The sequence below is a fragment of the Dissulfuribacter thermophilus genome, from assembly GCF_001687335.1.
GTDB lineage: Bacteria > Desulfobacterota > Dissulfuribacteria > Dissulfuribacterales > Dissulfuribacteraceae > Dissulfuribacter > Dissulfuribacter thermophilus.
This window is the reverse complement of the sequence record NZ_MAGO01000007.1, coordinates 1-183,204: the sequence shown is the minus strand read 5'-3', so window position 1 is coordinate 183,204 and position 183,204 is coordinate 1. Positions and strand designations below refer to the sequence as shown.

178 protein-coding genes, 6 tRNA genes, 3 pseudogenes and 1 riboswitch are annotated in these 183,204 nt (G+C 42.7%); of the genes and pseudogenes, 51 read left to right on the top strand and 136 right to left on the bottom strand.

Going from position 1 to position 183,204, the window contains the following annotated elements:
• Positions 1-44: 44 nt before the first annotated feature.
• The 4 genes from DBT_RS07775 to DBT_RS07760 form a co-directional block, all read right to left on the bottom strand.
• Positions 45-629 carry a hypothetical protein gene (locus tag DBT_RS07775; protein WP_067618745.1) on the bottom strand — a complete coding sequence of 195 codons (585 nt, stop codon included), beginning with the start codon at positions 627-629 and terminating at the stop codon, positions 45-47.
• A gap of 11 nt (positions 630-640) precedes the next feature.
• On the bottom strand, positions 641-1,237 hold the full coding sequence (gene rdgC / locus DBT_RS07770; RefSeq protein WP_067618738.1) for a recombination-associated protein RdgC: 597 nt from the start codon (positions 1,235-1,237) through the stop codon (positions 641-643).
• A complete protein-coding gene (gene lpxK / locus DBT_RS07765; protein WP_141674251.1) occupies positions 1,221-2,369 on the bottom strand; it encodes a tetraacyldisaccharide 4'-kinase in 1,149 nt (382 codons plus the stop codon). Before lpxK ends, rdgC begins: the two co-directional genes overlap by 17 nt.
• Before the next feature lie 67 nt (positions 2,370-2,436).
• Positions 2,437-3,813 (bottom strand): 3-deoxy-D-manno-octulosonic acid transferase, encoded by a 1,377-nt coding sequence (locus DBT_RS07760; RefSeq protein WP_067618731.1) that lies wholly within the window; start codon positions 3,811-3,813, stop codon positions 2,437-2,439.
• A gap of 535 nt (positions 3,814-4,348) precedes the next feature.
• Here DBT_RS07760 and DBT_RS07755 point away from each other — a divergent pair.
• Positions 4,349-5,077 carry a pseudouridine synthase gene (locus DBT_RS07755; protein WP_067618728.1) on the top strand — a complete coding sequence of 243 codons (729 nt, stop codon included), beginning with the start codon at positions 4,349-4,351 and terminating at the stop codon, positions 5,075-5,077.
• A 190-nt stretch (positions 5,078-5,267) separates the two neighbouring features.
• On the opposite strand, the gene DBT_RS07750 is transcribed toward DBT_RS07755, so the two are convergent.
• The 4 genes from DBT_RS07750 to DBT_RS07735 all read right to left on the bottom strand — a co-directional run bounded on the left by DBT_RS07750 (position 5,268) and on the right by DBT_RS07735 (position 9,056).
• The gene (locus tag DBT_RS07750; protein ID WP_067618725.1) at positions 5,268-6,662 is read right to left on the bottom strand and encodes a sigma-54-dependent transcriptional regulator; all 1,395 of its coding nucleotides are present in this window, start codon (positions 6,660-6,662) and stop codon (positions 5,268-5,270) included.
• Positions 6,663-6,727: 65 nt separating this feature from the next.
• Positions 6,728-7,513 (bottom strand): prepilin peptidase, encoded by a 786-nt coding sequence (locus DBT_RS07745; RefSeq protein WP_083186704.1) that lies wholly within the window; start codon positions 7,511-7,513, stop codon positions 6,728-6,730.
• On the bottom strand, positions 7,497-7,913 hold the full coding sequence (locus DBT_RS07740; RefSeq protein WP_067618721.1) for a PilZ domain-containing protein: 417 nt from the start codon (positions 7,911-7,913) through the stop codon (positions 7,497-7,499). Before DBT_RS07740 ends, DBT_RS07745 begins: the two co-directional genes overlap by 17 nt.
• Before the next feature lie 135 nt (positions 7,914-8,048).
• Positions 8,049-9,056 carry a diacylglycerol/lipid kinase family protein gene (locus DBT_RS07735; protein WP_067618719.1) on the bottom strand — a complete coding sequence of 336 codons (1,008 nt, stop codon included), beginning with the start codon at positions 9,054-9,056 and terminating at the stop codon, positions 8,049-8,051.
• 64 nt (positions 9,057-9,120) lie between these two features.
• On the opposite strand from DBT_RS07735, the gene DBT_RS07730 reads away from it, so the two are divergent.
• The 3 genes from DBT_RS07730 (at position 9,121) to DBT_RS07720 (ending at position 12,196) form a co-directional block, all read left to right on the top strand.
• Positions 9,121-10,476: a sigma-54-dependent transcriptional regulator gene (locus tag DBT_RS07730; RefSeq protein ID WP_067618717.1), complete on the top strand. Its 1,356-nt coding sequence runs from the start codon at positions 9,121-9,123 to the stop codon at positions 10,474-10,476.
• A gap of 680 nt (positions 10,477-11,156) precedes the next feature.
• Positions 11,157-11,624, top strand: coding sequence for a MamS/MamX family magnetosome protein (locus tag DBT_RS07725; RefSeq protein ID WP_067618715.1), 468 nt, complete (start codon positions 11,157-11,159; stop codon positions 11,622-11,624).
• Positions 11,621-12,196, top strand: a complete 576-nt coding sequence (locus tag DBT_RS07720; protein ID WP_067618712.1) for a 5-formyltetrahydrofolate cyclo-ligase — start codon at positions 11,621-11,623, stop codon at positions 12,194-12,196. The genes DBT_RS07725 and DBT_RS07720 overlap by 4 nt, the downstream gene beginning before the upstream one ends.
• Before the next feature lie 3 nt (positions 12,197-12,199).
• On the opposite strand, the gene DBT_RS07715 is transcribed toward DBT_RS07720, so the two are convergent.
• From DBT_RS07715 to DBT_RS07705, 3 genes are all read right to left on the bottom strand, one after another.
• Positions 12,200-12,436, bottom strand: a complete 237-nt coding sequence (locus DBT_RS07715) for a YgaP family membrane protein (protein ID WP_067618711.1) — start codon at positions 12,434-12,436, stop codon at positions 12,200-12,202.
• A 37-nt stretch (positions 12,437-12,473) separates the two neighbouring features.
• Complete coding sequence (locus DBT_RS07710) at positions 12,474-13,484, bottom strand: potassium channel family protein (RefSeq protein WP_067618706.1); 1,011 nt, start codon at positions 13,482-13,484, stop codon at positions 12,474-12,476.
• 92 nt (positions 13,485-13,576) lie between these two features.
• On the bottom strand, positions 13,577-15,259 hold the full coding sequence (locus DBT_RS07705; protein ID WP_067618702.1) for a hypothetical protein: 1,683 nt from the start codon (positions 15,257-15,259) through the stop codon (positions 13,577-13,579).
• Between the two features lie 241 nt (positions 15,260-15,500).
• Between DBT_RS07705 and DBT_RS07700 the strand changes: the two genes are divergently transcribed.
• Positions 15,501-16,253: an ATP-grasp domain-containing protein gene (locus DBT_RS07700; RefSeq protein ID WP_067618698.1), complete on the top strand. Its 753-nt coding sequence runs from the start codon at positions 15,501-15,503 to the stop codon at positions 16,251-16,253.
• A gap of 44 nt (positions 16,254-16,297) precedes the next feature.
• On the opposite strand, the gene DBT_RS07695 is transcribed toward DBT_RS07700, so the two are convergent.
• Complete coding sequence (locus DBT_RS07695; RefSeq protein ID WP_067618695.1) at positions 16,298-17,848, bottom strand: hypothetical protein; 1,551 nt, start codon at positions 17,846-17,848, stop codon at positions 16,298-16,300.
• Between DBT_RS07695 and DBT_RS12100 the strand changes: the two genes are divergently transcribed.
• Positions 17,823-17,963 (top strand): hypothetical protein, encoded by a 141-nt coding sequence (locus DBT_RS12100; RefSeq protein WP_153304057.1) that lies wholly within the window; start codon positions 17,823-17,825, stop codon positions 17,961-17,963. The two genes, DBT_RS07695 and DBT_RS12100, sit on opposite strands and share 26 nt — an antisense overlap.
• Before the next feature lie 113 nt (positions 17,964-18,076).
• On the opposite strand, the gene DBT_RS07690 is transcribed toward DBT_RS12100, so the two are convergent.
• The 6 genes from DBT_RS07690 to DBT_RS07665 all read right to left on the bottom strand — a co-directional run bounded on the left by DBT_RS07690 (position 18,077) and on the right by DBT_RS07665 (position 26,282).
• A complete protein-coding gene (locus DBT_RS07690; RefSeq protein WP_067618691.1) occupies positions 18,077-18,397 on the bottom strand; it encodes a TusE/DsrC/DsvC family sulfur relay protein in 321 nt (106 codons plus the stop codon).
• Between the two features lie 97 nt (positions 18,398-18,494).
• Positions 18,495-20,243 carry a YcaO-like family protein gene (locus tag DBT_RS07685; RefSeq protein WP_067618688.1) on the bottom strand — a complete coding sequence of 583 codons (1,749 nt, stop codon included), beginning with the start codon at positions 20,241-20,243 and terminating at the stop codon, positions 18,495-18,497.
• A 159-nt stretch (positions 20,244-20,402) separates the two neighbouring features.
• Positions 20,403-22,442, bottom strand: a complete 2,040-nt coding sequence (gene fusA, locus DBT_RS07680) for an elongation factor G (RefSeq protein WP_067618685.1) — start codon at positions 22,440-22,442, stop codon at positions 20,403-20,405.
• Positions 22,443-22,649: 207 nt separating this feature from the next.
• Entirely contained in the window at positions 22,650-23,330 is a 681-nt protein-coding gene (locus tag DBT_RS07675) for a hypothetical protein (RefSeq protein ID WP_067618682.1), read from the bottom strand.
• Between the two features lie 73 nt (positions 23,331-23,403).
• Complete coding sequence (locus DBT_RS07670) at positions 23,404-24,903, bottom strand: multiheme c-type cytochrome (protein WP_067618679.1); 1,500 nt, start codon at positions 24,901-24,903, stop codon at positions 23,404-23,406.
• 449 nt (positions 24,904-25,352) lie between these two features.
• The gene (locus tag DBT_RS07665; protein ID WP_067618677.1) at positions 25,353-26,282 is read right to left on the bottom strand and encodes a nitrite/sulfite reductase domain-containing protein; all 930 of its coding nucleotides are present in this window, start codon (positions 26,280-26,282) and stop codon (positions 25,353-25,355) included.
• Between the two features lie 376 nt (positions 26,283-26,658).
• On the opposite strand from DBT_RS07665, the gene pyrR reads away from it, so the two are divergent.
• From pyrR to DBT_RS07630, 7 genes are read left to right on the top strand one after another with little or no spacing between them, the layout of a single operon-like run.
• Positions 26,659-27,204 (top strand): bifunctional pyr operon transcriptional regulator/uracil phosphoribosyltransferase PyrR, encoded by a 546-nt coding sequence (gene pyrR, locus DBT_RS07660; RefSeq protein WP_067618674.1) that lies wholly within the window; start codon positions 26,659-26,661, stop codon positions 27,202-27,204.
• The gene (gene pdxA, locus DBT_RS07655) at positions 27,205-28,188 is read left to right on the top strand and encodes a 4-hydroxythreonine-4-phosphate dehydrogenase PdxA (protein ID WP_067618671.1); all 984 of its coding nucleotides are present in this window, start codon (positions 27,205-27,207) and stop codon (positions 28,186-28,188) included.
• Entirely contained in the window at positions 28,164-29,090 is a 927-nt protein-coding gene (locus DBT_RS07650) for an ABC transporter ATP-binding protein (RefSeq protein WP_067618668.1), read from the top strand. The genes pdxA and DBT_RS07650 overlap by 25 nt, the downstream gene beginning before the upstream one ends.
• Positions 29,087-29,845, top strand: a complete 759-nt coding sequence (locus tag DBT_RS07645; RefSeq protein WP_067618665.1) for an ABC transporter permease — start codon at positions 29,087-29,089, stop codon at positions 29,843-29,845. The genes DBT_RS07650 and DBT_RS07645 overlap by 4 nt, the downstream gene beginning before the upstream one ends.
• Before the next feature lie 4 nt (positions 29,846-29,849).
• Positions 29,850-30,374, top strand: coding sequence for a tRNA (adenosine(37)-N6)-threonylcarbamoyltransferase complex ATPase subunit type 1 TsaE (gene tsaE / locus DBT_RS07640; RefSeq protein ID WP_067618662.1), 525 nt, complete (start codon positions 29,850-29,852; stop codon positions 30,372-30,374).
• Positions 30,355-31,422 carry a glucose-1-phosphate thymidylyltransferase gene (locus DBT_RS07635; protein ID WP_067618659.1) on the top strand — a complete coding sequence of 356 codons (1,068 nt, stop codon included), beginning with the start codon at positions 30,355-30,357 and terminating at the stop codon, positions 31,420-31,422. Before tsaE ends, DBT_RS07635 begins: the two co-directional genes overlap by 20 nt.
• A 3-nt stretch (positions 31,423-31,425) precedes the next feature.
• Entirely contained in the window at positions 31,426-31,908 is a 483-nt protein-coding gene (locus DBT_RS07630; protein WP_067618655.1) for a dTDP-4-dehydrorhamnose 3,5-epimerase family protein, read from the top strand.
• A 47-nt stretch (positions 31,909-31,955) separates the two neighbouring features.
• Here the strand turns inward: DBT_RS07630 and DBT_RS07625 are convergent, their stop codons facing one another.
• From DBT_RS07625 to DBT_RS07595, 6 genes are all read right to left on the bottom strand, one after another.
• Positions 31,956-32,144, bottom strand: coding sequence for a Rho termination factor N-terminal domain-containing protein (locus tag DBT_RS07625; protein ID WP_067618652.1), 189 nt, complete (start codon positions 32,142-32,144; stop codon positions 31,956-31,958).
• A 426-nt stretch (positions 32,145-32,570) separates the two neighbouring features.
• Positions 32,571-33,317 carry an MlaA family lipoprotein gene (locus DBT_RS07620; protein ID WP_067618649.1) on the bottom strand — a complete coding sequence of 249 codons (747 nt, stop codon included), beginning with the start codon at positions 33,315-33,317 and terminating at the stop codon, positions 32,571-32,573.
• Positions 33,317-33,955 carry an MlaC/ttg2D family ABC transporter substrate-binding protein gene (locus DBT_RS07615; protein ID WP_067618646.1) on the bottom strand — a complete coding sequence of 213 codons (639 nt, stop codon included), beginning with the start codon at positions 33,953-33,955 and terminating at the stop codon, positions 33,317-33,319. The genes DBT_RS07620 and DBT_RS07615 overlap by 1 nt, the downstream gene beginning before the upstream one ends.
• Positions 33,952-34,425 carry an outer membrane lipid asymmetry maintenance protein MlaD gene (gene mlaD, locus DBT_RS07610; protein WP_067618643.1) on the bottom strand — a complete coding sequence of 158 codons (474 nt, stop codon included), beginning with the start codon at positions 34,423-34,425 and terminating at the stop codon, positions 33,952-33,954. Before mlaD ends, DBT_RS07615 begins: the two co-directional genes overlap by 4 nt.
• Positions 34,418-35,659 carry an ATP-binding cassette domain-containing protein gene (locus DBT_RS07605; protein WP_067618640.1) on the bottom strand — a complete coding sequence of 414 codons (1,242 nt, stop codon included), beginning with the start codon at positions 35,657-35,659 and terminating at the stop codon, positions 34,418-34,420. The genes mlaD and DBT_RS07605 overlap by 8 nt, the downstream gene beginning before the upstream one ends.
• Positions 35,660-35,929: 270 nt before the next feature.
• Positions 35,930-36,712, bottom strand: coding sequence for an MlaE family ABC transporter permease (locus DBT_RS07595; RefSeq protein WP_067618635.1), 783 nt, complete (start codon positions 36,710-36,712; stop codon positions 35,930-35,932).
• A gap of 388 nt (positions 36,713-37,100) precedes the next feature.
• On the opposite strand from DBT_RS07595, the gene DBT_RS07590 reads away from it, so the two are divergent.
• Positions 37,101-39,548 (top strand): PAS domain-containing hybrid sensor histidine kinase/response regulator, encoded by a 2,448-nt coding sequence (locus tag DBT_RS07590; RefSeq protein ID WP_161939936.1) that lies wholly within the window; start codon positions 37,101-37,103, stop codon positions 39,546-39,548.
• On the opposite strand, the gene DBT_RS07585 is transcribed toward DBT_RS07590, so the two are convergent.
• Positions 39,522-40,742 (bottom strand): mechanosensitive ion channel family protein, encoded by a 1,221-nt coding sequence (locus DBT_RS07585; protein ID WP_067618629.1) that lies wholly within the window; start codon positions 40,740-40,742, stop codon positions 39,522-39,524. The genes DBT_RS07590 and DBT_RS07585 overlap by 27 nt on opposite strands.
• Before the next feature lie 15 nt (positions 40,743-40,757).
• On the bottom strand, positions 40,758-41,006 hold the full coding sequence (locus tag DBT_RS07580) for a hypothetical protein (protein ID WP_067618626.1): 249 nt from the start codon (positions 41,004-41,006) through the stop codon (positions 40,758-40,760).
• Positions 41,007-41,104: 98 nt separating this feature from the next.
• Here DBT_RS07580 and DBT_RS07575 point away from each other — a divergent pair, with 98 nt between their 5' ends.
• Positions 41,105-42,391, top strand: coding sequence for a nucleotide sugar dehydrogenase (locus DBT_RS07575; protein ID WP_067618623.1), 1,287 nt, complete (start codon positions 41,105-41,107; stop codon positions 42,389-42,391).
• A 139-nt stretch (positions 42,392-42,530) separates the two neighbouring features.
• Positions 42,531-43,097: an AmmeMemoRadiSam system protein A gene (gene amrA, locus DBT_RS07570; protein ID WP_067618620.1), complete on the top strand. Its 567-nt coding sequence runs from the start codon at positions 42,531-42,533 to the stop codon at positions 43,095-43,097.
• Positions 43,098-43,206: 109 nt separating this feature from the next.
• Here amrA and coaD read toward each other — a convergent pair whose 3' ends face one another.
• The 6 genes from coaD to leuD all read right to left on the bottom strand — a co-directional run bounded on the left by coaD (position 43,207) and on the right by leuD (position 48,680).
• A complete protein-coding gene (gene coaD / locus DBT_RS07565; protein ID WP_067618617.1) occupies positions 43,207-43,689 on the bottom strand; it encodes a pantetheine-phosphate adenylyltransferase in 483 nt (160 codons plus the stop codon).
• A complete protein-coding gene (rsmD, locus tag DBT_RS07560) occupies positions 43,655-44,263 on the bottom strand; it encodes a 16S rRNA (guanine(966)-N(2))-methyltransferase RsmD (RefSeq protein WP_083186701.1) in 609 nt (202 codons plus the stop codon). Before rsmD ends, coaD begins: the two co-directional genes overlap by 35 nt.
• Before the next feature lie 66 nt (positions 44,264-44,329).
• The gene (locus DBT_RS07555; protein ID WP_067618614.1) at positions 44,330-45,607 is read right to left on the bottom strand and encodes a class II fructose-bisphosphate aldolase; all 1,278 of its coding nucleotides are present in this window, start codon (positions 45,605-45,607) and stop codon (positions 44,330-44,332) included.
• Between the two features lie 203 nt (positions 45,608-45,810).
• A complete protein-coding gene (locus DBT_RS07550; protein WP_067618611.1) occupies positions 45,811-46,881 on the bottom strand; it encodes an aspartate-semialdehyde dehydrogenase in 1,071 nt (356 codons plus the stop codon).
• A gap of 161 nt (positions 46,882-47,042) precedes the next feature.
• Entirely contained in the window at positions 47,043-48,110 is a 1,068-nt protein-coding gene (locus DBT_RS07545) for a 3-isopropylmalate dehydrogenase (protein WP_067618608.1), read from the bottom strand.
• A 24-nt stretch (positions 48,111-48,134) separates the two neighbouring features.
• Positions 48,135-48,680: a 3-isopropylmalate dehydratase small subunit gene (gene leuD / locus DBT_RS07540; protein WP_067618605.1), complete on the bottom strand. Its 546-nt coding sequence runs from the start codon at positions 48,678-48,680 to the stop codon at positions 48,135-48,137.
• Positions 48,681-49,398: 718 nt separating this feature from the next.
• On the opposite strand from leuD, the gene DBT_RS07530 reads away from it, so the two are divergent.
• From DBT_RS07530 to DBT_RS07470, 13 genes are all read left to right on the top strand, one after another.
• Positions 49,399-49,980 carry a type II secretion system protein gene (locus DBT_RS07530; protein ID WP_067618598.1) on the top strand — a complete coding sequence of 194 codons (582 nt, stop codon included), beginning with the start codon at positions 49,399-49,401 and terminating at the stop codon, positions 49,978-49,980.
• Between the two features lie 32 nt (positions 49,981-50,012).
• Positions 50,013-51,659 carry a GspE/PulE family protein gene (locus DBT_RS07525; RefSeq protein WP_067618595.1) on the top strand — a complete coding sequence of 549 codons (1,647 nt, stop codon included), beginning with the start codon at positions 50,013-50,015 and terminating at the stop codon, positions 51,657-51,659.
• Positions 51,659-52,861, top strand: coding sequence for a type II secretion system F family protein (locus DBT_RS07520; protein ID WP_067618592.1), 1,203 nt, complete (start codon positions 51,659-51,661; stop codon positions 52,859-52,861). Before DBT_RS07525 ends, DBT_RS07520 begins: the two co-directional genes overlap by 1 nt.
• The gene (locus DBT_RS07515; protein WP_067618588.1) at positions 52,861-54,063 is read left to right on the top strand and encodes an AAA family ATPase; all 1,203 of its coding nucleotides are present in this window, start codon (positions 52,861-52,863) and stop codon (positions 54,061-54,063) included. Before DBT_RS07520 ends, DBT_RS07515 begins: the two co-directional genes overlap by 1 nt.
• Positions 54,002-55,507, top strand: coding sequence for a hypothetical protein (locus DBT_RS07510; protein WP_067618585.1), 1,506 nt, complete (start codon positions 54,002-54,004; stop codon positions 55,505-55,507). The genes DBT_RS07515 and DBT_RS07510 overlap by 62 nt, the downstream gene beginning before the upstream one ends.
• A complete protein-coding gene (locus tag DBT_RS07505; protein WP_141674248.1) occupies positions 55,504-55,998 on the top strand; it encodes a hypothetical protein in 495 nt (164 codons plus the stop codon). The genes DBT_RS07510 and DBT_RS07505 overlap by 4 nt, the downstream gene beginning before the upstream one ends.
• 1 nt (position 55,999) lies before the next feature.
• Positions 56,000-56,503, top strand: a complete 504-nt coding sequence (locus DBT_RS07500) for a hypothetical protein (RefSeq protein ID WP_067618579.1) — start codon at positions 56,000-56,002, stop codon at positions 56,501-56,503.
• Positions 56,430-58,064 (top strand): pilus (MSHA type) biogenesis protein MshL, encoded by a 1,635-nt coding sequence (gene mshL, locus DBT_RS07495; protein WP_083186700.1) that lies wholly within the window; start codon positions 56,430-56,432, stop codon positions 58,062-58,064. The genes DBT_RS07500 and mshL overlap by 74 nt, the downstream gene beginning before the upstream one ends.
• Positions 58,061-58,891: a tetratricopeptide repeat protein gene (locus DBT_RS07490; RefSeq protein WP_067618573.1), complete on the top strand. Its 831-nt coding sequence runs from the start codon at positions 58,061-58,063 to the stop codon at positions 58,889-58,891. The genes mshL and DBT_RS07490 overlap by 4 nt, the downstream gene beginning before the upstream one ends.
• 41 nt (positions 58,892-58,932) lie before the next feature.
• Positions 58,933-60,594, top strand: coding sequence for a putative Ig domain-containing protein (locus tag DBT_RS07485; RefSeq protein ID WP_067618570.1), 1,662 nt, complete (start codon positions 58,933-58,935; stop codon positions 60,592-60,594).
• A 220-nt stretch (positions 60,595-60,814) separates the two neighbouring features.
• Entirely contained in the window at positions 60,815-62,569 is a 1,755-nt protein-coding gene (locus tag DBT_RS07480; RefSeq protein ID WP_067618567.1) for an oxygen-binding di-iron domain-containing protein, read from the top strand.
• 103 nt (positions 62,570-62,672) lie between these two features.
• Entirely contained in the window at positions 62,673-63,614 is a 942-nt protein-coding gene (locus DBT_RS07475) for an ABC transporter substrate-binding protein (RefSeq protein WP_161939935.1), read from the top strand.
• Positions 63,611-66,655, top strand: a complete 3,045-nt coding sequence (locus DBT_RS07470) for an ATP-binding protein (protein ID WP_067618561.1) — start codon at positions 63,611-63,613, stop codon at positions 66,653-66,655. The genes DBT_RS07475 and DBT_RS07470 overlap by 4 nt, the downstream gene beginning before the upstream one ends.
• Positions 66,656-66,701: 46 nt before the next feature.
• On the opposite strand, the gene leuC is transcribed toward DBT_RS07470, so the two are convergent.
• The 7 genes from leuC to ilvB form a co-directional block, all read right to left on the bottom strand.
• A complete protein-coding gene (leuC, locus tag DBT_RS07465; RefSeq protein ID WP_067618558.1) occupies positions 66,702-67,967 on the bottom strand; it encodes a 3-isopropylmalate dehydratase large subunit in 1,266 nt (421 codons plus the stop codon).
• A gap of 12 nt (positions 67,968-67,979) precedes the next feature.
• Complete coding sequence (locus DBT_RS07460) at positions 67,980-69,521, bottom strand: 2-isopropylmalate synthase (protein WP_067618555.1); 1,542 nt, start codon at positions 69,519-69,521, stop codon at positions 67,980-67,982.
• Entirely contained in the window at positions 69,499-70,266 is a 768-nt protein-coding gene (gene pssA, locus DBT_RS07455) for a CDP-diacylglycerol--serine O-phosphatidyltransferase (RefSeq protein WP_067618552.1), read from the bottom strand. Before pssA ends, DBT_RS07460 begins: the two co-directional genes overlap by 23 nt.
• Entirely contained in the window at positions 70,267-70,908 is a 642-nt protein-coding gene (locus DBT_RS07450) for a phosphatidylserine decarboxylase family protein (protein WP_067618549.1), read from the bottom strand. It abuts the gene before it with no gap.
• A 68-nt stretch (positions 70,909-70,976) separates the two neighbouring features.
• Positions 70,977-71,972 carry a ketol-acid reductoisomerase gene (ilvC, locus tag DBT_RS07445; RefSeq protein ID WP_067618546.1) on the bottom strand — a complete coding sequence of 332 codons (996 nt, stop codon included), beginning with the start codon at positions 71,970-71,972 and terminating at the stop codon, positions 70,977-70,979.
• Between the two features lie 13 nt (positions 71,973-71,985).
• Entirely contained in the window at positions 71,986-72,471 is a 486-nt protein-coding gene (gene ilvN / locus DBT_RS07440) for an acetolactate synthase small subunit (RefSeq protein WP_067618543.1), read from the bottom strand.
• A gap of 11 nt (positions 72,472-72,482) precedes the next feature.
• Positions 72,483-74,183 (bottom strand): biosynthetic-type acetolactate synthase large subunit, encoded by a 1,701-nt coding sequence (ilvB, locus tag DBT_RS07435; RefSeq protein ID WP_067618540.1) that lies wholly within the window; start codon positions 74,181-74,183, stop codon positions 72,483-72,485.
• Positions 74,184-74,474: 291 nt separating this feature from the next.
• On the opposite strand from ilvB, the gene DBT_RS07430 reads away from it, so the two are divergent.
• Complete coding sequence (locus DBT_RS07430; protein ID WP_067618771.1) at positions 74,475-76,289, top strand: chloride channel protein; 1,815 nt, start codon at positions 74,475-74,477, stop codon at positions 76,287-76,289.
• A gap of 466 nt (positions 76,290-76,755) precedes the next feature.
• Here the strand turns inward: DBT_RS07430 and rplQ are convergent.
• From rplQ to rpsL, 32 genes and pseudogenes are all read right to left on the bottom strand, one after another.
• Positions 76,756-77,235 (bottom strand): annotated as a pseudogene (gene rplQ, locus DBT_RS12495) (50S ribosomal protein L17); the annotation flags it as partial.
• Between the two features lie 4 nt (positions 77,236-77,239).
• A complete protein-coding gene (locus DBT_RS07415; RefSeq protein ID WP_067618768.1) occupies positions 77,240-78,289 on the bottom strand; it encodes a DNA-directed RNA polymerase subunit alpha in 1,050 nt (349 codons plus the stop codon).
• A 49-nt stretch (positions 78,290-78,338) separates the two neighbouring features.
• The gene (gene rpsD / locus DBT_RS07410) at positions 78,339-78,965 is read right to left on the bottom strand and encodes a 30S ribosomal protein S4 (protein ID WP_067618532.1); all 627 of its coding nucleotides are present in this window, start codon (positions 78,963-78,965) and stop codon (positions 78,339-78,341) included.
• Between the two features lie 24 nt (positions 78,966-78,989).
• Positions 78,990-79,379 (bottom strand): 30S ribosomal protein S11, encoded by a 390-nt coding sequence (rpsK, locus tag DBT_RS07405; protein WP_067618529.1) that lies wholly within the window; start codon positions 79,377-79,379, stop codon positions 78,990-78,992.
• Between the two features lie 22 nt (positions 79,380-79,401).
• The gene (gene rpsM / locus DBT_RS07400) at positions 79,402-79,776 is read right to left on the bottom strand and encodes a 30S ribosomal protein S13 (protein ID WP_067618526.1); all 375 of its coding nucleotides are present in this window, start codon (positions 79,774-79,776) and stop codon (positions 79,402-79,404) included.
• Positions 79,777-79,790: 14 nt separating this feature from the next.
• Positions 79,791-79,903: pseudogene (gene rpmJ, locus DBT_RS11780) on the bottom strand (50S ribosomal protein L36).
• Positions 79,904-79,930: 27 nt separating this feature from the next.
• Positions 79,931-80,149: a translation initiation factor IF-1 gene (infA, locus tag DBT_RS07395; RefSeq protein ID WP_067618523.1), complete on the bottom strand. Its 219-nt coding sequence runs from the start codon at positions 80,147-80,149 to the stop codon at positions 79,931-79,933.
• Between the two features lie 14 nt (positions 80,150-80,163).
• Positions 80,164-80,940 (bottom strand): type I methionyl aminopeptidase, encoded by a 777-nt coding sequence (map, locus tag DBT_RS07390; protein ID WP_244155333.1) that lies wholly within the window; start codon positions 80,938-80,940, stop codon positions 80,164-80,166.
• Between the two features lie 12 nt (positions 80,941-80,952).
• Entirely contained in the window at positions 80,953-82,260 is a 1,308-nt protein-coding gene (gene secY / locus DBT_RS07385; protein WP_067618519.1) for a preprotein translocase subunit SecY, read from the bottom strand.
• Positions 82,261-82,278: 18 nt separating this feature from the next.
• A complete protein-coding gene (gene rplO / locus DBT_RS07380) occupies positions 82,279-82,719 on the bottom strand; it encodes a 50S ribosomal protein L15 (protein ID WP_083186707.1) in 441 nt (146 codons plus the stop codon).
• Positions 82,720-82,736: 17 nt separating this feature from the next.
• Positions 82,737-83,252 (bottom strand): 30S ribosomal protein S5, encoded by a 516-nt coding sequence (gene rpsE / locus DBT_RS07375; protein ID WP_067618513.1) that lies wholly within the window; start codon positions 83,250-83,252, stop codon positions 82,737-82,739.
• Between the two features lie 10 nt (positions 83,253-83,262).
• Entirely contained in the window at positions 83,263-83,634 is a 372-nt protein-coding gene (gene rplR / locus DBT_RS07370) for a 50S ribosomal protein L18 (RefSeq protein ID WP_067618511.1), read from the bottom strand.
• Between the two features lie 4 nt (positions 83,635-83,638).
• Complete coding sequence (gene rplF / locus DBT_RS07365) at positions 83,639-84,184, bottom strand: 50S ribosomal protein L6 (RefSeq protein WP_067618507.1); 546 nt, start codon at positions 84,182-84,184, stop codon at positions 83,639-83,641.
• Positions 84,185-84,201: 17 nt separating this feature from the next.
• On the bottom strand, positions 84,202-84,597 hold the full coding sequence (gene rpsH, locus DBT_RS07360; RefSeq protein WP_067618504.1) for a 30S ribosomal protein S8: 396 nt from the start codon (positions 84,595-84,597) through the stop codon (positions 84,202-84,204).
• A 24-nt stretch (positions 84,598-84,621) separates the two neighbouring features.
• Positions 84,622-84,807, bottom strand: coding sequence for a type Z 30S ribosomal protein S14 (locus DBT_RS07355; protein WP_067618502.1), 186 nt, complete (start codon positions 84,805-84,807; stop codon positions 84,622-84,624).
• Between the two features lie 15 nt (positions 84,808-84,822).
• Positions 84,823-85,362: a 50S ribosomal protein L5 gene (gene rplE, locus DBT_RS07350; RefSeq protein ID WP_067618499.1), complete on the bottom strand. Its 540-nt coding sequence runs from the start codon at positions 85,360-85,362 to the stop codon at positions 84,823-84,825.
• A 24-nt stretch (positions 85,363-85,386) separates the two neighbouring features.
• On the bottom strand, positions 85,387-85,716 hold the full coding sequence (rplX, locus tag DBT_RS07345) for a 50S ribosomal protein L24 (RefSeq protein ID WP_067618497.1): 330 nt from the start codon (positions 85,714-85,716) through the stop codon (positions 85,387-85,389).
• Between the two features lie 17 nt (positions 85,717-85,733).
• A complete protein-coding gene (gene rplN / locus DBT_RS07340; protein ID WP_067618494.1) occupies positions 85,734-86,102 on the bottom strand; it encodes a 50S ribosomal protein L14 in 369 nt (122 codons plus the stop codon).
• Positions 86,103-86,114: 12 nt separating this feature from the next.
• Positions 86,115-86,375, bottom strand: a complete 261-nt coding sequence (gene rpsQ / locus DBT_RS07335) for a 30S ribosomal protein S17 (RefSeq protein ID WP_067618491.1) — start codon at positions 86,373-86,375, stop codon at positions 86,115-86,117.
• Positions 86,376-86,417: 42 nt separating this feature from the next.
• Entirely contained in the window at positions 86,418-86,618 is a 201-nt protein-coding gene (gene rpmC / locus DBT_RS07330; RefSeq protein ID WP_067618488.1) for a 50S ribosomal protein L29, read from the bottom strand.
• Positions 86,615-87,031, bottom strand: coding sequence for a 50S ribosomal protein L16 (gene rplP / locus DBT_RS07325; RefSeq protein ID WP_067618485.1), 417 nt, complete (start codon positions 87,029-87,031; stop codon positions 86,615-86,617). Before rplP ends, rpmC begins: the two co-directional genes overlap by 4 nt.
• A gap of 23 nt (positions 87,032-87,054) precedes the next feature.
• A complete protein-coding gene (gene rpsC / locus DBT_RS07320; protein ID WP_067618482.1) occupies positions 87,055-87,717 on the bottom strand; it encodes a 30S ribosomal protein S3 in 663 nt (220 codons plus the stop codon).
• Between the two features lie 23 nt (positions 87,718-87,740).
• Positions 87,741-88,073, bottom strand: coding sequence for a 50S ribosomal protein L22 (gene rplV, locus DBT_RS07315; RefSeq protein ID WP_067618479.1), 333 nt, complete (start codon positions 88,071-88,073; stop codon positions 87,741-87,743).
• Positions 88,074-88,087: 14 nt separating this feature from the next.
• The gene (gene rpsS / locus DBT_RS07310) at positions 88,088-88,369 is read right to left on the bottom strand and encodes a 30S ribosomal protein S19 (protein WP_067618476.1); all 282 of its coding nucleotides are present in this window, start codon (positions 88,367-88,369) and stop codon (positions 88,088-88,090) included.
• Positions 88,370-88,385: 16 nt separating this feature from the next.
• The gene (rplB, locus tag DBT_RS07305) at positions 88,386-89,210 is read right to left on the bottom strand and encodes a 50S ribosomal protein L2 (RefSeq protein ID WP_067618473.1); all 825 of its coding nucleotides are present in this window, start codon (positions 89,208-89,210) and stop codon (positions 88,386-88,388) included.
• On the bottom strand, positions 89,210-89,500 hold the full coding sequence (gene rplW, locus DBT_RS07300; protein ID WP_067618470.1) for a 50S ribosomal protein L23: 291 nt from the start codon (positions 89,498-89,500) through the stop codon (positions 89,210-89,212). The genes rplB and rplW overlap by 1 nt, the downstream gene beginning before the upstream one ends.
• Positions 89,497-90,120, bottom strand: a complete 624-nt coding sequence (rplD, locus tag DBT_RS07295) for a 50S ribosomal protein L4 (RefSeq protein WP_067618467.1) — start codon at positions 90,118-90,120, stop codon at positions 89,497-89,499. The genes rplW and rplD overlap by 4 nt, the downstream gene beginning before the upstream one ends.
• Positions 90,121-90,135: 15 nt before the next feature.
• Complete coding sequence (gene rplC / locus DBT_RS07290; RefSeq protein ID WP_067618465.1) at positions 90,136-90,765, bottom strand: 50S ribosomal protein L3; 630 nt, start codon at positions 90,763-90,765, stop codon at positions 90,136-90,138.
• A gap of 11 nt (positions 90,766-90,776) precedes the next feature.
• Positions 90,777-91,085 carry a 30S ribosomal protein S10 gene (gene rpsJ / locus DBT_RS07285; protein ID WP_067618760.1) on the bottom strand — a complete coding sequence of 103 codons (309 nt, stop codon included), beginning with the start codon at positions 91,083-91,085 and terminating at the stop codon, positions 90,777-90,779.
• A 33-nt stretch (positions 91,086-91,118) separates the two neighbouring features.
• Complete coding sequence (tuf, locus tag DBT_RS07280) at positions 91,119-92,309, bottom strand: elongation factor Tu (RefSeq protein WP_067618340.1); 1,191 nt, start codon at positions 92,307-92,309, stop codon at positions 91,119-91,121.
• 20 nt (positions 92,310-92,329) lie between these two features.
• Positions 92,330-92,800 (bottom strand): 30S ribosomal protein S7, encoded by a 471-nt coding sequence (gene rpsG, locus DBT_RS07275; protein ID WP_067618462.1) that lies wholly within the window; start codon positions 92,798-92,800, stop codon positions 92,330-92,332.
• A gap of 19 nt (positions 92,801-92,819) precedes the next feature.
• The gene (gene rpsL, locus DBT_RS07270) at positions 92,820-93,191 is read right to left on the bottom strand and encodes a 30S ribosomal protein S12 (protein ID WP_067618459.1); all 372 of its coding nucleotides are present in this window, start codon (positions 93,189-93,191) and stop codon (positions 92,820-92,822) included.
• A gap of 653 nt (positions 93,192-93,844) precedes the next feature.
• Between rpsL and DBT_RS07265 the strand changes: the two genes are divergently transcribed.
• Positions 93,845-94,615, top strand: coding sequence for a type III pantothenate kinase (locus DBT_RS07265; RefSeq protein ID WP_067618456.1), 771 nt, complete (start codon positions 93,845-93,847; stop codon positions 94,613-94,615).
• Between the two features lie 18 nt (positions 94,616-94,633).
• Here the strand turns inward: DBT_RS07265 and DBT_RS07260 are convergent, their stop codons facing one another.
• The 9 genes from DBT_RS07260 to DBT_RS07220 all read right to left on the bottom strand — a co-directional run bounded on the left by DBT_RS07260 (position 94,634) and on the right by DBT_RS07220 (position 101,975).
• Positions 94,634-96,190, bottom strand: a complete 1,557-nt coding sequence (locus DBT_RS07260) for a PAS domain-containing hybrid sensor histidine kinase/response regulator (RefSeq protein ID WP_067618453.1) — start codon at positions 96,188-96,190, stop codon at positions 94,634-94,636.
• A gap of 20 nt (positions 96,191-96,210) precedes the next feature.
• Entirely contained in the window at positions 96,211-97,539 is a 1,329-nt protein-coding gene (locus tag DBT_RS07255) for a 3-deoxy-D-manno-octulosonic acid transferase (protein WP_067618450.1), read from the bottom strand.
• Positions 97,496-98,278 carry a 23S rRNA (guanosine(2251)-2'-O)-methyltransferase RlmB gene (rlmB, locus tag DBT_RS07250; RefSeq protein ID WP_067618447.1) on the bottom strand — a complete coding sequence of 261 codons (783 nt, stop codon included), beginning with the start codon at positions 98,276-98,278 and terminating at the stop codon, positions 97,496-97,498. The genes DBT_RS07255 and rlmB overlap by 44 nt, the downstream gene beginning before the upstream one ends.
• Complete coding sequence (gene gmk / locus DBT_RS07245; RefSeq protein WP_067618445.1) at positions 98,278-98,874, bottom strand: guanylate kinase; 597 nt, start codon at positions 98,872-98,874, stop codon at positions 98,278-98,280. Before gmk ends, rlmB begins: the two co-directional genes overlap by 1 nt.
• An 8-nt stretch (positions 98,875-98,882) precedes the next feature.
• Positions 98,883-99,167 (bottom strand): DUF370 domain-containing protein, encoded by a 285-nt coding sequence (locus DBT_RS07240; protein ID WP_067618442.1) that lies wholly within the window; start codon positions 99,165-99,167, stop codon positions 98,883-98,885.
• Positions 99,168-99,222: 55 nt separating this feature from the next.
• Positions 99,223-100,104 carry a YicC/YloC family endoribonuclease gene (locus DBT_RS07235; protein WP_067618439.1) on the bottom strand — a complete coding sequence of 294 codons (882 nt, stop codon included), beginning with the start codon at positions 100,102-100,104 and terminating at the stop codon, positions 99,223-99,225.
• Between the two features lie 159 nt (positions 100,105-100,263).
• On the bottom strand, positions 100,264-100,800 hold the full coding sequence (locus tag DBT_RS07230) for a DUF4416 family protein (protein ID WP_067618438.1): 537 nt from the start codon (positions 100,798-100,800) through the stop codon (positions 100,264-100,266).
• Positions 100,793-101,809, bottom strand: a complete 1,017-nt coding sequence (gene rfaE1 / locus DBT_RS07225; RefSeq protein WP_067618435.1) for a D-glycero-beta-D-manno-heptose-7-phosphate kinase — start codon at positions 101,807-101,809, stop codon at positions 100,793-100,795. The genes DBT_RS07230 and rfaE1 overlap by 8 nt, the downstream gene beginning before the upstream one ends.
• Positions 101,775-101,975 (bottom strand): Trm112 family protein, encoded by a 201-nt coding sequence (locus tag DBT_RS07220; RefSeq protein ID WP_067618432.1) that lies wholly within the window; start codon positions 101,973-101,975, stop codon positions 101,775-101,777. Before DBT_RS07220 ends, rfaE1 begins: the two co-directional genes overlap by 35 nt.
• A 76-nt stretch (positions 101,976-102,051) precedes the next feature.
• On the opposite strand from DBT_RS07220, the gene DBT_RS07215 reads away from it, so the two are divergent.
• From DBT_RS07215 to DBT_RS07175, 9 genes are all read left to right on the top strand, one after another.
• Complete coding sequence (locus DBT_RS07215; protein WP_067618429.1) at positions 102,052-102,633, top strand: D-glycero-alpha-D-manno-heptose-1,7-bisphosphate 7-phosphatase; 582 nt, start codon at positions 102,052-102,054, stop codon at positions 102,631-102,633.
• Between the two features lie 7 nt (positions 102,634-102,640).
• Entirely contained in the window at positions 102,641-104,356 is a 1,716-nt protein-coding gene (locus DBT_RS07210) for an ABC transporter ATP-binding protein (RefSeq protein WP_067618426.1), read from the top strand.
• 293 nt (positions 104,357-104,649) lie between these two features.
• Positions 104,650-105,675, top strand: coding sequence for a glycosyltransferase family 9 protein (locus tag DBT_RS07205; RefSeq protein WP_067618423.1), 1,026 nt, complete (start codon positions 104,650-104,652; stop codon positions 105,673-105,675).
• Entirely contained in the window at positions 105,672-106,805 is a 1,134-nt protein-coding gene (locus DBT_RS07200; protein WP_083186697.1) for a glycosyltransferase family 4 protein, read from the top strand. Before DBT_RS07205 ends, DBT_RS07200 begins: the two co-directional genes overlap by 4 nt.
• 20 nt (positions 106,806-106,825) lie before the next feature.
• The gene (locus tag DBT_RS07195; protein WP_067618421.1) at positions 106,826-107,938 is read left to right on the top strand and encodes a glycosyltransferase family 4 protein; all 1,113 of its coding nucleotides are present in this window, start codon (positions 106,826-106,828) and stop codon (positions 107,936-107,938) included.
• Positions 107,931-109,217: an O-antigen ligase family protein gene (locus tag DBT_RS07190; RefSeq protein WP_067618419.1), complete on the top strand. Its 1,287-nt coding sequence runs from the start codon at positions 107,931-107,933 to the stop codon at positions 109,215-109,217. Before DBT_RS07195 ends, DBT_RS07190 begins: the two co-directional genes overlap by 8 nt.
• Before the next feature lie 49 nt (positions 109,218-109,266).
• Positions 109,267-110,310, top strand: a complete 1,044-nt coding sequence (locus DBT_RS07185) for a glycosyltransferase (RefSeq protein WP_244155334.1) — start codon at positions 109,267-109,269, stop codon at positions 110,308-110,310.
• Positions 110,303-111,409: a glycosyltransferase gene (locus DBT_RS07180; RefSeq protein WP_067618416.1), complete on the top strand. Its 1,107-nt coding sequence runs from the start codon at positions 110,303-110,305 to the stop codon at positions 111,407-111,409. The genes DBT_RS07185 and DBT_RS07180 overlap by 8 nt, the downstream gene beginning before the upstream one ends.
• A 23-nt stretch (positions 111,410-111,432) precedes the next feature.
• Complete coding sequence (locus tag DBT_RS07175; protein WP_067618752.1) at positions 111,433-112,554, top strand: glycosyltransferase; 1,122 nt, start codon at positions 111,433-111,435, stop codon at positions 112,552-112,554.
• A gap of 6 nt (positions 112,555-112,560) precedes the next feature.
• On the opposite strand, the gene DBT_RS07170 is transcribed toward DBT_RS07175, so the two are convergent.
• A tRNA-Arg gene (locus tag DBT_RS07170) sits at positions 112,561-112,637 on the bottom strand.
• A gap of 272 nt (positions 112,638-112,909) precedes the next feature.
• Between DBT_RS07170 and DBT_RS07165 the strand changes: the two genes are divergently transcribed.
• Both DBT_RS07165 and cbiB read left to right on the top strand, forming a co-directional pair.
• Entirely contained in the window at positions 112,910-114,436 is a 1,527-nt protein-coding gene (locus DBT_RS07165; RefSeq protein ID WP_067618413.1) for a cobyric acid synthase, read from the top strand.
• A gap of 9 nt (positions 114,437-114,445) precedes the next feature.
• The gene (gene cbiB / locus DBT_RS07160) at positions 114,446-115,405 is read left to right on the top strand and encodes an adenosylcobinamide-phosphate synthase CbiB (RefSeq protein ID WP_067618410.1); all 960 of its coding nucleotides are present in this window, start codon (positions 114,446-114,448) and stop codon (positions 115,403-115,405) included.
• Here cbiB and DBT_RS07155 read toward each other — a convergent pair.
• The 7 genes from DBT_RS07155 to acpS form a co-directional block, all read right to left on the bottom strand.
• The gene (locus DBT_RS07155) at positions 115,402-115,692 is read right to left on the bottom strand and encodes a hypothetical protein (protein ID WP_067618407.1); all 291 of its coding nucleotides are present in this window, start codon (positions 115,690-115,692) and stop codon (positions 115,402-115,404) included. The two genes, cbiB and DBT_RS07155, sit on opposite strands and share 4 nt — an antisense overlap.
• A gap of 8 nt (positions 115,693-115,700) precedes the next feature.
• Positions 115,701-116,150, bottom strand: a complete 450-nt coding sequence (dtd, locus tag DBT_RS07150; protein WP_067618404.1) for a D-aminoacyl-tRNA deacylase — start codon at positions 116,148-116,150, stop codon at positions 115,701-115,703.
• A complete protein-coding gene (locus tag DBT_RS07145) occupies positions 116,150-116,887 on the bottom strand; it encodes a SagB/ThcOx family dehydrogenase (RefSeq protein ID WP_067618401.1) in 738 nt (245 codons plus the stop codon). Before DBT_RS07145 ends, dtd begins: the two co-directional genes overlap by 1 nt.
• Complete coding sequence (locus tag DBT_RS07140; protein ID WP_083186695.1) at positions 116,880-120,365, bottom strand: AAA family ATPase; 3,486 nt, start codon at positions 120,363-120,365, stop codon at positions 116,880-116,882. Before DBT_RS07140 ends, DBT_RS07145 begins: the two co-directional genes overlap by 8 nt.
• On the bottom strand, positions 120,337-122,070 hold the full coding sequence (recJ, locus tag DBT_RS07135) for a single-stranded-DNA-specific exonuclease RecJ (RefSeq protein ID WP_067618395.1): 1,734 nt from the start codon (positions 122,068-122,070) through the stop codon (positions 120,337-120,339). Before recJ ends, DBT_RS07140 begins: the two co-directional genes overlap by 29 nt.
• 276 nt (positions 122,071-122,346) lie before the next feature.
• Complete coding sequence (ppsA, locus tag DBT_RS07130; protein WP_067618392.1) at positions 122,347-124,776, bottom strand: phosphoenolpyruvate synthase; 2,430 nt, start codon at positions 124,774-124,776, stop codon at positions 122,347-122,349.
• Positions 124,777-124,844: 68 nt separating this feature from the next.
• The gene (gene acpS, locus DBT_RS07125) at positions 124,845-125,249 is read right to left on the bottom strand and encodes a holo-ACP synthase (RefSeq protein WP_083186694.1); all 405 of its coding nucleotides are present in this window, start codon (positions 125,247-125,249) and stop codon (positions 124,845-124,847) included.
• Between the two features lie 169 nt (positions 125,250-125,418).
• Here acpS and DBT_RS12095 point away from each other — a divergent pair, with 169 nt between their 5' ends.
• Entirely contained in the window at positions 125,419-125,583 is a 165-nt protein-coding gene (locus DBT_RS12095; RefSeq protein ID WP_153304056.1) for a hypothetical protein, read from the top strand.
• Between the two features lie 62 nt (positions 125,584-125,645).
• Here the strand turns inward: DBT_RS12095 and DBT_RS12875 are convergent, their stop codons facing one another.
• The 5 genes and pseudogenes from DBT_RS12875 to DBT_RS07105 form a co-directional block, all read right to left on the bottom strand.
• Complete coding sequence (locus DBT_RS12875) at positions 125,646-126,374, bottom strand: pyridoxine 5'-phosphate synthase (protein WP_067618749.1); 729 nt, start codon at positions 126,372-126,374, stop codon at positions 125,646-125,648.
• A gap of 27 nt (positions 126,375-126,401) precedes the next feature.
• A pseudogene (ybeY, locus tag DBT_RS12870) lies at positions 126,402-126,761 on the bottom strand (rRNA maturation RNase YbeY); the annotation flags it as partial.
• A 47-nt stretch (positions 126,762-126,808) separates the two neighbouring features.
• Positions 126,809-127,777 (bottom strand): PhoH family protein, encoded by a 969-nt coding sequence (locus DBT_RS07115; protein WP_279614869.1) that lies wholly within the window; start codon positions 127,775-127,777, stop codon positions 126,809-126,811.
• Positions 127,774-129,534, bottom strand: coding sequence for a hypothetical protein (locus DBT_RS07110; protein WP_067618383.1), 1,761 nt, complete (start codon positions 129,532-129,534; stop codon positions 127,774-127,776). The genes DBT_RS07115 and DBT_RS07110 overlap by 4 nt, the downstream gene beginning before the upstream one ends.
• Before the next feature lie 16 nt (positions 129,535-129,550).
• Positions 129,551-130,486, bottom strand: coding sequence for a magnesium transporter CorA family protein (locus tag DBT_RS07105; protein WP_067618381.1), 936 nt, complete (start codon positions 130,484-130,486; stop codon positions 129,551-129,553).
• 424 nt (positions 130,487-130,910) lie between these two features.
• Between DBT_RS07105 and DBT_RS07100 the strand changes: the two genes are divergently transcribed.
• The 3 genes from DBT_RS07100 to DBT_RS07090 are packed head-to-tail and all read left to right on the top strand — an operon-like array spanning position 130,911 to position 132,841.
• Positions 130,911-131,504, top strand: a complete 594-nt coding sequence (locus DBT_RS07100) for a TetR/AcrR family transcriptional regulator (protein ID WP_067618378.1) — start codon at positions 130,911-130,913, stop codon at positions 131,502-131,504.
• Positions 131,497-132,405, top strand: a complete 909-nt coding sequence (locus DBT_RS07095) for an NOL1/NOP2/sun family putative RNA methylase (protein ID WP_067618375.1) — start codon at positions 131,497-131,499, stop codon at positions 132,403-132,405. Before DBT_RS07100 ends, DBT_RS07095 begins: the two co-directional genes overlap by 8 nt.
• On the top strand, positions 132,320-132,841 hold the full coding sequence (locus tag DBT_RS07090) for a hypothetical protein (RefSeq protein ID WP_141674244.1): 522 nt from the start codon (positions 132,320-132,322) through the stop codon (positions 132,839-132,841). Before DBT_RS07095 ends, DBT_RS07090 begins: the two co-directional genes overlap by 86 nt.
• Here DBT_RS07090 and DBT_RS07085 read toward each other — a convergent pair.
• The 21 genes from DBT_RS07085 to aprB all read right to left on the bottom strand — a co-directional run bounded on the left by DBT_RS07085 (position 132,838) and on the right by aprB (position 154,502).
• On the bottom strand, positions 132,838-133,557 hold the full coding sequence (locus DBT_RS07085) for a class I SAM-dependent methyltransferase (RefSeq protein WP_067618369.1): 720 nt from the start codon (positions 133,555-133,557) through the stop codon (positions 132,838-132,840). The genes DBT_RS07090 and DBT_RS07085 overlap by 4 nt on opposite strands.
• Positions 133,538-137,620 (bottom strand): DNA-directed RNA polymerase subunit beta', encoded by a 4,083-nt coding sequence (gene rpoC / locus DBT_RS07080; protein WP_067618366.1) that lies wholly within the window; start codon positions 137,618-137,620, stop codon positions 133,538-133,540. Before rpoC ends, DBT_RS07085 begins: the two co-directional genes overlap by 20 nt.
• An 11-nt stretch (positions 137,621-137,631) precedes the next feature.
• Complete coding sequence (gene rpoB, locus DBT_RS07075; protein ID WP_067618363.1) at positions 137,632-141,708, bottom strand: DNA-directed RNA polymerase subunit beta; 4,077 nt, start codon at positions 141,706-141,708, stop codon at positions 137,632-137,634.
• Between the two features lie 145 nt (positions 141,709-141,853).
• Complete coding sequence (gene rplL / locus DBT_RS07070) at positions 141,854-142,243, bottom strand: 50S ribosomal protein L7/L12 (RefSeq protein WP_067618360.1); 390 nt, start codon at positions 142,241-142,243, stop codon at positions 141,854-141,856.
• A gap of 25 nt (positions 142,244-142,268) precedes the next feature.
• Positions 142,269-142,793 carry a 50S ribosomal protein L10 gene (gene rplJ / locus DBT_RS07065; RefSeq protein WP_067618357.1) on the bottom strand — a complete coding sequence of 175 codons (525 nt, stop codon included), beginning with the start codon at positions 142,791-142,793 and terminating at the stop codon, positions 142,269-142,271.
• A 136-nt stretch (positions 142,794-142,929) separates the two neighbouring features.
• The gene (gene rplA, locus DBT_RS07060; protein ID WP_067618354.1) at positions 142,930-143,637 is read right to left on the bottom strand and encodes a 50S ribosomal protein L1; all 708 of its coding nucleotides are present in this window, start codon (positions 143,635-143,637) and stop codon (positions 142,930-142,932) included.
• A gap of 13 nt (positions 143,638-143,650) precedes the next feature.
• The gene (gene rplK, locus DBT_RS07055) at positions 143,651-144,076 is read right to left on the bottom strand and encodes a 50S ribosomal protein L11 (protein WP_067618351.1); all 426 of its coding nucleotides are present in this window, start codon (positions 144,074-144,076) and stop codon (positions 143,651-143,653) included.
• 15 nt (positions 144,077-144,091) lie between these two features.
• Positions 144,092-144,625, bottom strand: a complete 534-nt coding sequence (gene nusG / locus DBT_RS07050) for a transcription termination/antitermination protein NusG (protein ID WP_067618348.1) — start codon at positions 144,623-144,625, stop codon at positions 144,092-144,094.
• A 28-nt stretch (positions 144,626-144,653) separates the two neighbouring features.
• Positions 144,654-144,986: a preprotein translocase subunit SecE gene (gene secE, locus DBT_RS07045; protein WP_161939934.1), complete on the bottom strand. Its 333-nt coding sequence runs from the start codon at positions 144,984-144,986 to the stop codon at positions 144,654-144,656.
• Positions 144,954-145,029 (bottom strand) — tRNA-Trp (locus DBT_RS07040). The genes secE and DBT_RS07040 overlap by 33 nt, the downstream gene beginning before the upstream one ends.
• Before the next feature lie 11 nt (positions 145,030-145,040).
• A complete protein-coding gene (rpmG, locus tag DBT_RS07035; RefSeq protein ID WP_067618342.1) occupies positions 145,041-145,196 on the bottom strand; it encodes a 50S ribosomal protein L33 in 156 nt (51 codons plus the stop codon).
• Between the two features lie 4 nt (positions 145,197-145,200).
• Entirely contained in the window at positions 145,201-146,391 is a 1,191-nt protein-coding gene (gene tuf / locus DBT_RS07030; RefSeq protein ID WP_067618340.1) for an elongation factor Tu, read from the bottom strand.
• A gap of 27 nt (positions 146,392-146,418) precedes the next feature.
• Positions 146,419-146,494, bottom strand: a tRNA-Thr gene (locus tag DBT_RS07025).
• Positions 146,495-146,501: 7 nt separating this feature from the next.
• A tRNA-Gly gene (locus DBT_RS07020) sits at positions 146,502-146,578 on the bottom strand.
• A gap of 16 nt (positions 146,579-146,594) precedes the next feature.
• Positions 146,595-146,679 (bottom strand) — tRNA-Tyr (locus tag DBT_RS07015).
• A 10-nt stretch (positions 146,680-146,689) separates the two neighbouring features.
• Positions 146,690-146,765: transfer RNA gene (locus DBT_RS07010), tRNA-Thr, on the bottom strand.
• Positions 146,766-147,009: 244 nt separating this feature from the next.
• On the bottom strand, positions 147,010-148,227 hold the full coding sequence (gene qmoC / locus DBT_RS07005; protein ID WP_141674242.1) for a quinone-interacting membrane-bound oxidoreductase complex subunit QmoC: 1,218 nt from the start codon (positions 148,225-148,227) through the stop codon (positions 147,010-147,012).
• Between the two features lie 30 nt (positions 148,228-148,257).
• Positions 148,258-150,579 (bottom strand): FAD-dependent oxidoreductase, encoded by a 2,322-nt coding sequence (locus DBT_RS07000; RefSeq protein WP_067618335.1) that lies wholly within the window; start codon positions 150,577-150,579, stop codon positions 148,258-148,260.
• Positions 150,579-151,826 carry a CoB--CoM heterodisulfide reductase iron-sulfur subunit A family protein gene (locus DBT_RS06995; RefSeq protein ID WP_067618332.1) on the bottom strand — a complete coding sequence of 416 codons (1,248 nt, stop codon included), beginning with the start codon at positions 151,824-151,826 and terminating at the stop codon, positions 150,579-150,581. Before DBT_RS06995 ends, DBT_RS07000 begins: the two co-directional genes overlap by 1 nt.
• Before the next feature lie 177 nt (positions 151,827-152,003).
• Positions 152,004-153,992, bottom strand: coding sequence for an adenylyl-sulfate reductase subunit alpha (aprA, locus tag DBT_RS06990; protein ID WP_067618330.1), 1,989 nt, complete (start codon positions 153,990-153,992; stop codon positions 152,004-152,006).
• A gap of 63 nt (positions 153,993-154,055) precedes the next feature.
• The gene (gene aprB, locus DBT_RS06985) at positions 154,056-154,502 is read right to left on the bottom strand and encodes an adenylyl-sulfate reductase subunit beta (RefSeq protein ID WP_067618327.1); all 447 of its coding nucleotides are present in this window, start codon (positions 154,500-154,502) and stop codon (positions 154,056-154,058) included.
• Positions 154,503-154,742: 240 nt separating this feature from the next.
• On the opposite strand from aprB, the gene mobA reads away from it, so the two are divergent.
• From mobA to DBT_RS06960, 5 genes are all read left to right on the top strand, one after another.
• Positions 154,743-155,402 (top strand): molybdenum cofactor guanylyltransferase, encoded by a 660-nt coding sequence (gene mobA, locus DBT_RS06980; RefSeq protein WP_083186691.1) that lies wholly within the window; start codon positions 154,743-154,745, stop codon positions 155,400-155,402.
• A gap of 317 nt (positions 155,403-155,719) precedes the next feature.
• Positions 155,720-156,628, top strand: a complete 909-nt coding sequence (locus tag DBT_RS06975) for a YkgJ family cysteine cluster protein (protein WP_067618322.1) — start codon at positions 155,720-155,722, stop codon at positions 156,626-156,628.
• A gap of 58 nt (positions 156,629-156,686) precedes the next feature.
• Entirely contained in the window at positions 156,687-157,391 is a 705-nt protein-coding gene (locus DBT_RS06970) for an ATP-binding cassette domain-containing protein (RefSeq protein ID WP_067618320.1), read from the top strand.
• 3 nt (positions 157,392-157,394) lie between these two features.
• On the top strand, positions 157,395-158,144 hold the full coding sequence (locus tag DBT_RS06965; RefSeq protein WP_067618317.1) for an ABC transporter permease: 750 nt from the start codon (positions 157,395-157,397) through the stop codon (positions 158,142-158,144).
• A complete protein-coding gene (locus tag DBT_RS06960) occupies positions 158,117-159,127 on the top strand; it encodes an ABC transporter substrate-binding protein (RefSeq protein WP_067618314.1) in 1,011 nt (336 codons plus the stop codon). The genes DBT_RS06965 and DBT_RS06960 overlap by 28 nt, the downstream gene beginning before the upstream one ends.
• Here the strand turns inward: DBT_RS06960 and DBT_RS06955 are convergent.
• The 22 genes from DBT_RS06955 to DBT_RS06845 all read right to left on the bottom strand — a co-directional run bounded on the left by DBT_RS06955 (position 159,102) and on the right by DBT_RS06845 (position 183,102).
• A complete protein-coding gene (locus DBT_RS06955; RefSeq protein WP_067618311.1) occupies positions 159,102-160,199 on the bottom strand; it encodes a radical SAM protein in 1,098 nt (365 codons plus the stop codon). The genes DBT_RS06960 and DBT_RS06955 overlap by 26 nt on opposite strands.
• Before the next feature lie 48 nt (positions 160,200-160,247).
• Complete coding sequence (locus DBT_RS06950; protein WP_067618308.1) at positions 160,248-160,817, bottom strand: nucleoside deaminase; 570 nt, start codon at positions 160,815-160,817, stop codon at positions 160,248-160,250.
• On the bottom strand, positions 160,814-161,335 hold the full coding sequence (locus DBT_RS06945) for a hypothetical protein (RefSeq protein ID WP_067618305.1): 522 nt from the start codon (positions 161,333-161,335) through the stop codon (positions 160,814-160,816). The genes DBT_RS06950 and DBT_RS06945 overlap by 4 nt, the downstream gene beginning before the upstream one ends.
• Positions 161,322-162,083, bottom strand: coding sequence for a precorrin-3B C(17)-methyltransferase (cobJ, locus tag DBT_RS06940; RefSeq protein WP_067618302.1), 762 nt, complete (start codon positions 162,081-162,083; stop codon positions 161,322-161,324). Before cobJ ends, DBT_RS06945 begins: the two co-directional genes overlap by 14 nt.
• Positions 162,084-162,240: 157 nt before the next feature.
• A complete protein-coding gene (locus tag DBT_RS06935; protein ID WP_067618299.1) occupies positions 162,241-162,837 on the bottom strand; it encodes a DUF2238 domain-containing protein in 597 nt (198 codons plus the stop codon).
• Between the two features lie 205 nt (positions 162,838-163,042).
• Complete coding sequence (locus DBT_RS06930; protein ID WP_067618296.1) at positions 163,043-164,236, bottom strand: cobalt-precorrin 5A hydrolase; 1,194 nt, start codon at positions 164,234-164,236, stop codon at positions 163,043-163,045.
• Positions 164,237-164,283: 47 nt separating this feature from the next.
• Entirely contained in the window at positions 164,284-165,051 is a 768-nt protein-coding gene (gene cobM / locus DBT_RS06925; protein ID WP_067618293.1) for a precorrin-4 C(11)-methyltransferase, read from the bottom strand.
• 7 nt (positions 165,052-165,058) lie between these two features.
• Positions 165,059-166,285, bottom strand: a complete 1,227-nt coding sequence (gene cbiE / locus DBT_RS06920) for a precorrin-6y C5,15-methyltransferase (decarboxylating) subunit CbiE (protein WP_067618290.1) — start codon at positions 166,283-166,285, stop codon at positions 165,059-165,061.
• A 203-nt stretch (positions 166,286-166,488) separates the two neighbouring features.
• Positions 166,489-167,583: a cobalt-precorrin-5B (C(1))-methyltransferase gene (locus tag DBT_RS06915; RefSeq protein ID WP_067618287.1), complete on the bottom strand. Its 1,095-nt coding sequence runs from the start codon at positions 167,581-167,583 to the stop codon at positions 166,489-166,491.
• Positions 167,584-167,988: 405 nt separating this feature from the next.
• Positions 167,989-168,717, bottom strand: a complete 729-nt coding sequence (cobI, locus tag DBT_RS06910) for a precorrin-2 C(20)-methyltransferase (protein WP_067618284.1) — start codon at positions 168,715-168,717, stop codon at positions 167,989-167,991.
• Between the two features lie 111 nt (positions 168,718-168,828).
• The gene (locus DBT_RS06905; protein ID WP_067618281.1) at positions 168,829-169,488 is read right to left on the bottom strand and encodes a precorrin-8X methylmutase; all 660 of its coding nucleotides are present in this window, start codon (positions 169,486-169,488) and stop codon (positions 168,829-168,831) included.
• Positions 169,485-170,861 carry a cobyrinic acid a,c-diamide synthase CobB gene (locus DBT_RS06900; protein ID WP_067618278.1) on the bottom strand — a complete coding sequence of 459 codons (1,377 nt, stop codon included), beginning with the start codon at positions 170,859-170,861 and terminating at the stop codon, positions 169,485-169,487. The genes DBT_RS06905 and DBT_RS06900 overlap by 4 nt, the downstream gene beginning before the upstream one ends.
• Entirely contained in the window at positions 170,858-171,790 is a 933-nt protein-coding gene (locus DBT_RS06895; protein WP_083186690.1) for an ABC transporter substrate-binding protein, read from the bottom strand. Before DBT_RS06895 ends, DBT_RS06900 begins: the two co-directional genes overlap by 4 nt.
• The gene (locus tag DBT_RS06890) at positions 171,765-173,066 is read right to left on the bottom strand and encodes an LbtU family siderophore porin (protein ID WP_067618275.1); all 1,302 of its coding nucleotides are present in this window, start codon (positions 173,064-173,066) and stop codon (positions 171,765-171,767) included. The genes DBT_RS06895 and DBT_RS06890 overlap by 26 nt, the downstream gene beginning before the upstream one ends.
• A 194-nt stretch (positions 173,067-173,260) precedes the next feature.
• Positions 173,261-174,208, bottom strand: a complete 948-nt coding sequence (locus DBT_RS06885; protein ID WP_067618272.1) for a sirohydrochlorin cobaltochelatase — start codon at positions 174,206-174,208, stop codon at positions 173,261-173,263.
• Positions 174,209-174,361: 153 nt separating this feature from the next.
• A riboswitch (cobalamin riboswitch) is annotated at positions 174,362-174,549 on the bottom strand.
• Positions 174,550-174,729: 180 nt separating this feature from the next.
• Positions 174,730-175,509, bottom strand: a complete 780-nt coding sequence (locus DBT_RS06880) for an ABC transporter ATP-binding protein (RefSeq protein ID WP_067618269.1) — start codon at positions 175,507-175,509, stop codon at positions 174,730-174,732.
• Complete coding sequence (locus DBT_RS06875; RefSeq protein ID WP_067618267.1) at positions 175,506-176,555, bottom strand: FecCD family ABC transporter permease; 1,050 nt, start codon at positions 176,553-176,555, stop codon at positions 175,506-175,508. The genes DBT_RS06880 and DBT_RS06875 overlap by 4 nt, the downstream gene beginning before the upstream one ends.
• A 106-nt stretch (positions 176,556-176,661) precedes the next feature.
• Positions 176,662-177,525 (bottom strand): hypothetical protein, encoded by an 864-nt coding sequence (locus DBT_RS06870; RefSeq protein ID WP_161939933.1) that lies wholly within the window; start codon positions 177,523-177,525, stop codon positions 176,662-176,664.
• 50 nt (positions 177,526-177,575) lie between these two features.
• Positions 177,576-178,247, bottom strand: a complete 672-nt coding sequence (locus DBT_RS06865) for a hypothetical protein (RefSeq protein ID WP_067618261.1) — start codon at positions 178,245-178,247, stop codon at positions 177,576-177,578.
• Between the two features lie 159 nt (positions 178,248-178,406).
• Positions 178,407-179,540: a 3-deoxy-7-phosphoheptulonate synthase gene (locus DBT_RS06860; RefSeq protein WP_067618258.1), complete on the bottom strand. Its 1,134-nt coding sequence runs from the start codon at positions 179,538-179,540 to the stop codon at positions 178,407-178,409.
• A 177-nt stretch (positions 179,541-179,717) separates the two neighbouring features.
• A complete protein-coding gene (locus DBT_RS06850; protein ID WP_263046552.1) occupies positions 179,718-182,093 on the bottom strand; it encodes a GSU2204 family CXXCH-containing (seleno)protein in 2,376 nt (791 codons plus the stop codon).
• Between the two features lie 16 nt (positions 182,094-182,109).
• Positions 182,110-183,102 carry a GSU2203 family decaheme c-type cytochrome gene (locus tag DBT_RS06845; protein WP_083186688.1) on the bottom strand — a complete coding sequence of 331 codons (993 nt, stop codon included), beginning with the start codon at positions 183,100-183,102 and terminating at the stop codon, positions 182,110-182,112.
• Between the last annotated feature and the right edge of the window lie 102 nt (positions 183,103-183,204).

Below are 183,204 nucleotides of genomic sequence, written 5' to 3'. Positions count from 1 at the left end.
CCCTAAAGTTAAAAAGGATATGAGACACAAACTATATTTTTGCCTTATAGGGGTCCTTGTCCTATCCCTGTTATCCATCTAGAGAGCCCCCTCTTTTCATTGAGCCACATGGACTCATTTATCCGTTTGCCAGCAAAATCCAGATATATTTCATGGATTATGTGCATAAACTCTTTGATTAGAGTAAGCTTGAAAAAGAGTAAGCCCATTTCACCATGTTCTCCCTCCTCTTCCACAGTCTCAGTATCTAATCCCTTTATAACCTTTAGGCCTTGAATGTCCAAGCTCTTACCAATAATCGTTGCCTCCCAAGCTATGTCTCCCTTATCAACAACAACTGTGGCCTTTGCCACCTTCTTGCCAAGACTGAGACCTAGCTTGGCCTCTTTCATCTGGGTCCCATGGCCTGAACACGTAACTAGTTCCTTGCCCTCTTCTGCTCCCCTTTCCAATGAAATTAAGCGCACAAACTGAACACTGACATCTCCCACTCCTTGCACCTTGAATAGGCCACCTTTTTCCTCAGCCCTCCACCAGAGCCATGTGAGAAACTCAGTCCCTAAAAAAGCGGTTTCCTTAATAAGGTCAGAGATGCTGGGCCTTTCAGTATCAACTCCATCCTGTAGCATTTTTTCCCTCACTAGACAAATACCTCTGGAGAAAGTCCTTTTACAGAATCAGTACCAAATCGGGTCATAGCCAAATTGTACGGTATAATTGGAGATGGCATGATGTCAAAGCTCTTATGAAAGAAATCCTGAAAATCTCCTATTACCTTTGACGATGTGCTAAAAAAATATACGATTTCTCCATTTAAATCCCATGCCATATCATAAACAGATGGTATAGGAAGTACCTTTTGAAGAAGCAAAAATTCTACCTGTTCCCTAATCCTCTTTTTTTCCCTTCTTGAAAGTCTCTTAAGATCTTTACTCCTTTTGATCTTCTCTTCCTCAATGGCACAATATTTTTTTACAAGGGCCTTTGGTACTCTCCTTTCCTCAACCCTCATGGACAATACGAGGAAATCACCAACAAACATTGATTCCTCTGCAATCTCAGGTGAATATGGATCAACAATAGAGGCCCATCCCACCTTTTTTGAAAGTCCCTCTACCTCATCTCTAAACGAAAATTGAAATACACGTTCCTTCAACCACAGGTAAAGATCTGTTCCATGATCTTGTGGCGACGCATAAAAACATGAAAAACTATTAGTGTTACTCAGGAGTCCCATTTGATACGTTCACACCTCTTTCTAAAGTCTTTTTAATTAATTCGAAAAATCCATCTTCAACACTGGCCTCAATTGCCAAGGCATATATCTTGGGCCAAGGAGTCGAATTGTCATGAGGGCAGTGCATTAAAATGGATCGTAACTTCACCAGATCCTTTTGGGTCGTAAGAAGAAGGTCTGCTCCAAGGGATTGGGCCCATTTTGCCAATTTTAATAAGTCCTTATATGAATATGAATAATGATCCCTATAAGTCTGACTGCCCACAATCCTTGCACCCAAAGAGAGCAGCTGAGATTCAAAAGAACCAGGGTCTGCTATTCCAGAAAATACTCCTACTTTCTTTCCTCTTAAGTATTCAAGAGTATATGATTGACCTTCTATTAAAGGTTCTAGAGAAGTTGACATATACTTGCTAAAGAAATGGCTCTTAGCCTCACAATATGGCGTCAAAGCAGAGATTATTTGTTCATCGATTGTATCTGGGCACTTGGTTAAAATGATGCAGTCACAATCCATTAAACTAGAAATAGGCTCTCTTAGCCTCCCCCCAGGAAATATCTTTAAATTATTTAAAGAAACATTATATGGAAAGAGAAGAATATCAAGGTCCCTCTTTAACCTTAGATGCTGGAATCCGTCATCGAGAATAATTGTTTGAGCGCCATATCTTATGGCCTCTTTTGCCCCTGAAACCCTATCAGAGCCAATTATGATTAAAGGACCACGATCCAATCCTTTTTTTTTCAGGTAATACTTCAGATTCAAAGCCATCATATATGGCTCATCTCCGGATATATCGGGCCCAAAGTGGATTTTTTTTCCGTCAAAAAGGAGCCTGGGGCCTTTACCAACTTTGCCCCCATAGCCCCTTGAGATGATGGCAGGAACAATATCTTTTTCAAGTAACCATTTTGTCAGCATTTCAACATGAGGGGTCTTACCAGTACCCCCCAAGAGGATATTACCTATGCTGATAACAGGCACTTTTACTGAAAAAGATGGCAATATGCCCCTTTTATATAGATTTCGCCTTATGGACATGATAGTCCCATAAATGGGGGATAGGGGTCTTCCTAAGGTAAATAGGATGTCCTCCACATGTAATTTCTCAAGGGACCAAGCACTGCTCACTTGTTTTTACTCCCTATCTTTAACTCTAACTTGCGAATCGCAAATTTAGGTGTAAGTGTCGTCCTCATTATTGGACGCCATTTCTCAAAATCTCTTCGATCATGTAGATATATCTGTCGATGACCCCTTTATTCCTTTCTACAAAGCGTTTGGCAGCCTTACCAACAGAATTCCTCTTTGATGGATCTTGTAACAATGATAACAGGATGGGCTTTAGCCCTTCCTTACCACTAATCCTGAATAGCCCGCCAGCTCTCTCAAGCCCCTCACATATCTCCTCAATACTCTCCACATAAGGCCCAACAATGACAGGAAGACCGAATGATGCAGGTTCAAGGATGTTGTGTCCCCCTACAGGTACAAATGTCCCCCCCATTATTGCAACATGTGAAATTGAATAAATTTTCAAAAGTTCTCCTAGGGTATCTACAATAATACACCGGAAGGAGTGGTTAGGACTGGCGACTGAGGCCTGATTGGAAGCGGCTAGCTGGGTTCTAAGACTACATCTAACCCCTTGGCTCTCAAAGAGGGCCTTTATTTCAGCTGCACGGCCCGGATCTCTTGGCACCACAAACACTTCAATGGGTCTCTGGTCACTCAATTGTCTTAGGGCCATGATTGATGGCAATACGGCCTCTTCTTCCCCTGGATGACTACTTCCAAGGACAACCACAAGCCCGTCATCCCTTAGGCCAAGTTCCTTAACCATACTTTTTGAAACGTTATCCATATCTGGAATGTCTATATCAAATTTCATGTTTCCCACTGCCACGACATCAGAGGCATCAATCCCTGTAGATATAAGACGGTCTCTATCTTTCTCAGATTGCATACCAATTTTGGCAAAAGGCCCATAAATGAATCTTGAGACCCATGGCATCATGCTTAGTCTAGAGCTGGCCCTTTCAGAAATACTTCCGTTTACAAGGACTAATTGAGTCCCGCGTCTTTTTAGTTGCCAGAGGAAATTTGGCCATACATCTGTTTCAACCAATAAAAAACAATCAGGTTTGAGCCATGAAATATGTCTTAGAAAACAAGGCGTAAAATCAAAGGGCATGGGGATAGTTAGGTCCAAAATTGAATCCCCCATCTTACATAGTTCAAGCATTCCAGTGGGTGTGGAAGAAGAGCCTATTAAGACACTTTCCTTCCATTGCTCCTTTATCCTTTTTAAAAGGGGAAAAGCTGCCTTGACCTCCCCATAGGATAGTGCGTGGACCCAAAAGATTGGCCTTCCCTTCTTTTTTATTTTTAATTCATCTTTTTTGAGTATTCCCAATCTCTTTAAAGTAATATCTCTATACTTATTTGATGAAATCCTTAAGGCCATAAGGCCACTAAGAGCAATAGGTGCAAGAAGCCATTCCAGTGTCCTATATGCGAAATATGGAATTGAGGGAGACTCAAGCCTACATTTTCCTGATGGGTTTGGGCTCATATAGGGTACAATCCTTTCCTGAAGACTCTTTTACCACCAACCATGGAGTTTTTCTGCTTTTAAAACCAAATGCCTTGCAGCCATAGGGCCTAAACTTATCCCATGTTATATAGTAATATTTACATGTTAAGCACTTTTGTCTGTCCATAACAAAAAATTAACCCAGATAATGCAGCTCGCAAGTTTGCCGAAGATGCAAGGCTGAGGGCACGCAAGGAGTACTTTTTTACTTCAAGTGCCCGACAACAAAGAGACCTCGGCAAAATTGCGAGCCCCTTGTGGCTTCATATGCCTGAGATTGAATTGACCGGTAAAACTGCACCTTTTGGGTTAAGGCACTAACAAAAAACTGCAGATAACTATTGAATGATTCGTAAAAAATCCTTTTCTCAGGCATTTGAAGTGCATAATCTGGGATTAAAGGTACAAAATATTTAATACACGGCTCAAAAAAGATCCAAAAAAACCAATAAGGGTATTATTAAGCCGTAGATCTGGCACTGTAAACCATGTACTATATTCTGGGTTTAACGATATGATAAGATTACATAAATACATAGCTCAATCTGGCCTATGTTCCCGCAGGAAAGCTGAGGCACTCATAGTCGCTGGCAGAGTCCAGGTCAATGGGAAAACTGTAACTAAATTGGGTACCAAAATTGATCCTGAAAAAGACATTGTCAAGGTAGATGGAAAGGTCATTAAATCAAACGATGAATTTATTTATATTGCCTATCATAAACCTAGAGGGATTCTCACCACTCTCAATGATCCCTTTGGAAGGCCAACAATTCTAGATCATCTTAGAAAGACTACTGGTACTTATTCTTTTCCCAGGGTCTACCATGTGGGAAGGTTAGATAAAGACAGCGAGGGCCTGTTAATCCTGACCAATGACGGCGAGCTCACTCACAGGCTCTTACATCCATCCAAAAAGGTGGAAAAAGAATATAGGGTCACAGTACAGGGGATTCCACCCAAAGAAGCCATAAGACGGCTTGAAAAAGGGGTAGTCATCCAAGGCAAAAAGACCATGCCTTGTTTTATAAAGAAAATCAAACAAGTGGATGGCGACTCAATATTCATTGTGAAATTGAAAGAAGGCAGGAAACGTCAGATACGATACATGTTTAAGAGCGTGGGCCACCCAGTAAAACGATTGATCCGCACGAGAATCGGACCTGTACTCCTCGGCAAACTGGCCCCAGGCCAATTTAGGTATCTATCCCCAAAAGAGATACAGGCCCTAAAAAATCAAACTTGACTATTCATTACCCCCTGCTTAGTCGAACGAAGATTTTCATGGGCTAGCTGCTTTGTTAGAACTAAATTAAGTAGCATCTACCTTGAAGCACAAAATTAATATAGTCGTATCTTGTTACGACATTTTTATTTAGCGCCTACAAAAGAGAATTAAAAACGTATGTATTTTTCTATGTACGTCTGTGACTAAATTAAAACTGTGACTTGAACAGACCGTAATCCTTCATCTTATAAATGAGTGCTGGGAGACTAATTTCCAGTAATTTTGCCGCCTGTGTCTTATTTCCACCAGTACGTTGAAGGGCTCGCTGAATGAGTTTTTTCTCTAGTACTCTACTACATTTCTTTATTGATAGTACGCTATCCTCTATATCTAGCTTTTCCACATTGTCTTCTACAACTAAATTTTCCAGAAGGTACGGAGGAAGATCTTCTCGCTGGATCACCTCTCCCTCAGCAAGGACCATGGTTCGTTCCATTACATTCTCTAATTCTCTTACGTTCCCTGGCCATGGATAATCCATAAGGAGCTGCATGCACTCGGAACTAATACCCTTAATTTTTGTACCTAGTCTCGCATTAAATTTTTCAATAAAATGCTCTACTAGTATTGGAATGTCTTCCCGTCGTTCCCGCAGTGGGGGCAGTGAGATACGAAGCACATTAATCCTGTAAAAGAGGTCCTTTCTAAAGGAGCCACGCTTTACTTCACGTTCAAGATCTTTGCTAGTTGCCGCCACAATTCTGACATCTACTTTAACCACGTTGGTTGCGCCAACTGGCCGCACCTCTTCATCTTGAAGTACTCTCAACAATTTGACTTGAAGGGTAAGGGGCAGATCCCCTATCTCATCCAGAAAAAGGGTCCCTCCGTCTGCCTCTTCAAAGAGTCCCTTTTTGGCCCGAATAGCATCTGTAAAGGCCCCTTTGGCATGGCCAAAGAGTTCACTTTCTAGCAAATTCTCAGGTATACCGCCACAATTGACAGCAATAAATGGGGCGTTCTTCCTAGCGCCATTGTAATGCAGGGCCTTGGCTACAAGTTCCTTTCCCGTACCGCTCTCTCCTGTAATTAGAACTGTGGTCTTATAATCTGCAATCTTTTTAATGACATCAAATACCACCTGCATCTTCGTGCTTTTGCCAACCATATTATGGAAGGAATAGCGTTCTTGTACCTCAGCTCTAAGACGCTCATTTTCTTCCTTTAGCCTCTTCTGTTCTTCTATACGTCTAAGTACAAATAATAATTGGCCTGCTGTTATAGGCTTATGAACATAGTCGTCTGCTCCGAGGCTAATTGCCTCTAGAGCCTGTTCTACATCGGCCTTTCCGCTTATCATGATGATGTTTATATTAAGGCCATCACTTTTCACCTTTCTCAAAAAATCTATGCCAGTTAGAGGCTCCATATAGATGTCGCATAAAACATGGTCAAATGGTTCCTCCTTTAAAAGTTCTAAGGCTGTTTCCACATCTCCAGCCTCTCTTACTTCATACCCACCCTTTGGAGATTGAAGTATGGAAGATATTATCTTCCGTACCTCAGGTTCATCGTCTACGATGAGAATTCTTTTTTGGGGCACAGCTAACCTCACACACTATTTTTTTTATCAATATACACCAAATCTTTTATGAATCAAAAAATCTTTTAAACCAATAAAGACAGAAAAAATTTTTCGAAATTAGGACAAATCAAATAAACTGCTGCACCCAAGGAGAGAAAAGGACCATAGGGTATCTCTGAGTGACGCCCAGCGCCTTTGACTAGGATTAAAATACCTCCAAAAATAGACCCTGTAAGGGCACTTAGAAATAGCACAAATGGTATTGCCTTCCACCCCAAAAAGGCACCGATCATTGCAAGTAGTTTAATATCTCCACCACCTAATCCTTCTCTTCTAGTACATATAAAATATGCCCATGCGACCAAAAACAATATTCCACCACCCAAAACTATCCCTAATAAAGAATTAAAGAGGCCGTGATCAGCAACAAAATGAGATATTAAAGCCCCTATTACTATTCCCGTTAAAGACAGTACATCTGGAATGATTTTATGATCCAAATCAATAAAGGAAATTACTATTAATAGCTCTAAGAATAAAAAATAATAAAAAAATTGAAGTGAAATTCCAAAACGATAAAAAAGGACTAAGGCTACACTGCCAGACAGGATCTCTACTATAGGATATCTCATTGAAATTCGACTCTTGCAGCCAGAACATCTACCACCTAAAAATATGTAACTAAGGATAGGAATATTTTCCCACCAGGCAATTCCTTTTCCACACTTTGGGCACGATGAGCCAGGGTAAACTATAGAGACCTTTTGGGGGATTCTGTGAATGCAGACGTTTAGAAAACTCCCGATACAAGAACCAATAAAAAACACGATGAATGTAGGCCAAAGGGCCGAATCAAATTGATAATTCACTTGGGGCTTCCTTGGGAAAAGTACAAAGTTTTACCTTCCCCTGATGGGCAAATTCAAGGTATTGTTCATGGAGTTCTGCCAGTTCCTGTAGACATTCAATAAACTTGTTGTAGAGATGGCAATAAATTTCCTGATCTGTGGAAAACCTCACCTTCACAAGCTCCACACCAAGGCCTTTTCTATCTTTTTGTGTGTGTTGTATGTAGCCCTTGAGGGCGATCACTCCTAATACGGGGATTTCCACTAGTAAATCCTTAACGACTCCCTCTGATACATTGGCATCTGCCTTAACAAAAAGGCCATCCAGGGAAACATTTTCAGTTACGCCAAAAATTCCTTCCTCCACAAAAAAGACCCTTAATTTTATTGGATAGCGGGGATGTTTTCGCCTTTCGGGCATATGTCCTCCCAAAAAATTAAATGCTCTTATGAACTCAGTCCTACAAAATGCAAAATACCGTTTTCATCGTATTCGGCATGCATAATTTAGCTAATATACTTTTCGTAATGTCTTCTTGAAAACTTAATACCTTAGTCAGGCAATTGTCGAGTTTGCTGGAGATGCAAGACAGAATTTCGTTTCTGATGGTTGAAGTGCCAATACCCCCTTAGGAGGAATCAGAATTGGCAAAACCCGACTTAAGCCAATACAATAATCTCCAGAGGGAAGTTCTCCCAAAAACTCACCATCTGCCTGCCCGTATAGACCTTTTGGTATTGAAAAAAAGACCTTTTTAATATCTTTTTTAAAAATTGCAGGGGGTGTACCTCTAATGGCAAATTTCAAAAAATCCTTTGGGGTAGGCCACAAGAATATGTCTAGAAGGCCATCATCAAACCTAGTGCTATCGGATAACCATACTCCTCCCATATAGTTTCCTATGTTAGAAAATAACAAGACCCCTTTTGAAGGACATTCAAAACATACATCGTCTTCCTTTATTGTTACCGCGCCCTTAATATTACCAGCATCCCTTTTAAAGGGACTACCTTCAGAAATCAAAAGCCTTATTCCTGCTAATATGTAATAAAGCCTTTTCATAAAAGGGAATTTCACCATCCTCCCCCAAAAACTGAGAAGTGCCTCATAGTATTTTACTCCCTTAGCATCCAAACCAATTCCCAAGTATGCTGAAAAACACCATTTCTCATTACCTCCTCTCCTACTCAATTCCCATACATCGAAATCATTGCATCTCGAGGCAATAAGTGCGTCAATAAAGCCACTTGCCCCACCCCTTTCCCAAATCTCATACCAGCCTGTAGCACGTGCAATATCATTTCCAGTCCCCATTGGAATGATTGCAAAAGGAGGCGGGGAACCAAGTTTTAAGATGTAATTTATCGTCCTAAAAATAGCTCCATCACCCCCACAAATAACCAAGACAGTATCTTTTGAAAAAAAATTTAGCTGTTCGTCTACTAAAAACCTATGAGAGATCCCTCTGGCCGAACATACCGATTTGAGCTCTTCTAATACCTTTTTCTTCCCCTTTAGCGCTCCATAACCAGAATAGGGATTTATTGTGAAAACGATCTCCATGACTTGCTATGCTCACCCAAGATAGTTAATGTAATAAATAACTACCCTACCAGAAATGAGCACTATGGAAAACTCGAATTTCAGAATATTAATAGTGGATGACGAACCTAATATTACTGTACTTCTCAGCCGCATTTTAAAAAAGTGCGGCTATGACATAAAAACTACTACCAATCCAAAGGATGCCCTACAAAAGGCAAAGATCTTTTCACCCAATCTCGTCATCTCTGATCTCAAAATGCCTGAAATGAGTGGCCTGGATTTCTTCCATGAATTAAAAAAAGCTGGCTTTGAAGGAGATTTCATAATTCTTACTGCCTACGCCACTGTGGAAAGCGCGGTCGAGGCCATGAAAGAAGGGGCATTTGACTACCTCTTAAAACCTCTAAAGAATCCAGATGAACTCAGGATGGTTGTATCTAAAGTCCAGGAACACCAGAGACTTAAATCTGCTGAGAGCGCCTGGGGTGAGCGTCTTTCTGATGAACTGCCTCCAGTTGACGTCATATTTGCCGGGATGCAAGATATATGGAAACAAATCAAAAATGTTGCCGATACAGATGCCACAGTACTGCTTGAAGGTGAAAGCGGTACAGGCAAAAGCCTTATTGCCAAAGTTATACATGCCCTTAGCAAAAGAAAAGGCCCCTTTGTGGAACTAAACTGTGCAGCCATACCTGAAAATCTTATTGAATCTGAGCTCTTTGGACATGAAAAAGGGGCATTTACCGGAGCCCTCAAACAAAAAAAAGGAAAGTTTGAACTGGCAAATTCCGGAACCATCTTTCTCGACGAAATTGGGGAGATGCCCCTGAACGCACAGTCAAAGTTACTCAGAGTGCTCCAGGAAAAGGCTTTTGAAAGAGTTGGCGGGACCGTTACCTTGAAGACCGACGCTAGAATTGTGGCTGCCACAAATCAAAATCTCAAGGAACGTATCGCTGAGAAACTATTCAGGGAAGACCTCTACTACAGACTCAATGTTTTTCCAATTAAGTTACCACCTCTCCGAGAAAGGAAAGATGCAATACCCATCCTTGGTGAATACCTTGCTCAACAAATAGCCCAAAAAATCGGCAGATCTGCCCAAAAAATGGAAACTGAGGACTGGAACCTTTTGAAAGAATACGATTGGCCAGGAAATATTAGGGAGCTACACAATGTTTTAGAACGAGCAGCAATTTTAAATGAACACCCCTCATCTCTGTTAATCAATTTTAAAGGTACTTCCTCTGAACATGAGACTGAAAGGACCACAGAAGAGACACAGCTTAAGACTTTAAAAGACCTTGAAAAAGAGGCAATTGAGAAGACCCTAAGACAGACTAAAGGGCACAGGAAAAAGACTGCAGAGATACTCGGTATTTCTCTTAGAACCCTTCAATACAAACTCAAAGAATATGGGATCCTAAAGGACTAGGTCCTCAATTCTTCAGCCGCTTTCCTGGCACACGCTATATTGGATCTAGACAAGATAGAAGGCTTAAAGGTTGTATCTGTCTTGTGAGCTAATTTAACGAGACGCTCCCTTGATCCAATATTTGGCACGCACCTTGCATTAATATTTTATCAAAAGGGAACTTCTTATCAAGTTAAGAAGAAAAAATTGGCACAGAACATGCATAAAGAAAAATAAAGGCCAAGAAAAACTCCCTATCCCTCCCAACCCTCCTCTCCCCGAAGGCCTTCTTGTTAACCTCCGCAAGAAGGCCTTCTTTTTTTGCTCAAATCCCTATTGTACACCTGATGTTTTTACTTTACCTTAAAAAATATCGTATATAGAGGGCGCTTGCGGTCTAGGGACTGAAAATACCAACCATTCAGGACTTTAAGAGTGCCCTGAGCTGAGGCAACCTATAAACTGGGTGCCTCTGTAGCTATTTTAAATTAACCTTTGCGCCCAGACAAAAAAGTGCAAAAATTGCACTTAGGTCAATGCAAAAATTGCACTTAATGCATTTTTTGCGCTTCAGCAAAAAAAAATCTAAAAAACAAAATGTTATAAGCAACCCAGAAAAACAAAAAAATATGTTTCGAAAAACGGCACGATTCATGCATAATAAAAATAGGAAATTCCTAAAAAGCTTATAAGGAGTGAATATGACTCAAGACACACGTCGTGTTTATATCAAGCAGTTGTCAATTGCCACTGTTTTTTCAGTAATGTTAAGTGCCTCCTTAGTTTATGCGGGAAAAATAGGCTATGATGAGAATACAGAGGTAGTTGTTAAAGGCGTTGTCCAAAATGAAGCTAAAACTCCTTATAAGGGTTATTCAAATTTCTTTTTAAAAACTAATTGGAAAATATATAGAGTTCTTACAGCACCCAGTTGGTACTTAAAAAGAAATTCATTGAACTTTCAGAAAGGTCAGAAAGTCAAGGTCGTGGGTTCCAAGTTTTATGGTCCTGATGGAAGCCTATGTATAGTAGCAAAGTCAATTCATCTCTTTCCCCAAGGGAAAATAATTAGATTTAGAGATACCCTTTCAAGGCCGATATGGTCTGAAGAATTCGGGAAGAAAAATTCCTGTATGAAAATTTTCTTTTCCGGAAGAAAAGCCTATTGAAAACCTCACTAAGAAAAAAAGTACTGAGTCTAAGAGACACCCTTACGCCTGAAGAGTTGGCCCAAAAAAGTGGCGCCATTTGGGAAAGACTGACACAAATCACGGCATATTCCAATGCCAGATTTCCCATGTTTTATGTCAATTTTAAGAGCGAAGTAATTACAATGCGGACAATAAAAGAACGCCTTAAAAAGAAGTTGCCAGTGGTTTTACCCAAGACAGTGATAGATGATAGGCGCCTAATCCCTTATCTAATAAAAAACTGGGAGACAGACGTAGTTCCAGGCGCATATGGAATATTGGAACCTAATCCCAACACCGCGGAAAGAATCGCACCAGACTCCATTGACGTTGTAATAGTACCTGGTAGTGTGTTTGACAGAAGGTGTGGCCGCCATGGATATGGAGGAGGCTACTACGATAGATTTCTCTCACAAGAAGCAAAAGGGGCAATAAGAATAGGCCTCGCCTTCTCAATCCAGGTCATGGAAAAGATCCCTCTCGATCCCCATGACCAAAAAATGGATATTATTGTCTCAGAAGACGAGACCATCCAGTGCAACAAGGGCTAAGGCCTAACTTGCCTCTGCCTTTCCGCAAAGAGGCTCTACTCCAAACTTATTTAAAACGACAGCCATTGGACAAAAACCAGTAAAAGCAAAGATTAACATATTGAAACCGGCAAGGATTGGAAAGGCAAACCAGTATTTGTGCACAAACAGCCCCATAAGAGTACCACCAAGTACCACTGTACCTGCGATAAGGAAAATTATCCTTTCCAAATACCATTTATGAGTTGGCGCTAAGTACATGGCTCATTCTCCTCATACTATTTTGATAAGCATTAAATTAAGTCTTATCACTTGCCTTTGCAATACTCTTGAGCCTATTGAGCCCCTCAATTGGTCCAAGGGCCACTAATATGTAACCCACTTTCAAAACAAACTCTGGGTCCGGGGATAAAATAAGCTGTTTCCTTGGATCCTGAACAGCAAGTACAGTCACTCCATATTTTTGACGCAGTCCAGATTCCTTAATGGATTTATCCTCGATCATTGATCCCTTCTTGATCTCTATCTGCTCTATTGTAAGGTCAAACTTGGCAGAGTGAACTGCTAAATCCAAAAATTCTGTAACTGTTGGCTGTAAAATAGCAAGGGCCATTCTCTTAGCTCCAATTTCATAGGGAGAAATCACTCTGTCGGCACCTGCCTGAATCATCTTTGTCTCTGCCCTTGGATCACTTGCTCTGGCTACGATCAATAATCCCGGATTTAACCAACGAGCCGTAATTGTTATGTAAACATTGTCAGCATCGGACTTCAAGACACAGACAACTCCCTTTGCTACCTCAACCCGTGCCTGCTTCAACACCTCGTCTCTTGTTGCGTCTCCTTCCACCCACAAATGACCATCTTTTTTTATTTGCTCTAGGGCATCCGGATCGTTTTCAATAATTACGACTGGAAGACCACGCTCAGATAGTGTGCAGGCAATAGTGCTTCCTATCCTGCCGTAACCACAAATTATATAATGCCCATTGAGGTCCTTGAGCTTTTTGGCCATCTTTTTCCTCTCGAGAAACCCCTTAACGTGTCCCTCTAAAAACGCATCAAATAATATACTAAATCCATAAAAGAAGAGGCCAACCCCCAGGACTATTAAAATTATTGTAAATATCTGCCCACTTGGACTAAGAGGGTTGACCTCACCATAGCCAACTGTGGAAAGGGTTATAGCTGTCATATACAGAGCATCTCTAAACCCCCAACCTTCTATAATTACATAACCACATGTGCCAAGGACCCAAAGGCCTAGGACCATAAGGGACAGAATAACGATCTTCTTAATGCCAAGCATAGGAATCGAATTTTGGGCACAAAACAACCACCCAACAACTACTCAATAGCCATCTGGCACACAAACATTCCCTCCAGCAACTGGGGCAGTGGCTACAATTTTATCGCCCTTGAGAGCACCCTCTTAAAGGTCTCAAGCCCAGTCATATAATCAGCTGGAAGGTGTATATGGATGACTCGTTTTTTTGCCAACTCAAGGGCCTCAAAGTCTCCAAGTGCCTGGGCGAATTGCATATGCCAAAAACTCATGCCATAACCAGGGATCTCATCATATTCTTTGGCACGCTTTCTAGTGAAGATGAAATACCCCCCTGAAATAGGTCCTCCTTTATGAAGCTGTCCTGAAGAATGTAGGTATCTTGGGCCATAGGCAAAGGTTGTGGCACATCCCTTTTCCTGCCTCACTAGATGACGCATATCTTGAAAGATTTCATCAATACGATCCTCATATGGAAGATATGGTAAAAACGCCACATAACCCCAAGATGGCAACACCTGAAAGAGGTCAATAATGGCCCTCGAAAGGCCCTTCATAGAGGCCGCTATCATTGAAGAGGCCCTGAAATTTATGTTACTCTTGGGATCTACCCAAAACTTTACTGGGAATTTTCCATCTTTTCTATATACTTCTATGGCTTGTTTTGTCTTTTCCTTTGCGGCAATGACATCTGGTTCGTCAAACGGGTTTACAGCAAAAAAGTGTGATGCAAGTGCAACTGCCATCTCCCACAAAAAGAATTGTCCTCCAATCTCATATGGATCCTCTATCAAGATTTCATATACTGGAAAGTCCGCTTCCCTTAGCTCTTTTATAAACCCGTCAAAACTCTCCTCAGCTGGCGTTGACTTTAGTCTTGTATATACAAATATCCTTTCTCCGCCATAAAAACCTGGAATACCAGTAGTCTCTCCTATTATGGGAACAAGCCCTCTTGTCTCCTTACCCGTACTTTCTGCAATGAGCTGATCAAGCCATAGGCCAAATGGTCGAATCTTTGGGTCAAATAATAAAGATAACTTATCTCTACTCTGCACCCCATATTCGCCCAAAAACTCTCCAAGAATACATGCTGGATTCTCATCCCATTTGAGGGTGTTTAGACAGGTCTTTGCCATTTTTTCACCCTCTAGGAGGAGGCGCTCAACATCTATTCCAATAAGTGCCGCAGGTACAAGACCATAAAATGTCAATGCCGAGTATCTCCCACCTATATCTGGTCTATTCAAAAAGGTTCGCCAAAAACCTTTTTCTTGAGCCAAGGTCTCAAGAGGACTGCCTGGATCGGTTATTGCAACAAAATAATTTCCTGGAGAACCATCCTGCCCCTTCACCCAGTCCCAGAAATATGCAAAGAGGGCATTGGGTTCTATGGTCTTACCAGACTTACTGGCAACAATAAAAAGTGTCTTTTCTCTATCCAAAACTTTTTTTGTCCTGTCTATCTCCTCAGGATCAGTTGTGTCCAATACCTTGAGAGCAGGATAACCTTGATTCGGGCCCAAAATAGAACTCAATACCAAAGGAGCAAGGCTTGATCCCCCCATGCCCAAGAGCACTATATCTTTTATCCCCTTTTGTTTAACCTCCTGGGAAAATGCCTTGATATCCCCAAGATGGGCCTTCATATCTTCAATACAATCCATCCATCCCAGCCGATTCGAGATAGCAGCCTGTGTCTCCTGGTCCTCAGACCAAAGACTAGGATCTTTATTCAGAAATCTCTTGAGAACCTCCTGCTTGTCATCCAAGGGGAGATATGATGGTCGAACAAACATTTCTTTCCTCCTCTCAACTTTCTTGGTAATTTAAAGATAATCTAAAAACTGCAGAGCCACCTGCATCAGGCTTTCTCACATTCGGTATCTTTATTAAAGATGCAGGATTTAGATTATACACATTACTTTGTAAAAAGGAGTCCTTCAAGGGAATTAGAAAAGTACTGAGTACTGAGAATTTAGTACTTCTTTTCGTGAGTGAAACTTATAACTTTGGATCTAAAATTAGGAGCACGAAAATATGGGACGAAAACTTTATAAAGATAACAGTTCGTTTAGAGCCAACTATGACAATTTAAAACAAGGAGATTGCGTAATAGGTCTTCTAAATCTTAAACCTACTGAGGAGAGTCTTTATCTCGATCTCAGTGAACGAGGAGTTATCCTCTTTCCCTCAGCCCTATCTCAAAAGATTAGTAGATCCAAGTGCCTACAGGCTTACATATACAAACGCTGGATGGTCCCAGGCACTACCGTAATTAGAGACCGTCATGACCTGATCAAGGCAATAACAAATTCAATCCTAAGAGGACCTGTTGTCACCAAACAGGATCGCATGAACTGCGGCCTTGGAATCCACATCTGGGAAAATATTGAACAGGTATACAATCAGACTACATTTGGCCATCTAGATTACCCCTTTGTACTTCAACCCTTCGTACCAAATTGCCTTGATATAAGGGTAATCATTATAGGAGACTATATTGAGGCATACTGGCGAAAAAATACCAGGACCTTTAGGAATAACCTATTCTTTGGAGGGGATACTGGCCACTATGAGTTAAACAACCAAGAGTTACAATTGTGTAAGGAAGTAATGACGCGTGGCAAATTTCCATATGCCCATATCGACCTAATGGTCTCTCCAGATACCGATAGTCCTTATCTTTCCGAAATAAATCTTCGAGGTGGGCTAAAAGGTGCAAAAATTTCCATTAATGAATATAAAAAACGCATTATGGAACTGGAAAACGAATTTGAACGCAAGTTGTAAAACTTCACACTAGAGCCTCTGTAATTTGTTACCAGCGATCAAGGCTAATGGTATTTATTGGGAACAGTTTTTTGGCGTTGACCAACAAAAAGGAAAGTTCCTTTATCTTTCCTGGTAACTGACAAATAAATCTTCTGTTTTAAGGCATCCAACCCTATTATCTTACCCTCAACTGGATCAGAAAATGGACGTACCTCTCCGTCCCCAAGGGATAAAATATAGAGTTGAGTCATATCATTTTCAGCACTGTATAATGGTATTATGATGCTGTCGTGGTCAGGAGAATTATTGTAGGGAACAGAAAGATTGAAGACTGGCCTAAAACCCTGCTCTCTACCATATGGATCTATGGACTTAACTTTCCCAGTTAACGTTTGAATTATCCAATTTCCCTTTGAATCTTCAAATAAATAGTATTTTTTAAAGAAAAAACCCTTGTTGAGCCTGAACTCCTTCGGGCAAAGTATATTCCTTTGATAAATGAGTCCATTTGGCCCCACTCCAAGCACATAGAGCCGTCCGTATTGAAGTGGTTGATCATTTACAAATTCCTGGCCAATCAAATCCATAGCCTCACCCGTCTCATGGGGCGCAAACCTAAACCATAGGTTGACATCATCTACTAAATTTTTAATGCCGTCAGGAGAAAGTTTCAGGATTTTTGAGTGTAAGGCCACACTTTCTTCTAAAACATTTATTGCCAAAATAGCCCCTTTACACCAAAGAGAAAGAGAGTGTAGCTCTGTATAGGGCTCTCCAACCTGAATAGAATAACTCAGCTGAGAGGATCCATATTCTTGAACATAAAGGCTATCTCCAATCAAAGCGTAGACCTCTATCAATCCATTTTTATCACAATCCGTCACAACTACTTGTTTTGCGTCTGTCTCCAGCGCTCCGATCAACTTAAAATCTATTTTTCTCAATCTTTGAGAAACGGATAATTTCGCGCCGTTGTCTCTGGACATATTAGAGAGATCCATTGCATAGAAACGCAAAAGCCTCTTAGGGGCACTAAATACTGAAATACCATCCTTTGACACCAAGAACAAAAGGTCGAGCCCAAAGCGTCCAATATCATGTATATCATCTGGATCATCTGGAAGTGAATCCGAATTTATCCATTTTAAAGACCAAAGTTGTTCTTTGAGTTCCTTGGATAAAATAGCAACTTGCGGATATGCAAAGGGAATTTTTGGCACTATGGTGGCCCTTAAACCTGTAAACCTCTCCACCTCCGCTCCACGTTTAATGGGTCCACGACTACTTATGAGCCTACATGTGGATCGATTTTGATCAGTAGAAATAACCTCAAGTACACCCACAAAATTCTTCTTAAATCCTAGTTTTTTTCCATGGGATATTAACTCTCCGTTCTTGATATAGACACTGAACAGATCGCCTTTCTTTACCCCCTGAATCTTGCCCACATCTATTACAATCTTGTCCTTGGCACTGACGATGTGCGCAAGAATCGGCCTAAGATCCTCAAATATTGATATCAACTGCTCTTGTTGTTGCTGGACAATCTGCTGCCCAAAGACCTGTACAGGAAGGATGGTACAAAAAATGATTAGAAAGATTCGACTCAGCACACCGTACTCCTGTCCTCAAAAGATTGTGGGTTTTCCAATGCCTCTACCTATAGGCATTCACAGGATATACCAGATACTAGGTGGAGAAGAACGAATGCGTACTCACTATACCTAAAACTCTCAACAACAAATCAGATGTATTATCCTGTGAGCGCCTAAAAATAAAAAAAGCCCTTGTTATAATACAAGGGCTTTTTAAAAAACAAAATCTTTTTATTTGTAACGCAATTAGACGCAGCCTGTTGGCTTTGGAAGTCCTGCCATCTTACAAGCTCCCTTACCTGGTCCTGAGGGAAAGAGCTCGTAGATCCTTTTGAGTGGGTAACCAGTGGTCTTTGCAAGAATACGGACCATTGGAGCGATGCCGTTTTTCTTAAAGTAATCTTGAAGAACATTGATGACCTTCCAGTGATCATCAGTAAGTTCTTGAATTCCTTCCTGTTCCTTAACGTAGTCAACCCATTCCTGACACCACTGTTCCATACCCCTTGCCAAGAAACCGTCTTCGTCTACTTCAAAAGTTTTGCCCTTGTACTCTACGGTTGCCATATGTTCCTCCTTTATGAATTATTGCGAGTTAATATATTCGGCTCCTGCCGATTGAGGTACTTACTACACCCACTTTTTTTTGTCAAGGTTGAATGAATCAAGATTCACAATTCAATTCAGTGACTCCAGCCTTCAATTCCTGAAGGTGTTCCCAGGCCCATTGAATAGAAGGATCAAGGCTTAGAGCCATCTCATACCACTTAATTGCAGCCTCTCTCAGTCCAAGCTTTCTGAGATTAGAGCCTATGTTGGCGTAATCTATCGAAGAGGTTGGATCAATATTAATGGCCTGTTCAAATTCCTCGATCGCAGCTACGTATTGTCCTTTTTTGTAATAACAATGACCAAGGAGATTATATATTTCCTTTAATCCGGGATTGATCTTCTTTGCCAAGTTTAATTCTTCTATGGCAGCATCGTATTCTCCCATCTCCTTATAACAGGAACCTAGATGACAGTGAATACTGGCCTCCTCCATTGGATCCGGCCCTCTATCCAATGCCTCTTTGTATAGTTTCAGGGCCTCTTTAAGGTTTCCCAGGCCTTCTTCGCAGTAGGCCCTAAAAAATGCTATGTAATATCTCTCTGGGAATTTCATGTCGAGTTCATTGAGAAGCATCTGGGCTTTGGCCTTATCTTTAAGATTTGATGCGACCTTGGCCATATGAAATACCATGTCCCCATTAATCGTTCTATCGCGGAAGTGATTTCCAGGGACAATGGCATAGACCACGGGAATTCCTAGCTCCGGATGAGTAACATCTACTATATATGATTTCAGCCCCCTTTGCCCTAGGGCCTCTGCTACGTTCATTACTTCGAGCCTAAAGTCATCATGCCCAAGGTTTGGAAGATCTGTGATCTTTATTACTTCATTACCTTCCAATACATATTTGGCCTCTTCAAGGGAGTTAAACTTTGGAAGACCACTTTCTACGTATTTACCATCAGTGTCAAAGTCTCCTGCAAGCTGCGCCACCTCTGTAATTGCCCTTATTGCTGCCCTTTCTGGATCTGGAGCAGTACCTGCTGCATAGACGATCTCACTCCTATGGGGAAATGTGGACGGATCCCAAGCTATTGCGCCCACAGTTGGTATCCCCATATTCATGGTAAAATCCTTTAAGACAAGATTTATTCCTACTCTTCTAAACTTTTCCACAAGTTCTTTTGCCATTGGATGACTAAAGGAGTCTAAATCAATAGTTGGAGTAGTGGATCTTTCATAAGTAACAAGAGAACAAACATGGCGCTCCACAAGCTCTGAAAGGGCCTGGACAGTCGCCTCTTCATATGTATTTCCTGCAGCTGAACCATTAAACTCATTTATTGGCCAAAACCAAGACCATGGTAGCCAGACCCATTTGTCTTCTCCGATCGAATAGGCCTTTACCCACTCCATTGGAATGGTGCGAAGTGCCTCCTCTATGGTCTCCCTCTCTTCTTGGCTATCTGGCTTAACATGAAGGGAAAGAAACAACTCTTCTAATGAAATGCATTCGCCTTCTAGCTCATCCATTGTCGACAAAGGTCTATTTCCAAACTCTTTAAAGTAGAAAAGGCTGTACCTCTCAGACAACTCCATAACAGCGCTTGCCTCTGCCTGTGAAGGGGTTGCGCCCTTCCCCATCTGCTTTGCAGTGCCTGTAAGGCTTAACGCTTGTGGAGTATACTTACTAATATAGACAGGGATACCGAGTCTTCCCTTGTCGATTCTTATGGCCTCTTCAAAGACCTTTTCGCCAAGGCTCTCAAACCTTTCTTTTGCCCATTTGACAGTGTCGGATGGATCTCTTACCTTATCAAAAAATTTCCCAGTACCTTTGAGACAAGACTCAATTTTCATATGCTTTCACCCCATTTTTATTAGAGTTTTAAGTGTTGAGTTTTGAGTTTTAAGTTGAAGGAATAGGGCTATTAAAGATTCGCTTCCTCTAACTCAAAACTCATAACTCAAAACTCAACACTTTTAAAGGGTGTCATGTGTATTCCAAAACCAGCTTTTTTAGGCCTTTTGCTCGTCAAAATGAGAGAACACCATTGTGAAAGTTGCTCTCCCCTGGGTTAGGGATCTAAGGGCTGTGGAATATCCAAAAAGATTGGCTAGAGGGCAAATGGCCTTAACCACTTGAACAGCTCCCCTTGGTGAAATTTCCTCGATCTTTCCATTTCTGGAATTAAGATCACCGATACAATCCCCAAGAAATTCGTCTGGCACAAGGATCTCGAGTTTCATCATAGGTTCTAAGAGGACCGGATCCCCATCTTCCAATGCCTTTCTAAGGGCCTGAGATGCCGCAGCCCTAAAGGCAATCTCAGTTGAGAGCCCTTCATGAAAGGTCGCATCCTTTAATACTACCTCCACGTCCTCCATGGGATAGCCTCGCAGCACTCCGCTCTCAAGTCCCTGTCGGAGGGCATCCAGTATGAGTTCCTCATACCCTTCTGGGAGTAGAGATGGGTCAATTTCACTTCTAACAAGATTTCCTGATCCCCTTGGCCTTGGGACAGCTCTTATGACAATGGATGCGACCTGTCTCGTACCAGCAATCTCTCTATCAAATTGTTCTGAGACCTCAGCCTCTTTTGTAATTGTCTCACGATAGACTACCTGTGGCTTTCCAACTCTAACTGGGGCATTGAACTCCCTTAAAAGCCTATGGGTCAACACATCAAGATGGAGTTCCCCCATTCCAGATATGATGGTCTGACCAGTATCTTCATCATAACGGACCTTGAATGTGGGATCCTCTTCAGCCAACTTTGATAGGGCGAGATCCACCTTGTCCTGGTCCTTAGACGTCTTGGGTTCAACTGCTACAGAGATCACTGGTTGATATGCCTCTATGGGCTCGAGCAATATGGGATTTTTAGGATCACAAATGGTATCGCCTGTTACAGTGTGCTTTAACCCCATCACAGCAACAATGCTTCCTGCCCCTGCCTCTTGAATACGCTCTCTTTTATTTGCGTGCATTTGAAGGAGTCTTGCAACCCTTTCCTTCTTATTCTTTCCAGGATTGAATACCTCTTCACCAGCCTTTAAGACTCCGGAATAGACCCTCACAAAGGTCATCTTTCTCCCCTGATCCATCTGTACCTTAAAGGCAAGGGCGCTCAAAGGGGCGTCAAACTTACTTGGGCGAGTGATCTCTTCGCCAGTCTTTGGATCTGTCCCTTTAACTGGCGGTATATCAAGGGGGCTCGGTAAATACCGAGAGATCCCATCAAGGACCGGCTGAACGCCTTTATTTTTGAGTGCAGAGCCACAGAAAACAGGCACTCCTTTAAGGCCAATTGTAGCCTCTCTAATGGCCTTGTGGATCAACTTGTCTTCTATGGGTTCCTCATTCAGATATTTTTCCATGATATCTTCATTGAGATCTGCCAGAGACTCGAGGAGTTCCTGATGGGCCTTCTCCACTTCTTCCTCGAAATCAGGAGGAACAGGGAGTTCCTCAAACTTCTGCCCCAAAGACTCTTCATCCCAAAGTATCAGCTTCTTTTTAATTACATCGAAGACACCTTTAAAATCATCTTCTGCACCATACGGTATAGTGAGAACAAGGGGATTTGCCCCCAGTTTCTCCTTCATCTCTTCAATGGCACCCCAAAAATTGGCTCCAAGCCTGTCCATTTTGTTTATAAAGGCCATCTTTGGGACTCTATACTTGTCAGCCTGGTGCCATACAGTCTCTGACTGAGGTTCCACGCATCCTACTGCACAAAACACTCCTATGGCACCATCAAGGACCCTAAGGCTCCTTTCCACTTCGATGGTAAAGTCCACGTGTCCAGGGGTATCGATGATGTGGATCTCAGAATCGCGCCAGAAACAAGTGGTAACGGCGCTTGTAATCGTAATTCCCCTTTCTTGTTCTTCTGGCATCCAGTCCATGGTTGCCTGGCCGTCGTGAACCTCTCCTATCCTGTGGGTCTTTCCAGTATAGTAGAGTATCCTTTCAGTAAGTGTTGTCTTCCCTGCGTCAATATGGGCTATGATACCAATATTACGAATCTTTTTTATTTTTCCTTCACCAGCCATACTATATACCTCGAAACAGCATTTTTTTGGCACCTAATTTCTAACAGAAATACTAGGAACTTACAACGGCATACTTTATCACCTGAAATTCATCTTTTTTTGAAACCTACCTTCGCACTAACCCTAGCAGCGTTCAAAAAGACCTCTTTGTTTTGGGACCATTACACAAATATGAGAACAAATTGGAACTACTACAAATCTTCAAAACTAATTGATTTTTATTAATAAATTACTATTTACTTTAACCTGATAGGATTTAAATAGCTGCTTAGCCAATTGATTTGCCACTTCTTCTCTTTTCTCTTGCTGGATAAATCGGACCAAAGCCTCCCTATGGATTACCCTGGCTTTTGGATTATTTTTATCAGGCTTTAACACATATTTCCCTTTGTGAAACATTAAAAAATTGTCCACGTCATCATCGGATACACTCAGATATGGTCCTATTTCTTTATTGAGATAAGCCTTTACAAGATAACCGTTTTTTATTCTTTCCTTCATCAGCTTTATTATTTCTATCGGAATTTTCTCATCCTTTGCTATTTTCTCCACTTGTTGATATTTCTCTTCCATTTCTACACGGTACTTCTTAAAATATTGTGTTTCCTCTATTTTTTCTCTCTTTGCTTCATTAAGTATAATCTTTTGGAGGACAAGCTCCTTGGCCGCTATTATTTTATCTGAGAGATTAAAGTACCACTCCTTACCCTTTTCACTGATTACTCTTTTTTTATATTTCTCATAGTAGGGTTTAAATTCATCAACAGTGAGCCTGACCCCTTTGGACGTAGTTACAACATATTCCTCATCCTTATTATTATTCCCTGCAAATAATATGGACGGCACTAGGATAAAAATGATAATTCCAAAAAATTTCAAAGAATTCATATGGATACCTCTAGACTAAGATGACTCTCCCCTCCAAAAGAGGAGGGGAGAATTTCATCACAGCAGTCATTTCCTATTTTAACTGCCTTTTTTCACGATATTTTTCTACCTTTTCTTTGTGTTCTTTGATCCACGAAACATATTTACTTACATAATCTGCTCCCAATCTTGGCTCAACGCTATTTTCCAACCACTCTGTAAGTTCAAAGGCAAGCTTATAGATACCATCCCACCAGATGTATCCAGGCGCATAATGGAACATGGCTATACATGTAGGTCTTACAGCCATCGCTCCAATATCCCTGACGATTTTTCTATCCGCAGGTGTATGGAGCCCTGCCTCTTGCAGGTCGTTTTCTACTTTTAAGGCAATCTGTCTGAAATAGTCGAGTGTCGCCATTGAAAGATCGCCATTTATAAGTGCGTTGGCCACCCACTGCTTTGTATGGCATTGGCTGCACATAGCAATTGCTCTTTCTCTGTTTTTCAATCCATCGGATGGAAATTTAATATTGGGAATTCCTGGATCAGACATGCCAGCTTTCCTAACGACGGTAACCTTCCACATGCCAAGTTTCCATTTAGAAATAGATGCCGGATTATGAGTGGGCGGATAGATCATATCATCTCCATCATAAACCGCTCCCATATGACAGGTAGCACAGGTAGGTGCAAAATAATCGCGTCCTGCCTTGATAGCAGGCGAATCAAGGTTCCATTCGTGTGCCTTGGAAAGAAACATGGCCCCGTGTAGGGATCTGCCGTACATTTCGTAGTTGGGATGATCTTCTGACTCATGACACCTGCCGCAGGCACCTACTCCAGCCCTAACAACTCTTAACTTAAAGCTATGAAATGGATGACATGCTACACAGGAACCGGTTGTGCCGTCTGGGTTGACCGTACCAGCACCTATCATGGGCCAGGTCGTCAGATCGAACACAACCTTGTCTTCACTCTTCCGGACAATCTTTATAATTGTACCATGACAGGAATAGCATCCAAAGCCACTAAATACATTTAAAATGTCTGTTGCTTTTGGGGTTGAGGTTTTCAATTTTTCTGGGACACCAGCATAAGTCCATGCAGGATCATTGACAATATCTTTCCAATAGTCGCCGTGGGGAATAATGGTCTTAGGGCCCCAGCCCATCATCTGCAGGACGATAACTGCAAAATTACCACCAGCCTTGGCCTCAGCATTATGGGCGATCAGTCCAGATTTGGAATGAATGGAGTTGGTATATTCTTTAACAACTCCAGGATGACAACTGGCACACTGCTTCGGAGTAACCAGTGTGGAAATGACATAGCCATTATGTTTGAAAGCCGCCGGATTAGATTCATCCGACTTATGACATTCATAGCAACCAGTACCATTGAAGTAGTGTTTCGACCTCTTCCAATCATTTACAACAAAAGAGGTAGCATCAATGTGACACTCAAGACATTCAGTAGTTTCATCACTAAGATTTTTGTCATTTCCACTGTCGGCAATGGCAGTGTTTGTTAAAATACCTGTTACCAGCATTACCACCAACCAATAAACCAATAATCTCGCATAACTTTTCATAATGTCTCCTTTTTTGTTAAACACCACTTATTTAACTAGATTATAACTTATTATTTTTCTAAGGAGGGACCATTACGAAAGAGAAGAAACAGCCCACCTCCAACCAAAAAGCATACAAGCTCTTGATTTACCATAAAAAACATATTTTTAGGTAGTTCATTGTCCTGGCCTGATGGCTACATTTGATACAAAACTCGTTTTCCGCTATGTCCAAGCCAGGGAAATCCATAGAAGGGGGGCTTATTACCAAAGAAGTTTGCCAATCCAAAGGCAGTTGGTCGTCTTTATTGGCAACATCCCCCCTATTTAGCCGGTCTTGGGGCTTTATTAATTGGGAGGTGATCTCTCTTCTAAGCAAAAGCCCAGGTGTTCCTTACCTTTAATAATAACCGGCTTCTCAGTGATGAAACTAACGATTTTCATATTTCCTTAGGAATTAAAGTATACGGCTATTTTAAAATAGCTTTTTCCTTGAGATACTCAGATAACTGGTCCGCTTTAAGGACATCCATGCCGCTGTCGCTATTTATCCATAGCCTATCTTTCAGGACAATTACATTGCAACGAGCTTCAGGGTTAACAGCACATGCATTGCCACAGCCACTGATGGTGATATTGCCCTGTACATTGCCATTGGAGGTTATGTTCTCGGCCAAAGCATGGACATCACCAACTCCGTTTTTACAATACCGCGCCCCAATACACGTCTTAATCCCTTCGCTATTCCAGGCCAGCGCCACCTTAAGGAATGGCAAAAGCCCCATGCGGTTAATAACTTCACCCAATCGCTCGTTTTGGGCAACCTGAATATAGCCCTTAACTATTCGTTCGACAGTTTCAACCAGATATTCTTCCTTGATCACCACATCCAGCCGAGTAGCCAATTGGGGTTGGCGTCCGCCTTTGCCCCCAATGTAGAGCCAGTATCCGTCCTTGACAGCTATGATCCCGAGGTCGTTTAGTTGTGCCTCCACGCATGAATTGGGGCACCCATTCATGGATATCTTAAACTTTTTAGGCGTCGTCATCCCTGCAAGACGCTGGTTGATTTCTGCAGCCAGAGGCGTAACGTCGTGTATAACGTGCTTACAATACTGACTAGAACAAACCTTAACATTTCGCACAACTGGCCCGATATCAGCCAGAGGTAGATCTACTCTTGCTAACTCTTCAGCCACCTGATCAAAGTTCTCGGGTTTTATGCCAAAAATCATAATGGCTTCAGTAACTGTGAGCTTAACCTTTCCATATTGGTTGGCCAGCTTGTACACAGTTTCTATCTGTTCAGGCTTAAGATAGCCATTAACAGGATGAATTAATACAGTGTAAGTGCCATCTAGCTGTTGGATAAATCCTTTATTAACATACTTTTGAATCATTAGACTATTACCTCCTTAATTTAATTGAAACCAATTGATACATTCCAAAAAACTAGATGAGTTGAGATATTAGCTAGTTATATTCTAGCTCTCAATTTGAGCTACTTTATTTGTTACCATACCACTTCTCCAAAATCCCGCTAGGGGGCATTACCATGGCAAGGAAACAGCAGTTAATAGTTAAAATATTCCCAAAGACTCCTTTTTTCTCAAAAATCCTCAAAATCTATTATTATGGGAGCATTCTAAAAATCCTTTTTCAGGACATTCGAAGTGCATAATTTGGGATAAAAACTCAATTTAAATCTTCCACAAAAATTGTGGGGTTGACAAAATTTTAGGTCATGGAAGTCTAGAGATTTCAGGAGGAGGTTTTATGGCTAGAGTCAAAACCATACTCGACCAAAAGGGAATTGAACGTACCCTTACTCGTATGGCCCATGAAATAGTGGAAAAAAATCAGGGAGGTGAATCTCTTGTCCTGATTGGTATCCACACAGGAGGGGTCCCTTTAGGCCACAGATTAAAGGAAAGAATAAAACAAATTGAAGGTATAGATGTACCAGTAGGATGCCTTGATATAACCCTTTATAGGGACGACTGGAGTAAGCTCAGCTATCTTCCCATTGTGAAAAGAACCAATATTCCCTTTACCACAGACGATAAATGCGTCATCCTCGTAGACGACGTACTTTTTACAGGGAGAACAGTGAGAGCCGCCCTTGATGCCATATCAGACCTTGGCAGACCCCAAAAGATTCAGCTCGCAGTCTTGGTAGACCGTGGGCTCAGAGAACTACCGATCCAACCCGACTTCGTGGGTATAAGACTGGATTCATCTCCAAATGAACACGTAAATGTCTTACTCAAAGAGATAGCAGGCCAAGACCAAGTAGTGGTTGTTCAAAAAGAGGACAATTGAATGATTGGAATTACCATGGGCTGTCCAGCAGGGATTGGCCCTGAAATAATCATAAAGGTCTTTTCAAAAAATCCTGACTGGATGATCCAAAAAAGGGTGGTAGTATATGGGGATCCTGGAATCCTCAAAAGGGCCATGGAGTTTGTGGGATTCGATGTCCCCTTAGTAGATCTAGAATCAAAAGATTATGGGATTCCTCTAATCCCCGTTACAAACCTTGATCCTAATGAGATCCCAGTAGGTAAGGCAACACCCATTACAGGCATGGCCTCCTATGAATATGTGGTGGCTGCTACTAAGGCAGCGTTAAATAACCAAATAAGTGCAGTTGTAACCTGCCCCATAACAAAAGAAGGGCTTCGCCTTTGCGGCTTACCTTATCCTGGACACACCGAAATCCTGGGGGAACTAACCAATACAAAAGATTACCTCATGATGCTAAGAGGGCCACGGCTTGCGGTTGTGCTGGTAACTATCCACTGCAAGCTTCGCGAAGTTCCAAAACTCATCACTGAGGAAAAGGTCTTTAAGACCATCACCATAGTCAATGAATCACTAAAAAAGGACTTTGGAGTGTCCTCGCCCAAAATTGCAGTCTCAGGCCTTAACCCACATGCAGGGGAAGGTGGGCTGTTTGGAGATGAAGATGATAGAATAATAAAACCTGCTATAGAAAAGGCCAGAGAAAAGGGCATAGACTGTAGTGGACCATATCCGCCTGACACCGTGTTTTACAGGGCGCTCAAGGGAGAATTTCACGCATGTGTTGCCCAATACCATGATCAAGGGCTAATACCACTAAAATTGGTCCACTTTGAAGATGGAGTAAATGTCACCCTCAATCTCCCCATTGTCAGGACTTCTGTGGATCATGGCACCGCCTATGACATTGCCGGATCGGGAACAGCCAATCCCATTAGCCTTGAAGCAGCAATAAATACCGCCAAATTCATAGTCCAATGCAGAAAAAGCTACCAATCATAAGGATCGAAGGTCTAACAAAGGTCTTTGAAAATCGACTTGCTGTCCATGGCCTGGATTTATCTGTTGAAGAAGGAAAATGCATAGCCCTCTTGGGACCCAATGGAGCTGGAAAGACTACGACCATAAATATGATCTTGGGATTGGTTATACCAACAAAGGGCAAGATAACAATCTTTGGGCAATCACTTTCAAACCATTTAAGTACAATAAAACAGAAGATAGGCGTTGCTCCACAATCAGATAATTTGGACCCTGATCTAACAGTACTCGAAAACTTGATTATCTATGCCTCTTATTTTCGCATTCCACGACACCTTGCCCTAAAGCGTGCAAAAGAACTCCTGAGATTCTTTGCTCTAGAGTCTAGGCATAACGAAATTATTCAGAACCTTTCAGGTGGCCAGAGAAGGCGTCTTATTATTGCAAGGGCCCTCATAAACGAACCACTACTCCTCATATTGGATGAACCCACTATAGGACTTGACCCACAGGCAAGACACCTAATCTGGGATAGGCTAGACATTTTGAAACGTGAGGGCACCACCATGCTCCTTACAAGTCATTATATGGAAGAGGTTTCACGGTTGGCGGATCACGTGATAATCATGGAACAAGGCAAAAAGCTCATTGAAGGAGAACCACAAGCTCTAATCGCAGAGCACGTTGGCGATAGCGTATTTGAGGTGGAACGCGATGATTTTGACCTCACCATCTTACAGAAAGAACTCAGTGGGTGTAACTGCACCTTTGAAATTCACGGAACAAGACTGTACATTTACACAAAAGGGCCTTGCCCAGAAGCTGAACGCCTTAGTCTTAGATTCAGCCACGTCATCAAAAGACCAGCAAATTTGGAGGATCTATTTTTGCGCTATACTGGCAGAAAGTTCGTAGAAGGATGAAATCGCTGTTATTCACAAAGGTCTGGCTAAGAAACTTCTGGGTATGGAAAAAGCATATTCAGGCAAGCCTCATAGGTAACCTGGGGCAGCCATTTCTCTTTCTACTTGCCATGGGCTATGGTCTGGGCCGAAATGTCCCTGAAATTGAGGGCATGACGTATCTACAATTTATTGCACCTGGGCTAATTGCCTCTTCAGTTATGTATAGTGCCGCATTTGAGGCAACTTATGGCTCGTACACGCGACTATCAACCCAAAAGACCTTTCATGCCATCCTCATGACTCCTGTAAACGTTTTGGATCTTACATTAGGAGAAATAGTTTGGGGGGCCACAAAGGGCCTTATTTCAGGGCTCATCATGTTAATGGCAATACCACTTTTTGGCATTATACCGTCATGGTGGACCATTTTTATTGTCCCCGTCCTCTTCCTTGAAGGCATCATCTTTTCATCAACAGGACTAATTATGACTGCCTTGGCAACAAACTATGAATTTTTTAACTACTTCACCTCGCTTTTAATCACGCCTCTTTTTCTCTTTTCAGGTATCTTTTTCCCAGTTGAAACACTTGGCATGTGGGCTAAGCTCGTGATAAAACTTCTTCCCCTTTCAGGGGCAGTAGAGATCTCCAGAAAACTCTGTTACGGATCTCCAAACCTTATTAAGATCTCAGATATCATAGTGCTATCAACATACTCCTTGGCCAGTATTATTATTGCAGCAAAACTAATGAAAAAGAGGCTGATCCAATAAGACTATGAGACTGACAGTTTTGGTAAAAAACCTATCCCAAACGCGCGCTCTAGGAAAGTGCATTTCAAAACTCCTAAAAAAAGGAGATTTAATCCTTTTTACAGGGGATCTTGGAGCAGGTAAAACCACCCTTATTAGGGAGACACTGAGCAATCTTGGAGTAGATAAAAGGCTTGTTACGAGCCCGACTTTTTCCATTTTACACCAATATGATGGTGCTGATATGCCTATTGTACATGGAGATCTCTATAGGATAGGAGAGGGAGGAGATCTCGTAGAAACAGGCCTTTATGATTATATTGATCAGGGGACATATCTAGTAATGCTCGAATGGGCAGAGTTTTTAGAAGAATCAGCAAGGCAGGATCTTGCACCCCTTGAAATTGAAATCAGCTTTCCACCTCTGGGCGACAGTGATGAGAGAATTGTTGAATTTCGAGCCAATATGAATTCGTGGGAACAAAGGCTGATTTTGTTAAAAGAATGCCTTGAGAAGGAGGGAATCACTATTGAAGGCGCTGGTTCTTAGTGGTGGCAGGGGGACAAGACTTAGACCCCTTACCCATACCATGGCAAAACAATTGGTACCTGTAGCCAATCAGCCGATTCTCGGTTATGTAATGAACCACATCAGCGAGGCAGGTATTCGTGAAGTTGGTGTCATTGTCGCCCCTGAGACGCAAGATGAAGTCAGGCAATATCTTGGAAACGGTGGAAAATGGGGTGTAAACATCGAGTTCATTTTGCAAGAACAACCACTTGGCCTTGCCCATGCAGTAAAAACAGCAAGGTCATTTTTAGAAGATAGCCCCTTTGTAATGTATTTAGGAGACAATCTTTTAGGCACAGGCCTAACAGATGCCCTGGAGGTGTTTAATAAAACAAGTCCTGATGCCCTAATTTTTTTAAAAGAGGTCCATGACCCTACACGTTTCGGTGTAGCAATGCTGGGAAACGATGGCACTATTGAAAAACTTGTGGAAAAACCAAAGGTGCCTCCATCGAATCTCGCACTTGTTGGAGTATATCTCTTTTCTCCAGCAATTCATGACGCCATAAACTCGATACGGCCTTCCTGGCGAGGTGAACTTGAAATTACAGATGCAATACAGGTGCTTATCAATAAAGGTAAAAGGGTAGAAGGAAAAATCCTGGAAGGATGGTGGTTGGATACCGGGAAAAAAGATGATTTTCTAAAGGCAAACAGAGTGGTTCTAGATGACTACATCAAAAGGGAAATCAAGGGTAAAATTGATACCAAAAGCACTGTAGAAGGTCGCGTCCGCCTTGAAGAGGATGCTATTATCGAAAATAGTGTTGTCAGAGGGCCATGTGTAATAGGCCGGGGGACTATCATAAAAGATTCTTTCATCGGGCCATTTACAAGCATAGGACCTAATAGTTCAATAATACGGTCAGTAGTCCAACACACTGTTATCCTTTCAAATGCTATAGTAGAAAATATAGAGCGTCTTGAAGATAGCTTGATAGGACGCCACGCAAAAGTAAAAAAGGCAGCAGGTCTAGTATCAGCCCTGCAACTAATGATCGGAGATCACTCACTAGTAGAGGTATAAGAAATGGAGAAGAACAGTTTTATTGACGGAATTATAGATGGAGTAATAGTAAGAGATCTAAAAAAATTTTTAGATGAGAGGGGATGGCTCTGTGAGCTTTATAGACATGACGAGCTCTATTACGAAATTCATCCCCAGATGGCCTATGCCTCCATGACAAATCCTGGGATTACAAGGGGGCCACATGCACATAAAGAACAGACTGATATCTTTTGCTTTATAGGACCCGGAAATTTCAAGGTGGTGCTTTGGGACAATAGATCTCACTCAGAAACATACATGACCAGACAGATAATCTTTGCAGGCCAAGACTCTCCTAAGATGATAATCGTACCGCCAGGGGTGGTTCACGGTTATAAATCAATAGGCCCCGGCCCTGGCCTTGTTTTCAATGCTCCTAACAAGCTATATGCAGGTGAAGGCAAAAGAGGTCCAGTGGATGAAATTCGATATGAGAATGACCCCAATAGCCCATTTAAATTGTAGGCACTAATCAATCTCTTGCCAAAGACCAAAGAAGACGAAAAAACTATTTAAGTGTTGTCTTCCTGGCAGTCACTACGCCATAGGCAATCCATTTGTCCACATTCATTGATCCTTTTAAAACAATCAGTATTACCTTCTGCAAGCTGGACTGCCCTAATAAGGTCAACTTTTCTCATTCGAGAATAATTTTTCACCTTAAGAGCCTTGGCCTTTTCTCTAATCTGAATGACCTTCATTACCCGTCCCCCTACCTACTTTTTTTAAATGATAATGAATCAAGTTGAAATATCAACATATTTTACACCAGTACTCCAGAGAACCCATCTAGTTCAAAATACATCATACCCCTTGGAGTTTCATAAATCCAAGAACAAATTATAATTTTATCTAATAATCCCAAATTATGCAGTTCGCAATTTTGCCAAAAATTTATGATGCGGAAGGAGTGCAGACGGTACTATTTGCTTCAACTTCGTGATAACTTAAGAGATTCATTAAAATTTTGAGCCCCTTGCAGGTCCAAATTTCGAACTAATCTCAATAGCCTGACCCAGGCCTACGAAGACCATTAAAATATTTTCCCACTCTGGCATATGCCAGAGTGGAAAATGTCTATGTCTCCGTCAGAGGTGTCTATAGCTGCGACATTACGACCAAGAACCCTATTTCGCAACTTGAGAGGCCCTGTACTGTAAATAGGCATCTCTAATTGCAATATAGGGATCTAAAGAAGACTTTTTAATTGCCTCATAGTCACCAATCTCAAAACTAGTCTTATTTACAACCTCATAGGAACGAACACCGAATGACAAGTAAATTGGGTTTATATAACTTACTGGTTGCAAGAAATAATCTATTGAGAATCCAAGAGTATCTCTAAGGCTCATTGGCCCGAGGAATGGCCATACAATATAAATTCCATTTCCAACACCATAGTATCCAAGGGTCTGTCCAGTATCTTCTTCAGATACTTTGAAATCGGGAAACACACCAGAATAATCTATTAGCCCTCCAAGACCAAAGACAGTATTCGTCAAGAATCTAAATGTCTCCATAGCTGCCTTTTTTGCCTTCAACTGGGTGACAGCTCCCACAAATCTCATTGGATAATTCAAATTATAAAAGAAATTCTTGACTCCACGCCTCACAATCTCAGGAACTACTTTGCCATAGCCAACTGAAACTGGCTTTAACACCCAAAAGTAGAGTCTATCATTAAAGGTAAAAACAGCTCTATTAAATCCTTCTAACGGATCACTTATTTGCTCAATCTGATCTCCTTCATATTCCTCAAATCCTTCAGAGTCCACGTCATTATAAATACCAGTTTCAACAGTTCCAGCTACAGAATTCACAACTTGTCCCAGGGATAAAAAAAATAATCCAACAAATACAACAAACTTCCTCATTACTCACCTCCATCTCCCTTTTCAAGGGAAGCCACTTTGCGTTCAAGAAGTTTGTTTAAATAAGCAGGCTTCTTGGAACGCAAAATACTTGTAAATTGCTGTCTGTAATTTTTTAGAAGGCTGACACCTTCTACTAGGATGTCATAGACCTTCCAACAACCATCCCTTTTCACAAGTCTGTAGGATACAGGAATAGATTTTGTGCTGGATATAACCTTGGTGTCAACCTGGGCCTTAACTTCGGAAAGTCGCCTTACACTTTCAAAGACAATCTTTTCTCCAGAATATTCCTGAAGACGTTTCATATATGTATTCTCTAGTAACTCTCGAAATAGTATCTTAAATTCTTGCCATTCTTCCTTTGAAAAGTGCCGCCTAAAACGGCCTAATGCCAATTTTCCAACCTGATCAAAATCTATAAATTTTCCCGCAATTTCATGGATTCTATCCTTTTGTTTCTTACAATTTGCATCTGCTTTGTTTATACACGGATACTTTTTGAGGGTCTCTATTACAGAATCGATAGCAGTTTGTACGACTTGTTGAGGCCCCTTAAAAGAGTTATTAGCAAAGGCTATTCCAAAATTTAATGCAACTGTTAGTAATATTATTGGTAAAATAACGCTGTTTCTTTTCATTGTAACTCCTTATCATTAGTATTATCTACATTTCCAAAAACATACTTTCCAATAAGGTCCTCTATATCCACAGCCGATTCAGTATCTACAATGGTATCTCCTGGTTTTAAAAAAGTATCGGAACCGCCAGGAATAATCTTTACAAATTTATCTCCAATAAGGCCTCGGGTTTTAATTGAGGCAATGCAATCATCCTCGAGTTTGATGTCTTTTGCAATTTTTAGCCCCACAATTGCTATCTTCTCTTTCGGATCCAGCTTAATAGAAGATACCCTCCCTACGGGGACCCCTGCTATTTCAACGTTACTATCTTTCTTTAGACCAGAAACCGAATCAAACTGGGCATAAACAATATAATAATTCGATCCAATCAATTCCATCTTACCAAGTTTGATTGTAAGGTATGCAATGCAAACTATTCCAATAAAAACAAATAGCCCTACTGCTGTCTCTATTTTATATCTATTCATTATTGCTCTCCCTATTACACCTTAATGCAGCAATATCCTTTAGACTCTCCCTGAGGTTGCATATAATCTCCTCAAACGATTTTTTTCCTCTGAATTCCCGTACAGCTCCTCGGATATTGAAATCTCTACATACTCTTGAGTAGGTATTTTTTTGCAAAAATGGCTTTTTCTTAAGCCTTTGCGAAAGTTCCTTGAGAAAACCTTCGCTGAACTTATTTCCAGTTATTGGAAATAAAACTAATATTTCACTGGGACCGCACCTGCCTGCAACCACATTTTTTCCAAAAAATTCAATAAGTTCTCCGGCAAGACACTGAAATATCTTATGACTTGCAATATGTCCCACGTGTTCATCAATCTCTTCAAGGTTTCCCACTGAAAAAAGCCCCATTTTCATAGGCACTCCCCTAGCCTCCCTTAAAACCATTTCATGCCTCACTCTATACTCCATCTCTGCTCGGGTAAGGAGGCCAGTTAATTCATCGATAAGTCCCATTTCCCCACCAATAAATAATTTTACAGTAGGATCTGGGCTTTGCTCCAATGCCATTGGAGACCCCTGAAATATAATCTTCCCACCTTCTAAAATAGCTACTCTGTCCGATATATAAAACACATCTGGGATATCGTGGCTTACAATAATACCCGTAAATCCAAAACTCTTCTGATAATGATGTACCATACTGAAAACCGCATTTTTTCTAAGTGGATCAAGGCCAGCTGTAGGTTCATCAAAAAGGACTATCTTAGGATCTGTTATTAATGCCCTAGCAAGGGCCACCCTCTTTTGCATTCCTCCAGAAATCTGGGATGGATATTTGCTGAGCACGTCTCCCAATTCCAGTTGCTCTACCTTAGAGCGTACCTTTTCGTCGATCTGTGCCTTAGTCAGTTGCCTCCTTTCAACTAAGGGCAAGGCTATATTTTCATAGATCGTCATAGAATCAAAAAGGGCATTACTTTGAAACATGTAGCTGATGCTTTTTTTAAAGGCCTTTAATGATTCACGATCCATCTTTGATAAGGGCACTCCCCTAACTCTTATCTGGCCTGAATCAGGCTTTAAAAGTCCCACGATATGCTTCAAAAAAACGCTTTTACCTACTCCACTTTTACCAATAATCGTAGTTATCTCACCCTCATAAAAGGCGCATGATACCCCATCTAAAACAACCTTTTCTCCAAAGGCCTTTTTCACATCCACAAATTCGATTAACGGTGTTTTTTGTGCCATCGTTAACTCTTAATCTTAAATCCTACAATGGGCGAGTTTACCCAAAAAATAAGGCGGAAGGGGGCAAACGTTCTTAGGTACTTCAAGCCCCCGCCAACGAAGAGACCTGAGCAAAATCGCCTATCTCGAAAGGCATCAAAAGGGGGCAAAAAATATAGCCTGTTCAATTCACTGAAAAAGTCAATTTTATTTACTGGCTTACAGTCATGCAACTGGCTGTTAAAATATATAAAATTCATTTTTGCCCCCTTTTGTCGTACAGGACTTAGGTTAAAGTAAAAATGAGGTTAAGACATAATCCGCAATCAACACGACCACACAAGATATTACCACAGAAGAAGTGGTTGCAAGGCTCACTCCTTTTGCTCCAAATCCTCCTGGTCTCTTATGCATATAAAATCCCTGGTAACAGCAAATCACAGCAACCAAGGCACCAAATACCAATGCCTTAATAAAACCTCCAGTCACATCCTGCAACTCAACCGCATTTTCTATGCGATAAAAATATATTCCTCGGTTTATCCCAAGTAGGACTACACCTGTAAGATAACCTCCAATTATTCCTATCACGTCAAAAAAAGCGGTTAAGATTGGAAAACTTATGATAGAGGCCACCAGTTTTGGTGAAAACAAAAAACGTATTGGGTCTATATCCATAGTCTCAAGAGCGTCTATTTGTTCAGAAATTCGCATTATACCAATCTCAGCAGCCATTGAGGAGCCTGCTCTACCTATTACCATTATTGCCGTTAAGGCTGGTCCTAGTTCTCGGATCAGCGAAAGGGCCACAGCAGCACCCAAAAGTCCCTCTGAACCAAATTTTACCAAAGTATAATATCCCTGAAGTCCTAGGACCATACCCGTAAAAAGTCCCACTAAGAAAATGATTAAAAGGGACTTAGAACCTATAAAATACAACTGACTAACAATCTTCTGTAACTGGAACGGGGGTGTAAGTGCCTTGGTAAAACCTATAAGAAAAAATATTGCCATTCCCCCAAGGTCATCAATAAAACTCAAGAATCGAGCCCCAAGTTCCTGTAAAATACGCATTTTCTACTCCTTTAAAGGGATCTATGTAGTATAAATATAATATTTTTCAACTAAATAAAATCGAAATATCTTCAATTCCTCCCAGTTTTTTGGGGAGAAAAAGGGAAATTTAATCTTTGTAACTCATTTTTATCTATTCATTGCACTTTTTTTCTTTTTATGATAGTAAAGATAAAAATTGATGTTGGTCGATCGGTCCCCTATGGAAGCATTATCTCAATGGTCTAATATAATTGATTCTCTAAGCTTACCAGCCGCAGTTCTACAAGCTGATAAGGTAATTTATACTAACAATCTATTTTGTACAATTTGTGGCACAAAAGGCTTAACGCTACCTGCAAACATTAAGGAATATCTAGGCCCTCTTTTCCCAAAAATAGAACATTTTTTGTTAAAAAACGACCTCAGAGACCTTCCTAGAAATATCACAATATGTGTGCCCCATGAATGCCAGTTGCCTGGAAAATTTTTCCTGACATTTGAACTACAATGGCTAAACCCACCGAAAGAATTGCTCCTTTTAACGATAAAGGATTCTAATCATCGAGAAATCTTGAAATACATACCAATTATTGCATTCACAGCTGTTCATGGTCCTGAGACAGCAATCCTTACTTATATTTCTCCCAAAATCCAAGAATGGACCGGACGGCATCAAAAGGAATTTTATCTAGATACCAAATTAATTTATAACTATGTCCATCCAGAAGATAGAACCTATGCTATAAAACACCTCAAAAATTTTTTCTTAAAAAGCAAACCGTTAGATATAACATTTCGATTATTAAATGATAAGGGTGGCTTTAGATGGACCCATTGGAGTGGATCGCTAATGAATACCTCACATGGAGATGATTTTTTATTTGGAGTTATAGAGGATGTAACTTGCAAAAAGGAGGCAGAACTTGCCCTAATCAACTCTTATGAAAGGTATCGAATGATCTTTGAACACTCCCCAATAGGCATAGGATGTTTCGATAGGACAGGAAAAATTGTTGACTGTAACCAATATCTTGCTGATCTTTTAAAGGTTAAACGAGACCAACTCATCGGGTTCAATGCCTTATCCTCGTACAATCCAATTCTCAGGGGAATGCTCAAACGCACTTTAAGGGGTGAATTTCCCAAATATACCGGCCCATACACATCCACTATTTCTAGAGAACAGGTATACATATCAGCAACAGGGATTCCCATTAAAGATGATAACGAAAGGGTCATCGCCGCAATTGCCTTAGTCGAAAACATGGAAGAAAGAAGGGGGCTTGAATTATCCCTTCGAAAAGAACGGGACTTTACCAATGCAGCTCTCGAAAGCGCTAATATCCTTTTAGTTATCGCAGACTCATCTGGTAATATACAGAAAATAAATCGAGTAGTAGCTGAGATTACGAAAAGAAGTGAATCAGAACTAGTGGGCAAGAAAATCTGGGAAGTACTTATTCAAAAAAGTGATAAGGCCGCCATGCAAAAGGCATTTAGTGTTGCCCTAACGTTTGATAAAGCAGGCCCAATCGAAATAAATTGTGAAACAAAAAATGGGGCCATTATCAATGTCTCTTGGACCCTGACTTCACTTATAGATGACAACAATGCTGTCGATGCCATAGTTTGTACAGGGGTTGACATTACGGAAAGAAGAAAACTGGAATCTCAGCTACGGACTGCGCAAAAAATGGAGGCCATAGGAAGGTTAGCCGGTGGTATTGCACATGAATTTAACAATCTTCTCATGGCAATTCTTGGCCAATGTGAACTCCTTTTGATGGATATATCCGAGGAAGCTCAATTAAGAAAAAAGGTGATGGCTATTCAAAAAACCGCTAAAAGGGCCTCTAAAATCACCCGCAATCTCCTTGCTTTTAGCAAAAAGGCTCCTATAGCTTTGGGTCCAATTAACTTAAATACAGTTGCAAATGAAGTGGTAGCACTGCTCAAAGGCTGGGAAGAAGATGGCATAAAAGTTTCAATTGAAACTCCTTCTGAAAAGCTGGTCGCTCTCGCAGATAAAGACTTACTTTGTCAGGCACTTATAAATATTTTATCAAATGCAAAAGACTCCATGCCTAATGGAGGCTCTATAATTATCGAGACAGGAAAAAAACAATTCTTCCAGGACGAAGCCGACAGACTCCAACTCACTCCTGGAGAATATTGTTATTTTAAAATCAGAGATTTTGGCTGTGGTATGAGTAGAGAGGTACTTGAGCGAGCCTTTGAACCATTTTTCACCACTAAGCCTTTTGGAGAAGGAAAAGGGCTTGGACTATTTCTTGTCCACGGAATCGCGAAACAACTTGGAGGAAAGGTTTTTATAGAGAGTTCAGTTGGATACGGAACTTCTGTGTATTTCTATGTGCCGGCTATCCATGAAGATATGGATATTTTACCTAATCCGGATGGAGAGAAGGTATTATTTAATCCCCAGCCCAAGGATTTTTCCAATCTGACTATTTTACTTGTTGAAGATGAAGACATGATAAGAGAAACTCTAGCCGGTCATTTAGAATCCCTGGGGGCAAGGGTAATCAAGACAAGATTAGGGGAAGAGGCTATCAACATTCTTCGATATAGCGAATATGAACCTGATCTACTGATAGCAGACCTTGCACTCCTCGGAATGGACGGCAAAAGACTATTAAAAGAGGCAAGGGCATTTTATCCTGAACTTCCTGGAATAATTATATCAGGCTATCCTATAGATATTGCCATGGACGTGGATCTCGATCCAGAATTGACCATGTTTTTGAAAAAGCCATTTTCAGTCCACGATTTGACTAGAGCTATCAAGGAAATACTTAGTCAAAAACTATTTCGTTATTGTTCTAGTAATTAATAAATCATGTCCTGATGGATATTGAAACACTCGAAGATCAAACTCTGAGATTGCAGACAAGAGGTGGTCAAATATGTCTGCCTGAATTGCCTCATAATTCGCCCATCTTGTATCAGCGGAAAAAACGTATATCTCCAATGGTAGCCCCTGTGGGGATGGAGGCAGTTGTCTGACTAAAAAAGTCATATCCTTTCTTATAAGAGGATGTTCTTTAAGGTAGGCAACACAATAGGCCCTAAAAGTACCTATGTTTGTGAGCCTTCTACCGTTAACAGGGCTGTCCGTCTCCGAAATACCATGGGCCGAATTGTATTCTCTCAGTTCTCTTTCCTTTTGCTCCAGATATGGCCTTAATATCTTAATCTTCTTTAATCGTTCTATTTCTTCATCTTCTAAAAATCGTATACTCAACTGATCAATCAATATTGATCGCTTTATCCTCCGCCCACCAGATTCTTCCATACCCCGCCAATTTTTAAAAGAATCCTGGATGAGTTTGTAAGTAGGGATTGTTGTTATAGTTTTATCCCAGTTTTGGACCTTTACTGTATGAAGGGCTAGTTCAATAACCTCACCGTCTGCCCCATATTGAGGCATTTCAATCCAATCTCCTACATGGATGAGATCATTGGTTACAATCTGAATGCTGGCAACAAAGGAAAGTATGGTATCCCTAAATACTAGAAGTAGTACTGCAGTTAGGGCGCCTATTCCACTCAAAATAGCCCATGGAGACTGATCAATTAGTACACATACTATGAGCACAGTCCCCATTACATAAAAGAATATCTTTATTATCTGGATATAGCCTTTAATTGGTCTCTTTCTTGATATTGGATATCGCTCATAAATGGAAAGAGCCGCAGACAACACCCTATCAATGACGAGAATTAATATGAAAAAACAGTACGCACTCACTACGCGCTGAATCATAGGGGACACATTTGGAAATAAATGGGACCCATAATAGATGACAAGAGCCGGAGCAAGATATATTAAAGTGTCTAAAACTCCATGCTGTACAAGAACGTCATCAATATCTGTCTTTGTCTTTTTTATCCAAAAGTGGAGGCTTCGGACAATGAATTTCTTGGTAATCCATATACTGAGCCAGGATAAAACAGCTATAAATGCAAATAATAGTAAATTCTTGATTGGCAACATCCCATGTATATATGTGTAGATCGTTGTCATAGCTAAAAATACTAATTAAAGATATAATGATTTCCCATGGACAATACGTACTTCTCGCTCTTTACATAAGGTAGAAGGAAGAAGGTAGAAGCAAGCACTGCCCACACCAAAGCCCTGCGGCCAACTGGGATCGGTCCTGAAATCTTGAATTTTGAATCTTGAATTTTCTTCTCCCTTCTCCATCTTTTCCCGTTTCATCCTACGAGCTGTGCTAATTGGCACATGAACGTTTATAGGCTCCTCTTTGGCTTCGATCTTTGGCAAACTTGCAAGCTGCCTAATCAGAGTTTAAGCTTGGTTATCTCAAGCTGTTCTGTTCAAAATTATCAGGTAAATAAAAAATAATTCAAGGAGTAGGTATTATGCAAGCAAAATCAGTGGGTATTGTTGGTCTTGGCTATGTTGGTCTTCCACTGGCCCTTGCCTTCGGCACAAAGGTTAGAACTATTGGCTTTGATGTAGATAAAAGAAAGATTGAAAGTTACAAAAATGGAGTTGACCCTGCAGGGCTAATTACTCAGGCAGATTTTAAGGCAAGTCAACTAGTGAAATTTACTAACGATGCGTCACTGCTCAACGGCGTTGAAATGATCATTATAGCTGTACCAACTCCTATCGATGAAAGTAAGGCCCCTGACCTCAGCTATCTTGAAGGGGCATCCATCATTACAGGCAAAAATTTGTCGAAGGGGACAGTAGTTGTCTATGAATCCACAGTCTATCCAGGGGTCACAGAAGAATTTTGCGTTCCTATTTTAGAGAAATATTCAGGGCTAAAATGCGGAACAGATTTTAAGGTAGGCTATTCTCCAGAACGAATCAATCCAGGTGACCCTGACCATACCCTTGAAAAGATCGTAAAGGTTGTGTCAGCCCAAGACCCCCAGACACTAGAATTTGTAGCCAACACTTATGAAATGGTGGTAGAGGCCGGAGTTTATAGGGCCCCAAGCATAAAGGTTGCTGAGGCAGCAAAAGTTATTGAGAATACTCAAAGGGATCTCAATATTGCCCTAATGAATGAACTAGCTCTCATATTCAACAGACTTGGTATCGATACCCTAGAGGTACTTAAAGCGGCAGGGACAAAATGGAACTTCTTGCCTTTTAGACCAGGCCTTGTTGGGGGCCACTGTATTGGGGTCGACCCCTACTATCTAACCCACCTCGCAAAACGAATTGGTTACCATCCAGAAGTCATACTCGCAGGCAGAAGAATCAATGATTCTATGGGCATATACGTTGCTCAAAGGACTATAAAAGAGCTTTTAAGACAACGAATCCCAGTTGAACAGGCAAAAGTTGCAGTGCTTGGGGTCACATTTAAAGAAAATTGTCCTGATATTAGGAATACCAGGGTAGTAGACATAGTAAATGAAATAAGGGATTATGGAATAGTACCGAAGATCCACGATCCACTTGCAGCCAAAGAGGAAATAAAGGAAGTCTTCTCTATAGAACCTGAAACAGAAGTCCCATTAGATGTCGATGCACTTATATTAGCAGTCCCTCATAAAGAATATGTTTCTATGCTTAATGAAATAGTGGATTCTTTTAAAAAGAAAAACAAAGGAGTAATAATGGATGTAAAATCAGTAATACCTTTACATACTTTTAAAGGCACAGGCATAGTACACTGGCGACTGTGATTTAATTAGAGAGAAGGAAGAAGGGAGAAGCATTTTAAAGATGTTGAGTTTTGAGTGTTGAGTTGAAGGAAAAAACTTTTTTAACTTCTTCCTTCTACCTTCTGCCTTCTACCTGTTATTAGTATTTTCGAGGTGTATCATGTTAAAAACTGAGCAAAAAAAATTATTAATAAAAATTGCAAGGGATTCCATTGCATCTGAACTCTTTGATAGCCCATTAATGCTACCTGCCATTACAGACAAGGAACTTCTTGAGCCTCGAGGGGCATTTGTAACATTAAAAATCAAAGGTAGCCTCAGAGGCTGCATTGGCACCTTCGTTACCAACAAGCCCCTTATCGAGGTAGTGTCAGACATGGCTATACAGGCTGCGTTTCATGACCCTAGATTCAAACCCCTAAGCCCAGATGAATTTAAAGCAATAGAAATAGAGATCTCGGTCCTATCTCCTTTAAAGGAAATCAGTTCTATAGAGGAGATAGAGGTGGGCACCCATGGTATTTACATTATTAAAGGACCTTATGGAGGGGTACTGTTGCCACAGGTGGCAGTAGAGTACGGCTGGGATAGAATCCAATTTCTTGACCAGACGTGTATAAAAGCGGGCTTATATCCTGGTTGCTGGAAAGACCCTGATACCAAAATATTGATTTTCAGCGCAGAGATATTTGACGAAACGTGTAATCAATCAAAGGGGTGCCAATAGCCAGCACCTCAAATTGTACCTTAGACTTCTCTGTGTAGGCCCAAAGGCTGCCAAATATATCCAGGAGGTACAAGATTCGTACGACGAGACAGGTACGGAATCCTGTGAGTTATCTTTGAAACTTCTCTTTAAGCCTCTCTTCAACGAGCTTTGGTACAAGTCCGCTCAGATCGCCACCAAATTTTGCTGCCTCTTTTACAATAGTTGAACTTATAAAGATCCATCTAAAACCAGTCATCAAAAATACTGTCTCTATATCGCGAGAAAGCTTTCTATTCATGAGGGCCCTTTGAAGTTCAGAATCAAAGTCAGACACTGCCCTAAGCCCCCTCAAGATAGCACAGGCACCGATTTTTTTTGCAAAATCTACTACAAGCCCATCAAAACTCATGACCTTGACTCGTGGATCCTTTCCGGCAGTATTGCGGAGGAGATCTAAACGCTCTTCCACCGAAAAAATTGGAGTTTTCAAAGGGTTTTCTCCAATGGCAACAATAACCTCATCAAAGATCTTCAGAGCCCTCTCAATGAGATCGAGATGTCCATTTGTTACTGGATCAAATGTCCCTGGATATACTATCTTCTTTTTCATCTCTCCTTTCCCACAAATGTACAACAGTTCTTCCGTATCTTCGTGCTCCTAAATCCCTCAAACCAAAGGATTCTCCACTTGGTCCCTTACCCCATTCTTCTTCTAAAACAAATATCCCGCCAAATGATAATATGTCGTGGGACATAACTCTATTTAGTGCCATAGTTGACATACCTTTTCCATAAGGTGGATCTGCGAAAATAACATCAAAGGGCCCGAGGCTTTTTATCTTTCGCCAAGGAAAGTCCCTCTTAATGAGATCCAGACAAAAGGGTTTGGCCCTGTCGATCATCGAAGAAATCTTTAAATTTTCTCTTAAAATATCAAAGACATATCTATTTGATTCAACAAAAACAGCAAGCTCTGCGCCCCTTGACAAGGCCTCTATGCCAAGGGCCCCTGTCCCGGAAAAAAGATCTAGAATCTTTTTTCCCTCAAATCCTCCTCTGTCCAGGAGCACATGTTCGAGCCGGTTAAAAATAGCCTCTCTAACCCTGTCTGTAGTTGGCCTCGTTCCCCTCCCTTTAGGAGATTTCAGTCTAATTCCACCAATCCGCCCACCTATAATTCGCACCTCTTACTCCGAAGCCCATTCTCCCGTGTCCATCAAATAAGCGTGGCCAACGAAAGAATGGTTTAATCAATCATCGAAATCTCCCTCAGGTCCTCTGTCTCTAGATATGGCCTTTGCCTTTTCCCTAATTTTTTCCTCGGTCCACTCCTCTGGATTCTCAATCCTTTCAGCTTTAGGACCAAGATCATAACTTCCCTTCTCGCATATAAGATCTATTGCAAGCTGGGCAGTATCCGTTGCATTAAATACATCCGTCAAGAGGTGATAAACAAAATCCTCGACTCTTTTGGCCATGCGCTCTCTCACTTCACGAGACTGGCCTAGAAGTTTATTTTCAAAGGGGAGGTTCAGCTTTTTAAAATTGCCACCCTTCAATCCCTTTTCCTTGGCATATGATAGCATCTCCTCCCAAAGCTCTTCAGTAACCCCTTCTCCTGGGATCTTCTTTGGAGTCCCGTCCTCATTTAATACAGCATTACCATAGTCATTGACCTCTACCCCCCAAGAGAGCATCTGAAGGGCTGTAGCCACATTGGCCTTAGTGGTATTCGTCTTCTGTGCTATTTCCTTTAGTCTCTCAGAGCTGTTACCTGATGTGCCATGTTGCGCACCAGACAACTTATAGGGCTCTAGGGCCTTATGGATCTCTTGGGTAAGAGCCACCTGAATACCCTGATCACTATCCTGAATGCCATGGGTTGTACCATTATTCAATGCAATCCAGTCTGGAAATATGTTGTGAGCATTAAGTCCCTTTATTAAAAAGAGTGCTTCTTCAGGAGTGCTCAAACCTTCTTTCCCTTTGATCTCTCCAACTTCTGTCTCATAGCCAGCCCAAGTGGGCACATATGGGGATAGTTCAATGTTGGCAAGGAGATTTTCGTCATCATTCATATGAGAGGCATCAATAGCTATTGAGGTAATGCCAGCATCGAATATGGACGGAATTTCTATCTTTGCTGCCTCAACATCTTCTTTCTTTTTAATCCCATAGTGATCTGCATGAATTGCCACTGGAACTGTTATCCCTAATTCATTCATTAGCTGATCAGTAATTCTGGCCAAATTCCAGAAATTTATTGCACAATAAGCATTTCTCCCTCCCTCAGACTTTGCAATTTCAATGATTATGGCTGCATTTGCCCTCTGAGCTGCGAGAAGAGCACCTCTAATAACAAAGTAATTCCTGCCATTTGCAGCAATGGTCATGGCCTTACCCTTTTTTAACAAGGCCCTATCAATTACCTTTCCACTAACTATAAGAGCCTTAGAATTTGGAAAGAGCCTTTTTACATTGGGAGGTCTACCAACCTCTAACGCCCTCTCAAAGTCTCTGGTGGCCATACCGCACCTCCTTTATTAAATTAGAAATACCTTTTGAAATCCAAAATAATATCAAACCAGTGAATTTATATTCCCCTGCGGTAAACCGCAGGGGCGGTCTTTACACCTAAATCCTGCAATTGCCAAGTTTGCCCAAGATGCGAGCCCCGAGCAAAATTGGCAATCCCAAAGGGCAGTGAAAAAGAGAAAAAGCAGGATTTAAGTTACACCAATAATTCTGCTATCTGCACTGCATTGGTGGCAGCACCCTTTCGGATATTGTCTGCCACAATCCATAGATCGAGACCATTTGGATTGGAAATATCATCCCTAATTCTTCCCACCAATGTTAAGTCCTGGTCTTCGGCAACTAATGCCAGGGGATATTGGAATTTTTCTGGATTATCAACAACTTTAACTCCGGAGGCCTTTGATAGAATATCTCTGGCCTTCTCAGCACCTACCTTTTTCTCAAACTCAATATTCACTGCCTCGCTGTGGCTGTAGAAGACAGGCACTCGTACACATGTTGCACTAACCATTATATCAGGGTCTTCGAGGATCTTCCTAGTCTCGTTGACCATCTTCATCTCTTCTTTTGTGTATCCATTTTCCTGGAACACATCGATGTGAGGCAGACAATTGAAGGCAATCTGATGGGGATATGCATTGTACTCATACTCGCCTACATAACCGTAAGACATCCCAGAACTGGCCTTGGGCGCTACATTCTCCCCTTCCCTACGTCTCCTGTCCGTCCACATTAAGACTTGTTCCTCAAGCTCACGAATTGCCTTAAGTCCAGTACCAGACACTGCCTGATAGGTGGACACCACAATGCGCTTGATCTTTGAATAGTCGTAAAGCGGCTTTAAAACCACAACCATCTGGATAGTTGAACAATTGGGGTTTGCAATGATTCCCTTTTTTGAGGCCTCTTTAACTGCATGGGGATTTACCTCTGGCACTATTAGTGGCACATCAGGGTCCATTCGCCAGGCACTTGAGTTGTCAATTACAGTCGCTCCTGCCTTTGCAGCAGATGGGGCATAGGTCTTTGATCTGTCGCCACCAGCGGAAAAGAGGGCAATCTCAACTCCTTTAAAGGAATCATGGTCTAATTTTTGTACAGGTATTTCTTCCCCCTTAAATTTTAGTTTCTTACCGACAGATCGTTCTGAGGCGAGAAATTTGATTTCCCTGACAGGGAAATCCCGCTCTTCAAGAACCCTTATCATCATCTGGCCAACAGCGCCTGTGGCCCCTGCAACTGCAACACTAAATCCTGTACTCATTTTTTCTTGGCCTCCTGTCTACACTACGAAAGTGCTCACAGGCCCTCTTTTTCCTCTGTGTTGAGATGTGCGATGTTCAAGAAACATCCAAAAGGCCCTGTAAGCACTCACTTAAAAATGTTTTATGAAACACTGACTGTTACTAGAGCCGGGAGTAGTTACTACACCCCTTCTTTTACGTACTTTGCAACCAAGTCTCCTACCTCAGTGGTGCTGTAGCCCATCTTACCAGCAGACAGGCTCTTCAGGTGCTTTGAAACCACTTCTTTTACGGCATTTTCAATGGCCGCGGCTGCCTCTCTTTCTTCAAGGTAATCTAGCATCATCTGGCCTGCACAGATAGCAGCAAGGGGATTGATGACATTTTTACCTGTATATTTGGGGGCAGACCCACCTATGGGCTCAAACATTGAAACGCCTTCAGGATTTATGTTACCACCTGCTGCTATTCCCATGCCTCCCTGAATCATGGCTCCTAAGTCTGTGATAATATCACCAAACATGTTATCAGTAACGATCACGTCAAACCACTCAGGGTTTTTTACCATCCACATACATGTGGCATCCACGTGGGCATAGTCTGTCTCTATATCTGGATACTCTTTTGCCACTTCATAGAAGGTTCTTTCCCAGAGATCAAATGCATAGGTGAGGACATTAGTCTTTCCACAAAGCGTGACTTTTTTCTTCTTGTTGCGCCTACGAGCATATTCAAAGGCAAAACGTATACAACGCTCAACCCCTTTTCTTGTATTGATGGACTCTTGGATTGCCACTTCATCAGGAGTGCCCTTCTTGAGCACCCCGCCTGCTCCTGCATAAAGCCCCTCTGTGTTTTCCCTTACAACTACAAAATCTATATCCTCTGGGCCTTTATCCTTAAGTGGGGTATCAACTCCGGGATAGAGCACAACGGGCCTGAGATTTATATATTGGTCCAAGGCGAAACGAAGGTACAGTAGTATTCCTTTTTCAAGTATTCCCGGTTTTACATCTGGGTGACCTATTGCGCCGAGATAAATGGCATCGTACTTTTTCAATTTATCTACCGCATTCTCAGGCAACACTTCGCCAGTCTTTAAATATCTGTCTCCACCATAGTCAAACCATGTGTATTCGATATCAAAACCAAAACGCTCTTTTGCCGCATCAAGCACCTTGACACCTTCACGAACGACCTCAGGTCCTGTTCCGTCTCCTGGTATTACTGCTATCTTGTATTGCTTCATAGTATCTTAAACCTCCCGTGTTGTTTATCCTCTTACACTACAACCTGTACAATCACAGGCCATTTTTCCATCAGAACCTTTCTTCATTCCTTTTAATATATGCGCAATAAGCCCCCCGTCTCGTATGAGCTCCTGCATAAATGCTGGTATGGGCTGGGCTTTATAGGTCTTTCCTGTTGTAAGATTTCTTATCTCTCCATTATCTGCATCGACTTCCAATTCGTCTCCTTCATTTATCTCGCGAGCCGCCTCACTGCACTCAAATATAGGGAGCCCCATATTAAATGCGTTTCTATAAAAAATCCTTGCAAAACTTGGGGCAATTACACACGAGACCCCTGCAGCCTTAATTGCAATGGGTGCATGCTCTCTTGATGAACCACAGCCAAAATTTTTCCCAGCAACAATTATGTCCCCAGGTTGAACTTTGTTTGGAAATTCTCTGTCAGCATCCTCCATGCAATGCTTTGCTAGTTCTTGAGGATCGGATGTATTTAGATACCGTGCGGGGATAATTGCATCTGTATCTATATTTTCGCCAAACTTCCAGGCCTTCCCCTTAAATAGCATACAACCTCCTTTTCTAGAGATTTCAGACCATAGCTGTTATATTATTTTATTATTTTTTCCGCAAGGAGAAAAACACACAAACTCTTACATCAGTGTCTTCTGACTGAAATCAAGAGCCACTGGGAAAAATGCAACTTCAAAAAAGACTTATTCTAAAAACAGAAAGATATGAAGTGGTCTTACCGTATTTAACGCGTTTAATGTGCTCCTATGTTATCGTTAAATTGATAATTTTACCAATAACCTTTACCACTATATCCGGTATATTCCATCCAGTAATAGGATTAGACGAAACGCCTTGCCGAACTATAAAAAATATAGTCGATTTTTTGAATAAATAATACCAATCAAAGCAAGCATGGACAAAGGGAACTTTTCTACAAAAAATGAGCATTAGAAACAAAATCACATTAAGTCCAAATCTTTTTGTCTGGACAGCAACACAGTAGCGCCTTTCAAGTAGGCTGTTTAAATTTTCATTTAAGAACACAAACTTGATCCAATGTTTATATCCGTACCCAAAAAAAACAATTCAAAAAAATCGATATGGATCTATGAAGATCAACCTCTTGATATGCTCGAAATAAATTATTATTTTTTATCTTGTGAAAAAAATTTATTAAAGGAGTTCATTAAAAAAACTAAAGAAAAATTTTTAAAAAACCGATCTGATATAAGGTAGAATCTTTTTTCAAATTATTTGAGTTTAGGAGGTCTTATGATGAAAATAAAAAAATCCTTAAAAAACCAAGGTGGCTTTACCCTTGTGGAAATGGCCATAGTGTTAGTCATTATTGGATTAATTGTAGGAGCTATTATGAAAGGACAATCTCTTATTCAAGAAGCTAAGGTCAAAAATGTCATTAATCAAGTAAATGGTTTAAGGGCCGCTATTCTAACTTTTTATGACCGTTATGGTATGTATCCTGGCGATGAAAATCTTTCTAATATTCCTGAAGGCGATCAACACAATGGGAATGGAAATGGGCAGGTAGATACTACTGAAGGTTATTACCTATTCGAAGACCTTCGGCTCTCAGGTCTAATAACGGGAAGCTATAGTGGAAATTCTGGCGATACACCTCATCACGTTTTCGGAGACAATATCTATTTTTATTGGACAACTCCTACTGGGGGTACTGCAGGTCACTGGTTCAAACTGGATAATCTTCCCTGGGATGTAGCAATGGAAATCGATCAGAAACTTGATGATGGTATATACAATACGGGCTCAGTGATTGCAAATGAACAATATGTTTCGAGTAGCGGTAGTATTGGAAGCCTATATATTAAATTCTAAAATACATTTGTTGTTAGGCTACAATATCCGATATGCCGCAAACTGCGCTCCCCATTGGCCAGCTCCTTAAGGAGCACGGGCTTATTGAAGAAAATGAGATTGAATTTGCTCTCCAAGAGCAAAAGGCCACTGGGGAGCGCCTAGGAGAGTGTCTTACACGCCTTGGCCTTGTCACAGAGACCGAGCTCTCCAAGGCCCTTGCAGCACAAAGTGGTCTCCCTTTTATTGATCTTAGGACATTTACCCCTGATCAAGAGTGCCTAAAGCGTCTGCCTGTACAGGCTGCAAGACAAAAAAAGATTCTTCCTCTCTGGATTGACGGTGCGGAGATCCACGTTGCAATCTCGGATCCCTACGATACGGGAATTCAGGAAATAGTCTTTAGGCTTACTGGTCTTCAGCCTAGGCCACACATAGGCGCAAGAGATGAGCTTGAAAAACTCATTGAGTGGTTCTATCACCTTTTGGAACACCCTGCGGATGAGGCCATTGAAGAGGTCACCACAAGGTTGAGGACCAATCCAAACGCTAATATAGATGTTAACCAGCTAGTTGACCTAATTTTGACGTCAGCTGTTAGCAAACGCACCACAGACATCCACCTTACCCCAAGCGATGTCTCTTCCAGAGTCATGTTTAGGATTGATGGAGTACTACGGCCTGCTCATGTATTTCCATCATCAATCCATCATAGGCTCATAACCAATATCAAGGTGCGTTCTGGAATGGACATTTCTGAACAGAGAAAACCCCAAGACGGCCGAATGACCTTCGAATTTCTGGGAGACTCCTTTGACATAAGGGTCTCTTCTGTACGAACAAATTTTGGGGAAAATATGGTTCTTAGGCTTCTACCATCAAGAGGGGGAAATGTCCTATCCATTGTGGACCTTGGTTTTGAAGATGACCAACTGAAAAAGATACGGACCCTATTTGCCAGACCCCATGGGATGGTCCTTGTTACAGGGCCAACAGGCAGTGGTAAGACAACCACCCTCTATGCAGCTCTCAGAGAACAGGATGCCATAGGGAAAAACATAATTACAGTAGAAGATCCAATAGAATATGAATTCCTTATGATAAGACAAACCCAGGTTAACGAGCGGGCTGGCTATACCTTTTCATCTGCTATTAGAACATTTTTGAGGCAAGACCCAGATGTGATACTGGTAGGGGAAATCAGGGATGAGGAAACGGCAGTACTGGCAACCAGGGCTGCCCTCACAGGTCACCTAGTGCTGTCTACCCTCCATACCAATACTACCCTAGGAGCCATCGCGAGGTTGATTGACCTTGGGATCTCTCCATATCTACTCTCTACTTCTCTAATAGGTGTAATTGCCCAGCGGCTTTTGCGCAGGTTGTGTCCAAAATGCAAGGAGCCCTATGATCCTGAACCAGGTCTCCTAAAAGAACTCAATCTGCCGCCAGATGGCACATTTTATAGAGCAACAGGATGTCCGGAGTGTCAAAATACAGGATATTCAGGCAGAACAGTAGTTGGAGAGGTGTTATATTTATCCAAAACAATCCTTACACTCATTGCACAGGAAGCGCCACTGGGAGAAATAGAAGCACAGGCGCGTAAGGAAGGTTTTTACGACTTTGCCCAGGCAGGTATAAAAAAAATCACCAGGGGAGAAACGAGCATTGAAGAATACCAGAGGGTAATCGGATAATGCCACACTACATCTATGAGGCCCTCACAAATACTGGTGAAAGGATAAAAGATGAAGGAGAATACCCTTCAGTAGGGGCATTGTATCAGGATCTCAGGCAAAGAGGCCTTACGCTCTTAGACTACAAAAAAAAATTTTCTTTTGATCTCTCTTTTATTCCCCAAAAGATAAAACGTCCCATTCTGGCGGAATTTTTCAGAAACTTGAGCCTCCTTATAAGGGGTGGAGTGCCAATAAAACAGGCAATTGAGGACCTTTACAAGAGCCCAGGTGACCCTGCTCTCAAAAAGGCTTTGGGTAAGATATTAAAGAGGATTGACGAAGGCCAACTCCTTTCAGAGGCTATGAAAGAGCAGCCTAGGGTGTTTGGTAAAATTGTCCTCGTACTCGTCACCATAGGGGAAGAGACCGGTTCTCTTGACAGGACCCTTGAAGATGCCGCAACACATATTGAGAGAGTTGAGGAGATTATCTCAAATACAAAAAGGGCCATTACATATCCAGCCTTTGTTGCAACTGCTATGACAGGGGCTCTCATATTTTGGATGCTTTATGTCCTTCCTCAGATCCTATCTCTATTCACAGGGCTTGGGATGAAGAATCTTCCCCAAACCACAAAGCTACTCATAGTTTCTGTTGACATATTTAAGGTCTATTGGCAGGTAATCCCCCTGTCAGTATTTGCCCTTTTAATCCTTTATATTGTCTCAAAGAAGAATGATCGCCTCAAATACTATTGGGACCTTATGTGGTCATATATGCCTATTCTGGGAAATGTCCTTAAGGCCTCACAACTCGCCTTCTTCTTTGAATACTTGGCTCTCCTTACCAAGGCGGGGATAGATATTGTGAGAAGCCTTGAGATCATGGAAAAATCTGTCAGCCATCAGGTACTCAAAAGGGCAATTAATTCGGTTAGGATGGATGTCATGGATGGAAATGGACTCACTGAGTCATTTTCAAAGATAAAATTGTTTGAACCATTCATCTTGAGGATGATTGGAGTGGGCGAACAGACTGGGGATATGCCTGGCCAGCTCCAAATACTTGCAAGGTTTTATCTTGATAAAGTAAATAAACTTGTGGATGCTATGGCAAAGACTCTTGAACCAGCCTTAATTGTGGTATCAGGGCTCATATTTGTTATTATTGCCCTGGGACTCCTAGGGCCAATTTATGAACTCATGGGCAAGATTCAGTAATGGAACAGGCAAGTAATCATTTAGATTATCTCAACTATTTTGGCTTCAGAGAGCATCCCTTTAAGCTCTTGCCTGATCCTTCCTTTTTCTTCCCTGCCAAACCACACCTTCGAGCAAAAGAGGTCCTTGTCTTTGGAATAAATCGAGGAGAGGGTTTCTTAGTCCTGACCGGAGAGGCCGGCACTGGAAAATCCTTACTCTTAAGGATGTTTATTGATGAACTCCCGCCAGACAAGGTTACAGCAGTAGTGGTTGCACCCACAGTTTCACCCCGTGGGCTCCTTAAACTAATCTTAGAAGAGATAAACATCAATGTTGAAAACGACTGTGAAACAGCCTTTTTATTTAAAAAATTTGAAAAGGCAATTATTGAACTTGCAGCTGAAGGAAAGGAACTTGTAATTATTATAGATGAGGCCCAAAATCTGCCAATAGAGACCATTGAACAGTTACGGCTTCTGTCAAATATAGAGACAGGTAAAAAAAAACTTCTCCAGATCCTTCTCCTAGGACAACCGGAATTAAATGATATCCTAAAATCCAAGGGCTTAGGCCAGTTGGTACAGAGGATTACTGTAAACGAACACCTTAGACCCCTAAATAAAAGTGAAACACAAGAATACATAACCTTTAGATTAAACAAAGCCGGCAGAGGAGATATCGAAATCACTTCATCGGCTTTAAACTGCGTTTTTAATTATACTAAAGGGATCCCAAGGCTCATAAATAAACTTATGGACCGAGCCCTATTAGTAGCTGCATCAAAACGATGTAAAAGGATCACCAAAGAAATAATAAAGAACGCACGTGAAACCTTGCCTGAGCTATTGACCGAAAAATCCAATAAATCCTATTTGCCTATCCTATTTAGTCTTGTTTTAGGATTCACCCTATTTTTTTTGGGACTAAATCTGATAATTCAAAAAAATATATTTCATTCCCCAAAGGGGATTCTTAACATTTTTAAGAGCAACTTCTCCAGTGAAGAAAAAAAGTCACAGGTAGCCATAATTCGGGTAAAAAGAGCTATTGTCAGAGAAGGACCAGGAAGGATGTTCCCTCAACTGACTACCGCCGCCTTAGGTGACAGATTTAATGTGGTCAATGAAAGAGAAAGTTGGGTGGAGATAACTGTATTTGATGCAAAAGGTAACAAAAAACATGGTTGGATCAGAAAAGATCTTATCATTCTTGAAAATTAAAATGCGGCTACTTGAATATAACGCCTTTGAAGGACAATGGCGGTCCTTTTTTATCGCAAAGGAGGGAAAGGGGCCTCTCAAGGTAATTTCTCATGAGAACTTTTTTGAACCTGGTCATAAAAAAGAAGACCTATTTGTGAGTATATTATCTAAAAACTCTCACATAATGTTATCAGATTTTCCAAAGACAAAAAAAGAAATCCTCAGACTGCAGATAAACGAAAGAATTCGACAAGAGGCCCTTTTAGAAGAGGGGATGAACCTGGTTCACAGGATTAAGAAGATCTCGAGTACCGAAGGCCAAGAAAGGCTTTCTATAGTCTCTCTGTCCGCTGCTGATATATCCGTTCCCCTTGATATCGCTTTAAAAAATAAAAATATTAGGATTAAAGGCATATTTTCAGAAATATCATCTATTGCAGGGCTCCTAGGAGCTATCACTAAAGGGCCTGTCATGGCAGCCATCTTTAGAGAAAAAGGGCTTGAGATCCTGGTAACCAGGGAAAAAATTCCACTCTATAGCCAAATTATACCCCTTGACGTCACAGGAAGCGTTGACCTCACCATGCTAGAACAAACCTTTGAACTTGTGCGTCAAAATGTGGAAAGACTACACAATATTCAAGTGCAAAAGACCATTTGCCTTGGCCCAGGCAGAGAGATATGTCCTAAAAAGATCGGTAATAAAGAATTTTGGGAACCAGATTTCAAAAAGATCATTGAAATTTCTGACCCTTCCCTGATCCTCAAACATCCAGGTGCATTTGGTGCATACTTTGCCCTCAAAGAATACGATTTTACCCCTTCTATCTTTAAGACTGCTTATGTCATAAGAAGAGTTAATTCATTTGTCTCAGGCGCACTTGTTTTAAGCGCACTTTTTACTGGCATATTAGGCTTTAATCTCTATAGAGAAAACAAGAAACTTTATAAAGAATACACCTTTCTTTTAAAGAACGTTACGTCAAAAAAAGAAAAATTAGAGGCTATTTTGCCCAGCAATACAGAAAAGGCCCTTATTGAAAGGTATGTTGATATCTACAAAAAAAGCGTAGAGCAACCACGGCCTCATGAGGTACTTTTGAGACTTGCATCCTTCCTACCCAGTGAGGTCAAGATATTGTCCTTTGAGATAAAAAGGGAAAATACTGCAATTTCAAGGCCCACCCCTCCACCTTCTACGTACATGCCCCAGTCATCATCAATCCAATTTACCTCTCCTATAGACCGCCTCTTCAATATGCCTCTCAAGATGGATATAGTCCTGGTGACACAAGGCACATTTATGCAGACAAGAACAAGATTTGAAGAGACAATTTCCAATATTGCATCTATTTATAGTGTAAAGAATGTAAACTGGGATTACGATAAGATCAGTAGAAAAGGAAAACTTAGTTGTACTATTACACTTCAGGGGAAAAAGGGAGAAGGCAATAGGGCGTGATGCAGCGGATTCCAACACCATCCTTAAAGACTATTGTAATCGAGTCTGTTTGCGTAATCCTTTTTTGTGTATCATTTTTTTTCTTTTTATATTATTCAAACGATAATAATTCTTTAAAAAAGGCGATTTCCGATCTCAGATTAAAAGACTCTGAACTTTATCGCCTGAATCGATCCCTTGAAGACTACTCTGCAATAAAGGCCTGGCTCCTCCCATGCAATCAATTTAAGACTCCCATGCTCTGGGAAGAAGTTGATATCTCTTTTGATAGCTTAAAGTTCAGTGAACTCATACATCATCTGAACTTTTTAAACAGAGACATAAAAAAAGTCTATCACAAAGACGGTATCTTTCTCTTAGAGCATATGAAAATGAATGGCGTGAGTGAAGATTTCAGGACAACTGACCAGGGTACAGACAATAGGGCATCTGGGCCTAAGACAGTATTTGAAATTAAAGGCTACCTATTATCTACATGCGGAGATAACTAGCATGAAAGACTGGATAGTCCTTTTCACACCACTAGCCGTGCTTTTTTGGGGTGCTCTTGCCTCTATATTCTTTGCCCAAACGCTTTCCAGCCCTAATTACCGGTCAGTTTCTGTTTCAAGGTGGTATTTCAATGCATCCAATCTTTTAGAATTAAAGAAAAAAGAGAGAAAAGAGACACAATTTAGCCACTTAACTATCCCGTCAGGGGCGAGTAGTCCATTTTACTATGAATCTCAAAAGATGATGAAAACTACAGTCAAAGAAGAAACTGAAAAATTACCGGAACTTGAACTTACAATGATAATCAGTATAGGAAGTTCTAAAAAGCTTTGCAGGATAAACGGCACTCTATATGAAGAAGGCGAAAGCGGACCTAACTTCAAGGTGCTAAACATACTAAATGATAGGGTGAGAGTGCTTGGAGAAAACCATGAGATCCTTACAATCAAATTCAAAAAAGATGACGGGGATTCAGCTATTGTTACAAAAACAAAAACTAATTAACCTTTTTATCTTATTCATAATTATGCTCGTTTTACAGGGCTGTGCTCCGTCATCAAGGATAGGGGGGAAAACACAAATAAGGCCTCCATCACCTACTCATAACTACAACTCTCATAAAGAAAGCGGAGAAAAAAGAATTTCATCAAACAAAACTCACGAAAATATTAATGACCTTTGGCCTATTTCACAGGAACTCAAACCCAAATTTAAGGAACTTTCACCACTAGATTTTCAAAAAGTCACCATGTCTTTTGTGGAAGAGGACTATAGAGTGGTACTTCAGGCCCTATCTCACGCCGCAGGCCTTAATCTCATAATAGATTCAGATGCAGAGGAACTGCTAAACGAAGGCCGAACCCTAACAGCTGAATTTCAGGAAAGACCTCTAAGATCAGTACTAGACTACGTATGCAAGGCAATGGATCTAACATGGAAGGAAAAGGATGGCACCATTTTTATACACGGATACGAAAAGGCAGTGATCAATCTTGACTTTTTGAATTCTATCCAGGAATCAAAATTCAATGTGGGAGGAGATGTACTAGGTGGGGGTTCTGCTGGTGGAGATATTAGCAGTGGCGACATCCTGACCCCCCTTAAAGGAAATTTTGAACTTTCTGGGGGAAAAATGGCTCAAGACTCCGATATCTATGAGGAAATAGAAGGAGTAGTAGCTGATCATATTGGAGATGATGGAAAGTTTTTTCTAAATCGCTCTACAGGCACCCTCATGTTAATAGCAAGGCCCCACGCAGTAGATGAAATTAAGGAATATCTCCAACACGTCCGTGAAAAATATAGAAGGCAAGTCCTTATCGAAGCCAAAATTCTAGAAGTGAATTTAGATGACTCATATTCACTGGGCATAGACTGGAGATCTCTCGAAGGCACCATCAGTAAAAGCGCTCTACAGCAAAACGGAGCAACCTTTACTCTGACAAGCAAGGCAACAAATGACAATTCCTTAATTTATGGAATACACATCACAAATAAATACTACGACATTACTACAGTGCTTCACGCCCTTGAACAATATGGTCAGGTCAAAACACTTTCAAATCCACGGCTAAAGGTCCTGAATGGTCAATCTGCACTCATTAGTGTTGGAAGATCGGTATCTTATTTAAAGAGTTTTGAGATCCAGACCACCAGCACAACTGGAGGAACTACAGACATTAATCCAACAGTTGAAATAGGCGCAATTTTTGATGGGATCCTCCTTGGAGTTACCCCTGAAATTGAGGAATCAGGTATGGTGAATCTCCACATGGTTCCAATTAAGAGCGACATAATTTCATTGGAAGAAAAGGAATTTCAAGGGGGAAACAGATATGCCTTTCCAGTAGTTAATCTAAGGGAGGCATCCACAGTGGTAAGAGTACGATCTGGAGAGATGGTGATACTCGGAGGGTTAATTCAAGACAAAAATTTTAAAAACTCTAGTGGATTGCCGATACTTGACAGACTCCCAATCCTTGGGAAGGCCTTTAAATTTCAACAACAAAGACGTCAACGTGTAGAGCTTGTGATAATCCTTTTAATACAAGTAATAAACTCATGAGCAGACTCTTTGAGACACTAAAACGCCTCGAGGCACAGGGAAAATCCCTTGATGATCCTGTAGTGACCGCAGAGAAAAATATTGGTGAAGATCCATCCTTAAAAAATACTTCGAATCTCATAAAAAGGCTTAGACTACCCGTAGCCATTCTCCTTATGTCAGCCTTAATTGGTTATCTTCTATCTACCTGGATCTTAGATTACATTACTGTGGATACAAATAACAGTTCAAAAAAAATGAATAATTCCCGTGCGATTATAGAGCAGGTATCTGAGAAACATCTTAACAAAAAGAATAAGTTACCCTCCTCATCTCTAAAGCGTGAAGTACCAAAGATAACTATTAATAACATTTCAAAGACTAATTTGGTCTTAAAACCAAAAGGGAATCAGGTAACGAATACGACAAAGTCTAAACTAGAACTTAAAAACCTATTAAACGAAATACAAAGCTTAAAAGGAAAGACTACAAAAGCTGAAGGACAATCTAAGACTAACAGGGAAAAGAGCCTATCCCCAAGAGCAGAAGAAAAAATAACCATAAAGGATCCATATGCCTCGCAAAAGACCCTAAAACTCATTCAGCTAGCAGAAGAATTGAGGATGAGTGGAGACCTCAATGGCTCTGTCAATATCTATAGAAGGCTTTGGAAGGAGACCCATAGTCCCCTTGTGGCAAACAATCTAGGCGCCATCCTCATACTTATGGGTAAATACAAAGAAGCAAAAAATCTTCTTGAAACTGCCATAAAGCTTTCGCCGGATGATGAGGACCTCAAATATAACTTGAGATTGGTTAACTATCTGAATAAACAAATTGAGCATTAATAAATTTATAAGAGATCTGAAACAAAAACAGGAGCAATCAAATGCACAAAAAAAATGGCTTTACTCTCATAGAGATGGCAATAGTCCTCGTGATTATAGGTCTTCTTGTCGGCATGGGGACAGGGCTATTAAAAATCCTTATAAAAAAAGATAAAATCTCTGAGACTAGAGGAGACCTTAAGACCGTTTACAATGCAATTCTTGGATATACAAAGTCAACGAAAAGACTCCCTGCAAACCTTAATGTCCTTGGAGTAAAGACAAAAGATGCATACAATGAAGACTTTCTTTACTTTGTGGCCTCAGGTATGACCTCATCAGATCTTTGTACCACCAAGGGATCTTATCTGACAGTATTGGACAAAGGCGTCCAAAAATCAAATGTAGCATTCATAGTATTTAGTAAAGGGGAAAACCACTGTAATCAGACAGGGAATAGTACATCCGCAGTATTTCGAATCCTTCAGCCAGGTACCATGACCAGCGGCTGCCCGCAGGGACAAGTGGAATATGACGATGAAGTACGCTATGCCGATATAAATACATTGAGAGACATGGTATGCAACCCCTTTAAAATAGTCACAGAGATCCTCCCCTATGGGATGGAAGAATACCAGTATCCTACAAGTCATCTCGAGGCCACTGATGGAACGCCTCCCTATTCCTGGTCCATTGTTTCAGGTCATCTTCCGCAAGGCTTGAATCTTGACAATAACGGCACGATCTCAGGGATCCCTATAGAAGACGGCACATTTAACTTCACAGTCCAAGTCAAGGATGCTGAAGGCCGAACGGCCACAAGAAGTCTATCTATAACAATAAATCCAAATGATCCTGTGATTTCAACTTTGTATCTCAACTATGGGATCGTAAACCATTCTTACAGTGCTGTTCTTGGGGCTTCTGGAGGTAAAGAGCCCTACAAATGGCACATCAAAAGCGGTTCTCGTCTTCCTCTAGGTCTCTCATTGAATGGAAACACTATTTCTGGAACTCCCACCCAATCAGGTACATATTCATTTACCATAAAGGTCCGGGATGCTAGAGGAAGAACCACGGAAAGAACTTTGTCGATTGCTATTAATGATGAATTCTCTGGTAGCACTAATAGTAATGGATCGGGCAGCGGAAGTGGAAGTGGAAACAATGGCAGCGGAAATCAAGCGTGCAATTCGTATACATTGACGATAATTCAAGCGGCATACAGTGGTGATTACATTGAATCAATGCTGACTGATCGCGATTGCGTAGACTTAAGAAAAAAACAATTTAATAAAAGTTTTACGTTAGCTCCTCAAACTATAAGATTGTATAAAAAAAGCGATTGTCGAGCAAGTTCTACAGTTAGTAGGATTGATTTGGTATCAGCTGATTCAGATGGAGATTGCAAAGTCTATATTCTCTGTAATGGAGATAAAGACAAATGTCAAATTTTAAACTCAGCAAAAGTATATTGCTGGAAAGCCAAATTTGAAACAACAAATAAAAAAAGATATTTAAAGATTAGTTCTAGCAATTGTAAAAAATCCAAAATAATCAATGGTCCGAACAACATAAGAGTTTTTCCAAGTAGATCTGACTGTAGATCCAATAAAAATCAACTTTGTGAATATAATTTCAATACTTACTTTCAATTATCTGAAGATAAGGATTTGGATTGCAGGGTAAAGATAGACGACAATTGTAATTTATCTAATGATTGAATCTTAACTTCTTTCATGTAATCAATCTTAGCTACCATCATTCGATCCTAGGTAGCTTGATTATTATTTTTATTGTAAATCCACAAATAAAAATTTATAAAAGACCTAAATACAGCCCAAGTACTCAAGGCAAAGATCCTAGCGATAAGAGAAATATTTCGCAAATCAATATAGAATAAAAGCCCTTTACTTAACAGCTAAAAGTTATAAGAATAAAAATATGACTCAGGACCCATGCTATGCTCAACCAATTGAGATCGCAAAGGATATTTTTTGGGTAGGCTGTGTAATCCCTCAAGACTCCTTTCAATGCCACGTCTACCTCATTAACAATGGGGATGAATCCATCCTAATTGATCCAGGCTCTGTAATCACCTTCTCTGAAACAATAAAAAAGATTTCAGAGATTACCCAGTTGAAAAATATCAAGTACCTCATATGTCATCATCAAGATCCTGATATCACAAGCTGTATCAGCCGCCTTGAAAAACTCATAAACAGGAACGATAAGTTCATTGTGACCCACTGGAGGGCCCAGGCTCTCCTCAAACATTATCAGTGGGAAACTCCATTCTGGCTAATTGATCAAAATGACTGGCAACTAAATTTGAAAAATGGTCGAAGACTGAGGTTCATCTTTACACCATATGCCCATTTTCCAGGTGCTTTTTGCACATTTGATGAGACCACCAAAACACTATTTTCCAGTGATCTTTTTGGAGGCTTTACTAAAACATTTTCCCTATTTGCCCAGGATGAAAACTATTTTGAGGAAATGAAGGTATTTCATGAACACTATATTCCAAGCAAAGAAATTTTATACAATGCCCTGGTGCAAATCGAACGATATAATCCTGAGCTTATCGCCCCCCAACATGGCTCCATTATTAAAAAAGAATTGATACAACCAATGATCAACCGGTTAAAGGAACTTGAATGCGGACTCTTCCAATTTGGTGGTGACTCCAATATTCTTAAGCTTTCCAAGATCAACAGGGTATTGAAGGGAATAGTCGACAATCTTGCTTTAAATCCAAGGTTAATCAATGCCTTAAGGCACATTAAAAAACTCATGGAGGAACTGGTTGCAGTAGATGAATTTCTGATAGTCGCTCCTTTGGAACCAGAGAGACAAAAGCTGGTTCTATTTTCTACAAATTCTAAAGCCTCATACCCAATATTTGTGGAGGAAGAGCAAGAAAAATTTGAGCAACTTTTAGAGATGATGAGAAAAGCAAGAAATATTTCGCTTGAAAAAAAAATAGAAATGCCAAGATGGGGGCTTTGCAATAAAAGCGCAATTATATTTCCTTTAAAAACTAGAGATCATCGATTTATTGGAGGGGCCATTGCCCTTTTAAGACAAAACCTCGATTCCGTAGATACTGCATACTTAGATGTCTTCAAGAGATTTGTTGTGCCCCTTTCTGTAGCCCTAGAAAGAGAATTAAACATACTAGCTGCAGAAGAGGAAAAAGAAAAAGTCTATAAAATTGCAATTATTGATGGACTAACAGGACTATTTAACCGATTTTACTTGAATACAGTAATTGATAAAGAGTTTTATAAAGCAAAACGCCACAATTACCCGCTTTCCATAGCTATTTTCGATATTGACTTCTTTAAAAAGGTTAATGATACTTATGGTCACTTAATTGGAGATTTTATTTTAAAAGAGATCGCAAAAATCATAAAAAAAGGCCTTAGAAAGGGTGATATTGCCATAAGATATGGAGGAGAAGAAATATTGGTAGTATTACCCTTCACTAAAAGGAGTGATGCTCAAAGCGTTGCAGAACGCATAAGAAGGGAAGTGGAAAATAAGGAGTTCAAAGTTGCTGGACTGACTATTAAGATTACCTTGAGTGCTGGGGTCGCGGAAGTTAAGAATGAACACTCCATAAATGAACTAATCAAAAGGGCTGATGAAAATCTGTATCGAGCCAAATATGGAGGTAGGAATAAAGTAATGTAGGAGAACTTTAATGATTAGTTTTCTTTCATATTTTACTTTGTCATTTTTAATATTTTCTTTTATTTTTGGCCAACCAGCTTATGCCAAAAATATTTTTATTTTAATGAGTTATTGTGAAACTGATTCATGTGGAGGCCCACAATATAGGGGAGTTCTAGATGCATTGCAACATGAGGGCCTTAATAAAGCAAAAATTACACGTTATTTTTTAAACTCAAAGACCCTTAAAAAAGATGAGCTAAAAGAGAAAATCAGAATTGCCAAATTTATACATGAGAAACTCAACCCCGACGTGGCAATCGCCATTGACGACCTTGCCTTCCAGGTATTGGCTCCTTATTACGTTAAATCAAATCATGGATATCTAATATTCACAGGGACAAATATTTCACCTGAAGAATATAATAGGCGTTTTTCGTTCCATAAAAACAGAATTCCCACAAAACGTATAACTGGTGTCTATGAAAAATTATTTATCAAAAAACAACTCAAATTCTTCTCCCTTTTGATGAAGAAAAAAATTGGCAAAATTGCCATCCTTTATTCTGATGATCCTGTTGGGAATATGGTAAAAAATCAAATTATTGATGAAATTAAGGGTTCGTCCTACGAAGGCATAGTCTTTCCTGTAAAGGTATCCACCTTAGCAGAAGCAATAAAAGCGGCAAAGGAGATTCAAGAAGACGATGAGGTCAAGGCCTATTTCCCTATTACACTATCCCTAAAGGATAATGTGTCAAATAGACATTTGACCATTAATGAAATAGCCCCAATACTTACGACAATAATCAAAAAACCAGATTTAACTGTAAATGCATCTTTCGTAGACCTAGGGTTTTGGGGAGGAGTCAGTGTAGATTTTTATCACATGGGCTATGAGGCAGGAGAACTTGCATGCCTGCTCCTTAAAGGGTATGACATAAAAAAAATAAAGATAAGAGATGCCAAAAGGGCAATTATAGTCATTAATCTCAAGAGAAATAGAGAATTAAACATCAAAATTCCAACTGTTGTCATGGGGATGGTTGACAGGTTCATACAGTGATTGACCATTTTCTGCCTATTGTCAACATAATTGTTATATGTCTGTCTTTTTTCCTAGCTGCCCTACTAATCGACGTTAAGAGATTTGTGGGAAAGGATGCCTTCCAATATAAGGGAAGGCTTTTTTTTATTAGCCTAGTTTCTTACGGCGTTATTAAAGCCATTAGATTATTTGCTCCATATTGTCCTCCATCACAAACATATTTTTCCATTAGCGCTGTGTTGCCTGCAGTAATTGCTATGCTCCATCTCTTATTAAGGAAAAGAGCTCCTGTTATTTATAAGACATTGATTTTTATAGCTATAATACTTCCTCTTATAAATATTGTCCGTAATTTGCCCTCAGTTACTTTTCTATCGTTGTTCATTATTAGTGGAACATGGTTTTTCTTCAGTGATCAGCGCAAATACGCAAAGCAGAGACGGGTCTCACAGGTTTTGGCCGCAACCGGGGCAATCCTACTGTTATTACTTGGAGCCGAATTTTTATTCTCTGATTTTGCGCCTAGATTTACAGGAGTTCTCGTGCTAATAGAGTTAATTATCCTACTATTGAGCTTAATCTTTGTATTCAACTCCCTTTATAGTAAAAACTTAAATATTCAATTCTATACATTTTTGTTTCTAATTTTATTGAGCGGCTTTATTGCCTTTTATTTCATAAATCATTTCACTCTAGATTATAAACGTCAGTACTTAAAAAATTCTAGGTCCGAATTAAAAATATTTAGAGAAAGAATAATAGAGTTTGAAGATAGGTGTTATAAGGAACTCAAACTCCTCGCATCTCATCCAGTTGTAAAAAATGCAATCAGTTTGGGAGAAAAAGGATGGACAGGGCTTTCCTTACTCGAAATGGAACTCGGTGCATCTACTATTTTTATTATGGACAAAACTGGGACCATCATAGCTTCCTCATCAGATTCTTTCATAGGCAAAAATTTGGGATTCAGAAAATACTTTAAAGAGGCCATCAACGGTAAATCAAATATCTATTTTGGTAAAGGAATTACTACTAATAGGGTTGGTGCCTACTTTGCAAGGCCTTTAACAGATAAAACTGGCTCCATTTCTCATGTACTGGTTATGAAAATGCCATTTGAAAATATTATTAAGTCTGGATTTAATGCCTTAGGCGCTATCATGATTAATCGTGATGGCGGAGTTCTATTAGGTCCAGTGGAAATGGTTGATAATACGCTTTTTGACATTGAGCCAGAAAGGCTTGATGCCTTGAGAAAAAGCAAAATATTTGGAAATGCAGCCTTAACTTCTCTCAAATTTAAACGAATTTCACCAGAGCTCTTAATAGATAACAAAGGGAAAAAATATTTTTTTATTACCTTGCCAATAGAACAGGGACAATGGTTCCTGGCTCAATTAGTGCCTTATAAAAAAATTCTTCAAAAAACAGGTAGTCTTGTTGCAGTCTATTTTGTTTTACTATGCAGCTTTGTATTACTTGCTCTAAAATATTTTCACAATAAAGAATGGATCATCCAGCTCGATAAAGAGATTTCCTTGAGGAAACGGGCAGAGGGACTCCAATACCTCCTGACCTCTATAATTGAAAAAGGTAGTGAGGGGGTCATCATAACAGATAAAAATGGAATAATTGAATATACGAATTCAGCTATTTCTAAAATAACAGGGTATTCCAGGGAGGAACTACCAGGGAAAAATATACGTTTATTCAAAAGCGGAATCCATGGTCAGGACTTTTACGTTACCATGGGGGCACAGCTTAAAAAAGGCCATTCATGGCATGGAAGAATGACAAACAAACGAAAGGATGGCACCTTTTATGAAGCTGATGTAACAATATTCCCCATTCTCGATGAAACTAACCAGAAGAAATACGTCTGCATTCAACGAGACGTAACAAATGAAGTTCAACTGGAGAGGCAATTGTTCCAGGCCCAAAAGATGGAGGCAATCGGCACACTTGCAGGTGGTGTTGCCCATGACTTCAACAATCTACTTACAGCACTCCAGGGATATGCTGAGATAGGAATCTTGAAACTTGAACCAGATGCCCCTGTACAAAAGTATTTTAAACAAATCCTTTCAGTTTGTAAAAAGGCGTCGCAACTTGTAAAGCAACTGCTGATCTTCAGCAGACAAGAAGTATCTGAAAAGGTCCGTCTAAACCTAAACACTACAATTGAAGAACTATTTAAGATGCTCAATAGACTCATTGGTGAAAACATCAATATAACGCTTAGGCTTTCTCCTGAACTTCCTGATATTAATGCAGATCCAGTAAATATAGAACAAATCTTAGTAAACCTTGTGGTAAATGCTAGAGATGCCATGCCAGGCGGAGGCGAGATCACAATAGAAACCAGTGTAATTGAGATTGATGATGAGCAGGCACAAAGTATCCCCAATGCTCAAAGCGGCAAATACGTTAGGCTCTCCATAGAGGATACTGGAGAAGGCATTCCTCGGAAAATTGTAGATAAAATTTTTGATCCATTCTTTACTACCAAAGGGCCAGGCAAGGGCACAGGGCTTGGGCTTAGCGTAGTATATAGTATAGTAAAACAACATGGCGGCTGGGTGAACGTATATTCTGAATTGCAAAAGGGCACAGTATTCAAAATCTATTTTCCCATTGCTCAAAATACTCATCAAGAACCAATTGACAAAGCTGAAGAAACCTCAAAGGACATTGATGGACAAGGAAGAATCATACTCTTTATAGAGGATGAAATTACTGTAAGGAATATTGGTGGAGAATATCTAAGGGACCTAAACTTTGAAGTACTTCTTGCAAAAGATATTAAAGAAGCCCAAAGAATCTATGATGAACACCGCAAGGAGATTTCTGTCATTATTTCCGATCTTATGCTTCCAGATGGTAATGGGTTTGAGTTCATCAAGGAACTCAAACCCAAATGTCCTGTTATATTCTGTACCGGCTATATAAATCAGTTGGATATCAAAACAGAGATCAAAAATCTAGGCTACCATTTCATCCAAAAACCTTATAGCGAAAAGGACCTGGTAGCCATTCTTTCCACATCACTCCAACTATAGCCTGACCTTTAACTCAAAACTCATCACTCAAGGCTCAAAACTTTATCTATAGCTCATCCGGACTTCCAATCCTGCCAAGTACAGCACTTGCTGCTGCTATGGCGGGATTTGCCAAATATACTTCACTTTCAGGGTGCCCCATTCTTCCAACAAAATTTCGGTTGGTAGTGGCAAGTGCCCTTTCACCTTTGGCAAGTATTCCCATGTGTCCCCCAAGACAGGGACCGCAAGTTGGAGGCCCTATAATAGCCCCAGCTTCCAGGAATATCTTTATTAGACCCTCTTCAAGGGCCATGCTATAGATTTCTGGGGTAGCAGGAAGCACAATCAACCGAATACCTTTTGCCACTTTTCTTCCTTTAATGACCTTGGCGGCAATTCTCAAATCTTCTATCCTTCCATTTGTACAACTCCCAATAACTACCTGGTCAATTGGGACAGAGCCTACTTCTGAAATCCCTTTGGTGTTTTCAGGAAGATGGGGAAATGCAACCTGAGGTTCTATCTTTGAACAATCGTATTCTATAACTTTCGTATATTCAGCCCCTTCATCACTGGTATAAACTTTATATTCACGCCTTGCCCTATCCTTTACGTAGGCAAGGGTAGTTTCATCTGGATTTACAAGGCCTGCCTTTCCTCCAGCCTCTATGGCCATATTAGACATGGTAAAGCGATCGGCCATGCCCAGTGCCTCAATTACTGGCCCTGTAAACTCCATTGCCATATAAAGCGCACCATCAACTCCTATATCACCAATGGTATACAAAATTAGATCCTTACCTGTTACCCAGGGTCTAAGCTCACCTTTATAGATAAATTTTATAGATTCAGGGACCTTGAACCACGTCTTTCCAGTGATCATAGTGGCAGCAAGATCAGTACTTCCCACTCCTGTAGCAAATGCCCCGAGAGCGCCGTATGTACAGGTATGGCTATCAGCTCCTATTACAACATCACCAGGTAGTACTATACCCTTTTCAGGCAAGAGACAGTGTTCAACACCTACTTCTCCGCCTTCATAGAAATGAGTGATCCCAAAACGTTTAGAAAATTCTCTTACCATCCGAACCTGTTCAGCACTCTTTATATCCTTATTTGGCGTGAAGTGATCTGCAACAAGTGCTATCTTTTCCGCATCAAAGACCTTGTCTATACCAGAATCTTCTATGATTTTTATGGCAATCGGAGCTGTAATGTCGTTTCCAAGGGCCACATCAACATCAACTTGAATCAATTCACCAGGTCTGACTTCACTTTGATGCGAATGTGCAGCAAGAATCTTTTCGGCTATAGTCATTTTTCTTGGCATAAGTTTCTCCTTTCAAATCACTGCCCTTTTTTGCCCTGAATTGGGATTTGCCTTCATCCTCTCCACACGATTCAGTGCATTCAAGTATGCCTTAACACTTGCAGTTATTATATCAGGATCTGCTCCTTGGCCAGTTACAATATAGCCGTCTTCTTCTAGACGAATACTTACTTCTCCAAGGGCATCTGTCCCACCTGTTATGGAACTTACCTGGAACCTCAAAAGTCTGCTCTTAGTCTTGGTAAGTGATGAAACCGCCCTAAAAGCTGCATCAATTGGTCCTGTACCCATCTCAGCTGTAGCATATTCTACGCCATCTATCTTTATTGCAACTGTGGCTGTAGGCCTAATTCCACTCCCTCCTGCTACGTGCAGATATGAAAGGGAAAATTTGTCTGGAATTCTCCATATCTCCTCAGCCACAATAGCCGCTAGATCTTCTGGAAAGACCTCTTTTTTCTTGTCGCATTGTGCCTTGAACTTTTCAAAAACCTTGTCGATTTCCTCACTCTTTAGTTCATATCCAAGCTCTTCCAGTTTCGCCTTGATGGCATGTCTTCCAGAGTGTTTTCCAAGTACGAGCTCTCCGCTCTCAAGACCCACGTCCTCTGGATTCATAATTTCATAAGTCTGTCTGTCCTTAAGTACTCCGTCCTGATGTATTCCAGATTCATGGGCAAAGGCATTTGCCCCAACTATGGCCTTATTGGGCTGAACTGGCATGCCAGTGAGCTGGCTAACAAGACGGCTTGTAGCTGTTATGTGTTTGGTATTGATATTGGTATAATATGGAAGGAGATCGTGCCTGGTCCTAATTGCCATCACCACCTCTTCCATTGCAGTATTGCCAGCCCTCTCTCCTATTCCATTAACTGTACATTCTACCTGTCTAGCTCCATTGGCTATGGCAGAGAGTACGTTGGCAGTGGCAAGTCCAAGATCATTATGACAATGCACGCTCAAAACTGCCTTATGGATATTTGGCGTATTTTCAACAACATACTTGATCATCCTCGCGAAGTCCCAGGGGATAGCATATCCTACCGTATCTGGAAAGTTTATAGTGGTTGCACCTGCATCAATTACGGCTTCAAAGACCTTACATAGATAGTCTAAATCGCTTCGAGAGGCATCTTCAGCACTAAATTCTATATTTGAGGTATACTTACTTGCATATTTTACGGCATCCCGTGCTATCTCCAGCACCTCTTCCCTAGATTTCCTTAATTTTGCCCTAAGGTGAATGTCGCTAGTTGCAATGAATGTGTGGATCCTAGGATTGGCACCGTCTTTAATAGCCTCCCATGCAGTATCAATATCCTTTTTATTTGCCCTTGCAAGAGCCGCTACTTGAAGTCCCCTGAGTTCCTGACTAAGACGCTTCACCCCTTCAAAGTCCCCAGGAGATGCCACGGGGAATCCAGCTTCAATGACATCGACCCCAAGTTTTTCAAGTGCCCTTCCAATCCGGAGTTTCTCCTCCATGTTGAGAGATACTCCAGGAGATTGCTCACCATCTCTAAGGGTTGTATCAAATATTATAATGTTCTTCATCTTCCTTCACCTTGGCCTTAGTTGCAAAAATGCTTCTATAAATAATAGCCATGGGCCCAGAAATACCATAAAGGATACCCAAAATAAAGAGGGTCACCCTGGGCTCTGTAGCGACTACCATAAGAAACAGAATAAGTGTGACAATGCTCGAAAATGGATGAGCCTCAAACCACTTTACATCCTTAAAACTATAATATCTAACATTACTTATCATAAGGAACGACAAAATATAGACCAGTGTAAGGAATGTGACATGACTAAACTGTCCCTCTATTCCCAAATGGTGACTAAATAGTACTGCAGTCGACACTATACCTGCAGCAGAGGGGCAAGGAAGACCCAAAAAATAACGAGATTGGCCTGTCCCAGAATGGCTAATTGCATTGAATCTTGCAAGTCTCAATGCAGTGGTAGCCACATACAAAAAGGCTGCTAACCATCCAAGCCTTCCAAATCCCTGTAGGCCCCACAGATATGCAAGGATGCCTGGTGCAACACCAAAGGCAACGAGATCAGAAAGGGAATCGTATTCCACTCCAAACTTACTTGTAGTACGTGTGAGCCTGGCAACACGACCATCAAGCCCGTCAAAACATGCAGCTCCTATTATTGCCCAGGCAGAGATGATAAAATCCCCCTTTATGGCTGAAACCATTCCATAGAATCCACAGAATAGACTTAAAGTAGTCAAGAAATTGGGAAGAAGAGTCAACCCCTTTTGTCTGTGTTCTTTTAAAACACCCATTTACCACCTCGCTATTATAGTTTCACCAGCAAAAACCTTTTGCCCAACTTTTACCGAAATATTTGCATCTTTTGGAAGGTATACATCTACCCTTGAGCCGAACCTGATCAGACCAATTCGATCCCCTAAACGCAACTGATCACCTGGTTCTGCCCAGCAGACGATCCTCCTAGCGATAAGTCCAGCCACCTGAACCACCTCTAAAAGTCTACCACATTCATCCTCTATAACTAAACAATTATGTTCATTCTTTGTAAATGCCTTCTTGTGATCTGCTGGCCAGAAACTTCCCTTTCTGTAAGAGATTTCCCGTACCTTTCCTCCTATTGGGCTCCTGTTTACGTGGCAATTGAAGATGTTCATAAAGATGCTAATCTGCATCACTGGTCCATCAACATTGGGACCACTTGTCACCTCTTCAATCCTGATAACCCTTCCGTCAGCTGGTGAACAAACGACATCTCTGCCTGTTGGAGATACCCTTTCGGGATCCCTAAAAAAATAGAGCGTAAAACATGCGAGTACTCCCGTTAAGGCTGCTTCCCATTTTAATCCGAGGATCGCAAATATTAAGGCCCAAAATACAAGGGTCCCGATAAACGGGACCCCTTCTTTAGCAACTGGAATTCGTATATCTTTCAATTACTCTATCTCCGACTACGCACTCCCAGCTATTCAATCCACACGCTAGTCAGCTTCATCCCCACGGCTTAATCCTTCTTTTTTAGCCAACTCATCATGCTTCTCAGCTTCTCACCTACCTCTTCAATCTTATGCTCTTTATTAATTCGCCTAAGGGCATTAAAGACAGGCCTATTCACCTTATTTTCCATCATCCATTCCTTTGCAAACTCTCCAGTCTGGATCTCGGAGAGTATCTTTTTCATTTCCTTTTTGGTCTCTTCTGTAATTATGCGCTTGCCTCTAGTGTAGTCGCCATATTCTGCAGTATCACTGATGGAATAACGCATACGGGCGAGTCCGCCTTCATATATGAGATCCACTATGAGCTTCAACTCATGACAACATTCAAAATATGCTATCTCAGGTTGATATCCTGCCTCAACAAGGGTCTCAAACCCTGCTTTGATGAGCTCACTTACCCCACCGCAGAGAACACACTGTTCTCCAAAGAGGTCTGTCTCGGTTTCTTCTTTAAATGTAGTCTCAATAACTCCTGCCCTAGACGCTCCGATCCCAGTAGCATAGCCGAGTGCACGGCTAAGGGCTCGACCTGTGGCATCTCTCTCTATTGCCACAAGGCTGGGAACTCCTGCCCCGCGTTCATATTCATACCTAACTAGGTGTCCTGGGCCTTTTGGTGCAACCATGGTCACATCGACGTCTTCAGGAGGCTGAATTTGACCAAAGTGGATATTGAAACCATGAGAGAACATCAACATCTTGCCCTTAGTAAGATGTGGGGCTATCGCGTTCTCGTAGACAGATGCCTGTACGTGATCCGGTACGAGCACCATAATAATATCTGCTGCCTTAGCAGCCTCCTCTGCACTCACAGGCTCAAAACCATGTTTTACTGCCAGGTCATAATTGGGAGAACCAGGCCTTTGACCAACAATTACCTTTAATCCACTGTCTCTGAGGTTCTGTGCATGGGCATGGCCCTGACTGCCATAACCAATTATAGCTATAGTCTCATCCTTTATTGCGTCTATTGGAGCATCCTTCTCATAATAAATTTTCATTAATCTCTCCTCTCTAAGCAGTCTTCTTTTCACGAACCATGGCAATGGTGCCAGTACGTGCGATTTCTTTTATACCAATTGGTTTTAGGAGTTCTATTACGGCCTTAAGCTTTGACTCAGGACCAGTTACCTCTATTGTATAGGTCTTGGGACTTACATCCACTACTTTGCACCTGAAGATATCGCACATCCTCAAGACCTCTGCCCTCGTCTCATCTTCTGCCTTGACCTTTATAAGGGCCATCTCACGCTCAACAAATTCGCCCTCACTCACATCTACAACTTTGTAGACATCAATGAGTCGATTGAGCTGCTTAATAATCTGTTCAATAATAAAATCATCCCCTGTAGTCACAAGGGTCAAATGAGAAAGACTGGGGTCAAGTGTGGGAGCCACGCACAAGGACTCAATATTGAAGCCCCTTCCACTAAAAAGCCCTGCGATCCTGGAGAGGGCTCCAGGATTATTTTCCACTAAGACGGATAATGTGTGTCTCATTGCAGTTCTCCTTACACCAAAAGCATCTCTGTTGTGGCCTTGCCCGCAGGAACCATTGGGAAAACCCCTTCTTCCCTGGCAATTGCAAACTCCATAATGACTAGCCCTTCGGTCTCAAGGCCTTTCCGTAAGGTATCCTCTACCTCATCTGGACGAGTGGCCCTAAACCCTTTGGCACCGTAGGCCTCAGCGAGCTTGACAAAATCTGGAACCACCTCGAATTCTGTAGCAGCGTATCGCCTTTCATAGAAGAGTTCCTGCCATTGACGTACCATCCCCAAAAATTGGTTATTTAGAATAACAATCTTCACAGGCAACTTCTGCTCCATGGCAGTGGCCATCTCCTGAATATTCATCTGTATACTTCCATCGCCAGCAACATCTACCACTAGCTTGTCTGGGAAGGCCATCTGAGCACCTATAGCAGCAGGAAATCCATAACCCATGGTACCAAGACCACCTGAGGTCAAAAGGGTCCTGGGTTTATCAAATTTGTAGAATTGGGCAGTCCACATCTGATTCTGCCCTACTTCAGTAGTGATTATTGCCTTTCCATTAGTGAGCTCGTAGAGCTTCTCTATTACAAATTGAGGCTTTATAACGCTGTCATCTTTTTTATAAGATAGTGGATGGCGCTCTTGCCATGCCTTGATCTGATCCCACCAAGGCTCAAGGCGCTCCTTCCACACTTCTTTTGGCCTTCCTTCCTTCTTAACCACTTCCACGAGCTTTTGTAATGCTATCTTACAATCTCCAACTATTGGAATGTCCACCTTGACATTCTTTTGAATAGATGTGGGATCTATATCAATGTGTATGATTTTTGCCATTGGAGCAAAGGCATCGATTTTACCCGTCACCCTATCGTCAAACCTTGCTCCCACAGCAATAATGAGATCTGTATTGGCCATCGTCATATTGGCTGCGTAGGTACCATGCATCCCAAGCATTCCTAAACTCTGGGGATGCGTACCAGGGAATCCACCGAGTCCCATAAGCGTCATGGCAACAGGGGCGTTGATGAGCTCTGCAAGTTCTCTCAGCTCATTATGGGCCTCAGAGATTACCACTCCACCGCCAACGTAAAGGATGGGCCTCTTTGACTGTTCTATTAGCTTATAGGCCCTTTCTATCTGTTTTGTGTGGGGCTTAATTACTGGATGATAAGACCTGAGCTTGATCTTCTCAGGATAATCGAATTCTCCAACCTGGTTCTGCACATCCTTTGGTAGATCGATAAGTACAGGGCCAGGACGACCAGACCTTGCAATATAAAAAGCCTCTTTTAGGATGCGAGGGAGATCGCGGACATCTTTTACAAGATAATTATGCTTTGTACAGGGCCTGGTAATCCCGACAATATCAACTTCTTGAAAGGCATCATTACCTATCAGTCCTGTTGGTACCTGCCCTGTAAACACTACCATGGGGACAGAATCCATATAAGCTGTTGCAATGCCTGTGACGGTATTTGTGGCACCTGGGCCCGAAGTCACAAGACATACGCCAACCTTCCCTGAGGCACGAGCATATCCGTCTGCCGCATGGGTAGCCCCCTGTTCATGACGGACCAAGACGTGTTTGATGGTACCATCTTTGTGGAGGGTATCATAAACGTCAATTATTGCCCCTCCAGGAAATCCGAAAATAACTTCAACTCCTTCCCGTTTAAGGGCCTCTACGACCATTTCTTTTCCGGTCATCTTTGCCATTGGGTCACTCCTATTTGAAAAAAATGAAAATAATATTTATTTCCCTCAAAGAAGAATGTCAAGGACCGGATATTCGAACCTAATATCGAAAACAAAAAACTGACAATTAGTTCGCTACCTCACAAACCCAACGGCCTAACACCTACATATTGCCCTTTTGAACGCTATGGAGTAAACCAATTCTCAATGTCATCATTCAAGAATTGTGTTAGTGCTTACATACTAAAAAATCACTCTAATCCAATGAGATTGATTTACTGTTAATTTGGGTTTAGGTTATTGGTCCAAGAGATGAAACTTAATGAGATTACTATAAAGGATCCCGCCAAGAAGGCAGGAAAATGGTTTTTTTTATGCATAGTGACTGGCCTTTTAGCCGGACTCGGGGCCATTGTCCTCTATGCCTTATTGAATTTCGGACATTCATTTTTTCTAGAACACCTAATAGGACTTGACTTGCCTCATCCTCAGGGAGAGCATCCAATTTTCCATTTTCCTCCTCGACCTTTTTCACCATTACTCCTATTAATTATTCCAACTGTTGGAGGCCTGATTAGCGGTCTTCTAGTTGCCAAATTCTGTCCAGAGGCAGGTGGGCACGGTACTGATGCTGCCATCGTTGCATATCACCGGAATAATGGAAAAATTAACATCAAGGTACCTTTAGTGAAGACTGTTGCATCTTTCTTCACACTCGGTACAGGAGGTTCTGGAGGTAGTGAAGGACCAATTTGTCAAATAGGTGCCGGGATTGGCTCTACACTGGCCCAAAAACTTAAGCTAAGCAATCGCGAAATGAGAATTCTAATGGCTGCAGGTCTAGGAGCAGGTATTGGTAGTATATTTCGAGCACCTTTGACTGGGGCACTTTTTGCCTCGGAAATTCTTTACAAAGAATCCGAATTTGAAGCCGACGTCATAATTCCAACAGCTATAGCCTCAGTCGTAGGATATAGTCTATTTTGCACAGTATTTGGATGGGGCAGCCTTTTTCACGCAGAGGATTTCCCATTTAGAAACGCCTTAGAACTAGGACCATATACGGTTCTGGCCTTTGCCTTGGTTCCCTTTGTAATACTTTTTGTAAAATGCTTCTGGGGCTTCCACGATTTCTTTCAAAAACTCAATATTCCGTTGTGGATCAAACCGGCTATCGGAGCTCTACTCACTGGGATATTAGGATTATTTATTCCGCAAGTAATTGGGTTTAGCTATGGATTCGTTCAGGAAGCATTGAACCACCACGTTTCAATTTATCTCCTGTTAGTTGTTGCATTGGCCAAAATTCTTGCCACTTCATTCTCTATTGGCTCTGGGGGAAGTGGTGGCGTGTTTGGGCCAAGCGTTGTCATCGGAGGATGCGTTGGAGGCGCTGTTGGTATGGCGTTCCACAATATACTGCCAGGAATTGTAACAGAATCGGCACCTTTTGTAATAGTAGGTATGGCAGGTTTTTTGGCGGGAAGTTCTAACGTACCCATTACTGCAATCATAGTAGTGAGTGAAATTACCAGTTCTTATCATTTACTGTTACCAAGCATGCTAGTGTGCAGCCTATGTTTCTTCCTGTGCAAACGTTGGAATCTTTACAGGGCCCAAGAACCTAATAAAGTCGCTTCTCCTGCCCACAGAGGCGAATTCTTCACCAACATCTTGGAGGACATAAAAGTAAAGGATATTTTTAATCCCAGGAAGGTCTATGCAGTTATCCCTGAAGACATGAACTTCTCTCAGTTCTGCAAGTTTTTTTCCAAAACAGAACAACATTACTTCCCAGTAGTAGATAAAAATGGAAAGCTTTCTGGAATTTTTTCAATTAATGACATCCGACATTGCATATTTGCAGAAGACCTTAGTCATATAGTGATAATGAGAGATGTTGCAAGAAAAGACGTTATCAAAACAACTCCCTCTGAAGACGTGAATACCCTGCTAAAAAAATTCACTATTCGAAATATTGATCAAATTCCAGTGGTCAGCGACGATGATCCAGGTGAATTCCTAGGAATGATTTCTAGAAGGGAAGTCATTGACTTTTACAATCGGCGAATTGAAAAAATTCAACGTGAATCCCAGGAAAAACAAGAACGCTACATTCCTTTTTAATAGTCACTCACCGAGTTTTCCCGTGAAAAATAGCTACTTCCGGGTCTTTTTCATAAGGTAGAAGGTGATAAAGGCAGAAGGAAGAAGGTAGAAGCAAGCATTGCGAATACCGGAGGCTCTGAGGTTCCAGATTCCCGGCTTCTCCCTTCTTCCTTCTTCCTTTTAGAAAGAAAAAAAACCCAGGCAAAGTGCCTGGGCTTAAGACGACCCCCCCTCCGATTCCTTTTTTTCAAAAAAAAAGCCTCCAGGTCTTTCAACCTGGAGGCAGTCATGGCCTTTTCAATATTTAATTGTATATTATTTTTTATTTACTCTCTTCTTTGGAATTTGTCAAGTCCTCTTTTGATTCTGATTGAGGACTAATTTCTTCTTGTTCATCAGCCTTAAGTTCCGAAGTCGTTTGATCGACACCCTGCTGATCTTCTGCCACTTCCTGGTCACCTGAGCTATTGTCAACTGCTCCCGATTCTTCAGGCGTAGAAGCATTATCTGCCTCTGATTCACTTTCTTTTTTAGGCGAAGCCACAGGTATAACATCTTCTGTGTTCTTAGCAGTACGATCTACAGTTGGCCTGGATTTGGGCCTAAGGCTGTCAAAAGCAAGTTCCACTAAAGCCATCATAGCAGCATCACCGCGCCTTGGCCCAATCTTTATAATCCTGGTGTATCCCCCTTGCCGTTCACTAAATTTATCAGCTATCTCATTGAACAATTTTGCCACTACCATTTTTTCTCTGATGACAGAAAGGGCCTGCCTTCTTGCATGTAGATCGCCCCTTTTAGCCAGAGTAACGAGCCTATCGGCAATTCGCCTTAATTCCTTGGCTCTCTGCACTGTGGTAGTAATCCTTCCGTGTTTAAAAAGAGAGGTAACCATGTTTCTAAACATGGCCTCCCTGTGAGCAGTTTTCATTCCCAGTTTACGTGTACGTCTCCTGTGCCTCATGGTATTACTTCCCCTTGTCTACATCTATTGGATCATAATTGTCTTCTGGTGGCTCCCATCCTTCGAGCTTCATGCCTAGATCAAGTCCCATTCCAGAAAGAATGTCTTTGATTTCCTTCAGGGACTTCCTACCAAAATTCTTTGTTTTCAACATCTCTTGCTCAGTTTTTTGTACAAGCTCACCAATATAATGAATATTTGCATTCTTAAGACAGTTGGCACTCCTGACAGAAAACTCCAATTCATCAATTCGCCTGTCTAGCCATTTTCTAATAGCCTCAATGCCATCTGACTCCTTCTCTTCCTCTGGTTCCTCTGTCTCATCAAAATTGATAAAGACATTTACCTGTTCCTTGATGATCTTTGCTGCATAGGCTAGAGCATCCTCAGGAAGTACACTGCCATCTGTCCAAATCTCAAGGGTCAACTTGTCATAGTCTGTCTGTTGTCCAACTCTTGCCTGAGAGACTGTGAAATTAACCTTCTCAATCGGGGAGAATAGTGCGTCTATAGGGATAGTGCCTACCGGGGCATTTGGATCCTTATTCTTTTCTGAAGGCACATACCCCTTGCCCCACTTTACAGTGGCTTCAAGTCTAATTTCCCCATCCTTGGAGAGAGTGGCCAGATAATGGTCAGGATTCAATACTTCCACGCCGCCGTTTGGTGCAACAAAATCCCCTGCCTTTATCTCGCCACCGCCCTTCTTTTCCAAGACCAATAGTCTGGTATCATCTTGGAAAAGTTTCAGTTTCACGCCTTTCAGATTTAAGATCAAATCTGTAACGTCTTCTATTACTCCAGGAATGCTGGACAGTTCATGATGAACGCCCTCTATTCTAATAGACGTAATTGCAGCTCCCTGAAGTGAAGAAAGCAGGACCCTCCTTATTGCATTTCCAATTGTGACACCGAACCCTCGTTCTAGTGGCTCACACGTAAACTTCCCATATGTATTGGAATGGGTTTCAGGGTCCACATGTATAGACTTAGGCGTGATTAACTCACGCCAATTCCTATAAAATGGAATATTTTCATCTTTATTTTTATTCATGTCTTCTTGCACCTTAGATCCCGCCTCCTTTCAAAAAGACCATCCTTAATTATTTGGAGTAGAACTCAACTATGAGCTGCTCCTGGATGGGCATTGTGATATGATGCCTTTCTGGCATTGCCTTTACCTTTCCACGGAGGGCATCAGCATCAACTTCTAGCCAGTCAGGAACGCCGCGGCGGGCTATCGTTTCTATAGACTGCTTAATGGGCAAGATGTCTTTACTCTTCTCTTTTACTGCTATCTCGTCCCCAACCTTCACAAGAAATGAGGGAATATCGACTTTTTTACCATTAACCAGAAAGTGTCCGTGTTTGACTAATTGCCTGGCTTGATTTCTAGATTCAGCAAACCCCATTCGATAAACTACGTTGTCAAGCCTTCTCTCTAGGAGCACAAGCAAGTTGGTACCCGTAACTCCCTTTTGCCTATCAGCCATATTAAAATAGCGGGCAAATTGCCCCTCCTGGACACCGTAAATACGGCGTACTCTCTGTTTTTCCCTTAGACGAATTCCATAGTCTGACTGTTTAAGCCTAGCTTTTCCGTGTTGCCCTGGAGCATAACCCCTTCGTTCGAAGGCACATTTATCCGTGTAACAACGATCACCCTTCAAAAAAAGCTTGCTGCCTTCACGCCTACAATATCTACATCTTGGTCCAGTGTATCGAGCCAATTTTCATCCTCCAAAAATTTCTTGTTAAACTCTGCGCCTCTTGGGAGGTCTACACCCATTATGGGGTAGAGGAGTTACATCTTTGATAACTTTGATCTGGAGCCCAGCCATCTGCAGTGCTCGAAGCGCGGCCTCTCTTCCTGAGCCAGGCCCTTTTACATGAACCTCAACTGTCCTCATCCCGTGCTCTGCTGCCTTCTTTGCTGCATTTTCAGCTGCGACCTGAGCGGCAAAAGGAGTTCCTTTTCTAGATCCCTTGAACCCCTGTGTACCCGCACTTGCCCAAGAAATGGCATTTCCTTGTTTGTCCGTAATGGTGACTATAGTGTTGTTGAAGGTAGCCTGAATATGCGCTATACCTTCTGGTACGTTTTTCTTTTCCTTTTTTCCCCTTCGTCTTCTGGGTGATGCCATTTATGTCATTCCTCCCTATGATCTATGTACGTCTCTTCTTCTTAATGGCTGCACGGCGTGGACCCTTTCTAGTTCTTGCATTGGTACAGGTCCTCTGTCCCCTTACTGGGAGGCCTTTCCTATGCCGCAGTCCCCTATAGCATCCGAGGTCCATCAACCTCTTAATGTTCATAGATACTTCACGCCTAAGGTCACCTTCGACCTTATATTCGGCGTCGATAATTTTTCTCAATTTGTTAATATCATCATCTGTAAGTTCGTCAGTCTTCTTGTTCCAATCGATACCTGCCTTATCTAAAATTTTTTGGGCAGTTGTTCTACCGATTCCATAAATATAAGTAAGCGCAATTTCCATACGCTTATTCTTTGGAAGATCTACTCCTGCTATCCTTGCCACAAAAAAACCTCCTTTTATCCCTGGCGCTGCTTGTGCCTTGGGTTTTTGCAAATGACTCTGACTATACCTTTGCGCCTAATAATCTTACAATCTTTACACCTTTTTTTACTGATGGTCGAACCTTCATCTCTATTTCCCCGCTATGAATATGAATTTATTTTGACCTATATACTATCCTACCTCTAGTTAAATCATATGGAGACAGTTCAACTGTAACCTTGTCTCCTGGTAGAATCCTAATGTAATGCATGCGCATCTTTCCAGATATGTGGGCCAATACCTTATGGCCATTTTCTAATTCCACTCGGAACATAGCGTTTGGAAGAGTTTCTAACACAGTACCTTCCACTTGTATTGCATCTGACTTTGCCATAAGCTCACCCTAAATCAAATCCTAGATAAAATTTCTGGTCCGTTATTCAAGATGGCGACGCTATGCTCAAAATGAGCTGACAATTTACCATCAGCTGTGACAGCTGTCCATCCATCATCTAACACAATTACGTCGCCAGTACCCTCATTCACCATAGGTTCAATAGCCAATACCATACCCACTTTTAACATGGGCCCCTGTTTTGGCCTCCCATAATTGGGGACCTCTGGTGGTTCATGGAGCCGTCTTCCTATCCCATGCCCAACAAACTTCCTTACCACATTATACCCATTTGCTTCTACATATTCCTGTATTGCAGAGGAAATATCATGTAATCTGTTTCTAGCCGTGGCCTTTTCAATTCCTCTATACAACGACTCCTCAGTAACCTTTATGATATTACGAGCACGCTCACTACCTTCACCTATAATAAAACTAATGGCAGCATCACCATAATAATCTTTATAAATAACTCCTATGTCAATACTGACCAAATCTCCATCATTTAGAACCCTCTTGGATGAGGGTATTCCATGTACTACTTCATTGTTAATAGATATGCATGTAGTCGCTGGGTAGCCCCTGTATCCTAAAAAAGCTGGTTTGCCACCCGATTTTAAAATCCTATTGTGCGCTATGGCATCTAATTCCTCGGTGGTGATACCAGGTTTTGCCTCATTTTTCAATACATGAAGTACTTCAGCTACGATCTTATTTGCCGACCGCAGCCTATCAATTTCCCAGGGGGCTTTTAATGTTATGCCCTTCGAAGTTTTTCTCTTAAATCGCACCAATCGACTCTTTTATCTGCGCCCTCTGAGGCGAACTCCTTGCATTAACCCTTCATAATTCTTGGCAAGTAGGTGTGATTCAATCTGTCCCATAGTATCCATACCTACGCCAACTACGATGAGTAACGCTGTTCCACCGAAATAGAAGGGTACGTTAAACTGTGTGATTAGTACGCTCGGCAGAACACAGATGATAGCCACATAGATAGCACCGATCAGTGTAATCCTGCTTAGAACCCTGTCGATGTATTCAGCAGTTCGCCTACCAGGGCGAATTCCGGGGATGTAACCACCATATTTTTTCAAGTTTTCAGCCATATCCATTGGATTATAGATGATAGCAGTATAGAAGTAGGCGAAAAATATTATGAATATGACGTAAATAAATTCATATACGAAGCTTCCAGGCATGAGGGCACGAGCAACGCTCTGCATCCATGGCACCTGAATGAAATTGGCTATGGTTGCAGGAAACATAATTATTGATGAGGCAAAAATTGGAGGAATAACACCAGCAGTGTTGACCTTGAGAGGTAAATGCGAACTTTGCCCGCCATAAACACGACGCCCTACCACACGACGGGCATACTGTACTGGAATCCTCCTATGTGCCCTCTCCATGAAACATATGAAGGCTACAACTCCAGCCATTACAATAGCCAGAAGCAACAAGACTGCTGGATGTAGTTCGCCAGTTTTGACAAGCCTAAAGGTGTCAATTACAGCAGATGGCATCCTTGCTACTATACCTGCAAAGATGATAAGAGATATACCATTTCCCACGCCACGTTCAGTGATTTGTTCCCCCAGCCACATTAGGAACACTGTACCTGACATAAGAGTAAGTGCAGTCAATAGCCTGAAGCCCCAACCGGGCACAGCTACAATTGGTAGGCCATTGGGTGCATGCATATTCTCAAGTCCTATGGCAATACCGAGGCCTTGAAGAGCACTTAGCGCAACGGTGCCATATCTGGTGTATTGACTTAGTTTTTTTTGTCCTGCCTGCCCTTCCTTTTTCAGGGCCTCAAGTTGAGGTATAGCTACAGTCAAAAGCTGAAGGATAATAGATGCAGAAATATAGGGCATTATACCCAGGGCGAATATGGACAACTTTTTTAAGGCCCCGCCAGAAAACATGTCGAAAAGCCCAAAGAGTGTCCCCTCAGCCCTGGAGAAAAAGGCAGCTAGGGCCTGTGCATCTATACCAGGGGTTGGTATTTGGGCCCCAATCCTAAAGACTGCCAACATCATTAATGTGAAAAGGATTCGTTTTCTAAGCTCTGGTACAGACCCAAGACCCTCAATATTGCCTATCACTTTGTGTACCCCTGAGAACTAACTAAGGATTTCAATCTGTCCGCCAGCGGCCTCGATTTTCTTCCTTGCAGATTCGCTAACTGCGTGAGCCACTACCTTGACTGGGCGGTTGATTTCACCTTCACCGAGGATTTTAAAGAGATTATGGCGTTTTTTAACTAGCCCCATTTTTTGGGCAACTTGTAGATCTATAGTGTCTACTTCAAGCTGATCAATGGCGCCTACATTCAATACGCCATATTCCTTTTTAAAAGGATTTTTAAATCCACGTTTGGGTAATTGTCTATAGAGAGGCATCTGACCGCCCTGGAACCCAGCGGGGATGGACGCTCCAGATCTTGATTTCTGCCCCTTCTGCCCTCTACAGGCAGTCTTTCCGTGCCCTGAGCCAGGGCCTCTACCAACCCTTTTCCTATTTTTTCGTGACCCAGAGAATGGCGTCAAATTACTTAATGTCAACATCTGCTTTCCCTCTTTTATTCTGGAATCGTAATATGTGATAGATCCTTGCCCCTGACCTTAGCCATTTCAATGGTCTTTGCAATCTGATTCAGGGCATCAAAGGTAGCCTTGACTACATTATGTGGATTATTGGAACCTAAACACTTAGTGAGAATATCCTTTACCCCCAAAGCCTCCATAATTGCCCTGACAATGGCGCCAGCAATAACTCCAGTACCTGGAGAAGCAGGCTTTAACAACACTTTACCAGCTCCAAAATGCCCAATTACTTCGTGCGGTATTGTAGTACCACTCAATGGAACTGGAATCATGGACTTCTTTGCCTTGTCAGTAGCTTTTCTAAGGGCCTCCGGTACCTCTTTGGCTTTGCCGAGCCCATATCCAACACGCCCATTACCATCACCTACTACAGCCAGCGCACTAAAGCTGAAGCGTCGACCACCTTTAACAACCTTTGCGACGCGATTTATGAAAACAATTTTCTCAATGTATTGAATTTCCTGCCCTTCTCTTAAATCATCAAAGGCCATTTTTCACCCCTTAAAATTCGAGTCCTGTTTCCCTAGCTCCGTCTGCCAGAGCTTTAACTCTACCATGGTATTTGTAGCCGCCTCTATCAAAAGCTACCTTTTTTACGTCTTTTTCTAAGGCTCGCTTAGCAATCAGTTCACCTACGAGTTTAGCGACCTCTTTTTTTCCTTTGCATTCACCAAGCCTATCCCTGATCTCTGGACTGAGTGAACTAGCCGAGACGATTGTAACACCCTTGGTGTCATCTATGATCTGTGCATATATGTGCTTGGCAGACCTAAATACTGCCAACCTCGGCCTATCAGGAGTACCTGATAGTCTTTTTCTTATTCTCATCTTCCTACGAAGTCTTGCTTTTACCTTTTTTTTCAACGCCTTCATAGTATTACTTCGCTCCAGCCTTTCCTGCTTTCCTAATTATGGTTTCATCGACATACTGAATTCCTTTGCCCTTGTATGGCTCAGGTGGCCTGAGGGATCTGATCTTTGATGCAACAAGCCCTAGAACTTCCTTATCTGTTCCCTCAAGACGGACCTTAATCTCTTTTTGACGCTCCACCGTCGCCTTAATCCCCTTGGGCAAGGGAAATTCAATGGGATGAGAATATCCTAAATGAAAAACTAGATTTTGTCCCTTCTCCTCTACCTTGTAACCAACGCCAATGACAAGCAGTTCCTTCGTAAATCCCTGACTTACCCCAACTACCATGTTATTGATCAAAGCACGGGTAAGTCCGTGTAGGGCCCTTATCCTACGATCATCCGATGGCCTTTTGCAAAGGATCTCATCATTGGATACTTCTACTTCAATGGGATCGGGTATATCCCTTTCTAATGTACCCTTAGGACCCTTTACTGTAATCGTCCTATCTTTCAGGCTGACTTCAACCCCTGATGGTATTTTTATTGGCATTCTTCCTATTCGAGACATATTACCAACTCCTATATCTACCAAATAGCGCAGACAACTTCGCCTCCCACGCCTGCCTTTCTCGCTTGCTCGTCTGTCATAAGGCCCTTTGACGTTGATATCACGGCCATGCCAAAACCATTTCGAATCTTTGGGAGGTCTTTAGATGACCTATACTGCCTTCTACCGGGCTTACTAATTCGTTCAAGGCCAAGAATGACTGGCTTTCCCTCATGATATCTAAGGGTGATTCTCAGTATACCCTGCTTTCCGTCCTTGATGAGTTTGTAATTTTGAATGTAGCCATGCTCCTTCATGAGCTTGGCGATTCCAATCTTCATCTTGGAAGCTGGAATATCTACCTTCTCGTGCCTAGCCATACAGGCATTTCTTATTCTGGTGAGCATATCTGCTATTGTGTCAGTCAATGACATGGACCAACTCCTAATCCTTTCTTTTTACCAGCTTGCTTTGGTGACCCCAGGGATAAGTCCCTTTGAGGCCATAGTTCTGAAACATATTCTACAAATGCCAAATTTTCTCAAAAATGCCCTTGGCCTGCCGCATATTGGGCACCGATTGTATTTACGCACCTTGAATTTAGGTTCTCTTAATGCCTTGTAATATAATGCCTTTCGAGCCAAGCTGTCCTCCTTATACTATTTTCTAAAGGGCATTCCCAAGGTCTCTAACAAGACCAGAGCCTCTTCATCAGTTTTGGCCGTGGTGACGATGGTACAGTTTAAACCTTTAACCTTGTCAACTTTATCATAGTCGATTTCAGGAAAGATTATATGTTCCTTAATTCCTAGAGTATAATTGCCCTTCCCATCAAAGGCCTTTCTGGAGATCCCTCTAAAATCCCTGACCCTCGGAATTGCAAGATGAATTAACTTTGTCAAGAAGTCCCACATGCGTTGTTTCCTAAGGGTTACTCTGCATCCAATAGGCATACCTGCCCTGACCTTGAATGCCGCAATGGACTTCTTTGCCCTGGTAACTACTGCCCGTTGTCCAGCAATTAGAGTGAGTTCCTCAACTGCGGCATCCAATAATTTAGGATTTTGGATCGCCTCTCCAAGCCCCATATTGAGACTAACCTTTTCGATCCTAGGGACCTGGAACGGATTCTTGTATCCATAACGTTCCATGAGGGCTGGTATGCATTCCTCTTTATATTTTTGCTCTAAGAGTACCATTTCCTTGATGCCTCCACTCTTTTACTACTTCTCTTCAACAGGTATAGCTTCCCCACACTTTTTACAGACTCTTACCTTGGATCCGTCTTCCAAAACCTTGTAGCCAACCCTCACGGGATCTGTGCATTTTGGACAAATTAACATGAGATTTGAGATGTGAATGGATGCTTCCTTTTCTACTATTCCACCTTGGTTACCAGGGGTTGGCTTTTGGTGTTTTTTTATAATATTCACGCCTTCGACAATAGCCCTAGCCTTTCTGGGGAGAACCTTCTTAACCTTACCAACCTTCCCCCGGTCTTTTCCAGCTATCACCATTACCCGATCGTTTCTTCTGATCTTATACTTGAGCATTTTATATCTCCGTCTCCTTAAAGAACCTCTGGAGCTAAAGATATTATCTTCATGAATCTCTTGGCCCTTAGTTCTCTTGCTACTGGACCAAAAATACGTGTTCCTACAGGCTCTCCGTATTGATTGATTATAACAGCTGCATTCTCATCAAATCTAATTCTGGACCCGTCTGGGCGTGCCTGTTCCTTTTTGGTCCTGACAATCACAGCCCTAGCCACATCGCCCTTTTTTACCTTTGAATTGGGCATTGCTTCCTTCACAGATACCACAATAACATCCCCAATTCTGGCATAGCGTCGCCTAGTGCCTCCTAGGACCTTTATACAACAAACTTTTTTTGCTCCTGAGTTGTCTGCGACATTTAAAATTGTTTCCTGTTGAATCATCTTTCAACTCCGCTACATAGCCCGTTCTAATATTTTTTGAACGACCCAACGTTTCCTTTTACTCATGGGTCGGGATTCTTCAATCGCAACTCTATCGCCGATTTTGCACTGATTCCCGGCATCATGTGCCATGTATTTCTTTCTCCGTTGAACGAACTTACCGTATATAGGATGTCTGAACCGGCGAATTACAGTAACTACTACAGTGTTGTCCATTTTGTCGCTGGTTACAGTGCCTGTCAAAACTCTCCTTAGTCCCTTTTTGTCACTCATATATGCACCTCAAAGCACTATTTGACTCAATTTATTTAGATATTATTTTTGTCCGGAGCGTTTCTCATTTATGATCGTTAGCACTCTAGCAATCTGCCTTCTCACATGCCGAATCCGCATTACGTTCTCAAGCTGATGAGTCGCATGTTGGAACTTTAAATTAAATAGTTCCTGTCTGAGCCCCTCAGCCTCTTTTTCTAGTTCCTCAACAGATAATTCCCTAAGTTCCTCAGCCGATTTCATAGATAATCACTCCTCTTAACTATCTTTGTGGGAATTGGAAGCTTATACTGTGCAAGTCTAAGGGCCTCAAGGGCTACTTCCTCACTTACACCTTCCATTTCATATAAAATACGACCAGCTTTTACTGGTGCGACCCAGAATTCGACATTTCCCTTTCCGCTTCCCATCCTCGTCTCAGCTGGCTTCTTAGTAACAGGTTTATCTGGAAAAATTCTGATCCAAATCTTGCCACGTCTCTTGACGTGACGGGTAATAGCAATACGAGCTGCCTCGATCTGCTGAGCTGTAATCCTACCACAGCCTAAGGCCTTTAAGCCGTAATCACCAAAGGCGAGCTGATTACCCCTTGTCGCGACGCCTCTAATTCTGCCTTTTTGATGTTTACGATATTTTATTTTCTTTGGGCTAAGCATATCTTAACTATTCTCCCATTTTATCATATTGATGTTGCAGCCGCGTCTCCTATTTCACTATCGGAAAAAACTTCTCCTTTGAAGATCCAAACCTTTACACCAATAACGCCATATGTTGTTTTTGCCTCTGCAAAACCATAATCAATATCGGCCCTAAGAGTGTGCAAGGGGACTCGTCCGTGTAGGTACCATTCGCGTCTAGCCATTTCAGCACCACCTAGTCGCCCAGCTGTCATAATTTTTATACCTTGTGCGCCAAACTTCTGTGCGAGCCCTACTGCTCTCTTCATTGCACGCCTGAAGGAAATTCGCCTTTCTAGTTGGCTTGCGACATTTTCAGCCACTAATTGGGCATCAGTCTCTGGTCTCCTAACTTCAATAATATCTAGAAGGACCGTTTTCTTGATAAGCTTTTCCAGACCCTTTTTAAGGGCGTCTATTTCTACACCCTTCTTTCCTATAATAATTCCAGGCCGTGCAGCATGTATAATGACTCTGATACGCTGGGCTGCCCTTTCAATCTCGATTTTTGATACTCCAGCATGGTAAACTCTATCCTTAATGTATCGACGGATGCGGGCGTCTTCAAAGACTAATTTGGGAAAATCCTGCTCCGCATACCACCTGGAGTCCCAAGTCCTCGTAATTCCTAATCTTAATCCTTTTGGATTTACCTTCTGGCCCAAGATATCCTCCTCTAATACGCTGTTTATGCCTCATCAAGTACAATGGTAATATGAGACAACCTATGTCTGATGCCGTAGGCCCTTCCCATAGCGCGTGGCTTCCACCTCTTTAATATTGGGCCTTTATCCACATATATCCTCTTAATGTACAGGGAATCCACGTCTATATTTGGATTCTGATCAGCATTTGCTAGTGCGCTCTCCAGTACCTTCTTTATAATACGCGCACCCTTTTTAGGTAGTGACGATAGTGTATTGAGCGCCTCATCTACTGGCTTACCGCGTACACAGTCTGCAACTAGTCGAGCCTTCTGAGGTGAAATCCTAATATTTCGAGCTATTGCCTTTGCTTCCATTACTTGAACTCCGTCTATTTCTTCACCTTAGATTTCTTGTCACCAGCGTGGCCGTAAAACGTACGCGTTGGTGCAAATTCACCCAGCTTATGTCCAACCATGTTCTCTGTTACAAACACAGGTATAAACTTCCTGCCGTTGTGTACGGCAAATGTTAGTCCGACCATCTCTGGAATGATGGTGGACCTCCTAGACCAGGTCTTAATGACCTTTTTGTCATTTGTTTCTCTTGCTTTTAAAACCTTTTTTAACAGATGGTCGTCTATAAAAGGTCCCTTTTTCAGAGAGCGTGGCACTGCTTTATCTCCTTACCTATTTCCTTCTTCTGACTATAAATTTATCACTCGGCTTATTAGCTTTCCTAGTCTTATATCCCTTAGTGGGCCAGCCCCATGGACTACAGGGATGGCGTCCACCAGAAGACTTTCCTTCACCACCACCCATGGGGTGATCAACTGGGTTCATTGCAACACCCCTTACCTTGGGCCTACGTCCCAGCCATCTGGTTCTACCAGCTTTACCGATTGTAACATTTTCATGATCTAGGTTTCCGACCTGACCAATAGTAGCCCTACATGTTTCCAGGAACATCCTCACTTCGCCGCTAGGTAGCCTTAACTGTACATATTTGCCTTCTTTTGCAACAACCTGAGCTGCCGCTCCTGCTGAACGTACTACCTGCCCGCCTTTGCCAGGTCGCATCTCTACATTGTGTACTAGAGTACCAAGCGGAATATTTTTTAATGGCATGCAATTGCCCGGTTTTACGTCAGTAAATTCGTCCGAAATTACCTGGTCTCCAACTGCCAGACCCAGTGGTGCCAAAATGTATCGCTTCTCCCCATCAGCGTACTGGAGCAGGGCAATTCTGGCTGAACGATTTGGATCATATTCAATTGCAGTTACCTTTGCTGGCACCCCAACCTTATTACGCTTAAAATCTATGATCCTATACTTTCTTTTATGTCCACCACCACGGTGCCTACAGGTTACACGTCCGAGATTATTCCTTCCCCCCGTTTTCTTTAACGGCTCAATAAGGGACTTCTCCGGCTCCTTTTTAGTAATCTCCGGGTCCCTCAAAAAGGTCATGAAGCGTCTTGATGGAGTTGTTGGTTTATATTTGATAATTGGCATCACACACCCTCAATAAACTCTATAGTCTCACCCTCATACAGGGTCACTATTGCTTTTTTATATGATGAACGCCTTCCAAAGTGCCTACCAACTCTTTTGGGTTTACCCTTCACATTGACAGTATTTACTGATTTAACCCTAACCTTAAAAATCTTCTCAACTGCTTCCTTTATTTCAATTTTATTTGCAGTTGGATCAACCTCAAAGACCACCTGATTTGCTAATTCCTTTTGAAAGGTGGCCTTTTCTGTAATCCTTGGCTTTTTTAGTATTGTGTAAACACTTTTCATGATTGAAGCCTCTTTTCGATCAACTCCATTGCAGGTTCATGGATTAGTACGTCTGAATACCGTACCAAATCGTATACATTTAATCCCTCATGCCTCAACACCTTAACATAAGGGATGTTTCTTGCTGATTTTTCCAGTTTCTCATCAGAGCCTGACGTAATAATTACTGCCTTTTCTATCCCAAATCTTTTCAAAATGCTCACTACTTCTTTAGTCTTAATTTGTTCAAGCCCAAAATCTCTCAGGACCCACAACTTTGAATCTTTGACCTTTCCACTGAGAGCCATCCTTAATCCCAGCTTCCTCACCTTCTTAGGAAGGGAATAACTGTAGTCCCTTGGCTTTGGTCCGAATACAGTACCACCCCTCTTCCACAGAGGTGATGTATTACTACCCGCTCTCGCACGGCCAGTTCCTTTCTGACGAAATGGTTTTCTACCACTTCCGCTAACTTCTGATCTGTTTTTGGTGCATGCCGTGCCCTGACGCCTCCTGGCCATCTGCCAGCGCACCACCTCTTGTATTAAACCACTTTTTACCTCTACACCGAAAACAGTGTCGCTTACCTCAATCTGTCCGACCTTTTCTTTATTTGAATTATATACATCAAGGGTGGGCATTTTGGCCATTCTCCTCTATTTGCAACGTATTAATATAGGTTGATTCTTGGCACCTGGGACAGGTCCCTTTACTAGGACAATATTTTCCTCTGGCCTGACATCTACCACCATACAGTCTTTAATGGTTATCCTTTTACCGCCCATCCTTCCTGGCATCCTCTTACCCTTAATTATCCTTGAAGGAAAGGCACTCTGTCCTATTGATCCCATTTCTCTGTGGTGTTTAGAACCATGCCCCATTCTACCACGGGAAAAGCCGTGTCTCTTTACTGTCCCTTGAAAACCTTTCCCTTTTGTTGTTCCAACAATGTCTATAATCTCTCTAATATCCAGATCCTCTAAAGTTAGTTCCTGGCCCAGTTCGAACTCATCGGGATTGTCTACTTTAACCTCTTTAATAACTGCGAATCCATGGGAAAGGCCTGCTTTCTGTACATGACCCCTTTCCGGCATATTCAGCCTTTTTATCGGTTTTTTCAGATACCCTAGCTGCAATGCATTATAGCCCTCTCGTTCAGAGGTCTTCTTCTGCAGTACCGTGCACGGGCCGACCTCAAGCACCGTGACAGCCACTGCCTGGCCAAAGGAATCAAACAGTTGGGTCATTCCAATTTTTCGCCCTATCATTCCATTTATCTTTGCCATGATTCTTGCCCCTACAACTTAATCTCCACATCAACTCCAGCAGATAGTTCAAGCTTCATTAGAGCATCAATAGTTTGCTGCGTGGGTTCTAAGATATCTACTAATCTCTTATGAACCCTCATTTCGAACTGTTCTCTTGATTTTTTATCAATATGCGGAGACCTCAACACAGTGTATCTACTTATCTTTGTAGGCAGTGGAATTGGACCGGCTACCCTTGCACCAGTCCTTTTTGCTGTATCCACTATTTCGCCTACTGATTGATCCAGCTGCTTATGGTCATATGCCTTAAGTCTAATTCTTATTTTTTGAGTTGGGATCATCATCCCGAGCTTCCTCTCTTACTTTTAAGATTACTCAAGAATCTTGGTAACTACGCCGGCACCAACGGTCCTTCCACCTTCGCGCACTGCAAAGCGTAGCCCTTCCTCCATTGCTATTGGCTGTATAAGCTCCACTGTGAACTTCACGTTGTCACCGGGCATCACCATCTCAACCCCCTCAGGCAACTGAACCACACCGGTAACATCTGTTGTCCTGAAGTAGAACTGAGGACGATACCCTGCGAAAAATGGAGTATGACGCCCACCTTCTTCCTTGGTGAGTACGTATACCTCAGCCTCAAACTTGGTATGAGGTGTGATACTGCCAGGCTTTGCCACTACCTGACCACGCTCTACCTCGTCCCTCTTTACACCGCGGAGAAGGACTCCAATGTTGTCTCCTGCGCGACCCTCATCCAGAAGCTTACGGAACATCTCAAGTCCAGTACAGACTGTCTTCTGGGTCGGACGAAGCCCTACTATCTCTACCTCTTCACCAACCTTTATTACGCCGCGCTCTACCCTACCAGTGACAACTGTTCCACGTCCACTGATGCTGAATACGTCCTCAATCGGCATCAAGAATGGCTTGTCTACGTCGCGCTCAGGCTCTGGGATATAGCTATCAAGCGCATCCAAAAGCTCCTGGATACACTTGGTCTTCTCTGGATCGTTTGGATTGTTCAATGCCTCTAGTGCGCTACCCTTGATGATTGGGATTTCGTCTCCTGGGAATTCATACTTAGAAAGAAGCTCCCTCAGCTCAAGCTCAACGAGCTCAATAAGCTCTTCATCATCTACCATATCGCACTTATTCAAAAACACTACGATAGCGGGGACTCCAACCTGCCTTGCAAGGAGGATGTGCTCCCTGGTCTGAGGCATTGGACCGTCATCTGCACCCACGACCAATATGGCACCGTCCATCTGTGCGGCACCAGTGATCATATTTTTGATATAGTCTGCGTGACCCGGACAATCCACGTGGGCATAGTGACGCTTGTCAGTCTCATACTCAACGTGTGCTGTAGCAATAGTAATTCCTCTTTCCCTTTCCTCAGGGGCCTTATCTATTTCATCAAAGGGTATAAACTCTGCAGCACCCTTCTCTGCCAAATATCTTGTTATGGCGGCTGTAAGTGTAGTCTTACCGTGGTCGATGTGTCCGATGGTACCTACGTTTACGTGTGGCTTCGTACGCTCAAACTTCTGCTTGCTCATATTGCCCTCCTAAGGATCTCTTACCACCTGTAATGCGCAAAGGCCTTATTCGCCTCAGCCATACGATGGGTATCTTCTTTCTTCTTGAAGGCCGCTCCCTTCTCATGATAGGCATCTAGAAGCTCACCTGCCAGCCTTTCTGCCATAGACTTCTCTCCCCTGGCCTTGGCGTAGCCCACAAGCCACCTAATTGCCAGAGCCTGCCTTCTTTCTGGGCGAACCTCGACTGGCACCTGATATGTAGCTCCACCTATCCTTCTAGATCGCACCTCTACTATTGGCTTCACATTCTCCAGGGCCTTCTCAAAAACCTTCAGCGGGTCCTCCTTAGCCCTTTTAGCTATTATGTCCATGGCACTATAAAAAATCCTACGGGCAAGACTTTTTTTGCCCTTCCTCATAATGCCGTTTATAAATTTTGCCACAATCACACTGTTGTATTTTGGATCCGGCATTATTGGCCTTTTTGGGACTTCTCTCCTTCTTGGCATTTAACCAACCCCTATTTCTTTACTTTGGCCTCTTAGTCCCATACTTCGAACGGGACTTCTTCCTATCCTGGACGCCCAAGGCATCAAGCGTCCCCCTAATAATATGATATCTCACACCAGGAAGATCCTTAACACGACCTCCACGTATCAAAACTACTGAGTGCTCCTGGAGGTTGTGCCCTATCCCTGGAATATACGATGTAACTTCGATTCCGTTGGTAAGGCGGACCCTGGCCACCTTCCTCAGTGCAGAATTCGGCTTTTTAGGCGTTGTAGTGTACACACGAGTACACACTCCCCTTTTCTGAGGGCATGACTCCAATGCTGGACTTTTGGTCTTTTTCTTGATCTTGAGTCTTCCTTTTCTTACCAACTGATTAATTGTAGGCATTGTCTACTCCAGTATCTTCCTGGTTTTAAAAACAAAAAATTCTTTTCCGACACCTTTTCTCGTTACTCAGTATCGGAATATTTTTGGTCATCCCACGCTGAAAGCCCGCTTTTAATACTGGACAAGATGAAAGATGTCAAGTCCTTTGAGCCATAGTTTTCCATTTTTTTTTTTTTATGTATATTCTTTTTACAAAAAATGAGGTATCACGCCTTGGCATATTTATTCGATTTTACCTTCAGAGTCAATTCTTCAGGCTATAAGCAGCCAGTTTACTACTGGGCAGCTGGACTCTGCGCCTATTTTCAGGATACATTTCTATCTCGTTTGTTGCCTCTACCTCTGGGACCACTCATGTCAGCTTCCTTCGGCCATCTTAGCCCTACACCACCCCAGATACTCTACTGCCCTAGCGATAATCAACTGTCAGCCTCCATTCTCTCAACACCGTCCCATTATACCTCAAATAAATCAGACCTAATGAGCCTATACCACAGTCTCTATAGACGCGGTATTTTCATGGATGGGAGGCGTAAACCAATTAATCTTTTCTCACCTCATAATGGAATTCAGCTATTCGTAATCTCTGTCTATTCCAGATCTGTTAGAGCCGTCTTTTTTCTAACACATGTCTGTAAAATTGGAGTATTAACATGAATTGTCTTATTATAAACGCAGGAAATACCACAATTAAACTAGCTTTGTTCAAAAAAGGGCAAATACAAAAAAAGACTTTTATCAATACTAGGGAATTGACCTCGGTCCATCATCTGTTTAGCGTTTTGAAAGACTGGGGAATCCTTGAAAAAAAAGATGAAGAAGGAGTTCAACAGGTATTCATTGCCTCAGTGGTTCCAGAAAAGGATGCCATTTTTTTACATTTTTCAAAAGGCTTTCTTGGAATTACTCCAATATTCATCTCATCAGAATTAAACACTGGTATTTCTATTGACTATGGCTCTAATGCAACCCTTGGAGCAGACAGACTCGCCAATGCAGTTGCCGCATTCAAAATCTATAGACAAAATGTCCTGGTAGTAGATATAGGTACAGCAATAAATTTTGATTGTGTTACCAGGGATGGAGTCTTTATTGGTGGTGCCATAGCCCCAGGCCTTTGGATCGCCCAAAAGGCTCTTTCTATGAACGCCAGTAAATTACCACCAATTGACTTAACTGATTTTTCTGGCGAGCCTTTAGGAAAAGATACTGTTTCATGCATAAAATCAGGGTTGATCTTTGGATTTGCAGGGTTGATAGACAGACTCTCTCAGGAAATCTCCTCGCAGCTCACCTATCCAACAAGGATTATTGCAACAGGTGGAGGAGCATCATTACTTTTGCCCTATTCAAATACTATTGAGGAATATGTCCCAGATCTCACTATTCAAGGAATATTCTATATTGGTCTAATGAACTCATGAATACCTATTGGAAGTTGGTCAATTCCTCTTTAAAAAACGTTGGACTTTTGTAGTAAGTTCCGAGACAGAAAAAGGCTTTGCTATAAAATCTAGAACCCCTTCACGCTTTAGCTGCATTACTTTATTTTTGTCCACGTAGCCGCTTGAAATTACAACTCTGATATTTTGATCTACTTCTTTCAACAACCTAAAGGTTTCAAGTCCGCTCATACCTGGCATTAACATATCGAGTATCACAAGGTCTATCTCCCCTTTTTTCTTCTTATAAATCTCCACGGCTGCGGCGCCATTTGATGCAGTAATAACAGAATATCCCTTTGCCTCAAGGACCTCTTCAAGTAGATCACGGAGCATTGCCTCATCATCAACCACTAGGATTTTCCCAGGCAAATTTGTATTCAAATAACAAGTCTGTTTTGGCTCCTGCCTTATATCCTCCCTTGGGTCAAGGCTAGATTCCTCTTTGACTGGAAAATAAAGTGTAAAGATGCTTCCTTTATTGGGTTCGCTTTCCAAACCTATAAGACCTTCATGGGATTCTAAAATGCCATATACCATTGACAAACCAAGTCCAGTAGCTTCACAAGAGTCCCTGGTACTAAAAAATGGTTCAAAGATTTTTGAACCATATTCTGCTGAAATACCCTTGCCAGTATCTTTCACTTCTATCGCCAGGTAGTCAGCATGGCCTTTTTTAGGTAGTATCCTAGTGGCATTTCGTGGAATTTCTCTTTCTTTAATAAAGAATGTTCTAATCTCGACGAGACCTTTCGGCTCATTTGGATTCAACTCTTCAATAGCCTGAACGGCATTCAAACAAATATTCATTATCGCATGTTCAACATCTGCTCTGGTGGCTAAAAGCTTAGGTAGGCCTGGAGTCAAATTTAACTTCAATTCAATTCCTTTGTTGACTCCCTGCTTCAGTATATCCACAACTCCTATTACACAGTCATTCAGATCAAATTCTATTTTCTGCTTATATCCTTTTGCAGAAAATGCCATCAAGCGCTCAACCAATTTTGATGCCCGCCTAGCAGCATGTTCAATCAAATCTACATACTGAGAGTCAGATTCCCCTTTCAATACGCCTTTAAGAAGAGATGCATATCCGACTATGCTTCCCAATATATTATTAAAGTCATGGGCTACTCCTGCTGCAAGCGTGGCCAGGGCCTCCATCTTTTGAGCATGTCGAAGTTGGGCGTTTCTCTCTTCAAGCTCTCTTTGAGCATATCTAATTTCAGTAATATCATGGAGGATTGTCAGTGAAACTTCTTCCTCTCTGTCATCGAGACGAACAGGTGTACAAATCACCGCATAAATCTTATCGTCGTTAGGACAGGTTATCTCATGCCTAACTATCTTTTTTGACAATATAACTTCTTTGTGTCTACACCATGAACATGGGGCATCCTTTTGGAAAAAGGCCTCATGACACTTTTCTCCAACTGCTGAGCGTCCTAGGTATCGTACCATGGAAGGATTCATATATTTTATTGTGAAATCATTCCCACACACATATACTAAATCTTCCATGGCCTCTACGAGGGCTTTAAAATAAGCTTCTTTCATGTCTCCCTCAGCCTTTCTTGCTATTTAGCCTTATTGGCTTTGTCCAATTCTTCTAAGATTATTTCGACCTGAAAGGAGGCTGCACCCTTTGAGATAGATAAAAGCGACTCTCTAGCCTTTTTGCCTATATTCTGTCTCAAGACCGGATCCTTGAGAAGCCTATTAATTACCTCAAAGAGTTCATTTGAATCACGTACAGTAATACCTCCACCCTCTCTTTGCAAGATTGATGCTGCCTCCTCAAAGTTGGAGGTAGAAGGGCCAAATATTACTGGACACCCCCAAGAGGCAGGTTCCATAAGATTCTGCCCTCCCTTAGGTACAAGGCTACCTCCAACAAATGCACAATCAGCTATACCATAGAGATCATATAGAGGGCCAATAACATCTACTACAATCCAATCATGGCTTCTCTTTTTCCCCAGTTCCAATTGCGACCAAAGATCAAATCCAATTCCTCTCTTTTCTAACACCTTCAATACACAAGGAATTCTATCAAGATGTCTGGGGACAATAAAGCAGACAAGGTGAGGATGTTCCTTTTTTGCCCTCGCTCCTGCATCAATTATTGGCTCCTCCTCTCCTCCCCTGATACTTCCAGCACAAAATACAAGCTCCTTTTGCCCAAGTCCCAATCTGTCTTTGATAATTTTCTTTCGGTTTAGATCTGGTTTAGTAATGAGACCTTCATACTTTGCATTTCCAGTGACTATTAAAGACTGATGAGAAGCACCTATTTTTTCAAATCGATCTTTATAAGTCTCATTAATTACACATATTTTTGAAAAACTATTTAATACCGGACGAAAAATTCCCCCTAGCCTCTTATAGGCCTTAAAGGACTTTTCTGAAAGGCGTCCGTTTAGGAGTATGCAATTTGTACCCTTTTCTTTTAGCCCCAATATTAAATTGGGCCAAAGTTCTGTCTCTATTCCCCCATAAACAGTGGTTTTTATCTGGCTCAACAACCTACTTATTACCTGGGGAAAGTCTAAAGGAAATACCATCAACGAACACTTTTCGCTGAGTCTAGTCCTAAGCCTTATAAGCCCCTGAGGAGTTGTGGATGAAACGAGGAGCTTTAAGTCGGGTCGTATCCTCAAAAGAGAATCTACCAGGACCTCACATACTGCAACTTCACCTACGGAAACTGCGTGAAGCCAGCAATCATAGATCTCGTTTCCAAATGACCTATTCAGAAAAAATCTTTGCCTCCAAAGGTCTTCCTCATCACCCACCTTTGAAAGCCCCTTAATAACTGGTGATGAAGCATAATATAATAGGCTAGATAAGGTCCTGTATACCTTAAGGCCCAGGGGAACCTGTCTTTTTTTGACGCAGTGCTTCATAAAGTACAATGCCGCTTGCCTGTGATACATTGAGGGACTGAATTGAACCCTCTAATGGTATGGAAACCAGCGTTTCGCAAAGAGAGCGAATTGTCTTTCTAAGACCCTTTTCTTCAGATCCTAAAATCAATATTGCCTTCTGATTCAAGTCCTCTTGCCAAACAAATTGCTTTGCCTCTGGAGCTAACCCCACCAGTTTCCAACCATATTCCTTACATTTTGTCAAAAAGCGCCTGAGATTCTCACAATAAACAATATTACAAAGGGCAATAGCCCCTGATGAGGCCTTTGCAACAGTCCCGGTTACAGGCGCAGATCCACGCCTTTGAGTGACTATGAGATTAACCCCCATAGCCACCGCCCCTCTTAAAATTGCACCAAAATTCTGGGGATCTGTAATCTCATCACATGCCAATATAGGAGTTTGATGCTCGCGTGGAGCTTTGATCACATCATTTAGGCATCTTTCTTCATCGAGTTCCCAAATTCGCTGAACTTTTGCGGCAATTCCTTGATGAACTGTGCCCGAAGGAATTCCCATTTCAGCTAGCCTTGAAATTTCTCTGACTGAAATACCTTTTTTGTGCAATAAATCTATCAAAGACCGTTCGCGTTTTTTTCTCCCAAATTTTGGGATATGGCCTACCTCAATTAAGGCATCAGGTCTTGAGCATGCAAACTCCCTTACTGGGTGAAATCCCCAAATTACCAGATGCTGTGTCTTTTGGGCTTTTTCCATTACAAAAATTTTTTTATCTGATGTAGTACGCGTTTTTTACAACATCTGTTGGACATTATTATGGCCTTCATGTAAGAAACAGCTAAATCCAACTCATCATTTACTATTATGAAATCGTATTCATCCATGGCCTCTAGTTCTCTTCTAGCATTCTCAAGCCTGAGCGCTAAAGATTCCTCAGTCTCTGTACCTCTGCCTTCAAGACGCCTTTTTAACTCTTCCATAGATGGTGGGGCAATAAATACATACACTCCGCCGTTATAACTTGATCTTATTGATCTGGCACCTTGAACATCTACGTCTAAAATCACATCAATCCCTTGAGCCAGGGCATTTTCCACAGCAGATCTACTCGTACCGTAGAGGTCAGAGTGCACTTTTGCCCATTCCAAAAAGGCGCCCTTTTCAATTAACTTTTGAAACTCCCCCTTGGAAACGAAGTGATAATCCACTCCATCCACTTCTCCGACTCTGGGGGGCCTTGTGGTGTGAGAGACGCTGAAGGCCACATTGTTAAGTTCTTTTAAAACCCTTTTGAGAATTGTGGTCTTGCCAGCCCCTGATGGAGCTGAGACTACAAAAACTTCTCCTTTCATAGCAAAAATTAATCCTGAGGATCTTTCTCTTCAATTTTAGTGAGCAGATCTGCAGAAAGCCTATTTGCTATAGTCTCTGCCTGAATAGCAGATAGAATAACATGATTACTATCGGTCACTATGATGGACCTTGTCCTACGCCCCTGAGTTGCATCAATAAGCCTATTGTTTACCTTGGCCTCTTCGCGTATACGCTTCATAGGTGCTGATGATGGCTGTACAATGGCCACGACCCTATCTGCAACAACACTATTTCCAAATCCGATGTTTAATATCTTACATTTACATGCCATAATAGATCTCCTTTTCGTTCTTTTTTATTTGTCATTTGAAGTGAATAATATGAGGTCAAATTATATTTTGAACCTGTTCCCTAAGCTTTTCCAATTCTCCTTTGGCCTCTACAACCATTTGAGAAATCTGCGCATCCTGGGCTTTGGATGAAATTGTATTGATCTCGCGAAACAGTTCCTGGAGCAGGAAGTCAAGACGTCTTCCAACAGCACCCTTTTCATCCATGAGTTCTAAAAAACGTTTACAGTGACTCTTGGCTCTGACTAATTCTTCTGTAATATCCAGTCGATCTGCCAAAACGGCAAATTCATGTAAAAGCCTATCTTCAATTATGGGAGTATCTTCTAAAATAGCAGCAATCCTCTGCCTCAAAGCCTCTTTTTGGACAGAAAATACCTCTTTTTTCCGTTTCTCAACGCTATTTATAAGGCTTTTCACAGTCTCTATGCGTTTTCTGAGATCAGTTTCAAGGCTCGATCCCTCTGCTTCTGATTGCCTCCTAGCTGCATCCAAGAGCCTGTCAAGCTCAGGTGAAATGAAGCCCCAAATCAAATCAATGTCAATATCTTCTTGTTCTTGAGTAATTGCATCCCTGAAAAGCATGAGCAAATCAACTATACTTAATTCTCCCTTTAATCCGCTATGATTTTTTATATCATCGACGGCCTTAAGGTATGCATCCACTGCCCCTGTGTCTGCCTTAAAGCACGGCCTAAAAACACTTTTTCCTTCCAATGAGATAATTAGGTCCACCTTTCCTCTTTCATGGACCTCACTCACCTTTTGCCTGATTTTTTCCTCAATTGGGGTCATCCACCGTGGCATCCTAATATGTACGTCCAGATACCTGTGATTAACCGAACGAAATTCCATTTTAACAGCAAAAGATTCTTCCACCTTCTCAATTCTCGCAAAGGTGGTCATGCTTCTAAGCAACTAGAAGTACCTCCTTTCGTAAACATTCAGTAAACCCCGTCGTGCCACTTTCAACTCAACACTCAAAACCCAAAACTTTTATAAGTTTGTTCCTTCAACTCAAAACTCAACACTCAAAACTCAAAACTTTTTAAGAAAGGTGGTCATGCTTCGAAGCAACTAGAGGTACCCCCTTTCTTTCAATTCATTTAGGTATGATTGCCTTACACCGTTCCAAAATTCAATGGATTCAGGGGAAGCGTAATCTGGATAGGTCCACTGAAGCGCCCTAAAACTCCCCTGCTTAAAAATTAAGGTCAGATCTGCAAACACACCTTCCCCAAGATAAATCCTGTGTGTGTAATTCTTTCCCGTTGCAAGAATCAACCTCTCTAAGGTCAATATACCTGGATCAATATTAAATTTACGTCTACCGTCTACAGAGTTTTGATATTCTAACTTATGTACACCAAGTTTCACGTTTTTCAAGTAATTCTGAGGTACGAGCTTTTTAAAGCTATAAAAACGTCGAACCAGATCAGTCCCGAATTCAGGCCTATAATAGTCAGTTTGATTAAAAGGAAGCACACTGGAAGCCTGCTCGATCTCCCCCCATAGATCAGTACAAAGGGTACAGGCCTCTTCAAGAAGCTCGACAGTCTTTGCAAAGATACTCATCACAAGCTTTCCAGGAAATGGCTCTCTTAACTCACTCAAATGCCTTTTCAACCCCCTGAAGCAATTCTTCCTGGGAAAGAGTTGCCGTACCTACCTTTCCCACTACAATACCGCCTGCGATATTGGCTAAGAAACTAGCTTCTAGAAGATTTAACCCCATAGACATCCCAAGGGCTAAAGTAGCTATTACTGTATCTCCTGCTCCTGTGACATCGAAGACTTCCCTTGCCATTGTGGGGATGTGATACGGGACATCTCCGCTTTCAAAGACTGCCATACCTTTTTCTCCAAGGGTGACCAAAACAGCACCGACCTGGACCTCGTCTCTCAATTTCTTCATCAATACGTCCAGGGATATTTTTTCTTCGAATATCTGGGCCATAGAAAGAGCTTCTTTTTTATTTGGGGTGATTACGTCAACCCCATTATAAATCATTACATTTTGAGGTTTGGGATCGACAATTATAGGGATATGATATTTTTTTGATTCAGAAACCAAAAAATCCATAAGACCCTTACATACAACCCCTTTGGCATAGTCTGAGATCACAATACACGAAGAATCCCTTAAATTCTCATGAATGAGAGTGCAGAGCATATCAATATGCTCTGCTGAGACACGTGTGGTATCCTCTCTATCAACCCGTATGAGCTGCTGGCCACGTGCAATGACTCTCATCTTTTGGGTTGTAGGGCGCTCACTATCTACAATGCCATGCCAAGAGATTTCAAGATTGCGTAGTAATTCTTTAAACTCTGCAGCAGGTCCATCTTTTCCCACAATGCCTGAAAGATCGACCTTCCCAGAAAGCGCAGATATATTTTGTGCCACATTTGCAGCACCACCGAGGTGAAATTCTTCTTTTTCCACGCTCACCACTGGGACTGGAGCTTCTGGAGAAATCCTGTCTGAGTCTCCCCAGATATAATGATCCAACATGCAATCACCAATCACAAAGATTTTTGCATCACTAAATCCATAGATTGCGTGAAAAAGACGATCTTTTGAAATATCAGTTGGCTTTAGATTGGTCCCTTGAATAATCATCCAAAGTCATTGCCTCGTCGATTAACATAACTGGGATGTCATCTTTTATCGGATATACTAATGAACACGTGTTACAAATCAACCCATCTTGTTTTTTTGTGATCTTTAATTCCCCTTTACATTTTGGACACACGAGTATATCAAGTAGGGCTTGGCTCACTGCCATATTATCCATACTCCTTGAGACAAAAGTTTCAAAGGAATCTTAAACCAGCCTGGATTAAAAAGAAAGGCCAAAAATCATGGGTAAAAATGCAGTTTTTTTAGATCGTGACGGCACAATCATCGAAGATGTAAACTATCTTTCAGATCTACGTGATATCACTTGGATAAAAGGAGCAAAAGAATCCATAAAGGCCCTTAATGAAGCAGGTTACCAAGTCGTTATTGTTACGAACCAATCAGGTATTGCACGGGGCCTTTTAGATGAAAGTCTTTTACAAAGGGTGCATCAGGCGATTAACGATGATCTAAGGCATTTAGGAGCACATATTGACGCATTTTATTATTGCCCACACCATCCAGATATAGGATCGCCCCAATATAAAAAAATTTGTTCCTGTCGAAAGCCTGAGCCAGGCCTTATATACCAAGCATCACAAGACATGGACATTGACCTTGAAAGGTCTTTTTTAATTGGAGATAATCTACGGGATATTGAAGCGGGATTGAGGGCAGGACTTACCCCCATACTGGTACTCACTGGTAAAGGAAAAGATTTTAAAGAAAGGATTTTAACTGTCCCAACTTATAAATCTATAAAGATATTTCCATCAATAGTTGAGGCAACTCGATGGATATTGACTTCGACATGGTGTTTTTGAGCGAATAATGGCAAAAGAAATAGAAAAACTCTGGAGCATAATTCGTCCGTATTCCAAGAGGGTCTTAATTGCCATCTTCTTTAGTCTCATTGTATCAGGGGTAAATGGGGCTATTGCATGGCTCGTAAAGCCAGCCATGGATTACATATTTGTGGAAAAACGTTACGAACTCTTATGGATACTTCCTTTTGGGATCTTAGGACTTTACATCCTTAGGGGACTAGGTTCCCTTCTCCAAGCCTATTACATGCAGACCTCCGGATTCAAGCTCATCCGTGATATGAGAGTGCGATGTTTTGAAACCATTATGGATCTTCCCTTCTCCACTGTACAAAAATGGTCATCTGGCGAGATGATTTCAAGAGTAATGTCGGATATAGGGCTATTGAGCAAAATACTTTCAGATAGCTTCAAAACCTTTCTAGTCCAGATACCTTCTCTCATTGTGCTCATGGGCGTAGCCATATACCGAAAGTGGGACCTCACACTCTTAAGCTTTGTCATGCTCCCTATAATTGCAATAGTCACCAAGCATATGAGCCAGTTTCTGAAAAATAAGAGAAAAGATGTACAACAAGCCACGGCTCTACTCACACATCGGATGAATGAAGCAATTCAGGGAATAAAAGTTATCAAGATATTTACTCTCGAACTAATAAAGACAAAACAATTCAAAACCGCGAGTCAAGTTCACTACCATCAAAATGCCAGACTCATAAGGATAAAAGAAGGGACAAAATTTTTAACCGAACTACTCTCTGGGGTGGCCGTGAGCATCATTATTGGCTACGGAGGCTACCTGGTGGTAAAGGGGAAAATGACCTCTGGTGACTTTTTTTCTGTTCTGACGGCAATTGTCATGGCCTTTGCTCCTTTGAAAAAGCTAGGGAAATCCTATGGAACATTCCAGGAGTCTGTTGGAGTATTGGAGAGAATAGAAGACTTTTTGGCATTAAAGCCTGAAGACAGCGGGGATATAGTGGCTGCACCCTTAAAAAAAGGAATAACCTTTAAAAATGTAACATTTTCATATCCAGGTACCAACGAGTTGGTCTTAAATGGTATCAATCTCTTCATCCCTAAGGGTAAGACATTTGCTATAGTGGGACCAAGTGGTGCAGGTAAGAGCACTCTTGTGGATCTGATCCCGCGTTTTTTCGATCCAACAACAGGCCAAATCCTATGGGATGATTTGGATCTCAAAGACTTGGATACAAAGAGCCTCAGGAGATTAATAGGCCTTGTTACCCAGGATATAGTCCTTTTTGGAGACACAATCAGGGAAAATATTGCCTATGGGAGAAGTGATGCCACAGATAAAGAGATAGAAGAGGCGGCTCGTATGGCTCAAGCACACGATTTTATAAAGAATCTTCCCCAGGGCTATGATACCGTCCTTGATGAAAGGGGATTGAATCTCTCAGGAGGACAACGCCAGAGAATCGCTATTGCTAGGGCCCTCCTAAAAGATCCCCCTCTTCTCATATTGGATGAGGCAACAAGTGCCCTTGACACCTTATCTGAACAAGGAGTTCAAGAGGCCCTCAAGATTGCCAAAAAAGGAAGGACCACTATTACAATTGCACACAGACTCAGCACCATACAGGATGCAGATCTTATTGCAGTAATGGACAATGGAAAAATCGTGGATATTGGTTCACATAAGGAGCTAATTTCAAAGAGTTCACTCTATAGAGACCTTTACAGGCAGTGGGAACAATAACCTAAATCCTGCACGGCAAAAGGGGGCAAAATTGTTTTTTAAGCATTATATCAGCCAGTTGCTTGCCAAAAACCATAGCTTTAATCTTCACTGTTTAAGTGAATATGGAACCCATTTTGGTTTTGCCCCCTTTTGCCACCCTTCGGGAGTGGCGAGTTTGCCCAATCTTCTTTGTTGCTCGGAGCTCGACGTACCAAAGTACGCCTTCGCCCCTCGCGCCTCGAATCTTGGGCAAACTCGCCAATTGCAGGATTTAGGAATAACTAAACTGTAGAGAGGTTTGTTTTTAACTCATGCGAATTCTCATTATACGCCCCAGTTCTATTGGAGATGTGGTCATGGCCTCCCCAGTACTCAAGGCCCTCAAGAATGGATATAAAGGTGCCGAAATCCACTGGCTCATAAACCCTGCTCTAATTGATCTTTTAAGGGATAATCCCTATGTAGATTCCCTCATCCCATGGAACAAAGCCCTTTGGAATAGACAGATCAAGGAATTTCACCTGATTCGCCTCTGTAGTGAAATAATGTCCTTTAAAAAAAACCTTTCAAGACACCAATACGACCTCTGCCTTGACCTCCAAGGTCTTTTTCGAAGCAGATTCCTCGCCTATCTCTCAAGGGCAAAGGAGCGAATTGGCTTTGACTCAAAGGAGCCTGGTAGATTTTTTATGACAAAGGTCATATCTAAAGGGCCTCAGAATCTCGAAATGAGTTCTGAATATCTATATATGTTAAAGGAACTGGGAATTAAGGTAGAAGACCCCCTCCCATTTCTCGTGGTCCCCAATGTATCTAAAGAAAGGGCAAAGTCCATAATAGATGCCCATGGAATTAAAGGACCTTTTTTCGTATTCGCACCCTTTACTACAAGACCACAAAAACATTGGATAGATGACAGGTGGAAATCACTTGGAATGAAGCTTGCAAAACATTACGGGATCCCCTCAGTAATACTCGGAGGCAGAGGTGACAAGCAAAAAGGTGATGCGATCTCAAATGGGACAGGAAATCTCATCTATAACCTCTCTGGCAAGACAAATCTTGTTGAAAGCGCTGCCATTGTCTCTATGGCAAAATTGGTCATCGGAGTAGATACTGGCTTAACTCATATGGGAACAGCATTCAAGCGCCCTACTGTAGCGCTCTTTGGTGCAACTAGACCATATCTATATACCAAATGGCCCAAGACCAAGGTATTATATGTCAAAAGGGAGTGCTCGCCCTGCAAAAGAAGTCCTACCTGCAACCAAGCGTTTCCATGTATGTCTGATATTACGGTTAACATGGTGTTGAAGACAGTGGAGGGAATCATTTGAAGCTAACCCATCACATGGCATCCGTTCCCCTACACGTCCTTCACATTGAGACTGGAAAAAACTTTTACGGCGGCGCTCTCCAGGTCCTCTATCTTATAAGGAATCTAAAGGGGAAAGGCATAAAAAACACCCTAATTGCCCCATTGGGAAGCGAAATCCTTAAGCGTGCAATGGATGAGGGCATAAAGTGTAGCCCTACAGAATTTTCAGGAGAACTCGACCCAAGGCTCCTTTTTAGGATCATATACCTAGTAAAAAAAATCAAGAAGGAAACAAGACCTATTATCCATATCCACAGCAGACGTGGAGCAGATCTATGGGGCGTCCTGGCTGGGGTCATAACCAATACCCCCTATATCATTACCCGGAGGGTGGACAATCCAGAACTAGGCAGCCTTGCAAGATTGAAGTATAGAAGGGCTGAAAAGGTCGTCGCAATTTCAAGAGCGATTTTTAATATCCTAAAGGCGTATGGAATTGATGAAGAAAGGCTTATGCTAATTCCAAGTGCTGTAGACACCAGTATTTATAGGCCACATTGCGAAAGAAACTGGTTTTTAAAGGAATTTGGTATTCATCCCTCTCAGAAGACCGTTGGCATGGTGGCGCAGTTTATTCCAAGGAAAGGGCATAGTTATGTAATTGAGGCAATTCCCAATATTTTAAGAAAGGCCCCCAATACCAAATTCATTTTCTTTGGACAAGGCCCCCTTGAACAGGAGATTAAGCGTCTTTCCCAAAGACATGGAGTCTACGACAACTGTATATTTGCAGGATTTAGAAAGGATATGCACCGCATTTTTCCCTGTCTCGATTGTCTGGTCCATCCTGCTCTCATGGAGGGATTAGGAGTTTCGGTGCTTCAGGCAATGGCTTGTAGGGTACCAGTAGTGGCAACGAATACAGGGGGGCTCAGTGATATTGTAGAGGATAAAAAAACTGCACTATTAATAAAAAGGTCCAATATGTCAAAGGACATCCAAGATAAGCTCCTTATTTTATTGAATGACCAAAATGCCGACCTTAAAAAATCCATAGTAAACAATGCCTTTAAAAAGATACATGAAACATTTTCAATTGAAAAGATGGTAGATGCATATGTAAATTTATATAAAGTCGTGTATTCTTAATATTGATTACAATCAAATAAATGAAAAATTATAGAAAGGCAATGAAGTTAATTTATTTAAGCACAAGTAAACTTCATAGAAATAGGGCAAATCTCATTCAGACCCTTTATACCGTATCAGCCATATCAAAAAAAAACTGTTATATCGATCTATATTTACCTCCAGTCAAAAAAGGCATAGACATTGACAGTCGTCTAAAAGATATCGGTATTGAAAAGACATTTAATATTTTCCCTACTCAGCTTTTACACTCAAGATGGAAAATATTAAATTATTTGCCTCTCTGTTTAAAGATGAAAAGGATACAAAAAGATTACGATAATATTCTCATAAGATCTTATTATCTAAGTAAGGCACTAATAACGTTTAGAATACCCCACATATTTGAAGTTCATAATGTAGAACAACTAGAAAATGAGGGAATCCTTTCACTCATCATAAATGCGTATAATAACGGTATAATCAGGTACCTCATATCAATAAGTAAGTCAGCTTCCCATTCTTTGATAAAAAAGGGGGCGAATCCTGATAGAATATCAATTATTCCATGTGGTGTTGATTACAAACACTTTTCCTCCATACCTCTACCACAAAAGGCCCGATTCGCCAGACCTAGGATCATGTACATTGGAAGAATTAGTAACGACAGAGGATTAGAGATATTTAAAGGGCTTGCGCAAAGTGGTATTGGCAAAGTAACCCTTGTAGGTGATTTGGAAACTCCAGAGGCAGACGTAGGGACCACTGGCAATCTGGAGTTACACCCCTTTGTTCCCCATAGAGATGTGATCAGATGGTATGAAAAATGCGACATTGTACTCTTACCCTATCAGCCTCATTTAACAACTGCTAAGTCCTTTAGCCCCTTAAAACTTTTTGAGGCCATGGCAGCAGGGAGACCAATTATTGCTAGTGATCTTGAACCATTAAGAGAGATTATAGAAGATGGCGTAACAGGGCTGTTAGTAGAACCAACCAATTTAGAGGCGTGGAAAAATGCTTTATTAAGATTGAAACAGGATCCAGATTTGGCAATGAGCCTTGGACAAAACGCTAGACAAAGGGCAAGACTCTATTCATGGGAAAATCGGGCTGAAAAGATCTTGGAGTTTATATCAGGGAAAAATGGATAGTCTAAAAAGATATACTTCGTCATTGGGATTGATAGGTCTATATGTCTTCTCTTTTTTTTCGCTTAACAGCATCACCTTTTCAGGAGTTGGCCTCATCTTTATGCTCATTGCCATGCCATTTGAGAAAACTAGGCTTCTCAAACTGATTCGAACTCCTCTATTTATACTTGCCTGTATCTCCATTGGATTTTTGGTAGTTAGGACCCTATTTTCAATCCTAGAAATTCCTGAAATCAAGGATCAACACATAGAGGATGCATTAAAATTTGGCAGATTATGGCTCTTTTTGGTAATTGCCTTTTGGATAAACGGAAGCACTAAACTTGCCTTAAGAGTGCTTTTTCTTGCTTTCATCGGATTTATTGTAGGAATGATCTCATCCATAGATACTGATCTCCTAACCACCATTATAAAAGGAGAGAGAACAGGTTTTCATCTTAGGATCACTCCTTTTGGCTTGTATAGTGCCACCATCATTACTGGACTGATAATCTTCTCAAAAAGGTTAATTGCTAATTCCTTTAAGAGAAAAATGAACTTTTTTATCCTTTTTGGAATTACAATTGCTATTGTCTTGCTCCTTGAAGGCCTTATAGCTACCCAGGCAAGGGGGGCATGGCTTGCCTTTGCACTGGTTTTTCCTGTGGTGGTGTTTTCCATATTGAAAAAATCAGATCTCACCCATGCTCACAAACAGGCCCTTTCAGTGGCAATGGCCTTAACAATTTGTCTCTTTGTATTTATTATAGCACTTAATTTTGAAATTATTAAAAATAGATTCTTAGGCCAGATAGAGACATTCACCCAAAACAGAGAATATATAATAGAAAAGGTCCCAGAGACTGGCATTGGTCAAAGACTTCACCTATATTCCTTTGCCATTCAAAAATGGAGAGAACATCCAATATTTGGCTGGGGTACTGGTACAACCCAATACCTAATTTCCCATAGTCAGAGAGAGGATCTAAAGATAAATAGTTGGAAGGGTGGAAGGGTATGGTTTGATCATCTACATAGCACTTATCTTGAATTCCTTGTAAGATTTGGCCTGATTGGTACGGGATTGCTATTTGCTTCAATTTTTATTCTTTTAAAAGAGGTGATAAATGCCTATAAAAAAGGGGCACTTCCTTTTGATATCTTTCTATTCACAATTTCATCATGGGCCATGGCAGCAATCTGGTGTCTCTTTGACTTTAGGCTGCTACACTGGGACTGGCGTTTTTATTGGATGATAATAAGTGGAGTTGGAACCAGCTTTGTCCTCAAAAAAGACTGATTTAGCGTTTTTTGGCTTTAGAGGTGGAAAGGGTGGCATCAGCAACGTGATGCTTAACTTAATGAATTCCTCTGCCCTTTTTTTGAAAAACATTGATGTACTCGTAAACAATCCCAACATCCCAGAACTGGATCTATTGAATCCAAAAATAAATATAATAAATCTAAATGAGAGTCCGGGACTAATAAGTTTGCCAAGTTTGTTAGATTATATAAACAAGAAAAGGCCAAGAGTGATACTAACAAACAGGGAAAGGGCCAACCGGGTTTTGGCACTTGGGACTCCCTTTATCAACTATCCAATAAAAATAGTATTCAGGGTTGGTATGCCTATTTCAACGGCACTAGAGAGGAGAAATCTCGTCAAAAGAGTGTTAAGAAAATATTCGATCAAATACGCCTATAAGAGGGCAGATCTCGTAATCGCAAATTCAAATAAAGTGGCAGAGGACATTTTGGATATTACAGGAATTTCCACGGATAGGATAAAAGTTTTGAATAACCCCACTGTATCAGACAAGCTTTATGAACTTTCAAATGCACCTACCCCCCACAAATGGCTGGATGAAGACATACCTGTAATAATGGGAATTGGCCGCCTCGCCCGCCAAAAAGGCTTCGAAACTTTGATAAAAGCCTTCTATAAGGTGATCCAAAGGACAGAAGCCAGACTCATCATCCTAGGAGAGGGCAAGGAACGAGATAGCCTCCTCAACCTTATCAGACACCTTGGTATCACTGACAAAGTGGCACTTCCTGGATTCACTAGTAATCCTTTTGCTTTTCTTTCCAGGGCCTCGTGTTTTGTCCTTTCCTCAGCCTGGGAAGGATCTCCAAACGTCCTCATAGAGGCCCTAGCCCTCGGCATCCCTGTGGTCGCTACAGACTGTCCAACGGGACCAAGAGAAATCCTTAAAAATGGCCGTTATGGAGAACTAGTGGAGGTCCATAACCATAATCAGATGGCAGAAGCCATTTTAAAGGTCCTTTCATCCCCTCCCTCTCCATCCTTTTTAAAAGATGCGGCAGAACCCTACAGGGCCATTCCGGCCACAATTACATATCTAAAAGTCATGGGGCTTTTAAGTGACTAAAAAGGGACATATTGCCATCTTTCTCGCAACTTCAGGACACAGTGGGGTCGAAAGGGTTATGGGTAATCTCATAAAAGGACTGGGTGAGGCAGGCCACAGGGTAGATCTCATCCGTATAAAAAAACACGGCCCTTACCTTACAGAGGTGCCTCAAAATGTAAGGATAATAGAGCTAAATACCTCTCATGTTACGTCAGCTCTACCATTCCTTATAAAATATCTGAAAAAAAATCGGCCACATTCCCTTCTAACTGATAAAGACCGAGTAAATAGAATCGCCATCCTCTCAAAGTATATCTCGAGATCCCCTGTTCGATTGGTTGTTAGGATTGGCACAACTGTTACAGAAAACTTGAGAAAAAGATCTGCCTTTGACAGGTCCCTCCAGCTCTTTTCAATACGCCACCTATATCCGCTGGCAGACAGGATACTTGTTCCGTCAAAAGGTGCACAAAAGGATCTTATAGACATTGCCCCAGGGCTTTCAGAAAAAATAAGCGTTGTAAAAAGTCCCATTATAGATGACGACTTTCATTTGAGGGCCAACTCAATACCTGATCATCCATGGTTCAAGGGAAAATCATGCCCCATAGTACTTGGAGCAGGAGAACTCTGTAGAAGAAAAGACTTCGAAACCCTTATCAAGGCCTTTAGTCTCGTCTTAAAAGAGATCGATGCAAGGTTAATTATACTGGGAAAAGGCAAAAGGCGTAAAAAGCTCTTGTCTTTATCTAGCGAACTTGGAATATCAGATAAAATTGACCTTCCAGGTTTTATGAAAAATCCCTTGCCATTTATGGCAAATGCAGACTGTTTTTGTCTTACCTCTCGGTGTGAAGGGCTTCCTGTAGTACTTATCGAGGCGCTGGGCACAGGTACCTCTGTTGTATCTACAGATTGTCCAAGTGGCCCCCGGGAAATCCTCGGCGGCGGCAAGTACGGAAGGCTTGTAAAAATTGGAGATGTTGAAGGTCTAAGAGACGCAATTATTGACACACTAAAAAACCCCATAGCCCCTGAAAAATTAAAACAGGCTGTTGACAGATACACCATTCACAGTGGTACTAGAGACTATGCCAGATGGCTTTTGCCCGTATGAACCATTTTTCTATGGACGAGAATATGGAAGAGAAAAAGATTGCCATACTTGCCTCCTTTTCCGGAACCGGAGGCGTAGAGCGGATGATTTCCAATCTAGTAAATGGTTTTTCTGCCTTTGGAGTAAAGACTGACCTCCTCTTAATCAGGGCAGACAACCTGCACTATCTTGATGCAATTCCCAATAAAGTAAACCTCATAAAACTCAAGACCCGACATAACTTCACAGCACTTCCAGAACTCATCAAATTCCTTAAAACAGAACGTCCCCACGCCCTTCTTGCAGCTAAAGACAGAGCCATATTTGTGGCAGCCATGGCAAAAACCCTTACTAAATCAAAGACTAGAATTGTGGCAAGGTTGGGGACCACCGTATCAGAAGGCATAAGAGAAAAACCCCTTCCTACACGCATTATAAGAAATCTTATAATGAAATTGAGTTACAGGTTGATTGATGAAACCATCTGCGTGTCAAGAGGTGTTGCCGAAGACCTCGCAAATATAACTGGCCTTAAAGCGACACGATTTCACGTTGTCCGAAACCCCGTTATCACGGAAAAACTTTACAAACTTTCAAAAGAAACTATTAACCATCCCTGGTTAATCAATAAAGAGATCCCGGTCATCCTGGGAATAGGCCGTCTAACCAGGCAAAAAGACTTTGGCACCCTTATAAAGGCGTTTCATATTGTGCAACAGAACATACCCTCCAGGCTCATCATCCTGGGAGAAGGTGGCATGAGACGCGAACTAACGGAATTGATAAGGGGATTGAAACTTAAGGAGTCCGTTGACTTACCAGGTTTCACTCCAAACCCTTACCCATATATAAAAAATGCAGATCTCTTTGTGCTTTCTTCTCGCTGGGAAGGCTCTCCAAATGCCTTGACAGAGGCCCTAGCCCTTGGCGTGCCAGTGGCCTCAACTGATTGCCCAAGCGGCCCAAAAGAGATACTCCAAAATGGACGCTTTGGCCCCCTTGTTCCTCCTGGCGACTACAAGGCACTGGCTGAGGCAATGATTAAGGTCCTTAAGTCTCCATTGCCATCAAAGATACTTCAACAGGCTGTAGCTGAATACACTGTTGAAGAAAGCGCAAGGAGATATCTTCAGATTCTTTTAGGTGAAAAGCGACTAGACACATGATTCAAATGGCGGGCGATGCGGGATTCGAACCCACGACCTTTGGCTCCGGAGGCCAACGCTCTATCCAACTGAGCTAATCGCCCGCAATTACAACCATTTCAAGAACAATCTCACCATCCTCGTCACGGCATAGACAAAATGAGACATTTGTTGCTGGAAGTCTCTAATCTAATGAGGCCAGGAGATAGTGTCAAGGAACTTAAAAACCCCAGCAGGACTGCACCATAGGAACGAAAAATCAATGTGGCGAAATCCATACCTTTAAAATTAAACTCTACAAAGAGCTTGAAACCTTGATGTCATAAGCTTATCTTGCCCAAAATCTCCTGAAATAGACAAATTAAAGGGGCAGCTAATGTCAGAAAAACGTGCACGGTCACTCATGGTACTTGGCACAGGAAGCGGAGTTGGAAAAAGTGTCATCGTAGCTGGGATATTACGGGTTCTAAGGAAAAGGGGTATAAAATGTGCTCCATTCAAGGCACAGAATATGGCATTAAACTCCTTTGTTACCCTTGATGGAAAGGAGATGGGCAGGGCCCAGGCCTACCAGGCAGAGGCAGCAGGCATTCTTCCAGACTGTCGAATGAATCCCATTCTCCTAAAACCCAATGGGGATTCCACATCTCAGGTAATAGTCCTTGGTGAACCAAAGTGTACCATTGGTGCTAGAGAATACTACCGTCTTTTCCCCCAACATCAAAAGCTCGTCAATGAAATCTATGATGAACTTAGCAAGGAATATGAGGTAATTGTCATGGAAGGGGCAGGAAGCCCTGCCGAAATCAATCTTCAATCCAGAGATCTAGTTAACACTAAAATGGCGGCTCACGCAAATGCCCCATGCATTTTAGTAGGCGACATTGACAAAGGTGGTGTCTTTGCCTGGCTTAAAGGCACAATCGACCTTATTGAAACCGAACACAAACACCTCATCAAAGGACTTTTAATAAATAAATTCAGAGGGGACGTTGAACTCCTTAGGCCAGGGCTTAAAGCCTTTGAGGAAATGGTAGGAATTCCTTTCTTAGGGGTTCTGCCATGGCTACAGGATGTCATTGTAGACCAGGAAGATGGAATGTTTGCAAGGTTTATTGGGACCAAAAGGCCTGGTGCAAAGATTCGTCTTGGCATTATTCATCTAAAACGTATAAGTAATTTTACGGATTTTATTCCATTTTCCTTGGAAGAGGACTGTGAGATCACTCTTATTGATAATCCTGACGGTCTACAGAAAGAACTTGATTGTGTGATCATCCCAGGGTCAAAAGCTACCCGAAGTGACTTGGAGTTTCTAGAAAAAACGGGTTTAAAAAGGGAAATTATTAGGCTTGCAAGTACGAAACAGGTGGTGATCTTGGGGATCTGTGGCGGATTTCAGATGATGGGAAAAGATGTTCAAGACAGCTGCGGCATAGAAGGGCCTCCAGGGAGCACTGACGGACTTGGACTTCTTCCAGTTGTAACAAAGATGCTTCCCCAAAAACATCTTTCTCAGACAACCGCAACTATATTATTTCCAGAAAGCGAGCCCATTAGAGTAGAAGGTTATGAGATACACTCAGGAGTGACCTATTTTGACTCAGAACTGGACCAGTATGTGCCGGTATCCCCTGACAATTCAAAACTTGGTCTCATGACAAAGGATGGCCTGATAATTGGCACATACCTTCATGGCCTTTTCGAAAATGACATTTTAAGACGCAGATTTCTCGACTATTTGAGACTGAGAAAGGGGATGGCACCCTTAAACAAGACTACATCCTACAGGGCCTTCAAAGAAAAAAATCTAGATACCTTGGCCAATTGGATCGAGGAAGGGATTGGGATAGAAAAAATATTTGCCCTACTCGATCAATCTCTTAAACGCAGAGGCCACTAATAAAGAAAAATGGTAGAACCAATTCAGGTCCTCGCAATTGCCATCCTACTAGACCTCCTGTTGGGAGACCCAGAGTTTCACCTCCACCCAGTGAGGATCATTGGCTATTCAATCCAATATGTAGAAAGACTCTTAAAACCTGTTCCTATAAATGAGACCTTAAAGGGTATATTTTTGGCTACTTTAATACCCTGCACCTTCTTCTTTGTCTCCCATCTTCTTATCCGCTTTGCATGGACTCATGGGGCCTTGGCTGGCACAATTACCTCTGGAATCATCTTATATTTTACCCTTGGCCTAAGGTCTCTTGGAGAAGAGGCCATGGTAGTGGCAAATGCCCTCGATCAAGGGGACTTAGGCCTTGCACGCATTAGGCTAGCAAGGATAGTTGGCAGAGAGACCAAAGGGCTAGACGCCACTGAAATATCTCGTGCTGCCATAGAGACTGTAGGAGAAAACTTTGTCGATGCAGTGCTTGCGCCCCTATTTTACTGGGCCATTGGGGGAGCGGCCTTAGCAGTCTTCTATAGGGCAGTAAACACCTTGGATGCTATGGTGGGATACAAAGACAAAAAATACAAACGTCTGGGTTGGGCATCCGCAAGATTGGATGACCTTCTCAACTTCATCCCCTCTAGGATATCACCTGTTTTCATCGCCATTGCCACACTTTTCTTGGGCAAATGGCAACCAAACATTATAAAAAAGGCCCTCATAGATGGAAAAGGCCACGAAAGTCCAAATTCAGGCATCTCAGAGGCTGCATTTTCTCACGCCCTTGGTGTACGCCTTGGAGGCCCAACACATTATAGGGAAGGCATAAAAAACAGGGCTTTTTTAAATCCCGAAGGCGCCCCTCCCACGGCAAAAGATATAAGACGTGCAGTAAAACTCCTTCATATTAGCGCACTCATGTTCGCCCTTGTCCTTGGCATCATTAGCCATCTCAAAACTTTTTCAATTAACTAATCACAAGGGAAACAGCCCCCTATAACACCTACATTTGAACCCGGATTATGCACTTCAAATACCTGAAGGAAGTAATTTCTATGAATTATTGCATAGTTAGCATACATCTGTTCCATTGTGCCTTCACCCAAAAGGTGATGTTCAATCCGTGATAAATTCTCAGGCATTTGAAGCCGCAAGGGGCTCGCAATTTTACCGAGGTCTCTTTGTTGTAGGGAACTTGAAGTACCAAAGTACTCCTTGAGTGCCCTCCGCCTCGCATCTTCGGCAAGGCTTTCGAGCTGCATAATCCGGGTTAAAACACCCGCTTTGAGTCTAGTAGTAGAGTAACAGGTCCGTCATTTATTAATCCAACTTCCATGTGGGCCTGAAAGATACCTTGTTTCACTGTAATGTTATAATTTTTTACCTTTTCACAAAATGCTTCATATAATGGCACTGCATGATCCGGTGTCGCGGCATGGGAAAAAGATGGACGTCTGCCTTTCCGACAATCGCCATAGAGAGTAAACTGAGACACAATGAGCATCTCGCCACCAACGTCAATAAGGGATTTGTTCATCTTGCCCTCTTCATCTTCAAAGACCCTCAAGTTTACCACCTTGTCTGCCAAGTACGCCACGTCCTTCTCAGTATCCTCATCTCCTACCCCAAGGAGAACCAAAAAGCCCTGTTCAATCCTGGAAACTTCTCTGTTCTCAACCTGTACCCAGGCCTCTTTAACTCTTTGCACTACTGCACGCATTATTCAATCCTCCCAACAGCTGCAAGGTAAATGGCAGTTTCTTCAATGCCATCAATACCGAGAAATTCATTTAATTCCATATCAAAAAAAGCTGCTACAGGGCATGCTCCAAGATCGAGTGCCTCAGATGCAAGCATAAGATTCTGGCAAATATGGCCAGCATCCAAAAAAATATAGCGAAGCCCCCTATTCCCGTACTTTGACATTGTACGTCTGAGCACAGAGGTCCAGATGAAAACACATGCAGCATCCCGCAAAAACCCCTGTCCAAGGGCAATTCGTGAAATGTCATTAAGAAATTCTCCCTTTTTTAGGGTCTCAAGTTGAAACCCCTTTACATCATAGTGGTAGAGCCCAGGCTTTACCCCTTCTACCCGTTCTGCCACCAAATAGGTCTCTATGGAATAAAGAGCACCTGCAGAAGGTGCGGTTCTGAGATAATATGGACCTGCTTGAGCTGTGACCCCCTGACTTGCCCACAAGAGAATTGAAAGGTCTCCAAGGGATATGGCAGCACGTGTATAGTTGCGCCTGGACCTCCTCTCTTGCAGCACCTTCCACAGATCTGCGCTTTTTCCATCCCAACGCCGTGCCAGAAGCACTTTTTCCGCGTCTTTATAACGTTTGAATGGTTCTGCCGGAAGGATATTTGGTCTGACCCGTTCATACAGGGTATCACGATCAAACTTTGTTTCTTCCATATAAAGATAGGCAATCGTTTTTTTTAAATCAGGCATTGAATGACTCCAACCTTACTGATACTAGTTTTGAAACCCCTTTTTCCTCCATGGTAACGCCAAAAAGGCAATCAGCTGCCTCCATTACCCTGGGATTGTGGGTAATCAGGATTACTTGGGATCTTTTCGCAACTTCCTTCAGGAGTCGTGCAAAACGAAGACAGTTTGCTTCATCCAGGGCTGCATCAACTTCATCGAGCACACAAAATGGCGCGGGCTTAAGAAAGAATATGGAAAAGATGAGGCTTAGTGCAGAAAGGGCCTTTTCCCCACCTGAAAGGAGATTAAGACTTCTCACTGACTTACCAGGAAGCTTTACCATAAAGTCTATACCCACATCAAGGATATCCCTTTCCTCGCCAGAGACAGAAAGACGTGCGCTTCCGCCCTCAAATAGCAGCGAAAACACCTGTTCAAGCTGTTCATTTATGCCTTTAATGGCATCTTTAAGTCTCAGTCTACACCTTGAATCGATCTTTGAAATAGCCTCCTTGAGATCTCTATAAGATCCTTCCAGGTCCTTGAGTTGCTCTTCTAGAAACAAAACACGCTCATCGAGTTCCTTGAGCTTATCTACGGCACTGTGATTTACTGGGCCAAGGGAATCCATTGCCTTCTTTAGACGCTTTAATTCCTTATTTAGATCCTTCGCTAAATGCATAAGCGAGGCCCATTCCTCCCACACCTCCTCAATATCCTGTGAAAAGGCCTCTTTGGCCTCGTCATTTACTGAATTCATCCGCTCAAGAACCCTGGAAAGAGAAAGCTCAGATGCATGAAGGGCCTCAACCAGTTTCCTTCTCTTTGCCTCAAGATCTGCCTTTTCCTTAGAAAGGTTTGCAATTTTATCTCTAATAGACCGTAGCCCTCTGTAAACTTCCTCTTTTGCCTCCTGAATTTCGTAAAGGCGTACTTCATTCTTCGATATCAGATCCTTTGCTGAAAAAAGATCATTTCTCTGCCTCTCAATCTGCTCTCTAGCCTTACTAATTTCACTATCTAAAGATACCCTCTCCTTTTCAAGCTTCCTTAAGGCCTTTTCAACACCGTTTAAATCCCGCTCACTACCCTCAAGCATTGTGCGCTCTTTTGTGAGTTCCTGTTTTAGTTGAGATATATTTTCATCTCTTGACTTAAGCACCTTTTCATAGTCTGCCAGTGCCTGCTTCCTTTCATCAAGTTTTCCTTGGATATCCGCCAATTGCTTCCTCAAGGCCTCTACGCGTTCCTGTAGGAGCCCATCAGTCCCTTCCATTTCTTTATAATCGAGCTCAAGTGCGGACTTTTCCAGACGAAGTCCTTGTAATCGATCTTTAAATCCCTGGAGCTCCTTTTTTAGATGAACTAAAGAGGCCTCTAATTTTATTGACTCGTCTCTATTCTTAGAGGCCATGGTCCGTATTTCTTTAAGCCTCTTTTCTTTCTCTTGTCGTGAAACCAATACCTCCTCTAAGGCCTTTTTAAGGGAATTGTATTCTTTTTGAAGTTCGGCAACCTTGTTTTTAAGACTCAATAACTCTGCCCTCCTCTCGATTAACCCATCTCCCTTTTCAACCTCTTTACCGAGAAAAAGTGCCTCACCATCCCCATCGATCCACATATTGTTACTTGGCTTAAGACCTGAAAGACGCCTCAAGATGGGCGGCAAAACATCATGGGGGGCGTCAATGAAAGATAGAAGGGGCGCATCTTTCTCCATGGAGGGCTCAGACTCCGCTTTCTCTTCCATCCAAAAAAGCCATATAGGGCCATCAAGCTCCATTTCAGAAAGAAGATCCTTTGCAGCCTTCATTGTATCTTTATTTTCAAACAATATTCCCTGAAGCACCACTTCACTCAAAGCCTTCTCAACAATCCTCTCCTTGCCTGGCTCAATATTCAGAAAATCTACTAGTATTCCCTTAAATGGTATGTCTTTCCTTTTAAGCTCCTTCAAAAACCTTCGTGTGGACTCAAAAAGATCAAGACCACCCTCTACTATCTCTGATAGGGCGGTCATACGTTGAGTGGATACTCCAAGGTCCTGTGAAACCTTCTCAAATTTTTGCTTAATCTCCCTCTCTTTCTCTTGAATCTCCTTTAATTCTGCCTGAATATCCTGTATCTTTTGTGAAAGAGAGTCCTGTTCTAACTTTAAAGCCAAATATCTTTCGTTTTTATCCTCCAACTCTTGAGTTAATATCTTCTCTCTTTTTGAAAGCTCCAAAATCTTTTGTTGGATCTTACTGATTCTGTTTTGGATTTCAGCTTTTTGCTTTAGACTTGCCTTAAGTTCACCTTCTTTCCTTGCAAGATTACTGGAGACATCTACAAACCTGTCTTTTAAACTCTCAAGCTCCTCCTTTATTTCTAATACAAGGGCCTCTACATCGCGTTTAGCCGCTACAAGTTCATTTATTTTTCCCTCTAATAGGCGTATTTGATCGTTCTTGAGATGAATCCTTTCTTTTAAACTCTCTTTTTTGGAAATAAGCCCCTTTGTCCGATGAGAAATGTCTTTTATTCTCAATTCCCTTTCACGAAGATCATCTGTAAGCCGCCTTAAGTGTTCCTCTCTTTGTTCTGTTTTCAGTTTGTGTTCTCTTAACTGCTGGGAAAGCCTCTTTTCCTCCTCACTTCTTTCATTGTACCGTTCCTCTAGTGTAAATACCTCATCTTCGAGCCGAGAGAGGCTTGAATGAATCCTTCCAAGATCTGAATCCAGGGCTAGAACCTTTAGGCGTATATCCTTGAGTTTAACTTCAATTTCTTCCTTTTTTTCAATATATTTTTTATAGGTTGAGCCCAATATTGCCTTTTTCACCTTATGATAATCAGCTTTAAGCGCCTGATATTTCAAGGCTACTTCTGCATCACGTTTTGCCTCTTTCCTCTCTCGCTTGACCTCAGTTAAAATGTCGTTTAGGCGCTCAATGTTTTCCAAGGTCTTTTTCAAGCGGACTTCTGTCTCTCGCCTCTTTTGTTTGTACTTTGAAATGCCTGCCGCCTCTTCTATCAGGGTCTTTCTCTCCTCTGGCCCCATTTCTACAAAACGAGAGACCTGCCCCTGGTCTACAAGGGCATAGGCACGGGTACCAGAGCCAGTATCCATGAACAGGTATTGAATGTCTTTTAACCTTACAGGTCGTCCATCAAGTAGATAGTTGGTTTCACCAGATTTGTAGAGTCTTCGGGCAATCTCAACAGACTTTTTACCACCTACTTCCTCAAGGACCATTTTCACTTCAGCATATCCCACTCCCCTTCCATTAGGTCCACTGTAGATGACCTCGTCCATGGACCTTGCCCTTAACATTTTAGGACTCTGCTCGCCAAGGACCCAACGGATTGCATCAAGTATATTGGACTTACCACAACCATTTGGGCCAACAATGGCAGACACCCCTTGACTTGGGAAGGAGAGAATGGTCCTGTCGGGAAAAGATTTGAATCCTCTTATAACAAGGCGTTTAAGCTTCATGACGATGGTAGCGGGCATCCATTAGTTTGAGTTGGAGGGTTCTTTGCCCGTTCCAGTTATTGAAAAATGGGGTACAAGCTAATTCTAGTTTTCCCCACGGAAGCTCCTGTAATTCTCCCATGCCCCACCCCAGGACCTCCACTGGACGAACATATAATGAATCTTTTGGGACAAGTAGTAACTTTAAGTGGTTTCTTCCTACGATATTCATATTCTTTACCAGAAAATTCTGAAGTCTTAAAACCGGGGGCTCACATCCAGGGCCAAACGGCTCTAATTTAGATAAGACATCTTTAAGGCCTGGGTCTCCTAAAGATTCTACTGACATATCAAAATGAATTTTTAGTCCTGGTGTCCTAGAAACTTCCATACTTTTTACTGTAGAGATTGTAGCCTCCTTAAAGGCCTCAAAATTTTCCGCCCTCAACCTCAACCCAGCTGCAGCACGATGGCCTCCAAACCCTTCTAAATATTCTTCGCATGATTTCAGTATAGCATAGAGGTCAAATTGAGATGTGCTCCTTCCTGACCCCTCTAAGGAACCATCTGGTTCCTCAGTCAGTAAAATCACCGGGCGCTTTAATCTATCCATAAGTTTTGAGGCCACAATTCCTATTACTCCTTTTTTCCATCCAGGGTTTACCAGGATTATTATGGGGGAATCTATTTCATGCTCTGCAAGCTCAAGGGCCTCTTTGAAGATACGTGCTTCAATTCGCTGACGTTCAGAATTGTAACGGCTCAAAATGGAGGCGAGATTTTGGGCCTCTGTATGATCCTCCGTAAGCATTAGATTCAGGGCGGTCTTAGCATGGTCCATTCGACCTGCTGCATTGATCCTTGGAACCAGCCTAAAGGCCACCTCACTCACTCCAACATCTCCCTTTACAGTACATTCAGAGAGCAGGGCCTGAATTCCAGGCCGTCTTGAGTTACGAATTACATTGAGTCCTGTCCTTGTGAAGATCCTGTTTTCATAGACAAGAGGGACAATATCTCCAATGGTCCCAATGGTCACCAGATCTAAAAACTCCTTTAGATTGGGTTCAGGGATAGAACGAAAAAATCCCCTTTCTCTCAATGCAGCACGTAGAGCTACTATCAGATTGAAAGCAACTCCCACCCCAGCTAACCCCTCAAATGGATAGGAACAATCTTGACGTTTTGGATTAAGCACAGCTACACAACTGGGAATTTCGTCTCCTGGCTCATGATGATCTGTGACGATTACATCTAGTCCAAGAGATTGGGCAAATTCAACTTCTGTGGCACCCGTTATTCCACAATCGACAGTGACCATGAGCGTTGCGCCCTTGGAGTGGAGGTACCTTATCCCAGCCTCATTCAACCCGTAACCATCATTTTCTCGATGTGGGATATAAATAACATGTGGCTGGCCTATAGTACGAAAGAAAAGGGAGATTATTGCGGTAGAGGTAACACCATCTGCATCGTAATCACCAAAAATACCAATGAGTTCACGACGCACGACAGCATCTACTATACGAGTTACCGCCTTTTCCATGTCCTTCATAAGCCAAGGGGCAGTCATTGCCCTTAGCTCCGGCTCCAGATGAACTCGTGCAGCCTCTTCTGTGCAAATGCCGCAGTCCTCTAGGTATCCTGCTATAGCAATGGGGATCTCTAATCTTTCTGACAGACGCCTGGCCGTTTTGGAAGGCGCCCTAAACTCCCAGTGTCTGTCTAAAATCAGTGACTTCATGGCAGACGAAGTTACATTTTGCCTACATGCCTGTCAACCAAACGGCACAAGGAGGAAAATAGAAGTTTTGGGTTTTGAGTTGAAAGTTCCAGGTTCTGGGTTCAACGCCCCCGATCCCGGGAAGAGACATTTTGTATCCGCTCACAGGGTAATTTTCGTGGATAATGGATAATATACTGATTTGTTCCTTCAACTCAACACTCAAAACTTAAAACTCAAAACTAAAAAAAGGCGGGGGATCCCCGCCTTTTTTATCAGTTCTAATCTGCCTGAATGTTATTTGATACCCAAGGCCTTTTCCTTCTCTGCTACAAGGAGTCTTGTCTTCACCGCTGTATCAGGGGTAAGACTCATGGAATCTATACCGCATTCTACGAGGAACTCCGCAAAGTCTGGGAAATCACTTGGTGCCTGGCCGCAGATTCCAATCTTGCGCTTGGTCTTTTTGGCAACATCGATTACCTGGCGTACCAGGCGCTTTACAGCCTCATTCCTCTCGTCATAGATATGGCTTACGAGCTCTGAATCCCTATCCAAACCAAGGGTGAGCTGAGTAAGGTCATTTGAACCAATGGAGAATCCATCAAACACCTTTGCAAATTCGTCTGCAAGCACCACGTTACTTGGAATCTCGCACATTACGTAGACCTCAAGACCATTTTCACCCTGCTTGAGGCCATACTTTTCCATTACTCCAATGACCTTTTTACCCTCTTCAACAGTCCTGCAGAAGGGGATCATTACCTTTACATTTGAAAGCCCCATTTCGTCTCTCACCCTCTTCAGGGCCTGGCACTCAAGCGCAAATGCAGGTTCAAAGTTTGGACTATAATACCTTGATGCCCCACGCCAACCTATCATGGGGTTGTGCTCTTCAGGCTCGTATATTTGACCACCTATGAGATTTGCATATTCATTTGATTTAAAATCACTTAGCCTAACTATGACATCATTGGGATAAAAACCAGCAGCTATACGGGCAACTCCTTGGGCCAGAGTATCTACAAAGAACTCGGCCTTGTCTTCATAATGAGGAGTCTTTTCATCTATTGCCTTAACGATCTCCTTTATCTGCTTATCGCGTCTAGCCTTTTTCTTTAGCTCGTCATAGTTGAGAAGGGCAAGTGGATGGATGCCTATGTGGGAGTTAATTATAAACTCTAGCCTTGCGAGACCTACGCCGTCATTTGGTATCTGACACTGGGTAAAGGCCTGCTCTGGGATACCCACATTCATCATGATCTTGGTCTTGGTCTTTGGAATATCCTTAAGGTCGAGACGCTGTACTTCAAAATCCAAAAGACCTTCATAGACCTTACCTTCTTCACCGTCAGCACAAGAGACCGTTACATTCTGGCCGTCTTTGATCTTCTCCGTCCCATCTTCAGTCCCAACAATACAGGGGATTCCAAGTTCCCTAGAGACAATGGCAGCATGACAGGTCCTTCCACCGCGATTGGTAACGATTGCTGAGGCGATCTTCATTATTGGCTCCCAGTCAGGGTCAGTCATGTCAGTGACTAGGACCTCGCCTTTCTTGAATTTTGTGATGTCTTTGACGTCATTAATGACCTTGGCTTTACCCTGGCCAATTTTGGAGCCAACAGCATTACCAGTGGCAAGGACATTTCCAGTTTCTTTGAGCACGTAGGTCTCAAAACTCTGTGAATCCTTTTGTGAATGGACTGTCTCAGGTCTTGCCTGGACTATGAAGAGCCCACCTGTCCCAACAGTCTCTCCATCACCGTCCTTGGCCCACTCGATATCCATGGGCTTTTTATAGTGCTCTTCAATGATACAGGCCCACTTTGCAAGGGTTAAAATCTCATCGTCCGAGAGGACATATGTGTTTCTCTCCTTCTTAGTGGTGGCCTTGTTCTTTACAGGAGATTTTGGATTGTCTGTATAGACCATCTTTTTTTGTTTCGGACCAAGCTTTTTGGAGATAACAGGTCTGAAACCTTCTTTTAAGGTCGGCTTAAACACATAAAACTCATCTGGATTCACTACTCCCTGGACGACGTTTTCACCAAGCCCCCATGCTCCAGTAATGAATACTACCTTATCAAATCCGCTCTCTGTATCCATGGTGAACATGACGCCAGAGCTCGCGCTGTCACTTCTAATCATCTTCTGAACCGCTATGGAGAGGTAGACATCAAAGTGACCAAACCCCTTGTCCTGTCTGTATGAAATGGCCCTGTCAGTAAATAGACTTGCAAAACATTTTTGACAGGCCTTAATGAGGCTATCTCCACCTCTTATATTTAGATAAGTCTCCTGCTGCCCTGCAAAAGATGCATCTGGTAAGTCCTCTGCAGTAGCAGAAGAACGGACTGCCACGTCCACGTCTTTCCCGTAAATCTCTTCCATCTTCTTATAGGCGTCTAGGATGGCCTCTTCCAGATCCGATGGGAAATCTGCCTTCAAGATGATGTCTCTTACCTTTTTACCCCTCTTTTTCAGATCCTGAATATTATGGGTATCAAGGCCATCAAGCGCATCTCTAATGGCAGCTTCCACCCCAGCCTCTTTTAAAAGGTGCTTATATGCTTCTGCCGTGATAGCAAAACCATTTGGCACCTGTACACCCTTTGAAGTAAGGTGTTGGTACATTTCCCCCAAAGATGCATTCTTTCCCCCCACAAGGGGGACATCTTCGATTCCAATCTGGTCAAACCACAAAATGAATGGCTTCTCACTCATAAAAAATGTCCTCCCTGAACGAATATAAGCGTATCTTAACTCCTTTTAGCCCTAATAAATAGGACTTGTCAACTCTCAAGGACCACAATTGAAATTGCCATGGTCTTTTCATGACTAATACTTATATGTGCTACCTTGATGCCTTGAGCCTCAAGGATGTTCCCTACATCTTCAGAGTAACTAAGCCTAGGGCGTCCTGAGGGCTCATTCACCACCCACACGTCCTTAAGCCCTAGCCCATGAGCTATCCCTGTTCCCAGGGCCTTTAAAAAGGCCTCTTTTGCAGAAAAACGGCTGGCAAGATACTCCCATCTCCGTACTGTTGAAGAAGGCATTTTTTCAATCTCCACGTCAGCATACACCCTTTTCAAAAAACGTCTGCCCCATCTTTCGTAGGCCTTTGTTATCCTGCCAATCTCAACAAGGTCAACGCCTATTCCAACAATCATCTTCCTACCGTCATACCTAACCATAAACGGGATACGCCGATGCTAGGACACTTGTCTGTCACCACCTGTGAGGATCTGTTGGCTGACGCAAACAAAAGATATGCAACCACCGGCCATCGGAACCCATCACAGGAGGCTTTTCGGCTTAATTGCCAGGAATCCCCGTCCGGTAAACGCTTGCAGGATGCTGTAGATGCAAGGCGGCGAGGGCGAAGGCGTACTTCCTGTACATAGATCCCTCGACAACGCAGTAGATGCTGCGTCATGCAACTTTTTACTATCACACCTAAATCCTGCAATTGGCGAGTTTGCCCAAGATTCGAGGCGTGAGAGGCGAAAAGGAAAAACCAAATATTAGATAATCCCTTATATAATCGTTCAAAATTCATTTTTGTCCTCTTTTGCCGTGCAGGATTTAGGTCACACTAAAAATCCCTGCTTAATGAGGGCAATCATATCCCTGACTGCCCTTTCAAGCCCTACCATAACAGCCCTTGAAATTATGGAGTGTCCAATGCTAAACTCTTCAATCTCTGGGATAGCAGTTAGGCGCACCACATTCTTGTAGTTTAGGCCATGGCCCACATTTACCTTTAGTCCTAGATCTGCACCTATACGTGCAGAACGTACTATTGATTCAAACTCTCTATCTATTTCCTCTTCGGTCTTTGCCTCGGCATATCTTCCAGTGTGTATCTCAATAGCTTGCGCCCCTACCCTTGAGGTCGCCTCTATCTGTGCCTCTTCTGGATCTACGAAAAGAGTTACTGGAATGCCGGCATCATTTAATCTCTGCACCGCGGTTCTTATCTTGTCTTCAAGTCCCACCACATCAAGACCACCTTCTGTGGTAATTTCCTCTCTCCTTTCAGGCACTAGAGTAACAACATCTGGCCTTACCTCTTCCGCGATTCTGAGCATTTCTTCTGTAGCGGCCATCTCTAGGGTGAGACGCGTAGAGACGATCTGCCTTATCAGCCTAAGATCTCTATCCTGGATATGACGTCTATCCTCTCTAAGGTGCACAACTACTCCGTCTGCACCTGCCAGCTCAACAATATTTGCTGCAACAACGGGATCAGGTTCGTCTCCGCCTCTTGCCTGTCTTATTGTTGCAACATGATCTACGTTTACACACAGTTCCGCCATAATCGCCTCCTTTAATAGTGCATTAATGAGACCCCTCTCATGCTCCAGTTGTTCCCTTTCCTGAATAGGCCCAAGCTCGTGATCATATCCCAAAAGATGAGAAAAACCATGAACCAATAACTCCATAAGGCGGTTTGAAAGGCGTCTGCCAGATGCTTCAGCCTCTTTTCGTGCTGTATCAATGCTTATAACTATATCTCCAAGAAGGGATAGAGGGCCACCTTCTTGTGGGAAAGATATACAGTTAGTAGGAGACTTGCGGCCAAACCACTGGGCATTGATCTCTTCTATTACGGGGTCACTCACTAAGAGAACGCTTAATTCTCGATCTATTAGTCCACTTTTCCTCAGAAGCCTTTGTCCTAGCCTTTCTATGAAAATCCTCATTCCTGGATGTGGAGCAAGGCCCTTAAAAGAAACCAAAACAGGCATTATCACCCATCTCCTTTTTCCAAACGTTCATAGGCACGTATGATCTCCATTACGAGTTTATGCCTCACAACGTCAAATTTTGAGAAGTTGATTATCTGGATCCCGTCTATTCCATCAAGGATCCTCATGGCCTGTAAGAGGCCAGATTGCTCCTTATGGGGAAGGTCGATCTGGGTAACATCGCCTGTAATCACGGCCTTTGAACTATAACCTAGGCGGGTTAGGAACATTTTCATCTGTTCACTTGTAGTATTTTGGGCCTCGTCTAGGATAATAAAGGCCTCGTTGAGAGTCCTCCCCCTCATAAATGCAAGAGGTGCCACCTCTATGGCTCCATGCTCTGTGAGTCTCGTGATTTTATCAAAAGGTAGCATATCATATAGAGCATCGTAGAGGGGACGAAGATAGGGATTGACCTTTTCTGCAAGGTCACCTGGAAGAAATCCCAAGCGCTCACCTGCCTCAACCGCCGGCCTCGTTAGTATGATCCTCTGCACCTCTCCCTTTAAAATTGCAGATATGGCCATTGCCATAGCAAGATATGTCTTTCCTGTACCAGCAGGGCCTATTCCGAATACAATGTCGTTTTGTCTGATTGCATCTATATAGAGCTTCTGAGAAAGATTTTTGGGATAAATTGTGCGCCTGCCACTCTTTATGGATAGGCTATCCAAAAAGACCTTTTTCAAATTCCTTTTCGGATCCTCTTTTAAGATGCGAATGGCCTGCTTAACATCTGCCTCATAGGGTTGCATACCCTCTTTGACCAATTTTTCTAGTTGGTTGATGAGCTTTTTGGCAAGCTCTACTCCAATTTGATCCCCTGAAAGGGTCAACTCATTTCCAAACAAATGGCATTCTATCTTTAAACCATCTTCAATTGCCTTGAGATTTGCCCCATGTTCACCAATTACGCCCTGGGCAACTTCATTTGACTCTAAAAGGATCTTTTCTTCAGATTGTTCCATCATTTTTCATCCAATACCCTGTCATAAAGTTTTCCAACTCCATATTCCTTTCTTCTCAGGAATTTTTGCCACGGAGGACCAATTATCTGCATCTCCGGGTGTTCTTTCTGGACCTCAATGGCAATTTGCATTTCCTTAGTACAACCAGTACTATATGTTGCATCCTTTCCCACCCACTCTGGCGGGACCTTTTTTCCCATGAGTTCAAAGGCCTTTTCTATATCTTCCACTGTCTGAAATCGCCAGATATCAATCAGGCCACTTCGCTGTACAATCTCCCACATATACATTATGTCATCTGCATCCATACCAGGTTCAAAATGCTCTGCCGGATTAATAACAAGCACATCCTCTTGTTTACTTCTAAGATAATCCACAAATACCTTGAGGACTTCCTTTGCAGTCTCCATCTGATTTGGAATACTTCCTACAATGGCACTGTAAAACATTATGGTCTTGCCCCGCCTCTTTTGCATCTTTAAGTGATAAATGAGAGCCTCTGCCTTTTCTGCTAGATCTCTTTCTGAGAAACGTACTGCATTGGGATGGTGAGGCCTTAAATTCATAGATACCACTCCATCCTCTTGGGCCACAATGCTTAATACGTCACGAGTAAATTGAAAGTGAGAATCGTGAATACATTCCATGTCCCTTGGACTTCTGCAGACCACAACATCTGACTCCTTAAAGGCCCTTGCAAAAGTGACTGACGTAAGAAGCGGATTAAAACGCTCCTGGGTGCCATCGGAAATTATAAACAACATGTAATCACTCTTTAACTTTTCGATAAGCTCCTTCTTTGAAATCTGATGGTTTGTTATGTAGAGAGCATTTTTGAAATATTCCAATAACACCTGGTCTTCAAGGGCATCATCCATGGTAATTGCGTCAAAATAAAAGGCATTTTTAGTGGCAATGATTATCTTGATGCCCATGTGAATAAGGAGACGGATTATCTCAAGGTCTATGATGCACTGCCCAGCCGAAAGCCCAGTCCATAGGACATAGTGCCGGCGATCTCTGCCTAACCACCTACTTGCAACAGACATGAACCACTCTAGGCCATCTCCTGTAATTGAACCATTCATCATCTGTAAGAATTCTTCTTTTGAAAATTCCCTTTCTTCCTCCCATATTTCCGGATGAGAAGTAAGGGATAGGAGCCTCTTAAGCTTCAAAAAAATTATCTCTTCTTGGAGTCTATCAAGAGACGAACACTCCAAATCTTTGATGGGAGACGGATCGTTTAGTGCCTCAATAAATGCCTTTGAAGAAATTGCCCTTTTACAGTTCTGATTTTTTTTCTCTTTTTCTATGGCAAGTGGACGTTCTACAGATGCAACCCGTGTAAATATCTGTAAAAGTCGCTTCTCAAGTCGCGATGGGAGGACCACTTGTGTAGCAGTCTCATGTCTAAACTTGATCCTCAATAGATTCAATAGGAATTTCTTCTTGTAGCTGTCATCTATGGCCTTTTCTATGAGTGGTTCAATCTCCTCCCAGACCTTGAAATAAAGGACGGGGAGAAGATCTTTTCCCTTCTTTTCCATTATTGCTGAAAAGACCTCGTCTGAACAGGGATAATAGTATACTTCATCTCCCAAATAGACCATAAATTTTAATTGTTCAGGGCTTGCAACTTCTGAAAAAAGTTCCCATGCAAGGTGATTTTCAGTATAAAAATTGGCTATCCAGGCATCTTTTTCTGGGTCTTTTGAAGTTTTATCTTTTAAAACTTGTTGTTGCCCCCTATGCCCCATTTTACCGATTAAAACCCTAAAGCATCTTTTTCCTAATGAAAATAAAAACAACGAGCCCTGAAAGCACAAGTGAAAAACCCATTATTATCGCAAAGGCATGGGGAGAATCCTGGAACGGTAAGGCAACATTCATGCCGTAAACACTGGCCACCAGGGTTGGTAAACTCAAAATAATTGTCACAGAGGTGAGAAATTTCATGACAATATTGAGATTGTTTGAAATAACCGAGGCATAGGCGTCCATCATGCCACTTAAGATGTCACTATATATCTTTGCCATCTCAATGGCCTGCTGATTCTCAATCAAAGCGTCCTCAAGGATATCCTCATTCTCTTCGGTGATGGGTATATACCTGCCACTTTGAAGCCTTGCCATAACAAGGTCATTTGCCCTAAGACTGGTATTAAAATAGACCAAGCTCTTTTCTAGATTCAGGAGTTTTACGAGTTCCTGGTTCCTAAGGGACCTGTGAAGTTCTTTTTCGTATTCACTGGTTAATCTGTCTATCATTCGCAGATGTCTCAAAAAAAGGGCTGCCGCCTTCAAAAAGATATGAAAAATGAATCTTGCAGGATCACATAATAGGCCGCTTAGGGCACTCCTACCAGAAAAAAGGTCATCCAGGAGTACTGTTTCCTTAAGGCAGACAGTTATTATGATCCCCTCAATCAATATGATCCCTAGAGGGATTGTCTCATACCTTACGAAATCCCCTTCATGGCGAGGATCTGGGATCTTAATGATAATCAGTACCTGATCTTCCTCTCTTTCAATCCTAGACGTCTCCTCTTCGTCCAGAGGATAACTCAAAAATTCAGGGAGGACTGGGAGCCTGTTTTGCACCTCTTTTAACTCCTCCTCAGTGGGAGCAACTAAATTGATCCAGCAGCCCTCATCAAGGTCTTCACACTGTTCGATTACTCTTCCATTTTGTTTGAGTATTTGAAGCACAAAGGCCCCTCCATTCAAAAAACTCGCCACGATTTTAACTAATCCCTGGAAAAAATACAGCCTATCAACTACAATTTCCAGAGATATAAGCAGTTACAGGGTCTTGCATATCGTTTGTTGTAAGCGCTTCTAGGGTTAAGCTATGCTCGATTTGTGCAAGTCCCCATCTGTAAGCTCTCGAAATTGGCCCATATACGGGACAAAAAGGGTAATCTCCTGGCAACAAAATAAATGGAGTACCCCGTGAGCGCTTACCCACTGTGTTTATAACAAGAGGGCCTGTTAAAGGCAATAAAAAAGGATATTAAAACGCAATTTAACAAATTCTCTTGACAACCACGGTAGTGAATGAATATACATTCATATAGTTAAACTGAAATATTTTCTATCATCACCCTTTTTAGGGAAAGGACAGATCCAAAGTATGAAGATTGCTGATAAGCACGAAAAGATCGTCCAGGCTGCCATAAGGGTTTTTGCACAAAATGGCTTCTACAACTCAAAAATCGCCGAGATTGCTAAAGAGGCCAATGTAGCAGATGGTACGATTTACCTATATTTCAACAACAAGTACGACATCCTCATAACTATTTTCGAAGAAGAAATTGGCAAAATTATTGCCAAGGTAAAGCAAGAAATGGCCAGGATTGAAGATCCAAGGGAAAAACTCTTTCGCTTTGCCCAGATACATCTTAGTCTGGTAGAAGAAAATAGGGACCTAGCTGAGGTAATCCAGGTGGAGTTGAGGCAAAGTAGTAAATTTATGAAAGAATATAGAAACAAGAAGTTTGCAGAATACCTCAACATTATCTCGCAAATAGTAAAACAGGGCCAGGCCCAAGGGATATTCCGCTCTGATGTGATGCCAGGCATTTTCAAAAGGGCATTTTTTGGGGCCCTTGATGAAATGAGCAGGTTCTGGGTACTTTCCAGCAAAAAAAAGTACAGCGTCAACACTGCGGCTCGTCAAATTAGTAAATTCTTCCTCGAAGGGATTGTAGCCAAAGAGGATGCCTAACATAGTAGATCCCTTTCCAGACTACGATTTTATACCTGAAAAAAAGGTCTTAATTGAAAGCTTAAGAAGCCCGCTGCCGCCATATATACGCGTCAATACCCTTAAGACCCCTGAACACCTCATTGTAAAGGCAATAGAAAAAGAAGGTATTTTTATAAAACCCATTGAAAAAGTACCTTTCTTTTATAGAGCTCAATGGGAAAAGGGATTAGGACATGCTTTTTCCTATAAATTGGGCCTATTCTATCCCCAGGCCCTTTCCTCTGCCCTTCCAGTGATGTGTTTGGCTCCCAGGCCCAAAGAGCTTATCCTTGACATGTGTGCAGCCCCTGGAGGCAAAACAACTTACATAGCTCAACTTACAGGAGACACAGCCCTCATCGTAGCAAACGATAGAAATCTGGGAAGGCTATCATCCCTAACATCCAATATCAAACGTTTGGGCATAACCTCTATAGTAGTTACATCCATAAGTGGCGAGCAATTTCCTCCTCATCCCAAATTCGACAAGGTCCTTCTCGACGCCCCCTGTTCTGGAGAGGGTAAATACAGGTTAGATTCGAGCGGTAACATCCTCTTTAAGGCCAAAGGAAAAACTAACCTTCCTGCTATTCAAAAAGGCCTCATAGTCAGGGCCTACGATACTCTCAAACCAGGTGGCATACTTGTCTATTCAACGTGTACATTAAATCCATTGGAAAACGAAGACGTGGTGACTTATCTCTTAAAAAAGAGGAAGGCAAAGGTACTTTCTTGGAACCCTCCCGTTTCTTCAGGACCCGGTTTGACAGAATTTAAGGACAGGAGCTTTCACAATGACTGCGCAAACACAAGACGCTTTTATCCACATCAAATCCAGTCAGTGGGATTCTTCGTGGCCAAAATATTTAAACCAAGATGAAAAAAAAGAGATCCTTGACTATCTTGAAAAATCCTTTGGCATGGCCCCCGCCATATTCATCCCCTATCTATTCTTTAAAACCTCTAGGACATATTACATTCTCAGAGGCAATGAAAAAATAGGGCTCATCAAGGACTTAAAGATCCAAAATGCAGGCCTTCCAGCTGTGAGGATACTTGGAAGGCATTTAAAACCCACCACTGAATTCGTCCAAAACTTTGGAATCTTTGCCACCCAAAATGTGCTGAACCTGCATTTGAATCAACTAAAAGACCTAGCTAGTCTCGGGGAAATTAGCCTCGACGTAAAGCTAAGAGACGGTTTCCACATATTGCGTGGCCATGATGCATTCTGGGGCATAGGCCTTGTAAAAGAGGGCACAAGACTGATTTCTTACCTATCAAATTCCGTCAAAAAAATTATTGACTCACTTTAGCCCTTTCTCGCCAGACGTGTGAGGATGATAGAAAAATTCTCATCATTGCTTTTCATATCTATCTTTTTTACCCCAACAGAAAAATTCTTCTCACATAATGGTAAAAATGCTCCGAGACTCTGTCTCCTAGAATCGTGAGCCATGTAAATTATGCCTTCAGGTTTCAGGTACTTATCAAAGATTGAAAGAAGAGGATCGAAGAATTTTTGGTGAAATAAGATCTCTGAACCAATAATCACATCGAATTTGCCAAGGTCTTTTGGATCTAACCAATCGAGAGTGTCAAATGAACAGGTCTTACAATCATTCACTGCGGCGGAAATCCTTGGGAAATCCATCACTTCGTCTTCGTAGTCGGTAAGTAATACATTATGGCCAAAATGTGATGCTACAAGCCCAGTCACCCCAAGGCCTGCACCCAGTTCTAGGATCTTTTGGCCAGGGACAGGTGGCAAAGAGGCCATGAAATGGGCAAGGATAACAGATGCCTCCCAAATCTTTACCCAGAAAGGAAACTCTGAAGCCTCTTTAAAAATGTCCTTTCCAGCCACAAATGGCTCAAGGTCCTGGGGGGCCAGGATATTAAAGGTGACCCCCCTGACCTCTATTGGTTCAAAGCCTGCAGAATAACGGTTTTTAAGCCTTGCGTATATTGATGCGACCCGCTGAGGTATTTGGACCTCAGCAGGTCTCTTTTTATGCTTTTCTTTTGGCACGACGCTTCTTCTCCTGCATATCGTAAAAGACCCGCCCTGTACCAGCTGGGATAAGTCTTCCCATAATGACGTTTTCCTTGAGACCTCTAAGGTAATCCACCTTTCCAGCAATAGATGCCTCGGTCAAGACCTTGGTAGTCTCCTGGAACGAGGCAGCAGATATAAAACTGTCGGTAGTGAGAGAGGCCCTTGTAATACCCAACAGTAATGGTTCAGCCGTAGCAGGTTGTTTGCCCTCTTGGAGGAGCCTTTCGTTTTCCTCTTCAAAACGCTGGCGTTCCACCTGTTCACCGAGCATGAAGGAACTATCACCAACGCTTGTGATCTTTACCTTCTTGACCATCTGGCGAACAATGACTTCAAAGTGCTTGTCATTGATCTTGACTCCCTGGAGCCTATAGACCTGCTGGATTTCATCCACGAGGTAACGGGCAAGGGCTTTAAGTCCTTTTACTCTCAACAGGTCATGGGGATTGATTACACCGTCCATCAAGGGTTCCCCTGCCCGCACATAGTCGCCTTCATGGACATTTATGTGTTTACCCCTGGGGATGAGATATTCTTTAGGTTCACCATATTCAGGTGTAATGATAACACGGCGTTTCCCCTTGAGATCCTTACCAAAAGAGACTACGCCATCAATCTCTGTGATGATTGCGTATTCCTTCGGCTTTCTAACCTCAAAGAGCTCTGCAACCCTTGGAAGACCACCAGTAATATCTTTGGTCTTGGTGGTCTCCCTTGGAATCTTTGCAAGGGCCACACCTGCTTCTACGTAATCTCCCTCATTAACACCAATAATTGCGCCTATTGGAAGTATATAACGGGCTTCACCTCGGCCTGAGGGAAGTTTCAGTGTCCTTCCTCTCTCGTCTTTGATGGAGATTCTAGGCCTATATTCAGTGGCCTTGTACTGGATAATGACCCTGCTGGCCTTACCTGTGACAGGGTCCACCTTCTCCTGCATGGTCTCACCTTCGATGACATCACCAAATTTTACCCTTCCAGCCACCTCGGTGAGAATTGGAATGGTGAATGGATCCCATTCTGCGAGTTTCTGACCTGGTTCAACCTCAGTACCTTCTTCAACAAGGAGTTCTGCACCATATATAACTGGATAGCGTTCACGCTCGCGACCATCGGGTGCAACAATTACTATCTCTCCATTTCTATTTATGACCACGAGGCGTCCATGGGGATTTCTAACCGTATTCAGACGCTCAAACTTTACAACCCCCTTGCCTCGACACCTGATCTCTGCCTGCTCTACCTTACCACTTGCAGTACCACCAATGTGGAAGGTCCTCATGGTAAGCTGGGTACCAGGCTCACCCACTGACTCAGCAGCAATGATTCCAACTGCCTCACCAAGGGCAACCATCTTACCCCTTGACAGGTCGCGGCCGTAGCACTTGGCGCATATTCCAAACGGAGCCCTACACGTAAGCGGAGAACGTATTTCTACCTTTGTAATACCGGCCTCTTCAATACGCTTTACGCCATCTTCTGTTATCTCTTCATTGGCCTTTACAAGGACTTCTCCAGTAACAGGGTCGATGATATCCAAAAGGGCAACCCTACCCAAAATCCTCTCTCCGAGAGGCTGGATAATCTCTCCACCTTCAATCAGGTGTTCCATCTCAATGCCGTCAATAGTACCACAGTCTTCCATTGTTATTGTGGAATCTTGTGATACGTCAACAAGCCTTCTAGTGAGATAACCAGAGTTTGCTGTCTTGAGGGCTGTGTCTGCAAGTCCTTTTCGGGCTCCGTGAGTCGAGATAAAGTATTCAAGCACATCAAGACCTTCCCTGAAATTACTCTTAATTGGGGTCTCGATGATCTCGCCAGATGGCTTTGCCATAAGGCCGCGCATACCAGCAAGCTGACGTATCTGATCCTTTGAACCCCTTGCCCCTGAATCTGCCATGATGAATATGGGGTTAAAACTCGGAGTCTCAACCAGTTTACCATCTGGGGTCCTGTGATATTCAACGGAGATCTCGTCCATCATCTGCTTGGCAACCTCATCAGTTGCCCTGGTCCAGATGTCGACGACCTTATTGTAGCGCTCACCAGCAGTGATGAGACCCTCTGCGTACTGTTTATAGACCTCAGTGACCTCTTTCTGGGCCTTCTCAAGGATCTCTTCCTTGTTAACTGGGATCACCATGTGGTTAATTCCAATGGAGATACCAGCATGAGTTGCAAAGCGATATCCAAGGTTTTTTAACCTATCTGCAAGAATTACAGTCTTTTTGGCCCCTGCCTTCCTGAAGCTGATATCAATGAGCTTAGCGATATCCTTCTTCCGCATTGTCTTATTTACAGCCTCGAATGGGACCTCTTCTGGGAGAAAATCAGAGAGAATCACTCTACCGACTGTGGTATCCCAAACTTTCCCGTCAATTCTTGCCTTGATCTTTGCCTGAAGATGAACGGCCCCTGTAGCCCAGGCCATAATTACTTCGTCTCTGTTGGCAAAGACCTTGCCCTCTCCAGGGACATTAATCCTGTCCCTTGTCATATAGTATATGCCAAGGACGATATCCTGGGTCGCCACGATGATCGGTTCGCCATGGGCAGGTGAAAGCACATTGTTGGTGCTCATCATAAGCACCCTTGCCTCGGTCTGTGCTTCCACAGAAAGGGGCACGTGGACAGCCATCTGGTCTCCGTCGAAGTCTGCATTGTAGGCGACGCAGACCAATGGATGGAGCTGAATGGCCTTCCCTTCTATTAACACTGGCTCAAATGCCTGAATTCCAAGCCTGTGAAGGGTGGGGGCGCGATTGAGTAGAACTGGATATTCACGTACAACTTCGTCTAGAGCATCCCACACCTCTGGGACCTCTTTTTCCACAAGCTTTTTAGCGCTCTTAATAGTGGTAACTAGCCCCTTCTCCTCAAGTTTGTTGTATATAAACGGCTTAAAGAGCTCCAAAGCCATCCTCTTGGGAAGACCGCACTCATGGAGCTTTAATTCAGGTCCTACAACAATGACAGAACGGCCTGAGTAGTCAACGCGCTTACCAAGCAGGTTCTGACGGAATCTTCCCTGCTTCCCTTTGATCATGTCTGAGAGACTCTTAAGAGGCCTCTTGTTCGGACCAGTTACGACTCGCCCCCTTCTTCCATTGTCAAAGAGGACATCAACTGCCTCCTGGAGCATCCTCTTCTCATTTCTGATGATGATATCTGGGGCGTCTAGATCCTTTAGGCGTTTTAACCTGTTGTTTCTGTTGATGACACGCCTATAAAGATCGTTTAGATCGGATGTAGCAAACCGCCCCCCATCAAGAGGAACGAGAGGCCTGAGATCCGGAGGTAGTACCGGAATTACGTTTAATATCATCCACTCTGGCTTATTTCCAGAATCCCGGAAGGCCTCTACTATACGAAGCCTTTTGCCTAACTTTTTCCTCTTGGCCTCTGAACGGGTCTCTAGCATCTCTTGCCTGAGTTCCTGAGACAATTTATCGAGATCCAACTGGCTCAAGAGGTATCTTATGGCCTCAGCCCCCATTCCAACCTCGAATTTAGGACCAAATTGCTCGAGGTTTTTCTGGTAGGCCTCATCGCTCATAAGGGTCCCTACTGGTATCTCAGGCATTTCAGATGCGATGACAATGTGGGATTCGAAGTATAGAACCCTTTCTAACTCCTTCATGCTGAGGTCTAAGAGAGACCCGATCTTGCTCGGAAGGCTCTTCAGATACCATATATGGGCAACAGGAGCAGCTAGGGTAATATGCCCCATACGCTCCCTTCTTACCTTTGATTGTATAACTTCAACTCCACACTTTTCGCATATAACACCCCTGTGCTTCATGCGTTTATACTTTCCGCACAGGCACTCATAATCCTTGACCGGGCCAAAGATCTTGGCGCAAAAAAGACCATCTCTCTCTGGCTTAAAGGTCCTATAGTTTATGGTCTCAGGCTGCTTGACCTCACCGTGAGACCACTGCAGTATCTTTTCAGGAGATGCAATCCCAATCCTAACAGCTTTAAAGCTCAAAGGATCTTTGGGTTTCATAAAGAAGGAAAAGACATTTTCCATAATATTCTCCCTTATTCTTCCAAAAGCTCTATATCTAAGCAGAGCCCCTGAAGCTCTTTTACAAGGACGTTAAATGACTCTGGAAGACCTGCCTCTAGGAAATTATTGCCTTTGACGATCTTCTCGTACATCCTACTTCTACCAGCAACATCATCCGATTTGACTGTAAGGAATTCTTGGAGGGAGTATGCTGCGCCATATGCTTCGAGGGCCCAGACTTCCATCTCACCCAGACGCTGACCACCGAACTGGGCCTTACCACCAAGGGGCTGCTGAGTTACTAAGGAATATGGACCAGTGGAACGGGCATGAATCTTTTCATCTACAAGGTGATGCAGCTTGAGCATATACATTACACCTACAGTAACTGGCTCTGCAAAGGGTTCGCCTGTAAGTCCACTGTATAGTTTAACCTCTCCAAGCTCAGACTGTCCCGCTTCCACTAGGAGCCTTCTTATCTCCTGCTCATCTGCCCCGTCAAAAACAGGTGTGGCCACAGGTAGGCCTTTTGCAAGGCCCTTTACTACCTCAACCAACTCACTGTCTGAGAGATTGTTAAAATACTCATCCATCTCTTCCTTTGAATAGATGACACTGAGCTTCTTTCTAATCTCATTCATTGCATTCTTCTTGAGTAATTCATCGAGCTGCGCTCCCAAATTCTTTGCTGCCCACCCAAGATGGACTTCAAGAATCTGTCCGACATTCATACGAGACGGCACTCCAAGGGGATTCAATATGATGTCTATAGGAGTTCCGTCCTCAAAATAGGGCATGTCTTCAATTGGAACGATTTTTGATACAACACCTTTGTTACCATGGCGACCTGCCATTTTATCCCCTACCTGGAGTTTTCTCTTCATGGCCACATACACCTTTACGACCTTGACTACTCCAGGAGGTAGTTCGTCGCCCTTTTTAAGACGCTCGATCTTTTCTTCGTATTGCTTTCTTACGCGCTCGACCTCAGACTCAAACCATGTGATCAGATCTTGAACCATTGGATCTGGCTCTTTTCTGCCTTCGAGGATGAGGTCTTTTAGTCTCTGAAGTTTAATATTCTCAACTTTATCTCTGGTAATCTCTTCTCCTGCCTTTAGAAGTATCTTACCGGACCTATCTTTCACAGAAATTGCTGGCCTCAAGCCCTCCAAATGTTTTGCGAGCTTGGAGGTCACAATATTCCTCAATATCGATATCTCATCCTCTTGGTCCTTTAAGAGTTGAGCAATCTCCTGATCTTCTATGGCTTGAGCCCTGGCATCCTTTTCAACGCCCTTTCTACAGAAGACCTTGGCATCAATCACCACTCCCTCAATACCAGGTGGGACCCTCAAAGAGGTATCCTTCACATCGCCAGCCTTTTCACCAAAGATTGCCCTGAGTAGTTTTTCTTCAGGCGACAACTGGGTTTCACCCTTAGGTGTAACCTTGCCAACAAGGATATCCCCTGCCTTTACTTCTGCACCAATTCGCACTATTCCACTTTCATCAAGGTCCTTAAGGGCCTCTTCACCTACATTGGGGATATCTCTCGTAATCTCTTCTCTTCCAAGCTTAGTATCTCGAGCCTCTACCTCAAACTCCTCTACGTGAATGGAGGTATAGATATCTTCCTTTACGATCCTCTCACTGACGATAATGGCGTCCTCGAAGTTGTATCCCTGCCAGGGCATGAACGCCACAACCACGTTCTTGCCTAGGGCCAACTCACCATTTCGAGTTGCTGGTCCATCAATTATCACCTGGCCCTTCTTTATGCGTTGACCAGGTTTAACCAATGGCTTCTGATTAATAACTGTAGTCTGATTGGACTTTTGGAATTTCTTTAACTTATAGATTACAACTTCACTCGTTAGCCCTTTTTCTGGAACCTCGTCATAACAGACCACGACCCTTGTACTGTCCACGTTTTCTACTACGCCATCTCTTTTGGCGAGAACTGCAACTCCTGAGTCCCTTGCCACAACTCGCTCAATCCCTGTCCCTACGATAGGGGCCTCAGTCTGAAGTAAAGGCACTGCCTGACGTTGCATGTTAGAGCCCATTAGAGCCCTGTTTGCATCGTCATTTTCAAGAAAAGGAATGAGTCCAGATGAGATACTCACAAGCTGATTAGGTGCAATATCTACAGCTGTAATCTCTTCAGCCGGTACGATCAAAAACTCTCCTTTTCTTCTTACACCCACAGTGTCGTCTAAAATGCGTCCTTCCTCATCCACTCTTACTGTGGCTGGAGCAATGGTCTCCTTTTCTTCTTCAAAGGCAGTTAGATATACAACTTCATCAGTAATCTTACGGTCTCTTACCTTTCTATAGGGAGTCTCGATGAAGCCATAGGCATTTATGCGAGAATAGGCACTCAAGGAGACAATAAGACCAATATTTGGACCTTCAGGTGTCTCAATGGGACAAATTCGACCGTAGTGTGTGGGATGAACGTCTCTTACCTCAAAACCAGCCCTTTCTCTGGACAAACCGCCTGGCCCCAGTGCGGACAGACGCCTTTTATGCGTTATCTCTGAAAGAGGATTGGTCTGATCCATGAACTGAGAAAGCTGGCTTGAACCGAAGAACTCTTTTAAAGCGGAGGTAACTGGCTTTGGATTTATGAGATCGTTGGGCATAATAGTCTCTGTCTCTTGGATGGCCATTCTTTCTTTAATGGTCCTCTCCATACGAACGAGACCAATTCTGTACTGATTTTCTACCAGCTCACCAACTGATCTCACTCTCCTATTGCCTAGGTGATCAATATCATCCACTTCTCCCTGGGTATCTTTAAGATGGACCAGTTCCTTTACTGTCTCTAATATATCTTCGGGTGTAAGTACCCGTTGAGTTAGCGGAATATCCAGGCCTAGACGCTGATTTATCTTGTAGCGTCCGACTTCAGATAAGTCATATGTATCTGGATTGAAGAATAGTGACTGAAAGAACTTCTCTGCAGCCTCAAACACAAGAGGACTGCTGGGCCTTAGACGCCTATATATCTCTAGTAATGCTTCTTCCCTATTTGTAGTTTTATCGAGAAGAAGAGTGTCTCGGATAGAAGAACTTACCTTAATTCCATCGATAAAGAGGACCTCTACTTCTTTTATTCCAGCATCCTTTAAGTTTGCGACAATCTCCTCTGTAAGTTCCTGATTCCTTTGTACTATGACTTCCCCAGTATTTGGATCAACAATATCCTTGGAACATACCTTTCCAATGAGTTCCGATGGGTCCACTGGAACACGCTCAATACCCTTTTCAGCAAACTTGCGAAGTGCACTCTTGGAAAAACGTCTGTTCTTCTTGAGAAGTACCTCCCCAGTCTCTGGATCTAATACATCAAGACTTGCCCTCTGAGAAAGTAAGGTATCATTGACTTTACGATAACAGAGATCCCCTTCTAGATAATAGATATCACGATTATAAAAGGCATTTAGTATGTCTTCCTCTGAATATCCAATTGCCTTGAGAAGAATAGTCGCTGGTATCTTCCTTCTTCTATCAATTCTCACATGCAATATGTCTTTGGGATCAAATTCAAAGTCTAACCATGAGCCCCTAACTGGAATGACTCTTGCTGAATAGAGGACCTTTCCACTGGAATGAGTTTTCCCCTGGTCATGAGCAAAGAAGACGCCTGGACTCCTCTGCAACTGGTTGACCACGACTCTCTCGGTCCCGTTCACTATAAAGGTCCCTGTTGGGGTCATAAGTGGAATTGTACCGAAATAAATTTCTTGTTCCTTGATGTCTCTAATGCTCTGAGCGCCGCTTTCCTGGTCAATATCATAGCTGAGGAGTCTAACTACTATCCTCATTGGGGCCTCATAAGTAACACCCCTGGCGATACATTCTTCAATAGAATACTTGGGCTCTCCAATTGTATATTCCACAAATTCTAGGGATGAAGTCCCTGTAAAGTCTGTAATGGGAAATACACTTTGAAAAGCGGCCTGGAGTCCAATATTTTCTCTTGCCCCAGGGGCAATATCCTTTTGTAAAAACTTTTCATAAGACTGTTTTTGAACTTCAATAAGAAAAGGAACGTCCAAAATAGGACGTACTCTTCCAAATCTTTTTCTTGGTGGAGCCATGAAATTACCTCCGCCTAAAATAGGGGCTTAATTCGGTATGATTTAAGGTTTAGGATTTCGATCTTCGAATTTCCATAAATTTTAGAGGCAGAGGGATAGACTCCCCTGCCCCTAGAAATCTGCCTTTTAGAAAAAAATGCCTGTGCTATTTGATCTCAACCTTTGCACCGGCCTTTTCAATCTGCTCTTTAATCTTTTCTGCCTCTTCCTTAGAGACGCCTTCCTTAATTGGTTTGGGTGCGCTCTCGACGAGCTCTTTGGCATCTTTGAGACCAAGACCTGTAACTGCACGGACCTCTTTGATGACCTGAATCTTGCTGCTACCGACATCTGTAAGGATAACGTCAAATTCGGTCTTTTCCTCTTGAGCTTCCTGTGCCTCACCACCAGCGGCTGCGGCACCAGCAGCTGCCACAGCAACTGGAGCAGCTGCACTTACGCCAAACTTATCCTCAAGTTCCTTTACGAGCTCTGAAAGCTCAAGAACCGTCATATTTGAAATAAATTCAATTACATCTTCCTTTGTGATAGCCATGATATATCCTCCTGTGATAATCTTTTTATTCAGACTTTTGATCTTTTATTGCATTAAGGGCATACAGGAATTTCCGTGGCACCCCTGCAAGCACCTGAACAAGGCCGCGCTGTGGCCCAAGTAGGACAGATAGAAGTTGAGCAAGAAGTACCTCTTTAGTGGGCAGCTTAGATAGTGCTTCAACACCTTTGGCATCTATAACCTTACCGTTTAATACGCCGCCTTCTATAGTGATTACCTCATTGTCCTTTGCAAAATCCAACAGTGCCTTTGCTACTGCCACGGGATCATCATATGCAATAACAACTGCATTTTGCCCAACGAATTTGTCAGAAATTACCTCGACCTGGGTATCGCGCGCAGCAATCTTAAAGAGAGTATTCTTAGAGACCTTAAATTCGCCACCCAGATCACGCATCTTCTTCCTGAGTTCTGATGACTGAGATACGGTCATCTTGGAAAATTTGGTGAGAATAACGCTCTGAGCGCTCTCGAATTTTTCATGGAGCGCCTTCACCACTTCTTCTTTTTCTTTTCTAGTGAGTGCCAATCTTTATCCCCCCTTTCTGCCTATATGGCCTGTATTTCTTTGCCAAAGGCAGAGGCTCACGCCTCGGTAGGTGGAGGTCTATTCCTCCTTTAAACACCGCGGTGTACCTACTGTCTTTGACATTGAGCAGCAGGGTCTATGCTGCGACTTGCCTGAATTCTCCAGTATCGACCTTTACACCTGGGCCCATTGTTGTGGATAGGGTTACACTTTTTACGTAAGCTCCCTTTGCAGAGGACGGTTTTAATCTGAGTACTGTTTCAGCTAATGTTGAAAAATTCTCTTTGATCTTGTCCTTTCCAAAAGAGACCCGTCCTATTGGAACGTGCAAAACTCCGGCCTTGTCTACCCTAAAGTCGACCTTTCCTGCCTTAATATCTTTAACAGCCTTTGCTACGTCGAATGTCACAGTACCTGTCTTGGCATTAGGCATTAGCCCCCTAGGCCCAAGTATTTTTCCAAGCTTTCCTACAACGCCCATCATGTCAGGAGTGGCAACTACTCTGTCAAAATCAAGCCACCCCTCTTTCTGAATCTTTTCAGCTAACTCCTCTCCACCAACGTAATCAGCACCAGCCTCTTCTGCTTCTTTGACCTTTTCTCCCTTTGCAAAGACAAGGACCTTTACTTCCCTACCTGTACCATGTGGCAGAACAACAGAGCCTCTTATATTCTGATCTGCCTTTCTGGGGTCCACGCCTAGGACTACAGCTGCATCTACGCTTTCGTCAAAGTTGGCATAATGCGTCTTTAAAACAAGATCCACTGCCTCGTCTAAGGTATACCTTTTGGCCGAATCGATTAGTTCCTTGACTTTTCTATATTTCTTTCCACGCTTTGGCATGATCAAAACTCCTTTATTCCACTACTTCGATTCCCATACTCCTGGCTGTTCCCTTTATCGTCTTTATAGCAGCTTCAAGTGTTGCTGCAGTAAGATCTGGCATCTTAATCTTTGCAATCTCCTCAACCTGCTCGAGTGTGACCTTACCTACCTTATCCCTATTGGGCACACCAGAACCCTTTTCAATACCTGCTGCCTTTTTTAGGAGTACGGATGCAGGTGGAGTCTTAAGTACAAAGCTAAAGGACCTATCAGCATAAACAGTAATTACCACAGGAATTATCATTCCTGCCTGGTCCTGTGTCTTGGCATTAAATGCCTTACAGAATTCCATAATATTGACACCGTGCTGACCCAATGCTGGGCCAACAGGTGGAGATGGATTGGCTTGACCTGCTGGAATCTGAAGTTTTATGTTTCCAACTACCTTTTTCGCCATTTTTCAGTACCTCTTCTATCCTGCTTTTTGAACGTGGGCAAACTCTAACTCTACAGGTGTTGCCCTACCAAATATTGACACCATCACTCGGACCTTCCCCTTCTCTGGTCTCACCTCATCCACAACTCCATGAAAATTGGCAAAAGGCCCTTCAGTGACGATTACGTGGTCCCCCTTCTCAAAATGATATTTAGGCACAGGTTTCTGACTGCGCTCCTCCATCTGCTTGACGATCTTTTCTGCTTCGTCGTCAGGTAACGGGACTGGCGTATTCTTACCACCGACAAATCCCGTAACTCTCGGAGTATTTTGCACCAGGTGCCAGGTCTCGTTATTAAGCTCCATCTTTACCAGGATGTACCCAGGAAAGACCTTTCGCGAAGCCGTGCGCTTCTGACCACCGACTACCTCGATGACCTTCTCAGTTGGCACTATTATCTCGCTAAACTTGTCCTGAAGCCCATATTGACGTATACGCTCTTGAAGAGCAGCCTTTACTCGCTGCTCAAAGCCAGAATATGTATGTACTATATACCATTTATGTGCCATTGCGGTCTTTTATTATCCCAATATAAGTTTAATACAGGAGATTTAATACTTGAGTAAGACCAAAATCTACCAGGCCTAGATAGGCTGCAAAAAAGAATGTAATTGCCAGTACTGCTACAGTAATTCCCACAGTTTCTTTCTTATTAGCCCATGTTATTTTATCGAATTCGACACGAACTTCCTTCAGATACCGCACAAAATCGTTTATCCATGAGGCACCCTGGGCCTTTACTGCGCCAGCTGCTTCGGCGCCTTCGACTCTATCCTTTCTCTGTGCCTTTTTCTTAGCCACTGTAATCACATCTCCGTGTATAGGATTAAACGCAACTGGCAGGCCAGGAGGGACTCGAACCCCCAACACCCGGATTTGGAGTCCGGTGCTCTACCATTAGAGCTACTGGCCTGCTACTAATATCTATTTAATTTTTGTCTCTTTATGGAGCGTATGCCTCCTGTCGAATGGACAGTATTTCTTCAGCTGCAGCTTATCAGGCGTAGTCCTCTTGTTTTTAGTAGTGGTATAATTCTTCCTTTTACATTCTGTACATTGGAGAGCGATCTTATCTCTCATAGCCCTACTCCAATATCTTGGTAACTACGCCAGCACCAACGGTCCTTCCACCTTCGCGCACTGCAAAGCGTAGCCCTTCCTCCATTGCTATTGGCTGTATAAGCTCCACTGTGAACTTCACGTTGTCACCGGGCATCACCATCTCAACTCCCTCAGGCAACTGAACCACACCGGTAACATCTGTTGTCCTGAAGTAGAACTGAGGACGATACCCTGCGAAAAATGGAGTATGACGCCCACCTTCTTCCTTGGTGAGTACGTATACCTCAGCCTCAAACTTGGTATGAGGTGTGATACTGCCAGGCTTTGCCACTACCTGACCACGCTCTACCTCGTCCCTCTTTACACCGCGGAGAAGGACTCCAATGTTGTCTCCTGCGCGACCCTCATCCAGAAGCTTACGGAACATCTCAAGTCCAGTACAGACTGTCTTCTGGGTCGGACGAAGCCCTACTATCTCTACCTCTTCACCAACCTTTATTACGCCGCGCTCTACCCTACCAGTGACAACTGTTCCACGTCCACTGATGCTGAATACGTCCTCAATCGGCATCAAGAATGGCTTGTCTACGTCGCGCTCAGGCTCTGGGATATAGCTATCAAGCGCATCCAAAAGCTCCTGGATACACTTGGTCTTCTCTGGATCGTTTGGATTGTTCAATGCCTCTAGTGCGCTACCCTTGATTATTGGGATTTCGTCTCCTGGGAATTCATACTTAGAAAGAAGCTCCCTCAGCTCAAGCTCAACGAGCTCAATAAGCTCTTCATCATCCACCATATCGCACTTATTCAAAAACACTACGATAGCAGGGACTCCAACCTGCCTTGCAAGGAGGATGTGCTCCCTGGTCTGAGGCATTGGACCGTCATCTGCACCCACGACCAATATGGCACCGTCCATCTGTGCGGCACCAGTGATCATATTTTTGATATAGTCTGCGTGACCCGGACAATCCACGTGGGCATAGTGACGCTTATCAGTCTCATACTCAACGTGTGCTGTAGCAATAGTAATTCCTCTTTCCCTTTCCTCAGGGGCCTTATCTATTTCATCAAAGGGTATAAACTCTGCAGCACCCTTCTCTGCCAAATATCTTGTTATCGCCGCTGTAAGAGTAGTTTTACCATGGTCGATATGCCCGATGGTACCTACATTTACGTGTGGCTTAGTACGCTCAAACTTCTGCTTACTCATAGTCTTTGCTCCCCAAAAGAATTTTTATGGAGCCCACGACCGGGATTGAACCGGTGACCTCTTCCTTACCAAGGAAGTGCTCTACCGACTGAGCTACGTGGGCAATATAATGGAGCGGGAAACGGGACTCGAACCCGCAACCCTCAGCTTGGAAGGCTGATGCTCTAGCCAATTGAGCTATTCCCGCTCTAGTTTCGCGATTGTGGTGGAGAGGGGAGGATTCGAACCTCCGAAGGCTTCGCCAGCAGATTTACAGTCTGCCCCCTTTGGCCGCTCGGGAACCTCTCCACATTTCTGGTGGAGCTGGCGAAGGGACTTGAACCCCCAACCTGCTGATTACAAATCAGCTGCTCTACCAATTGAGCTACGCCAGCCCGGAACTAAGGCTGATATAATAGCTATGTTTTTTCAAAACGCAAGACTTTTTTTATAATCTTTTACCACAATTACCTGATTTGTCAAAGAGCTACGTTAAGAGAAATTACGCGGCATTATATATAATCAATGTCAATAAATCAATATTTTCCCCAACCAACTCGTCAATTCCCCTAGAAAGGAGATTTAAAAAAAAAGGCGTCCAGTGGACGCCTTTGATTAAAACTAGGTCATGATCTATTTCTAGTGTTCATCGGTTCCTACAGGCTTTTCCAAGCCAAAGCCTGCTCTTCCTGCCTTCACATCCTCTGCCCACCTCTGGTGCACATAGGCAGTGGTCCTATAAATGAGGTGAGCAAACTTAGTGTAAGGCAATGAAAGGAACAGGATAAGGACGCAGGCCAAATGAGCTATGTAGACTGGATAGGCCAGGAATTTAAGGTGAACCAGCCTGAACACCTCTGACCCAAGCCCTGTTATACCTACTGCAAATATCAACCAGATCAGATTCCAGTCCTGAGCAGAGCTCTTTAGCACGCCTTCCTTGGTCTTCTGATCCCTCATGGACTTTATCATCCATATACCTGCTATGAGCAAGAAGGCGCCGATATTTGCAGCAATTTTTACAGGATTCCATAGGGCCAACGGCGTATGGAACCCCTCTATTCCCAGTAGTCCGCCGAGGACGTCTGCATAAATCATCACGATAGTAGTGACGATAAATAATATGATGAAGGCTATCAATACCCACTGGTGGCCTTTTGTTCTCTCGGCAGTCTGGCCACACTTTTTAAACCTTTCATGACTCAGTATCTCTTTTACTGATGGGATTAGGTAGTTTGATACCAGTATCCCTATAGGTGGAGCTGGATATGTACCGTTAAAGGACTTTGGCAATCCAGCACCTTCACTGATGTCATTCCAAAAGGACACTATTCCCTTGTAGCTTGCAAACACCACAAAGGCCACAACAGGCAGAACCACAGCGTCAATGGGAATCACACTCAGGAATTTATGAAACTCGATATGCCCCTCTGGAAATGGAAAGGCCTCGCCTGTTACTTGGGACCAGATTGCAGCCACAATAAGCCACAATACAGCTGCAGCTACTACTGCACCCCACATCCCTCCTGGGCTACTTAGCATGTCAGCTAGTGCCTTGGGAGTAGCATAATACTTTATGGCATTTGCCCTAATTGCCCCAAGGACGTCTCCTGGTCTTGCTCCCCTCGGACAGTACTTAGTGCAGTCTCCGCACTGATGACAGAGCCACACGTCTGCATCGCCTGCTACCCTAGAAGCAAGCCCCCACTGTGCCCATAGCATTTCCTTTCTCGGGAAAGGGCTCTCATTTGTAGAGAGAGGGCACACCACCGAACAGGTAGCACATTGGTAGCACCTGTTAACGGTGTCGCCACCGGCATCCATAACCCCCTGTACGAACCCGAGATCCGGCTGCACTTTTTTTGGTCGGCCATTTTTTCCCTCCTACTACCAGCCTTTGAATGGGTTTGGTCCCATTTCCATTATTTCATCAACAAAATTGTTGATGATTTCAGGTACCTTATCGTACTCGTCAATGGCGACTTGTGCAAGCTTTACTCTCTCAGGTTCCATACCAAGGGAGTTCAGTGTTTCAGCAACGTTTTCCATACGACGGTTTGCAAGCTCACTTCCCTTTACAAAGTGACACTGATAGTCATCTCCAAAACGACATCCCAGCAGCAGTGCTCCGTCCATACCACTTGACATGGCATCCTTAATCCAGGCCACGTTTACGGAACCAAGGCATCTCACTGGTATTATCCTCACCAATGGAGACCACCAGTAGCCCTTGGATGCAGCCATATCAAGGCATGGATACGCATCGTTCTCACAGGCAAAGACTATCATGCGGAGTTTTTCATCGTCATCATCTGGGACCTCAATGGCCTTAATCATAGATCCCACAACATCGATGTTGTAATCCTTGAATCCAATGATCCTCTCTGGGCATGCACCCATACAGGTCCCGCAACGCCTACACCTTGTTGGATTCGGCTTGGGTGTTCCCTTTTCATCGTCGTCCAGTGCGCCAAATGGACACTCCTCAGTACAACGCTTACACTGGGTACAACGCTGGAAGTAGAAGCTTGGATAATCATAATCCCAAGTTCTTGGATGGACAGCATGACCTTCCTGGGCAGCCTTAATACACTGTACTGCCTTTAATGCTGCCCCAGCTGCATCTTCCATTGCCTCCTTAATGGTCATGGACCTGTGTACACCACCTGCGGCATAGATTCCGGTACGTCTTGTCTCATAGGGGAAGCAGATGAAGTTAGAATCACAATATCCTCCAAAAAGATCCAGATCCCTAAAGGCAGGTCCCTGTCTGTATGCCAGGTTTACAACTGCTTCATCCCTTGTGGTTGGTACCATTCCCGTAGCAAGGACAACCATATCCACATCTACGCTAATTGAATCGCCAAGAAGAGTATTTTCTACATTAACTGTAAGGCCACCCTGGCCATTGTCCTTTACCTCTGTAACTGAGCCTTTGGCAAGGAAGATGCCTGGATCGTCCTGGAGTCCCTTATAGAAATATTCGTATTGACCAGGTGTCCTCATGTGCTGATAAAAGATGTAGGCCTTACCTTCTTCAGGCTGATCCTCTCTAACGTATTTTGCCTGTTTTAATGAAACGAGACTTGTTACTGCAGAAGCATATGGAAAGTCAGCATCGTCGTCTTTACCACCTGGACTCTGAATGAAGGCAACAGCCTTTACTTCTTTTCCGTCAGAGGGCCTCTTGACCTTCCCAGCCTTTGCAAGTTCTTCAAACTGGCAGTTAGTAACTACATTTGGATTGCCCCATGCCAGATGTTCAAATTCACCTTCTGCCGGCACGTATGGCTTCCATCCAGATGCAACTATAACTGCTCCGTAGACCTCAGCATTTGGATCTACTTCCGTATATTCTTTTCGTCCTTCATTCTTTTCTTCGTATTTCTTCTTTAATTCTTCAGCCGGAAGCTCGTTACCGTTTTCATCAAGTTTTTCTTCATCTGTAAGGGGCACAGGTGCATCCCACTCGCTCTTTGTTCCTGCCTCTTTAAATGACACTCGGTAATCACCTGGGACATTTGCAATACGTGCAACCTCAGTTGAGGTCTTCACTTCAATATTATCATTGGACTGTACTTTAGAGATAAGATCCTGAACAAGAGGAGGTACCAATTGAGAATAATCAGGGCCAAGAGGAAGCTGTTTTCTCAATTTAGCAGCAAAACCACCTAGTTCAGGTTCTCTTTCTACTATTGTTACCTTATAACCAGCTTCGGCAGCCTCTAGTGCTGCTGTCATACCTGTTACACCACCACCAATTACTAGGATGCGGTCGCTTGGCTGCTCCATCTTATCAGGCTCTGGCATTTCTGCCTTCTGAACCTTGGTAACAGCCATGCGAATGTAATCCTCTGCCAGTTCCTGTACATGTTCCTTTTTGGCATCAGCATTCTCGTCATCTTCTGAAATTTGATGACTCCAGGCCACTAACTCTCTAAGGCCAAGCTTTTCAAGGTAAACCCCTGGAAAATCAAATTCTTTAAATTCATGTCTTGGGGATACACCAGCAATCACTATGGCATTAAGGCCTTCAGACTCCACGTCCTGCTTCACCATTGCAACGCCATCTGGTGAGTACAGATTCTCATGGGTCTTGGCCACTGTGGCGCCCAGTTCTCCTGTAGCAAGCTCTACAAGCTTGTCTACATCAATGGCCTCCTTGATTCCATCTCCTGTGTATATATATACTCCGATCTTTTTTGACATTATCCTGCCCTCCTAACAATGGTCTGAACTGCCTTTAATGCTGCGGCTGTGGCACTCTGGGCCGATGATACAACGTCTGCTGGCCTCTTAGCACATCCACAGGGGATGATGCCTTCTTGTTGCACCACAAAACCATCTTCATCATATTGAATACCAGGTATCTTTACCTTGGCACCTGTTGGCTGCATTCCAGTTGCCAATACTGCAAGGTCGACTTCTTGCTCTACTTTTCCGCCCCCGATAGTATCTTCTGCAACCAGTATCACACTTCCCGGGCTTGATCCCTCGCGTACTTCGGCAACCTTTCCTTTGATAAATTTCACCTTTTCGTCTGCCTTTACCTTGGCATAGAAATTCTCATATTTCCTACCTGCTGCACGAATATCTATATAAAAGACATAAACATCCGTATCTGGGTATTGTTCTCTTATATAGGTGATCTGCTTTAATGTGGCCATGCAGCATATGAATGAACAGTAGGGCAGGTGATTTTCATCGCGGGAACCTGCACACTGTACGAATCCAATACTCTTAGGAGCCTCTTTATCTGAAGGCCTAAGGATCTTTCCACCGGTTGGTCCTGATGGAGATGCCATACGCTCCATCATCATGTTGGTGATTATATTTTCATACTTTCCGAATCCGAGATTGTCCATCTTTGTTGCATCGTAGGGATCCCACCCAGTTGCTATGATGATGGCGCCCACATTCAGATCTATTGTCTCGGGCTGTTGGCCAAGGTCGATGTGGCCGGCAGGCATAGCTGCCTCAATGGCTTTGCCCTCATCAGACTGTGCTACAGCGGGATCCATTACACACTGGTTTGGGAAGGCCATAGGGTGAGGAAGATAAATTCCCTTCCTAGTATCCATCCCAAAATTGAATTCGTTTGGTACCTCTGTCGTTGCAGCTGCCTCGCCTGGCTTACAGTTCATACACTGAGGTGTGGTATACTTTGGGTTAACTTTGATCTTTACATTATAAGCCCCAGGTCCACCAGACACGGACTCCACCTCTGAGCGTGTGTAAAATGTTATTCTAGGATTTGTGCGAATCCTTTTAAAATTGATCTCCAATCCGCAGGTAGGTGGACACAGCTTAGGAAAATACTTGTTAAGCTGAGCCACTCGACCTCCTAAATAATCTTCTCTTTCAACAATTGCTACTTCATAACCCATTTCGGCGGCCTCGCATGCGGCCGTAAGCCCCGAAAAGCCGCCACCAATAACCAGAATCTTATCACTCATAAGCCCGCTCCTTTTTTCATTTTTGATGTAAGTGTAGGTGTATTTGCAAGCTTTACCTACACCTACACCTACACCTACACCTATATATATCTTTTCATTATACAAAAATCCAGGCACCGCTGCTATGCAGTGCCTGGATTACAGCCTAATTCAAGCCCACACCATCACTCCCAAATATTAGTCAGGAATGATCTGATGGCATGGCTTCTTCATAACTTCCCATTCACCGGTCTCAGGATTGTACTTGGAGTTTACGAAGCACTTCCATCCGCCTTCCTCGAAGGTCTTGGAGTCGGCTTCTGGGAAGTCACCGCGATAATAGAATCCAGGATAACGGCTCTCTTCGCGGAACTGGATGTGGCGGAGGTGGTCCTCAACACACCAGATCCTGTGGAGGTTCTCCCATGCGCGGAGGAGCTCATGGAGACCACCAGCAGCCATCTTCTCAGAGTCTTCACGGAGCCACTGGAGATGCTGCATTGCAATATCAAGAAGTTTTGCGTTGGTCATATAGTATGGTGACCAACCTGCACCGTATTCGTCAGTGTACTTCATCAAGCGTTCCATCATATGACGTGGCTTGATGTAGTTGGGGTTGACCATTTCATGGGTGGTCTTCTGATAGTTCTCATAGTAGACGGTTACAGGTTTGTAGATTTCAGCCTTCAACTCATCAGCGCTCTGCTTTATAGTTGGGGTGAAATCTTTGTTGTCACGGATGTAGCGGGCCATAGCCTTTGCAGCAATACGACCCTCAGCGTGTGAACCTGAGGAGAACTTATGGCCTGATGCACCGACACCGTCACCAGCGGTGAAGAGACCATTTACTGTGGTCATACGGTTGTATCCCCACTTGTAGTCATCTGGTACCCAGTCCTCATTTGGACCGCTGACCCAGATACCACAGCAACCAGAGTGTGAACCAAGCATGTATGGCTCTGTTGGCATAATCTCAGAACCAACCTTCTCAGGCTCGATATTCATTGAGGCCCAGAGACCTGCCTGACCAACTGACATGTCAAGGAAGTCTTCCCATGCCTCGCTCTCGAGCTCTTTCCAGTATCTCTTGAGGGACTTCTCATCCATACCCTCTGCCCTCTTCTCCTCGAGGAAGGCATTGAGTGCTGCTGCAGTGTCCATATAGATTGGGCCGCGGCCTTCTTTCATCTCAAAGAGCATGAGATGGTTACGGAGACATGTTGGGATAATCGGAGCAGTTCCATATGGAGCATACTTCTCAAGCTCTGCCTTACATGCATCACTCTTGAGATAGTGCTCACCATAACCGTTGGTCACGGTTGCCTTGAAGAGGAGGAACCATGCACCAACAGGACCATAACCATCCTTGAAGCGGGATGGGGTGAAGCGGTTCTCCATCATGGTCATCTCGGCACCGACCTGCATACACATGGTGTAGGTGGAACCTGCGTTCCATACTGGGTACCATGCACGACCCTTACCTTCGTCGGTTGAACGTGGGCGGAAGATGTTGACTGCACCACCGCAGGCAACAAGTATTGCCTTTGCCTTAAAGATGTGCACTTTGTTCTCACGTACGCTGAAGCCAACAGCACCAGCGATGGTGTTGGGCTTGTTGGCATCAAGGAGGAGCTTGACGATGAAAATACGCTCAAAGAGATCATAACCCTTTTCCTCAAGTGCTGCCTTGGCTGCCTCTGCAACGATGCACTTGTAGGATTCACCGTTGATCATAATCTGCCACTTACCGGTACGGACTGGCTCGCCGCCCTCAGTAAGCTTCTTTCCTTCAGAACCCTTCTTCTTCCAGATTGGAAGTCCCCACTCCTCAAAGTGATGGACTGAATCGTCGACGTGACGTCCAAGGTCAAAGATAAGGTCCTCACGGACAACACCCATAAGGTCATTCCTGACCATGCGGACGTAGTCTGCTGGAGTATTCTCACCAATATATGTATTGATAGCTGAAAGACCCTGTGCAACTGCACCTGAACGCTCAAGAGCAGCCTTGTCTACGAGAGCACAGGTTGCACCATCGGGCAACCACTTTCCAATTTCCCATGCTGCGCCGCAGCAAGCCATACCACCGCCAACGAGGAGGGCATCATATTCATGCTCCTCTACAGGAACCTTGGAAAGATCAGGCTCTGCCAAAAGCTCCCAAGTTGGTTTATTAGGAAGTGCCATTTTAAATCCTCCTTATTTTAAAAATTTTATTTAGTTCGTTATAGCCACATCCCTCGTCACGACTTAGGAAAAGTCTGAGGGCTTGCAGGTTGCCCTGCCACCTTCTGTCTCAGTGAAAAGAAGCTCATTGTCGAGCTGATCTGCACCAGGACTTGGCTTGCCATCATAGGGTTTGATTGAACCTTCTGGAGTGGTCCTGATGGGGAATTTAAAGCGCTTCATGTTGCCATTACGGAACTTAACTGTCCACATGATGGAGTCAGTACCACGCATTGGCTGCACGTAACCACCCATTGGGGCGATATCTGCATAATGACGCACCTCAATAGCACCCTGAGGACAGATCTTAACACAACTGTAGCACTCCCAGCACTGGTCTGGTTCCTGGTTGTAGGCCCTCATAGCATCCGGATTAAGGACCATGAGGTCATTGGGGCAGATGTACATACATGCTGTCTTCTCCCCGCCTTTGCAACCGTCACACTTTTCCGGGTTGACAAAGCTTGGCATCTTACATACCTCCTATTATTTTTATTTATTGACAAAAAAAGCACAATGGCCAACGACCATTGTGCTTGGTCCTCATAGAGCGAATTATATAGGCTGATAAAATATAGTTCTCTATTCTCTTATTCATTTGGTCCGATTCCTGAGCCCTAAAGGACTGTTCAATAGTGAATCTTAATACTATTTGACTATTTAACCCCAAAACTGAATCACCACTCAGTGGCATAGTTTATATTAAGGGCGATGGAAATTGTCAAGAGGGAAAAATTGACGTATTGTGAGTTCATGACAGGTGCCATACTCGCAGGAGGAAAGAGTTCCAGATTTGGAGAAAATAAAGCACTTTTTCCTATTCATGGAATCCCAATAATTAAAAAGATTATAGATATTCTTCACAAGAATACTGAAGAGCTATTCATTGTTGCAAGGGATGCCGCCCCCTATAAGTCCTTCGGTGTGAAAGTAATTAAGGATATTTATCCGGGGAAAGGCCCATTAGCTGGACTTCATGCCTCTCTGCTAAATGCTAGATCTGATAGGGTTTTTTTGATTGCCTGCGATATGCCCTTTTTGAGCGATAAGCTAGTGGCGCACATGAGATCTATTCGCTCAAGCGCACCAGTAGTTGTCCCCCTCAGCCAAAAAGGGCTTGAACCCCTTCATGCTATATATAAAAAAGAACTAGTCTCCATTGTAGAAAAAAGAATTTTATCAGGAAATCTTTCTTTAAAAGGACTGGTAGAATCTGTGCCACATACTATTGTTAGATTGGACGAACTTCCACAAAATTTCTTTACAGAACTTTCAGTACTAAATATTAATACTAAATTAGACCTTGAAAAAGCTACTCAATTATATGATAAATGCGTCTCAGACAATGAAGAACGAATATCGAATTCCTGACCAAACCATATTAAATGTAACCGCTCAAATGGGCTGCAATTGCCAATGTCTCGCCCCAATCTCAGCCAAAAACACTGATTGTGCTCTTGGGATGCAAGGCAGATGCTACTATTTAGGAAAAGTCTTCAGCAATCTTCCAGGAACGGATTTTATAAATTATACTTCCTTTGCTTACTCGGTGGTAAGCCTCAGGCAATGCAGTGATGAATTGCTTCAATGTCATGATTTCTTGACTTTGTAAGCATTTGACACAAGCTTATTAAGAATTTCGATATTCAATTAGAAAATAAATTTACTTTTTTATTGGAAGGTGACAGATGGCCTTAAAAGACTTGGAAAAAAGGGTAGATCAGGCTCTTAAAAAGAATAAACCAGGAAGCGCTATTCAGCCAGTAAGACTTGAGAGAGACAGCGAGTTTCAGTTCAAGTGTCATCCAGGGGTATCGTGTTTCACAAAGTGTTGCAGAAACATGAACATAATCCTCACACCTTACGATATCATTAGAATGAAGACTAGACTTGGACTTACCTCAGACCTATTCCTCAGGCTCTATACTGAACCTGAGCTCCTGGGAATTACCGGTATTCCGGTGGCACGCCTCAAAATGATGGAAGAACGAGACGGACAGTGTCCTTTTGTAACCCCTGAGGGCTGCCAGATTTATACTGACAGACCCGTTTCCTGCAGATATTACCCAATAGGGATAGCAAGCCTGAGACAGCAGGAAAAGCATGCTGGAGAAGAAGAGGAATTCTTCTTCGTTGTAAAAGAAGCTCATTGTAAAGGCTTTGAGGAGCCAGCCACATGGACAGTTGATTCATGGCGTGCCGACCAGGAAGCAGATCTTTATGATTCCATGAACAGGGGCTGGCTTGAACTCATTTTGAGGAAACGTTCCTTTGGCGAAGAAACAGAAATGCCACCAAGGGCCAGAGAACTTTTTTACATGGCCACTACCAATATGGAGCGCTTCAGGAAATTTGTTTTTGAAAGCAGATTCTTAGATACCTATATCGTAAAAGAAGACGTATTGAAGAAGATTTTAGAGGACGACGTAGAACTCATGCAGTTTGGCTTTGAATACCTGAAGACAGCAGTATTTGGAGCAGACTCTGAAATAATACAGCTGAGAAAAGACATCCTTGATAAAACTGTCAAACAAATTATTAAAAGACGCAAGAAAAAACAAAGGCGTTTGGAGAAATTAATGAAAGGCAGAAAGTAAAAATGGCAAGCTGCTGACCATGGACGGTAAGAGATTTAATACGAATGCCTAAGCCACCATGATTCTCAGCGCCTCTGGTATAACATTTGGTTATCCCAAAGAGGAATGGCTCCTTTTTGAAAACTTATCCTTTACTATAAAAGGACCAGGCTTTTTCTCCTTGTTTGGGCTCTCTGGAGCAGGTAAATCTACGCTTGGCAAGATACTAGCAGGGATTTTAAAACCCTCTAGAGGCCTTGTAAAAAAGGAACCGGCAAGCGGCCCTATTCTATATTCTCACAGCGAAGAGAGGTTCCCAAACTGGGAATCCGTATACCAACACCTCCAAAAGGTGTCGGTTAAAGACAATCAACATCTACTTGAAAAATTCAAAAAAATAGGTCTCGAAAGTGTTGACCTGAACACCCGCTTTAAGGATCTCTCCCAGGGCCAAAAAAACAGGGTGAACATCGCACGATACCTTACTCAAAATTTTGATTGTCTGATAATCGATGAAGCACTTTCCAATGTAGATGAACCCACAAGAGAAAAGATACTTCAATTTATCAAAAAAGAATTCTCCAATCGTACAATACTCTACATAAGCCATCATGTAATTGAGGTAGCGAGGTTTTCTAAACAGATATTCATTCTCAAACGGCCTACCAATTCCTCTATTAAAAAACTTTTTAAAATTAAAGGGCTTGATGAAACACCCTGTTGTCCTTATCCACAGTCAACAATAAAGGAAAAGGGGATTGAGGTACTTGAGATTGCGACTTGAATCATGCAGGCCTTAGAACGACTCACACAATTCGTAATCATATTTGCAATCTTTTTGTTCCTACTCTTGGGCATCAAATACTCGTTTAATGTCTCAGACTACGTTATTCCTTCTTTTCAAGAACTTTTAGAAGAGGCGAAAAACATATTTCGTCCATACCTTTTTGCCACCCTAAATACCTTTGTAGTGGCTGTAATTGGGCATGCTTTTGCCACGTTGCTTGCCATAATCGTTGCAAGCCTTGCGTCGCTAAAGTCATGGGCAGGGTCCTTAGCAAAGACTGCTTCTTATAATCTCCAGGCCTATCCTGTAGTAGCTGTAAGCCCAATTATCTTCCTATTTTTTGGAGATGGCCTGGCTTCCCGAATCATCATAGCAGGGCTCATTTGCTACTTCCCACTACTTTTAAGCTTTATTGGTATATTTTCTGTACCTGTTCCCGAGGTAGAACACTTCTTCAAGATCACTGGCAGGCTCAAAAGAGGGCTTATGTTAAAGATAAGGACCATTGAGAATCTGGAAAAGGTTGTCACTGTAGTGGTCGGCAGTGGAACAATGGCAATGGTAGGGACCATTGTGGCAGAATTTTTGGCTGCTACAAATGGAATTGGATACTCCATTAGAAAGGCCCTATACCAAAGTAATCTCGCCAGGATAATAATCGCACTATTTTTGATAGGACTTGTGTCGTCGTGTTATCTTGCAACACTTGAAGGGATGGGAAAATGGTTAAAAAAACGTATTATTGGATAGTATTATTTCTCGTAGTTGCCTCTGTGATTTCCAACCTGGGATGTAGCAGAAAAGAAGAGAATAAGTCCCAGGTAACCCAGGCCCACTACACATATCGCCTTAAGTGGCTATTCAATGCAAGCACCCTAGGGGAGCTCTGGGCGCAGGAAAAGGGCATATTTAAAAAATTTGGGCTAAATGTGGAATTAAAGGAAGGAGGGGCTGAAACCGATGCCCTCACAGAAATCGAACTTGGAAGGGCACATTTTGCAGTTGCCTCCTCTGACCAGATCATAAGGGCCGCTTCAAAAGGAGCGAGGCCAGTTGTCATTGCCCAGTTGTTCCAGAAAAACCCGCTTCAGTGGATCTATATTTCTGAGAAAACTAAAGTCAACAGAGCGCTCGACCTAAAAGGTAAGACAATTGGTGTAACGTTTGGAGGAAATGATGAAACCATTATGAGGGCAATCATGGCAAAGTATGGGTTCACTGAAAAAGATCTCACGCTTTATGCGGTCCATTATGATTATGCGCCATTTTGGAGGGGGGAAGTCGATCTTTGGCCTGTATACAGAAATACCCAGGGTGTTTTTTTGTCTAAAAAAATTTTCGCTCAAGACCAGACTCCTAAATTCGTTGACCCTCATTCGTTTGGAATTTCTTTCGTGGCAAATTGCCTTGTGACATCTGAAAAGATGTTCAAGACCCAAAAGGATATAGTAGAAAAATTTAAAAATGCCGTCCTAACTGGGTGGATTGAGGCCTTAGATCCAAAGAATGAAGATGAGGCCGTTAAAGTACTAAAAAAATATGCCTCTGACACCCCAGAAGAAATTTTGAGAAGACAGATAGAGGAAACCCGCAAAATAGTCCTCAGCCCTTCGGGCAAAGTTGGTGAAATAAATGGGGAGGCCTGGAAAAACACATTATTGATAATGAAACATCAGGGGCTGATTAAAAGCGATGTAGATTTAAACCTCATCCTGGCCTCACCTCTTCCTTGAGCATACAGCAGGCGACCTTTGCCAATACTTCACCAGATTCTCCATAGGGGATATTCTCTGGATGAAGTATTTTATTCATCACGCACCCCTCAGGGATATTTAGGGCAATGAGGTCTAACTCCGTAATAGGGGGACGAAGTTTCAGCACATTGTCCTTGATTTCAAATGAATGAACAGCAAGATCCTCACAGAGTGGACAGATGTATACCCTACCATTTGGAAACACAAAATAGTTTTCGCCGTCGACACCAGCACATGAAAAATCTTCGTTCTTACCTAAATAGACCTTAGGATAGGTAACTGTAATCCCAAGGGAAGCAGCCTCCTTTGCAACTTTTGGTACCACTTCTTCCCAAAGAGTCCTTCCAACTTGAAGGCCATAGTCTCCTTCTTTTGCTGGCCGCCCCCTTATCCCCACTACCTGGATAAAGAAATTCTCCACTCCTAGTTCCTGCAAAAGGTGTGGCATCCTTGCAAGGTCATGGATGTTTAACATGCTTACAGTAAATATCACGCTGACATTAAAGCCGCCTGAAATGGCCTCTCTGATCCCCTGAGTACACCGTTCAAATGCCCCATGGCCCCTTATGGGATCATTAGTTTGAGGAGTGCTACCATCAAGACTGAAACAAATATTATCCACGAGTCCAGGGGTCACCTTATTGAGAAAATCATGGAACAGATAACCGTTTGTATCCACTGTAATAGATCTAAAACCTAGGTCACGTGCATACCTGATTGCCTCAGGCAAGGCGGGATTAAGAGTAGGTTCACCTCCTAGAAAGATCACGTTAGTCTGTTCGGCAACGTGTTCATGGGGTAACCTAAATTTCCCCTTAAATCTAAAATTCCCTTCTAAAGGTATTTCTTCAAAACTTACAGCTCTATTTGCAAATATCTTTAACCAATTAAATATAGTTTCACTATCTAATATCTCTTTTCCCTGGGCATCTTGATTGATGTAACAATGTTTACAGCGTAGATTGCACTGGGTCAGGATGTGGAAGAATAGGTTCCTGGAATTGGGTTTAAACTGAACAGTCCGGACCTTTAGGCCAGTTTGTGATTTCAATTGCCCCTCCTATATTGATAATAGATCACAGGATGCCAGATTCCTAATCTACTTTCTTGCATGATAAAGAGTATATTCTTTAAGAAGCGTACCGTCTAAGTATTTTGATTCTGGTTTCTTGTAGAATTCCTCAAAAAGCTCAAGGCACTGGTCCCGTAGTACTCCACCCACAAATTCTATCTCTTGGTCTTTATAAATGTAATCCATTATCAGGCCTTCACATGGGACTTCATGTGATTTCCATGTAATCCTCTTTGTGAGATCAATGCCACAGGCTCCTCCCATCACGTCCTCGTACCCAAAGACTACGCGTTTTACGCCGTTTATCAAAAGTGCCCCAAGACACATTAGACATGGCTCAAGGGTCGTATAACAGGTGAGTGGACCAAGCTTTCCTGGCCATGTACCAATCTTTTCATAACAAGTCCTAATGGCCATTATCTCAGCATGCTCAAGTTCATTTGCTGCCTCCCCCCTGGAACCGACTCTGCTCCCCTCTCCAATTACCATTGATCCGCTAGTAATCACGCATCCAACTGGGAATTCCCCTGCCTCAAGGGCCTTTCGACCTAAAATAATGGCCCTCTCCATCATTGGAATATCAGTTGAATGAATCATGACATGAGCATCCTTTTAATTTTCTCTTCTAGGAAAAAACCAAGTTCGACCTCACGGGCAATAGCCTCCTGAAGGGTATGGAGATCTGATTGGGCAATAGAGGCATTTAACCTCTTACAGATATAATTTACGCAGATAGTGTGCCTTGCCCTTATTGTACACCCTCTAGGGCCAAGGAACCAACACCCAGTATCGTCCCATGGCCTTTCCGGGAGACTCACCCCCATCATGAGGTTGATTATTAATAGCGTTACATCAAACCTTTTCTCAATCCCACTGCCACAGCAGCTTCCCCCATCCTGTGTGGCACACACCGTACAAATCCTGGTAACCCCAACATCGTTCATCCTATTCCAGGTTGCCTCAATGGCCTCATCGTACTGACGGAGTAAGTTAACTATGTCTGGAGCTTCACTAAGGGACAAACTTAGCTCTTCATAAATGCCTTTCGCACACCTGATCTTTTCCTCAATGGGGTGATCTTGTCCGATCAATAACACATCCCTAAAGGATTTCATACTTATCAAAATACCCCCTGGGAGTCACCATAAATGGCCCAACCTCAAATGTATTGGAATTCCCTACAATCAAAATCGACTCCATGTCCACCTCTTCTATGGGCACGTTTGAAAGGTGACAAATTTCAACGGTTTCTCCTTGCCTCATAGCCCTCTTAACAAGGCCTACAGGTGTCTTTTCATCCCTATATTCTCCAAGTATCGCAAGGGCACTCTGTAACTGCCAATCCCTTTTCTTGCTACGTGGATTATAGAGCGCCACCACAAAGTCTCCTTCACCTGCCGAACGTAGCCTCTTTTCTATCACCTTCCACGGCGTAAGTAGATCACTAAGAGAAATAGCACAGAAGTCGTGAACTAGAGGAGCCCCCAACAGCGATGCTGCGGCAACAAAAGCAGGTATGCCTGGTATGACCCTTAGCCCAATTTTGTCTTGGCCCAACTCGATCCCAAGTTCATTGATCACCTCTATCACAAGTCCTGCCATGCCATAAATGCCAGAATCCCCGCTTGATACAACTGCCACGACTTTTCCATCCTGGGCCAACTCCACTGCAATCTTGGCCCTTTCCACCTCTTTCATCATGCCAGTTGCAATCACTTGCCTTTCTCCGATTATAGGGCTAATGAGATCAACATATGTCTTGTAGCCCACTATGACGCTTGAGGCAATGAGTGCATCTATGGCCTCTTTTGTAAGGTGAGAGGTGGCCCCAGGTCCAATTCCAACGCAATATATATATCCCATAGCCTTACTCGAACTAGTTACACTTTTTTATAATATTTATAGCCTTTATCCCCTGTAGCCAATAGCAATAGGCCCAGGCTCATAGGCTTCAAATGGGGTTCATTGTAGCCCTCTGAACATTCAATGAAAAGGGCCTAATTTGAAAAGGCGGACAGTATCATTTTGAAAGATCAGCAAGTTGCCGATCATGGAGCCTACTTAAAGTAATTAAACTGGTCACTGCCCCTAATAGGGCCCACGCCATATCAGATTGAGCATCCCATATGTAACCTTGCGCACCCAAGAAGGCACCAGCATTATCTTCTGTTCCAAGAACTACCAACCATTCAATTATCTCATATAATGCACTCACAGCTAGGCAAAAAGAGATTATAAAAAATGCCTGCCAACGGCGCCCCCTTATCAAATTCTTTCTCAGAATGATCTCTCGTGCTACCAATGCTGGAACGAAGCCCTGGACAAAATGCCCCAATTTATCGTAATTGTTCCTAGAAAAACCCAATGGCTCCTTTAAATAGTCGAATAGAGGTACTTCTGAATAAGTAAAATGACCTCCAATCATCAAAATTATGCAATGAATCAATATCAGAGTATACGCCAGTGGGGTGAGCCTAAAAGATCTGTATGTAAACGCCAATATGATCGCGGCAATAGCAGCAGGACTTGCCTCTAAAAACCAAATAAATTGGTCTTTAGGATTGATTCCCGACCATACAAAAAAGCCTATAAAAATCAAAATCCAAAGGTATTTAATCTTTATTTCCTCTTGCTCATGGACAAATTCACCTGGCCTGGACAGCGTCTACAAATATTATTACACGGATTGGCTGTATTGGTTAAGAAGAAAACTAGCAAGTAGCAAATTTAGTCCAAAATTAAGGGTTATTTCCGCACCTTTCCCCATGTTAACAGGAGACTTGAGAGGAAATTGTCATTTTTTGAAACTGTAGTTTAGCAATTCAGTCAAAAGATTTTAATGCAACAGCGATTGTCACGTTCTTAAATTTTTTCTTTTCCACCAGAAGCCTTCCACCCTTTCCAGCGCCGAGAAGGGCTGCGGCCTCTGCAACGCTACTTGTCCCTACTGCCTTGAGGGGGGCGCTGGAAGGATTGGGGACATGAACTTGAGAGAGTTCTTCTTTTGAAAAAAATTCGATTGGAAGTCTCAATTTATCAGCTGCCTCTATAAGGCCATTTTCATCGACCTTTTTATCTATAGAGCATATAGCTTTTACACTTCCAGGGAAAAGATTGTATTGTCCTATTACAGTTTCAATTGATTCAACTATTTCTTCTTTAGAAGTCCCCCTATTACAACCCACTCCAATAAATAATCTAGCTCTAGGATACATTCGAAGGAGATTTTTGACGGTGAAATCCTTTTTTTTTATGCCAACATATACAAGATTTTCATGCAAACTCTCGCGGGGGACTCCATCTTTTTTACCATGTAACTCCAGATCATTGCCCATGGTCTCTTTTATCTGCGCCTCACTATCGGTCTTTAAAAAGCTGGTCACATTGCCCCTATCATGGCCAATGTCATTTGGGCATATCCGTTCAAAATTTCCAACTCCACAAACATACTGGATAATCCCCTGATCCCAACTCGTTAACTCATGTTTTAGCACCCCGACCTCATCCACCACAATAACCTGCTCACCCCTTAAAAGGGCCATATGTATGGCCTTTAAGGCACCAAAATCCTCAATTACTAAATCCTTTTTTCTAGCAATATCATCAAAAGCAGGAAGCCCATTTACATCTGTCGCAGTTGTAATCACTGGCACTGCGCCAATGCTGTCCGCCACTATGGCAGCAAGCTCATTTGCACCGCCTAAGTGTCCAGATACAAGACTGATTGAAAATCTCCCTGTCTCGTCCACAACAACTACGCCAGGATCCTTTTGTTTTGATGTCAAATACCTGGAAATTGTCCTCACAACTATGCCACAAGCCATGATGCATACAATAGCGTCTGCTTCTCTAAAAGCCTTTGCCATAAAGCTCTTGAGTGAACTAAAATATGACGTATCCCAATCAAGACTTACCTGAACTCCCTCTTTTAAAAAGAGCCTTCCATTCAGTGCCCTGGCAATCTTTGCCCCAAGCAGGGCCCCTCTGGGAGTAACTGCACATACGTAATACTGCATTCCATCCCTCTTATGGATTGTAAGTGCCAAATGAATGCATACGACGGTTAAGATCCTGACTTTCTATATCCATGAGAAAAATCTTTTGAATATAACCTCGACCTGGTGGAAGAAGCAGATTCCTTTTCAAGACAAGGCCCTACAAGAATGATAGCATGTTTGGAGATGCCAGCTTTTCTAACTTTTTCACCGATGTCTTTGACTGTCCCCTCAATTACTATTTCACCTGGCCAGCCAAGCCTATATCCAACAACAATTGGGGCCTCAGGGCCATAATGTTGCGAAAGCGTCTTAGCCACTTCACTTATCTTGGAGACACTCAAATAAATGGCCATGCTGGCCCCTATTTTTGACAGCACCTCAAGGTCTTCGTTTTCCGGCACAGGGGTCCTGCCCTTGACCCTTGTAAATATTACGGTCTGGGTCTTTTCAGGCACTGTTAGTTCTTTCTTAAGGCGGGAAGCGCACAAAAATGCAGCTGTCACTCCTGGTACTACTTCATATGGTATATTGAGCTCATCTAGTGCATTGAATTGCTCATAAGTTGCCCCGTAGAGGGACGGTTCCCCTGTATGGAGACGCACAACGAGTTTATTGCGTTCCCATCCCTTTTTTATTGAGTCAATGATCTCTTCAAGGGTCATGCCTGATGTATCCTGGAGAACTGCCTCGGGCTTGGCCCAAACGAGCATCTCTTTTGGCACAAGTGAGCCTGCATAAAGGATAAGGTCTGCAGTTTCAACAAGTTCTTTTCCACGGACAGTAATGAGCTTTGGATCTCCTGGGCCGGCTCCAACAAAATAGACTTTATTCATATTTAACTCACTCCTTTTTCTCACCAACAACTAACCAGACAGGGTTTTGGGCCTTGAGATAAAACCCATCGCCAATATTTCTGGAACGGCTCACCTGAATCTCTACCACCTCATACCGAAGCCCCTTAGATTCCATGACAGAACATGCGGTTCCCAAAGAACTCAACATCACGCAATTTACTACTATTATGGCCTGTTCCTTCATGGCATCTATAGAAAAATTTAGAATTGAATTCAAATACTTACCCCCTCCTCCTATAAAAACCCTATCTGGAGGAGGCAATTGGGTTAGACAACTGGGGGCGAGCCCCTCTATGAGCTCTACGTTTCTGACATCATAGCGCCTCAAATTGTCCTGGATTGAGTTTATCCTATCTGGGTCCTTTTCCACTGCATAAATCTTACCAGAGGGAAGAAATCGAGAAGCCTCAATAGATACAGCCCCAGACCCTGCGCCAATATCCCACATTAGAAGCCTGGGGTCCACGAGTTCAAGCCTTGATAGAACAATTGCCCTCACTTCCCTCTTTGTGATGGGGATATTGTTATGGCTAAAGGCGGACTCAGGCATACCAAACCAGGGTACCCCCCCTTTTTCTTCTCCTCCCCTTAAAAGGAGCACCACAAAATTTGGGTCCCGGAACCTCTCTCTCCTGGCCTGAGACAGGTCAAACCTTTGAATCCGCTCACACACATCGCCAATTCCCTCGAGTACGTACAAGGCTCCACACTCAATCCCCTTATCTAGTAAAAATTCGGCAATCTTTGCAGGATTGTTCTCTGGATCAGTATAGATACCGATCTTTTTGTATTTTAAAATGGCCTGCTCCAACGCCTCTAACCCCCTGCCATGGAGGCTTAAAACAAAGGCATCGTCCCAAGGGAGCCTAAGCCGTGCAAAGGCAACTTGGGCTATCGTGACATTGGAGTGAATTACGCATCTGTCTTTGCCAAGGACCTTTAGGACGTATTTCCCTATACTGTAGTAAAGTGGATCCCCTGAAACCAATACAACTACTTTTTTCTTTTTGCTCAAATCATTGATCTCTTCTACAGCTTTGGATAGAGGGAACTTTAAGGTACGAAAATCTTCTACAAGATCTCCAAATATCCTTGAAAGTCTTTCACTACCAAATACCACATCAGACTTTAAGATTATGTCTCTGGCCTCATCCGTGAGGTGAGCTCTGCCAGCACCTGTTCCAATAATGTAAACGGGAAAAGCATTACTCATATCATTTACTAATTGAATTTGCTCTAAAATAGTTATTAAACTCTCTCCAATAACAATTCACCGTATCTACCTTAAAAGGAAATTTAGACGGGGTTAATACCTTCATCTGATTAGTTAGTTCATTTTCCCCTATCGGGAAAAGGCATGAAATCTAGACATCTAGAGCTACCCCTCTATAATAGATTATCAACTACCAAATAACTTCAATGCTCAATCCTTTCTAAAACAGTTCCATCATAATCTAAAAGGTTGAAGCAAACAGGGATATTCTTAATCGTGTAAGACTTTAGATTCTTTAGGGCAAGTACTGCTACCTCTCTTATAACTGATCTGAGCCCATTTTCCTTTAAGAGCTCAAGGGCCAGACGTGCTGTGTTAGCAGTTTTGATCGACGAAATTATTTTCGCATCATTGGTAACATTTTGAGTCAATCGTGCTAAAAGATCGAAATCAACTGCGCCAATCGATGCATGGGTCTGACCAAGTCCTTGAGCCATCTTTATGGTCTTGCCCCAAAAAGCATAGACACAAATCCTTATAAAATCCAATTTTGAGGCCCACTCCATGGAGAATTTCACGTAATCTCCCATTTGACAAAACGCAACCTCTGGGGCCGATGGATTTAACTGCCTAGAAAATTTGTCAGTAGTTGATCCTGTAACTAGAAATATCTGTTTTATGCCACTTGCCTGGGCAACCTTAAGTGCTGTGTAGATGGTTGCACGATAGGCACCGTGGGAAAAAGGCTTTACAAGCCCTGTTGTACCCAATATCGAGATACCGCCAATGATGCCCAGCCTGGGATTTAGAGTCTCTTTTGAAAGTTCTTCTCCCCTCGGGACTATTATCTCCACATGGACTGAACTGGCCAGGACATCGTTGCCCGTATTCACTAATGCCTCATTAATAGCTTGTCTTATCATCTGCCTTGGGACTGGGTTTATGGCGGGCTCTCCAGGTGGAAGTACCAGGCCTGGCTTTGTTATAAGACCAACCCCTTGTCCTCCTGTAAGAACTACCTCCTTTTTAGCGTCGTCAACGAGGGTAACCCTGGACTGAATCTCAGCCCCATGGGTACAGTCCGGGTCATCACCTCCATCTTTGATTACTGTTGCTATCACACTCTTTTTTAAGCACTCAGTTCTCTCTATCTTGATTTGAAGTGATTTTCCCCCAGGAAGGGAGACATCCACTTTCTCATGCACCCCTCCTGTAATGAGCTTCAACAGTGCGGCCTTTGTAGCAGCAGCAGCACATGTACCTGTAGTGTAACCCCACCGTAATTTTACTTTCTTCATGAGCTGTTATACCTGTTATACTGGTATGGGACTGGCCTGAAAATAAACCCAGATTATGCAGCTCGCAAGTTTGCCGAAAATGCAAGGCGGAGGGTATGCAGACGTACTTAGGTACTTCAAGTGCCCGACAACGCAGCAGATTCGGTAAAATTGCGAGCCCCTTGCGGCTTCAAATGCCTGAGATTTTATTGACTGATAAAGCTTCACCTTTTGGATGAAGGCACTAACTAAAAAGATGCAGATAACTATTGAATTATTCAGGAAAAATCCTTTTCTCAGGCATTTGAAGTGCATAATCTGGGATAAACGAAAGCCCCAGGCAGCCCTCTAACCAATACCATCTAATTCCTACAATGCAAATCCTAGATGGCAGCTAATGAGGTGAGAAAAATAGGCGTCTAGGGCCTAAGCACTACTGTTTTTAACCACAAGGAGAGTGAGGTAAGGTAATTTTGCATCTTCTGAAAGATCCTCTACGCCCCTCTTAATCTCTTCATCTTCCATCCCTATCTTCTTTACGAGCACTGCATCTTCCAGAAGCTGAAGCTCCTCTAGTACCTGTTTGATATTAGAAAATTCCCGGTAGGTCTTAAGTACGAATACGGTATCCGACTTTATAAGGGCCTCTTTTATATGTCGACCACCGTTTACACCTGACACCACGTAAAACCCCTTGTCTCCCTCTGCAATTGGATAATTCAGCTTAGCTGCTGCAGCATGATAAGAGGTAATTCCTGGTACGGTCACGACTTCTACAGTTGGTTCCAATTCTTTCACTGTCCTCATGAGGTGACAAAAAGTCGAATAGGTAAGGGGGTCTCCTAAGGTAATAAAAGCACAATCCCTGCCTTCTCTAAGGCAACCGAGCACCTTTTGGGCATTTTCTAGCCAAGCGCGTTTTAATACTTCCTTGTCACGGGTCATAGGAAAAGGCAGCCCTATGACAGGCCGTCCTCCGATGTGCTTGTCAACTATGGATAGGGCAATGCTGTATTCATTTGAGCTAGAAGATGCCGCAAATATTGATTCCACCTCTCTTAATATCCTAATGGCCTTGAGAGTTATAAGTTCTGGGTCTCCTGGGCCAACACCAATACCATAAAGCTTGCCTAGTCTTAGACTTTTCTCTTCCATTACTCTAACCTTTCTCAACTTCTACATTTGTCCCTAAATCCTACAATTGGCGAGTTTGCCCAATATGCAAGGCGGTAAAATCATTTTTTGTCCCCTTTTGCCGTGCAGGATTTAGGTTATCGTCTTTTTTCTAAGAGCCATTATTGCCAAGGCATTTACAATGCTCGCTGCAACTGTAGAACCGCCCCTTGTGCCTACACATGTTATATAGGGGACACCAGATGCCATTAAGGCCTCTTTTGATTCCTCTGCACCAACAAACCCTACGGGAGTCCCAATTATAAGGCTGGGTCTCCAGGATATCTCCTTTATGGCATCGAGGAGATAAAAAAGGGCCGTTGGAGCATTACCAATGGCAACAATCCCTGTATCCATGCCTTCTTTTTGCCTATCAATCAGTAATTCAATACTAGCAGCGGCCCTAGTTATGGAGGATTCCTTCGCACGTCGTACGACCTCATGGTCATTGATCAGACAAGATGCGGATACACTGAGCTCTTTCAATCTCCCTGTACTTATACCTGAAAGGAGCATTCTTGTGTCTGCATAGACACCTTTTTTTTCCAGTAATGCCTTTACTCCCTCATCAACTGCACCCTTTGAAAATCTCACGAGTCTATAAAATTCAGGATCTCCAGTTGTGTGAATAATGCGCCTAGTTACCTCCCATTCACCACGGGAAAACTGACCTTTTATGGAGGCTGGCAAAAGGGCTTCTATCCTTCTAAAGCTCTCTTCCTCTATCTTTGCAGGGTCCATTAAAAGCTTCATTCTATTGTTTCCTTGATCCTATTTACAAAATTCCTGGCAATCTCTCTATTGCTCAAAAAATGAAGGTGAACATAACTTGAAAGGATATTTCCTTCAACAAAACCCTTGTCGCCCATTGCCTTGCCCAAGGCATTTTTTGAACTATAGGCACAGTGTTCCATTGAAAACTCATCCACCCTTTCGGAGTAGTGAAATTCATGCCCACGAGCCCTTAAGCCCTTGATTCCCAGTATTGTATCTCTTAAAAATTCCACCTCTCGGTAACCCAGTGACTTTAAAAAGGGGAGCATTCGTACTGAGAAGGGAAGAACCCCTAGCATTGGATAAAAATCCCCGCCTTCAAGGTAGATCCCCCTGGAAAGATACATCATGCCTCCACATTCCCCATAACATGGCATCCCATTCAATACTCTCTTTCTTAACTCCCCGATTATAGATGTATTTTGTGAAAGCTCCTTTGCGTATAGCTCTGGATACCCCCCTCCTATATATATGGCATCTATTTCTGGAAGTCTTTCGTCCCTTAAAGGTGAAAAGCGCGCTATCTTTGCACCAGCGCGCCTGAGTGCGTCTAGGTTCTCTTCGTAATAAAAACAGAATGCCTCATCCATCGGGACACCAATTGTAACCTCAGGAGCTGAAAACACTCCTACAGTTTTTCCTGAAGGCTCACAGGGTATTCGTTCTCCTTTCCATGCAATTTCCAAAAGGGTATCTAGGTCTACTGCTTTTGAGATCCTATCGGTTATCTCATTGATAATCCCAATATCATCTTTTATTTCCCCTGCTGTAAATAGCCCCAGGTGACGCGAAGGAATCAGCATTTCATCTTTTCTAGGTATCGCTCCAATGACATTTAACTCTGGGAAATCAGAGGCTATGATTCTTCTCAAAAAAGCCTCATGATTGGGACTTCCAACCCTATTTAAGATGACGCCTTTAATAGGGACAGCCCTATCGTATTCAAGAAAACCCTTGATTAAAGGCAGGATAGACCTTGCAAGTCCGTGACAATCTATTACAAGGACAACAGGGACCTCTAAAATCTTTGCAAGATGAGCTGTAGAGCCATGTTCAGCACTTCCTGGGGCACCGTCAAATAGGCCCATCACACCTTCTAATACGGATATATCTGAAAGATTTGCATATTTATGAAAAATTTTAATGTTCTCTTCATTGGAGAGCATCCAGGTGTCTAGATTGTGACTTGGAATACCAGTTAATAGTGCATGAAGTCCTGGATCTATAAAATCCGGCCCCACCTTGAATGCCTGAACCTTCAAGCCCCTCCTTTTTAAGGCACCCAAGAGACCTAAAGTAATAGTCGTCTTTCCAACACCGCTCTTGGTACCAGCAATCAAAATGGCCTTCACTTAGAGTCCTCCATACTTGTCATACCCTGTTGCCCATTGAGGTCGTCATATTCCATAAACACCTTTGAGAGCTCCTCTATGGCCTCAACTATATTTGGTGTTGGACGAGAGTATTTGCCTTCAGGCACCATCAGCCAGTGACCTTCTCGTATCGCCCTTAAGAGCATAAAGTTGGGCCTATTCTCAGGATTTCCAGGGGCCCGATTCATAGGGCCTTTTTGTATGATGTAAAAATCTGGATCACACTTTAGAACAGACTCAAGGCCTGGCCTTACAAACTTCTTTTTTACCCCTGAGAAACAGTTAATACCTCCGGCCTTCTCTATAATTTCGTTGACAATGTTGTTCCCCCCTGCCCCAAGCAGATTGGGGTACCTTACTTCAAAAAATACCCGTGGAGCCCTCTTCCCCATGTGATGTCTCTGTATATGTTCTATACGATTTTTCATAGATTCTACTAAGACCTTGGCCTTTTTCTCCTCTCCTATAAGTATCCCAATCCTAAGTATCGTAGTGTAAAGGCCAGTTATGGAATTTGGATTAAACACTGCAACTTTAAACCCCATGTTTTCAAGGGCCCTAACTGGCTCAAGGGCAAGCCTTCTACCTGTACTCTGAAGAATGAGATCTGGCTTTAAAGAGACAATCAACTCAACGTTGGGTCTCATGTGGGTCCCTATTTCAGGTAGCTTAAGGATCGAGGCAGGGTCTCTGTCTGCCTTTGTACGGGCAATCAACAGCTCCTCTCTTCCAAGGGCTGCAATAATCTCATTAAAGGCCCCATACAGGGCTATGATACGCCTTGCTGGGGCCTTGAGTTCAATAGTCTTTCCCCTATCGTCTACAATCGTAAGGGCGGATGCAGTCCTTACAAGGCAGGAGAAGACAAATAAAAATAATAGACTAGAATTCCACAGCCATCTGGCCATATAAAAGTTCTCTTTCATCACGTTTGTCTATATCAATATCATGGTATTGATCGTGTATATAGCCTAAAGAGAGTGTAACTCCCTCAAAGAGTTCCTGATTCAAGTTAATACCATAACGCCGTTCAGGGAGCCCAAGGGCCTCAGTATCAAAAGAGCCAGCAATCTTGAATGCCACTTCAAGATTTTTCCACCAGTTATAGCTAAATCCTGTTTCAATATTCCAAACATAGGGCTTGGCCCCAGAGTTACCTGAACTGAGGTCATTTGCGGAAAAATGATTCACAGCCCCCATGAACTCAGCCGCAATGAAGTATCCACGGTGTTCGGCATGCACGTAAAAATCCATTCCGCCAACGTAATGATCAATCTCATCACCCAGTGCATCTGACAAAAAGTCTGAATCTGCCAGATTGGATATGTATGACCCACCAATTAAGAAATCTATGCACTTGTTTGGATCATGCTTAAATTTTTCACCCCTTTTATAAAAATTTAGGCCTTCCATATCCAAGCCATATTCGAAATGAACATCAAATCCATAGCTTTCCAATCTATTTTCTCCCTCTCCCTTTTCTTCCACATCTCCGTTGTAGGCATAAACAGATACAGTCAATCCCCCATCAGTATAGGCAAGGATCGCTGTCTTTTCGTTTGATTCTCCCAGAAGCAGTGTAAGTGGTGAGTCAATTAGAGGATCATCTGGGAAATAGGTCAAAAGGGCCCCGAAAGGTACATAGACCTTCCCTAAGGTCAGGGTAAAAGGAAAACCTTCTTCTGCTCCAAACACCACTGAGGCTGAATCCAGCTCAAAACTAGTCTCCTCACTTTCAAAGGTTGGATCTTCATAGAGTAGTACCCCTGTTACATCAACCCACTTGTTTAGCTTTGCTGAAAAATCTAGCTCAACTGTTGTCATAACCAAATCACTTTCAGTCACATCCTCACCATTGTCATATGATGTATCTCTATAGGCTCCGCCAAATTCAAGGAGTCCACTCAAATTGATCCTTTTTTCAGCATCAGTCAAAAATCCAGAAATTGATCCCTCCTCTTGAGGCTCGATTTCTAATCCCTTCTCATGGCCCTCCTTAAGCTCACTCAGCTCTGTTTCCACCTTTTTTAAGCGCTCTGTAAGGGCTTTATTTTGATCCACCAAAGATTTTATCTCTTTTTTTAACTCTTCATACGTTTGCGAAAATGAAGTCGCCGGATTAGCAAATACCAGCATTATCGTCCAAAAGAATCCCATGATCAATTTTCCAATATTTTTTTGCATAACTTTTCCTCCCTTGAATCCCTCTTTGTATAAACAGTGGTTCTAGTTCTATGTTCTATGCCAATATCATTTTCACCTCGTTCCCAAGCTCCTGGTTGAGAACAAGAGAAGGAGCGCCAAAGCCGATCAAAACTCAACACTCACAACTTTTTTAATTCCATTCCTTCAACTCAAAACTCAACACTCAAAACTTTTTAAAGGTCTCGCATAGCCTGTCTGATATGTTCTATAATTACTTCAGTAGTGGCCTCATAGAAGCCAAGACCTTTGTAATATTTTTTTCCATTTATTGTCACAGTTGGTGCCTCCACCTTTTTCCCAGCCTTTTTTAGTTCCAAGGCCCAGGACAGCTCCCCATCCTCACCAGGTTCAGTCCCCATTATGTCATTCATGACGTGATCGCCTGCCACTAGCATTATGGGAATTATCTTCACATAGTCTTTTGGATAGGATGTCGCCCTTTTTATTGCATCTTCCTTATCAGGGATACCTTCAACGCTTCCCAAAAAGCAATTGGAAAACCTTGTATGTAGTAGCCTATCAAATGCCAAATAGACTGCAGTCGCTGGCGAAGAATAGGTATTGGGGGTCCCGTGTCCCGCAAGTATTGCACATCCTTCTTTGGGATTTGGGATGTCTTTAACGATGTCGTCTAGGATCTTGTTTACATCTTCCCAAGTGGCAAATAATGGTTCTCCATAAGAGATCCTCAAGCCATCGATTTTCCCCTGATTCAGTATGTGAATCCATTCCTCACCTGGAAATACGTGAAGGGACTGGACCACTGCCTTTCTATAGCCATTGGCCTCTAGATCTGAAAGGACCTGTTGAAGGCTTTTAAGTCTCTTAGGACTACCTTGCTTCTCGTATTTTTTATTCATTTTCTTCCTTATGATGCTTGAGGTAAAAGCCCATCTAATCTCATGACCAGGGAAGGCCTTTCTTATTTCCCTATCTATGTGATCAAAAGTTACCTGGGCCTTTGTGCTGGTTCCAAAGGCTACAAGAACAATTGGGACAGGTCCTTCCTTATAGGTTGGCTTTAAAAAACGAAGCAATGTACCCTGGCTGGCAAATGCCCACTTACACTGGGCCCCCAAAAACCCTGCAACTAAAATGAAACAGATTAAGAACTTCTTCATAAAACCGACCTCCTTTTATTTTTTTAGGCCGGCATGGTTGAAGAGCAGATAGGCGGGGATACAGGCACACAAAAAAACCGGGAACTATAGCCCGGCCAGCCCGCTTGACCAGATAAGCTTTTTCCGCCTTCTCTTCGGGTTCCACGCCGAAGCCAAAAGGCATCCTCTCTGACGGGTATCCTGGCTCGTGGATCAACCTACAGACTTCGCCTTCCCATCTGAAATATCAGACAGTGGCGCATGAAGCCTTCGTCCCCACTCACAGTGGCGGGCCCGCTCCGGATTTTCACCGGATTCCCCGTTGCAGAGAGTGATACTTTTTTGAAAAAAGTACTACTATATCTTTTTTATGTCAAGAGGGATCAATACTCTGTCAAAATCGTTGGTCAAGTCCTTCAGAGAATAGCCTCTGGGCATTGGACCACCTTGTTGACTGAACTTTACCAAGTTTTTCTTCCTTTAACTCAAAACTCAACACTCAAAACTCAACACTTTGACGTAGTCCTGCTAGAGGGATTGGATTATCCAAAGAGTACCTGGGGGCGCTTTTTCACTGGATGCCTTATGATAGATACATCAACATCATAAATACTTTGCAAATTTTCAGGGGTAAAAACCTCTTCAGGCCCACCATCTAAGACCACCCTTCCCTGCTTGAGAAAGATGAATCGGCTACAAAAAAGGGCCGCCAAATTGAGGTCGTGCATCACGCAAATTATGGTAAGTCCATCAACTCTGTTCATCGACTCAAAGAGCCGAAACATGTGCACCTTCCTCATTGGATCGAGGTTTGCTGTGGCCTCATCCAAAAGAAGCAGTCCTGGACTCTGGGCAATGGCCCTACTTATGGAGAGGAGCTTTGCTTCTCCCCCCGAAAGTCTATTGGCCAGTGCCTTTTTTAGATGGGTAGTCCTTGTACGCTTCATAGCCTCATCAGCTACCCTGCAGTCCTCTTTTGAATAACCTCTAAGAAATCCTGATTGCCTGTGAGGATATCTGCCCATCAAAACCACATGAAACCCATCTATTGGGAATTCAATATTTACTCTCTGGGGTACAACTGCTACCCTCTTCGCAGTCTCAATTTCATTTAAGGACTCCAGATCTTGACCGAAGAGTTCTATTGATCCCCTTTTTACTGGGATCAAACCTGTAATTGTCCTCAATAAAGTTGTCTTACCAGAACCATTTGGACCAAGGATACCCACAAATTCTCCTGCATGGATATCTATATTAATCTCATCAAGGACATCTCGGCTGCCATAGCCTGCGCTAAGCTCCCTTATTCTCAAGACCTTCACGGCTCAGTCTCCAAGTCCTCTTTTTTGCTCTTCACAAGGATGAGGAAAAATACTGGCCCACCTATAAGGGCAGTTATTACCCCTACTGGTATCTCCTCTCCTCCTGGCAGGATCGACCTGGAAATGGCATCTGACCAAATCATGGTAATGGCACCAAGGAGGCCTGAGCCAATAAAAAGGGGTGTATGCCTCGCACCAAGCCCAAGCCGTACCATATGTGGTATTACAAGGCCAACAAAGCCAATAACCCCTGATACAGAAACACATGCTGCCGTAAGGATGCTTGCACCAATGAGGACTAGATATCGTATTTTTTCAACGTTTACACCTAATTGTTTTGCCTGTTCATCCCCCAGTGTCATAATATCCAGTTCACGTGTAAGAAAAAAAAGCATAACAATGCCACAGACTATATAAGGCATTGCAAATCCCACATGAGCCCATGACCTGCCTTGGAGACTGCCCATAATCCAAAATACTATTGCCTGGACAGACTCTTCATCTAGCGCCTTTAAAAGTGAGATTAGGGCAGAAAGAAATGTTGCTACAACAATACCTGAAAGAATCATGGTCTCTCTTCTCAACCCCCCTGATAGCCTTGAAAAGGCTATTACAAAAAAGAGGGCGACCATTGCACCTAAAAAACCAAAGATCGGGATGATGCCAAGGCCTTGAACCCATGCTGGAATCTCTCCAAAAGCGCTTCCCAGGAAGATGGCAAGGGTTGCTCCAAAGGCAGCTCCAGAGGCAACACCTATTGTAAAAGGGTCTGCCAATGGGTTAATCAATACGCCCTGGAAAGCGGCTCCTGAAATGGCAAGGGCACATCCAACTAAGGCCGAAAGTAGTATCCTGCTGAACCGTATGTCCCATATAATAGCAAAGATAGAAGGATCTATTGAATTTAGATCGACGACTCCCAACTGGGCAAGAAATACCCTAAATATCTCTCCAGGAGCTATGGATACAGCCCCTATCAGGCATGTCAAAAACAGGGAAAGGAAGAGAACTGCTGTAAAAATGGAGAAAAGCATATAATGTTTCATAGCTGTATGGAGACCAATTCCGACTGAAATGTCAAGCAGATATTAATAAAAAAGGCCGCCTTAACAGACGGCCTTTTATGATTATTTAAATCAGATTCTGACTAGATTAGAAGAACCAGATAAGCTCTGCTGCAAAGCGCATAGAGACGTCGTCTGAATCTCCTGCATCTTCAAAATTCACACCCTGGACAAATGCCTTAAGTGCCTGGGCAATGTCCTTGGCGCCAGCGCCTGGGAACAAGAATGCTGCTCCACCCTTGATGGTCACGTTCTTGTAGAGCTTGTATGCAATTTCATTGTTCCACTCAATGCCCATGAACTCGTCAATGTTAATATTACCTGCAACACCCTTCAATGCATAGTAATTCTCAACGGCCTGTGCCTCTTCGAACCACATGGCCATTACATTACCCTTGTAGCTCCACTTATCCCATGCAGCCTTCACACCACCACCGATCATGATGAGACCAGGGTTATCGAACTGTGCTTTCCCGTTTATACCACCACCTATAAGGCCAGAACCATAGTATGCTGGGAAGATGCTGTAGAGGATCTGACCAAACATATTGTCACCATCGAAAGAAATGCTCTGCTCAGTACCAAATGCAGGGGTAAATCTTGTGATACCAGTGGCTGGGGTCCAACCTGTTAGGTCGTTATCGGACCAGTCATCATCACCCTGTGCGTAGATACCGCCAACATGTACTTCAAACTTCTTGATTCCTACCTGATCATGGAGATCAAAGGCGACATCACCAAAGAATGCCCAAGAACCAAGGTCATAGTTCTGACCAGCGGCAGTATCATAGTCACCAAAGCCATAGGCGGCTTCCAACATAACCTTGGCAATACCGACTTTACCATTGCCCTGGAGGCCTACAAAATGATGGTCAACATTTTTACCAGCCTGATCGTTCTTATCCCACATCCAGAAGCCTTCAACCTCTGCAATACCAAGGTTGTAAGCCAATTTGCCATAAATAAATGTCCTGTCTGATGCCAATGCATCGTTTGCAGGTCCTAAAGGATTTGTGTGCCTTGAGTGTAACCAGCCTCATCTTCATCCTTTTTAATGTACCAGAAGGCCCATTTCATGGCGTCTTTGGCACCGACAATACCTATACCTGGATCGTCGTCGCCGTAAACAAGTCCGCCGTATTTAATATCCACACCACGGGCATCCCAACCTGCCTGGAGTCTTGAGTAAATCATTGGAAGATTGAAGGTGGCCAAAAGCCTTTCAATACCGAACTGTTGGCTCTGCCTTCCAGCAGCAAAGTCAGTACGGTCTGCAGTCTCCCTTGCCCAAAGACTATCATATTCCAGTGCCATGTAGACATCCCAGTCCTGGCCATGAGCAAAATTAAAGAATAGCCTATTCTCATTCCTAAAATAGCTGTCTTTTACATCGCCAGCACCTTCAGTGAGATGTCCTCTTGTATTTACACTAATGGCACCAGTACCTGGTAAAATTGTTGTTGCCACAGCGCCATCAACGTCTTTACTCACACCAAAATCTCTATTGATTTCAGCAGTTGGAATGAGCCTTACCTGGGCCCCCATCTTGATAGTGATGTCGCCAACAGTCTGTATCTCTACAGATCCTGGACCGGCAAAAGAAATACCTGCAAGACATAAAGAAAAAATTGAAAAGAAAATCAGGCTAAAAAAACCTCTCCCATTTTTTAGCATAACAGTAAACCCTCCTTTTAATTTTTTACTTTTCAAAATCGATTCCTCAAAAAAACGTTTAATACACTACCTTTGTCAATACACCCCCTTTCCCAAATTTTTGACTTATATAAAGCATGTCATGCTAATACGCAATATTAAATGTTCCACTGTTATGCATTAACTATCAGCTAGTTCTTTCATCTTTGACCTTGAAAATGCCTCTTTTCTCCTGAGATATGCCTCTCGTATTATTTTCGTATCTTCTACAAATTTTGCCATTTCCTCCATGGTAAGTGCCTGGGGACCATCACACAGGGCAGTCTGCGGATCAGGATGACACTCTACCAATATCATGTTTGCACCAGCAATAACTCCCTGAGCAGATGCGTGAAAGATATCTGGAAGCCCATCTGGGGCTACTTCCTTCGATCCTACAGAGTGACTTGGGTCAACACAGACAGGAAGACGGGTAAGCCGCTTGATTACTGGGACATGGGCAAAGTCCACAAGATTTCTATGAGGTGAGCCTAGGTGAGATTTGACGCCGCGAAGGCAGAAAATAATATTCCTATTCCCGCCACTTGCTATATATTCACAGGCATTTAAACTCTCCTCCAGAGTTAGTCCCATGCCTCTTTTGTAAAGTACTGGAAATTCCTTTTGAGAACCGACCGCCTTTAATAATTCAAAATTCTGGGCATTTCTGGTTCCAATCTGGAGCATAATCCCTGTTGGCTTTCCTGCCTTTTCCAACTCTTCGAAAATTTCATCGATATGCGATTCCTTGAGCACTTCCATGGCAATGACTTTGATACCGTGTTTCCCTGCAATTTCAAACAGCCAGGGTAAACAATCCCTACCATGTCCCTGAAAGTCATAAGGACTTGTTCTTGGCTTATATGCCCCCATCCTGGCCGTTACAATACCCAATTCTGCAAGGGTCCTGAAGATCTCTTCCACATGCTCTGGTGTATCCACTGCGCACAGACCAGCAAATATGTGGAAAGAATCCTGGTCAAACCTCAATCCCTGATATTCAAACCCAATGGGTACGACATCTATGTCATGGCGGCCAATTTGCCTATACTTTGTAGATACTCGTACCACCTTTTCGACCCCAGGCATGGATTCAAGGACGTCTTGGGGGATATTATGAGTAGATCCGATGAGATGTAACTCACATACTGTCCTGGTCTCACCCTCTATTTCAATCAGTTTAATATTGACCTTTGGGAAGTTACTTATGAAATCATTTATTTTTTGTACTTCAGGGCCCTCCCTTTTTATGTCGGGTTTTAAAATAACTATCATTTCTTATATCTCCTCCGAATTTACTTTATTGCCAAATTGACAAAGTGTTTTAGTAACACCAAGAGAAAAAGAGGTCAATAATGTGAAGTGAAATCAGACTATAGAACAGTTAGACAAAAGATAAAAATAAGCAACGGGGAGCCACTGCTCCCCGTTTCTTTGGAAAATCATCTATTCCTAGAAACTCACAGTTACAAAGCCCATGAGTGACTGTACAGTTACATCTTGGTCTCCATATACATAGGCTTCGTTGTCTTCAAAATCTGTGTAATAATAGTTGATACCAAGACCTATGTCATTTGAGATCCTGTAAGAGACTCCCATGGTAAAATCGAGCTGTTCAAAATCCAAATTCGAATAATCTGCCATCTCATTCAAATATGCTACGTCATAGAGATATGGCTGATTTGGATTGATTGAACTGGTATCCAAATCTAGCTTTGCATCCCCTGTTGGGAACATACTTTCGAATTTAAGGTCTGTGATATTACCTCTGCCAGTAGTATAGTTGAAATTAGCATTGAAGCCTAAGACAGCCAGTGGCCTATAAGTGGCAACAACTGAAAAGCTGTGGGCCTCGGTCCTGTAATCCATTCCTGTCTGCTCGGAACCAAACTGGTCCGTTGTAATTATATTTGCTCACCCATCATATATTGCTATGCAGTACATTGATTCGTATTTGTCATTAAAATAATCATAGCCTGCAACAAATGATATTTTTTCATTGGGGGTCAATACCACGTTGATTCCACCGGAAAAAAGGTCCTGTTCCCAGCTATTGCCGTCAACATCATCATTTTCAGCCATCTTGTATTTCGCATAAACGTTTGTACTCAACACCGTAATTGGCATCCAATTGGCCTTAAATGAAAATTCATGAGCTGTCTCAGGCAGGTTGGAACGGGTTCCGACACGCTTACTATATATGGTAGGGTCATAGGATCTCGAATAGTCATATAATGAACCTGGAGGACCTCCGTATTCGCCATAGGAGCCATCTGGAGCACAGACTGCAAATTTAAGGGCATATGGATCATCGACAAGCTCTAGTTTATAACCAAATCCAAGCTTCAAAGAATGCATGACTCGCCAATCACCCGAGAGCTTAATAGTATGCTCCGTGGTGTCGTCTGGAACGTTGTGTTCCTCGGCATTCTCTCGATCTTCATAGTGAAATTCATAGGCTCCTCTGAGAGTGACACCGTGCATAGGTCTCCATGCTACATCAAAACCAAGGGTTGTGATATCGAGATCATACCCAGACTTTCTAGTAAAATCCCAAAAGCCAGTCTGAAGGCCTTCTGCAGCCCCTAAAGCACTTCTTGAGTATCCATCTCCAAGGGTTGTACCATCGGCATTTGTCCTGTCCACTACATCTATAAATGCGTCGTCATTGTCTATGGTCTGATACTTTCCAAAGACATTGAAAGAAAGTTTGCGACTGACTCTGTTGTGCCACCTCGCCATGATGGCAGTACTATCCATCTCCAGTTCGTCATTTAAATTACCAGTCAGAATGTCATATGGACCATCAGTACTCTTATTTGTGCTCTGGGAATAGACTAAAGCAGCAGTCACAGTGTTTGTGCGGTTTACGTTCCACTTGGCCTTTAAGGTGTGGGCATCCTTTTGAGAATCAGGGGTCTTAGAATAAGGAAGCGGGCCATCCCGACCATCGAATTGAAGCCTATTAGTAAAACCCAGGTGAGTAGTTGCAAGGTTGTTGTACACAACACTCATATCTTCGCTCTTATCATCAAAATCTCTATGGAGAAAAGAATACTCAATAGCGAAGTTTTCAGTATTTAAAGAGACCTTCGGCATATAATCATTGGTTTCTTCGTCAATGCTCTTACTGTCGGCGACAATGTGGCATGCAGAACACTTGCTCATGGTACGGGCCTGGTCCAAGCCCTTTCGTTCTTCAAATCTGTGAGAAAAGGACAGTTTTAAGCCTGGAATCTGAGGGATATGCAGTACCGCATTATTGTTCCACTCACTTCTCATTATGTGATATTCGTCCCCTGCCCCTAAGTCTGTATGATAAACTGCGGCAGAACCTACGATCTCTTCATTCTTATTATTTGTTCCATCACCATTAAAATCGACAAAATATCCTTTTCCAGCAGATGGCCCTGGATCTGTGTTAGAAAAGATATGTGCGTTTAGATTTTCGAGTTCATCGTGATCCAGTCTGTGTAAGAATCTCGAATAGTCTGTCTTTAAACGAAGAATTCTCTTAAGGTCTAATATTGCCCCATATTCCTGCTCATCTACATACTGATAATGCGCCTCACCCTTAAAGGCTAGGCCGTCCTTTTCAAAGCCCAATTCACCTTTAAGATCCCAGTATCCTGTATTGTCTAGCACGCTGTTATACTCTGTTCCCTTGGCTCCATCCTCATCAGAATCGATGTCGTCCATCACAAATATTCCACCAATACTAACTGACCCCTCGTATTCCTTTTCTTCTGCAATACCAAGGTCATTTTGGAGTATCACAGAAAAGCAAACCACCAAACCAATTGAAAATATCCTCTTAATTAAATTCATCAGCACACCTCCTTACCTATCGTGTCAGGGCAGCACCAGCACCAGGAACTGACTGGGATGGTAAATCCGATCCATGCACCTTTGAATGACACTGCGTGCATTTGGTCATGAATGACTTTGTAAAGCCATGATCTGAAGGCGCTATTACATTTGATGGATCTCCTGGTGCGAATACTGTGGCCACATTGTTTGAGGCCCTTGCTGCATGGAAGTGGGCTTCATGACACTGGAGGCATATAAAAGGTTCCTGCTGACGTAGAAGATTATTGGCTACAGTCCCATGGGGATCATGACATATTAGACAATCTTCTACCACGGGATCGTGTTCAAAGACAAAAGGCCCTTGATAACGTGTATGGCACTTTAGGCAAAGATCATTAACGCGTTCTTCTGTCTTAAGCATTCCAGCCTCTGGGCTAGCACTTCCATGGGGATTGTGACAGTCTGAACAGCCCATCTTCCCCTCTTTTATTGGGTGATGAGAGGCAAAATAGGTCTTGGCATTAATGTCCTGGTGGCATTTTGCACATAGTGCCGTTTCCTTATCTACCAACAAATTCTTGTTTTTATTTCCATGAATCTTGTGGCACGTAGTACAAGCAACTTCATTTTCAGCATGAATGGAACCTGCCCAGTTGAAATGTGTCCCCGCCTGATGACAGCTTACACACACCCCTGCGATTTCATCTGGCTCAAGTCCTTCGGGACCGAATCTGATAATCTTCTCGGTATCTCCCTCACCCTCAACGTGTAGAGAAGCCGGACCATGACAGCTTTCACATCCTGTTTTTACACCCTGTGGCACCTCAAAAGATGCAATTTTCAGGTGTACGTTGGTACTTTCTTGGATGTAATCTTCATGACAGTCTCCACAGGCCTCACTCCCTACATATGACGCCCCCTGGGGTATCGGTGGCAGCTTGATATAAGCTGCCCTATTTCTCATCATCTCACTACATCCAACTATCAAAGACAAGCTGGTGATCAGTAATAAAATCTTCTTTCCCATCTAAATCCCTCCGTAAAAACATTTTACCACTAAAAAACACCATTAATACCAACTAGATACAGCACGTTTTCTCCCCTCCTATCACCTCCTTTCAAAAAAAAG

Excerpts from the sequence above, each read along its gene's own strand:
- DBT_RS06945 (WP_067618305.1), bottom strand. The coding sequence starts at position 161,335 with ATGAAATCCTTTAGGGATGTGTTATTGATCGGACAAGATCACCCCATT.
- mobA (WP_083186691.1), top strand. The coding sequence starts at position 154,743 with ATGGAAATTGTCAAGAGGGAAAAATTGACGTATTGTGAGTTCATGACA.
- DBT_RS07175 (WP_067618752.1), top strand. The coding sequence starts at position 111,433 with ATGGAAGAGAAAAAGATTGCCATACTTGCCTCCTTTTCCGGAACCGGA.
- DBT_RS07510 (WP_067618585.1), top strand. The coding sequence starts at position 54,002 with ATGCAAAAGGTAACAAAAAACATGGTTGGATCAGAAAAGATCTTATCA.
- DBT_RS07000 (WP_067618335.1), bottom strand. The coding sequence starts at position 150,579 with ATGTCAAAAAAGATCGGAGTATATATATACACAGGAGATGGAATCAAG.
- DBT_RS07095 (WP_067618375.1), top strand. The coding sequence starts at position 131,497 with ATGCCTAACATAGTAGATCCCTTTCCAGACTACGATTTTATACCTGAA.
- DBT_RS07155 (WP_067618407.1), bottom strand. The coding sequence starts at position 115,692 with ATGCAGCTCGAAAGCCTTGCCGAAGATGCGAGGCGGAGGGCACTCAAG.
- DBT_RS07735 (WP_067618719.1), bottom strand. The coding sequence starts at position 9,056 with ATGGAGATCGTTTTCACAATAAATCCCTATTCTGGTTATGGAGCGCTA.
- DBT_RS06965 (WP_067618317.1), top strand. The coding sequence starts at position 157,395 with ATGCAGGCCTTAGAACGACTCACACAATTCGTAATCATATTTGCAATC.
- rpsE (WP_067618513.1), bottom strand. The coding sequence starts at position 83,252 with ATGGCCTTTGATGATTTAAGAGAAGGGCAGGAAATTCAATACATTGAG.
- rplE (WP_067618499.1), bottom strand. The coding sequence starts at position 85,362 with ATGGTACTCTTAGAGCAAAAATATAAAGAGGAATGCATACCAGCCCTC.
- DBT_RS07730 (WP_067618717.1), top strand. The coding sequence starts at position 9,121 with ATGGAAAACTCGAATTTCAGAATATTAATAGTGGATGACGAACCTAAT.
- DBT_RS07545 (WP_067618608.1), bottom strand. The coding sequence starts at position 48,110 with ATGAAGCAATACAAGATAGCAGTAATACCAGGAGACGGAACAGGACCT.
- rplD (WP_067618467.1), bottom strand. The coding sequence starts at position 90,120 with ATGCCCACCCTTGATGTATATAATTCAAATAAAGAAAAGGTCGGACAG.
- DBT_RS07430 (WP_067618771.1), top strand. The coding sequence starts at position 74,475 with ATGAAACTTAATGAGATTACTATAAAGGATCCCGCCAAGAAGGCAGGA.
- rplP (WP_067618485.1), bottom strand. The coding sequence starts at position 87,031 with ATGCTTAGCCCAAAGAAAATAAAATATCGTAAACATCAAAAAGGCAGA.
- tuf (WP_067618340.1), bottom strand. The coding sequence starts at position 92,309 with ATGAGCAAGCAGAAGTTTGAGCGTACGAAGCCACACGTAAACGTAGGT.
- rpoB (WP_067618363.1), bottom strand. The coding sequence starts at position 141,708 with ATGGCTCCACCAAGAAAAAGATTTGGAAGAGTACGTCCTATTTTGGAC.
- DBT_RS07145 (WP_067618401.1), bottom strand. The coding sequence starts at position 116,887 with ATGCCTGATTTAAAAAAAACGATTGCCTATCTTTATATGGAAGAAACA.
- cobM (WP_067618293.1), bottom strand. The coding sequence starts at position 165,051 with ATGAATAAAGTCTATTTTGTTGGAGCCGGCCCAGGAGATCCAAAGCTC.
- rplL (WP_067618360.1), bottom strand. The coding sequence starts at position 142,243 with ATGGCTATCACAAAGGAAGATGTAATTGAATTTATTTCAAATATGACG.
- DBT_RS07490 (WP_067618573.1), top strand. The coding sequence starts at position 58,061 with ATGAGCAGACTCTTTGAGACACTAAAACGCCTCGAGGCACAGGGAAAA.
- DBT_RS07480 (WP_067618567.1), top strand. The coding sequence starts at position 60,815 with ATGACTCAGGACCCATGCTATGCTCAACCAATTGAGATCGCAAAGGAT.
- rplR (WP_067618511.1), bottom strand. The coding sequence starts at position 83,634 with ATGAAGGCGTTGAAAAAAAAGGTAAAAGCAAGACTTCGTAGGAAGATG.
- DBT_RS07265 (WP_067618456.1), top strand. The coding sequence starts at position 93,845 with ATGAATTGTCTTATTATAAACGCAGGAAATACCACAATTAAACTAGCT.
- DBT_RS07195 (WP_067618421.1), top strand. The coding sequence starts at position 106,826 with ATGAAAAATTATAGAAAGGCAATGAAGTTAATTTATTTAAGCACAAGT.
- cobJ (WP_067618302.1), bottom strand. The coding sequence starts at position 162,083 with ATGGGATATATATATTGCGTTGGAATTGGACCTGGGGCCACCTCTCAC.
- DBT_RS06960 (WP_067618314.1), top strand. The coding sequence starts at position 158,117 with ATGGTTAAAAAAACGTATTATTGGATAGTATTATTTCTCGTAGTTGCC.
- DBT_RS07575 (WP_067618623.1), top strand. The coding sequence starts at position 41,105 with ATGCAAGCAAAATCAGTGGGTATTGTTGGTCTTGGCTATGTTGGTCTT.
- pdxA (WP_067618671.1), top strand. The coding sequence starts at position 27,205 with ATGATTGGAATTACCATGGGCTGTCCAGCAGGGATTGGCCCTGAAATA.
- DBT_RS07690 (WP_067618691.1), bottom strand. The coding sequence starts at position 18,397 with ATGGCAACCGTAGAGTACAAGGGCAAAACTTTTGAAGTAGACGAAGAC.
- DBT_RS07725 (WP_067618715.1), top strand. The coding sequence starts at position 11,157 with ATGACTCAAGACACACGTCGTGTTTATATCAAGCAGTTGTCAATTGCC.
- leuD (WP_067618605.1), bottom strand. The coding sequence starts at position 48,680 with ATGCTATTTAAGGGGAAGGCCTGGAAGTTTGGCGAAAATATAGATACA.
- DBT_RS07710 (WP_067618706.1), bottom strand. The coding sequence starts at position 13,484 with ATGCTTGGCATTAAGAAGATCGTTATTCTGTCCCTTATGGTCCTAGGC.
- mlaD (WP_067618643.1), bottom strand. The coding sequence starts at position 34,425 with ATGAATAGATATAAAATAGAGACAGCAGTAGGGCTATTTGTTTTTATT.
- rplF (WP_067618507.1), bottom strand. The coding sequence starts at position 84,184 with ATGTCTCGAATAGGAAGAATGCCAATAAAAATACCATCAGGGGTTGAA.
- DBT_RS07755 (WP_067618728.1), top strand. The coding sequence starts at position 4,349 with ATGATAAGATTACATAAATACATAGCTCAATCTGGCCTATGTTCCCGC.
- DBT_RS07520 (WP_067618592.1), top strand. The coding sequence starts at position 51,659 with ATGCCACACTACATCTATGAGGCCCTCACAAATACTGGTGAAAGGATA.
- DBT_RS07595 (WP_067618635.1), bottom strand. The coding sequence starts at position 36,712 with ATGCGTATTTTACAGGAACTTGGGGCTCGATTCTTGAGTTTTATTGAT.
- DBT_RS06865 (WP_067618261.1), bottom strand. The coding sequence starts at position 178,247 with ATGCTAAAAAATGGGAGAGGTTTTTTTAGCCTGATTTTCTTTTCAATT.
- DBT_RS07190 (WP_067618419.1), top strand. The coding sequence starts at position 107,931 with ATGGATAGTCTAAAAAGATATACTTCGTCATTGGGATTGATAGGTCTA.
- DBT_RS07500 (WP_067618579.1), top strand. The coding sequence starts at position 56,000 with ATGAAAGACTGGATAGTCCTTTTCACACCACTAGCCGTGCTTTTTTGG.
- DBT_RS12875 (WP_067618749.1), bottom strand. The coding sequence starts at position 126,374 with ATGGCGGAACTGTGTGTAAACGTAGATCATGTTGCAACAATAAGACAG.
- cobI (WP_067618284.1), bottom strand. The coding sequence starts at position 168,717 with ATGGAAGAGAAAAGTCTAAGACTAGGCAAGCTTTATGGTATTGGTGTT.
- DBT_RS07645 (WP_067618665.1), top strand. The coding sequence starts at position 29,087 with ATGAAATCGCTGTTATTCACAAAGGTCTGGCTAAGAAACTTCTGGGTA.
- DBT_RS07515 (WP_067618588.1), top strand. The coding sequence starts at position 52,861 with ATGGAACAGGCAAGTAATCATTTAGATTATCTCAACTATTTTGGCTTC.
- DBT_RS07715 (WP_067618711.1), bottom strand. The coding sequence starts at position 12,436 with ATGTACTTAGCGCCAACTCATAAATGGTATTTGGAAAGGATAATTTTC.
- DBT_RS07485 (WP_067618570.1), top strand. The coding sequence starts at position 58,933 with ATGCACAAAAAAAATGGCTTTACTCTCATAGAGATGGCAATAGTCCTC.
- rplB (WP_067618473.1), bottom strand. The coding sequence starts at position 89,210 with ATGCCAATTATCAAATATAAACCAACAACTCCATCAAGACGCTTCATG.
- nusG (WP_067618348.1), bottom strand. The coding sequence starts at position 144,625 with ATGGCACATAAATGGTATATAGTACATACATATTCTGGCTTTGAGCAG.
- rplV (WP_067618479.1), bottom strand. The coding sequence starts at position 88,073 with ATGGAAGCAAAGGCAATAGCTCGAAATATTAGGATTTCACCTCAGAAG.
- DBT_RS07215 (WP_067618429.1), top strand. The coding sequence starts at position 102,052 with ATGGGTAAAAATGCAGTTTTTTTAGATCGTGACGGCACAATCATCGAA.
- aprA (WP_067618330.1), bottom strand. The coding sequence starts at position 153,992 with ATGGCACTTCCTAATAAACCAACTTGGGAGCTTTTGGCAGAGCCTGAT.
- pyrR (WP_067618674.1), top strand. The coding sequence starts at position 26,659 with ATGGCTAGAGTCAAAACCATACTCGACCAAAAGGGAATTGAACGTACC.
- gmk (WP_067618445.1), bottom strand. The coding sequence starts at position 98,874 with ATGAAAGGAGAAGTTTTTGTAGTCTCAGCTCCATCAGGGGCTGGCAAG.
- rpsQ (WP_067618491.1), bottom strand. The coding sequence starts at position 86,375 with ATGAGTGACAAAAAGGGACTAAGGAGAGTTTTGACAGGCACTGTAACC.
- DBT_RS07110 (WP_067618383.1), bottom strand. The coding sequence starts at position 129,534 with ATGGGGCATAGGGGGCAACAACAAGTTTTAAAAGATAAAACTTCAAAA.
- DBT_RS07685 (WP_067618688.1), bottom strand. The coding sequence starts at position 20,243 with ATGAAAATTGAGTCTTGTCTCAAAGGTACTGGGAAATTTTTTGATAAG.
- DBT_RS06930 (WP_067618296.1), bottom strand. The coding sequence starts at position 164,236 with ATGCAGTATTACGTATGTGCAGTTACTCCCAGAGGGGCCCTGCTTGGG.
- DBT_RS06975 (WP_067618322.1), top strand. The coding sequence starts at position 155,720 with ATGGCCTTAAAAGACTTGGAAAAAAGGGTAGATCAGGCTCTTAAAAAG.
- DBT_RS07090 (WP_141674244.1), top strand. The coding sequence starts at position 132,320 with ATGACTGCGCAAACACAAGACGCTTTTATCCACATCAAATCCAGTCAG.
- DBT_RS07625 (WP_067618652.1), bottom strand. The coding sequence starts at position 32,144 with ATGAAGGTCATTCAGATTAGAGAAAAGGCCAAGGCTCTTAAGGTGAAA.
- DBT_RS07210 (WP_067618426.1), top strand. The coding sequence starts at position 102,641 with ATGGCAAAAGAAATAGAAAAACTCTGGAGCATAATTCGTCCGTATTCC.
- DBT_RS07740 (WP_067618721.1), bottom strand. The coding sequence starts at position 7,913 with ATGCCCGAAAGGCGAAAACATCCCCGCTATCCAATAAAATTAAGGGTC.
- DBT_RS07165 (WP_067618413.1), top strand. The coding sequence starts at position 112,910 with ATGTCAGAAAAACGTGCACGGTCACTCATGGTACTTGGCACAGGAAGC.
- rlmB (WP_067618447.1), bottom strand. The coding sequence starts at position 98,278 with ATGGAAAAAGCCCAAAAGACACAGCATCTGGTAATTTGGGGATTTCAC.
- DBT_RS07705 (WP_067618702.1), bottom strand. The coding sequence starts at position 15,259 with ATGTTTGTTCGACCATCATATCTCCCCTTGGATGACAAGCAGGAGGTT.
- DBT_RS07220 (WP_067618432.1), bottom strand. The coding sequence starts at position 101,975 with ATGGCAGTGAGCCAAGCCCTACTTGATATACTCGTGTGTCCAAAATGT.
- rplN (WP_067618494.1), bottom strand. The coding sequence starts at position 86,102 with ATGATTCAACAGGAAACAATTTTAAATGTCGCAGACAACTCAGGAGCA.
- DBT_RS07670 (WP_067618679.1), bottom strand. The coding sequence starts at position 24,903 with ATGAAAAGTTATGCGAGATTATTGGTTTATTGGTTGGTGGTAATGCTG.
- DBT_RS06885 (WP_067618272.1), bottom strand. The coding sequence starts at position 174,208 with ATGAAGAAGTTCTTAATCTGTTTCATTTTAGTTGCAGGGTTTTTGGGG.
- DBT_RS07100 (WP_067618378.1), top strand. The coding sequence starts at position 130,911 with ATGAAGATTGCTGATAAGCACGAAAAGATCGTCCAGGCTGCCATAAGG.
- DBT_RS07700 (WP_067618698.1), top strand. The coding sequence starts at position 15,501 with ATGGGACGAAAACTTTATAAAGATAACAGTTCGTTTAGAGCCAACTAT.
- aprB (WP_067618327.1), bottom strand. The coding sequence starts at position 154,502 with ATGCCAAGCTTTGTCAACCCGGAAAAGTGTGACGGTTGCAAAGGCGGG.
- DBT_RS07555 (WP_067618614.1), bottom strand. The coding sequence starts at position 45,607 with ATGGCCACCAGAGACTTTGAGAGGGCGTTAGAGGTTGGTAGACCTCCC.
- DBT_RS12095 (WP_153304056.1), top strand. The coding sequence starts at position 125,419 with ATGCAAGGCGGCGAGGGCGAAGGCGTACTTCCTGTACATAGATCCCTC.
- rpsK (WP_067618529.1), bottom strand. The coding sequence starts at position 79,379 with ATGGCATCACCCAGAAGACGAAGGGGAAAAAAGGAAAAGAAAAACGTA.
- rpsH (WP_067618504.1), bottom strand. The coding sequence starts at position 84,597 with ATGTCATTGACTGACACAATAGCAGATATGCTCACCAGAATAAGAAAT.
- DBT_RS07530 (WP_067618598.1), top strand. The coding sequence starts at position 49,399 with ATGATGAAAATAAAAAAATCCTTAAAAAACCAAGGTGGCTTTACCCTT.
- DBT_RS07140 (WP_083186695.1), bottom strand. The coding sequence starts at position 120,365 with ATGCCCGCTACCATCGTCATGAAGCTTAAACGCCTTGTTATAAGAGGA.
- DBT_RS07260 (WP_067618453.1), bottom strand. The coding sequence starts at position 96,190 with ATGAAAGAAGCTTATTTTAAAGCCCTCGTAGAGGCCATGGAAGATTTA.
- rplK (WP_067618351.1), bottom strand. The coding sequence starts at position 144,076 with ATGGCGAAAAAGGTAGTTGGAAACATAAAACTTCAGATTCCAGCAGGT.
- coaD (WP_067618617.1), bottom strand. The coding sequence starts at position 43,689 with ATGAAAAAGAAGATAGTATATCCAGGGACATTTGATCCAGTAACAAAT.
- DBT_RS07115 (WP_279614869.1), bottom strand. The coding sequence starts at position 127,777 with ATGATGGAACAATCTGAAGAAAAGATCCTTTTAGAGTCAAATGAAGTT.
- rpsL (WP_067618459.1), bottom strand. The coding sequence starts at position 93,191 with ATGCCTACAATTAATCAGTTGGTAAGAAAAGGAAGACTCAAGATCAAG.
- ppsA (WP_067618392.1), bottom strand. The coding sequence starts at position 124,776 with ATGAGTGAGAAGCCATTCATTTTGTGGTTTGACCAGATTGGAATCGAA.
- DBT_RS07760 (WP_067618731.1), bottom strand. The coding sequence starts at position 3,813 with ATGAGCCCAAACCCATCAGGAAAATGTAGGCTTGAGTCTCCCTCAATT.
- DBT_RS07630 (WP_067618655.1), top strand. The coding sequence starts at position 31,426 with ATGGAGAAGAACAGTTTTATTGACGGAATTATAGATGGAGTAATAGTA.
- rpoC (WP_067618366.1), bottom strand. The coding sequence starts at position 137,620 with ATGGAAAATGTCTTTTCCTTCTTTATGAAACCCAAAGATCCTTTGAGC.
- fusA (WP_067618685.1), bottom strand. The coding sequence starts at position 22,442 with ATGGCTGGTGAAGGAAAAATAAAAAAGATTCGTAATATTGGTATCATA.
- DBT_RS06915 (WP_067618287.1), bottom strand. The coding sequence starts at position 167,583 with ATGAAGAAAGTAAAATTACGGTGGGGTTACACTACAGGTACATGTGCT.
- ilvN (WP_067618543.1), bottom strand. The coding sequence starts at position 72,471 with ATGAGACACACATTATCCGTCTTAGTGGAAAATAATCCTGGAGCCCTC.
- acpS (WP_083186694.1), bottom strand. The coding sequence starts at position 125,249 with ATGGTTAGGTATGACGGTAGGAAGATGATTGTTGGAATAGGCGTTGAC.
- DBT_RS07255 (WP_067618450.1), bottom strand. The coding sequence starts at position 97,539 with ATGAAGCACTGCGTCAAAAAAAGACAGGTTCCCCTGGGCCTTAAGGTA.
- tsaE (WP_067618662.1), top strand. The coding sequence starts at position 29,850 with ATGAGACTGACAGTTTTGGTAAAAAACCTATCCCAAACGCGCGCTCTA.
- recJ (WP_067618395.1), bottom strand. The coding sequence starts at position 122,070 with ATGAAGTCACTGATTTTAGACAGACACTGGGAGTTTAGGGCGCCTTCC.
- DBT_RS07605 (WP_067618640.1), bottom strand. The coding sequence starts at position 35,659 with ATGGCACAAAAAACACCGTTAATCGAATTTGTGGATGTGAAAAAGGCC.
- rplC (WP_067618465.1), bottom strand. The coding sequence starts at position 90,765 with ATGGCAAAGATAAATGGAATGATAGGGCGAAAAATTGGAATGACCCAA.
- DBT_RS06845 (WP_083186688.1), bottom strand. The coding sequence starts at position 183,102 with ATGGGAAAGAAGATTTTATTACTGATCACCAGCTTGTCTTTGATAGTT.
- rplX (WP_067618497.1), bottom strand. The coding sequence starts at position 85,716 with ATGCTCAAGTATAAGATCAGAAGAAACGATCGGGTAATGGTGATAGCT.
- DBT_RS07585 (WP_067618629.1), bottom strand. The coding sequence starts at position 40,742 with ATGACAACGATCTACACATATATACATGGGATGTTGCCAATCAAGAAT.
- DBT_RS07775 (WP_067618745.1), bottom strand. The coding sequence starts at position 629 with ATGCTACAGGATGGAGTTGATACTGAAAGGCCCAGCATCTCTGACCTT.
- pssA (WP_067618552.1), bottom strand. The coding sequence starts at position 70,266 with ATGGGTGTTTTAAAAGAACACAGACAAAAGGGGTTGACTCTTCTTCCC.
- DBT_RS07240 (WP_067618442.1), bottom strand. The coding sequence starts at position 99,167 with ATGGCATGTAAATGTAAGATATTAAACATCGGATTTGGAAATAGTGTT.
- rpmG (WP_067618342.1), bottom strand. The coding sequence starts at position 145,196 with ATGAGAGATAAGATCGCTCTCCAATGTACAGAATGTAAAAGGAAGAAT.
- DBT_RS06950 (WP_067618308.1), bottom strand. The coding sequence starts at position 160,817 with ATGATTCATTCAACTGATATTCCAATGATGGAGAGGGCCATTATTTTA.
- ilvC (WP_067618546.1), bottom strand. The coding sequence starts at position 71,972 with ATGAAAATTTATTATGAGAAGGATGCTCCAATAGACGCAATAAAGGAT.
- DBT_RS07475 (WP_161939935.1), top strand. The coding sequence starts at position 62,673 with ATGAGTTATTGTGAAACTGATTCATGTGGAGGCCCACAATATAGGGGA.
- DBT_RS06905 (WP_067618281.1), bottom strand. The coding sequence starts at position 169,488 with ATGAAGCTTTTAATGGACCCTGCAAAGATAGAGGAAGAGAGCTTTAGA.
- DBT_RS12100 (WP_153304057.1), top strand. The coding sequence starts at position 17,823 with ATGATTAGAAAGATTCGACTCAGCACACCGTACTCCTGTCCTCAAAAG.
- rpmC (WP_067618488.1), bottom strand. The coding sequence starts at position 86,618 with ATGAAATCGGCTGAGGAACTTAGGGAATTATCTGTTGAGGAACTAGAA.
- DBT_RS06860 (WP_067618258.1), bottom strand. The coding sequence starts at position 179,540 with ATGATAGTTATTTTAAAACCCGACATAAAAAGGGAGGGCCCTGAAGTA.
- DBT_RS06895 (WP_083186690.1), bottom strand. The coding sequence starts at position 171,790 with ATGGCCAGATGGCTGTGGAATTCTAGTCTATTATTTTTATTTGTCTTC.
- DBT_RS07620 (WP_067618649.1), bottom strand. The coding sequence starts at position 33,317 with ATGAGGAAGTTTGTTGTATTTGTTGGATTATTTTTTTTATCCCTGGGA.
- DBT_RS07185 (WP_244155334.1), top strand. The coding sequence starts at position 109,267 with ATGCTTAACTTAATGAATTCCTCTGCCCTTTTTTTGAAAAACATTGAT.
- ilvB (WP_067618540.1), bottom strand. The coding sequence starts at position 74,183 with ATGGCAAAGATGACCGGAAAAGAAATGGTCGTAGAGGCCCTTAAACGG.
- rplA (WP_067618354.1), bottom strand. The coding sequence starts at position 143,637 with ATGCCAAAGCGTGGAAAGAAATATAGAAAAGTCAAGGAACTAATCGAT.
- DBT_RS06970 (WP_067618320.1), top strand. The coding sequence starts at position 156,687 with ATGATTCTCAGCGCCTCTGGTATAACATTTGGTTATCCCAAAGAGGAA.
- rfaE1 (WP_067618435.1), bottom strand. The coding sequence starts at position 101,809 with ATGATTATTCAAGGGACCAATCTAAAGCCAACTGATATTTCAAAAGAT.
- tuf (WP_067618340.1), bottom strand. The coding sequence starts at position 146,391 with ATGAGTAAGCAGAAGTTTGAGCGTACTAAGCCACACGTAAATGTAGGT.
- DBT_RS07525 (WP_067618595.1), top strand. The coding sequence starts at position 50,013 with ATGCCGCAAACTGCGCTCCCCATTGGCCAGCTCCTTAAGGAGCACGGG.
- DBT_RS06875 (WP_067618267.1), bottom strand. The coding sequence starts at position 176,555 with ATGAAACATTATATGCTTTTCTCCATTTTTACAGCAGTTCTCTTCCTT.
- cbiB (WP_067618410.1), top strand. The coding sequence starts at position 114,446 with ATGGTAGAACCAATTCAGGTCCTCGCAATTGCCATCCTACTAGACCTC.
- DBT_RS07550 (WP_067618611.1), bottom strand. The coding sequence starts at position 46,881 with ATGAGTACAGGATTTAGTGTTGCAGTTGCAGGGGCCACAGGCGCTGTT.
- rdgC (WP_067618738.1), bottom strand. The coding sequence starts at position 1,237 with ATGGGACTCCTGAGTAACACTAATAGTTTTTCATGTTTTTATGCGTCG.
- cbiE (WP_067618290.1), bottom strand. The coding sequence starts at position 166,285 with ATGAGTAATGCTTTTCCCGTTTACATTATTGGAACAGGTGCTGGCAGA.
- rpsG (WP_067618462.1), bottom strand. The coding sequence starts at position 92,800 with ATGCCAAGAAGGAGAGAAGTCCCAAAAAGGCCAATAATGCCGGATCCA.
- DBT_RS06995 (WP_067618332.1), bottom strand. The coding sequence starts at position 151,826 with ATGAGTGATAAGATTCTGGTTATTGGTGGCGGCTTTTCGGGGCTTACG.
- infA (WP_067618523.1), bottom strand. The coding sequence starts at position 80,149 with ATGGCAAAGTCAGATGCAATACAAGTGGAAGGTACTGTGTTAGAAACT.
- DBT_RS07675 (WP_067618682.1), bottom strand. The coding sequence starts at position 23,330 with ATGAATTCTTTGAAATTTTTTGGAATTATCATTTTTATCCTAGTGCCG.
- DBT_RS07650 (WP_067618668.1), top strand. The coding sequence starts at position 28,164 with ATGCAGAAAAAGCTACCAATCATAAGGATCGAAGGTCTAACAAAGGTC.
- DBT_RS06890 (WP_067618275.1), bottom strand. The coding sequence starts at position 173,066 with ATGCAAAAAAATATTGGAAAATTGATCATGGGATTCTTTTGGACGATA.
- DBT_RS07205 (WP_067618423.1), top strand. The coding sequence starts at position 104,650 with ATGCGAATTCTCATTATACGCCCCAGTTCTATTGGAGATGTGGTCATG.
- DBT_RS07460 (WP_067618555.1), bottom strand. The coding sequence starts at position 69,521 with ATGAAGAACATTATAATATTTGATACAACCCTTAGAGATGGTGAGCAA.
- rplW (WP_067618470.1), bottom strand. The coding sequence starts at position 89,500 with ATGAAAAGTGTTTACACAATACTAAAAAAGCCAAGGATTACAGAAAAG.
- DBT_RS07615 (WP_067618646.1), bottom strand. The coding sequence starts at position 33,955 with ATGAAAAGAAACAGCGTTATTTTACCAATAATATTACTAACAGTTGCA.
- leuC (WP_067618558.1), bottom strand. The coding sequence starts at position 67,967 with ATGCCAAGAAAAATGACTATAGCCGAAAAGATTCTTGCTGCACATTCG.
- DBT_RS07415 (WP_067618768.1), bottom strand. The coding sequence starts at position 78,289 with ATGAATAAAAATAAAGATGAAAATATTCCATTTTATAGGAATTGGCGT.
- mshL (WP_083186700.1), top strand. The coding sequence starts at position 56,430 with ATGAGATCCTTACAATCAAATTCAAAAAAGATGACGGGGATTCAGCTA.
- DBT_RS07665 (WP_067618677.1), bottom strand. The coding sequence starts at position 26,282 with ATGATTCAAAAGTATGTTAATAAAGGATTTATCCAACAGCTAGATGGC.
- dtd (WP_067618404.1), bottom strand. The coding sequence starts at position 116,150 with ATGCGTGCAGTAGTGCAAAGAGTTAAAGAGGCCTGGGTACAGGTTGAG.
- amrA (WP_067618620.1), top strand. The coding sequence starts at position 42,531 with ATGTTAAAAACTGAGCAAAAAAAATTATTAATAAAAATTGCAAGGGAT.